General features: G+C 68.9%; 209 protein-coding genes, 5 tRNA genes, 3 rRNA genes and 4 pseudogenes (2 of these 221 only partly in view). 89 read left to right on the top strand and 132 right to left on the bottom strand.

Features of this window, described 5'->3' with window-relative positions:
* On the bottom strand, nt 1-158 hold the 5' end (the start) of the coding sequence (locus tag PGB26_RS08650; RefSeq protein ID WP_271637237.1) for a methylenetetrahydrofolate reductase. The gene continues 787 nt to the left of window position 1, outside the view; only the first 158 of its 945 coding nucleotides appear in the window; it begins with the start codon at nt 156-158; its stop codon lies off the left edge, out of view.
* Nucleotides 159-277: 119 nt separating this feature from the next.
* Here PGB26_RS08650 and PGB26_RS08645 point away from each other — a divergent pair, with 119 nt between their 5' ends.
* Nucleotides 278-2,170 (top strand): S9 family peptidase, encoded by a 1,893-nt coding sequence (locus tag PGB26_RS08645; RefSeq protein WP_271637236.1) that lies wholly within the window; start codon nt 278-280, stop codon nt 2,168-2,170.
* 55 nt (nt 2,171-2,225) lie between these two features.
* Here the strand turns inward: PGB26_RS08645 and smpB are convergent, their stop codons facing one another.
* Genes smpB through ftsE form a run of 3 tightly spaced genes read right to left on the bottom strand, consistent with a single transcriptional unit; the run spans nt 2,226 to nt 4,710 of the window.
* The gene (gene smpB / locus PGB26_RS08640) at nt 2,226-2,702 is read right to left on the bottom strand and encodes an SsrA-binding protein SmpB (RefSeq protein ID WP_099196789.1); all 477 of its coding nucleotides are present in this window, start codon (nt 2,700-2,702) and stop codon (nt 2,226-2,228) included.
* Between the two features lie 59 nt (nt 2,703-2,761).
* Nucleotides 2,762-3,676 (bottom strand): permease-like cell division protein FtsX, encoded by a 915-nt coding sequence (ftsX, locus tag PGB26_RS08635; protein ID WP_271637235.1) that lies wholly within the window; start codon nt 3,674-3,676, stop codon nt 2,762-2,764.
* On the bottom strand, nt 3,673-4,710 hold the full coding sequence (gene ftsE / locus PGB26_RS08630; protein ID WP_271637234.1) for a cell division ATP-binding protein FtsE: 1,038 nt from the start codon (nt 4,708-4,710) through the stop codon (nt 3,673-3,675). The genes ftsX and ftsE overlap by 4 nt, the downstream gene beginning before the upstream one ends.
* A 162-nt stretch (nt 4,711-4,872) precedes the next feature.
* On the opposite strand from ftsE, the gene PGB26_RS08625 reads away from it, so the two are divergent.
* Complete coding sequence (locus tag PGB26_RS08625; RefSeq protein WP_271637233.1) at nt 4,873-5,895, top strand: DUF2510 domain-containing protein; 1,023 nt, start codon at nt 4,873-4,875, stop codon at nt 5,893-5,895.
* A 79-nt stretch (nt 5,896-5,974) separates the two neighbouring features.
* Here PGB26_RS08625 and prfB read toward each other — a convergent pair whose 3' ends face one another.
* The gene (gene prfB / locus PGB26_RS08620; RefSeq protein ID WP_099196825.1) at nt 5,975-7,084 is read right to left on the bottom strand and encodes a peptide chain release factor 2; all 1,110 of its coding nucleotides are present in this window, start codon (nt 7,082-7,084) and stop codon (nt 5,975-5,977) included.
* Between the two features lie 133 nt (nt 7,085-7,217).
* On the opposite strand from prfB, the gene PGB26_RS08615 reads away from it, so the two are divergent.
* On the top strand, nt 7,218-8,441 hold the full coding sequence (locus PGB26_RS08615; RefSeq protein ID WP_271639623.1) for an MFS transporter: 1,224 nt from the start codon (nt 7,218-7,220) through the stop codon (nt 8,439-8,441).
* Between the two features lie 8 nt (nt 8,442-8,449).
* On the opposite strand, the gene PGB26_RS08610 is transcribed toward PGB26_RS08615, so the two are convergent.
* Genes PGB26_RS08610 through PGB26_RS08580 form a run of 7 tightly spaced genes read right to left on the bottom strand, consistent with a single transcriptional unit; the run spans nt 8,450 to nt 12,881 of the window.
* Nucleotides 8,450-8,884 (bottom strand): pilus assembly protein TadG-related protein, encoded by a 435-nt coding sequence (locus tag PGB26_RS08610; RefSeq protein WP_271637232.1) that lies wholly within the window; start codon nt 8,882-8,884, stop codon nt 8,450-8,452.
* The gene (locus PGB26_RS08605; protein WP_271637231.1) at nt 8,881-9,360 is read right to left on the bottom strand and encodes a TadE family protein; all 480 of its coding nucleotides are present in this window, start codon (nt 9,358-9,360) and stop codon (nt 8,881-8,883) included. Before PGB26_RS08605 ends, PGB26_RS08610 begins: the two co-directional genes overlap by 4 nt.
* On the bottom strand, nt 9,323-9,724 hold the full coding sequence (locus tag PGB26_RS08600) for a TadE/TadG family type IV pilus assembly protein (RefSeq protein ID WP_271637230.1): 402 nt from the start codon (nt 9,722-9,724) through the stop codon (nt 9,323-9,325). The genes PGB26_RS08605 and PGB26_RS08600 overlap by 38 nt, the downstream gene beginning before the upstream one ends.
* Before the next feature lie 12 nt (nt 9,725-9,736).
* Nucleotides 9,737-9,922: a hypothetical protein gene (locus tag PGB26_RS08595; protein ID WP_271637229.1), complete on the bottom strand. Its 186-nt coding sequence runs from the start codon at nt 9,920-9,922 to the stop codon at nt 9,737-9,739.
* 27 nt (nt 9,923-9,949) lie between these two features.
* On the bottom strand, nt 9,950-10,888 hold the full coding sequence (locus PGB26_RS08590; RefSeq protein ID WP_271637228.1) for a type II secretion system F family protein: 939 nt from the start codon (nt 10,886-10,888) through the stop codon (nt 9,950-9,952).
* Nucleotides 10,885-11,742, bottom strand: a complete 858-nt coding sequence (locus PGB26_RS08585) for a type II secretion system F family protein (RefSeq protein WP_271637227.1) — start codon at nt 11,740-11,742, stop codon at nt 10,885-10,887. The genes PGB26_RS08590 and PGB26_RS08585 overlap by 4 nt, the downstream gene beginning before the upstream one ends.
* A complete protein-coding gene (locus PGB26_RS08580) occupies nt 11,739-12,881 on the bottom strand; it encodes a CpaF family protein (RefSeq protein ID WP_271637226.1) in 1,143 nt (380 codons plus the stop codon). Before PGB26_RS08580 ends, PGB26_RS08585 begins: the two co-directional genes overlap by 4 nt.
* A 120-nt stretch (nt 12,882-13,001) precedes the next feature.
* Between PGB26_RS08580 and PGB26_RS08575 the strand changes: the two genes are divergently transcribed.
* Nucleotides 13,002-13,083 (top strand) — tRNA-Leu (locus tag PGB26_RS08575).
* 56 nt (nt 13,084-13,139) lie between these two features.
* Nucleotides 13,140-13,919, top strand: a complete 780-nt coding sequence (locus PGB26_RS08570) for a DedA family protein (RefSeq protein WP_271637225.1) — start codon at nt 13,140-13,142, stop codon at nt 13,917-13,919.
* Between the two features lie 28 nt (nt 13,920-13,947).
* Here PGB26_RS08570 and ku read toward each other — a convergent pair whose 3' ends face one another.
* Nucleotides 13,948-14,901 carry a non-homologous end joining protein Ku gene (ku, locus tag PGB26_RS08565; RefSeq protein ID WP_271637224.1) on the bottom strand — a complete coding sequence of 318 codons (954 nt, stop codon included), beginning with the start codon at nt 14,899-14,901 and terminating at the stop codon, nt 13,948-13,950.
* 67 nt (nt 14,902-14,968) lie between these two features.
* Between ku and PGB26_RS08560 the strand changes: the two genes are divergently transcribed.
* On the top strand, nt 14,969-17,485 hold the full coding sequence (locus PGB26_RS08560; RefSeq protein ID WP_271637223.1) for an ATP-dependent DNA ligase: 2,517 nt from the start codon (nt 14,969-14,971) through the stop codon (nt 17,483-17,485).
* A 57-nt stretch (nt 17,486-17,542) separates the two neighbouring features.
* Here the strand turns inward: PGB26_RS08560 and PGB26_RS08555 are convergent, their stop codons facing one another.
* From PGB26_RS08555 to PGB26_RS08535, 5 genes are all read right to left on the bottom strand, one after another.
* The gene (locus tag PGB26_RS08555; RefSeq protein WP_271637222.1) at nt 17,543-18,463 is read right to left on the bottom strand and encodes a cation diffusion facilitator family transporter; all 921 of its coding nucleotides are present in this window, start codon (nt 18,461-18,463) and stop codon (nt 17,543-17,545) included.
* 90 nt (nt 18,464-18,553) lie between these two features.
* Nucleotides 18,554-19,147 carry an RdgB/HAM1 family non-canonical purine NTP pyrophosphatase gene (rdgB, locus tag PGB26_RS08550; RefSeq protein ID WP_271637221.1) on the bottom strand — a complete coding sequence of 198 codons (594 nt, stop codon included), beginning with the start codon at nt 19,145-19,147 and terminating at the stop codon, nt 18,554-18,556.
* Nucleotides 19,144-19,890, bottom strand: a complete 747-nt coding sequence (rph, locus tag PGB26_RS08545; RefSeq protein ID WP_271637220.1) for a ribonuclease PH — start codon at nt 19,888-19,890, stop codon at nt 19,144-19,146. The genes rdgB and rph overlap by 4 nt, the downstream gene beginning before the upstream one ends.
* Nucleotides 19,891-19,914: 24 nt before the next feature.
* On the bottom strand, nt 19,915-20,757 hold the full coding sequence (murI, locus tag PGB26_RS08540) for a glutamate racemase (RefSeq protein ID WP_271637219.1): 843 nt from the start codon (nt 20,755-20,757) through the stop codon (nt 19,915-19,917).
* A gap of 25 nt (nt 20,758-20,782) precedes the next feature.
* A complete protein-coding gene (locus PGB26_RS08535; RefSeq protein ID WP_271637218.1) occupies nt 20,783-22,243 on the bottom strand; it encodes a glycoside hydrolase family 3 protein in 1,461 nt (486 codons plus the stop codon).
* 81 nt (nt 22,244-22,324) lie between these two features.
* Here PGB26_RS08535 and PGB26_RS08530 point away from each other — a divergent pair, with 81 nt between their 5' ends.
* Nucleotides 22,325-23,644: a nicotinate phosphoribosyltransferase gene (locus PGB26_RS08530; protein WP_271637217.1), complete on the top strand. Its 1,320-nt coding sequence runs from the start codon at nt 22,325-22,327 to the stop codon at nt 23,642-23,644.
* An 85-nt stretch (nt 23,645-23,729) separates the two neighbouring features.
* Here the strand turns inward: PGB26_RS08530 and PGB26_RS08525 are convergent, their stop codons facing one another.
* The 3 genes from PGB26_RS08525 to PGB26_RS08515 are packed head-to-tail and all read right to left on the bottom strand — an operon-like array spanning nt 23,730 to nt 26,725.
* Nucleotides 23,730-23,996 (bottom strand): DUF3039 domain-containing protein, encoded by a 267-nt coding sequence (locus PGB26_RS08525; protein ID WP_071640714.1) that lies wholly within the window; start codon nt 23,994-23,996, stop codon nt 23,730-23,732.
* A 33-nt stretch (nt 23,997-24,029) separates the two neighbouring features.
* The gene (locus tag PGB26_RS08520) at nt 24,030-25,595 is read right to left on the bottom strand and encodes a hypothetical protein (RefSeq protein ID WP_271637216.1); all 1,566 of its coding nucleotides are present in this window, start codon (nt 25,593-25,595) and stop codon (nt 24,030-24,032) included.
* Complete coding sequence (locus PGB26_RS08515; protein WP_271637215.1) at nt 25,571-26,725, bottom strand: ABC transporter ATP-binding protein; 1,155 nt, start codon at nt 26,723-26,725, stop codon at nt 25,571-25,573. Before PGB26_RS08515 ends, PGB26_RS08520 begins: the two co-directional genes overlap by 25 nt.
* A 195-nt stretch (nt 26,726-26,920) precedes the next feature.
* On the opposite strand from PGB26_RS08515, the pseudogene PGB26_RS13905 reads away from it, so the two are divergent.
* From PGB26_RS13905 to PGB26_RS08490, 5 genes and pseudogenes are all read left to right on the top strand, one after another.
* Nucleotides 26,921-26,980, top strand: a pseudogene (locus tag PGB26_RS13905) (hypothetical protein); the annotation flags it as partial.
* Nucleotides 26,981-27,503: 523 nt separating this feature from the next.
* Nucleotides 27,504-28,166, top strand: a complete 663-nt coding sequence (locus PGB26_RS08505; RefSeq protein ID WP_271637213.1) for a hypothetical protein — start codon at nt 27,504-27,506, stop codon at nt 28,164-28,166.
* Nucleotides 28,167-28,191: 25 nt separating this feature from the next.
* A complete protein-coding gene (locus tag PGB26_RS08500; protein ID WP_271637212.1) occupies nt 28,192-28,884 on the top strand; it encodes a phosphocholine cytidylyltransferase family protein in 693 nt (230 codons plus the stop codon).
* 87 nt (nt 28,885-28,971) lie between these two features.
* On the top strand, nt 28,972-29,853 hold the full coding sequence (locus PGB26_RS08495) for a hypothetical protein (RefSeq protein WP_271637211.1): 882 nt from the start codon (nt 28,972-28,974) through the stop codon (nt 29,851-29,853).
* A gap of 77 nt (nt 29,854-29,930) precedes the next feature.
* Complete coding sequence (locus PGB26_RS08490; RefSeq protein WP_271637210.1) at nt 29,931-30,236, top strand: hypothetical protein; 306 nt, start codon at nt 29,931-29,933, stop codon at nt 30,234-30,236.
* A 36-nt stretch (nt 30,237-30,272) separates the two neighbouring features.
* Here the strand turns inward: PGB26_RS08490 and PGB26_RS08485 are convergent, their stop codons facing one another.
* Nucleotides 30,273-31,235, bottom strand: a complete 963-nt coding sequence (locus PGB26_RS08485; protein WP_271637209.1) for a nucleoside hydrolase — start codon at nt 31,233-31,235, stop codon at nt 30,273-30,275.
* A 96-nt stretch (nt 31,236-31,331) separates the two neighbouring features.
* Here PGB26_RS08485 and PGB26_RS08480 point away from each other — a divergent pair, with 96 nt between their 5' ends.
* Both PGB26_RS08480 and PGB26_RS08475 read left to right on the top strand, forming a co-directional pair.
* Nucleotides 31,332-32,921 carry an acyl-CoA carboxylase subunit beta gene (locus PGB26_RS08480; RefSeq protein WP_271637208.1) on the top strand — a complete coding sequence of 530 codons (1,590 nt, stop codon included), beginning with the start codon at nt 31,332-31,334 and terminating at the stop codon, nt 32,919-32,921.
* A complete protein-coding gene (locus tag PGB26_RS08475; RefSeq protein WP_271637207.1) occupies nt 32,918-33,136 on the top strand; it encodes an acyl-CoA carboxylase subunit epsilon in 219 nt (72 codons plus the stop codon). Before PGB26_RS08480 ends, PGB26_RS08475 begins: the two co-directional genes overlap by 4 nt.
* 225 nt (nt 33,137-33,361) lie before the next feature.
* On the opposite strand, the gene PGB26_RS08470 is transcribed toward PGB26_RS08475, so the two are convergent.
* Genes PGB26_RS08470 through PGB26_RS08455 form a run of 4 tightly spaced genes read right to left on the bottom strand, consistent with a single transcriptional unit; the run spans nt 33,362 to nt 37,507 of the window.
* A complete protein-coding gene (locus PGB26_RS08470) occupies nt 33,362-34,339 on the bottom strand; it encodes a hypothetical protein (RefSeq protein ID WP_271637206.1) in 978 nt (325 codons plus the stop codon).
* A gap of 17 nt (nt 34,340-34,356) precedes the next feature.
* Complete coding sequence (locus PGB26_RS08465; RefSeq protein ID WP_271637205.1) at nt 34,357-35,604, bottom strand: sensor histidine kinase; 1,248 nt, start codon at nt 35,602-35,604, stop codon at nt 34,357-34,359.
* Nucleotides 35,601-36,257 carry a response regulator transcription factor gene (locus tag PGB26_RS08460; protein WP_271637204.1) on the bottom strand — a complete coding sequence of 219 codons (657 nt, stop codon included), beginning with the start codon at nt 36,255-36,257 and terminating at the stop codon, nt 35,601-35,603. The genes PGB26_RS08465 and PGB26_RS08460 overlap by 4 nt, the downstream gene beginning before the upstream one ends.
* A 50-nt stretch (nt 36,258-36,307) precedes the next feature.
* Nucleotides 36,308-37,507, bottom strand: coding sequence for a class I SAM-dependent RNA methyltransferase (locus PGB26_RS08455; RefSeq protein WP_271637203.1), 1,200 nt, complete (start codon nt 37,505-37,507; stop codon nt 36,308-36,310).
* A 50-nt stretch (nt 37,508-37,557) separates the two neighbouring features.
* On the opposite strand from PGB26_RS08455, the gene PGB26_RS08450 reads away from it, so the two are divergent.
* Together PGB26_RS08450 and PGB26_RS08445 are read left to right on the top strand one after the other, a co-directional pair.
* The gene (locus PGB26_RS08450; protein WP_271637202.1) at nt 37,558-38,205 is read left to right on the top strand and encodes a Maf family protein; all 648 of its coding nucleotides are present in this window, start codon (nt 37,558-37,560) and stop codon (nt 38,203-38,205) included.
* A 67-nt stretch (nt 38,206-38,272) separates the two neighbouring features.
* Nucleotides 38,273-40,042 (top strand): acetyl/propionyl/methylcrotonyl-CoA carboxylase subunit alpha, encoded by a 1,770-nt coding sequence (locus PGB26_RS08445; RefSeq protein WP_271637201.1) that lies wholly within the window; start codon nt 38,273-38,275, stop codon nt 40,040-40,042.
* Between the two features lie 75 nt (nt 40,043-40,117).
* Here PGB26_RS08445 and PGB26_RS08440 read toward each other — a convergent pair whose 3' ends face one another.
* Nucleotides 40,118-41,566 carry an NAD(P)H-quinone dehydrogenase gene (locus tag PGB26_RS08440; RefSeq protein WP_271637200.1) on the bottom strand — a complete coding sequence of 483 codons (1,449 nt, stop codon included), beginning with the start codon at nt 41,564-41,566 and terminating at the stop codon, nt 40,118-40,120.
* 48 nt (nt 41,567-41,614) lie between these two features.
* Here PGB26_RS08440 and PGB26_RS08435 point away from each other — a divergent pair, with 48 nt between their 5' ends.
* From PGB26_RS08435 to PGB26_RS08420, 4 genes are read left to right on the top strand one after another with little or no spacing between them, the layout of a single operon-like run.
* Complete coding sequence (locus tag PGB26_RS08435) at nt 41,615-42,448, top strand: purine-nucleoside phosphorylase (protein WP_271637199.1); 834 nt, start codon at nt 41,615-41,617, stop codon at nt 42,446-42,448.
* Entirely contained in the window at nt 42,445-44,109 is a 1,665-nt protein-coding gene (locus PGB26_RS08430) for a phospho-sugar mutase (RefSeq protein ID WP_271637198.1), read from the top strand. Before PGB26_RS08435 ends, PGB26_RS08430 begins: the two co-directional genes overlap by 4 nt.
* Nucleotides 44,110-44,829, top strand: a complete 720-nt coding sequence (locus PGB26_RS08425; protein ID WP_271637197.1) for a TSUP family transporter — start codon at nt 44,110-44,112, stop codon at nt 44,827-44,829. It abuts the gene before it with no gap.
* Nucleotides 44,830-44,859: 30 nt separating this feature from the next.
* Nucleotides 44,860-45,606, top strand: coding sequence for an alpha/beta hydrolase (locus tag PGB26_RS08420; protein WP_271637196.1), 747 nt, complete (start codon nt 44,860-44,862; stop codon nt 45,604-45,606).
* 2 nt (nt 45,607-45,608) lie between these two features.
* On the opposite strand, the gene PGB26_RS08415 is transcribed toward PGB26_RS08420, so the two are convergent.
* From PGB26_RS08415 to PGB26_RS08375, 9 genes are all read right to left on the bottom strand, one after another.
* Nucleotides 45,609-46,454 carry a carbohydrate kinase family protein gene (locus PGB26_RS08415; protein ID WP_271637195.1) on the bottom strand — a complete coding sequence of 282 codons (846 nt, stop codon included), beginning with the start codon at nt 46,452-46,454 and terminating at the stop codon, nt 45,609-45,611.
* A gap of 7 nt (nt 46,455-46,461) precedes the next feature.
* Nucleotides 46,462-47,547, bottom strand: coding sequence for an adenosine deaminase (locus PGB26_RS08410; protein ID WP_271637194.1), 1,086 nt, complete (start codon nt 47,545-47,547; stop codon nt 46,462-46,464).
* A gap of 17 nt (nt 47,548-47,564) precedes the next feature.
* Nucleotides 47,565-48,884, bottom strand: a complete 1,320-nt coding sequence (locus tag PGB26_RS08405) for a thymidine phosphorylase (RefSeq protein ID WP_271637193.1) — start codon at nt 48,882-48,884, stop codon at nt 47,565-47,567.
* Nucleotides 48,881-49,279, bottom strand: a complete 399-nt coding sequence (locus PGB26_RS08400; RefSeq protein ID WP_271637192.1) for a cytidine deaminase — start codon at nt 49,277-49,279, stop codon at nt 48,881-48,883. Before PGB26_RS08400 ends, PGB26_RS08405 begins: the two co-directional genes overlap by 4 nt.
* An 8-nt stretch (nt 49,280-49,287) precedes the next feature.
* Nucleotides 49,288-50,589, bottom strand: coding sequence for an ABC transporter permease (locus PGB26_RS08395; RefSeq protein ID WP_271637191.1), 1,302 nt, complete (start codon nt 50,587-50,589; stop codon nt 49,288-49,290).
* A complete protein-coding gene (locus PGB26_RS08390; RefSeq protein WP_271637190.1) occupies nt 50,586-51,881 on the bottom strand; it encodes an ABC transporter permease in 1,296 nt (431 codons plus the stop codon). The genes PGB26_RS08395 and PGB26_RS08390 overlap by 4 nt, the downstream gene beginning before the upstream one ends.
* On the bottom strand, nt 51,878-53,434 hold the full coding sequence (locus PGB26_RS08385; protein ID WP_271637189.1) for an ABC transporter ATP-binding protein: 1,557 nt from the start codon (nt 53,432-53,434) through the stop codon (nt 51,878-51,880). The genes PGB26_RS08390 and PGB26_RS08385 overlap by 4 nt, the downstream gene beginning before the upstream one ends.
* Nucleotides 53,435-53,532: 98 nt before the next feature.
* On the bottom strand, nt 53,533-54,618 hold the full coding sequence (locus tag PGB26_RS08380) for a BMP family lipoprotein (RefSeq protein ID WP_271637187.1): 1,086 nt from the start codon (nt 54,616-54,618) through the stop codon (nt 53,533-53,535).
* Between the two features lie 156 nt (nt 54,619-54,774).
* Nucleotides 54,775-55,887: a mannose-1-phosphate guanylyltransferase gene (locus PGB26_RS08375; protein ID WP_271637186.1), complete on the bottom strand. Its 1,113-nt coding sequence runs from the start codon at nt 55,885-55,887 to the stop codon at nt 54,775-54,777.
* A 230-nt stretch (nt 55,888-56,117) separates the two neighbouring features.
* Here PGB26_RS08375 and sdhC point away from each other — a divergent pair, with 230 nt between their 5' ends.
* The 8 genes from sdhC (at nt 56,118) to PGB26_RS08335 (ending at nt 63,108) form a co-directional block, all read left to right on the top strand.
* Nucleotides 56,118-56,465 carry a succinate dehydrogenase, cytochrome b556 subunit gene (gene sdhC / locus PGB26_RS08370; protein WP_271637185.1) on the top strand — a complete coding sequence of 116 codons (348 nt, stop codon included), beginning with the start codon at nt 56,118-56,120 and terminating at the stop codon, nt 56,463-56,465.
* Entirely contained in the window at nt 56,465-56,905 is a 441-nt protein-coding gene (locus PGB26_RS08365) for a succinate dehydrogenase hydrophobic membrane anchor subunit (protein WP_271637184.1), read from the top strand. The genes sdhC and PGB26_RS08365 overlap by 1 nt, the downstream gene beginning before the upstream one ends.
* Nucleotides 56,906-56,922: 17 nt before the next feature.
* Nucleotides 56,923-58,728 (top strand): succinate dehydrogenase flavoprotein subunit, encoded by a 1,806-nt coding sequence (gene sdhA, locus PGB26_RS08360; RefSeq protein WP_271637183.1) that lies wholly within the window; start codon nt 56,923-56,925, stop codon nt 58,726-58,728.
* 2 nt (nt 58,729-58,730) lie between these two features.
* Nucleotides 58,731-59,498, top strand: a complete 768-nt coding sequence (locus PGB26_RS08355) for a succinate dehydrogenase iron-sulfur subunit (protein WP_271637182.1) — start codon at nt 58,731-58,733, stop codon at nt 59,496-59,498.
* A 77-nt stretch (nt 59,499-59,575) separates the two neighbouring features.
* Complete coding sequence (locus PGB26_RS08350; RefSeq protein WP_271637181.1) at nt 59,576-60,499, top strand: YihY/virulence factor BrkB family protein; 924 nt, start codon at nt 59,576-59,578, stop codon at nt 60,497-60,499.
* 10 nt (nt 60,500-60,509) lie between these two features.
* Nucleotides 60,510-61,403, top strand: a complete 894-nt coding sequence (locus PGB26_RS08345; RefSeq protein ID WP_271637180.1) for an exodeoxyribonuclease III — start codon at nt 60,510-60,512, stop codon at nt 61,401-61,403.
* A gap of 122 nt (nt 61,404-61,525) precedes the next feature.
* Entirely contained in the window at nt 61,526-62,503 is a 978-nt protein-coding gene (trpS, locus tag PGB26_RS08340) for a tryptophan--tRNA ligase (protein ID WP_271639622.1), read from the top strand.
* 8 nt (nt 62,504-62,511) lie between these two features.
* On the top strand, nt 62,512-63,108 hold the full coding sequence (locus tag PGB26_RS08335) for a hypothetical protein (RefSeq protein WP_271637179.1): 597 nt from the start codon (nt 62,512-62,514) through the stop codon (nt 63,106-63,108).
* 8 nt (nt 63,109-63,116) lie between these two features.
* Here PGB26_RS08335 and pth read toward each other — a convergent pair whose 3' ends face one another.
* Nucleotides 63,117-63,695, bottom strand: a complete 579-nt coding sequence (gene pth, locus PGB26_RS08330) for an aminoacyl-tRNA hydrolase (protein ID WP_271637178.1) — start codon at nt 63,693-63,695, stop codon at nt 63,117-63,119.
* Nucleotides 63,696-63,770: 75 nt separating this feature from the next.
* Complete coding sequence (locus tag PGB26_RS08325) at nt 63,771-64,388, bottom strand: 50S ribosomal protein L25/general stress protein Ctc (protein WP_271637176.1); 618 nt, start codon at nt 64,386-64,388, stop codon at nt 63,771-63,773.
* Nucleotides 64,389-64,600: 212 nt separating this feature from the next.
* Between PGB26_RS08325 and PGB26_RS08320 the strand changes: the two genes are divergently transcribed.
* On the top strand, nt 64,601-64,726 hold the full coding sequence (locus tag PGB26_RS08320; protein WP_271637175.1) for a hypothetical protein: 126 nt from the start codon (nt 64,601-64,603) through the stop codon (nt 64,724-64,726).
* Nucleotides 64,727-64,738: 12 nt separating this feature from the next.
* Here PGB26_RS08320 and PGB26_RS08315 read toward each other — a convergent pair whose 3' ends face one another.
* The gene (locus PGB26_RS08315; protein ID WP_271637174.1) at nt 64,739-66,127 is read right to left on the bottom strand and encodes a GntP family permease; all 1,389 of its coding nucleotides are present in this window, start codon (nt 66,125-66,127) and stop codon (nt 64,739-64,741) included.
* Nucleotides 66,128-66,363: 236 nt separating this feature from the next.
* On the opposite strand from PGB26_RS08315, the gene gndA reads away from it, so the two are divergent.
* From gndA to PGB26_RS08300, 3 genes are all read left to right on the top strand, one after another.
* Nucleotides 66,364-67,767, top strand: coding sequence for an NADP-dependent phosphogluconate dehydrogenase (gene gndA / locus PGB26_RS08310; protein ID WP_271639621.1), 1,404 nt, complete (start codon nt 66,364-66,366; stop codon nt 67,765-67,767).
* A 140-nt stretch (nt 67,768-67,907) separates the two neighbouring features.
* Nucleotides 67,908-68,636: a response regulator transcription factor gene (locus tag PGB26_RS08305; protein WP_271637173.1), complete on the top strand. Its 729-nt coding sequence runs from the start codon at nt 67,908-67,910 to the stop codon at nt 68,634-68,636.
* Between the two features lie 3 nt (nt 68,637-68,639).
* On the top strand, nt 68,640-70,205 hold the full coding sequence (locus PGB26_RS08300; protein ID WP_271637172.1) for a sensor histidine kinase: 1,566 nt from the start codon (nt 68,640-68,642) through the stop codon (nt 70,203-70,205).
* Here the strand turns inward: PGB26_RS08300 and PGB26_RS08295 are convergent.
* The 6 genes from PGB26_RS08295 to PGB26_RS08270 form a co-directional block, all read right to left on the bottom strand.
* On the bottom strand, nt 70,199-71,773 hold the full coding sequence (locus tag PGB26_RS08295) for an FAD-dependent oxidoreductase (RefSeq protein ID WP_271637171.1): 1,575 nt from the start codon (nt 71,771-71,773) through the stop codon (nt 70,199-70,201). The two genes, PGB26_RS08300 and PGB26_RS08295, sit on opposite strands and share 7 nt — an antisense overlap.
* 2 nt (nt 71,774-71,775) lie before the next feature.
* Nucleotides 71,776-72,651, bottom strand: a complete 876-nt coding sequence (locus PGB26_RS08290; protein WP_271637170.1) for an FAD:protein FMN transferase — start codon at nt 72,649-72,651, stop codon at nt 71,776-71,778.
* 6 nt (nt 72,652-72,657) lie between these two features.
* A complete protein-coding gene (locus PGB26_RS08285) occupies nt 72,658-73,122 on the bottom strand; it encodes an FMN-binding protein (RefSeq protein ID WP_271637168.1) in 465 nt (154 codons plus the stop codon).
* Between the two features lie 47 nt (nt 73,123-73,169).
* Nucleotides 73,170-74,204 carry a ribose-phosphate diphosphokinase gene (locus PGB26_RS08280; protein ID WP_271637167.1) on the bottom strand — a complete coding sequence of 345 codons (1,035 nt, stop codon included), beginning with the start codon at nt 74,202-74,204 and terminating at the stop codon, nt 73,170-73,172.
* Between the two features lie 5 nt (nt 74,205-74,209).
* Nucleotides 74,210-75,640, bottom strand: coding sequence for a bifunctional UDP-N-acetylglucosamine diphosphorylase/glucosamine-1-phosphate N-acetyltransferase GlmU (gene glmU / locus PGB26_RS08275; protein WP_271637166.1), 1,431 nt, complete (start codon nt 75,638-75,640; stop codon nt 74,210-74,212).
* Between the two features lies 1 nt (nt 75,641).
* Nucleotides 75,642-75,713, bottom strand: a tRNA-Gln gene (locus tag PGB26_RS08270).
* Between the two features lie 149 nt (nt 75,714-75,862).
* Between PGB26_RS08270 and PGB26_RS08265 the strand changes: the two genes are divergently transcribed.
* Together PGB26_RS08265 and PGB26_RS08260 are read left to right on the top strand one after the other, a co-directional pair.
* Nucleotides 75,863-76,357 carry a MarR family winged helix-turn-helix transcriptional regulator gene (locus PGB26_RS08265; RefSeq protein ID WP_271637165.1) on the top strand — a complete coding sequence of 165 codons (495 nt, stop codon included), beginning with the start codon at nt 75,863-75,865 and terminating at the stop codon, nt 76,355-76,357.
* Between the two features lie 34 nt (nt 76,358-76,391).
* Nucleotides 76,392-77,330 (top strand): pseudouridine synthase, encoded by a 939-nt coding sequence (locus tag PGB26_RS08260; protein WP_271637164.1) that lies wholly within the window; start codon nt 76,392-76,394, stop codon nt 77,328-77,330.
* A gap of 49 nt (nt 77,331-77,379) precedes the next feature.
* Here PGB26_RS08260 and PGB26_RS08255 read toward each other — a convergent pair whose 3' ends face one another.
* The 4 genes from PGB26_RS08255 to PGB26_RS08240 all read right to left on the bottom strand — a co-directional run bounded on the left by PGB26_RS08255 (nt 77,380) and on the right by PGB26_RS08240 (nt 80,717).
* A complete protein-coding gene (locus tag PGB26_RS08255) occupies nt 77,380-78,039 on the bottom strand; it encodes a methionine ABC transporter permease (protein ID WP_271637163.1) in 660 nt (219 codons plus the stop codon).
* Nucleotides 78,039-79,082, bottom strand: coding sequence for a methionine ABC transporter ATP-binding protein (locus PGB26_RS08250; RefSeq protein WP_271637162.1), 1,044 nt, complete (start codon nt 79,080-79,082; stop codon nt 78,039-78,041). Before PGB26_RS08250 ends, PGB26_RS08255 begins: the two co-directional genes overlap by 1 nt.
* 109 nt (nt 79,083-79,191) lie before the next feature.
* Entirely contained in the window at nt 79,192-80,094 is a 903-nt protein-coding gene (locus tag PGB26_RS08245; RefSeq protein ID WP_271637161.1) for a MetQ/NlpA family ABC transporter substrate-binding protein, read from the bottom strand.
* A 71-nt stretch (nt 80,095-80,165) separates the two neighbouring features.
* Nucleotides 80,166-80,717: a MarR family winged helix-turn-helix transcriptional regulator gene (locus PGB26_RS08240; protein ID WP_271637160.1), complete on the bottom strand. Its 552-nt coding sequence runs from the start codon at nt 80,715-80,717 to the stop codon at nt 80,166-80,168.
* A 77-nt stretch (nt 80,718-80,794) separates the two neighbouring features.
* On the opposite strand from PGB26_RS08240, the gene idi reads away from it, so the two are divergent.
* Genes idi through PGB26_RS08205 form a run of 7 tightly spaced genes read left to right on the top strand, consistent with a single transcriptional unit; the run spans nt 80,795 to nt 86,341 of the window.
* Nucleotides 80,795-81,358, top strand: a complete 564-nt coding sequence (idi, locus tag PGB26_RS08235) for an isopentenyl-diphosphate Delta-isomerase (RefSeq protein WP_271637159.1) — start codon at nt 80,795-80,797, stop codon at nt 81,356-81,358.
* Nucleotides 81,355-82,401: a polyprenyl synthetase family protein gene (locus tag PGB26_RS08230; RefSeq protein WP_271637158.1), complete on the top strand. Its 1,047-nt coding sequence runs from the start codon at nt 81,355-81,357 to the stop codon at nt 82,399-82,401. Before idi ends, PGB26_RS08230 begins: the two co-directional genes overlap by 4 nt.
* Complete coding sequence (locus tag PGB26_RS08225) at nt 82,398-83,270, top strand: phytoene/squalene synthase family protein (protein ID WP_271637157.1); 873 nt, start codon at nt 82,398-82,400, stop codon at nt 83,268-83,270. Before PGB26_RS08230 ends, PGB26_RS08225 begins: the two co-directional genes overlap by 4 nt.
* On the top strand, nt 83,267-84,847 hold the full coding sequence (gene crtI, locus PGB26_RS08220; RefSeq protein WP_271637156.1) for a phytoene desaturase family protein: 1,581 nt from the start codon (nt 83,267-83,269) through the stop codon (nt 84,845-84,847). Before PGB26_RS08225 ends, crtI begins: the two co-directional genes overlap by 4 nt.
* Complete coding sequence (locus PGB26_RS08215) at nt 84,844-85,173, top strand: lycopene cyclase domain-containing protein (RefSeq protein ID WP_271637155.1); 330 nt, start codon at nt 84,844-84,846, stop codon at nt 85,171-85,173. Before crtI ends, PGB26_RS08215 begins: the two co-directional genes overlap by 4 nt.
* Complete coding sequence (locus tag PGB26_RS08210) at nt 85,170-85,487, top strand: lycopene cyclase domain-containing protein (RefSeq protein WP_271637154.1); 318 nt, start codon at nt 85,170-85,172, stop codon at nt 85,485-85,487. Before PGB26_RS08215 ends, PGB26_RS08210 begins: the two co-directional genes overlap by 4 nt.
* Nucleotides 85,484-86,341 (top strand): prenyltransferase, encoded by an 858-nt coding sequence (locus PGB26_RS08205; protein WP_271637153.1) that lies wholly within the window; start codon nt 85,484-85,486, stop codon nt 86,339-86,341. Before PGB26_RS08210 ends, PGB26_RS08205 begins: the two co-directional genes overlap by 4 nt.
* 22 nt (nt 86,342-86,363) lie before the next feature.
* Here the strand turns inward: PGB26_RS08205 and PGB26_RS08200 are convergent, their stop codons facing one another.
* The 5 genes from PGB26_RS08200 to PGB26_RS08180 are packed head-to-tail and all read right to left on the bottom strand — an operon-like array spanning nt 86,364 to nt 93,512.
* Nucleotides 86,364-88,169, bottom strand: coding sequence for an ABC-F family ATP-binding cassette domain-containing protein (locus PGB26_RS08200; protein WP_271637152.1), 1,806 nt, complete (start codon nt 88,167-88,169; stop codon nt 86,364-86,366).
* Nucleotides 88,170-88,227: 58 nt separating this feature from the next.
* Nucleotides 88,228-89,271 (bottom strand): ECF transporter S component, encoded by a 1,044-nt coding sequence (locus tag PGB26_RS08195; protein WP_271637151.1) that lies wholly within the window; start codon nt 89,269-89,271, stop codon nt 88,228-88,230.
* A gap of 60 nt (nt 89,272-89,331) precedes the next feature.
* Nucleotides 89,332-90,723 (bottom strand): threonine/serine ThrE exporter family protein, encoded by a 1,392-nt coding sequence (locus PGB26_RS08190; RefSeq protein WP_271637150.1) that lies wholly within the window; start codon nt 90,721-90,723, stop codon nt 89,332-89,334.
* A 42-nt stretch (nt 90,724-90,765) separates the two neighbouring features.
* Entirely contained in the window at nt 90,766-91,986 is a 1,221-nt protein-coding gene (locus PGB26_RS08185; protein ID WP_271637149.1) for an ROK family transcriptional regulator, read from the bottom strand.
* Nucleotides 91,983-93,512, bottom strand: coding sequence for a sugar ABC transporter ATP-binding protein (locus tag PGB26_RS08180; RefSeq protein WP_271637148.1), 1,530 nt, complete (start codon nt 93,510-93,512; stop codon nt 91,983-91,985). Before PGB26_RS08180 ends, PGB26_RS08185 begins: the two co-directional genes overlap by 4 nt.
* 191 nt (nt 93,513-93,703) lie before the next feature.
* Between PGB26_RS08180 and chvE the strand changes: the two genes are divergently transcribed.
* From chvE to mmsB, 3 genes are all read left to right on the top strand, one after another.
* Nucleotides 93,704-94,855 carry a multiple monosaccharide ABC transporter substrate-binding protein gene (chvE, locus tag PGB26_RS08175; RefSeq protein WP_271637147.1) on the top strand — a complete coding sequence of 384 codons (1,152 nt, stop codon included), beginning with the start codon at nt 93,704-93,706 and terminating at the stop codon, nt 94,853-94,855.
* A gap of 91 nt (nt 94,856-94,946) precedes the next feature.
* Nucleotides 94,947-96,503: a multiple monosaccharide ABC transporter ATP-binding protein gene (gene mmsA, locus PGB26_RS08170; RefSeq protein WP_271637146.1), complete on the top strand. Its 1,557-nt coding sequence runs from the start codon at nt 94,947-94,949 to the stop codon at nt 96,501-96,503.
* The gene (gene mmsB, locus PGB26_RS08165; protein ID WP_271637145.1) at nt 96,500-97,723 is read left to right on the top strand and encodes a multiple monosaccharide ABC transporter permease; all 1,224 of its coding nucleotides are present in this window, start codon (nt 96,500-96,502) and stop codon (nt 97,721-97,723) included. The genes mmsA and mmsB overlap by 4 nt, the downstream gene beginning before the upstream one ends.
* A 57-nt stretch (nt 97,724-97,780) precedes the next feature.
* Here the strand turns inward: mmsB and PGB26_RS08160 are convergent, their stop codons facing one another.
* From PGB26_RS08160 to rsmA, 3 genes are read right to left on the bottom strand one after another with little or no spacing between them, the layout of a single operon-like run.
* Nucleotides 97,781-98,707: a 4-(cytidine 5'-diphospho)-2-C-methyl-D-erythritol kinase gene (locus PGB26_RS08160; RefSeq protein ID WP_271637144.1), complete on the bottom strand. Its 927-nt coding sequence runs from the start codon at nt 98,705-98,707 to the stop codon at nt 97,781-97,783.
* Nucleotides 98,707-99,771, bottom strand: a complete 1,065-nt coding sequence (locus PGB26_RS08155; protein ID WP_271637143.1) for an aldo/keto reductase — start codon at nt 99,769-99,771, stop codon at nt 98,707-98,709. Before PGB26_RS08155 ends, PGB26_RS08160 begins: the two co-directional genes overlap by 1 nt.
* Nucleotides 99,772-99,775: 4 nt before the next feature.
* Entirely contained in the window at nt 99,776-100,642 is an 867-nt protein-coding gene (rsmA, locus tag PGB26_RS08150) for a 16S rRNA (adenine(1518)-N(6)/adenine(1519)-N(6))-dimethyltransferase RsmA (protein WP_271637142.1), read from the bottom strand.
* Between the two features lie 44 nt (nt 100,643-100,686).
* On the opposite strand from rsmA, the gene PGB26_RS08145 reads away from it, so the two are divergent.
* Nucleotides 100,687-101,940, top strand: a complete 1,254-nt coding sequence (locus PGB26_RS08145; RefSeq protein WP_271637141.1) for an MFS transporter — start codon at nt 100,687-100,689, stop codon at nt 101,938-101,940.
* Nucleotides 101,941-101,949: 9 nt separating this feature from the next.
* Here PGB26_RS08145 and PGB26_RS08140 read toward each other — a convergent pair whose 3' ends face one another.
* The 5 genes from PGB26_RS08140 to rsmI all read right to left on the bottom strand — a co-directional run bounded on the left by PGB26_RS08140 (nt 101,950) and on the right by rsmI (nt 106,597).
* Complete coding sequence (locus tag PGB26_RS08140) at nt 101,950-102,534, bottom strand: GNAT family N-acetyltransferase (protein WP_271637140.1); 585 nt, start codon at nt 102,532-102,534, stop codon at nt 101,950-101,952.
* Nucleotides 102,535-102,551: 17 nt separating this feature from the next.
* Nucleotides 102,552-103,445, bottom strand: a complete 894-nt coding sequence (locus PGB26_RS08135; protein WP_271637139.1) for a TatD family hydrolase — start codon at nt 103,443-103,445, stop codon at nt 102,552-102,554.
* A gap of 5 nt (nt 103,446-103,450) precedes the next feature.
* On the bottom strand, nt 103,451-105,061 hold the full coding sequence (metG, locus tag PGB26_RS08130) for a methionine--tRNA ligase (RefSeq protein WP_271637138.1): 1,611 nt from the start codon (nt 105,059-105,061) through the stop codon (nt 103,451-103,453).
* A 121-nt stretch (nt 105,062-105,182) separates the two neighbouring features.
* The gene (locus PGB26_RS08125) at nt 105,183-105,785 is read right to left on the bottom strand and encodes a class I SAM-dependent methyltransferase (RefSeq protein ID WP_271637137.1); all 603 of its coding nucleotides are present in this window, start codon (nt 105,783-105,785) and stop codon (nt 105,183-105,185) included.
* Nucleotides 105,782-106,597, bottom strand: a complete 816-nt coding sequence (gene rsmI, locus PGB26_RS08120) for a 16S rRNA (cytidine(1402)-2'-O)-methyltransferase (protein ID WP_271637136.1) — start codon at nt 106,595-106,597, stop codon at nt 105,782-105,784. Before rsmI ends, PGB26_RS08125 begins: the two co-directional genes overlap by 4 nt.
* Nucleotides 106,598-106,656: 59 nt before the next feature.
* Here rsmI and PGB26_RS08115 point away from each other — a divergent pair, with 59 nt between their 5' ends.
* On the top strand, nt 106,657-108,231 hold the full coding sequence (locus PGB26_RS08115; RefSeq protein WP_271637135.1) for a dolichyl-phosphate-mannose--protein mannosyltransferase: 1,575 nt from the start codon (nt 106,657-106,659) through the stop codon (nt 108,229-108,231).
* 142 nt (nt 108,232-108,373) lie between these two features.
* Here the strand turns inward: PGB26_RS08115 and PGB26_RS08110 are convergent, their stop codons facing one another.
* The 5 genes from PGB26_RS08110 to PGB26_RS08090 all read right to left on the bottom strand — a co-directional run bounded on the left by PGB26_RS08110 (nt 108,374) and on the right by PGB26_RS08090 (nt 114,917).
* Entirely contained in the window at nt 108,374-109,309 is a 936-nt protein-coding gene (locus PGB26_RS08110; RefSeq protein WP_271637134.1) for a DUF808 family protein, read from the bottom strand.
* 87 nt (nt 109,310-109,396) lie between these two features.
* Nucleotides 109,397-110,806, bottom strand: a complete 1,410-nt coding sequence (locus tag PGB26_RS08105) for an amino acid permease (RefSeq protein WP_271637133.1) — start codon at nt 110,804-110,806, stop codon at nt 109,397-109,399.
* A gap of 40 nt (nt 110,807-110,846) precedes the next feature.
* On the bottom strand, nt 110,847-112,616 hold the full coding sequence (locus PGB26_RS08100) for a thioredoxin domain-containing protein (protein ID WP_271637132.1): 1,770 nt from the start codon (nt 112,614-112,616) through the stop codon (nt 110,847-110,849).
* 68 nt (nt 112,617-112,684) lie between these two features.
* Nucleotides 112,685-113,521: an aldo/keto reductase gene (locus tag PGB26_RS08095; protein WP_271637131.1), complete on the bottom strand. Its 837-nt coding sequence runs from the start codon at nt 113,519-113,521 to the stop codon at nt 112,685-112,687.
* A 19-nt stretch (nt 113,522-113,540) separates the two neighbouring features.
* Nucleotides 113,541-114,917: a heparan-alpha-glucosaminide N-acetyltransferase domain-containing protein gene (locus PGB26_RS08090; protein WP_271637130.1), complete on the bottom strand. Its 1,377-nt coding sequence runs from the start codon at nt 114,915-114,917 to the stop codon at nt 113,541-113,543.
* A gap of 61 nt (nt 114,918-114,978) precedes the next feature.
* Between PGB26_RS08090 and hrpA the strand changes: the two genes are divergently transcribed.
* From hrpA to PGB26_RS08065, 5 genes are all read left to right on the top strand, one after another.
* Nucleotides 114,979-118,995, top strand: coding sequence for an ATP-dependent RNA helicase HrpA (gene hrpA / locus PGB26_RS08085; protein WP_271637129.1), 4,017 nt, complete (start codon nt 114,979-114,981; stop codon nt 118,993-118,995).
* Nucleotides 118,996-119,018: 23 nt separating this feature from the next.
* Nucleotides 119,019-119,963, top strand: a complete 945-nt coding sequence (locus PGB26_RS08080; protein ID WP_271637128.1) for a quinone oxidoreductase family protein — start codon at nt 119,019-119,021, stop codon at nt 119,961-119,963.
* Nucleotides 119,964-120,056: 93 nt separating this feature from the next.
* Nucleotides 120,057-121,397 carry an O-acetylhomoserine aminocarboxypropyltransferase/cysteine synthase family protein gene (locus PGB26_RS08075; protein WP_271637127.1) on the top strand — a complete coding sequence of 447 codons (1,341 nt, stop codon included), beginning with the start codon at nt 120,057-120,059 and terminating at the stop codon, nt 121,395-121,397.
* Between the two features lie 50 nt (nt 121,398-121,447).
* Entirely contained in the window at nt 121,448-122,437 is a 990-nt protein-coding gene (locus tag PGB26_RS08070; RefSeq protein ID WP_271637126.1) for a Gfo/Idh/MocA family protein, read from the top strand.
* Between the two features lies 1 nt (nt 122,438).
* Entirely contained in the window at nt 122,439-123,344 is a 906-nt protein-coding gene (locus PGB26_RS08065; protein WP_271637125.1) for an NYN domain-containing protein, read from the top strand.
* 112 nt (nt 123,345-123,456) lie between these two features.
* Here PGB26_RS08065 and PGB26_RS08060 read toward each other — a convergent pair whose 3' ends face one another.
* The 5 genes from PGB26_RS08060 to PGB26_RS08040 form a co-directional block, all read right to left on the bottom strand.
* Entirely contained in the window at nt 123,457-124,695 is a 1,239-nt protein-coding gene (locus PGB26_RS08060) for an MFS transporter (protein ID WP_271637124.1), read from the bottom strand.
* Nucleotides 124,692-125,297 (bottom strand): winged helix-turn-helix domain-containing protein, encoded by a 606-nt coding sequence (locus PGB26_RS08055; RefSeq protein WP_271637123.1) that lies wholly within the window; start codon nt 125,295-125,297, stop codon nt 124,692-124,694. The genes PGB26_RS08060 and PGB26_RS08055 overlap by 4 nt, the downstream gene beginning before the upstream one ends.
* 107 nt (nt 125,298-125,404) lie before the next feature.
* Nucleotides 125,405-125,779: a PLDc N-terminal domain-containing protein gene (locus PGB26_RS08050; protein ID WP_271637122.1), complete on the bottom strand. Its 375-nt coding sequence runs from the start codon at nt 125,777-125,779 to the stop codon at nt 125,405-125,407.
* Nucleotides 125,780-125,816: 37 nt separating this feature from the next.
* A complete protein-coding gene (locus tag PGB26_RS08045; protein ID WP_271637121.1) occupies nt 125,817-126,641 on the bottom strand; it encodes a sulfurtransferase in 825 nt (274 codons plus the stop codon).
* 14 nt (nt 126,642-126,655) lie between these two features.
* Nucleotides 126,656-127,585 (bottom strand): aldo/keto reductase, encoded by a 930-nt coding sequence (locus PGB26_RS08040; protein ID WP_271637120.1) that lies wholly within the window; start codon nt 127,583-127,585, stop codon nt 126,656-126,658.
* 93 nt (nt 127,586-127,678) lie between these two features.
* Between PGB26_RS08040 and pgi the strand changes: the two genes are divergently transcribed.
* Complete coding sequence (gene pgi / locus PGB26_RS08035) at nt 127,679-129,361, top strand: glucose-6-phosphate isomerase (RefSeq protein ID WP_271637119.1); 1,683 nt, start codon at nt 127,679-127,681, stop codon at nt 129,359-129,361.
* A gap of 2 nt (nt 129,362-129,363) precedes the next feature.
* Here the strand turns inward: pgi and PGB26_RS08030 are convergent, their stop codons facing one another.
* Nucleotides 129,364-129,915: a MarR family winged helix-turn-helix transcriptional regulator gene (locus PGB26_RS08030; protein WP_271637118.1), complete on the bottom strand. Its 552-nt coding sequence runs from the start codon at nt 129,913-129,915 to the stop codon at nt 129,364-129,366.
* On the opposite strand from PGB26_RS08030, the pseudogene PGB26_RS08025 reads away from it, so the two are divergent.
* Both PGB26_RS08025 and PGB26_RS08020 read left to right on the top strand, forming a co-directional pair.
* Nucleotides 129,906-130,476: pseudogene (locus tag PGB26_RS08025) on the top strand (hypothetical protein); the annotation flags it as partial. The gene PGB26_RS08030 and the pseudogene PGB26_RS08025 overlap by 10 nt on opposite strands.
* Nucleotides 130,477-130,652: 176 nt before the next feature.
* Nucleotides 130,653-131,264 (top strand): flavodoxin family protein, encoded by a 612-nt coding sequence (locus PGB26_RS08020; protein WP_271637117.1) that lies wholly within the window; start codon nt 130,653-130,655, stop codon nt 131,262-131,264.
* Nucleotides 131,265-131,357: 93 nt separating this feature from the next.
* Here the strand turns inward: PGB26_RS08020 and PGB26_RS08015 are convergent, their stop codons facing one another.
* From PGB26_RS08015 to PGB26_RS07990, 6 genes are all read right to left on the bottom strand, one after another.
* Nucleotides 131,358-132,389, bottom strand: a complete 1,032-nt coding sequence (locus PGB26_RS08015; protein WP_442922977.1) for a fatty acid desaturase family protein — start codon at nt 132,387-132,389, stop codon at nt 131,358-131,360.
* A gap of 257 nt (nt 132,390-132,646) precedes the next feature.
* Entirely contained in the window at nt 132,647-133,822 is a 1,176-nt protein-coding gene (locus tag PGB26_RS08010) for an NAD(P)/FAD-dependent oxidoreductase (RefSeq protein WP_271637116.1), read from the bottom strand.
* Nucleotides 133,823-133,824: 2 nt separating this feature from the next.
* On the bottom strand, nt 133,825-134,904 hold the full coding sequence (locus PGB26_RS08005; protein ID WP_271637115.1) for a Gfo/Idh/MocA family protein: 1,080 nt from the start codon (nt 134,902-134,904) through the stop codon (nt 133,825-133,827).
* Nucleotides 134,904-135,674 (bottom strand): amino acid ABC transporter ATP-binding protein, encoded by a 771-nt coding sequence (locus PGB26_RS08000; RefSeq protein ID WP_271637114.1) that lies wholly within the window; start codon nt 135,672-135,674, stop codon nt 134,904-134,906. The genes PGB26_RS08005 and PGB26_RS08000 overlap by 1 nt, the downstream gene beginning before the upstream one ends.
* On the bottom strand, nt 135,671-136,459 hold the full coding sequence (locus PGB26_RS07995) for an amino acid ABC transporter permease (protein ID WP_271637113.1): 789 nt from the start codon (nt 136,457-136,459) through the stop codon (nt 135,671-135,673). The genes PGB26_RS08000 and PGB26_RS07995 overlap by 4 nt, the downstream gene beginning before the upstream one ends.
* A gap of 60 nt (nt 136,460-136,519) precedes the next feature.
* Nucleotides 136,520-137,386, bottom strand: a complete 867-nt coding sequence (locus PGB26_RS07990) for an ABC transporter substrate-binding protein (RefSeq protein WP_271637112.1) — start codon at nt 137,384-137,386, stop codon at nt 136,520-136,522.
* A 185-nt stretch (nt 137,387-137,571) separates the two neighbouring features.
* On the opposite strand from PGB26_RS07990, the gene PGB26_RS07985 reads away from it, so the two are divergent.
* Nucleotides 137,572-138,639: a LacI family DNA-binding transcriptional regulator gene (locus PGB26_RS07985; RefSeq protein WP_271637111.1), complete on the top strand. Its 1,068-nt coding sequence runs from the start codon at nt 137,572-137,574 to the stop codon at nt 138,637-138,639.
* 68 nt (nt 138,640-138,707) lie between these two features.
* Here PGB26_RS07985 and PGB26_RS07980 read toward each other — a convergent pair whose 3' ends face one another.
* The 6 genes from PGB26_RS07980 to PGB26_RS07955 all read right to left on the bottom strand — a co-directional run bounded on the left by PGB26_RS07980 (nt 138,708) and on the right by PGB26_RS07955 (nt 146,472).
* Entirely contained in the window at nt 138,708-140,414 is a 1,707-nt protein-coding gene (locus PGB26_RS07980; protein ID WP_271637110.1) for a hydantoinase B/oxoprolinase family protein, read from the bottom strand.
* Nucleotide 140,415: 1 nt separating this feature from the next.
* Nucleotides 140,416-142,464 (bottom strand): hydantoinase/oxoprolinase family protein, encoded by a 2,049-nt coding sequence (locus PGB26_RS07975; RefSeq protein ID WP_271637109.1) that lies wholly within the window; start codon nt 142,462-142,464, stop codon nt 140,416-140,418.
* Nucleotides 142,465-142,576: 112 nt separating this feature from the next.
* On the bottom strand, nt 142,577-143,560 hold the full coding sequence (locus PGB26_RS07970; protein ID WP_271637108.1) for an ABC transporter permease: 984 nt from the start codon (nt 143,558-143,560) through the stop codon (nt 142,577-142,579).
* Nucleotides 143,557-145,083 carry a sugar ABC transporter ATP-binding protein gene (locus PGB26_RS07965; protein WP_271637107.1) on the bottom strand — a complete coding sequence of 509 codons (1,527 nt, stop codon included), beginning with the start codon at nt 145,081-145,083 and terminating at the stop codon, nt 143,557-143,559. The genes PGB26_RS07970 and PGB26_RS07965 overlap by 4 nt, the downstream gene beginning before the upstream one ends.
* Before the next feature lie 3 nt (nt 145,084-145,086).
* A complete protein-coding gene (locus tag PGB26_RS07960; RefSeq protein ID WP_271637106.1) occupies nt 145,087-146,118 on the bottom strand; it encodes a sugar ABC transporter substrate-binding protein in 1,032 nt (343 codons plus the stop codon).
* A gap of 33 nt (nt 146,119-146,151) precedes the next feature.
* Nucleotides 146,152-146,472, bottom strand: a complete 321-nt coding sequence (locus tag PGB26_RS07955; RefSeq protein WP_271637105.1) for an antibiotic biosynthesis monooxygenase — start codon at nt 146,470-146,472, stop codon at nt 146,152-146,154.
* Between the two features lie 215 nt (nt 146,473-146,687).
* On the opposite strand from PGB26_RS07955, the gene PGB26_RS07950 reads away from it, so the two are divergent.
* From PGB26_RS07950 to PGB26_RS07940, 3 genes are read left to right on the top strand one after another with little or no spacing between them, the layout of a single operon-like run.
* Nucleotides 146,688-147,974 carry a hypothetical protein gene (locus PGB26_RS07950; protein ID WP_271637104.1) on the top strand — a complete coding sequence of 429 codons (1,287 nt, stop codon included), beginning with the start codon at nt 146,688-146,690 and terminating at the stop codon, nt 147,972-147,974.
* The gene (locus PGB26_RS07945) at nt 147,958-149,040 is read left to right on the top strand and encodes a DUF917 domain-containing protein (protein ID WP_271637103.1); all 1,083 of its coding nucleotides are present in this window, start codon (nt 147,958-147,960) and stop codon (nt 149,038-149,040) included. Before PGB26_RS07950 ends, PGB26_RS07945 begins: the two co-directional genes overlap by 17 nt.
* Nucleotides 149,037-150,560, top strand: coding sequence for a PucR family transcriptional regulator (locus PGB26_RS07940; protein ID WP_271637102.1), 1,524 nt, complete (start codon nt 149,037-149,039; stop codon nt 150,558-150,560). The genes PGB26_RS07945 and PGB26_RS07940 overlap by 4 nt, the downstream gene beginning before the upstream one ends.
* 54 nt (nt 150,561-150,614) lie before the next feature.
* Here the strand turns inward: PGB26_RS07940 and PGB26_RS07935 are convergent, their stop codons facing one another.
* Nucleotides 150,615-151,625 (bottom strand): LacI family DNA-binding transcriptional regulator, encoded by a 1,011-nt coding sequence (locus tag PGB26_RS07935; RefSeq protein WP_271637101.1) that lies wholly within the window; start codon nt 151,623-151,625, stop codon nt 150,615-150,617.
* A 197-nt stretch (nt 151,626-151,822) separates the two neighbouring features.
* Here PGB26_RS07935 and PGB26_RS07930 point away from each other — a divergent pair, with 197 nt between their 5' ends.
* The 4 genes from PGB26_RS07930 to PGB26_RS07915 all read left to right on the top strand — a co-directional run bounded on the left by PGB26_RS07930 (nt 151,823) and on the right by PGB26_RS07915 (nt 156,926).
* Complete coding sequence (locus tag PGB26_RS07930) at nt 151,823-153,739, top strand: glycoside hydrolase family 127 protein (protein WP_271637100.1); 1,917 nt, start codon at nt 151,823-151,825, stop codon at nt 153,737-153,739.
* 29 nt (nt 153,740-153,768) lie between these two features.
* The gene (locus PGB26_RS07925) at nt 153,769-155,049 is read left to right on the top strand and encodes an ABC transporter substrate-binding protein (RefSeq protein WP_271637099.1); all 1,281 of its coding nucleotides are present in this window, start codon (nt 153,769-153,771) and stop codon (nt 155,047-155,049) included.
* A gap of 64 nt (nt 155,050-155,113) precedes the next feature.
* Entirely contained in the window at nt 155,114-156,031 is a 918-nt protein-coding gene (locus tag PGB26_RS07920; RefSeq protein WP_271637098.1) for a carbohydrate ABC transporter permease, read from the top strand.
* Complete coding sequence (locus tag PGB26_RS07915) at nt 156,024-156,926, top strand: carbohydrate ABC transporter permease (RefSeq protein WP_271637097.1); 903 nt, start codon at nt 156,024-156,026, stop codon at nt 156,924-156,926. The genes PGB26_RS07920 and PGB26_RS07915 overlap by 8 nt, the downstream gene beginning before the upstream one ends.
* 174 nt (nt 156,927-157,100) lie before the next feature.
* Here PGB26_RS07915 and PGB26_RS07910 read toward each other — a convergent pair whose 3' ends face one another.
* On the bottom strand, nt 157,101-158,072 hold the full coding sequence (locus tag PGB26_RS07910; RefSeq protein WP_271637096.1) for an NAD-dependent epimerase/dehydratase family protein: 972 nt from the start codon (nt 158,070-158,072) through the stop codon (nt 157,101-157,103).
* Nucleotides 158,073-158,466: 394 nt separating this feature from the next.
* Between PGB26_RS07910 and PGB26_RS07905 the strand changes: the two are divergent.
* Nucleotides 158,467-159,658: pseudogene (locus tag PGB26_RS07905) on the top strand (IS3 family transposase).
* Nucleotides 159,659-159,672: 14 nt separating this feature from the next.
* On the opposite strand, the gene PGB26_RS07900 reads toward PGB26_RS07905, so the two are convergent.
* The 5 genes from PGB26_RS07900 to nrdH form a co-directional block, all read right to left on the bottom strand.
* Nucleotides 159,673-159,813: a hypothetical protein gene (locus PGB26_RS07900; RefSeq protein WP_442922976.1), complete on the bottom strand. Its 141-nt coding sequence runs from the start codon at nt 159,811-159,813 to the stop codon at nt 159,673-159,675.
* Nucleotides 159,814-160,258: 445 nt separating this feature from the next.
* Nucleotides 160,259-161,239 carry a class 1b ribonucleoside-diphosphate reductase subunit beta gene (gene nrdF, locus PGB26_RS07895; RefSeq protein WP_271637095.1) on the bottom strand — a complete coding sequence of 327 codons (981 nt, stop codon included), beginning with the start codon at nt 161,237-161,239 and terminating at the stop codon, nt 160,259-160,261.
* A gap of 439 nt (nt 161,240-161,678) precedes the next feature.
* Nucleotides 161,679-163,838, bottom strand: a complete 2,160-nt coding sequence (gene nrdE, locus PGB26_RS07890; RefSeq protein ID WP_271637094.1) for a class 1b ribonucleoside-diphosphate reductase subunit alpha — start codon at nt 163,836-163,838, stop codon at nt 161,679-161,681.
* Nucleotides 163,820-164,248, bottom strand: a complete 429-nt coding sequence (gene nrdI, locus PGB26_RS07885) for a class Ib ribonucleoside-diphosphate reductase assembly flavoprotein NrdI (RefSeq protein WP_271637093.1) — start codon at nt 164,246-164,248, stop codon at nt 163,820-163,822. Before nrdI ends, nrdE begins: the two co-directional genes overlap by 19 nt.
* A 63-nt stretch (nt 164,249-164,311) precedes the next feature.
* Nucleotides 164,312-164,545, bottom strand: a complete 234-nt coding sequence (gene nrdH / locus PGB26_RS07880) for a glutaredoxin-like protein NrdH (RefSeq protein WP_071644641.1) — start codon at nt 164,543-164,545, stop codon at nt 164,312-164,314.
* Nucleotides 164,546-164,921: 376 nt separating this feature from the next.
* Between nrdH and PGB26_RS07875 the strand changes: the two genes are divergently transcribed.
* The 3 genes from PGB26_RS07875 to PGB26_RS07865 are packed head-to-tail and all read left to right on the top strand — an operon-like array spanning nt 164,922 to nt 168,046.
* Nucleotides 164,922-166,130: an MFS transporter gene (locus PGB26_RS07875; protein ID WP_271637091.1), complete on the top strand. Its 1,209-nt coding sequence runs from the start codon at nt 164,922-164,924 to the stop codon at nt 166,128-166,130.
* 9 nt (nt 166,131-166,139) lie between these two features.
* On the top strand, nt 166,140-166,889 hold the full coding sequence (locus tag PGB26_RS07870) for an alpha/beta fold hydrolase (RefSeq protein ID WP_271637090.1): 750 nt from the start codon (nt 166,140-166,142) through the stop codon (nt 166,887-166,889).
* Nucleotides 166,886-168,046 carry an acyl-CoA dehydrogenase family protein gene (locus tag PGB26_RS07865; protein WP_271637089.1) on the top strand — a complete coding sequence of 387 codons (1,161 nt, stop codon included), beginning with the start codon at nt 166,886-166,888 and terminating at the stop codon, nt 168,044-168,046. The genes PGB26_RS07870 and PGB26_RS07865 overlap by 4 nt, the downstream gene beginning before the upstream one ends.
* Before the next feature lie 93 nt (nt 168,047-168,139).
* Here the strand turns inward: PGB26_RS07865 and PGB26_RS07860 are convergent, their stop codons facing one another.
* On the bottom strand, nt 168,140-168,412 hold the full coding sequence (locus tag PGB26_RS07860; protein ID WP_271637088.1) for a metal-sensitive transcriptional regulator: 273 nt from the start codon (nt 168,410-168,412) through the stop codon (nt 168,140-168,142).
* Between the two features lie 34 nt (nt 168,413-168,446).
* Here PGB26_RS07860 and PGB26_RS07855 point away from each other — a divergent pair, with 34 nt between their 5' ends.
* Nucleotides 168,447-169,730: a DUF445 domain-containing protein gene (locus PGB26_RS07855; RefSeq protein WP_271637087.1), complete on the top strand. Its 1,284-nt coding sequence runs from the start codon at nt 168,447-168,449 to the stop codon at nt 169,728-169,730.
* A 39-nt stretch (nt 169,731-169,769) separates the two neighbouring features.
* Here PGB26_RS07855 and PGB26_RS07850 read toward each other — a convergent pair whose 3' ends face one another.
* The 5 genes from PGB26_RS07850 to hutH form a co-directional block, all read right to left on the bottom strand.
* Nucleotides 169,770-170,414, bottom strand: a complete 645-nt coding sequence (locus PGB26_RS07850; RefSeq protein WP_271637085.1) for an NAD(P)H-binding protein — start codon at nt 170,412-170,414, stop codon at nt 169,770-169,772.
* 122 nt (nt 170,415-170,536) lie between these two features.
* Complete coding sequence (locus PGB26_RS07845) at nt 170,537-171,442, bottom strand: arginase family protein (RefSeq protein ID WP_271637084.1); 906 nt, start codon at nt 171,440-171,442, stop codon at nt 170,537-170,539.
* A complete protein-coding gene (gene hutI, locus PGB26_RS07840) occupies nt 171,439-172,665 on the bottom strand; it encodes an imidazolonepropionase (RefSeq protein WP_271637083.1) in 1,227 nt (408 codons plus the stop codon). Before hutI ends, PGB26_RS07845 begins: the two co-directional genes overlap by 4 nt.
* Complete coding sequence (hutU, locus tag PGB26_RS07835) at nt 172,662-174,353, bottom strand: urocanate hydratase (RefSeq protein WP_442922975.1); 1,692 nt, start codon at nt 174,351-174,353, stop codon at nt 172,662-172,664. Before hutU ends, hutI begins: the two co-directional genes overlap by 4 nt.
* The gene (gene hutH, locus PGB26_RS07830) at nt 174,346-175,887 is read right to left on the bottom strand and encodes a histidine ammonia-lyase (protein ID WP_271637082.1); all 1,542 of its coding nucleotides are present in this window, start codon (nt 175,885-175,887) and stop codon (nt 174,346-174,348) included. Before hutH ends, hutU begins: the two co-directional genes overlap by 8 nt.
* A gap of 51 nt (nt 175,888-175,938) precedes the next feature.
* Between hutH and PGB26_RS07825 the strand changes: the two genes are divergently transcribed.
* The gene (locus tag PGB26_RS07825; RefSeq protein WP_271637081.1) at nt 175,939-176,727 is read left to right on the top strand and encodes an IclR family transcriptional regulator; all 789 of its coding nucleotides are present in this window, start codon (nt 175,939-175,941) and stop codon (nt 176,725-176,727) included.
* A 61-nt stretch (nt 176,728-176,788) separates the two neighbouring features.
* Here the strand turns inward: PGB26_RS07825 and PGB26_RS07820 are convergent, their stop codons facing one another.
* From PGB26_RS07820 to galU, 8 genes are all read right to left on the bottom strand, one after another.
* On the bottom strand, nt 176,789-176,923 hold the full coding sequence (locus tag PGB26_RS07820; RefSeq protein ID WP_271637080.1) for a hypothetical protein: 135 nt from the start codon (nt 176,921-176,923) through the stop codon (nt 176,789-176,791).
* A gap of 131 nt (nt 176,924-177,054) precedes the next feature.
* Nucleotides 177,055-177,171 (bottom strand): 5S ribosomal RNA (gene rrf / locus PGB26_RS07815).
* A gap of 108 nt (nt 177,172-177,279) precedes the next feature.
* Nucleotides 177,280-180,386, bottom strand: a 23S ribosomal RNA gene (locus PGB26_RS07810).
* A gap of 353 nt (nt 180,387-180,739) precedes the next feature.
* A 16S ribosomal RNA gene (locus PGB26_RS07805) occupies nt 180,740-182,264 on the bottom strand.
* The 16S, 23S and 5S rRNA genes sit together here, the layout of an rRNA operon.
* A 727-nt stretch (nt 182,265-182,991) precedes the next feature.
* Nucleotides 182,992-183,064: transfer RNA gene (locus tag PGB26_RS07800), tRNA-Ala, on the bottom strand.
* A gap of 27 nt (nt 183,065-183,091) precedes the next feature.
* Nucleotides 183,092-183,955 (bottom strand): hypothetical protein, encoded by an 864-nt coding sequence (locus PGB26_RS07795; protein WP_271637079.1) that lies wholly within the window; start codon nt 183,953-183,955, stop codon nt 183,092-183,094.
* A gap of 63 nt (nt 183,956-184,018) precedes the next feature.
* Complete coding sequence (locus PGB26_RS07790; RefSeq protein ID WP_442923019.1) at nt 184,019-184,627, bottom strand: GNAT family N-acetyltransferase; 609 nt, start codon at nt 184,625-184,627, stop codon at nt 184,019-184,021.
* 37 nt (nt 184,628-184,664) lie between these two features.
* Nucleotides 184,665-185,537, bottom strand: a complete 873-nt coding sequence (gene galU / locus PGB26_RS07785) for a UTP--glucose-1-phosphate uridylyltransferase GalU (RefSeq protein ID WP_271639618.1) — start codon at nt 185,535-185,537, stop codon at nt 184,665-184,667.
* Nucleotides 185,538-185,616: 79 nt separating this feature from the next.
* Here galU and PGB26_RS07780 point away from each other — a divergent pair, with 79 nt between their 5' ends.
* Genes PGB26_RS07780 through mscL form a run of 3 tightly spaced genes read left to right on the top strand, consistent with a single transcriptional unit; the run spans nt 185,617 to nt 186,934 of the window.
* Complete coding sequence (locus PGB26_RS07780) at nt 185,617-186,213, top strand: 5-formyltetrahydrofolate cyclo-ligase (protein ID WP_271637077.1); 597 nt, start codon at nt 185,617-185,619, stop codon at nt 186,211-186,213.
* Nucleotides 186,214-186,225: 12 nt separating this feature from the next.
* The gene (locus tag PGB26_RS07775; protein WP_271637076.1) at nt 186,226-186,498 is read left to right on the top strand and encodes an FmdB family zinc ribbon protein; all 273 of its coding nucleotides are present in this window, start codon (nt 186,226-186,228) and stop codon (nt 186,496-186,498) included.
* Between the two features lie 25 nt (nt 186,499-186,523).
* The gene (mscL, locus tag PGB26_RS07770) at nt 186,524-186,934 is read left to right on the top strand and encodes a large conductance mechanosensitive channel protein MscL (RefSeq protein ID WP_271637075.1); all 411 of its coding nucleotides are present in this window, start codon (nt 186,524-186,526) and stop codon (nt 186,932-186,934) included.
* A gap of 104 nt (nt 186,935-187,038) precedes the next feature.
* Here the strand turns inward: mscL and PGB26_RS07765 are convergent, their stop codons facing one another.
* Entirely contained in the window at nt 187,039-187,215 is a 177-nt protein-coding gene (locus tag PGB26_RS07765) for a hypothetical protein (protein WP_271637074.1), read from the bottom strand.
* Entirely contained in the window at nt 187,208-190,915 is a 3,708-nt protein-coding gene (locus PGB26_RS07760) for an AAA family ATPase (RefSeq protein WP_442922974.1), read from the bottom strand. The genes PGB26_RS07765 and PGB26_RS07760 overlap by 8 nt, the downstream gene beginning before the upstream one ends.
* Before the next feature lie 169 nt (nt 190,916-191,084).
* On the opposite strand from PGB26_RS07760, the gene PGB26_RS07755 reads away from it, so the two are divergent.
* Nucleotides 191,085-191,615: a methylated-DNA--[protein]-cysteine S-methyltransferase gene (locus PGB26_RS07755; RefSeq protein WP_271637073.1), complete on the top strand. Its 531-nt coding sequence runs from the start codon at nt 191,085-191,087 to the stop codon at nt 191,613-191,615.
* Between the two features lie 245 nt (nt 191,616-191,860).
* On the opposite strand, the gene PGB26_RS07750 is transcribed toward PGB26_RS07755, so the two are convergent.
* Complete coding sequence (locus tag PGB26_RS07750) at nt 191,861-193,480, bottom strand: solute symporter family protein (RefSeq protein ID WP_271637072.1); 1,620 nt, start codon at nt 193,478-193,480, stop codon at nt 191,861-191,863.
* Nucleotides 193,477-193,824: a DUF485 domain-containing protein gene (locus PGB26_RS07745; RefSeq protein ID WP_271637071.1), complete on the bottom strand. Its 348-nt coding sequence runs from the start codon at nt 193,822-193,824 to the stop codon at nt 193,477-193,479. The genes PGB26_RS07750 and PGB26_RS07745 overlap by 4 nt, the downstream gene beginning before the upstream one ends.
* A gap of 109 nt (nt 193,825-193,933) precedes the next feature.
* Here PGB26_RS07745 and PGB26_RS07740 point away from each other — a divergent pair, with 109 nt between their 5' ends.
* Together PGB26_RS07740 and PGB26_RS07735 are read left to right on the top strand one after the other, a co-directional pair.
* Entirely contained in the window at nt 193,934-194,788 is an 855-nt protein-coding gene (locus PGB26_RS07740) for a LuxR C-terminal-related transcriptional regulator (protein ID WP_271637070.1), read from the top strand.
* 86 nt (nt 194,789-194,874) lie between these two features.
* On the top strand, nt 194,875-195,219 hold the full coding sequence (locus tag PGB26_RS07735) for a histone-like nucleoid-structuring protein Lsr2 (protein ID WP_271637069.1): 345 nt from the start codon (nt 194,875-194,877) through the stop codon (nt 195,217-195,219).
* 51 nt (nt 195,220-195,270) lie between these two features.
* On the opposite strand, the gene PGB26_RS07730 is transcribed toward PGB26_RS07735, so the two are convergent.
* From PGB26_RS07730 to PGB26_RS07715, 4 genes are all read right to left on the bottom strand, one after another.
* Nucleotides 195,271-195,344, bottom strand: a tRNA-Arg gene (locus PGB26_RS07730).
* Nucleotides 195,345-195,373: 29 nt separating this feature from the next.
* Complete coding sequence (locus PGB26_RS07725; RefSeq protein WP_271639616.1) at nt 195,374-195,871, bottom strand: HNH endonuclease; 498 nt, start codon at nt 195,869-195,871, stop codon at nt 195,374-195,376.
* Nucleotides 195,872-196,193: 322 nt separating this feature from the next.
* Nucleotides 196,194-196,922 (bottom strand): M23 family metallopeptidase, encoded by a 729-nt coding sequence (locus PGB26_RS07720; protein ID WP_271637068.1) that lies wholly within the window; start codon nt 196,920-196,922, stop codon nt 196,194-196,196.
* Nucleotides 196,923-197,265: 343 nt separating this feature from the next.
* Nucleotides 197,266-197,967: a metal-dependent transcriptional regulator gene (locus tag PGB26_RS07715; RefSeq protein WP_271637067.1), complete on the bottom strand. Its 702-nt coding sequence runs from the start codon at nt 197,965-197,967 to the stop codon at nt 197,266-197,268.
* A 99-nt stretch (nt 197,968-198,066) separates the two neighbouring features.
* Between PGB26_RS07715 and serC the strand changes: the two genes are divergently transcribed.
* A complete protein-coding gene (gene serC, locus PGB26_RS07710; RefSeq protein ID WP_271637066.1) occupies nt 198,067-199,176 on the top strand; it encodes a phosphoserine transaminase in 1,110 nt (369 codons plus the stop codon).
* Between the two features lie 118 nt (nt 199,177-199,294).
* Here serC and PGB26_RS07705 read toward each other — a convergent pair whose 3' ends face one another.
* Nucleotides 199,295-199,960, bottom strand: coding sequence for a DUF3027 domain-containing protein (locus tag PGB26_RS07705; RefSeq protein WP_271637065.1), 666 nt, complete (start codon nt 199,958-199,960; stop codon nt 199,295-199,297).
* Complete coding sequence (locus PGB26_RS07700; protein WP_071640579.1) at nt 199,944-200,324, bottom strand: cold-shock protein; 381 nt, start codon at nt 200,322-200,324, stop codon at nt 199,944-199,946. The genes PGB26_RS07705 and PGB26_RS07700 overlap by 17 nt, the downstream gene beginning before the upstream one ends.
* 100 nt (nt 200,325-200,424) lie before the next feature.
* Here PGB26_RS07700 and PGB26_RS07695 point away from each other — a divergent pair, with 100 nt between their 5' ends.
* The 3 genes from PGB26_RS07695 to PGB26_RS07685 are packed head-to-tail and all read left to right on the top strand — an operon-like array spanning nt 200,425 to nt 204,065.
* Complete coding sequence (locus tag PGB26_RS07695; RefSeq protein WP_271637064.1) at nt 200,425-200,700, top strand: multidrug ABC transporter ATPase; 276 nt, start codon at nt 200,425-200,427, stop codon at nt 200,698-200,700.
* 2 nt (nt 200,701-200,702) lie between these two features.
* Nucleotides 200,703-202,376: a helicase-associated domain-containing protein gene (locus tag PGB26_RS07690; RefSeq protein ID WP_271637063.1), complete on the top strand. Its 1,674-nt coding sequence runs from the start codon at nt 200,703-200,705 to the stop codon at nt 202,374-202,376.
* A 45-nt stretch (nt 202,377-202,421) separates the two neighbouring features.
* Entirely contained in the window at nt 202,422-204,065 is a 1,644-nt protein-coding gene (locus PGB26_RS07685; protein WP_271637062.1) for a DNA repair helicase XPB, read from the top strand.
* A 15-nt stretch (nt 204,066-204,080) separates the two neighbouring features.
* On the opposite strand, the gene PGB26_RS07680 is transcribed toward PGB26_RS07685, so the two are convergent.
* Both PGB26_RS07680 and PGB26_RS07675 read right to left on the bottom strand, forming a co-directional pair.
* Nucleotides 204,081-204,215: a hypothetical protein gene (locus PGB26_RS07680; protein ID WP_271637061.1), complete on the bottom strand. Its 135-nt coding sequence runs from the start codon at nt 204,213-204,215 to the stop codon at nt 204,081-204,083.
* A 10-nt stretch (nt 204,216-204,225) separates the two neighbouring features.
* Entirely contained in the window at nt 204,226-205,149 is a 924-nt protein-coding gene (locus tag PGB26_RS07675; RefSeq protein WP_271637060.1) for an alpha/beta fold hydrolase, read from the bottom strand.
* Between the two features lie 106 nt (nt 205,150-205,255).
* Between PGB26_RS07675 and PGB26_RS07670 the strand changes: the two genes are divergently transcribed.
* The 4 genes from PGB26_RS07670 to PGB26_RS07655 all read left to right on the top strand — a co-directional run bounded on the left by PGB26_RS07670 (nt 205,256) and on the right by PGB26_RS07655 (nt 208,687).
* Nucleotides 205,256-205,792, top strand: coding sequence for a TetR/AcrR family transcriptional regulator (locus PGB26_RS07670; protein ID WP_271637059.1), 537 nt, complete (start codon nt 205,256-205,258; stop codon nt 205,790-205,792).
* A 57-nt stretch (nt 205,793-205,849) separates the two neighbouring features.
* Nucleotides 205,850-206,542: a response regulator transcription factor gene (locus tag PGB26_RS07665; RefSeq protein ID WP_071640566.1), complete on the top strand. Its 693-nt coding sequence runs from the start codon at nt 205,850-205,852 to the stop codon at nt 206,540-206,542.
* Nucleotides 206,543-206,564: 22 nt separating this feature from the next.
* The gene (locus PGB26_RS07660; protein ID WP_271637058.1) at nt 206,565-208,283 is read left to right on the top strand and encodes a sensor histidine kinase; all 1,719 of its coding nucleotides are present in this window, start codon (nt 206,565-206,567) and stop codon (nt 208,281-208,283) included.
* Between the two features lie 116 nt (nt 208,284-208,399).
* Nucleotides 208,400-208,687, top strand: coding sequence for a WXG100 family type VII secretion target (locus PGB26_RS07655; protein ID WP_271637057.1), 288 nt, complete (start codon nt 208,400-208,402; stop codon nt 208,685-208,687).
* A 79-nt stretch (nt 208,688-208,766) separates the two neighbouring features.
* On the opposite strand, the gene groL is transcribed toward PGB26_RS07655, so the two are convergent.
* From groL to PGB26_RS07635, 4 genes are all read right to left on the bottom strand, one after another.
* The gene (gene groL, locus PGB26_RS07650) at nt 208,767-210,383 is read right to left on the bottom strand and encodes a chaperonin GroEL (protein ID WP_271637056.1); all 1,617 of its coding nucleotides are present in this window, start codon (nt 210,381-210,383) and stop codon (nt 208,767-208,769) included.
* Nucleotides 210,384-210,508: 125 nt separating this feature from the next.
* Nucleotides 210,509-211,087 (bottom strand): LytR C-terminal domain-containing protein, encoded by a 579-nt coding sequence (locus PGB26_RS07645; protein WP_271637055.1) that lies wholly within the window; start codon nt 211,085-211,087, stop codon nt 210,509-210,511.
* Between the two features lie 74 nt (nt 211,088-211,161).
* A complete protein-coding gene (locus tag PGB26_RS07640) occupies nt 211,162-211,419 on the bottom strand; it encodes a DUF3263 domain-containing protein (protein ID WP_271637054.1) in 258 nt (85 codons plus the stop codon).
* Nucleotides 211,420-211,428: 9 nt separating this feature from the next.
* Nucleotides 211,429-212,421 (bottom strand): DUF2332 domain-containing protein, encoded by a 993-nt coding sequence (locus PGB26_RS07635; protein WP_271637053.1) that lies wholly within the window; start codon nt 212,419-212,421, stop codon nt 211,429-211,431.
* 88 nt (nt 212,422-212,509) lie between these two features.
* On the opposite strand from PGB26_RS07635, the gene msrB reads away from it, so the two are divergent.
* The gene (gene msrB, locus PGB26_RS07630; RefSeq protein ID WP_271637052.1) at nt 212,510-212,914 is read left to right on the top strand and encodes a peptide-methionine (R)-S-oxide reductase MsrB; all 405 of its coding nucleotides are present in this window, start codon (nt 212,510-212,512) and stop codon (nt 212,912-212,914) included.
* Nucleotides 212,911-213,453: pseudogene (locus tag PGB26_RS07625) on the top strand (nitroreductase family protein); the annotation flags it as partial. The gene msrB and the pseudogene PGB26_RS07625, both read left to right, overlap by 4 nt.
* Before the next feature lie 196 nt (nt 213,454-213,649).
* Here the strand turns inward: PGB26_RS07625 and PGB26_RS07620 are convergent.
* Entirely contained in the window at nt 213,650-214,555 is a 906-nt protein-coding gene (locus tag PGB26_RS07620) for a DMT family transporter (RefSeq protein ID WP_442923018.1), read from the bottom strand.
* Nucleotides 214,556-214,702: 147 nt separating this feature from the next.
* Here PGB26_RS07620 and PGB26_RS07615 point away from each other — a divergent pair, with 147 nt between their 5' ends.
* Entirely contained in the window at nt 214,703-215,356 is a 654-nt protein-coding gene (locus PGB26_RS07615; protein ID WP_271637050.1) for an SOS response-associated peptidase family protein, read from the top strand.
* A gap of 47 nt (nt 215,357-215,403) precedes the next feature.
* Here PGB26_RS07615 and PGB26_RS07610 read toward each other — a convergent pair.
* Both PGB26_RS07610 and PGB26_RS07605 read right to left on the bottom strand, forming a co-directional pair.
* A tRNA-Thr gene (locus PGB26_RS07610) sits at nt 215,404-215,479 on the bottom strand.
* Between the two features lie 54 nt (nt 215,480-215,533).
* Nucleotides 215,534-216,493, bottom strand: coding sequence for a DsbA family protein (locus PGB26_RS07605; protein WP_271637049.1), 960 nt, complete (start codon nt 216,491-216,493; stop codon nt 215,534-215,536).
* Between the two features lie 232 nt (nt 216,494-216,725).
* On the opposite strand from PGB26_RS07605, the gene PGB26_RS07600 reads away from it, so the two are divergent.
* Both PGB26_RS07600 and PGB26_RS07595 read left to right on the top strand, forming a co-directional pair.
* Complete coding sequence (locus PGB26_RS07600; protein WP_271637048.1) at nt 216,726-217,829, top strand: ABC transporter ATP-binding protein; 1,104 nt, start codon at nt 216,726-216,728, stop codon at nt 217,827-217,829.
* A gap of 65 nt (nt 217,830-217,894) precedes the next feature.
* On the top strand, nt 217,895-219,199 hold the full coding sequence (locus PGB26_RS07595) for a DUF4032 domain-containing protein (protein WP_271637047.1): 1,305 nt from the start codon (nt 217,895-217,897) through the stop codon (nt 219,197-219,199).
* Here PGB26_RS07595 and PGB26_RS07590 read toward each other — a convergent pair.
* From PGB26_RS07590 to PGB26_RS07570, 5 genes are all read right to left on the bottom strand, one after another.
* Entirely contained in the window at nt 219,196-219,840 is a 645-nt protein-coding gene (locus tag PGB26_RS07590) for an NAD(P)-dependent oxidoreductase (protein ID WP_271637046.1), read from the bottom strand. The two genes, PGB26_RS07595 and PGB26_RS07590, sit on opposite strands and share 4 nt — an antisense overlap.
* 58 nt (nt 219,841-219,898) lie before the next feature.
* Nucleotides 219,899-220,900 (bottom strand): 23S rRNA (guanosine(2251)-2'-O)-methyltransferase RlmB, encoded by a 1,002-nt coding sequence (rlmB, locus tag PGB26_RS07585; RefSeq protein WP_271637045.1) that lies wholly within the window; start codon nt 220,898-220,900, stop codon nt 219,899-219,901.
* Complete coding sequence (gene cysS / locus PGB26_RS07580) at nt 220,893-222,299, bottom strand: cysteine--tRNA ligase (protein ID WP_271637044.1); 1,407 nt, start codon at nt 222,297-222,299, stop codon at nt 220,893-220,895. The genes rlmB and cysS overlap by 8 nt, the downstream gene beginning before the upstream one ends.
* Before the next feature lie 51 nt (nt 222,300-222,350).
* Nucleotides 222,351-223,532, bottom strand: coding sequence for a 2-C-methyl-D-erythritol 4-phosphate cytidylyltransferase (gene ispD, locus PGB26_RS07575; RefSeq protein ID WP_271637043.1), 1,182 nt, complete (start codon nt 223,530-223,532; stop codon nt 222,351-222,353).
* Nucleotides 223,533-223,621: 89 nt separating this feature from the next.
* Nucleotides 223,622-224,104, bottom strand: a complete 483-nt coding sequence (locus PGB26_RS07570; protein WP_071640539.1) for a CarD family transcriptional regulator — start codon at nt 224,102-224,104, stop codon at nt 223,622-223,624.
* A gap of 150 nt (nt 224,105-224,254) precedes the next feature.
* Between PGB26_RS07570 and PGB26_RS07565 the strand changes: the two genes are divergently transcribed.
* Nucleotides 224,255-224,767, top strand: a complete 513-nt coding sequence (locus tag PGB26_RS07565) for a DNA modification methylase (RefSeq protein WP_271637042.1) — start codon at nt 224,255-224,257, stop codon at nt 224,765-224,767.
* Between the two features lie 77 nt (nt 224,768-224,844).
* Here the strand turns inward: PGB26_RS07565 and PGB26_RS07560 are convergent, their stop codons facing one another.
* Together PGB26_RS07560 and PGB26_RS07555 are read right to left on the bottom strand one after the other, a co-directional pair.
* On the bottom strand, nt 224,845-225,528 hold the full coding sequence (locus tag PGB26_RS07560) for a response regulator transcription factor (RefSeq protein ID WP_271637041.1): 684 nt from the start codon (nt 225,526-225,528) through the stop codon (nt 224,845-224,847).
* Nucleotides 225,525-226,742 (bottom strand): sensor histidine kinase, encoded by a 1,218-nt coding sequence (locus PGB26_RS07555; protein WP_271637040.1) that lies wholly within the window; start codon nt 226,740-226,742, stop codon nt 225,525-225,527. The genes PGB26_RS07560 and PGB26_RS07555 overlap by 4 nt, the downstream gene beginning before the upstream one ends.
* Nucleotides 226,743-226,925: 183 nt before the next feature.
* Here PGB26_RS07555 and phoU point away from each other — a divergent pair, with 183 nt between their 5' ends.
* Nucleotides 226,926-227,418: the 5' portion of a phosphate signaling complex protein PhoU gene (phoU, locus tag PGB26_RS07550; RefSeq protein WP_271637039.1), read on the top strand. The gene runs 227 nt beyond the window's last position; only the first 493 of its 720 coding nucleotides appear in the window; its start codon is at nt 226,926-226,928; its stop codon lies off the right edge, out of view.

The raw sequence follows: 227,418 nt of genomic DNA, 5'->3' as shown, positions 1-227,418 counted from the left end.
TCGAGCGAGCGGCCGCCGGTCGACCCTCCTGCGCCGTAGGTGACCGAGATGAACTCCGGCCCCGCCTCGGCGAGGCGGTCGATCGTGTCGTGCAGGGCGCGCGTGCTCTCGGCGGTGCGCGGCGGATACAGCTCGAAGGAGAACGGGATGCTGCTCATGGCGATTCTCCTTCGGGACCGGTGCGACGGCGTGCCCTCAGACGGTAGGACAGCGGCTCGGCGCAGCGCACACTGTGTGACGCCGTGTGTCACCTGCGAGTCTGGCTAGGCTCGGATCCATGACCGCACCGTACGGCTCGTGGCCCTCACCGTTCACCGCGCAGATGATCGCGCAGGCATCCCCCCGCATCGACGGAGCCCGCTTCGTCGGCGACGAGGTGTGGTGGGGCGAATCCGTTCCCGCCGAGGGCGGCAGGGTGACGGTGCGCACTTCGAGCGGCGACGAGATCCTGTCCGCGCCGTGGAACGCGCGTTCGCGCGTGCACGAGTACGGCGGCGGAGCGTGGACGGCCGACGCCGAGGGCACGCTGTACTTCGTGCACGGCGGCGACCAGCGCATCCACCGGATGCCGCGCGGCGGCGCCCCCGAGCCGCTGACCGCGGCCGGCCCCGCGTACGGCGGCCTGCGGCTGCAGCACGGCCGGCTGCTCGCGGTGCGCGAGGACCTGCGACCCGATCCGCATGTGCGCGCGATCGTCGAGATCCCGCTCGACGGCACGGCGGCCGACGACGAGTCCGCCGTGCGGACGCTCGTCTCGGTGAACGGCTTCGTCGCACATCCGGCGCTCTCGCCCGACGGGAAGCAGCTGGCGTACGTGCAGTGGAACGCCGAGCACATGCCGTGGGAGCGGGCGATCGTCTCGGTCATGCATCTCGAGTCGGGCTGGGATGCCGGAGTCCCGAGCCGGGCGCCCGTGCAGCCGGAGTGGCTCTCGGACGACCGGCTGCTGTACGCCGACGACGCCACCGGACGCTGGAACCTGCACCTCGCACACGTCGTGGACGTCGCGCCGCCGCCCGCGCCCACCCCGCCGGCGACGACCGAGCCGTTCTGCCTGGCCGACGCCGACACCGGCGGCGGGCTGTGGGTGCTCGGCAACCGCTGGTACCAGCCTCTCGACGACGGCCGCGTCGTCGCCGTGCGCACGAACGGATCCGACGAGATCGTGCTCATCTCGCCCGACGGCGAGGTCGTCGAGCTGCTCACCCTGCCGATCACGGCCGGCGCGAGCATCGACGACGCGCAGGGATCGCGGGTGCTCATCTCGGGCGCGGGCCGGACGGTCGGGGCGGGGCTGTGGTGCGTCGACCTCGACGACGGCACGATCACGACGGTGACCGGCGGTGCCGAGGCGGATCCCGTCTGGGTTCCCCGTGCCCGCCCGGTGACCTTCGACGGCCCGCACGGACCGGTGCACGCGTTCGACTACCGGCCCACCAGCCCCGACGCCTCCGCGCCCGACGGCGAGCTGCCGCCGTACATCGTCATGGTGCACGGCGGCCCCACCGCGCACGTCTCGGGCGCGGCATCCACCGCGTACGCGTACTGGACCAGCCGCGGCATCGGCGTGCTCGACGTGAACTACGGCGGATCGACCGGCTACGGCCGCGCCTACCGCCAGCGTCTGGACGGGCAGTGGGGCGTGGTCGACGTCGACGACGTGATCGCCGCCGCGCGCGGCATGGCCGACGCCGGACTCGCAGACCCCTCCCGCATCGCCATTCGCGGCGGATCGGCCGGCGGCTGGACGGTGCTGTGCGCGCTGGTGCGCGGCGGGACGTTCACCGCCGGCATCTCGCGATACGGTGTGGCGGATCTGCGGATGCTGGCCGCCGAGACCCACGACTTCGAGGCGCATTACCTCGACGGCCTGGTGGGTCCCCTGCCCGAGGCCGAGAGCGTGTACATCGAGCGGTCGCCGCTCTCGCACGCCGACCGGATCGACGTGCCGGTGCTGCTGCAGCAGGGGTCGGACGACCGAGTCGTGCCCCCGTCGCAGTCGGAAGCGATCCGCGACGCGCTGGCCGCGCGCGGCGTGCCGCACGAGTACCTGCTCTTCGAGGGCGAGGGGCACGGCTTCCGCGCCGCGGAGACGATCGTCGCCTCGCTCGAGGCGGAGCTGCGTTTCCTTGGCCGCACCTTCGGATTCGAGCCCCGGCTGGGTGCCTGAGCCCCGGCTGGGTCCCTGAGCCCGTCGAAGGGGCCGGCGCGAGCGTGTCTGTGGGCTATTCGCCCACGCGATTGCGCAGGCGCATCGCCCGCTCGGCTTCGCGGGTGTCCTGACGCTCGCGCAGCGTCTGACGCTTGTCGTACTCCTTCTTGCCCTTCGCCAGGGCGATCTCGACCTTGGCTCGACCGTCGGAGAAGTACAGCTTCAACGGGATGAGCGTGTAGCCGCCGGCCGAGACGGCGTGCTCGAGCTTGCGGATCTCATCCTTGTGCAGCAGCAGCTTGCGGATGCGCTTGGCGGAGTGATTGGTCCAGTGCCCCTGGGAGTACTCCGGGATATGCACGGCGTCGAGGTACGCCTCGCCGCCCTTGACGTACGCATAGCCGTCGCTGAGGTTGGCGCGCCCTTGACGCAGCGACTTGACCTCGGTGCCGGTGAGCACGAGACCCGCCTCGTACGACTTCTCGAGGTTGTAGTCGTGACGCGCGCGACGGTTGGTCGCGACGACCTTCTCCCCGCGTTCCCTGGGCATGTTCTTCTCCTGACGACAGACAGCCCTCCACCCTATCGGTTCCTGAGCCTGTCGAAGGATCAGGTGCGCAGCCAGCGCCGGATCGCGAATCCGGCAGACAGAGCCGCGAGCAGCACGCCGATGCCGATCAGCACGGGCACCACGAACGCCGCATCCCGCATGTCGACGAGCGGCCGCATGAACGGCACGCGCTCGGCCAGATACCCCTCGACGCCGAACTTCACGCCGGTCAGCACGGCCGCGCTGGCGAACACCGATCCGAGGAAGGCGGCGAAGACGCCTTCCAGCACGAACGGAGTCTGGATCGACCGGTTCGACGCCCCCACCAGGCGCATGATGCCGATCTCCTTGCGACGCGCGTAGGCCGACAGTCGGATGGTCGTGGCGATCAGCAGCACGGCGGCGATGAGCATGAGCGCTGCGACGCCGACCGCGACGTAGGTCGCGACGGTGAGCGCGGAGAACAGCGGATCGAGCAGGCGGCGCTGGTCCTGCACCTCGTCGACGCCCGCCACTCCCGAGAACGCCTCGGTGAGCACGCGCGACTGCTGCGGATCCTTCATGGTGACGCGGAATGCGACGCCCATGTTCTCGACGCCGAAGGCGTTCGCCTGCTCCTCGCCGAAGCGCTCGATCCAGTTCTGGTAGGTCGTCTCCTTGTCATCGAAGGCGACGTCGCTGATCAGGGGCTTGAGCGCGGGACCGGCCAGCTCGTCCTCGACCGTCGTGATCTGCTCTTCGGTCGCCTCGTCTGACGTGCAGTTCTGCGACGTCGACAGCGGCGAGCACATGTAGATGGTGACCTCGGCCTTCTCGCCCCAGTAGCCGCGCATAGTCTGGATCTGCGTCTGCATGAGGATCGCGGCGCCGACGAAAGTCAGCGAGACGAAGGTGACCAGCACCACCGAGATGACCATCGAGATGTTGCGGCGAAGGCCGATCAGCGCCTCGCCGACGATGAGTCCGAAGTTCATGAGGTCGGGCCCACTTCCTCGTCGTCGTCACGCGAGAGGCCGAGTCTGTCGGCCATGCCCAGCTCGGCGACCTCCACCTCCGGGATCACGATCGGGTTGGTTCGCGGACCGACGGCCGCCGGACGCTCCTCGGGCGGGGTGGCCACGGCGGGCGGGCGCGGGTCGGTCGGCGGATGGGCGTGCGGATCCGACGTCGGCCGGGATGCCGCCTGCGGCACGGCGGGCTGCTCGACGGGCGGCGTCGGCACGACGCCGGTGATCGTCTCGCGCTGGATCTCCTGCACGGCGGTGAGGGCCGCGGCGGCGGCCGCCCCCGGCACGGTCTCGGGCAGGAGGCGCGGGATGCTGGAGGTGTCTCCGTAGCCGCCGCCGACCTCGTCGCGCACCATCTCGCCGCCCTTGAGCTCGATGACACGGCGCTGCATCTGGTCGACGAAGGCCGCTTCGTGCGTGGCCATGACGACCGTCGTGCCGCCCGCGTTGATGCGCGTCAGCAGCTGCATGATGCCCACCGACGTCGCCGGGTCGAGGTTTCCGGTGGGCTCGTCGGCGAGCAGCACCTTCGGCCGGTTGACGATGGCGCGTGCGATCGCGACGCGCTGCTGCTCACCGCCCGAGAGCTCGTGCGGCATCCGCTTCGCCTTGCCGTCGAGGCCGACCAGCGCGAGCGCCTCGGGCACCGCCTGTTGAATGAATCCGCGCGACGACCCGATGACCTGCAGCGAGAAGGCCACGTTCTGCGCGACGGTCTTCGACGGCAGCAGGCGGAAGTCCTGGAACACCGAGCCGATGTGGCGCCGGAAGTAGGGCACCTTGCGGTTCGCCAGCGAGCGCAGATCGCGGCCGAGCACGGCGACGCGGCCGGTGGTGGGGACATCCTCGCGGAGGATAAGACGCAGGCACGTCGATTTGCCGGAACCCGAGGCTCCGACGAGGAAGACGAACTCCCCCGCCTCGACGTTGAAGTCGACTTCTGACAGTGCGGGGCGTTTCGTGCCGCGATAGCGCTTGGTGACGTTCTCGAACCGGATCATGGCCATACGAGCCTAAGCGTGAGCCGGCTCAGGGCCGCCAGCGACACTCACCCGGGGCGTACCCGTCGACCATGACTGATATACACGTAGAGGCGCGCATGCGCCGCGACGGCAGGTCGTGCGGCACGAGCCGACGGCGCAGACGGAGACGAGGAGAAGGCCATGAGCGTTCCCGCAGGATGGTACGACGACGGATCGGGACGCCAGCGCTGGTGGGACGGTGAGCAGTGGACCGAGCACTACGCGCCCGAGAGCCCCTCCGCCGAGCACGCGCAGCCGGGCACGGAGTCGGCTGCGGGATCCGCGTCGACGCCGGATGCCGGAGCATCCGCGGACGCGCACGGCGAGTACACCCCTCCCGTCGCACCGGGCGCAGCCGAGTCCGCCCAGCCGACCGAGGTGTACCCGTCGGTCACCCCGGAGGGCTACCCGCAGAGCGCATACGGCGAGGCGCCCTACGGGCAGGCCCCCTACGGTCAGGCGGCGTACGGTCAGCAGGGGTACCCCGGAGCCGCCGGCGGCGATCCGCAGAACCCCTACGCCGCGCCGGCGCCCTATGGCAGCGCTCATCCGGCACCGGACGCCGGCCCCCGCAAGACCCCGGTGCTCGGATACATCGGACTCGGACTCGCCGTGGTCGGCGGCATCATCGCGTGCATCCCGAACCTGGTCACCTTCTTGATCGGCTCGTTCCTGCTCTTCGGCGCGTTCGTCGTGTCGATCATCGCGCTGTTCATCAAGAACACCGCGAAGTGGCCGGGCATCGTCGGCCTGATCCTGTCGATCGTGATGGGCGTCGTCGCCACGGTCGTGCTCAGCGTCACCCTCTTCGCGTCGATCGCCAGCGAATCCTGGGATTCGTCGTACGACCCGTACCCCTCGGATGAGCCGTATTCGTCGGAGGAGCCGTACACCGAGGAGTCGACCGCGCCAGACGCGACAGGCGAGCGGCCCACCGCCGACGAGGTCGCGCTGGGCCTGGAGCAGATCATGCTCCAGGAGCAGGAGATGGAGTATCCGGAGGGCATGCTGCTGTGCCTCGGCGAGGAGCTCGTCGCCTCCGACATGAGCGATGCCTCGCTGCAGCAGATCGCCGACGGCGACATCGCGCTGACCGACCCCGACGACGCGATGGAGTTCGGCTCGACGCTCACCGACGCGGCCTCCACCTGCGCGACGCAGTGACCCGACGCCGCTGAGACCGGCACGGACGAAGAACGGCCCCGAGCTCGAGCTCGGGGCCGTTCTTCGTGTGCGGTGAGGATCAGTCCTCTTCCTTGCGCTTTCGCCAGCGGATGCCCGCCGAGATGAAGTCGTCCAGGTCGCCGTCGAAGACGCTGGCCGGGTTGCCCGACTCGTGGCCGGTGCGCAGGTCCTTGACGAGCTGCTGGCCGTAGAGGAAGTAGGAGCGCATCTGGTCGCCCCAGCTGGCGGTGATGTTGCCCGCGAGCTCCTTCTTCTTCGCCGCCTCCTGCTCCTTCTGCAGCAGCAGCAGGCGCGTCTGCAACAGGCGCATGGCGGCGGCGCGGTTCTGGATCTGCGACTTCTCGTTCTGCATCGAGATGACGATGCCGGTGGGAAGGTGGGTCAGGCGCACGGCCGAGTCGGTGGTGTTCACCGACTGCCCACCGGGGCCCGACGAGCGGAACACATCGACGCGCAGGTCGTTCTCGGGGATCTCGACCTCGGTGGCCTCCTCCATCAGCGGGATGACCTCGACCGCGGCGAACGAGGTCTGACGCTTGTCGGCCGATCCGAACGGGCTGATGCGGGCCAGGCGGTGAGTGCCTGCCTCGACCGACAGCGTACCGAACGCGTAGGGGGCGGTGATCTCGAACGTGGCCGACTTGATGCCCGCACCCTCGGCGTACGAGGTGTCCATCACCTTCACCGGGTAGCCGTGCTGCTCGGCCCAGCGCAGGTACATGCGCATGAGCATCTCGGCGAAGTCGGTGGCATCGTCACCGCCGGCGCCCGACCGGATGGTGATGATCGCATTGCGGTCGTCGTACTCGCCGTCGAGCAGCGTCTGCACCTCGAGCTGGTTGATGGTCTGCGTGAGCGATTCGAGCTCGGCGCGCGCCTCGGCGGCCGAGTCCTCATCCTGCATCTCGTTGGCCAGCTCGATGAGCACGTCGAGGTCGTCGAGCCGGCGCTCGACCTCGGTGACGCGCTTGAGGTCGGCCTGCTTGTGGCTGAGCGCGCTGGTCACCTTCTGCGCCTTCTCCGGATCGTCCCAGAGATCGGGTGCGCCCGCCTCCTCGCTGAGTCGCGCGATGTCCTCGCGCAGGGCGGTGACGTCGACGACCTCGCGGATGTCGCCGAAGGTGTGTCGCAGGGCCTGTATGTCGGCGGAGAGATCGAGTTCGAACATGGCAGTCCACCTTATCGCGCCGGGGGCCCGCTTCCCTGACCGCGGTATGTCCCTGCTCCGACTGCGAGGCAGGCGGGACTAGCGTGGCGGTGTGGTCGACAGCGCGGCGGGTGTCCTCAGGCGGTTCGGGCCGATGGTCTACGCGCCGACCGTGCTCTTCTCGCTGGGCGAGGGTGCCGTCATCCCCCTGATACCCGTCATCGCCACCCGGCTCGGCGCCGACGTGTCGCTGGCCGCGCTCGTGGCCGCGGCTCTGGTGATCGGACAGCTGTGCGGCAATCTGCCGGCGGGAGCGCTGGTCGCGAAGGTCGGCGAGCGGTTCACGATGGTCGTCGCCGGCGCGCTCTCGATCGCCGCCGGGGTGGGGATGCTGCTCGCCGACGACCTCACGCTGTTCGCCGTCTCGGTGTTCGTGCTCGGCTTCTGCGCGGCGGCGTTCGGGCTCGCAAGACACGCGTTCATGACGACCCGCGTGCCGCCGAGGTTCCGCGCCAGGGCGCTGTCGCTGCTGGGCGGCAGCTTCCGCTTCGGCGTCTTCATCGGCCCCTTCGTCGCGGCCTCCCTGATCCAGCTGACCGGGTCGGAGCAGTCGACGATCTGGGCGCTGATCGTGTGCTGTGCGGCGATCGTGCCGCTCGTGCTGGTCGGACCCGACCCCGAGAAGACCAGCCCGGTGCTGCTCAAGCCCACCGGCGCCGCGGTCGCCGAGGACTCGGGCGAGGTCGTGACCGGATCGATCCCGACCCGCGACCGGTACGGGGTGCTCGAGACGATCTCGTATCACCGGGCCGTGCTGATGCGCCTGGGCCTGTCGGCCGCTGCGCTGTCGGCGGTGCGCTCCGCCCGGCAGGTGATCCTGCCGCTGTGGGGTGTCTCGCTCGGCCTCGATGCCAGCACGATCGCGATCGTCGTCGGCGTCTCGGGCGCCATCGACTTCACCCTGTTCTACGCGAGCGGCCAGGTGATGGACCGGTTCGGGCGGATCTGGGCGGCGCTGCCGGCCATGCTGCTCATGGGCACGGGGCTCATCATCCTCTCCGTCACGCACGACTTCGATCAGGCGACGATGTGGTTCGTGCTGATGGCCGCCGTGCTCGGCCTCGGAAACGGTCTCTCCAGCGGCATCCTGCTCACCTACGGGGCCGATCTCGCCCCCGAGACGGATCCGGCGACCTTCCTGGGTGCGTGGCGGACGCTGACGGATGCCGGCGGCGCGGCCGCCCCGGTGGTGATCGCGTCAATCGTGGCGCTCGCCTCACTCCCGCTCGCGACAGGCGTGATGGGCGGCGTGGCGCTGCTGGGAGCGGCGGGCTTCGCCGTGTGGACGCCGAAGTTCCTGCCGCGACGCGAGCGCTGAAGGCCGGCTCAGCGCAAGGCAGTGCGGCTGGTCGCCGTGGCCTCGAGGGGCACGCCATCGGGCACGAAGTGCGAGAAGAGCGGCGGATGCCAGGCCGCGGCCACCGTGACCCGCGCCGACACCCCGTCCGGCGTTCCCGCCGAGACGAGCTCCGCGTCGGAGTCCATGGCGTCGACGACAGCGGATGCCTGCTCACGGACGCCCTCATCGGTGAGCTCGGCCCGCACCGCGTCGCCCTCGGCCTGCAGGGTGAACCCGTCCGACCCGGCGAGCGCCGCGGCATCGGCGAGCGAGTCGAGGCGCTTCTGCGCGATGTAGAGATCGGTCGCGCACACGCAGACGAAGATCACCGCGATCGCGAGCAGCACGTACCCGAGCACGAGCGGCAGCACGCTGCCGTCGTCATCGGCGAGCGCGGCGCGGAAGCGGGCTCGCACCCTCATCCGCTCCCCCACAGTCTCGACACCTTCTGCGCGGCTTGCGCCTCGATCGGGATCGCCGCCAGAGCATCCAGACCGAAGATCGACGGCATCAGCGGCAGCGTGACCCGTGACCGCACGGTGACGATCACCGTCGCCCCCGCGCCGGGGCACTCGGCGCCCGCCGGGCGGCATGCGATCCCCACATCGACCGCGCCTTCGTCCATGCCGTACTCGCGGATCACACCGGCGAGCACGGCCTCGCCCCGTTCGGCGGCGGTGCGGGCATCCGGCGCCTGACCGATCACCCGCGCGGTGTGGCGCGCGGCGGCCTCAGCGCCGAGCGTCTGCTCCTGCACCGCGCCCAGCACGAGCACCAGGTACACGAGCGGGACGAGCAGCAGCACTCCGGCGACGATGAACTCCAGGGCTGCGGAGCCGGACTCGTCGCCGATGAGCGACTCACTCGTCGCCGAACGATTCGACGGGCGCACGAGCATCCACCTCCAATCCGAACGGAACGCCGAGCAGGCCCAGCACGGGCAAGGCGGTGCGGACGCGCACGACCACGCTCGGATGCCCCAGGGCCATGTCCTCGCCGATCGCCACGTCCCCTGCGTACTCGGCTCCGACGGCCCGGGTGATCACAGCCTCGGTGCGCGCGGCACCCTCGTCGAGTGTCGTGTCGGCCAGGGCGGCGTGGTACGCGCCCTCGACAGCGGCGTCGTGCACGACGTTGCGGACATACACGGCGAAGGCGATCTGCAGCACGGCGAGAGTGAGCGCGGTCAGCAGCGCGCCGACGAGCACGAACTCGACGGGACTCGACCCGCGTTCATCGGCGAGCAGTGACCGCGCACGCATCGACCGCCCCGGTCATATACCCGAGACGCGCGAGATCGCCTGCTCGAACAGATCGACCAGCGCGGGACCGGCGACCGCCCATATCACCACGACCAGCGCCGCAGTCATCAGCGTCACCAGCACCCATCCGGGCACATCGCCCCGGTCGTCCTCGGCCAGCTCACGGCCGGCCGCGAACCATCTCTGCAGCTTCTTCATTCTTCCCTCCGGATCGTCGATCTCGTCTCAGCCGAGCCCCAGTCGCAGGATGAACAGGCCCGGGTACACCGCGAAGAGCACGCTCAGCGGCAGGATCAGGAATACGAGCGGCAGCAGCATGAGGATCTCCTTCTGCCCCGCCTGCTCGATGAGCACCCGCTTCGCCTCGTCGCGCGCGTCGGCGGCCTGGGAGTGCAGCACCGCCGCGAGCGGCGCGCCGTGCTCGAGTGCGGCGATGATCTGATCGGTCGCGCGCGACAGACCGGACAGCTGCAGCCTCGTGGCGGTCTCGCCGAGCGCGTCGGCGAGCGGCGAGCCGGTGTGCACGGCGAGCACGGTCTGCCGCAGCTCACCGGTCAGCTCCCCCGTGCCGATCGACGACACCCTCCGCAGCGCGTCGAGCAGCAACTCGCCCGCCGAGAGGCACAGGGCGAGGAACTCGAGCGTGGTGGGCAGTTCGTCTGCGAGGCGGGCCCGACGGGCTCGGGCACGACCCGTGAGCTGCATGTCGTAAGCGATCGCGGCGCCGGCTGCGGCGATGATCGGCAGCAGAGCCGCCGGCGCAGTCATCCGACCCGACACGGCGATGCCGACCACCACGACCGCACCCGCCACGAGCCCGGCTACGCCCCACGCCAGCTGACGCCCCCGGAACATCGCGGGAGTCCGCGCCAGCCCGGCCTGCGCGAGGCGCAGTCGCAGCGCGTCGCCACCCCCGATCACTCGCTCGAACATGCCGCGACAGCTGTCCCAGAGCCGCCGGCCGTGCACGGGCATGACGCCGACCGTGGGCAGGATGCCCGCCGGCAGCGCCTGGTCGTCGACCACATCGCGCACATAGGGTGCGATCCGCTGCTCGAGACGCGGCGCACCCCAGCGAGGCAGTGCGGAGAGCACGCCGAGCAGCCCGAGCGCGAACGCCCCGCCCAGCAGCACCGCGACCGCGGCATCCGTCACCGCGCTCATCCGAACCACCGCTCCGGCTCGGGCAGCCGCCCGATGCGCAGCATGATCCGGAATGCCACCACTGACACGACCGCCCCGACGAGGATCACCACGACGCCCTCGGTGCTGCCGTACGCATCACGGCCTTCAGGGCGCATCGCCAGCAGTGCCAGGACCACCCAGGGCGCGACGGCGCCGAGCACGGCCGCGCCCCGGATCCACGACTGTCGCGCCTCGACCTCGCCGCGCAGCGCCGCATCGGCGCGCACCGACGACGACAGCGCCCGCAGCACGCCGGTGAGCTCAGTGCCGCCGACCTGGCGGGCCATCCGCAGGGTCTCGACGATGCGGTCGGCGATCGGATCGGCCAGCGTCGCCTTCAGCCGGTCGAGACTCGACTCGAAGCGCCCGGTGGACTGCAGGTCGCGGGCGAAGACGCCGAACGCCGGGCGCACGGCCGGGGGCGCTGACTCGGCGAGACTCGCGACCGCATCGGGCAGCGAGAGCCCTACCCGGATCGCCGCGACCAGCAGGTCGCAGACGTCCGGCCACATCTGTCGCCGCGCTTTGCGCAGCCGGAGGCGCCGTCCGCGCAGGAACATGACCGGTGCCGCGACTCCGGCGAGCGCCGCGAGAGCAGCCAGCACGGGTATGCCCGTGAGCAGCCAGGCGAAGGCGGCGGCCACCGCGGCGAGCACGATCATGACGGCCGCGATCGTGCGCACCGGCGTGCGCGAATGCCCAGCCTCGTCGAGAAGCCGCCGCAGGCGCGAACTGCGCGGTTCGCGCGGGGGGCGATCCCGCGCCGGCCACAGCCAGGGCGACGCGCACAGCAGCAGACCGGCGCCGAGCAGTGCGCCGACGAGCAGAGTCATCCCCCTCCCTCCGCCCGGTAGACCGGTGTGCTCATGATGCGTCCGTCGACGACCTCGCCCGTCGGCGCGATCAGTTCGGCCACGCGACGGGATCCGTCGGCCTCGCGCCGGCAGTGCACGACGAATGAGATCGAGGACGCCAGCGCCGGCGCGATGAACGCGCGGTCGATGTTGCGCCCGGCGAGCAGGGGCAGCAGCGCGAGCTTCTCGAGGGCTTCGGCCGCGGAGTTGGCGTGCACCGTGCCCGCGCCGGGAACGCCGGTGTTGAGCGCGAGCACGAGATCGAGCGCCTCGGCGTCGCGGACCTCGCCGACGACGAGCCGGTCGGGACGCATGCGCAGAGCCTCTTTCACCAGCCGCCTCAGCGTGATCTCGCCCGTGCCCTCCAGGCTCGCCTGTCGCCCCTGCAGCGCCACGACATCGGGTCCGTCGACGGCGAGCTCGAAGGTCTCCTCGACGGTGATGATGCGCTGCTCCGCCGCGCAGGCCGCGAGCAGGGCGCCGAGCAGCGTGGTCTTGCCCGCGTGCGTGGCGCCCGAGACGATGATGCTGCGCCCCTCGCGCAGGCCGGCGAGCAGCACGGACGCGACGTGCTCGGGCACCGAGCCCTGCGCGATCAGCGCGTCGAGGGTGCGGTGCCGCTTCAGGAACTTGCGGATGTTCACCGCCCATGAGCCGCGCACCACATCGGCGATGGCGACGTGCAGCCGCGACCCGTCGGGCAGGGAGGCATCGACGAACGGCTGGCTGACGTCGACCCGGCGCCCCGTGGTCTGCAGCATCCGCTCGACGAGATCGCGGATCACGGCATCCGTCAGCGGCAGATCGACGCGGTGCGTCGCGCCGTCCTTGGCGACGAAGACCCGATCGGGGCCGTTGAGCCAGATCTCCTCGATCTCGGGGTCGTCGAGAAGCGGCTGCAGCGCGCCGAAGCCCGAGACGGATGCCAGCACGTCGCGCACGAGAGCCGCCTCGTCGTCGATCATCGCCTCGCCGCGCTGCAGGGCGAGGTCGTTGTGCCGCCGCACCTCGAGCTGCGCGATCCGCCGCGCCTCGTCAGGATGCGCCGCCGGGTCGGTGCTCTCCAGGCGCAGACGCCGGCGCACTCTCTCGGCGACGGCGACGGACGGATGACTCACGCCCGGCATCCTGACAGAGATCGTCCTGGCGGCGCGGAAGTTATCCACAGCGCCCGTTGCTGCGGCTGTCGGCAGATCTACGGGAAACCCGACCGACTCGATCGCTAGACTCGAGACCGCGCGGAAGTGGTGGAATCGGTAGACACGCAGGATTTAGGTTCCTGTGCCCCCGGGCGTGTGGGTTCAAGTCCCATCTTCCGCACCGCACCCCATGTACTCCGCCGATGTCGAACGACGGGAACTCCTTTGCTCCACACCATGCTCCAGGCACCGACGGCTCTGATCCCGTGGCTCGATCCGGAGACCATCATCAGCGCGGCCGGCCCGTGGGCGCTCGCCGTCGTCTGCTTCATCGTCTTCGCCGAGACCGGCCTGCTCGTCGGGTTCCTCCTGCCCGGCGACACGCTGCTCGTGATCGCGGGACTGCTGTCGCACCCGATCGGCGCCTCCGAGCACGGTGTGTTCGGGCTCAATGTGTGGGTGGTCGCTCTGCTGATCGGGCTCGCCGCCTTCGTCGGAGGCGAGGTCGGGTACCTGATCGGTCACAAGGGCGGGCCCGCCGTCTTCGAGCGCAAGGAGTCCGGCCTGTTCAGCGTGAAGAACGTCGAGCGCACCAACGCGTTCTTCGAGCGCTTCGGCGGGATCACGGTGATCCTCGCCCGGTTCGTGCCGATCGTGCGCACGTTCGCCCCGGTGGCCGCGGGCGTCGGGCATATGCCGTGGAAGCGCTATTCGCTCTACAACCTCATCGGCGCCGTGCTATGGGGCTTCGGCTTGACCATGTTCGGATACCTGATCGGGTTCATCCCGCCCGTCGCGGACTTCGTGCAGAGCTACATCGACCTGATTCTGCTGGCCGCCGTCGGCGGTACGGCCGTCATCACCCTCTGGCACTACCTCAGCGAACGCCACAAGGCGAAGAAGGCCGCGTCGGCGGGCGCCGACGTCGTCACAGACGCCGACGAAGCCGCAGCACTGCGACTCGAGCCCGAGGTCTTCGATCGCGCGCCCGACCTCGACGGAGACGGCAAGCACTGAACCGCGGCGACCGGCGAGGTTCCGCTCGTCAGCCGGCCTTCTTCTTGGGCGCCGACTTCTTGGGCGCTGACTTCTTGGGCGCTGACTGCTTCGACGTTGCCTTCTTGCCCTTCGGCGACGGCTTCTCGTCGTCACCGACCTCGTCGGCGTCCTCATCATCGGCGTCCTTCGCCGCCGCGCCGCCACCCTTCCTGGCCGCTTTGGTGCGCTCGACGCTGGCGCGCAGCGCCTCCATGAGGTCGATGACCTCGCCGCCCTTCTCGGCCTTGCCCTCGTCGCCGAAGGTCTCCGCGACGTCGAAGCCCTCGCCGGCCTCGATCTTCGCGTCGATGAGCGTGCGCAGCTCCTTCTGGTACTCGTCGACGAACTCCTCCGGGTCGAAGTCGCTCGAGTAGCTCTCGACGAGAGCAGCCGACATCTCGAGCTCTTTCTTGCTGATCCGAACGTCCTCGTCCAGCGCCGGGAAAGCGGCCTCGCGCACCTCGTCCGACCACAGCAGCGTCTGCAGCACCAGCACGTCGCCGCGCACGCGCAGAGCCGCCAGGCGGGTCTTCTGCCGCAGGGTGAAGCGCACGATCGCGGTGCGGTCGGTCTGCTCGAGGGTCTTCCGCAGCAGCACGTAGGCCTTCGGCGACTTCGAATCCGGTTCGAGATAGTAGGCCTTGTCGAGCGTCAGCAGATCGACCTGCTCGCTGGGCACGAACTCGACCACGTCGATCTCACGGCTCTTCTCGGCGGGGAGGGAGGCCAGGTCGTCCTTGGTGAGCACGATGGTCTGCCCGTCGTCGACGTAGGCGCGGTCGATGTCGGCGTACTCGACCGGCTGCCCGTCGATCTCGCACACGCGCTGGTAGCGGATGCGCCCGCCGTCCTCGTGGTGCACCTGATGCAGCGGCACGTCGTGGTCCTCGGTCGCGGAGTACACCTTCACCGGGACGTTCACGAGACCGAACGTCAGGGCGCCCTTCCAGATGCTTCTCATGCTGACAGTGAACACCAGACCGCCAGCCCGCGGCGAGGGGGTTGCGGATGCCCACTAACCTGGCCCCATGGCATCCGGCGAGCAGGTCGTTCAGATCGACGGCCGCCGCCTGCGCGTCACCAACCTCGACAAGGTCGTCTATCCCGAGACCGGGACGACCAAGGGCGAGGTGATCGCCTACTACTCGCAGATCGCCCCGCTCATGCTGCCGCACATGCGCGGGCGTCCGGTCACCCGCAAGAGATGGGTCGACGGCGTCGGCACAGCGGATGCCCCGGGCGAGAGCTTCTTCACCAAGCAGCTCGAGCGCGGCGCGCCGGACTGGATCAGGCGGATGCCGATCGAGCACTCCGACGGCCCCAAGGAGTACCCCCTCGCCGACGACGTCGCCTCACTGGTGTGGTTCGCGCAGATCGCAGCCCTCGAGCTGCACGTGCCGCAGTGGCGCTTCACGCATTCGGGCGGTCGGGGCATGCCCGACCGGATGGTGCTCGACCTCGACCCGGGCCCCGGGGTGGGGCTCGCACAGTGCGCGGAGATCGCGCGGATCGCCCGGGGCATCCTGAGCGGGATGGGGCTCGAGCCCATGCCGGTCACCAGCGGCAGCAAGGGCATCCACCTCTACGCCCGCCTGCCCACCACCGACGACGGCACCGGACTGCAGTCCAGCGACGATGTCTCGGCCGTGGCGAAGGAGATCGCCCGACTGATCGAAGCCGACCACCCCGAGCTCGCCACGCACGTCATGGCGAAATCGCAGCGCGGCGGACGGGTGTTCATCGATTGGAGCCAGAACAGCGCCTCGAAGACCACCATCGCACCCTACTCGCTGCGCGGACGCGCGCGTCCCTGGGTCGCCGCACCGCGCACCTGGGACGAACTCGACGACCCCGAGCTGCGACACCTCGAACTGTATGAGGTGCTGCAGCGGATGGAGGCCGGCATCGACCCGCTCGCCGCTCTGGCCCCGGCCAGCACGGCGCTCACCTCGTACCTCGCCAAGCGCGACGCCGCGAAGACGCCCGAGCCCATGCCGAAGACAGCATATGCGAGCTCCGGTGGCGCGCCGCGGTTCGTCATCCAGGAGCACCACGCCAGCCGGCTGCACTACGACCTGCGCATCGAACGGGATGGCGTGCTGATCAGCTGGGCAGTGCCGAAGGGCGTGCCTGAGACCGCGGACCGCAACCACCTGGCGGTGATGACCGAGCCGCATCCGCTCGAGTACCTCACCTTCGAGGGCGAGATACCGACCGGCGAGTACGGCGCGGGGTCGATGACGGTATGGGACACGGGCACGGTCTCGCTGGAGAAATGGCGCGACGATGAGGTGATCGGAACCTTCACCGGCCAGACCGGCGGCCGGCTCGGCTCAGCTCGCCTCGCCCTGATCCGTACGAGCGGCGAGGGCGAGAAGTCGCAGTGGCTGCTGCACCGCATGAAGGACGCGACCTCTCATCCGGATCCCGAGCACCGCTCCGCGCATCGCACGCAGAGGCCCGCCCGTCCCGAGAAGCCATCCCGCACCGCGAAGCCGTCCCGCCCCGAGGAGCCCGCTCGCCCCGCGCCGGAGAGCAGCGCCGACGCCCGTCCGCTCCCCTCCTTCATCCCGCCGATGCTGTCCGAGTCCGGCACGCCCGGGCTCGCCCGTTCGCTCAGCGACCCGTCGTGGGCCGAGATCAAGTGGGACGGCATCCGCGCGGTCGGCACCTGGCAGCGCGGCGACGACGGGCCGGACCGGTTCAGTCTGCGCGCCCGCAGCGGCACCGACATCACGGCACGCTACCCCGAGCTCACTGCCGACGGAGCCCCGCATCTGCCGGCCGACGACGCTGTGGTCGACGGCGAGATCGTCGCCTTCGACCGCGACGGACGCCCCAGCTTCGCCCGCCTCCAGAACCGGATGCACCTCACCAAGGGCCGAGAGATCGAGCGCGAGGTCGTGCGCACGCCGGTCGTCTACATGCTCTTCGATCTGCTGCGCCTCGACGGGCACGACCTCACGGGCATGTCGCTGCGCCGGCGGCGTGAGCTGCTCGAGCAGCTCGCCGCCGACCTCGACGCCCCCGTGCAGGTGCCGCCGGTGTTCGACGATCTCGAGGCGGCGCTCGACGCGAGCCGCGAGTTCGGTCTCGAGGGTGTCGTCGCGAAAGACCCCGACTCCCGGTACCGGCCCGGCCGGCGGTCGGGATCGTGGCTGAAACTCAAGCAGACGCACACGCAGGAGGTCGTCATCGTCGGCATCCGGCCAGGACAGGGCAGCCGCCGCAGCGGCATCGGCTCGCTGCTGCTCGCCGTCCCCTCCTCCGAATCGCAGGGCGGGCTGCGCTACGTCGGTCGGGTGGGCACCGGATTCACCGACCGGATGCTGCACGAGCTCTCCGCGCAGCTCGAACCGCTGCGCATGAAGGCGGCGCCGCTGCGGGTCCCCGCCCCGGATGCGTCCGACGCCCTGTGGGTGCGGCCCGAGCTGGTCGGCGAGGTCGAGTTCGCGAACTGGTCGCCGGGCGGCATCCTCCGTCACTCCCGCTGGCGGGGGCTCCGGCCCGACAAGTCGCCCGACGAGGTGCGCGTCGAGGGCTGAACGCTGCACCGATCCAGTCGGCGCGCTCGCGGGCTCTGCAGCGGGGCTCGCAGGCGCTCAGGCGTGCGCGGCCTCGCAGTCGTCGTGGTCGGCGGGCTCGAGCTGGAAGGTCGAGTGCTCGACGTCGAAGTGGTGAGCCAGGCAGCTCTGCAGATCCTGCAGCAGCCGCGACGCCTCACCCGATGCGAGCACGGCAGGCTCGACCTTCACGTGCGCGGTGAACACGGGCGCGCCGCGCGTGAGCTGCCACACGTGCACATCGTGCACGTCGACCACACCCGGGTACACCTTCAGGTGCTCGCGGATCTCGCTGATCGCCATGCCCTGCGGCGCCGACTCGGCGAGCACCGAGAACACCTCCCGCAGCAGCGAGAGGGCGCGCGGCAGGATGAGCACCGCGATCAGCAGCGACGCGATCGCGTCGGCGGGCATCCACCTGGTGGTCACGATCACGACCGCAGCGACGATGACCATCGCCGAGCCGATCAGGTCGCCCATCACCTCGAGGTAGGCACCGCGCACGTTGATGCTCGTCTTCTGCGCGCGACCGAGCACCCACATCGCGATGGCGTTGGCGACCATGCCGATGACCGCGACGGCGAGCATGAGCGGGCCCGCCACCTCCGTCTCGCCCGGGTCGAGCAGGCGCTGGATGCCCTGCACGGCGACCACGACCATGAGCGCGATGAGGATGATCGCGTTGATCAGCGCACCGAACACCTCGGCGCGCTGATAGCCGAACGTGCGTCGGTCGTCGGCAGGCCGCGCGGCGACCGCGGTCGCGACCAGGGCGATCACCAGCGCCGATGAGTCGGTGAACATGTGCGCGGCATCGGCGAGCAGCGCCAGCGAACCCGACAGGATGGCGCCGACCACCTGCACCACCATCACGGTGGCGGTCAGCGTCAGCGAAATCGCCAGCAGGCGCCGGTGACCGGCGTCGCGGATCCCCCCGGCGGCGGGTGCGTGGTCGTGCATGACTCCAGGCTAGGCCGGGTCGTCACCGCAGAAGGCCCGTTCCGCCTACTCGGGAACGGTAACGCTTCTCAACAACGGCGCGAGGCGACGCTACAGCGCGGCGAGCAGCGGGATGAGGGCCTGGAACGCGCGGGCCCGATGCGACTGCGCCTGCTTCTCGGCGTCGGTGAACTCGCCGACCGAGCGCTCGGATGCCGGGTCCTGACCGTCGGGGATGAAGATCGGGTCGTAGCCGAATCCGCCGGTACCGGATGCCCGGTGCGCCAGCCGGCCCGGCCAGATTCCCTCCACGACGCGCTCCTGCCCGTCTGCCGTCACCAGCGCTATGGTCGAGTGGAACTGCGCGCTGCGGTGCGGGTCGGCGACGTCGCGGAGCTGATCGAGCAGCAGCTCCAGGTTCGCGGCGGCATCCTTCTTCTGCCCTGCCCAGTACGCCGAGAACACTCCCGGGGATCCGCCGAGCACGTCGACGCAGATACCGGAGTCATCGGCGAGCGACGGCAGACCGGTGTGCGCGAACGCCGCACGCGCCTTGATCAGGGCGTTCTGCGCGAAGGTCACCCCGTCTTCGACCGGCTCAGGGCCGTCATAGCCGATCACCTCGAGGTCGGGGCGGGTCGAGGCGGTGATCTGCTGGAACTCGGTGACCTTGTGCGGGTTGTGGGTGGCGAGAACGACCTTCACTCGGCGCCCCCCTCGCCCAGCGCCGCGAGCTGATGCTCCTTCAGAGAAGCGCAGCCGTTCACACCGAGGTCGAGCAGCGCGTCGAGCTCGCGCTTGTCGAACGGCGCTCCCTCTGCGGTGCCCTGCACCTCGACGAAGAGACCGCGGCCGGTGACGACGACGTTCATATCGGTCTCGGCACGCACGTCCTCGACGTAGGCGAGATCGAGCATCGGCTCGCCGTCGACGATGCCCACCGACACGGCGGCGACTGTGTCGAGCAGCGGCTTGGCGTTCCTGCCGATGAACTTCTTATCGCGGCCCCATTCGACGGCGTCGGCGAGCGCGACGTAGGCGCCGGTGATAGCGGCGGTGCGGGTGCCGCCGTCGGCCTGCAGCACGTCGCAGTCGATGACGATGGTGTTCTCGCCGAGCGCCTTCGTGTCGACCACGGCGCGCAGCGCACGGCCGATGAGCCGAGAGATCTCGTGCGTGCGACCGCCGATGCGACCCTTCACGCTCTCACGGTCATTACGGCTGTTGGTGGCGCGGGGCAGCATCGCGTATTCGGCGGTCACCCACCCCTTGCCCTTGCCCGTCAGCCATCGGGGCACGCCGTTGGTGAACGATGCGGTGCACAGCACCTTCGTGCCGCCGAAGCTGATCAGTGCCGAGCCCTCGGCGTGCGCAGACCAGCCGCGCTCGATCGTGATCTCGCGGAGCTGGTCGGTGCTGCGCCCGTCGGCGCGGACGATGTCGGTCATGGTGTCCTCTCGGAGCATTCGGGTTCAGGGCCGGGTATCGGCGTCGAGCAGGTAGGGCAGGTCGATCACGCCGGTCTGCACGAGCTGCACGTCGCGCACCTCGTGACCCATCAGGCGGTTGGCGAGCGCGGTGAAGTCCTCCGCCGAGTCCCCGGTCGCCTCGTACACGTAGCTGGCGACGGCGCCCTGCGAGGCGAGCTGGTCGCGCTTCACGAGCTGACGATAGACATCGGCGGCGGTCTCGTCGTCGCTGGACACGAGCGAGACCCCCTGGCCCATCACATAGCTGATCGCGCCGCGCAGGAAAGGGTAGTGCGTGCATCCCAGCACGAGGGTGTCGACCTGGGCATCCCGCAGCGGCGCGAGATACTCCTCGGCCACGGCCAGCACCTCCGGCGAGCCGGTGATGCCGGCTTCGACGAATTCGACGAAGCGAGGGCAGGCGGCAGTGAACACTTCCAGGCGCTCGTTCACCTCGAGCATGTCCTGGTAGGCGCGCGAGCCGATCGTGCCGACCGTGCCGATCACGCCGACACGGCCGTTGCGCGTCGTCGAGACCGCGCGGCGCACCGCCGGGCCGATCACCTCGACCACGGGAACGTCGTACCGTTCGCGGGCGTCGCGCAGCACCGCGGCGGATGCCGTGTTGCACGCGATCACGAGCATCTTCACGCCCTGCTCGACGAGCGCGTCGAGCACCTCGATGCTGTAGCGCCTGACGTCCGCGATCGGCTTCGGCCCGTAGGGCGAGTGGGCCGTGTCGCCGATGTACACGAGCGACTCCTGCGGCAGCTGCGCGCGGATCGCCCTGGCCACCGTGAGCCCGCCGACGCCGGAGTCGAAGATGCCGATCGGTGCGTCGTTCATGGTGCTCAAGCCTAGTCTCGTGCGGTCAGCGGCTCAGCATGGCGCGGCGGGCGGCTCGGGCGGCGAGCATGCTTGCGGCCGGTGACGAGATCACGGCGCCTTCCGCCTCGGCGGGCAGACCGACGTTCACCGCGGCGATGGCCGGCGACAGGGAGCGGATGCTGTCGAGCACGGCCCTCTGCGGGGAGTCGGCTTCGACGCTGTCGACGAGCACGAGGCTCTGCCCGGCGCTCGCGCGGCTGGCGGCGTCGGTGATCTGCTCTCGGCTGGCGGATATCGCGTCGAGCCGGACGATCTCCCCTCCGGCCGCGAGCGCGAGTGCGACGTGCGAAGCCGCGCTGTCGACCGCCAGACTCGATGCCCGTCGCAGGTCGATCACGGTGGTCGGCGCGTCGGCGAACGAGGGAAGCTCGCCCTGCACGCGCACCGCGCGATCAGCGATGCCGTCCCCATCGAAGGACACCGCAGGTACTGCGGACCGCTGCCGCACGGCATCCGCCATCGCCGCCACGCGATGCGCCGCGTCCTCGATTCGCGCGCGGGAGAGCTCGCCGCTGCTGACCGCCGCGATGATCGCGTCGCGAGCGGCCAGGTAGTCCCGTTCGTCCTGGTCGGGCAGCATGGCCGCGCCGGGGTTGGTCGGATTGCCGATGCACAGCAGGTCGGCGCCAGCGGCGAGCGCGCGCACGGCTCCCCCGCCGATGCCGACCTGCTCGCGGATCGCGGCCATGTCGAGCGCGTCGGTGATGATCACTCCGTCGAACCCATCGCGACGCAGCCGGCCGAGCACGTTCGGATCGAGCGTGGCAGGAGCGTCGCCCCAGTGCGGGGCGCTGATGTGCGCCGTCATGATCGAGAACACGCCTGCGCGAACGGCCGCGATGAACGGAGGGATGTGCTGCGCGTCGATCTCGTGCTGAGAGAGGGTCAGCGTCGGAAGGTCGTGGTGCGAGTCGGTGTGCGTGTCGCCGTGCCCGGGGTAGTGCTTGGCACATGCGGCGAGTCCGGTGCGCTGGATGCCGCGCACCGCCGCGGCCGTGTGCCTGGAGACGAGATCGGTGCTCGCGCCGAAAGAGCGCACGCCGACCACGGGGTTGCGCGGGTCGGTGTTCACATCCGCCACCGGCCCGATGACGACGTCGCCTCCGACCGCGTCGACACGGCGGCCGACCTCGTAGCCGGTCGCCTCAGTGGCGACCACGTCATCCACGACGCCCAGCTGCGCTGCCCCCGGAACGGTTGAGCCGGTATGGGTCTCGAGCCGGGTGACGCTGCCGCCCTCCTCGTCGATCCCGATCAGCGCGCGCGGGGCGCGACGATGGATGTCGGCGCTCAGCGCAGCGGTTTCGCCGACGAGGTTCTGCGCGAAGTAGACCACTCCGGCCAGACCCTCATCGAGCGCCGTGCCGAGCCATGCCGGCATCTCGGATCCGAGGAATCCCGGCCACAGCACTCCGTTCACCAGTCGGGTCAGCTCGTCTGCCATGCGCGGGTGCTCCGTCATCGGTCGTGGGGGCGGGATCCGCTGCTCAGTATTCCCGACCCGGCGCCTGGATACACTGGCCGGATGAGCTCCGCGTTCCTCACCGACCGCTATGAACTGACCATGCTCGCCGCGTCTCTGCGCGATGGCACCGCGACCAGGCCCAGCGTGTTCGAGCTGTTCTCGCGGCGCCTCTCCGGCGGCCGCCGCTTCGGCGTCGTCGCCGGCACCGGACGCCTGCTGACGCTGCTGCGCGACTTCCGGTTCGGCGACGACGAGCTGCGGTACCTGCGAGACAACGACGTGGTGGATGCCGATGCGCTGACCTACCTCGAGAACTACCGCTTCACGGGGACGATCCGCGGCTACCGCGAGGGCGAGCTCTACTTCCCCGGCTCCCCGATCCTCAGCGTCGAGGGCACCTTCGCCGACGCCGTCGTGCTCGAGACGCTCGCGCTGAGCGTGCTCAACCATGACTCCGCGGTCGCCACGGCCGCATCCCGCATGAGCATCGCCGCCGGCGAGCGTCCACTCGCGGAGATGGGCTCGCGTCGCGCCGCCGAGCAGTCGGCCGTCGCGGCGGCGCGCGCCGCGTACATCGCCGGATTCGCGTCGACGAGCAACCTCGAGGCCGGCCGGCAGTGGGGCATTCCCACCATGGGCACGGCGGCGCACTCGTGGACGCTGCTGCACGACTCGGAGGAGGACGCGTTCCGCTCGCAGATCGCGAGCCTGGGCACGGGCACCACTCTCCTCGTCGACACCTACGACATCCGGAAGGGCGTCGAGACCGCGATCCGCGTCGCCGGCACCGGTCTCGGCGGTGTGCGTCTCGACTCGGGCGACCTGCCGCTGGTCGCGGCGGCCGTCCGCCAGCAGCTCGACGAGCTCGGGGCGACCGAGACGAAGATCACCGTGACGAGCGACCTCGACGAGTACGCGATCGCCGCTCTCGCGGCGTCCCCCGTCGACTTCTACGGGGTCGGCACCTCTGTGGTCACCGGTTCGGGCTATCCGACCGCGAGCATGGTCTACAAGCTCGTCGCTCGTCAGGACTCTGCGGGCAGCTGGGTCGCCGTGGCGAAGGCATCCACCGACAAAGGCTCCAAGGGCGGGCGCAAAGCCGCCTTCCGCACTCTCGACAACGGCGTCGCGGTCGCCGAGACCGTGTCGGTCGCCGACGGCTTCGAGCAGGTCGACACCGCCGCCGAGCACCCCGAGGCCCGCGCGCTGCAGGTCGTGCTGGTCGACGCCGGTGAGATCGATGCTGCGCACGAGGGCGCCGCGGGAACGGCATCCGCTCGGGAGCACCACCTGCGAGTCCGCGAGGAGCTGCCGGTGCGGGCACTGGCGCTCAGCAAGTCGGATCCTGCGATCCCGACCCTTTTCGTCGACGCGCTCTAGCGGCCATCCGGTCCCTGAGCAAGGAGCGCAGCGACGCGCCGAAGGGTCGTCGACGCTGACTGACACGCTTTGACGCGACGTCGCGTCAGGAGACCATGCTCTCGTAGATCTCCTTGCAGGTGGGGCAGATCGGGAACTTCTCCGGGTCGCGGCCCGGGGTCCACTTCTTGCCGCACAGCGCGCGCACCGGCTTGCCGGTGATCGCCGACTCGAGGATCTTGTCCTTCTTGACGTAGTGCGAGAAGCGCTCGTGGTCACCCGGCTCGAGATGCTCTTCCTGCAGCAGCTCTTCGAGTTCGCGATCGAGCGTTGCCACGCCACCCTGATCGGGGCTGTCCAGCGGAGTACTCATGTCGAGATTCTATCCGCGTCGGCGGCGCCGGGGTCAGGTGGTCTCGACGAACTCCATCAGCCGCTCCCCGCTGCGCTCGAAGATCACCGCGCCCACCGCCGCCCCGCCGAACAGCACGACGACGCCGCTGATCACGCCGACCCAGAACGTCGTCGGGGCATGCTGATCGCCCTCGATGAGAGTCAGCGCGAACAGCCAGATCGTGGGCGTGCTCGCCAGCAGCGCGCCCACGAACGTCAGCGCGGCGCCGTACGAGCCGTGCGCCGCCGAACGCTGCGGCTGCTGGAACGGACTGTCACCCGGCCGCGAGACGGCGTACGGCGCGACGACCGATGCGATGCTCGACATGCCCAGCCCGGTGAGCAGCAGCGCCGCCGTCACGCCGATCAGCGGCAGCATGAGGTGCCAGTCCGAGATGACGGCGAGGGTGACCGAGATGCCGATCGCCAGCACCGGCAGCGAGACGAGCACGACCGGCATGAGGCGACCGAGCCGATCGGGCAGCCCGCGCACGCCGCTGGCGATGTGCATCCACAGTGCCGTCGAATCGTAGGCGGCATCGTTGTGCGGCAGCCATCCGAAGAACAGAGCCATGAGTAGGACGGGAACCAGCGCGGCCAGCCACAGCGGCACTCCCGCCACGAGCAGCGGGAAGACCGTCAGCACGCCGGCGATCGGCACGACGAGCAGGTTCACGATGTAGCGCCGGTCGCGCAGCCAGTACACCAGGCTGCGTGCGGCGATGGCGCCGAACGCGTTAGCCGGCAGCGAGCCGAACCAGCCCAGTCCCGACCGCTCGCGGGTCGCGTAAGGGCGCTCGGATGCGGTGAGAAGCCGCCTGACCAGCAGGTGCCACAGCAGCAGCATCCCGCCGATCGTCCCCGCCGCCACCAGCCCGCTCGCCCACGCCGCGCCCGTCTCGCCGGACGCGATGTGGAAGAGGAACGCCTGCGGCGCCGCCAGCGGCGAGAACCCGACGATCGTGGTGGCGGTGTGCACCGCCGGAGGAACCTGCCCGTCCCAGCGCAGCGAGGCGAAGTAGGCCGCTACCGGGAACGCGATGACGATGACCGGCAGCGCGAACAGGATCGTCAGCTCGCGCGATCGCCGCTCTGGCAGCAGGATCGCGCTGATCGCCATCCCGATCCGGGCGGCGAGGGAGATCGACAGCACGCCGATGACGCCGAAGAGCACCGCGGCCGCCCACGGCACCCCGGCCTGGATGACGACGGTCACGACGCAGGCCGTGACCGCGATCAGCGCGAGACTGGGCGCGCTGACCAGCGACGCGAGCACGAGCGTCCACGCGAGCCGGCCCTCGTCGACGCCGAAGGGCCAGAAGCGCCGCGGGTCGAGCTGATCGGGCGTGCCCGTGAGCATGGGACCGACGAAGAACGCGAGCATCAGCGCGGCAGCGCCCAGCACGATGACCGTCTGCGCGGTGGCCAACGGCGCCTCGCCGAGACCGAGAATGGCGACGCAGACGGCGACGGTCGCGACGACGGATGCAGCCAACGCGATCGCCGCGCGAACCGCACGTTCCCCGCGCAGCGCACCGACGAGCAGCGCGACCCTCAGTCGGAGAACGTGTGCAGCCACTCGAGTCCCTCCACTTCGCCGCCAGTGCCGGAGAGCTCGATGAACCGCTGGGTCAGCGTCTGCCCTGCGCGGACCTCGTCGATCGTCCCCTCGGCGAGCACCTCGCCGCCCACGATCACGGCCACGCGCGAGCACACCCGCTCCACCAGATCCATGCCGTGGCTGGAAAGGATCACCGTTCCCCCGTGGGCGACATATGAGCGCAGGATGTCGAGGATCACACCCGATGAGACCGGATCGACCGCCTCGAACGGCTCGTCGAGCACGAGGACGCGCGGCGAGTGGATCAGCGCCCCCGCGAGCATCACCTTCTTGGTCATTCCCGCCGAGTAGTCCGACACGACTCGGCTCAGCGCCTCGTTGAGGTCGAACGCGCGGGCGAGGTCGGCGGTGCGCTTCTCGATGACGGAGCGATCGAGTCCGCGCAGCTGCCCGTAATAGTGCAGCAGCTGGCGTCCGGTGAGGCGGTCGAAAGTGCGCAGCCTGTCGGGCAGCACGCCCATGACCCGCTTCGCCTCGAGCGGCTTCTCGCGCTGATCTATCCCGCTGATGTGCACGGTGCCCGCGTCCGGCCGCAGAAGGCCCGCGATGATCGACAGGGTCGTGGTCTTGCCGGCACCGTTCGGTCCCACCAGGCCGTAGAACGAACCGGCGGGAACGGTGAGGTCGACGTCGTCGACGGCGTTGGTGTCGCCGAAGCGCTTGACCAGACCCCGGATGCGGATGGCGTCCCGGGCCGGCGCCGGCTCGTCCGGGTCGATGCTGTCGGTCTCGCTCTCGTCGATCTGCTCAGCCGGCTCGAGCAGGTCGAGTGCCGGCGCTGCGGCGTCCGCCTCGCGCGCCGGCGACGCGTCGGGCACTGCAGCAGCCGACGCGGCGGCGTCGGATGCCGGCGCGCTCGTCGTCGCAGCATCGGGTGACGCGGCATCGGGCACCGGAGTGCCGGATGCCGCCACGCCGGGCTCGACCACGCCGGGCTCGACCACGACGGCTGAGCCCGCGGCGTCCCGGCGCGGCGGACGCGCCTCCGCCAGATCCGCGCTGTTCGACGCGGCGACCATGCGACGCACCGGCTCCGAGTCGATCGCGATGACCGCGTCGGTGGTGACCTCGGGCATGAGCGAGGTCACGTCTGCGACCGTGCGATCGGAAGCGGACGCTGCCGACTTCGCCGCCGGCTTCGATGAACGGGCCTCGGCCTCGGTTGCGGGTGCGGACGCCAGGTTCTCGGCGGTCGAGGCGTCAGACGGCGCGGTGGAGGCGGCGTTCGCGGCCTCCACAGCCGGGGACTTCGCAGATGCCGCCTTCGTCGTGCTCGTGTTCGTATTCGCCGTGCTCGACTTCGCCGTGCTCGACTTCGCCGTGCTGGTCTTGGCCGTGCTCGACTTCGCCGTGCTCGACTTCGCCGTGCTCGACTTCGCCGTGCTGGTCTTGGCCGTGCTCGACTTCGCCGTGCTCGACTTCGCCGTGCTCGACTTCGCCGTGCTGGTCTTGGCCGTGCTGGTCTTCGCAGCGGCTGTCTTCGCCTCAGCGGTGCTCGCCCCGGCCGACTTCGCAGCAGCCGTCTTCGCAGCGGCGCTCGCGCCAGTGGTCTTCGTGGCAGCGGTCTTCCTGGCAGGTGTCTTCGCCGACGCGGTGCTCGTTGCGGTCGTCTTCCGCGCGGTCGACCCGGCGGAGCTCTTCTTCGCAGCGGCGGATGCCGCCGACTGCTTCGAGGCAGAAGGGATCGAGTCCGCAACGGGCTCCTGCGCCGAGGTCGCGCTGCCGCCTTCGAGCGCCACAGTCGGTTCCCCCGCCGGATCAGCGGGCGACGTCCCCTGCTGATCCTCCGATGCCGCCTTCTTCGCCGCGGCGGCCTGAGCCCTCTTCGCCGTCTCGGCCCGTTTTGCCGCCGTCGTCTTCGCCGCCGTGGTGTTCGCAGCGGTGGTGCGGCTCGCGGTCTTCGCGGCGGCGCCTGCGGTGGACGCCTTCTTCACAGCCGCCGCGCGCCCGGCATCCGCCTCTGCCGCTCTCTTCGCCGCCGCCGCCTTCGACGCGGCCGACGTGGTCGCTGCCTTCTTCACGGCAGCCGTCTTGGCTGCCGCTGTCTTCGCAGAGGCCGCCTTGGTCGCAGCAGTCTTCGACGCAGCGGTCTTGGTCACAGCAGTCTTCGACGCAGCGGGCTTGGTCGCGGCAGTCTTCGTCGCTGCAGCCTTGGTCGCGGTCGTCTTCGCGGCAGTGCTCTTGGCTGTGGATGTCTTCGCTGCGCCGGGCCCCGCCTTCCGCGGCGTCGGCGCACCCTGCTCGGCCGATGGCACGGAGGCGGGCTCGCTCGAACTCGTCTCGTCGATGCGGGCGTCCTCAGGATCAAGCGGAGCAGTCACTCGTCTACGGTACCAACGACCGCCGACGACGCCCTGGGTGCCGACACCGCGCGACATCCGCAACGCAACCCCCTTGTGCGACTCTGGGAGAAGAGTGTGCAATCGGTCACGAAAGGACAACGGGACGGCCTCCCCCCGGCGTCTCCCAGCAGCTATCGGTAGCATTGCGGAGGCACGAAGAGGTGTCCCGTCGGTGAACCGACAGTGAACACCGTTCTTTCTTAGGAGATTCCGTGACTCTTCAGACCGTCATCCTCGCAGCCGGCATGGGCTCGCGCCTCGGCCGCGCCCTGCCGAAGCCGCTCACCGAGCTGAGCGACGGCCGCACGATCATGGGCCAGCAGCACGACAACATCCGTGCGGCCTTCGGCAAGAGCGCCCGCATCACCACCGTCGTGGGTTACCGCGCCGAGACGATCGTCGAGGCCTTCCCCACCGCGAACTACGTTCACAACGAGCGCTACGACGTGACCAACACCTCCAAGAGCCTGCTGCGCGCGCTGAACGCCACCGGCAAGGGCGGCGTGCTCTGGATGAACGGCGACGTGGTGTTCGACCCGCGCATCCTCGGCCGCGCCATCGAGTTCATCGAGCGCGACCAGTCGTTCGTCACCGTCAACACCTCCAAGGTGAGCGACGAAGAGGTGAAGTACACCGTCACCGCCGAGGGCTACATCAACGAACTGTCGAAGACGGTCAAGGGCGGCCTCGGTGAGGCGGTCGGCATCAACTACATCTCCTCGCGCGACAAGAAGGCGTTCATGCGTCAGCTGCAGCGTGTCGAGGATCAGGACTATTTCGAGCGCGGTCTCGAGCTCGCCATCGTCGAGGACGGGCTGCTGCTCGAGCCGATGGACGTCTCCGACCTGTACGCGGTCGAGGTCGACTTCGCGGAGGACCTGGAGCGCGCGAACCTCTTCGTGTGAGCCGAGTCGCGCATGCCCAAAGCCCCGCCCTGTCAAGGGGGTCGGGGCTTTCGGCTTTCTCGCGGAAGCGGTGCATAGGATCGCGACATGCGTGAGAAGGTCCACAAGATCCACTCGCTCCCGGAGGACTCCCCCTGGGACAGGCCCGTCCCCCCGGTGGGCTCGACCGAGCATCCGCTCAGCGTGCGCAGTCTCGACCGGGTGATGGCCGTGCAGCGACCGCTCGTCGTAGCGCACATCCGCAGCATCCGCCGACGGCATCCCGATGCGAACCCTGACCAGATCGTCCGGGCCCTCGAGGCGCGCTATCTCGCCGCCGTCACGGCCGGCGGCGCCGCGGTCGGCGCCACCGCCGTCGTGCCCGGCATCGGCACCGGCGTCACGCTCGCGCTGTCGGGCGTCGAGACCATCGGATTCATGGAGTCGACGGCGCTGTTCGCGCAGTCGGTCGCGGAGGTGCACGGCATCACCGTCTACAACCCCGAACGCGCCCGCGCGCTGGTCATGACGCTGATGCTCGGCAAGGAGGGCGTCGACCTCGTCTCCCAGCTCGCGCGGCAGGCGACGGGCACCGGCGGCACGCGCTCGTCGTACTGGGGCGAGATGGTCACCAAGTCGCTGCCCCGGGCGGCGATGGGGCCCGTCGTCGACCGGCTCAAGTCAGCGTTCATCCGGCAGTTCGCCAAGCGCGGCGGGGCATCCATCCTCGGCAAGGCACTGCCGTTCGGCGTCGGCGCGGTCGTCGGCGGCGCGGGCAACCACCTTCTCGGACGTCGCGTGCTCACCACGTCACGACGGGCGTTCGGCGCCGCTCCCGCGAACCTTCCGGCCGAGCTGGAGCCTTCGCCGGGCAGCGAGCGACTCGAGATGCGGATGCTCAACGGCGCACGGCTCATCGGCTCGAGGTTCCGCCGCACGCCGCGGGAGGTCGGATCCTCACCCGGGTCATCCTCCACAGACAGCGAATGAGCTCGAGTCATCCACTGACCGGGATTCGCCGTCGGCGGCCGTCTGACGAGGTCTGAACTGGTTCCTACGGTGACGGGATGCTGCATCCCATAGATCCCGCCGATCCGTTACCGCCCGTCGCGTACTGCGTGCCGTGGGTGATCACCCGGCGCGACCGCACGCACCCCGTGGTGCTCGACGCCGGTCGCGAGGCGGCCGACTTCGTTCGCGTCTTCCGCGACGATGTCGACCATCACCAGGTGGTCGACCTGTGGGGCCAGGTGCTGCCGGGCGAGACGGTCGAGCTGTGCCTGTGCGCGTCCGACCCAGACGAGGCGGTCGTGTCGATCGCGTGGTTCCGGCAGCTGGACGGACGGGAGTACGAGTGGCGATTCGTCATCTGACGCCGCCGCCGGCGACCGGATCGACGCCGCTCCGGCTCACTCCCCCGGCAGGGTCAGCACGGTCCGCACGAAGAAGTCGGCGACGGCATCCGAGTCGATGTCCAGAGCCACCTGCGAGTGCGACCACTCGTCGTCGAGGCCGTGCAGTCTGTCCTCGCCGGCGAACGCCCGCCGGTCGACCACGGTCTGCCCACGGCTGTAACCGCTGAGTTCGACGCGCACCGGCAGCGATTCGAAGCGCACCAGCTCGGGCGCGACGATCGCGCACACCGCGCCCGCGTCGCCGATCAGCCCGGTGTACATCAGCGACTCGTCCTCGCTCAGCGCCACCCGATGACCGAGCAGCTGCCCGACGACCTGCCCGATGTGGTGCGAACCGCTCGCGAGCTGATCGGCGCGCACCTGCGGCACTGCAACGCGGTTGAACACGTCCAGTCCGTACATGACGGTCGGCACCCCGGCATCCAGCACGATCGCCGCTGCCTCAGGATCGTGCCAGACGTTGAACTCGGCGACCGCGGTCGCGTTGCCGACGCTCGCCGAGCCACCCATGAACACGATCCGCTCGATCCGCTCCGCGACCTCCGGGTGCGTCCGCAGCAGCAGCGCCAGGTTCGTCTGGGGCGCCAGTGCGACGAGCGTCACGGGCGTCGGGTGCTGCATGACCAGCCGGCGCATCAGCGCGACGGCCGACTCCTCGACTGCGTCGCGATCGCTCGCGGGAAGCGCGACGCCGCCCAGGCCGTCCGCACCGTGCACATGCGAGGCCGCTCGCGCCGGTGCGAGCAGCGGGCGCGACGCACCGCCCGCGACGGGCACGTCGCGAGCGCCGGCGAGGTCGAGCACGCGCAGTGTGTTGTCGATCACCTGCTCGAGCCCTGCGTTGCCGGCCACGCAGGTCACGCCGAGCACGTCGATCTCGGGATGAGCCACAGCGAAGAGCAAGGCCAGGGCGTCGTCGATGCCGGTGTCGACATCCATGATCACGGGAACGGGCATGCCCACGAGCATACGCATGGAGAGGCCAAAGGAATCCCGGTTCCGTTGTGCCGAGCATCCAACAGCGGCATCGACGCCAGCGCTAGTGTTGAGTCCGTGACGGACACGCCAGACCTCTCGACCACGGCCGCCAAGATCGCGGACCTCCGCTCGCGCTTCACCGACGCGGTTCTCGAGCCCGAGAAGATCGCCCAGCAGAAGCAGCACGCCAAGGGCAAGATGACAGCCCGTGAGCGCATCGAGCTGCTGGTCGACACCGGCAGCTTCGTCGAGTTCGACGAGTACGTGCGTCACCGCACGACGTCATTCGGGATGGACCGCAACCGCCCGTACGGCGACTCCGTCGTCACCGGCGTCGCCACCATCCACGGCCGCACCGTCGCGGTGTACTCGCAGGACTTCACCACCTTCGGCGGCTCGCTGGGCGAGGTCGCCGGCGACAAGATCATCAAGATCATGGAGTTCGCCCTGAAGGGCGGGATGCCGATCATCGGCATCCTCGACTCGGGCGGAGCCCGCATCCAGGAGGGCGTGCTCGCGCTCAGCAAGTACGGCGAGATCTTCCGGCACAACACCCGCTCGTCCGGAGTCATCCCGCAGATCTCGATCATCATGGGCCCGGCCGCCGGCGGAGCGGTGTACGGTCCTGCCCTCACCGACTTCGTCATCATGGTCGACAAGACCAGCCAGATGTTCGTCACCGGCCCCGACGTCATCAAGACCGTCACCGGTGAGGACGTCGGCATGGAGGAGCTCGGCGGTGCGCTCACGCACAACACCCGCTCCGGCGTGGCGCACTACCTCGCCGAGGACGAGGACGACGCGCTCGACTACGCGCGCACCCTGCTCAGCTACCTGCCCGATAACAACATGGCCGAGATCCCTGCGTACGACTCGCTCTTCGATTGGGAGACGACGGATGCCGATCAGGCGCTGAACAGGATCATCCCCGACTCCCCGAATCAGCCCTACGACATCCACACCGTCATCCAGCACGTGGTCGACGCGGGCGAGTTCCTCGAGGTGCAGCCGCTGTTCGCGCCGAACATCGTGATCGGCTTCGGCCGCGTCGAGGGTCGCTCGGTGGGCATCATCGCCAATCAGCCCTCGCAGATGGCAGGCACCCTGAACATCGAGGCCGGCGAGAAGGCCAGCCGTTTCGTGCGCTTCTGCGACTCGTTCTCCATCCCGATCGTCACCCTCGTAGACGTGCCCGGCTACCTGCCCGGCACCGACCAGGAGTGGACCGGCGTCATCCGCCGCGGCGCGAAGCTCATCTACGCGTACGCCGAGGCGACGGTGCCGATGGTGACCGTCATCCTGCGCAAGGCATACGGCGGCGCCTACATCGTGATGGGCTCGAAGCAGCTCGGCGCCGATGTGAACCTCGCGTGGCCGACCGCGGAGATCGCGGTGATGGGCGGCCAGGGCGCCGTCAACATCCTCTACCGCGGTGAGATCCGCAAGGCGGAGGAGGCAGGCGAAGACGTCGCCGCCGTGCGCACCCGCCTCGCCAACGAGTACACCTACAGCGTGACCAGTCCCTTCCTGGCTGCGGAGCGCGGCGAGATCGACGGGATCATCGAGCCGTCCGCGACACGCGTCGCCATCGCGAAGTCGCTGCGCGCGCTGCGCGGCAAGCGCGCCGACCTGCCGCCCAAGAAGCACGGGAACATCCCGCTGTGACCGAGCCGGACGACACCCCCCGCATGGAGATCGTGCGCGGCGACCCGACCGAGGAGGAGCTGGCGGCGCTCATCGCGGTCGTCGCCGAGGCGTACACCCACGAGTCCGCTGAGGCTGTCGCCGATGTGCCGAGCGTCTCGGTGTGGCAGCGCACGCAGCGCGGGATCCGCCGTCCGCTGCGGCGCGACATCCCGTGGGGGCGCTTCTCCGGCTGAGACGCGATCGGTCTGACCGGCACCTCGGAATTCCGTATAGTTTGTCCCCCGAAATACCTACAGACAGGCCGCTTGCGTCTCGAGACACTGATAGGGACGCTTCGCGTTAGGCGGCTGCTCTGTCCCCAGGGTAGACAGGCGCAGCACCGCCCACCAGCGGACAGTTTTCGGGTAGCTGTTCCGCACCTGGCGAGGGGCCGGCACACATGCCGCCCCTCGCCTCTCTCATTCCGCCACGCGGCGGATCTCATGCCAGAGGTCGACGGCTTCTTCGCTCTCGCCGTTCGCGCTGCGCCCCACCACGGTCACCGCGATCGTGTCGTCCCTGCCTGCCCGGATGATGACCCGGTCGGAGTGAGCGTTGGCGAGCACGGAGGCCAGTTCGTCTCGGATCTCGCCGACCCGTTCGTCGTCGATCCCGTCCAGGCCGCCCTCATCGAAGACGGTGACGATGGAGCCGCGCCGTCGCGCATCCTTGATCATCGTCCTGACGGCGTCGTTTATCAGGATCGCACCGCGAAGCTCGTCCCGAAGGGTGCCCTCGGCGAGACGGGCTTCCAGCCTCTCCTGTTCGGTGATCTCGCCCCGAGCGGCCACGGTACGCGACAGCACCGGGCCGGCGATGACGAGGGCCCGCTGAGTGCGCACTCTCCGTTCGCGCTGACGGACCAGCTGCGATGCGTGCCATGCGGACACTCCCCGCTGAACATCTGTGAGCCGCTCGGTGTCGCGAACCGCCCTACCCCAGAACAGCACGAGCATCTGCGCGATGACCACCCAGGTGATCGACCCCACCAGCCCCAGCGACAGCGCCTTCTCGAACCCCATGTACAGACCGGCGGAGAGCACCAGTATCGCGAGGGCCGTCCATCCGTAGACGGAGCGCCGCCGCACCACGCACACCACACCGAGCAGGCCGGTCGCGCCGATGTACCAGGTGGCGAACGGAGCACCGCGCATCGACGGCTCCAGCGACAGGCTGACCAGCGTCGGCACGGCGGCAGCAGCGCCCACGGTGAACAGCGCCGCCCACAGGGGCATGCGCACTGTCTGGGAAGCGCCCGAGAGCACTGCGACGAGCATCGCCGAGACGAAGAGCAGGATCCCACCGATCATCAGCCACGGATTCTCGGGCTGAACGAGCCACCAGATGCCGCGGGCTGCGAAATAGATCGCGAACCCGAGCGCGAGAGCCGTCGTCATACTCCGGACTGTGCGAGTCATGACTCCTGCCAACCCAGCTCGACGGTCGTGCCCGTGCTGTCCGTGATGATGTCGGAGGTGCCCGCGACAGCCGCCATGCGCGCGACGATCGACGCGCGGATGCCGAGACGATCCTCACCGATCGCGGCAGGATCGAATCCCGGACCGGTGTCGGAGACGGTGATGGTCAGCCGCCCTTCGTGCGGTGACTCCACGATCACGTGCAGGCCCCGCCCTTTCGCGTGCAGTACGGCATTGTTGATCGCCTGTCGGGCGGCGAGAACCATGGCGCGGGCGACTCGGCCGGGGGCCGTCACCGGGATACCGCGTTCCTCGACCACCGCGTCCGCGCCCTGCTCCGACAGAGCCCGGCGCAGTTCGGCGACGATCCGCGACCGGGCGACCGGTGCGTCGCTGCCCTCCTGCGCGATGGCGGCCTCGGTGTTGGCGAGTCGAGTGAGCGCTTCCCGGGCCATGGCGACGGCGAGCGCTCGTTCCCGCGGGCTCTCTGCGCGCTCCGCACTGATCAGCGCGGCGAGCACGCTGTCGTGCATGAGAGCCGACATGGCCATCCGCTCCTCCTCGGCGGCTGACGAGGCCGCGGCCTCCGCATAGGTCTCGACCGCTCGAGCCCGCGCATCGTCCACCCCGGCGGCGACCTGCCGGAACATCCACCCCAGCGAGACGATCACCGACCCCAGGATGAGCGTGAACGACACGTCGAACGCTGTCGTGATCCAGTAGCTCTGCTCGAAGCCGCCCTGCACGAGACGGACGTATCCGTACACGAACGGCAGACCGATCGCCCACACGAACTGCAGGCGGGGCGAGAAGGCCAGCAGCGCCGCCACTACGCCGATGTTGACGAGGAAGAAGATCCAGGGCTGGCTGTCGGCTTCGATCAGCTCGGGATCCACGACGACCGGCCAGATCGCCAGAGCGACCGGGTACAGAACTGCGAACGAGCCGGATGCCTGGCTGATCCACCGACCCGAGAAACAGGCGACGATCATCCACAGCAGCGGACCGAACACCATGACCATGACAGCCAGATGGGGTCCGTCCAGCAGATCGATGCGGCTCAGGGCGCCCAGGAGCGCCTGCGCGCCGAGAGCGGTCGACCCGATTCCACCGACGATCGCGAGGATGCGCTCCATCCTGCGCCCGGTGAAGCGCTCCAGGCCCACGCCGACTTCCCCGGGAGAGGGCAGGCTCGTCCACGCTTCGCTGATCGCGTCACTGTCGCCGATCTTCTCAGTCGTCACTCGGGTGCACCGTCCGATTCGACGATCCCGTCCTCCATGGCGCGGCGCAGCAGATCGACCTTCGTCGGAGCGGGGCGGCCGACCTCGACGTACTTCACCCGGATGCGAGTGATGTTCTCCTTCGCCGTCGAGTACGCCACCCCGAGGCGCTCGGCGACGGCCTTCAGCGGCAGCCCGGCGGCGTACAGCCGCAGCACCTCGCGCTCGCGGGTCGACAGCTGCGCGTCGGCGAACTCACGGTCGCCATCGACGGCGCTGGCCCATTCGACGTTGTTCAGCGCCTCGCCGCGCGCGACCGTGCGGATGGCGTCGAGCACGTCGCCGAGCGCCGACGACTTGCTGACCACTCCTGCGGCTCCTGCCGCGAGCGCCTCGCGGACCGAGGCGGGCCGATCGGCGACGCTGTGGATGACCACGCTGGCCCCGTCGGCGACCAGGGTCGCGACGTTCTCGGTCACGGTCGTGCCGTCGCCGAGGGTGAGGTCCAGCACGACCACGTCGACGGGCGGCTCGGCGGACGTCGACCGCCATGTCAGGTAGTCCTTGACCGTCCCGCCGGAGAACACGACGCGCTGGTCGCCCTCGCGCAGGCACGCCGCCTCCAGGCCGAGGCGAACGGACTCGTGGTCGTCGATGAGGGCGACGGTGCTCATGCCGCCAGCCTAGCGAGTGCCCGGGGGCGCGCCGTGCCCGAGCCGGCCGGTCACCGGGTGAGCAGCGCGACCGCCTCGAAGTGGTGCGAATGCGGGAACAGGTCGAAGGCGCGCAGCGACGACGTGTCCCACCCCAGCTCTCGGAACGTGCCGAGATCGCGGGCGAGCGCGACAGGGTCGCAGGCGACGTACACCACGGCCTCGGGGTGGAGTGCGCTGATCACCTCGACGACACCACGCCCCGCTCCCGCGCGCGGCGGGTCGAGCACGACGGCCCCCGCCCGGGTGCCGTCCGGGATGCCGGTCAGGAAGCGGTCGACGCGGGCGGTGACCGCGTGCACGTCGACGTCGGCGAGGTTCGCGGCCGCATGCTCGGTCGCGCGGCTGTCGGACTCGACCGTGACGATGTCGCTCGCGCCCTGCCCGGCGAGGGTCGCGGCGAACAGCCCGACGCCTCCGTAGAGGTCGAAGTGCGTGGCATCCGGGTCGACCAGCCCGGCCAGCGCCTGACCGACCGCGTCGTGCAGCGTCTCGGCGGCGCGCGGGTGCACCTGCCAGAACCCGCCGGCATCCAGCTGGAAGCGACGGCCGCCCACCTGCTCGAACACCACCTCGGACCGTCCGCGACGTGCGCCCTCCGGTCGCGGCAGCACGCGCACGCGTCCGTCGCCGGCCTCCACCAGATCGACCCGGCCCGGCTTCTGGGAGCGCAGGCCGAAGGCCGCCGCTTCGACGGCGGGTCGCGCCAGGGGCAGGGTGGCGACATCGATCACCCGGTGACTGCGCGCCGCGTACGGACCGACCCGGCCGTCTGCGTCGACGTGCAGCGAGACCCGGGTGCGCCATCCCGTGCCGTCGCCCTGATCGACGGGCTCCACGGCGGGCGCGTCGATCCCGCCGCCCGCGAACTTGTCGAGGGCCTCCTGCAGCACCCGCCGCTTCAGCACGCGCTGATGGCCCAGGTCGATGTGCCCGAGGTCGGCGCCGCCCACCCGGTCCGCCGGCGCGCGGGAGATGTCGGCCTCGGTCCAGACATGCTCGCGTCGATGCGGCGACGCGTCGAGCACCTCTCGGGTCTCGGCGCGCCAGAACCGCTTGCCGTCGCCTGCCTCCGTCACCTCGGCGCGCACGCGCTCCCCGGGGATCGCGTCGGGCACGAACACGACACGCCCCTCGTGGCGGGCGATGAAGGTGCCGCCGTGCGCGATGCCGGTGATGTCGAGGTCGAGCGTGCGGGCAGAAGAGGTCATCCCTTCAGGATCCCACACCGCGCTGAGAGTCCACGGGTTAGCGTGGAGGCATGCGCGTGTGCCTGGCATCCACCTCCCCCGCCCGTCTGATGCTGCTGCGGCAGGCGGGCATCGAGCCGCTCATCGTCGCGCCCGCGGTCGACGAGGACGCCGTAGCCGCCGCCGCGACCGCGCAGCGCGGCGCCCCGCTCGCGCCGGACGAGCTGGTGCTCCTGCTCGCCCGCGCGAAGGCCGCTGATGTCGCGCATCGCATCCACAGCGAGCATCCGCGCTTCGACGGGATCGTGATCGGCGGCGACTCGATGTTCGCCATCGGCGGGCAGGTGCACGGCAAGCCGTACACGCCGGAGGCGGCGCGCGAGCGCTGGCAGCAGATGCGCGGCGCCACCGGCATCCTGCACTCCGGGCACTCCGTCTTCCGCGTCGGACCCGACCTCGAGCCGGTCGAGGCGACGGCGGTCGCCGAGGCCGCTGTCACGTTCGCCGCGGATGTGACGGATGCCGAGCTCGAGGCGTACATCGACAGCGGCGAGCCGCTGCACGTCGCCGGCGCGTTCACGGTCGACAGTCTCGGCGGGCCGTTCATCACCCGGGTCGAGGGCGATCCCTCGACAGTGGTGGGGATGTCGCTGTCGACGTTGCGCAGGCTCGCGGCGGAACTCGGCGTCGTCTGGACCGATTTGTGGTCGCAGTCCTAACGGATCGCCGTATTTCTTGTGGAGAGTCGTCAAAACGATCGGCGCCGACCTCGCTAGGCTGAAGCCCATGCCTGATATCGCCAAGGTGCTCATCGCGAACCGCGGCGAGATCGCCGTACGCATCATCCGCGCCGCCCGTGACTCCGGAATCTCCTCCGTCGCCGTGTACGCCGACCAGGACCGCGACGCCATGCACGCGCGTCTCGCCGACGAGGCCTACAGCCTCGACGGGGAGACCAGCGCCGCGACCTACCTGCAGATCGACAAGATCCTGTCCGTGGCGCGCCGCGCCGGCGCCGACGCCGTGCACCCGGGTTACGGATTCCTCGCAGAGAATGCCGAGTTCGCACGCGCCGTCATCGGCGCGGGCATGACCTGGATCGGCCCCTCCCCCGAGGCCATCGAGGCGCTCGGCGACAAGGTGACCGCCCGTCACGTCGCCGAGAAGGTCGGCGCCCCGCTCGCGCCCGGCACGCCGGGCCCGGTCGACGGCGCCGACGAGGTCATCGCCTTCGCGAAGGAGCACGGACTGCCGATCGCCATCAAGGCGGCGTACGGCGGCGGTGGACGCGGACTCAAGGTCGCACGCGAGCTCGACGAGGTCGCCGAGCTGTTCGAGTCCGCCACCCGCGAGGCCGTCGCGGCCTTCGGGCGCGGCGAGTGCTTCGTCGAGAAGTACCTCGACAAACCCCGTCACGTCGAGACGCAGTGTCTGGCGGATGCCGAGGGCAACGTCGTCGTCATCTCCACGCGCGACTGCTCGCTGCAGCGCCGGCACCAGAAGCTGGTCGAGGAGGCGCCCGCACCGTTCCTCACCGACGAGCAGAACGAGCTGCTGTACTCGGCGTCGAAGGCCATCCTCAAGGAGGTCGGCTACGTCGGCGCCGGCACCTGCGAGTTCCTCATCGGCGCCGACGGCACCGTGTCGTTCCTCGAGGTCAACACGCGCCTTCAGGTCGAGCATCCGGTGTCCGAGGAGGTCACCGGCATCGACCTCGTGCGCGAGCAGTTCCGCATCGCCGCGGGCGGCACCATCGACTACGACGACCCCGCGCCGCAGGGCCACTCGATCGAGTTCCGCATCAACGGCGAGGATCCCGGCCGCGGATTCCTCCCCCAGCCCGGGCCGATCAACGTCTTCAAGACCTTCGGCGGCCCCGGCATCCGCCTCGACTCCGGCGTCACCGCCGGTGACACCGTTTCGGGGGCCTTCGACTCGCTGCTGGCGAAGATCATCGTCACCGGTCGCGACCGCGCCGAGGCGCTCGAGCGCTCGCGCAGGGCGCTCGACGAGTTCGAGGTGGCCGGCATGCCGACCGTGCTCCCGTTCCACCGCAAGGTCGTGCGAGACCCGGCATTCGTCGCCGCCGACGGCGAGTTCGGCGTGTACACGCGCTGGATCGAGACCGAGTTCGACAACGACATCCCCGCGTGGGACGGCGAGCTCGATGAGCCGACCCCGGCGCCCGGCCGGCACACGGTCGTCGTCGAGGTCGCCGGCAAGCGCCTCGAGGTGAGCCTGCCCGACCGCGTGGTCGCACCCGTCGCCGGCACGGCGGGGCGCCCTGCGGCGGTCCCGCCGTCGCGCCGCAGCCACACCGCCACCGCGAACGCCGGCGCGTCGGGCGACGCCGTCAAGTCGCCCATGCAGGCCACCGTCGTCAAGCTGGCAGTCGAAGAGGGCCAGCAGGTCGTCAAGGGCGACCTGGTGGTCGTGCTCGAGGCGATGAAGATGGAGCAGCCGCTGCAGGCGCACAAGGACGGCGTGGTCGGCAGCATCGACGCCACTCCCGGAACCACGGTGTCGGCCGGTCATCAGCTGCTCACCATCAGCTGACCGGCATCGGCCACGCAGACGCGGAAGGCGCGCCCCGAGCCCGGGGCGCGCCTTCCGCGTCTGCGGCGTGTGGAGTCAGACGACGCCGACCGCGTGCATCGCACGGGTCGCATCGGTGATGCTGGTCGTCAGCGACGGGTAGGCGGCGAACACGCGCGCGACCTGATCGACGGTGAGACGCCGCTCGATCGCCATCGCGATCGGGTAGATCAGCTCGGATGCCCGCGGCGCGACGATCACGCCCCCCACCACCGTTCCCGAGCCGCGCAGCGCGATGATCTTCACGAATCCGTCCTTGATGCCCAGCATCTTCGCGCGCGGGTTGGCCGCCAGCGGCAGCTTGTGCGCGATGCCGTCGGCCTGGCCGTTCGCGATGTCCTGCTCGGAGTAGCCGACCGTCGCGATCTCGGGCGCCGTGAAGATGTTCGCGGTGATCTTGCGCACCTCGAGCGGGATGACGATGTCGCCGAGCGCATGGAACACGGCCGTGCGCCCCTGCATGGACGCGACCGATGCCAGCGGGAAGAAGTTCGTGCAGTCGCCGACCGCATAGACGTTGGGCACTGACGTGCGCGCCACGCGGTTGACGCGCACGTGACCGGACTCGGTGAGCTCGACGCCCGCCTCCTCGAGGCCGATGCCGGCCGTGTTCGGGATCGAGCCGACTGCCATCAGACAGTGGCTGCCCTCCACGGTGCGACCGTCGGAGAGGGTCACCAGCACGCCGTCGTCGGTGCGCGTCACGCTGTCGGCGCGGGACTTGGACAGCACCTGCATCCCGCCGCGCGTGAACACCTTCTCGAGCACCTTCGCCGCGTCCTCGTCTTCACCGGGCAGCACCTGGTCGCGGCTGGAGATGAGCGTGACCTTCGCCCCGAGGTTCATGTACGCCGACGCGAACTCCGCGCCGGTCACACCCGACCCCACGACGATCAGGTGCTCGGGGAGCGACTTCATGTCGTACAGCTGGGTCCAGGTGAGGATGCGCTCGCCGTCGGGCTTCGCCGAGGGGAGCTCGCGCGGCGAGGCGCCGACCGACACGACGACCGTATCGGCCTCGATGCGGTCGAAGTCCGTGCCGCCGGGGCCGGTGGCGACGACGATCGCGTTGGGGCCCTCGAGACGGCCGTGGCCGGAGAGGATGCGCACGCCGGCCTCGAGCAGCGTCGCTCGCATGTCCTCGGACTGCTGACCGGCGAGCGCGAGCAGCCGCTTGTTGACCGCGGCCAGGTTGATGGCGATCTCCGGCTTGAGCGGCCGGTCATCCGCTCCGCGCGCGTAGAACTGCACGCCGAGGTCGGTCGCCCCGGCGATGGCGACCGCCGCGTCGGCGGTGGCGATCAGGCTCTTCGACGGCACCACATCGGTGAGCACGGCCGACCCGCCCACGCCCACCCGCTCGACGAGCGTCACGTCCGCCCCCAGCTGCGCGGCGGCGAGTGCCGCCTCGTACCCACCGGGGCCGCCGCCGAGGACGGCGACGCTCTGCCTGTTCGCGAAGGAAGTCTGAGACATGAACTCCATTCTTCCGCAATCCTGGCAGCGGCCCCGCCACCTTCCTAGAGTGGAGGCATGCGTGACAACTCCCTGAACCCCCTGGACGACCCGACGGCCGATCCGTTCGCCGTCGCCGCCGACGCGGCCGCCGACATCGCTCGTCTCACAGGGGTCGACCACCACGACATCGCTCTGACGCTCGGCTCCGGCTGGGGCAAGGCCGCCGAGCTGATCGGCGAGACCGTCGCCACCGTCCCCGCCACCGAGGTGACCGGCTTCTCCAAGCCCGCACTCGAGGGCCATGTCGGCACGCTGCGCAGCATCCGCACCCCCGGCGGCCGGAACGTGCTGGTGATCGGCGCGCGCACCCACTACTACGAGGCCCACGGCGTGCGCCGGGTGGTGCACTCGGTGCGCACCGCAGCAGCCACGGGGGCGAAGATCATGGTGCTCACCAACGGCGCCGGCGGGATCCGCGAGACCTGGAGGCCGGGTCAGCCGGTGCTGATCAGCGACCACATCAACCTCACGGCCGACTCGCCGCTCGAGGGCGCGACCTTCGTCGACCTCACCGATCTGTACTCGACCAGGCTGCGCGACATCGCCCGCACGGTCGATCCCACCCTCGACGAGGGCGTGTACACCCAGTTCCGCGGCCCGCACTACGAGACCCCCGCAGAGGTGCAGATGGCCAAGGCGATCGGCGGCCACATCGTGGGCATGTCGACCGCCCTCGAGGCCATCGCGGCCCGCCAGGCGGGCATGGAGATCCTCGGCTTCTCGCTCATCACGAACCTCGCCGCAGGCATCCAGAAGACCCCGCTCAGCCACGAGGAGGTCATCGAGGCCGGCCGCGAGGCCGAGCCGGTGATCTCGGCGCTGCTGGCCCGAGTGATCGAGGCGCTGTGAGCGAGCGGCTGTCCCAGGCGCGCGCCTGGCTGCGACAGGATCCGGATGCCGAGACCCGCGACGAGCTCGCGGGCATCATCACCCGCGCCGCCGGCGGCGACCCCGCCGCTCTCGCCGACCTCGAGGACCGCTTCGGGCAGCGGCTCGCCTTCGGCACGGCGGGGCTGCGCGGCGAGCTCGGAGCGGGCAGCAACAGGATGAACCGCGTGCTCGTCACCCAGGCGGCGGCCGGCTTCGCGGGCTACCTGCTGCAGCGCGGCACGACCCGCCCGACGGTGGTCATCGGCTTCGACGGCCGACGCAACTCCCGCCGCTTCGCGCTCGACTCGGCCGAGATCCTCGCCGGGGCCGGCCTGCACGCGATCCTGCTGCCGCGCCTGCTGCCGACGCCTGTGCTCGCCTTCGCCGTGCGTCACCTGCATGCGGATGCCGGGATCATGGTCACCGCCAGCCACAACCCGCCGAACGACAACGGCTACAAGGTGTACCTCGGCGGCGAGGACGGCGGTTCGCAGATCGTCGCGCCGGCGGATGGGCAGATCGCCAGGCACATCCAGCGCGTCGCCGATGCGGGCGATGTGAGCCTGCTGCCGCGTTCGAATGCCTACGAGATCGCCGGCGAAGACGTCGTCGACGCCTACATCGCCGCGACCGCGGCTGTCGCACCTGCGCCGTTCGGTGTGCAGGAGATGCGCTGGGTGTACACGGCCATGCACGGCGTGGGCTGGGAGACGTTCTCGCGCGTCGTGAAGGCCGCCGGCTACCCGGCACCGCGCATCGTCGACGACCAGCGCGACCCGGATCCGACGTTCCGCACCGTCTCGTTCCCCAACCCCGAAGAGCCGGGTGCCATGGATCTCGCATTCGCACGGGCGCGCGAGGCGGATGCCGAGTTCATCATCGCGAACGACCCCGACGCGGATCGCCTCGCGGTCGCCATCCCGGATGCCACGGCCGAGGGCGGATGGCGCCGCCTGACCGGCAACGAGGTCGGTCTGCTTCTGGGCTGGCGCGCCGCGCGCGCCGCGCAGGGCACGCCGGGGGCATCCCTCGCCTGTTCGCTGGTCTCCTCCCCCGGCCTCGGCGCCGTCGCCGAGCGCTACGGTCTGGACTTCCACGAGACCCTCACCGGATTCAAGTGGATCTCCCGTGCGCCCGGCATGGTGTTCGGCTTCGAGGAGGCGCTCGGCTACCTGGTGAACCCCGAGACGGTGCGCGATAAGGACGGCATCTCCGCCGCCGTCGCGCTGCTGGGTCTGGCCGCCGAGGCGCGGGTGAACGGCAGCGGCATCGCGGGGCTGCTCGCCGAGCTCGGCGCGGAGATCGGCCACTTCGCCAGCGGACAGGTCTCGGTGCGCGTCGACGACCTGTCGGTGATCTCCGGAACGATGGCCTCGCTGCGGGCCGAGCCTCCGACCTCGTTCGGCTCTCGCGCCGTCGCGTCGGCGGAGGACCTGGCGGCCGGCGATGCGGGCGTGCCCGCCGGGGATGTGCTGCGCTACCGTCTCGACGACGGCTCGCGAGTGATCGTGCGTCCGAGCGGCACCGAGCCGAAGCTCAAGGTGTACATCGACGCGCGCGGCGACAGCCCGGCGGCGGCGGCCTCAGCCGTGGCCGACCTCGAGTCGGCGGTGCGGGAACTGCTCTCCGAGCGCCGCTGAGTGCTGGCCGTCATCGCGGTCGCGACGGTCATCGCGGCGGTGATCCAGCGTGTCACGGGCCTGGCGTTCGTGCTCGTGCTGATCGGTCCGGTCGTGCTCGCGTACGGTCCGGTGGAGGGCGTGACGATCGCCCTGTTCCTCGCGGTGATCGCCTCGCTCTTCGCCGTACCCGGCGCATGGCGCGACGTCGACTGGTCACGCACGCTGTGGCTGCTCGGAGCTGGACTCGCCGCCGCTCCCCTCGGCGCACTCACGGCCGCCGCGCTGCCTGAGACGGCTCTGCTGTTCCTCATCGGTGCGATGGGAGTGCTCGCGCTCAGCGTTCAACGGCTGGGTGCGATCGCACGGCATGTGCGCGGTCGACCCGGCGCGATCGGCGCCGGCGCGCTGGCCGGGTTCATGCACGCCTCGAGCGGCCTGTCGGGTCCCGCGCTGGCATCCTTCGCCCTGGGCGACGACTGGCCGCAGCGCAGGTTCGCGGCGAGCGCTCAGGTGGTCTTCCTCGGCTACGGCCTGGTCTCGGTCGCGCTGCGCGGGCTTCCGGATTCCTCGCCGCTCGATCTCACGGTGCTGGGTGCATGCACCGCCGGCGGCATCGTCCTCGGCTCTGTCGTCGCGCGTCGGGTGCCGTTCGCGCTCGCCCGCAGGGTCATGCTGCTATGCGCCTGGGCGGGCACCCTCGTCATGCTCGGGCGAGCGACGGCGTCCCTTCTCACCTGATCTCCCATCGCGCGGCGATAGTCTCCGTCCATGCCCCGCTCGCGCCCGAAGCGCATCCTCGTCCGCGTCCTGTGGTCGCTGGCCGCTGTCATCATGCTGCTCGTCGTCGGCGTCGTGATCTGGAGCCAGGTCGGCGTCATGGGCGCCGAGCCCGATCCTCTCGCGCAGGCCGAGAAGAACCCGTCGCTGACCGTCGATCAGGCTCCGGAGGGAATCGTGCTCTCCCCCGCCGACGGCGAGTCGACGGTCGGTCTGGTGTTCATCCCCGGTGCGAAGGTGCAGCCGGAGGGCTACATCTCCACCCTGCAGGGTCTCGCCGCAGAGGACGGCATCACCGTGGTCATCACCCGACCGTGGCTGAACCTGGCGTTCTTCGATCCGCGAGGGCTCGATGCTTTCACGTCTGCCGCCCCCGGGGTGAGCACCTGGATCGTGGGCGGGCATTCGCTGGGCGGGGTGCGCGCCTGCCAGCTCGCGCCGGATGCCGATGCGCTGGCCCTCTTCGCCTCGTACTGCGCGAACGACCTGTCGGACTCTGGCAGGCCCGTGCTCAGCCCGTCGGGCAGCAAGGACGGCCTGTCGACGCCGCAGAAGATCGCGGATGCCAGAGACCTGCTGCCTGAGGGGGCCGAGCTCATCGAGATCGACGGCGCCTCGCACGCGTCCTTCGGCGCCTACGGACCGCAGGCCGGTGACGGCATCCCGTCCATCTCGGACGATGACATGCGCGCGCAGATCACCGAGGCGGTCGGCGCTCTGGCCGCCGCTCTCGGCTGAGGTCAGTCGTCGAGCAGCGGGTGCAGGTGGCGGGAGCCCAGCACGGTCGATGCCGAGCGGGCGCCCGCTGACAGCGCCTGGGGAACCGTCGCGCCCGCGAGGCGTGCGTCGAGCACTCCCGCCAGGAACGCATCGCCCGCCCCGTTGGTGTCGACGACATCGACCGGCACCGCGCTGACGCGGTGCTCGTCGCCGTCGGAGTCGATCGCGACGGCACCATCCGCGCCGAGTGTGCACACCGCAAGCGACGCGCCTGCGTCGACGCGCGAGCGCAGGAAGGCGATCGGGTCGTCGAGCCGATCGGCATTGCAGAACACGGCATCGGCCGCGGCGAGGAACGGCTGGTGGAACTCCGCCTCGCCGTCGTAGTCGTGCACGTCGACCCAGATGGGGCGCCTCGTGCGCTGCGCGAGCGGGAGCAGCCGCAGCGGCTCGGCGGCGAGATCCAGCACGAGCACGTCAGCGGTCCGCATAGCCTCCTCGATCGCCGCATCGCCTGCGCCGCCTGTGGGCGGCGGGGACGCGAGGTACAGCGACACCCGCTCGCCCGCTCGGGTCATCAGGTTGAGGTGGCGCTCGGTGACCTCTCCATCTGCCCAGAGGGTGCGCACCCCGGCATCCGCCAGCGCCGCGCGCACCCGCGTGCCGGGGGCGTCCTGCGCACTCACCGCGTACAGAAGTGCGTCGCGGCCGAGCGCAGTCAGGCTCAGGGCCTTACCCGCGCTCGTGCCGCCCAGGGTCTCCCAGGAGTCCTCCGCGAACTGCATGTGCGGCACGGGCTCGGGCAGCCGATCGAGCACGACGAGCGTGTTCCACGATGCGGGTCCCGCGATGAAGACCGAGCTCATGCGGCGCTCAGCGCTCGAAGCCCTCGGCGATCATCTCGACCAGCTCTTCGCGCTCCTCCACCGGCAGGAACGCCGCGGACGCCGCGTTGAACTGGAATGCCTCGAGATCGTCGAGGTCGTAGTCGAACGCGCTGACCAGCAGCGAGAGCTCGCGCGTCAGCGACGTGCCGCTCATGGTGCGGTTGTCGACGTTCACGGTCACCGAGAAGCCGAGCTGGTAGAGAAGGTCGAACGGGTGGTCGGAGAGCTCGTCGCCCCACTGCGCGATCGCGCCGGTCTGCAGGTTCGACGACGGCGAGAGCTCGAGCGGGATCTCGCGGTCGCGCACCCAGCGTGACAGGTCGCCGAACTGAACCTGCACCTCGTCTCCCTCGCGCTCGATGATCTGCAGGTCCTCGGCGATGCGCACGCCGTGACCGAGTCGCAGCGCGCGTCCGTCGATCAGCGCGGAGCGGATGGATGCGGGTCCGGCGGCCTCTCCGGCGTGCACCGTCACGGGCATGAACTCGGTGGCGAGGTAGTCGAAGGCGGCGCGGTGCTGCGACGCGGGGAACCCGTCCTCAGGGCCGGCGATGTCGAAGCCGACGACGCCGCTCTCGCGATGCCGCACGGCGAGCTCGGCGATCTCCCGCACTCGCGATCCCTGCCGCATGGCCGAGACGATCTGTCCGACGCGGATGCTGCGACCGGCGGCATCCGCCTGGTCCTCGCCCTCTTCGATGCCGCGCTGCACGGCGCGCACGGCGTCGTCGAGGCTCAGACCGCCTGCGAGGTGCTGCTCCGGGGCCCAGCGCACCTCGCCGTAGATCACGCCGTCGGCGGCCAGATCGGCGACGAACTCGCGGGCGATGCGGGTGAGCGCGTGTTCGGACTGCATCACCGAGGTGACCAGGTCGAACGTCTTCAGGTACTCCACCAGCGAACCCGCGTCGCTCTGCCGAGAGATCCAGCGGCTCAGGCCCTTGGCGTCCTGCGCCGGCGTCGCGATGCCGCTCGCATCGGCGAGCTCGAGGATCGTCGCGGCGCGCACTCCGCCGTCGAGGTGGTCGTGCAGCGAGATCTTGGGCAGAGCGCGCAGCTCGTCGATCTTCATGGGTGATCCTCCGGTACTCAGGCGGTGATGCGCTCGCGCACTATGGGCCGCGCGGCGGGGGCGTCCGCACTGTCGCCGATCTCGTAGGCGCCGTCCAGCGCTTCGAGGGCGCGGGAGAAGCGGGCGTCGTCGTCGGCCGAAAGCGTGAACAGCGGCTGTCCGGCGGTGATCGCATCGCCGGGCTTGACGGCGAGGTCGATGCCCGCGGCGAAGATCACCGGATCCTCGGCGCGCGCGCGTCCGGCGCCGAGACGCCAAGCGGCGATGCCAAACGGGAGCGCGTCCATGCGGGTCACGACGCCGTCGCGTTCGGCGGTGACGACGTGCGTCTCCCGGGCGGTCGGCAGCGGGGCATCCGGGTCGCCGTCCTGGGCGCGGATCATCGCCTTCCAGCCGTCCATGGCGCGGCCGTCATCGAGGGCGGCCTCGACATCGGCGTCGGGCTGGCCTGCCAACGCGAGCATCTCCCTAGCAAGGGCGAGGGTCAGCTCGCGCACGTCGGCGGGGCCGCCGCCGGCGAGGATCTCGACCGACTCGCGCACTTCGTTGGCGTTGCCGATCGCGCGTCCGAGCGGAACGTTCATGTCGGTCAGCAGGGCCGTGGTCGCCACACCCGAGTCGGTGCCGAGCTCGACCATCGTGCGCGCCAGCTCACGGGCGCGATCGATGTCCTGCATGAAGGCACCGTTGCCGAACTTCACGTCCAGCACGAGGGCGTCGGTGCCCTCGGCGATCTTCTTCGACATGATGCTCGACGCGATCAGCGGGATCGCCTCGACCGTACCCGTCACGTCGCGGAGGGCGTAGAGCTTCTTGTCGGCGGGAGCGAGGCCGGAGCCCGCGGCGCAGATCACCGCACCGACGTCCGACTGCATCTGGGCGAACATCTCGTCGTTGCTGAGCGCCGCTCTCCACCCGGGGATCGACTCGAGCTTGTCGAGCGTGCCCCCGGTGTGACCGAGCCCGCGTCCGCTGAGCTGCGGCACCGCGACGCCGAACACGGCCACCAGCGGAGCCAGAGGCAGGGTGATCTTGTCTCCCACGCCGCCCGTGGAGTGCTTGTCGACCGTGCGCTTGCCGAGGCTGGCGAAGCTCATCCGCTCACCCGAGGCGATCATCGCGTCGGTGAGCACGCGGATCTCGTCGCGCTGCATGCCCCGCTGGAAGATGGCCATGGCGAACGAGGCCATCTGCGCATCCGACACGTAGCCGCGCGTGTACGCGTCCACCATCCAGCGCAGCTGCGCCTCCGGCACGGCTCCGCCGTCGCGCTTGGCGCGGATGACGTCGATCGCATCGAACGCCTCCCTGGCTCCCTGAGCTTGTCGAGAGGTCATCGGGCGTCCTCCAGATCTCGCGGACCGAACGCGTCGGGCAGCACCTCGTCGATGGTGCGGATGCCCGAGACGGTCTCGAGCAGCATCTCCGGGCTGGAGTGCTCGAACAGCAGCTGACGGCAGCGGCCGCACGGCATGATCGTCTGCCCGTCGTTGTTCACGCAGACGAACGCGACGAGCCTCCCGCCTCCCGACATGTGCAGGTCGCCGACCAGAGCGCACTCGGCGCACAGGCCGACGCCGTACGACGCGTTCTCGACGTTGCATCCCGCGACGATGCGTCCGTCGTCGACGAGGGCCGCGGCCCCCACGCGGTAGCGCGAGTAAGGCGCGTACGCCTTCTGCATCGCCTCGGTGGCGACCTGTCTCAGCTCGTCCCAATCGATGTCGGTCACGTGGCCTCCTAAGACTTGATGTACGGCTCGCCGTCGGCTGCCGGCGGGCGCGAGCGCCCGACGAGACCGGCCACGGCGAAGATCGTCACGATGTACGGCAGCATGAGCATGAACTGGCTCGGCACCGGCGAGCCGATGACGCTGAGCACGCTCTGCAGGTTGCTGGCGAAGCCGAACAGCAGCGCCGCCAGCGTCGCGCGGATGGGGTCCCACTTGCCGAAGATCACCGCGGCCAGGGCGATGAATCCGGCACCGGCGGTCATCTCGGGGTTGAAGCGCGGCACCGAGACCAGCGTGAAGAACGCGCCGCCCATGCCGGCGACCGCGCCCGCGATGAGCACGTTCATGTACCGCGTGCGCGCGACGTTGATGCCGACCGTGTCGGCGGCCTGCGGGTGCTCGCCTACCGCCCGCAGCCGCAGACCCCAGCGGGTGCGGTACATCCCGTACCAGACGACGAACACGATGATGTACATCAGGTACACCACGATCGTCTGGCGGAACAGGATCGGCCCGAGCACGGGGATGTCGCTGAGCAGCGGGATCGGCAGATCACGGAACGGCTCGACGGTGTTCAGCGCAGCCTGATTGGGCGCGAGCACCTGACGGAACAGGAAGGTCGTCACGCCGATCACCAGGACGTTGAGCACCACACCGACGATCACCTGATCGACGTAGTACGTGATGGCGAACACGCCGAGGATCACCGCGACCAGCACACCCGCCAGCATGGCGGCGATGAGGCCGGCCCAGGGAGTGCCCACGGCCGAGGCGACGATGGCTGCCGTGAACGCACCTGCCAGCAGCTGCGCCTCGATCGCGATGTTGACCACGCCGGCCCGCTCGCCGATCACACCGCCGAGGGCGCCGAAGATCAGTGGGGTGGCCAGCGCGAGACCGCCGCTGAGCAGTCCGATCATGGGCAGGGTGCCCGAGCTGCCCGCGGCCGCCCAGGCGAGGAAGCCGAAGATCAGCACGACGACGTACAGGGCGATCAGCCACATCGGCACCCGGCGATGCGCGCGGGTGAGCAGCACCGCCGCGACGCTGATCGCCGCGCCGATGACGACGCACACCCACGCGGTGGCCGTGCCGGGCACGACCAGCGACGGGAGCTCGATGATCTCGCTGCCGGCGGTGAAGCGGAACGTCGCGTCACCCGGCCGCGGGATCAGCAGCGGCAGCAGCGCCACGAGAACCGTCAGCACGCTCAGGATGATCGGGGTCTTCCACGACACCACGGTCACGTGACGCAGTTCGGCCTGCACGCTCTGCGGGCTCCGCCCTGCCTGTGCGGTCTGAGTGCTCATCCCGCCACCTCCTTGCCCTCGGAGCGCTTCGCTCGTCGCTCTGCGGCGCGCCGCTCACGCCGACTCGGGCGGCCCGGCTGCGGCAGGCCGAACATGGCGCGAACCAGCGGCGGCGCCGCGATGAACAGCACGATCAGCGACTGCACGACGAGCACGATCTCGATCGGCACGCCCTGCGACGCCTGCATGGTGAAGCCGCCTGTCTTGAAGGCGCCGAACAGCAGGCCGGCGAACAGGATGCCGAGCGGACGCGAGCGCCCCAGCAGGGCGACCGTGATCGCGTCGAAGCCGATGCCCGCGTCGATGCCGCCGCTGAAGCCCTTCGGCTCGGTTCCGAGCACCTGGCTGACCCCGGCGAGGCCGACCAGCGCGCCTGCGATGAGCATGACGCTGAGGTAAGTGCGACCGACGGAGATGCCGGCCGTGCGCGCGGCATCCGGGTTCTCCCCCACCGCACGGAACCGGAACCCGAGGCCGGAGCGCTCCAGCAGCCACCAGGTGACCGCGACCGCCGCGAGCGCCAGCAGGAATCCGATGTGCAGCTTGTACGTGGGCCCGAGCAGCAGCGGCATGACCGCGGTCTCCGCCATCGGCGCGGTCTTCGGGTTGCTCGAGCCCGGAGCCTGCAGCACCCCCTGGGTGGCGAGCATCCACGCGAGCAGGTAGACGGCGATGTTGTTCAGCATGATCGTCGTGATCACCTCGTGCGCGCCTGTGCGCGCCTTGAGGATCCCGGCGATTCCGGCCCACAGCGCGCCGGCGACGATGCCGGCCACGAGAGCCACGATCAGGTGCAGTGGGAAGGGCAGGTCCCACGCGGTCGCCACGTACCCGGCGGCCGCGGCCGCCATCAGCATCTGGCCCTGACCGCCGATGTTGAACAGACCTGCGCGGAACGCCAGTCCCACGCCGAGGCCCGCGGCGATCAGCGGCGTGGCGAACTTCAGCGTCTCGGTGAGCGGGCGGATGCCGATCGCGAAGGAATCGGCGTTGAAGTTGTAGATGGAGCCGCGGAACAGCGCCGAGTACGCGCCACCGACCGCCTGGCCGATCGCCGTCAGCGTGTCGCCGGGCGCAGCGAAGAAATAGCCTGCCGCGGCCTGCACGTCAGGGTCGGTCAGGGCGATCATCAGCGAGCCGACGATGACGGCCGCGACCACCGCGAACACCGTCGTCAGGGCGCTGCCGGTCGCGATCTGCATGAGCGCGGCGCGCCAGCGCTGCGGGCGTTGCGGCTTCTGCGGCTGGATCGCCTTGTCGGAGTCGGGGATCTGCGTCTGCGCGGCGGTCATGCCTGCGCTCCTTCGCTCGGGGTGGCGCCGACGGTGACCTCGCGAGCCGCGTCCTCCGCGCTGGCGCCGGCCATCATCAGTCCCAGCTGGTCGCGGGGGGTGTCACCGGGGACGATGCCGACCACGCGCCCCCGGTACATGACGAGGATGCGATCGGCGAGGGCCGCGACCTCGTCGAGCTCCGTGGAGATGACGATCACCGGAACGCCGGAGTCGCGCGTCTCGATGATGCGCTTGTGGATGAACTCGATCGAGCCCACGTCGACGCCTCGGGTGGGCTGGGCTGCGACGAACAGCGACAGGTCGCGGCTGAGCTCGCGCGCGAGCACCACCTTCTGCTGGTTGCCGCCGGAGAGCCGGCCGGCTGCCTGCGCGGGGCCCTGCGTGCGGATGTCGAACTCCGCGATCTTCTCCTTGGCGAATTCCGTCAGACGGCGCAGCTGGAGTGCGCCGTTCCTGACGAAGGGCGCGCCGTTGGATCGGTCGAGCATGAGGTTCTCCGCGATCGAGAACTCCTTCACGAGCCCGTCGACGCCCCGGTCCTCGGGAACGAACCCGACGCCGGCATCCAGGATGTGGCGCACACTGCGCCCGCGCAGCTGCTCGCCGTTCAGACGGATGCTGCCCTGCACGCGCTCCTGCAGACCGAGCAGAGCCTCGGTGAGCTCGGTCTGGCCGTTGCCCTGCACGCCGGCGATGGCCAGCACCTCGCCGCCGCGGACCGTGAAGGAGACGTCGTCGACGAGCACGGCGCCCAGGGCATCGTTGACGGTGAGGTTCTCGACGACCAGTGCGTGATCGGTGTGCTTCGGGGCGTCCTTGTGCACGGTGAGCTCGACCGCACGGCCGACCATCAGCGAGGCGAGCTCCGCGTTGGACGCGGTCGGCGACGCCTCGCCGACCACCTTGCCGAGGCGGATGACGGTGATGCGGTCGGCGACCTCGCGCACCTCGCGGAGCTTGTGGGTGATGAAGACGATAGACGTGCCGCGCTCCTTGAGCTGGCGCATGGTGGCCATCAGCTCGTCGGTCTCCTGCGGAGTGAGCACGGCGGTCGGCTCGTCGAAGACGAGCACGCGGGCCTCGCGCGAGAGCGCCTTGATGATCTCCACGCGCTGCTGGACGCCGACCGGCAGGTCGTCGACGAGCGCGTCGGGGTCGACGTCGAAGCCGAAGCGGTCGGAGATCTCACGCACCTTCGCGCGGGCGGCCGCGAGATCGAGACGGCCGCCGAACGTCGTCTGCTCATGACCGAGCATGACATTCTCGGCGACGGTGAAGACGGGGATGAGCATGAAGTGCTGGTGCACCATGCCGATCCCGGCGGCCATCGCGTCTCCGGGCCCGGAGAACCGCTGCACGCGCCCGTCGAGGAGGATCTGCCCCTCGTCGGCCTGGTACAGGCCGTACAGCACGTTCATCAGCGTGGACTTGCCGGCGCCGTTCTCGCCGAGGAGGCAGTGGATCTCGCCCGCCTGCACCTCGAGATCGATGTGGTCGTTGGCCGTCAGTGCGCCGAACCTCTTCGTTATGCCGCGCAGCTCGAGCTTCATGTGTCGATCCTATTCGTGACGTGTCATCGCGCCGGGGATCGCCCGGGCAGACGACATCGGGGAGGCCGGCACGACCGGCCTCCCCGATTCGATTCCTCTTAGTTGTCGAGGTAGGAGGTGACGGTGATGGAGCCGTCGATGATCTCCTGCTTGATCTCGTCGACCTTCTTCACCAGCTCGGCGTCGACCTTGCTCTCGAACTCGTGCAGCGGCGCGATGCCGACGCCCTCGTTCTCGAGGGTGCCGATGTACGCCTCGCCGTCGAAGTCGCCCTCTGCGCTGGACATCACGGCCTCGTAGGTCGACAGGTCCATCGCCTTGAGCACCGAGGTGAGCACGAAGTCGGCGGTGGTCGGGTCGGTCTCGAACAGGTCGGCGTCCGCGCCGATCAGCGCGATGTCCTTGCCCGAGTCCTTGATCGCCTGCAGGCCCGACTGGTAGATCGGACCGCCGACCGGGAAGAGCACGTCGACGCCCTGGTCGATGATGTTCTTCGCGACCGTCTTGGCGCTCTGGTTGGCCTCGAAGCCACCGGTGAACGATCCGGTCTTGCCGTCCCAGCCGACCACGGCGACCGATGCGCCGTTCTGCTCGTTGTAGTGGTCGACGCCCTGCTTGAAGCCGTCCATGAAGATCGTCACGGTCGGGAACTCCATGCCGCCGAACGTGCCCACCTTGCCGGTCTTGGAGTAGCCGGCCGACATGTAGCCGGCGAGGAAGGCCGCCTCAGCCGTGTTGTACAGCAGCGGCTTGACGTTGTCGGGCTTGTTGTCGCCGCCGGCGTCGTCGACGAGGATGAAGTCCGTCTCGGCGTTCGCCTCGGCGGCGTCGACCGTGGCCTGCGACAGCGCGAAGCCCACGGCGACGATGGCGTTGCAGCCCTCGGAGACCATGTTGTCGATGTTCGGCGCGTACTCGGTCTCGGCGTTCGACTCGGCCTCGCGGAACGTGGCGCCGAGCTCGTCGGCGGCCTTCTTGGTGCCCTCGTAGGACAGCTGGTTGAAGGACTTGTCGTCGAACCCGCCGGCATCCGAGACGATGCACGCGGAGAAGTCGGACTTGTCGCCGTTGCCGCCGCTCGCTCCCGGCTTGTCTGCGGGAGCCTGGCCGCACGCGGCGAGGCTCAGGACGACGCCGGCGGCGACGGTGGCGCCGAGCAGCTTCTTGGTGATGGAGATGGACACTCATGCCTCCCGGGTGATCTCCGCGGACATCGCGGATCGATCGAGGTTACCCAGTGTTACGTGCTTCCTGCACGCGCGCCCCGGACGTGCCGGCGAAAGGTTACAAATCCGCAATGATGGCCGCCATGCGGGGTTGGACATGCCCGACAGCTGGCCTCAGAGCACGTCGCCGCGGCCGGTGAGCTTCAGCGACTCGACGACGCCCTTGACCCGCTGGGCGTGCTCGACCGTGGTCACCAGCAGCGCATCGTCGGTGTCGACGACCACGATGTCCTGCACTCCGACCAGGCTGATCACCCTCGAGGTCTGCGACACGAGGATGCCACTGGCGGCATCCGAGAGCACGCGGGCCCTCGGGCCGAGCACGGCGAGATCGTTCTTGCGGCCGTTGGTGATGAGCTTCGTCAAGGATGCGAAGTCGCCCACGTCGTCCCAGTCGAAGTGACCGGGCACGACCGCGAGGCGTCCGCGCTCGGCGGCGGGCTCCGCCACGGCGTAGTCGATGGCGATCTTCTTCAGCTTCGGCCAGATGCGGTCGACCGCGGGACCGCGTCGATCGCGGTCGTCCCATGCCTCGGCAAGCTCCATCAGCCCGGCGTGCAGCTCGGGTTCGTTGAGGCGCAGCTCGTCGAGCAGCACGCTCGCCTTGGCGATGAACATCCCGGCGTTCCAGAGGTGCTCGCGGTCGGCGACGTAGGCCTTCGCCGTCTCGAGGTCGGGCTTCTCGACGAAGCGCTCGACGAGGGCCGCCTCGCGGGCGCCCTCGACGACGAGCTCCTCCCCCTTCCTGATGTATCCGAAGCCGATGGCGGGCTCGGTGGGGCTGATCCCGATCGTGCAGATGTAGCCCTCGCGCGCCACCTCGACGGCATCGCGCACGGCGAACTCGAACACGCGCGTGCCGCGGATCACATGGTCGGCGCTGAACGAGCCGATGATCACGTCGGGGTCGCGACGGTGCAGGATCGCGGCGGCGAGTCCGATCGCCGCCGCCGACTCGCGGGGTTCGGATTCGAGGAAGACGTTGGCGTCGGGGATGCCGGGCAGCTGCGCCTCGACGGCGGCGCGGTGCGCGCGTCCGGTGACCACGGCGATGCGGTCGGCTCCGGCGAGCGGCTCGAGACGATCCCAGGTGTCGCGCAGCAGCGAGTGCCCGGAGCCGGTGAGATCGTGCAGGAACTTCGGGGCGTCCGCCCGCGACAGCGGCCACAGCCTGCTGCCGATGCCGCCGGCCGGGATCACAGCGTAGAAGTCGTCGATTCGCGCCATGGCACAAACCTATCCGCAAGCGCGGACGCGCCGAGCGGATAAGGGTCGCCTTCGTCGCCCCGCCCGTCCGGACGGGAATAGGATGGATACGGTCGGGCGTGCCCGGATGCATGCACGACGTCTCATCGATCAGGGAGGACGACGTGTCCACGAGCACACGCTTGACACCGTCGGTTTCGGAGACCACATCGAGGTCTCCGCGCGGCACACTGTATCGGGGCCGCGAAGGCATGTGGTCGTGGGTGCTGCACCGCATCACCGGCGTCGCGATCTTCTTCTTCCTTCTGGTGCACGTCCTCGACACGTCGCTCATCCGCGTCTCCCCCGAGGCGTACGACGCGGTGATCGGCCAGTACAAGAACCCGATCATGGCCTTCGGCGAGGTGGTGCTGGTCGCCGGCATCGCTTTCCACGCGTTCAACGGCCTGCGCATCATCGTGGTCGACTTCTGGTCGAAGGGCGCGAAGTACCAGCGCCAGCTGTTCTGGATCGTCATCGGACTGTGGGCCGTGGTCATGGCGGGCTTCGTGCCCCGTCACCTCGCCCTCGCGTTCGCCGGATTCGGAGGGGGCAACTGATGTCCGCGCAGACCATCGCACCTGCCCGCCGCCAGCGGGGCGTCAACCTCGAGAAGTGGGGCTGGCTGTTCATGCGCGGCTCGGGCGTGGTGCTCATCGTGCTGATCTTCGGCCACCTGTTCGTGAACCTGATGGTCGGCGACGGCATCCACGCGGTGGACTTCGGCTTCGTCGCCGGCAAGTACGCCACCCCGTTCTGGCAGTGGTGGGACGTGCTGATGCTGTGGCTCGCACTGATCCACGGCTCCAACGGCATGCGCACGATCGTCAACGACTACGTCACCCACGAGAAGGTCCGCAAGGCTCTCGTCTGGGCGCTAGGCCTGGCGGCGGCGCTCCTCATCATCCTCGGCACCCTCGTGGTGTTCACGTTCGACCCCTGCGCGGGCGTCTTCGAAGACGGCGCGATGTGGGAGACCTGCCAGGCACTGGGCAAGTAAGCGAAGAAGGCAGATCATTGACTACGCAGACCTCTGACTCCGTCGTGCGCGACGGCGTGCACTACCACCAGTTCGACATCGTCATCGTGGGCGCCGGCGGCGCCGGGATGCGCGCGGCCATCGAGGCCGGGCCCGGTGCGAAGACCGCGGTGATAACGAAGCTGTACCCCACGCGATCGCACACCGGTGCGGCGCAGGGCGGCATGGCAGCGGCCCTCGCGAACGTCGAGGACGACAACTGGGAGTGGCACACCTACGACACGGTCAAGGGCGGTGACTACCTCGTCGATCAGGATGCGGCGGAGATCCTCGCCAAGGAGGCCATCGACGCGGTCATCGACCTCGAGAACATGGGTCTGCCGTTCAACCGCACGCCGGACGGCAAGATCGATCAGCGGCGCTTCGGCGGTCACACCGCCGAGCATGGGAAGACCCCCGTCCGCCGCGCCTGCTACGCGGCCGACCGCACCGGTCACATGATCCTGCAGACGCTGTTCCAGAACTGCGTCAAGCTCGGCATCAACTTCTTCAACGAGTTCTACGTGCTCGACCTGATCACCGTGAAGGACGCGGCCGGCGCCACGCAGGTCGCGGGCGTCGTCGCGTACGACCTCGCCACCGGCGACCTGCACGTCTTCCAGTCCAAGGCCGTCATCTTCGCTACCGGCGGCTTCGGAAAGATCTTCAAGACCACCTCGAACGCGCACACCCTGACCGGCGACGGCGTCGGCATCGTCTGGCGCAAGGGGCTGCCTCTGGAAGACCTCGAGTTCTTCCAGTTCCACCCGACGGGTCTGGCCGGTCTCGGCATCCTCCTCACCGAGGGCGCCCGCGGCGAGGGCGCCATCCTGCGCAACGCCTCGGGTGAGCGCTTCATGGAGCGCTACGCCCCCACCATCAAGGACCTCGCTCCCCGCGACATCGTCGCGCGCAGCATGGTGCAGGAGGTTCTCGACGGCCGCGGTGCCGGTCCGCACAAGGACTACGTGCTGCTGGACTGCACGCACCTGGGTGCCGAGGTGCTCGAGACCAAGCTGCCCGACATCACCGAGTTCGCGCGCACCTACCTGGGTGTCGACCCCGTCGTCGAGCCGGTGCCCGTGATGCCGACCGCGCACTACGCGATGGGCGGCATCCCGACCAACAACGACGCCGAGGTGCTCGCCGACAACTCAACCGTCGTGCCGGGGCTCTACGCCGCCGGCGAGTGCGCGTGCGTCTCGGTGCACGGCTCGAACCGCCTTGGCACCAACTCGCTGCTCGACATCAACGTGTTCGGCAAGCGCGCCGGACGCAACGCCGTCGAGTACGTCAAGACGGCCGACTTCGTGCCGCTGCCCGAGAACCCGGCCGGGTTCGTGAAGGACATGGTCGAGGGTCTGCGCAACAACCAGGGCACCGAGCGCATCGCCGTGCTGCGCAAGAAGCTGCAGGACGAGATGGACAAGGGCGCCCAGGTGTTCCGCACCGAGGAGTCGCTGACCCACGTGCTCGGCGTGATCGAGGAGCTGCGCGAGCGCTACAAGAACATCCACGTCGACGACAAGGGCAAGAGGTTCAACACCGATCTGCTCGAGGCCGTCGAGCTGGGCTTCCTGCTCGACATCGCCGAGGTCGTCGTCTACGCCGCACGCAACCGCAAGGAGAGCCGTGGCGGTCACATGCGCGACGACTTCCCGAAGCGCGATGACGAGAACTTCATGAAGCACACGATGGCCTATCTTGTCGGCGATGCGCACTCGTCCGACGCCTCCGACCACATCAAGCTGGACTGGAAGCCCGTGGTCGTCACGAACTACCAGCCCATGGAGAGGAAGTACTGATCATGACCGATGTCGTAGAGGCACCCGCTGACGCCGCGAACGACTCGGGAGTGCAGTCCTTCCTGGTCACCTTCAACATCCGCCGCTTCGACCCCGAGGTCGATGAGGAGCCGCGCTGGGTCGACTACGACGTCGAGCTGTACGCGACCGACCGCGTGCTCGACGCGCTGCACAAGATCAAGTGGGAGGTCGACGGCTCGCTGTCGTTCCGCCGTTCGTGCGCCCACGGGATCTGCGGCTCGGATGCCATGCGCATCAACGGACGCAACCGCCTTGCCTGCAAGACGCTGATCAAGGACCTCGACATCTCGAAGCCGATCTACGTCGAGGCCATCAAGGGCCTGCCGCTCGAGAAGGACCTCATCGTCGACATGGAGCCGTTCTTCGCGTCCTACCGCGAGGTGCAGCCCTTCCTCATCGCGAACTCCACTCCCGAGAAGGGCAAGGAGCGCGTGCAGTCGATCACCGACCGGGCGATCTTCGACGACACCACCAAGTGCATCCTGTGCGCGGCGTGCACCTCGTCGTGCCCGATCTTCTGGACCGACGGGCAGTACTTCGGCCCGGCCGCGATCGTGAACGCGCACCGTTTCATCTTCGACTCGCGTGACGACGCAGGCGACGTGCGCCTCGACATCCTCAACGACAAGGAGGGCGTGTGGCGCTGCCGCACGACCTTCAACTGCACCGAGGCGTGCCCCCGTGGCATCGAGGTCACCAAGGCGATCGCCGAGGTCAAGCAGGCCGTCCTGCGCGGCGGCGCCCGCTGAACGCAGCCAGAGCCATGCGCGCCCGACTGACTCGTTCAGCCGGGCGCGCTGCTGTGTGGGGGCGGCGGATCGCCGCGATGTTCCCCGTGCGCGTGTGGCGGCACTTCCTGCGCCGCAACGGGTTCCTGCTGTCGGCGGGCATGGCGTATCAGGCCCTGTTCGCGCTGTTCGCGCTGCTGTACGTCGCCTTCGCCGGCGCCGGCGTGTGGGTGGGCGGCAGCGACGTGGCGGTGGACGCGATGATCCGCATCGTGAACAGCTACATCCCCGGCTTCATCGGCGCCGACGGCATCGTCGCCCCCGAGGCGGTGCGCGAGGTCGCCAACTCCGCCACCGGAGCGTTCACCCTGACCGGGGTGATCGCCGCGATCGTGGTGGTGTGGACCGGGATCGGTGCGGTCACCTTCACCCGTCGCGCGGTGCGCGGCATATTCGGGCTGCCCTTCGACACCCGCAGCTACGTGCAGCTGAAGCTTCGCGACGCGGCAGCGGCTCTCGTGTTCGGGATGAGCCTGCTGCTCGGCGCCGCGATCAGCGTCGGCGGGGTCTGGGCGCTGCGAACGCTTCTCGAGATGCTCGGGCAGGAGATCCCCAGCGCCATGGGCCGCACCCTCGTGTCGATCTCGTCGGTGCTCGTCGTGATCGTGATCGACGTCGCGGCGATCGCCGCGCTGGTGCGCTTCCTCACCGGCACGGTCATCCGGTGGCGGCGGATCCTGCCGGGCTCCGTGCTCGGTGGCGTCGCTGTGGCGGTGCTGCAGCTCGGTGCCGGCCTGCTGGCCGCTCACACGCCCGGCAACCCGCTGCTGGCGACGTTCGCGGTGATGGTCGGGCTTCTGCTGTGGTGCCGCGTGATCGCCGCGGTGATCCTGCTCGCGGCGTCCTGGATCGCGCTGAGCGCCGACGACCGCAACGAGCCACTGCGCGACAGTGGGCCGCTGCGCCCGCTGCGGGCGACGGCCGCACCGGAGCGGCGGCGGGGCGTCCGACCCCGTCGTTAGGCTGGATGCCATGCCCCACCTGCGTATCGCCTCTGTCAATGTCAACGGTGTCCGCGCCGCCGTCCGCAACGGCATGCGCGCGTGGCTCGACCAGGCCGAGGTCGACATCCTGACCCTGCAGGAGGTGCGTGCCGACGACGAGCACCTGGCGGCGGCCTTCCCCGATTGGCAGATCGTGCACGACAAGGCGACGGCGAAGGGTCGGGCAGGCGTGGCCGTCCTCAGCCGCACTCCCGCGCTCGCGTCCCGCACGGCGCTCGGCGCCGACGACTTCGATTCGGCCGGTCGCTGGATCGAGGCCGACTTCCAGATCGGCGGCGCACCGCTCACGGTCGTCAGCGCGTACGTGCATTCCGGCGAGGCCGACACCCCCAAACAGGACGAGAAGTGGAAGTTCCTCGACGCGATGAGCGTGCGCATGGCGCAGCTGGGCGCCGACGAGGCCCACGCGCTCGTCACGGGCGATCTCAACGTCGGCCACCGGCCACTCGACATCCTGAACTGGAAGGGCAACGTGAAGAAGTCGGGCTTCCTCGCGCGCGAGCGCGCCTACTTCGATCGCTTCCTCGGCGCCGCCGGCAAGACTGTCGTGGGCCAGGAGGGCGTCGGTCGCGGCATGGTGGGTCAGCTCAGCGACACCCGCTCGTTCGCGTCGGAGGCCGGCGGGATCGGGCTCGGCTGGGTCGATGTGGGCCGCGCACATCACGGCGAGGTGCCGGGGCCGTACACCTGGTGGTCGATGCGCGGCAAGGCTTTCGACAACGACAGCGGATGGCGCATCGACTACCACCTCGCCACGCCGCCCCTGGCGGCGCGTGCGACCGGGTACGCCGTCGCCAGGGCCGCGACCTACACGGAGCGCTGGAGCGATCACGCGCCCGTGGTCGTCGACTACACCTGCTGACCCTTCGACAGGCTCAGGGCCCCAGACGGCAGGCTCAGGGCCCACGCGGCAGGCTCAGGGTGAGGCGTCCCGCGTGAGCCGCATAGGATTGAACGGTGACTCGACAGCGCCTCTACTCCGGAATGCAGCCCTCCGCCGACTCCCTCCAGGCCGGCAACTACATCGGGGCGCTTCTGCAGTGGCGTGACATGCAGAGCTCGTACGACGCCTTCTTCTCGGTGGTCGATCTGCACGCGATCACCGTGCCGCAGAACCCCGACGAGCTGCGCGAGAAGACGCGTCGCACCGCAGCGCAGTACATCGCCGCCGGCATCGAGCCGTCGAAGTCGACTCTGTACGTGCAGTCGCACGTGCGAGCCCACGCAGAGCTCGCCTGGATCCTCAGCACCATCACCGGCTTCGGTGAGGCGGGCCGGATGACCCAGTTCAAGGACAAGTCGCAGCGGTACGGACAGGATTCCGCCTCTGTCGGACTGTTCACCTACCCCGTGCTGATGGCCGCTGACATCCTGCTCTACCAGAGCGAGCTGGTGCCGGTCGGCGACGACCAGAAGCAGCACGTCGAGCTGACGCGCGACCTGGCCGAGCGGTTCAACAGCCGCTTCGGCACGACGTTCACCGTGCCCACCCCGGTGATCCAGAAGGACACCGCGCGCATCTACGACCTGCAGAACCCGACGTCGAAGATGTCGAAGTCGGCCGAGAGCGACGCGGGTGTGCTGTGGCTGCTCGACGACCCCTCGAAATCGGCGAAGAAGATCATGCGCGCCGTGACCGACAACGAGGGCTCGGTGCGCTTCGACCGCGAGAACAAGCCGGGCGTCTCGAACCTGCTCACCATCTACGCTGCGCTCACCGGACGCCAGGTGGGCTCGATCGAGGACGAGTACGCCGGTCGTGGCTACGGCGACTTCAAGAAGGGACTGGCCGAGGTCGTCGTCGACGAGTTCGGTCCCGTGCGCGAGCGCGCGAACGCCCTGCTCGACGACCCGGCCGAGCTCGACCGTCTGCTGGCTGTGAACGCCGCGAAGGCCGATGAGGTCGCGGATGCCACTCTCGCCGACGTGTACGACCGCGTCGGCCTGCTGCGGCGAGTCTGAGGAGCGAGATGACAGACCCGTTCGTTCCCCCGGGGCTGCCTCCCCAGGGCTCCGCTGTTCCGCAGGGCTCACCCTTGCCGCAGGGCTCACCTGTTCCGCCAGGCTCCGCTCTTCCGCAGGGCTCCGAGCCCTGGCAGGTGCCCCCGCCCGGCGCGTATCGCGTGCCGGTGGGCGGGTATCAGGCGGCTGTCGGCGGGTATGTCGCGCCCACCGCTCCGGCACCCTCTCGGGCGACGGGTGCGGTCTCGCTCGCCGCCGCTCTGATCGCCGCCTTGGTCACGCCCGTCGTGGCCGGCGTGCTCGCGCTCCAGATCGGGCTCGCCGTGTCGGTGGACGACCTGGTGAGCGGCAGCGGTGAGTTCGTCATCGCCGCGCTCTCCCCCGCGCGGATCCAGACGCTCTGGGCGGAGATCATGTTCTGGCTGGGCACAGCGCTCGGGTTGTTCGGGTTGATCGGCGGAATCATCGCCGTCGCCCGCAGACGCGGACGAGGTATGGGCATCGCCGCGATCGTGATCGCGGCGCTCGGCCCCGGCGCCTTCTTCCTCGCCGTGACGCTCGCGTACGGCATCGGCAACGGGATCGCGTTCGATCCGATCGTCTGAGCGCCGGCTCAGCGCGAGTGATGGCGCTGCTGCGCGGCCAGCAGACCCTCGTCGACGAGCTGCTCCACGGCATCCGCCGCGTCGGAGATGAAGATCGGCAGCGTCTTCTGCTCGACCGAGCCGAAGACCGCGAGCACCCAGTCCGCGGGGTCCTGGCGTCCCGGCGGACGACCGATGCCGACTCGAACGCGCAGGAAGTCGGGCGTCGTGAGGGTGCGAGCGATGTCGCGGACGCCGTTGTGCCCCCCGTGGCCGCCGCCGATCTTCATGCGGATGCTGTCGAAGGGGATGTCGAGTTCGTCGTGCACGACGATGACGTTCTCCGGCGCCACCGAGTAGAACCGAGCCAGAGCGGCGACCGGCGTCCCGGAGGTGTTCATGAACGAATTGGGCTTCGCCAGGACCATGCGATCGCCACCGGGGCGCACGCGGGTCTCGACCACTCGCGCGCCGGCCTTGTGCTCGCGGAATCGTTCGCCGCGACGGTCGGCGAGCTCGTCGACGACCATCTGCCCGATGTTGTGGCGCGTCGCGGCGTAGCGGGGTCCGGGGTTGCCGAGGCCGACGATCAGCCAGGTGGTGGTCATTCGTGTCCCTCTCGCGCGGATATGACCGAGGGGACGCGATCAGCTCGCGCCCCCTCCATCCGGATCGTCAGCGGATCACTCCGCGGCGGCCTCCTCGGCCGGAGCTTCGGCGTCGCCCTCGGCAGGAGCCTCGGACGCCTCGTCCTCGACCGGAGCGGCCGGGACGGAGATGGCGACCACGAGGGTCTCGGGGTCGGCGACCAGCGTGACGCCCTTGGGCAGCTTCACGTCGGCGGCGGTGATGTGCGCGCCCTCCTCGAGGCCCTCGATCGAGACCTCGACGTTCTCGGGGATGTGCGTCGCCTCGGCCTCGACCGCCAGGGTCGCGGCGTCGAGGGTGGCGATGGTGCCCGAGAACGACTCGCCGGTCACGACGACGGGGAGGTCGATGGCGACCTTCTCACCCTTCTTCACGACGAGCAGGTCGATGTGCTCGATGATCTGGTGCACCGGGTCCTTCTGCACGTCCTTGACGAGGGCGAGCTGCGAGGTGCCGTCGATGTCGAGATCGAGCAGGGCGTTGGCACGGCGGATGATGAGTGACACCTGGTGGCCGGGCAGCGCGACGTGCACGGGGTCGGTGCCGTGACCGTAGATCACGGCGGGGATCTTGCCGGCGGCGCGCAGGCGGCGGGCGAAGCCCTTGCCGAAGTTGGTGCGCGTCTCGGCGACGACCTTGTTCTCGTCAGACATGTTGTTCTCCTTCAGGCACGCGGGACGGGGCCGCGCGATGGTCATGGTCTCGGAAGCCTCGGTGCGGACACGAAGAGGCGAGACGCTGTGCGGCTGAGAATTCAGACGACCACCGGGCTCACGTCACCGCGTCGATCACGGATGCGCGCATGCACGCGCTCCCTCGCCGAGGAACTCCTCCATGCTACCCGAAAGCTCGATAGGCTGTGGGCATGCTCGATGCCGCCTTCCTCTCGCACGTCGTCCTCTGGGTCATCGGCGCGATCGCCGTCTGCGGCGTCGTGTCGTCGTTCGCCGCGATGTTCTCGATGGGACGCTCGGGCTACCGCGAGGACTGACCCGAGAATCGCTCAGAAGAGCGACGCGAGCAGGTAGACCACCAGCACGACCGCGAACGCGAGAACCGACTGGATGGTCTGCTGCACCGTCCACGTCTTCAGCGTGGTCTTGACGTCCATCCCCATCAGGCGTCCCACCAGCCAGAACCCGGAGTCGTTCACGTGGCTGGCGAACACCGAGCCGGCAGCCGTGGCCAGGGTGATGGCGACCACCTCGAGGGGGTTGAAGTCACCGCCGAGCACGGCGGGAGCGATGAGGCCCGCCGCGGTGACCAGGGCGACGGTTGCGGAGCCCTGCGCGACGCGCAGCACGACGGCGATGAGGTACGCCGCGACGATGACGGGCAGGCCCACGCCGCTCAGCGTGTCGGAGAGCGCCTCGCCGATGCCTGACGAGCGCAGCACCCCGCCGAACATCCCGCCGGCTCCGGTGATCAGCACTACGGAGCAGATCGGCCCGAGCGACGAGTCGACGATCTTCTCCAGGGCGGTGCCGTGTTCGCCGCGTCGCCAGCCGAGCGCCACGAGCGCGACGAGCACGGTGATGGTCAGTGCGACGGGCGACTGACCGATGAAGATGAGCGACTGCGCCCAGAGCTCGGTGGAGTCGATCACGCCCGCGCTGCCGAGCGTGGTGAGCCCCGTGTTGAGGAAGATGAGAAGCATCGGCAGCAGCAGCAGCATGATGATCGTCGACACCTTCGGCGGGTTCGAGGGCTGATCCCTGTCCTCGCTGCCGAACAGCGACGGCACCGGCAGGATCCAGCGACTGCCGACGAACTTGCCCCACAGGTAGCCCGAGAGGTACCAGACCGGAAGCGCCACGACGAGGCCGACCAGCAGCACCAGGCCGATGTTCGCCTCGTAGGCCGCCGACGCGGTGACCGGGCCCGGGTGCGGAGGCAGGAAGACGTGCATCACCGAGAAGGCGGCGGCGGCGGGGAAGCCGTAGAGCAGCACGTTGTTTCCCGACACGCGTCGCGCCACGGCGAAGATGATCGGCAGCATCATGATCAGACCGGCATCGAAGAACATCGGGAACCCGAGGATCAGCGACGCCACACCGAGGGCGAACGGCGCACGCTTCTCGCCGAAGACCCGTACGAACCTGTCGGCGAGCGCGTGCGCGCCACCGGAGTGCTCGATCAGCCTGCCGAGCATGGCCCCGAGTCCGACGAGCAGCGCCACACTCGCAAGGGTGCTGCCGAACCCGCCGAGCGCGACCGGCACCACCTGATCGATCGGGATGCCCGCCACGATGGCGGTGAGCAGCGAGACGATCACGAGGGTGAGAAACGCATGCAGCTTGAAGCCGATGATCAGCACCAGGATCAGGGCGATCGCGCCGCCGGCGATGAGCAGCAGGGGCCCTGCGGTCAGAGTCTGGGTCCAGTCTTCCATGGGGCATCTCCATCGACGCGTCGCCGGTCACGGCATGCGACCGGTCGGTGGGCCACACGCTAACAGACGGCCTCCCGCTCGGGACACCCCGGGGGCTCCGCTCGGGCATCCGGCGGGGTGAAACGAAAGGACGGACGACCGTCGCGCACCGATACCCTGAGATCACGCCCTTCACCACCGAGGAGATCCCTGTGCCCACAGCCGCAGCCAACATCGGAGTCGTCGGACTCGCCGTCATGGGTTCGAACCTGGCCCGCAACCTCGCCAGCCGCGAGGGCAACACGGTCGCGGTGCTGAACCGCTCGCGGGCGAAGACCGACGAGCTGGTCGCGCTGCATGCCGATGCCGGGTTCGTGCCCACCTTCTCGTACGAGGAGTTCGCCGCGTCGCTGCAGAAGCCGCGTACGGCGATCATCATGGTCAAGGCGGGCCTGGGCACCGACGCGGTGATCGACGAGCTGGTGCGGGTGTTCGAGCCGGGCGACATCATCGTCGACGGCGGCAACGCATACTTCCCCGACACCATCCGCCGCGAGAAGGCGGTGCGCGAGACGGGCATCAACTTCGTCGGCGCGGGCATCTCGGGTGGCGAGGAGGGCGCTCTGAACGGTCCGTCGATCATGCCGGGAGGCTCGGACGAGTCGTGGGTGACCCTCGGCCCGATCCTGGAGTCGATCGCTGCGGTCGCCGAGGGCGAGCCGTGCGTGACGCACGTCGGCCACGGCGGCGCCGGGCACTTCGTGAAGATGGTGCACAACGGCATCGAGTACGCCGACATGCAGCTCATCGCCGAGGCGTACGACCTGATCCGTCGCGGCACCGGCAAGACCCCCGCCGAGATCGCCGACATCTTCGCCGAGTGGAACACCGGCGAGCTGGAGTCGTACCTCATCGAGATCACCGCCGAGGTGCTGCGCCAGATCGACGCCGAGACCGGCAAGCCCCTCGTCGACGTGATCGTCGACCAGGCGGGCGCCAAGGGCACCGGCGCATGGACGGTGCAGACCGCGCTCGCGCTCGGCGTGCCCGTCTCCGGCATCGCCGAGGCGACCTTCGCCCGCTCGCTCTCCTCGCACCCCGAGCAGCGCGCCGTGGCCGCGCACCTGCCCGGCCCCGACGGCGAGTTCACCGTCGACGACGCCGAGGCCTTCATCGAGGACGTGCGCCTGGCGCTGTACGCGTCGAAGATCGTCGCGTACTCGCAGGGCTTCGACGAGATCCGCGCCGGTGCCGCCGAGTACGGCTGGAGCATCGACCTGGGCGCCGTGGCGAAGATCTGGCGGGCCGGCTGCATCATCCGCGCGCAGTTCCTGAACCGCATCGCCGAGGCGTATGCCGGTGAACCCGACCTGCCGGCCCTGCTCACCGCGCCTTACTTCGCCGAGGCGCTCTCCCGCGGCCAGGCCGCGTGGCGCCGCGTCGTCATCGCCGCCGCCCAGTCGGGCATCCCGGCTCCGGCGTTCTCGTCGTCACTGTCGTACTACGACGGCATCCGCGCCGAACGCCTGCCCGCCGCCCTCATCCAGGGTCAGCGCGACTTCTTCGGCGCGCACACCTACCGCCGCATCGACAAGGACGGCACCTTCCACACCCTGTGGTCGGGTGACCGCACCGAGGTCCCCGCGGTCGACACCCACTGATCGGATTCCTCCGCTGAGGGCGGCGCTGATGCGCCGCCTTCAGCGTTCGGGGCGGGTGCCCCTTGCCCAGCCGCGCCCCTACAGGTTGCGCATAGGGAATTCAAAAGAATCTCGGTGACGCCGGGCGCACAATAGAAGCCATGAGCACCGAGCACCCAGACCTCCGCCGTCCTGACGGAACACCGTTGCGCATCCTCGCGGTCGACGACGAGCCGATGCTCACCGATCTGCTCTCGATGGCGCTGCGCATGGAGGGCTGGGAGGTGCGCACCGCCGCCTCGGGCCTGGAGGCTCTGCAGGTCGCCCGCGATTTCGAACCGGATGCCCTGGTGCTCGATGTGATGATGCCCGATCTCGACGGCATGAGCGTGCTGCGCCGGCTGAGGGAATCGGGCAACCTCGTGCCCGTGGTCTTCCTCACCGCGAAGGACGCCGTCGCCGACCGCATCGCCGGGCTCACGGCGGGCGGCGACGACTACGTCACCAAGCCGTTCAGCCTCGAAGAGGTGATCGCCCGCCTGCGGGCGGTGATCCGCCGCTCGGGCCAAGGTCAGACCGACGACGAGCAGTCGATCCTGCGTGTCGCCGACCTGTCGCTCAACGAGGACAGCCACGAGGTCCTCCGCGCAGGCGACGAGATCGAGCTCACCGCCACCGAGTTCGAGCTGCTGCGCTTTCTGATGCGTAACGAGCGCCGCGTGCTGTCGAAGGCGCAGATCCTCGATCGGGTGTGGAGCTACGACTTCGGCGGCAAGTCGTCGGTGGTCGAGCTGTACATCTCGTACCTGCGCAAGAAGATCGACGCCGGCCGCACCCCGCTGCTACACACCGTGCGCGGCGTCGGCTACATGATCAAGTCACCGCAGTAGCCCATGCTCCCCCACCCGCTCAGCCTGCAGGCGCGGCTGATGGCCGCGGTGATCGGGTTCGTCTCGCTCATCCTCGTCATCGTCGCGATCATCACCAGCGCGACTCTGGGCAAGACCCTCGAGGACGACCTGCAGAGAAAGCTCGACGCGACCTCGAACGTGACGACGGCGCTGGTCACCAGCCGGGCCGACGCGGCGGAGCGGCGCGGCGAGCCGCTCACCGCCGAAGATGCCGTCAGCGGCGGCATCGTGCAGACCGGAAGCCTGATGCTGGCCGTGCTGCCCCCGAGCGCTCCCGCGTCGGGAGTGATCGTCACCCCCGAGTCCCGCCGCACGCTGCCGGCCCGCGACCTGCTCACGATCACCGCCGCACTGCAGAGCGCCAAGTCCGCGACGGTGACGCTGCACGACGTCGGCTCGTTCCGGGTGACGGCCGACCGCACCGACAACGATGTGGTGGTGATCACCGGCCTTCCCCGCGCCGAGGTGCAGCACACCATGACATCGCTGTTCACGGTCATCGCCCTGGCGACCCTGGGCGGGCTGATCCTGCTCGCCATCACGACCGCGCTCACCATCAGCATGGGGCTGCGCCCGCTGCGCGCAGTCGCAGCGACCGCATCGCGCGTCGCCGGACAGCCGCTCGATCGCGGAGAGGTGCGCATCACCGAGCGCGTGCCCGACTACGAAGCCGATCCGCGCACGGAGGTGGGCCGGGTGGGAGAGGCGCTGAACACCCTGCTCGACCACGTCGACTCGTCGCTCTCGGCGCGCCAGCGCAACGAGGAGCGCATGCGGCGGTTCGTGGCGGATGCCAGTCACGAGCTGCGCACGCCGCTCGCGTCGATCCGCGGGTACTCGGAGCTGTCGCTGCGGGCGCTGCGGCAGTCGCAGGATGCACCGACCGTCGAGGACACCACGTCTGCGCTCGAGCGCATCCAGGCGCAGTCTCTGCGGATGACGCGGCTCGTCGAGGATCTGCTTCTGCTCGCCAGACTCGATGAGGGCGCCGAGCTCGTGCACGGCGAGGTCGACCTGTCGCAGCTCGCCGTGGAGGCCCTCGCCGACGCGCAGCCCACGGGGCCTGGCCACCACTGGCAGCTGGAGACCCCCGGCGAGCCCGTGATCGTGGCCGGCGATGTCGGCCGCCTGCATCAGGTGGTCGGCAATCTGCTCGCCAACGCCCGAACGCACACGCCCGAGGGCACGACCATCACGCTCTCGGTGGCGGCCACACCCGCCGGCGCCGAGCTGCGGGTGCACGACGACGGGCCAGGCATCGATCCGGCGGTGCGCGAGGAGCTGTTCGCCCGCTTCGCCCGGGGCGATGTCTCCAGAGCGCGGCAGACCGGCGGCACGGGCCTCGGACTCGCGATAGCGAAGGCGATCGTGGAAGGCCATGGCGGCACCATCACTGTCGAGAGCACGCCGGGCGACACGTCGTTCACCGTCCGGCTGCCGCGCGGTGAGCAGACGTCGCAATCCGCGCCGTCGGCAACCGGGCAGTCCGCACCGGAGCCGTCGACCCCGGCGCAGACGGCGCCGCCGCACAGGCATCCGGATCAGTAGCCGGCGAACGCGTCGGTCGTGACGGCGCGCGCCTTCTGCAGCGCCGGTGCAAGATCGGCGATGAGGCGCGGCGGTCCGGAGATGTACGCGTGCCGGGCGGCGAGGTCGGGAACCACGCGCTGCAGGCCAGGGGCGTCGAGTCGGATGCCCTGCGCCCACGTCCAGTGCGGCGGCAGATCGGTCGGCTCGTCGCGGGTGAAGACGATCGTGCGGACCCCGGTCGCGGCGAGCTCGTCGCGGAAGGCGAGCTCGGCGGACTCCGAGGCCACGTAGACGAGCACGACGTCACGCTCGGCCCCCGTGGCCCGCAGCTGGCGCAGCTGCGAGACGAATGGGGTCACCCCGATGCCCGCGGCGACCATGAGCACCGGCGTGCGTCCGCGGGGCAGCACGAAGTCGCCCCAGGTGCCGGTCACGGCCAGGACCGCACCGGGCTCGGCGGCCTTCAGCGCACGCTTGTAGCTCGAAGGATGCTTCTGATCGCCGTCCTTGTACGCGATGCGAAGGGTGGGCAGGTCGGCGGGCGCCGACACGATGCTGAACTCGCGACGGGTGCCCCTGGCATCCGGATTTCGATGCGGCACCTCGAGCTCGAGGTACTGCCCGGCGATGAAGCGCAGTCGCCCCTTGGTGCGGAACGTGAGCTCCTGGGCGGTCGGGGTGACGAAGGTCCGCCCGGTCAGCACGAGCCGCACCGAGCTGCGCAGCGCGAAGGCGAACGCGAGAAGGTTGCCGATCAGCAGAGCGCGCTCCTGACCGAGTGTGAACAGCGAGCCGACCGGGATCGGCCAGCCGGCGAGCACGCCCACCACAGCCGCGACGCTGTACTGCTGCCAGCGCCGCGGCGGCAGAGTGAGGGGCTCGGAGAGCATGAACGCGCCGAGGAAGAGGTAGGGCGCCTGTGTGAGGGTGAAGACGAGGGCACCCCCCAGATCGAGATCGAGCCCGAAGCCGAACAGCTGCGCCTGCACCGCCTGGCGCAGCACCGAGACGACGATCGCTGCGACGAGGAAGAGCAGCACCAGCCGCACCTTCTCGGTGCGCCACAGCACGAGCAGACCGCTCAGCGCGACGAACGGCGCGAGCCACGGCGTGCCCACCCACCAGGCCGAGAACGTGCCGAGGCCGAGGATGGTCACGACAGCGGCGCCGAACGCCGCGGGATTGAGGATGTGGCGCCCGCGCCAGGCGATCAGATACTTCGACAGGCTCGCAAGCACGCCGGCGAGTGCCGTTCCCGCCAGGCCCGCCGGGGTGAGGGAAGGCTGCAGCACGAACAGCAGGATGAGCGCGGTGACCAGTGACGACTCGATGCGCCACGGCAGCCGCAGGACGCGCTGCGCCACCGCGTCGACCACCGAGATCGACACGGCGAGTGCGGCGAAGGATGCCAGGATCTCGCCCGCCGTCGGTCCCACCAGCCCCGCCAGCGAGAGCCCGAGCGCGATCACCGCCAGTCCCGCGAGGGCGAAGAGCACGAGCCGATACATCGAGATGCCGCCGAGGACTGCCAGCACACGCTGCCGCAGGGCGAGGAACGCAGAGATCACCGTTCTACTCTTCCGCATCCTCAGCGGCCGGGCGCGGTGAACAGCTCACCCGGAAAGCCGGGTGAGCGCTCGACGCGCCCGTCGCTCGACATCCGCACCCACTGCACGCCCCAGCGGTCGGCGAGGCCGGGGCCGCCGTCGAAGAACAGCCCCGTCGCCGCCGCGTCGGCGTGCAGGGCGTCGTGGGCGAGCGCCCAGGTCGCCACCCAGGTGCGCACCGGCAGGCCCGTGCGCGCGTCCAGCACGTGGTGCAGCCCGTCACCCCACGCGCGGCGTGTGACAGCAGAGGCGCACAGCGCGGCATCCGTCACCTCGGCCACTCCGATCGCTGAAGTCGGATCGTACGGGTGCTCGAGCGCGACCCTGGCTGTTCCCCCGCGCACGCGCATGTCGCCGCTGCCGTCGACCGTCACGCGTCCCGAGAGGTGCGCCAGGGCCTCGCTGACGAGGTCGACCAGTCTCCCCTTCCCCGCCGCACCGACGTCGATGACGGCCGGCTCATCGAGTTCCAGAGACGTGTCATCCCAGCGCAGCACCGGCTCCCACTCGTCCCGAGCCGGCTGCGGCGCCCCGGGGCGCAGCGAAAGCGCGGCGTCGTAGCCGAGCGCATCGAGCGCCGATCCGATCAGCGGGTTCACGCCGCCGTCGGTCGCGCGACCGAGGTCGCGATACACCGGGAACAGCGCCGCAGCGTCATCCGCGGCGGACGGGGTCAGCATCGCCCTGCCACCGCCGGCGCGCAGCGAGGAGACGACGGAGTCGCCGCGGAAGCGCGACCAGGTCGCGTCGAAAGCCGCGACGATCCCGCCGACGGACTCTCGAGTCGAGCCGTCCAGCGGCAGGGCGGTCTCGATCTCCCAGTGCGTGCCGATGGCGTCGAAGCGCCACGAGTGCATCCCGGATCACTCGGCCGCTGCGGCGGCCTCGTCCTTGATCTTGACCACGGCCTGGTCGAATCCGCCGCTGGTGAGGGAGGATCCGGCCACCCGGTCGACCTGCAGGTCGTCGAGCTTCTTCCCCACTACGACGTCCGATATGCCGGCGATGAACTGCCCCTGATAGTTCTTCGACTCCGGTGCCAGCGGATCGCCGGTCACCTCGACGCCGGTGACCGTGTCATCGGCGATCGTCAGGGTCACCTCGATCGTCTCGACCGTCTCGGGCGTGCGGTACGAGCCCTCTGCCGTATAGGTGCCGTCGGCATAAGGGGCGGTCGCGTCGGTGCTCAGCGGGGAGGGGTCGGGCTTCGTCGTGTCCGCGTCTGCGGCGCCCGAGCATCCGGCGAGCACGAGCGCGCCGACGACGCCGAGCAGAGCGGTTCCGGTGCGGGCGGCGGGATGCACGTTCATGCCTCCAGCTTCGGGCATCCGGCTATGAGATCTCCGGATGCCCTCATTATCTCGGCGGGCGGCGGTCAGGCGTCTCCACCGAACATGCTTGTGACCGAGCCGTCTTCGAAGACCTGCTTGATCGCGGTGGCGAGCAGAGGCGCGATCGGAAGGATGGTGAGCCCGTCCCACCGTCGCGACTCGGTGAACGGGATCGTGTCGGTGATGACCACCTGATCGATCGACGCGTCCTGCAGGCGCTCGGATGCCGGGTCGCTGAAGACGGCGTGCGTGGCCGCGACGATCACCTTGCGGGCGCCGTTCGCCTTCAGCGCCTGCGCCGCCTTGACGATCGTGCCGCCGGTGTCGATCATGTCGTCGACGAGCAGGCAGGTGCGGCCCTCGACCGCGCCGACGATCTCGTGCACCGAGACCTGGTTGGCGACCTTGGGGTCGCGGCGCTTATGGATGATCGCGAGCGGTGCGCCGAGGCTGTCCGACCAGGTGTCGGCCACGCGCACGCGGCCCATGTCGGGAGAGACGATCGTGAGAGTCTCGCGGTCCTCGGCGGTCAGCGTGCCCTCGAAGTGCTCGAGCAGCACGGGCTTGGCGAACAGGTGGTCGACCGGGCCGTCGAAGAAGCCCTGGATCTGCGCGGCGTGCAGGTCGACGCTCATCACGCGGTCGGCGCCGGCGGCCTTGAGCATGTCGGCCACGAGCCGCGCCGAGATCGGCTCGCGCCCGCGACCCTTCTTGTCCTGCCGGGAGTACGGGTAGTACGGGGCGACGACCGTGATGCGCTTGGCCGAGGCGCGCTTGGCGGCGTCGAGCATGATCAGGGTCTCCATGAGCCACTCGTTCACCGGCTCGCCGAAGGACTGCACGATGAACAGGTCGCAGCCGCGGATCGAGACCTCGAAGCGGGCGTAGATCTCACCGGAGGCGAACGTGCGGTGCTCGACGGGGGCCGCCTCCTGGCCGAGGGCCGCAGCGACCGCCGCCGTCAGCTCGGGGTGCGAGCGCCCGCCGGCGACGACGAGGCGCTTCTTCGTCTTCGCGATCAGACCGGGTGCGACCCCGTTCTCGCGCTCGAGTGCGACCTTCTTCTTCTTGTTGCCCATGCGACCTATTCCGCCGATCGTTCGCGGGCCGCCGCGTCGGCTGCACCCGTGCCTGCTCTGTTCTTCTCGACCCACCCGTCGATGTTGCGCTGGGGGGCGACGCTCATGGCCAGGGCGCCCGCGGGCACGTCCTTGCGGACGACAGCACCGGCACCGGTCTTCGCACCGGCTCCCAGCCTAACGGGCGCGACGAGCACGGTGTGCGACCCGGTGTGCACCTCATCGCCGACCACCGTGCGGTGCTTGTTGACGTCGTCGTAGTTCGCGGTGATCGTGCTGGCGCCGAGGTTGACGCCGCGGCCGATCGTCGCGTCTCCCACGTACGACAGGTGCGGCACCTTGCTGTTCTCGCCGATCTCGGCGTTCTTCGTCTCGACGTAGGCGCCGATCTTGCCGCCCGCGCCCAGCACAGTGCCCGGCCGCAGGAACGAGAACGGGCCGACGGTGGCACATGCGCCGATGACCGCGAGGTTCGCGTCGGTGCGCTTGATCACGGCATCCTCGCCGACCTCGCAGTCCACCAGCGTGGTGTCGGGCCCGACGGTGGCGCCCTCGGCTATGACCGTGGCGCCGAGGATCTGCGTATTGGGCAGGATGGTGACGTCTGGGGCGAGCTTCGCATCGTCGTCGATCCACGTGGTCTCGGGGTCGACGATCGTGACGCCCTCGCGCTGCCAGCGGCGCACGATGCGCTGGTTGAGCAGGCGGCCCACGAGCGCGAGCTGCGCACGGTCGTTGACGCCGAAGGTCACCGTGACGTCGGAGACGACGGATGCCGCCACGCGGTCGCCGTCGCGGCGCAGCAGGCCGGGCACGTCGGTGAGGTACATCTCGCCCTGCGCATTGTCGACGCCGATCTCGGGCAGGTAGCGGCGCAGCGTCTCGGAGCGGAACGCGTACATCCCGGCATTGATCTCACGGACCGATGCCTCGTCGTCGCTGGCATCCTTCTGCTCGACGATGCGATCGACCCCGCCGTCGGCGTCGCGGATGACGCGCCCGTAGCCGGTCGGGTCGTCGACGACGGCAGTCATCAGCGTCGCGGGCGCACCGGATGCGCGGTGCTCGTCGAGGAAGGACGACAGGGTGTCGGCGTCGGCGAGCGGGCAGTCGCCGGAGAGCACGAGCACGTCGCCGTCGAAGTCATCGGGCAGTGCGTCGATGGCGACCTGCACGGCGCGGCCGGTGCCCGGAACGTCGTCCTGGTCGACGAAGACGGCATCGGGGTAGTCGCCGGCGAGCGCGCTGACCACCTGCTCGCGCTCGTGCCGCACGACCACCTCGATGTGCGAGGCGCCCAGCGAACGCGCCGTCGTGAGCACGTGACCCACCAGAGGGCGACCGGCGATCTCGTGCAGCACCTTGGGGCGGCGGGACTTCATGCGGGTGCCCTGGCCTGCGGCGAGCACGATGATGGCGAGATTGTTCTGCGTCATGCTCCGCCGCCAGGATTCGAACCTGAACCTCACAGCTCCAAAGGCTGTCGTGCTGCCGTTACACCACGGCGGACCACGGCCGCCCTCCTCTCGAGGCGGCGACCGCGGGTCAATTCTGCCACGGCGCCGCCGGCCCGCCCGTCCGCAGGACCCGACCGGCTCCGCCACGGCGCCGCCGGCCCGCCCGTCCGCAGGACCCGACCGGCACGGGATAATGAACGGATGAGCGAGGCGGATGAGGTCGACCGGATCGTCGGCGCCTGGAACACCCAGCGCCCCGATCTGGACTTCTCGCCCCTCGAGGTGCTCTCGCGCATGGACCGTCTCTCGCGCCACCTCGACCGAGCACGACGCGAGGTGTTCCGACGCAGCGACATCGAGCCGTGGGAGTGGGACGTGCTCTCCGCGCTTCGCCGCGCCGGTGCGCCGTTCCAGCTCTCACCCAAGCAGCTGCTGCAGCAGACGCTCGTCTCGAGCGGCACGATGACGAACCGCATCGACCGTCTCGTGGGGCGCCGGTTCGTGCGCCGCGAGTCCGATCCGCAGGACGGACGCAGCGTGCTGGTCACCCTCACCGACGAGGGACGGGTGCGGGTGGATGCCGCGATCACCCGCCTCGTCGACGCCGAGGCCGTGCTGCTGCAGGCGCTCCCCCGCACCGACCGCGATCGGCTGGCGGGACTGCTGCGCAAACTCAGTCTGAGCTTCGACTCGTGAGGATCCGCGGTTCGGGGCGAGGGCGCTGATGGGCATGCTCTCTCCGCTCCCCGTGCGCGACGGCGTCGGGGCGACGCGGCTGCACCTGCCGCTGATCGGCCCGTGGCCGACGATCGGCGAGTACATGGCCGAGCGCTTCTTCCACCTCGATCCCGAGCGCCTGCTGTCGCGCTTCGACCGCGGCGAGATCGTCGCTCGGGACGGCACGCCCCTCACCCGCGAGACCCCCCTGGGCGCGCACGAGTTCGTCTGGTATTACCGTGAGCCGCCCGTCGAGCGCGACATCCCGTTCGAGATCGAGGTGCTGCACCAGGACCGCGACCTCGTCGTGGCCGACAAGCCGCACTTCCTGCCCACCACCCCCGGCGGCAAGTACCTGCAGAACTCCGCGCTGGTGCGGCTGCGCAACCTGCTCGGCATCCCCGAGCTCACCCCCATCCATCGCCTCGACAGGGCGACGGCGGGTCTGCTGATGTTCTCGACCCGACCCGAGACGCGCGGCGCGTATCAGCTGCTCTTCGAGCGGCGGCAGGTCGAGAAGGTGTACGAGGCCGTGTCGGCGCTGCCCGCCGATTGGGATCCCGTGTCCCCCGCTCTGGCCGGTCTGCCGTTCCCGATCGTGTACCGCAACCACATCGAGAAGCTGCGCGCCCACGTGTGCGTGAAGGTCGATCACGAGCGCGAGCCGAACTCCGAGACGCTCATCGAGCTGCTGGACTTCGACGAGCGCGTCGTCCACACGCTGCTTCGCCCGCATTCGGGACGCATGCACCAGCTGCGCGTGCACCTCGCGTCGCTCGGCGCGGGCATCCTGCACGACGGCTTCTACCCCGACCTGCTGCCCGAGGCGCCCGACGACTTCACCCGGCCGCTGCAGCTGCTCGCCCGCGAGCTGCGCTTCGACGATCCGCTCAGCGGTGCGCCTCGCGAGTTCACCACCCGGCGCACCCTGCAGGACGCCCCGCGCGGCTGAACGCCCCAGCCGCATTCAGTCATGCGGCCGGTCGAGCCGATCCGCCGGATCAGCGACGCATGATCCGGCGCGCGAGCCACGTGCCCAGTGTCTGCGCGAAGTGCACGAACACGACGATCAGCAGCACCGCCGCCCACATCACGACCGGCTCGAACTGACGACGCCCGTATGTGAGGGCGAAGTTGCCGAGACCCCCGGCGCCGATGTACCCGGCCATCGCGGTCATGTCGATGAGCGCCACGATCACGAAGGTGTAACCCAGCACGAGCGGGCCCAGCGCCTCGGGGATCACGACGGTGAACAGCGTGCGCCAGGGCCCGGCTCCCATCGCGCGCGCGGCCTCGATGACCCCAGGCGAGACGCCGACCAGGTGCTGCTCGACGATGCGGCCGATCGCGAACATCGACGCGACCACCAGGGCGACGATCGCGGCGTTGGTGCCGATGCCGCTGCCCACCACGAAGCGCGAGAACGGAATGAGCACCGTGATGAGGATCACGAACGGGATCGGCCGGAAGAAGTTGATGAACAGGTTCAGCACGAACGACACCGCACGGTTCTGCAGCATCCCGCCGGGGCGGGTCAGGTACAGGCCCACGCCGATCAGGCCGCCGAGGATCCCGCCGAACAGCAGGGTCAGCGATACCATGTACAGCGTCTCGACGGCTGCCTGCCAGAACTCCGGAGCGAGTTCGATGAGACGATCCATCAGCGCTCCTCCTCCCGATCGACGTCGGTGACCTCGACCTGGCGGCCGATGCGGGCGAGCGCCTCGTCGATGCGCTTCTCGTCGCCGCGGATCGCGAGGGTCAGGTGGCCGAAGGCCCGCCCGCGGATGTCGTTGATGCCGCCGAACACCAGCTCGAACTCGAGGCCGGCCTCGGCCAGGTCGACGAAGAGCTGCGCCTGCGAGGGCCCGCCATCGCGGAACGAGAACGTGACGAGTCGGCCGCTGTGCCTCTCGCGCAGCACCGCCCGCTCGGAGGGCGAGGGGATGCCCTTCACCACCGTCCCGACGAAGCGCTGCGACGCCGGATGCCGGGGCGCGGAGAAGACCTCGAACACGTCACCCTGCTCGATCACCCGTCCCCGGTCCATGACGGCGACTTTCGTCGCGATCGTCTGGATCACGTCCATCTCGTGGGTGATGACCACGATGGTCACCCCCTGCTCCTCGTTGACCCGCTTGAGCAGTGCGAGGACCTCGTGTGTGGTCTCGGGGTCGAGTGCGCTGGTGGCCTCGTCGGCGAGCAGGATGGCGGGGCGGGTCGCGAGTGCGCGGGCGATTCCGACCCGCTGCTTCTGCCCACCCGAGAGCTGTTCGGGATACGAGCGCGCCTTGTCGCTGAGCCCGACGAATGACAGCAGCTCGGTGACGCGCGCATCGATGTCGGCCTTCGACCAGCCAGCGAGCTTCAGCGGGTAGGCGATGTTGGCACGCACGGTCTTGGCCGAGAACAGGTTGAACTGCTGGAAGATCATGCCGATGCCGGTGCGCACGGCGCGCAGCTCGCGCTCGGAGAGCGCGGTGACCTCGGTCTCGTCGACGGTGATCCGCCCCTCGGTGGCGGGCTCCAGGGCGTTGATGAGGCGCACGAGCGTGGACTTGCCGGCTCCCGAGTAGCCGATGATGCCGTACACATCACCCTTCTCGATGTGCAGGGTGACGTCATCGACCGCGGTGACCTGCTCGCCTGCACGCTGCGGGGACGGGTATCGCTTCGACACGCTCTCGAGCGAGACGATGGGCATGGGTTCACTCCGGCTTCGGGTGGGTGGGGTGATGTCGGGCGTGGGCCGCCTGGCACGGAGAATCGGGCGACGCACATCGCGCCGCCCGATTCTCTCAGATCCGCGAGGGTCAGCTGTTGTCAGCGACGTCCTTCTGGACGGTCTTGAGCGTGTTCGCCAGGTCTTCCTGGGAGAGCTGCACGGTCACGCCTGTTCCGCCGGACGACTCCGCGAGGCCCTTCTGCACGGCCTCGTCGGTCTGGAAGATCTCGATGAGCTTCAGGTAGGTCTCGTTGTCGGCATCATCCGCGCGGGAGGCGAAGATGTTCACATAGGGCGCGGCGGCCGGGTCGGACGCGTCATCGGTGAACAGCGCGTCGTCGAACTTCAGACCCGCCTCTTCGACGAAGTCGTTGTTGATGATGGCCGCCGCGACGTCGGGCAGCGCCTCGGGAGTCAGCGCCGCCTCGAGAGCGGTCACCTTGACCTTGGACTTCGCCTCGTCGATGTCGGAGAGGTCGGAGAACGGCGAGCCGCCGTCCTTGAGCTCGATGAGCCCGGCCGACTGCAGCACGAGCAGTCCGCGGGCCTGGTTGGATGCGTCGTCGGGGACGGCGACGGTCTCGCCCTCGGCTATGTCCTTCACGTCGTCGTACTTCGACGAGTACAGGCCGAGCGGGTAGGTCTGCGTGGATCCGATGGCCACCAGGTCTTCGCCGGCCGCCTCGTTGTACTGGGCGAGGTAGATCACGTGCTGGAACTGGTTGAGGTCGATCTCGCCCTCGGTCAGCGCGGGGTTCGGCAGCTCGTACGACCCGAAGTCGACGAGTTCGATCTCGATGCCCTCGTCCTTCGCCGCCTTCTCGAATGCGGCCCACTGCGGGTCGCTCTTGCCCACGACTCCGATCTTGACGACGTCATCGGCGCCCTCGGATCCGGTCGCTCCGGCGTCGGCGGAGGCGCAGCCGGCGAGACCGGTGGCGAGGGCGAGCGCTGCGGCTGCAGCGGCGAGGGTGATGAAGCGGCGGGACATTTTCGGGTTCTTCCTCTCGTGGGGACTCCGAAAACGTACGCGGCGTCGAGCACTCGCTCAGAATCGGCCCGTCACACAGCGTCACGCTCGGCGGTGGCCGCCATCGCGTCGAAGAAGTCGGCGACTGTGCGGCGCTGCTCGTTGCTGAGCTCGGCGACGACGTCGAAGCGGCGAGCGTGCTCGCGACCGACCGTGGCCCGCGCCGCGTGACGGGTCTCCTCGGTCACCTCGATGACCAGACTGCGACGGTCCTCGGGATGCGCGCGGCGCACGATGTGACCGCCGCGCTCCAGGCGGTCGAGCAGCTTCGTGGTGGATGCGGTCGAGATGCCGAGATGGCCGGCCATCGCGCTCGGCGTGATCGGCAGCGCCTGGTTGCCTGCGGCGATGAGCATCCGCAGCGCCCTCATGTCACTCGCCCCCAGCCGCATGTAGCGCTGGGACGCCTCGCTGTTCTCCCGCTCGGCCTCGCGCCAGCGGCGCATCGCCTCCAGCACCTCGAGGACGCTCTCCAGCTCGGCCGGCGCGAGATCGCCGGTGCGCACGAGCTCCTGCTGGGGGTCGTTCAGGCGCGGATCGTGCATGACCACGGTCGGCGAGGAGGACGGATCAATTTTCCGCATGCGGTTGATTTTACGTCAGATGTGGATATCTCAACAGTTGAAAGCTAGCCTGTCTAGCGAATACACAGGAGGCCGAAGTGACCCAGTCCCCCGAGCGCGTGATCCTTCTCGACGACGAAGGCAACCCCTGCGGTGTCGCCCGCAAAGACGAGGTGCACCATGGGGAGACCCCGCTGCACCTCGCGTTCTCCTGTCACGTGCGTGATGACGAGGGCCGGCTGCTGCTGACCAGACGGGCGCTGACCAAGCGCGCCTGGCCGGGCACGTGGACCAACGCGTTCTGCGGTCACCCCGGCCCGTTCGAGGCGATTCCGGATGCGGTGCGACGCCGCGCCCAGGAGGAGCTCGGTCTCGAGATCGCGGATCTCGAGCTCGAGCTGCCGGACTTCCGCTACCGCGCGGTGGACGCCTCCGGGATCGTGGAGAACGAGATCTGCCCCGTCTACACCGCCCGCGCGGTGGGCGAGCCGCAGCTGAACCCGGCCGAGGCGATGGATGCCCGCTGGGTCAGCCCCGAAGACCTCGCCGCCGCACTCACCGCCGCGCCGTGGGCGTTCAGCCCCTGGCTCGTGCTGCAGGCCCAGCAGCTCTCGGCGACCGCAGGCACCATCCACGCCACCGCGTGGCGGAGCGTCGCATGAGGCTCGAGACCGCGGTCGACCCACGGCTGGATGAGATCATCGACCGGTTCTTCGCCGACCGCATCGAGCGGGCCGACGCGATGGGCGGGCGCTACGGCGACCTGTGGCGCCGCGCGGCGGACGCCACTCAGGGCGGCAAGCGCCTGCGGCCGCGTCTGCTGCTGCTCGCTCACGAGAGCCTGGGCGGCGTCGAGGACGACTCGGCGCTGTGCGCCGCGGCGGCCTTCGAGGTGCTGCACACCGCTCTTCTCATGCACGACGACGTGCTCGACCGCGATCTGGTGCGCCGCGGGAAGCCCAATCTCGCGGGCCGCTTCGCGGCCGCCGCCCTCGACGACGGCCACGCCCCGCACACCGCGACCGCGTGGGGAGAGGCGTCGGCACTCCTCGCCGGCGACCTGCTGATCAGCGGGGCCCACGTGCTCGTCGCCGACGTGGCCCACCCGGCCGCAGCCACTCTGCACCGGGTGATCGACGACGCCCTGATCCTGACTGCGGCGGGAGAGCACGCCGACGTGGGCTACGCGAAAGGCGTCATGCACGCCGAGCAGGAGGACATCCTGCGGATGATCGAGCAGAAGACCGCCGCGTACTCGTTCGCCGCGCCGCTGCGGGTGGGTGCGCTGCTGGCCGGCGCCACCGACCAGGTCGTCGAGGCGCTGGAGTGGATCGGATCGCGTCTGGGCCTGCTGTACCAGCTGCGCGACGACGCCCTTGGCGTCTTCGGGGCGGAGAGCAGCACGGGCAAGAGCGTCATCGGCGACCTGCGCGAGGGGAAGCGCACGCTGCTCGTCGCCTTCGCGGAGGGCACCCCGGAGTGGGACGCGGTGCGGCCCCTCTTCGGGCAGGCGCCACTCGAGACGTCCGATGCCGATCGGCTGCGCGCCGCGCTGGTGTCCTCCGGAGCGGTCGAGCGGATGCAGCGCGTCATCGACGGCGTGCTTCACGACGTGCTGCATGCGATCGCCATCGCTCCCCTGCCCACCGGGCTGCGCGCCGAGCTCGCGCAGATCGCCGAGCGCTGCGCGGAGCGGCAGTCGTGAGGGCTGAGCGCGCACTCGACCTCTACACGCGGACGGCCCACACCGCCTCCGCGCATGTGATCAGCGGGTACTCGACGTCGTTCGGATACGCGAGTCGGCTGCTGCCGCGCGATGTGCGCGGCGGGATCGCCGACGTGTACGCGCTGGTGCGCGTCGCCGACGAGATCGTCGACGGGCCGGCGGCGGAGGCGGGGTTGGACCGACCCGAGGTGCTCGCCATCCTCGATGCGCTCGAGCAGGACACCCTGCGCGCGCTCGGCTGCGGTTTCAGCGCGAACCTCGTGGTGCACGCCTTCGCCGCCACGGCGCGACGCACGGGCATCGGCGCCGAGCTCGTGCAGCCGTTCTTCGAATCGATGCGGATGGACGCCACCGCGCACCCGCGCTTCGATCGCGATCAGTACCGCCGATACATCCACGGCTCCGCCGAGGTCGTCGGCTCGATGTGCCTGCGGGTGTTCGCGCTCGAGCATCCGGGGTTCGCGCTCGACGACCAGCTCGAAGAGGGCGCCCGTCGCCTCGGCGCGGCCTTCCAGAAGGTGAACTTCCTGCGCGACCTGGCCGACGACGCAGGGCGGCTGGGCCGCTCGTACATCCCGGGCCTGGACCCGCAGACCTTCACCGACCGCGAGAAGGAGGCTGTCGTCGATGAGATCGCCGAGGATCTCGCCGTCGCGCGCGAGGCCATCGCACGCCTGCCGCGCGGATCGCGTCGGGCGACGACCGCGGCCGCGGAGCTCTTCGGCCGACTCAACGAGCAGTTGCGCGCGACTCCGGCGGCCCAGCTGCGCACCACCCGCGTGTCGGTGCCGCTGAGTCGCAAGCTCGGCATCCTGGCCAACGCCGCAGCAGGAAGGACAACAGTATGAGGCGCGCCGTCGTCATCGGAGGAGGCATCTCGGGCCTCGCCACCGCTGCTCTGCTCGCCAGGGAAGGCGCGTCCGTGACGCTCGTCGAGGCGCGAGACGAGCTCGGCGGCCGTGCCGGCAACTGGGAGTCGGGCGGATTCCGCTTCGACACCGGCCCGTCGTGGTACCTGATGCCGGAGGTGTTCGATCACTTCTTCCGGCTGCTGGGCACCTCGTCGGCCGAGCAGCTCGACCTCGTGCGACTCGATCCCGCCTATCGGGTGTACTTCGAAGACGACGAGGAGCCGTTCGACCTGCCGGCCGAGGGGGCGAGGGATGCCCTGGTGGCCCTCGATCCGGATGCCGGGGAGGCTCTGGACCGCTACCTCGCATCCGCCGCCGAGACCTACGATCTGGCCACCTCCACCTTCCTGTACAGCACATACGAGTCGCTGCGGCCGCTGCTGACCCCGCGCACGCTGCGCGGACTGCCGACTCTCACCCGCCTGCTCGCCGAGCCGCTCGACCGGCGCATCCGCCGGCACAGCCGCGAACCGCGGGTGCAGCAGATCCTCGGGTATCCGGCGGTGTTCCTCGGCACCTCGCCTGCGAAGGCACCCGGCATGTACCACCTGATGAGCCACCTCGACATCGGCCAGGGCGTGCTGTATCCGCGCGGCGGGTTCACCGCCGTCATCGCGGCCATCGCCCGCGTCGCGCGCGCGGAGGGCGTCGACATCCGCACCGGATGCCGCGCCACACGCATCACGGTCGACGGCGGCGCCGCCACCGGCGTCGAGGTCGAGCTCGCCGACGGCACACGCGAGCATCTGCCCGCCGACGTCGTCGTGTCGACCGCCGATCTGCACGTCACCGAGCAGCAGCTGCTCGATGACGAGCACCGCACGAGATCGGACGGATGGTGGGACAAGCGCGACCCCGGACCCGGTGCCGTGCTCGCCCTGCTCGGTGTGCGCGGCGAGCTGCCGCAGCTCGCCCACCACACGCTGCTGTTCACGAAGCAGTGGGAGGAGGGGTTCGACGCCATCTACGGCAGAGGGCGCCGCGGCGCCGGCAAGCGCATCCCCGATCCGGCATCCATCTACGTCTGCCGTCCCAGCGCGACCGACGACGTCGCCCCCGAGGGTCACGAGAACCTGTTCGTGCTCATCCCGGTGCCCGCCGACACAGCCATCGGCGCCGGCGGCGTCGACGGCGCAGGCGATGAGCGGGTGGAGCGTGCAGCAGACGCGGCGATCGATCAGATCGCGGCCTGGTGCGGTGTCCCCGACCTGCGTGAGCGCATCGTCGTGCGCCGGACCATCGGCCCCGCCGACTTCGAACGCGATTTCGGCGCCTGGCGCGGCGGCGCACTCGGCCCCGCGCACACCCTGCGACAGAGTGCGTTCCTGCGCGGCGCGAACACGTCGTCGAAGGTCGACGGACTGCTGTACGCCGGCGCCACGACCATCCCGGGCATCGGGCTGCCGATGTGCCTGATCAGCGCGGAGCTGGTCGTCAAGCGCCTCCGCGGCGATGTATCGCCCGGTCCCCTTGCAGAGCCGCCGACGGCGCCGTCCTCCGTGGCGGCGCTGTGACCGGGGCCTACCTGATCGCGCTGCTCGTCTCGCTCGGCGGAATGGTGCTGCTGGATGTGCGACACCGCCTGTTCCTCGGACACGATCCGGTGCGCGCCGTCATCGTGCTGGTCGTCGGTGTGACGTTCTTCCTGCTCTGGGATCTCGCCGGAATCGCGCTGGGGGTCTTCTTCGAAGGCGACAACGCGCTGGCCGTCGGCATCCTGCTGGCACCGGAGCTGCCGATCGAGGAGCCGGTGTTCCTGCTGTTCCTGTGCGAGCTCACCATGGTGCTCGTCTGCGGATCGCAGCGACTCCTCGAACGTCGGAAGGGCAGAGCTGAATGACCTACCTGCTGCTGTGCGTCGGCTTCGTGGCCGCTGCCGTCGTGATCGCGCTGTTCGCGCGGCGGCGCGACCGGATGCCGTCCTTCGCGTCCCTGGCGATCGCCGCGGCGTGCCTGCTCGTGCTCACCGCGGTGTTCGACACCCTGATGATCTCGGTCGGACTCATCGACTACGCCGACGCGCATATCTCCGGCATCCGGATCGGGGCGGCGCCGATCGAGGACTTCACCTACCCGCTCGTCGCGGTGATCCTGCTGCCCGCCCTGTGGTCGCGACTGCGTCGCGACGCACGCCGTGAAAGGGGCCGGCGATGATCCGCGACCTCGTGACGGCATCGCGGCCACTCAGCTGGATCAACACGGCCTACCCGTTCGCAGCCGCCTATCTGCTCGTCGCGGGCGGCATCGACGCGCGCTGGGTGATCGGCACGCTGTTCTTCCTCGTGCCGTACAACCTGGCGATGTACGGCATCAACGACGTGTTCGACTACGCGTCCGATCTCGCGAATCCTCGCAAGGGCGGCGTCGAAGGGGCGCTGCTGTCGCCGCAGCGGCATCGCACGGTGCTCGTGACGTCGATCGCGCTGAGCGCGCCCTTCGTCGTCGCGCTGGTCGTGCTCGGCTCGCCGCTGTCGTGGCTGATCCTGACGATCAGCCTGTTCGCGGTCGTCGCCTACTCGGCCCCGCCGTTCCGCTTCAAAGAGGTGCCGGTGCTCGATTCGGTCACCTCGAGCGTCCACTTCGTGAGCCCCGCCGTGTACGGCTTCGCGCTCGCGGGCGGCGCGGTGACACCCGGACTCGTCGCGCTGCTGAGCGCGTTCTTCCTCTGGGGCGTCGCCAGCCACGCGTTCGGCGCGGTGCAGGATGTGGTGCCCGACCGCGAGGGCGGCATCTCGTCGATCGCGACCGCCCTGGGCGCCGCCCGAACGGTGCGGCTGGCTCTGGCCTGCTGGGCGGCGGCGGGGCTGCTCATGCTCTTCACCGGCTTCCCCGGTGCGCTCGCCGGCGTGCTCGCGTTGCCCTACCTGTGGGCGGCGGTGCCGTTCCGCTCGGTCTCGGATGCGGAGTCGGGTACGGCGAATCGCGGCTGGCGGCACTTCCTGTGGATCAACTACGCGTGCGGCTTCGTCGTCACGATGCTGCTGATCGTCTACGCGCTCGGGCGATGACCGCGCGCAAGGGGGCGCCCGCTCAGCCGAGCTCTTCGGTGAGCTCGAACCAGCGCAGCTCGAGTTCGTCGACCTCATCCTGCTGCGCCTGGATCTGCTGCATCCGCTCCCCCAGGCCGGTGTAATCGGACTGGTCGTGATCGGCGAGAGCGTGCTTGGCGCGGTCGATCTGATCGCCCAGCTTCTGCATGCGCCGCTCGAGCGCGGCGACCTCCTTCTCGGCCGCTCGCCGCGCGGCTCCATCCAGTGCCGACGCCTTGGACGCAGCCGGAGCAGCGGCTGCCCCGGAGGCGACTCCCGCCTGCTCGCGAGACTCGAGATCGCGCAGCCGCAGGTACTCGTCGATGCCGCCGGGCAGGTGCCGCAGCCGCCCGCGCAGCACGGCGTACTGCTGGTCGGTAACCCGCTCGAGGAAGTACCGGTCGTGGCTGACCACGAGCAGGGTGCCCGGCCACGAGTCGAGGAGGTCCTCGATGGCGGCGAGCATGTCGGTGTCCATGTCGTTGGTCGGCTCATCGAGGATGAGCACGTTCGGCTGGTCGAGAAGCACGAGCAGCAGCTGCAGCCGGCGCTGCTGACCCCCGGAGAGATCCTTCACCGGGGTCGACAGCTGCGCCGAGGTGAAGCCGAGCCGCTCGAGCAGCTGCCCGGGGGTGAGCTCCGCGGCCTTCGAGCCGGCGCCGAACGTGTACGAGGTGCGCAGACCGTCGATGACCGTGCGCACCGGATCGTTCCAGTGCTGCTCGAGCTCGGAGGTGCGCTGCGTGAGGGTGCGCACCTGCACGGTCTTGCCGCGCTTGACCCGCCCGCTGGTGGGTTCGACGTCGCCCGAGACCAGCCCGAGCAGGGTCGACTTGCCCGCGCCGTTCACCCCGAGGATGCCCGTGCGTTCGCCGGGCGCGATGCGCCATTCGACATCGTGCAGCACGGTCTTCTCGCCGTAGGTCACCCCCGCGTCGAGCAGGTCGACCACGTCCTTGCCCAGGCGCGACACGGCCAGGGACTGCAGCGAGACGGTGTCGCGGATCGGAGGCACGTCGGCGATCAGCGCGTTCGCGGCGTCGATGCGGAACTTCGGCTTGCTGGTGCGCGCGGGGGCTCCGCGGCGCAGCCAGGCGAGTTCCTTGCGGGCGAGGTTCTGCCGCTTCGCCTCGGACGCGGCGGCCATCCGGTCGCGCTCGACGCGCTGCAGGATGTACGCGGCGTAGCCGCCCTCGAAGGGCTCGACGATGCGGTCGTGCACCTCCCAGGTCGCCGTGCAGATCTCATCGAGGAACCAGCGGTCGTGCGTGACGACCAGGAGCGCGCCTGCATTCTTCTGCCAGCGGCCCTTGAGGTGGGCGGCGAGCCAGGTGATCGCCTCGACGTCGAGGTGGTTGGTCGGCTCGTCGAGCGCGATGATGTCCCAGTCGCCGACCAGCAGCCTCGCCAGCGACACGCGCCGACGCTGCCCGCCGCTGAGCGAGGCGACCGATGCGTCCCAGTCGAGGTCGGCGACGAGACCGGCGATGACGTCGCGCACCCTCGCATCCCCCGCCCACTCGTGCTCGGGGGTGTCGCCCACCACGGCGCGGCCGACCGTGAGGTCGTCGTCGAGGGTGTCGGCCTGATCGAGCACGCCGATGGTCGTTCCGCCTCGCACTGTCACGCGCCCGGCATCCGGTTCACGGCGGCCGGCGAGCATTCCGAGCAGACTCGACTTGCCGTCGCCGTTGCGACCGACGATGCCGATGCGGTCGCCCTCGTCGACCCCGATCGTGACCGAATCGAAGACGATCTTGGTCGGGTACTCCAGGTGCAGGGCCTCGGCCCCCAGTAGATGTGCCATCACCTCAAGGCTATGCGCTGCCTGCTGCGCCTGCGCCCACCATCGGGCGCATCGCCGACTAGACCGGCGCAGACGCCGGCGCCTGCCCCGCGGGCGCACTCAGTCGCTCGACGAGGGGCATGTGAGATGCCGGGAAGCGCGCGGCGCGGTGCAGCCAGACGAAGAGCGTGAGGGCGATGAAGCCGGTCAGCACCTTGTCGATGACGGAGGTGAGGATGTTGGCCGAGAGCGCTGCGGCGATCAGCGGCAGCCCCAGCGTCACGATGGATGTCGTCACGGAATCCGAGCCGTGCCCGCTGAGGCCGCCGAAGAGGATCACGTTGAGGAACGAGCCGACGATGGAGCACGCGAGAGCGGCGAGGAGGTTCAGCACGAAGAAGCGACCGATGTCGTCGCCCATCCCCCAGCGCCGCACGCCGAATCCCCAGACGAGGGCGCCGGCGATGTTCACCAGCGCGTACGGTGCCGCACCGGGGGCGCCGACGGTGAAGCCGAGGAGGTTGCCGGCCGTGGCGACGAAAGCACCGTGCCAAGGACCGAGGATGATCGAGGCTGCGGCCGTGCCGGTCATGTCGAGATAGATCGGCAGGTGCAGCGCCTGCACGACCACCAGCCCGGCGAGGTTCAGGGCGATGCAGCCGAGCACGAGGAGGTAGGGGCTCCACCAGCGCGGAGCCTGCGCGAGGGGGAAGCGGCCCGCCCCGGCTGGCGCCGGCATGACGACGGGCGAGGGCGCCGGCACGTCGACCGACGACGGGGGCGCTGCGACTCGCTGCCGAGCGGACGGTTCTGCGGTGCGCCGCAGCCGCTGCGCGCGTTCTACCCAGCTCTGCGCCGCGTCGCCCTCGACTCCGAGCGCGTTCACGATGTCTCGCAGCAGTACGGGGTCGATCCGAGTGCGGCCGGCCCGGAAAGCGTCGTAGACCGTGCTGCGCGGCGGGTAGGCGGCCGCGGCGGGGACGCCGCGGCCGATGCGCTGCTCGCCGATGCGCCGTCCGAGCTCGGCGTACGAGATCGTGTGCGTCTCTTTGAGGGCGAGGAGATCGGCGGCGATGCGATCGAAGGAATCCACGGCGTCGACGGGTTCGGTGGCCTCGCTCACTGGTTCCTCCTCGCGCGCGCACTGCTCGCGGCCCAGCATATCGGCGCCGTGACGTGCCGATCAGCGGATGCGCCCACGGCGGCGCACGACGCTCTGCAGCGTGTCGCGAACCGGCGCGCCGAGCACCAGGCCGAGGGAGGCCCCGGATGCCAGCGCGAGTCCGACCGCGCCAGCCTGCAGCAGGTCGGCGAATCCGAGGATGAGCGATATCGGATCGTCCTGGGCCTCGACGATTCCCAGCAGACCGCGGTACACCACCGATCCGGGCACCATCGGCACGATCGCCGCAGTGGTCACGGCGATCGATGGGACGTGGAGTCGGTGCGCGATGAGCGTGCCGACGAAGCTCGCGATCAGCGCGCCCGCTGCACTGGCGATCGGCACGCCGAAGCCGCCTGCGGCGCCCGCGCTGAATCCGCCCCACGCGATCGCACCCAGCACGGCCGATACGAGGATCGTGCGCGAGGTCGCCCCGTTCCACACCGCCACGGTGACCGCGATGAGCACGACGCCGGCGACCTGCATCGGGCCGGGGCCGAGGGTCGGCGGCTCGGTCGAGAGGGTGAAGCCGATCCCGAGACGCTGCGCGAGGGCGACTCCGCCCACGATGCCGACGACGACGCCGAGGGTGAGCAGGGCGAGGTCGAGGATGCGCCCGCCCGCGGTGAGTGCGAAGCCGTCGATCGCGTCCTGCGCGGCTCCCACCACAGACATCCCGGCGAGCATCAGGACGATCCCCGCGGCGACGATCACGGCGATGCCGGCCTGGTCGAAGGGCGCCACGCCCTGACTGCGCAGCGCGTTCGCGGCGGCGGCGAACGCGGTGACCACGAGCGCACCCGCGGCCTGGGAGAAGAAGAACGGCACGTGCATCCGCGCCATCAAGCGCTGTGTCAGCGCTGCGCCGCACGCGGCGAGGAACGCGATGAACGTCGTGATCCACGAGGCGCCGTAGAGCAGGCAGACGCCGACGGCCAGCAGCGCCTGAGCGAGCACGATCACCGTCGGCCGGTACCGGAAGGGCATGCGCCGGATGGCATGGAAGCGCACCCTGGCCTCGGGCAGCGCGAGCCCCGCCTCGATGTCGACCACGAGCGCCTGCAGCTGCTGCAGCTTCGCGTGATCGGGAACGGGTGCCCGCACGACGCGGATCGCGGTGAACGGAGCATCGGACTCGCCGCCCTGATACGACACGGCGATGGAGTTGAACGTGATGTCGACGTGCACCGGGCGGATGCCCAGCGCAGCAGCCACGCGCGTCGCCGAGAGCACGACCTCGTTCGCCGCTGCACCGACGGCGATGAGGGCTTCGGCGATGCGCATCGCGAGCTCGATCACGCGTCGGGCATACATCTCGTCGACCGAGAGGATCGCCTGTGTCTCCGGCCGCGATGCAGCGTCGACGCGGATCGCCTCGACCAGACGCACACGCCAGTTCTTCTGTGCAGCCATCACCCCATCCTCACACGCGTCGATGCGCGCAGCGTTCCGCGGTCAGCGCTGCGACATCGCGGCCGACGGATCGTTCAGCACAGCCTCGAACGCGAGCTCGGCCGGCGCGATCTGCATGAGGTGCGAGCGCATGCGGGCACGCTCCAGTCGCACGGTGCGCCCCTCCGACCCCACGGGGTGCAGCCGGACCGCTGCGGAGAGCCGCTCGCGGCTGGTCGCCAGCAGCACGCCCAGGTACCCCGAGAGCACGACCATCTCGGGGGCGAACGCGTTGACGAAGTTCGTCAGCGCGACCGACAGCACGTCGACCTGCCTGGCCACCTCGGCGAGCACGACCGGGTCGCGCGCGACACCCAGCTCGATGTCGAGCTCGTCCTCGTCGAGTCCACGACGACCGAGAAGGGCGAGCACGGTCGCGGGGTTCACCTCCATCTGCAGGCACCCGCGGCGCCCGCAGCTGCACAGGGCGCCGGAGGGGTTGACCACGGTGTGGCCGAACTCGCCGGCGAATCCGGAGGTGCCGCGCAGCAGCGACCCGTCGAAGACGAGACCACCGCCGATGCCGGTCATCGAACCGCTGAGATACAGCACGTTGCACACACCGCGGGCCACGCCGAAGCGCGTCTCGGCCATGGCGCCGACGCTGGCGTCGTTGCCCACCGCCACCGGCATGCGCAGCACGTCGGCGAGGCGGTGCGCGAGCTGCTCGCGCCGCCAGCCCAGGGGCGGCGACAGCAGCACGGTGCCGCGCGAGTCGACCAGCCCCGGCACCGCGACGCCCGCGCCGACGAGCCGGTAATGACGATCGATGTCGGCTCGCATCCCGTCGACCAGAGATGACACGACCTGCGCGAACCGGCGCGGACTCGGCGGTGACGCCAGATCGTGTCGCACACGGGAGTGCACAGCTGATCCCAGCCCGACCAGCGCCACGGAGACTGCGCGCGGATCGGCCACGATGCTCAGCGCCACGACGTCATCGTCTGCCGCTACGCCCAGAGAGGGCCGCCCCACGCGGCCGGTGGGCTTGACCGATTCCTCACGCACCAGGCGCAGGTCGAGCAGCTCCTGCACGAGAGCGGTCACCGTCGAGCGGTTCAGACCCGTGACTGCGCCGATCTCGGATCGCGACTGGGCGCCCGACGCGTGCACGAGCCGCAGCACGGCCGAGAGGTTCTGGGCACGCACATCCTCGTTCGTCGTGCGCGTGATCGCGACGGGCGGTGGCGCTCCGCGGCCGGCCGCGGGGTGATCGGAGCTCATGCGCGCTCGACCGTCATGTGAGACATGAGCAGCTCCTGAGTGGCGTCACGCCGCGGGATCTCGGCGGTGATCCGCCCGTGCGCGAGGGTGTAGATGCGGTCGGAGAGCCCGATCACCTCGGGCAGCTCGGACGAGATGACGATGATGGCCTTCCCCTGCGCCGCCAGCTCGTTGATGAACCCGTAGATCTCGTACTTGGCTCCGACATCGATCCCCCTGGTCGGCTCGTCGAGGATGAGGACGTCCGGGTTGGTGAAGATCCACTTCGACAGCACGATCTTCTGCTGGTTCCCGCCGGAGAGCACCCCTGTCCGCGAGGCGACGCTCGGTGTCTTGATGTTGAGCTTGTACCGGTACGCCTCGGCGACCTTGCGCTCGCGCACGTCGTCGACGAGACCGTGCTCGGAGAGTCTGCCCAGCGCTGCCGCCGACACGTTCGACTGCACGCTGGCGAGTAGATTCAGTCCGTCGCGGCGACGATCCTCGGGCGCGTAGACGATTCCGTTGCGGATCGCCTCGCCCACCGAGCGCAGCTCGATCCGCTCGCCGCGCTTGTATGCCGCTCCGGTTATGACCGAGCCGTACGACCCGCCGAACACGCTCATGGCCAGCTCCGTGCGACCCGCTCCCATGAGCCCGGCGATGCCGACGATCTCTCCGGACCGCACGGTCAGCCCCACGTCGTCGATGACGAGACGGGTGGGATCGGTCGGATGTCGAACCGTCCAGTTCTCGAGCCGCAGAAGCTCTTCGCCGATGTCGGGTTCCCGAGGCGGGAACAGGTCGTCCAGCGGCCGACCCACCATCGCGCGGATGATCCGCCGCTCGTCCGTCTCGGGATCGTCGGTGCGCATCGTCTCGATGGTCGCGCCGTCGCGGATCACGGTGATCCGATCGGCGACGCGCATCACCTCGCCGAGCCGATGCGAGATCACCACGCACGTGATCCCCTGGGTGCGAAGCTGCTGCACGAGCGCCAGCAGCCGGTCGGAGTCGTCACGGCCGAGAGCCGCGGTGGGCTCGTCGAGGATCAGCAGGCGCACGTCCTTGGCGAGCGCCTTCGCTATCTCGACGAGCTGCTGCTTGCCGATGCCCAGATCCCCGGCGCGCGCCATGGGGCTCTCATCCAGGCCCACGCGCGCCATCAGCGCAGCGGCGCGCCGATTCGCGGCGTCCTGGTCGAGCAGCCCGCGGCGGGTGATCTCGTTGCCGAGGAAGATGTTCTCGGCGACCGTCAGCTGCGGCACGACCGCCAGCTCCTGGTGCACGATCACGATCCCCTCGGCCTCGCTGTCCGAGAGCGAGCGGAACGCGACCTGACGACCCTCGAGCGCGATCGTCCCCTCGAAGCTGCCGTGCGGATGGATGCCGCTGAGGATCTCCATCAGCGTGGACTTGCCCGCACCGTTCTCGCCGCATATGGCATGCACCTCACCGCGGTGGATGTCGATGGACACGCCGGAGAGCGCGACGACATCGCGGAACCGCTTCGTCACGTCAGTCATCCGCAGAAGCGGTTCAGCCATCGAGATCACCTTGCGTTGCTGGGCTTCCGGAATGATATCGAATCGGTTAATTTGTCCGCAGGCGCAACAGTTTTATTTGTCCGCAGGCACCTCAATATGCAATGCTCCCAGAGCGGACGCGCATCAGCGCCTCACCGAGACGACACTGGAGTCCGCCGCAGCAAGCCACCTTTCGAGGAAGAGAGATCGCAATGAGAAAGACCGTCCTGCGCGCCTTCGCAGCCACCGGCGCCTTCGCCCTGGCCCTGGGCCTGGCCGCATGCTCGAGCAGCACCGAATCGGGCTCCGGCTCCGAGGGCGGTGCCGGAGACGACATCCTCGTCGGCGTCGCCATGCCGACCGAGACCTCCGAGCGCTGGATCGCTGACGGCGACGCCGTCAAGTCCCAGCTCGAGGAACTCGGCTACGAGGTCGACCTCCAGTTCGCCAACGACGACATCCCTCGCCAGCAGCAGCAGCTCGACCAGATGATCACGAACGGCGCCGACATCCTCATCGTCGCGTCGATCGACGGCACGGCGCTGGCCACCCAGCTCGACAACGCCGCCAGCAAGGGCATCCCGGTGATCGCGTACGACCGACTGATCAACGGCACGAAGAACGTCGACTTCTACGTCACGTTCGACAACTACAACGTCGGCGTGCAGCAGGCGCAGAGCCTCCTGCAGGGACTCGGCTACCTCGACGCCGACGGCAAGGAGACCGACCTCGCCGACAAGAAGATCATCGAGGTGTTCGCCGGGTCCCCCGACGACAACAACGCCGGGTTCTTCTTCAACGGGGCGATGGACACCCTGAAGCCGTACCTCGAGGACGGCCGCCTGACCATCGGCTCCGGCCAGAAGGACTTCGACACCGTCTCGACGCTGCGCTGGGACCCGGCCGTGGCCCAGAAGCGCATGGAGGACCTGCTGACCAGCAACTACGACGGCGGTTCCAAGCAGCTGGATGGCGTGCTCTCCCCCTACGACGGACTGTCGCGCGGCATCATCACCGCCCTCGAGAACGCGGGCTACGGCTCCACCATCGCGGAGGGCCTGCCCGTCGTCTCCGGCCAGGACGCCGAGATCGCCTCGGTGAAGATGATCGCCGACGGCGTGCAGTACGCCACGATCTTCAAGGACACCCGCAAGCTGGCCGCTCAGGCCGTGAAGGCCGCGGAGTCCTTCGCCGACGGCGACAAGCCCGAAGCGAACGACACCGAGACCTACGACAACGGCGAGAAGGTCGTCCCTTCGTTCCTGCTCGAGTCCGACATCGTCGTCTCCGACAACATCAAGTCGCTGCTCATCGATTCGGGCTACTGGACCGAGTCCGAGGTCGCAGCCGGCGTCGCCGACTGATCGATCGCTCGCACGAGCACCACGGGATCCGCCGCGCCACGAGCGGCTCGGCGGATCCCGTGGGTCCGCGATTCGACAGACAGGAGCACCGATGTCAGACGTCATCCTCGAGATGCGCAACATCACCAAGAACTTCCCGGGCGTCAAGGTTCTCAAGAACGTGAACCTCAGCGTCGAGCGGGGCCGCATCCACGCCATCTGCGGCGAGAACGGCGCCGGCAAGTCCACCCTCATGAAGGTGCTGTCGGGTGTGTACCCGCACGGCACGTACGAGGGCGACATCATCTTCGACGGGACCACGCAGGAATTCGGCGCCATCAAGGACTCCGAGCGCGCCGGCATCGTCATCATCCACCAGGAGCTGGCCCTCGTGCCCTATCTCTCGGTGGCCGAGAACATCTTCCTCGGCAACGAGATCCTCGGTCGCGGCGGCCTGATCGACTGGCACGAGGTCAACGCCCGCGCCGCCGCCCTGCTGTCCCGCGTCGGGCTGAACGAGAATCCGACGACGACTGTCGGACAGCTCGGAGTGGGCAAGCAGCAGCTCATCGAGATCGCCAAGGCGCTGACCAAGGACGTCAGACTGCTCATCCTCGACGAGCCGACGGCCGCGCTGAACGACACCGACTCCGAGCACCTGCTGAGCCTGCTGCGCGACCTGCGCGAACAGGGAATCACCAGCATCATCATCAGCCACAAGCTGGGCGAGATCGTCGACATCGCGGACTCGACGACCATCATCCGCGACGGCGAGACGATCGAGACGATCGACATGCACGGACCGGATGCCACCCAGGACCGCATCATCCGCGGCATGGTCGGGCGGTCGCTCGACAGCCGCTTCCCGGAGCGCACCCCCGACATCCACGAGGAGATCTTCCGCGTCGAGAACTGGTCGGTCATGCATCCCACGCAGGCCGGTCGCGTCATCGTCGACGATGCATCCCTCTCGGTGCGCGCCGGCGAGATCGTCGGCATAGCCGGACTCATGGGCGCCGGCCGCACCGAGTTCATGATGAGCGTCTTCGGTCGCAGCTACGGCCGGGACGCAAAGGGCACGGTGTTCCTGCGAGGCAAGGAGATCTCCACCCGCACGGTGCGCGAGGCGATCGACAACGGACTCGCCTACGTGTCGGAGGACCGCAAGCAGTACGGCCTCAACCTGATCACCGACATCAAGACGAACATCTCGTCCTCTGCCCTGGGCAAGCTCGTCACCGGCGGCGTCTTCGTCGACGGCAACGAGGAGACGAAGGTCGCCGAGCAGTACCGCCGCGACCTGAACATCAAGTCTCCGACGGTGGCCCAGATCGTCGGCAACCTGTCCGGAGGCAATCAGCAGAAGGTCGTGCTCGCCAAGTGGCTGTACACCGACCCGGACGTGCTGATCCTCGACGAACCCACCCGCGGGATCGACGTGGGCGCGAAGTACGAGATCTACGAGATCATCAATGCGCTCGCCGCCGCCGGCAAGGCGGTGATCGTCGTCTCGAGCGAGCTTCCCGAGCTGCTCGGGCTCTCGGACCGCGTGTACACCCTCGCCTACGGGCGCATCACCGGTGAGCTGCCTGTCGCTGAGGCGACCCAGGAGAAGCTCATGTCTCTCATGACCATCGAACCGAACTCCACGAAGGAGGCAGCAGCGTGAACAACGTCTTCACCGAGGTGAAGGACCTGCTGACCCAGAATCTGCGCACGTCCGGCATCTACATCGCCTTCATCGCGATCATCGCGATCTTCACGATCACCACCGGCGGCAAGCTGCTCTCGCCCGAGAACGTGACGAACATCGTCCTGCAGAACGCGCACATCCTGATCATGGCCCTCGGCATGATCCTCGTGATCGTCGGCGGCCACATCGATCTGTCGGTCGGCTCCGTGCTCGCCTTCGCATCCGCGGTCTCCGCCGTCCTGGTCATCAAGAACGGCATGCCCTGGTGGGTCGGCATCATCGCCGCCATCGTCGTCGGCCTCATCGTGGGCGTCTGGCAGGGGTTCTGGGTGGCGATCGTCGGCATCCCCGCGTTCATCGTCACCCTGGCGGGCATGCTGCTGTTCCGAGGTCTCACCTGGCTGGTGCTGAACAACGTCTCGCTGTCGCCGTTCCCGCAGGACTACCGCAACGTCGCCAGCGGCTTCCTCGACAGTCTCTTCGGATCGATCACCGTCGGCCAGGGCCAGGGCCTGAAGGCGCTGCCGCAGACCGTCGACATCTTCACCCTCGTCATCGGCGTGATCGCCGTGGTCGGGCTCGTCGTCAGCTCGCTGCGCACCCGTCGTGCACGGCAGGGGTACAACCAGCCGGTCGAGTCCACGTTCCTGTTCGTGCTGAAGCTCGTCGTCGTCTCGGCGGTGCTGCTCGCCTTCGCCTGGGCGCTCGCGTACAACCGCGGATTCCCGATCGTGCTCATCATCGTCGCGGTGCTGATCCTCGTGTACCAGGTCGTCACCAACCGCACGGTGTTCGGTCGTCACGTCTACGCCGTCGGCGGCAACCTCTCTGCCGCCCGACTGTCGGGAGTGAACGTCAAGAGCGTGAACTTCTGGATCTTCGTGAACATGGGCTTCCTCACCGGTATCGCCGCCGCGGTGTTCTCGTCGCGCTCCAACGGCGCACAGCCGGGCATGGGGAACATGTTCGAGCTCGACGTCATCGCGGCCTGCTTCATCGGCGGCGCGTCGACCATGGGCGGCGTCGGCCGTGTGGGCGGCGCGCTCGTGGGTGGCCTGGTCATGGCCGTCATGTCGAACGGAATGCAGCTGATGGGTGTGCCGCAGGCCGCTCAGCAGATCGTCAAGGGTCTCGTGCTGCTGCTGGCCGTCGCCTTCGACATCTACAACAAGCGTCGCGCGGGCACCGCTCGCTGATCCAGCGTCACGCAGCACAGAGGGATCCGACCGCCCGGTCGGATCCCTCTGTGCGTCTCACCCCACGATCCGGGCGCCGGGCACCGGCCCGTGCACGTGCAGGGCGTGCCTGCCGGTGCCGACCAGCTGCTCCTGCACCGACCGGGCATGCTCCGGGTCTTCGCACAGCAGCGCGGTCGTCGGCCCCGAGCCGGAGACGAGTCCGCCGAGCGCCCCGAAGCGGATCCCGTCGATGAGCGTGGCGCCGAGATCGGGGCGATCGATCACCGCGGCGGCCTCGAGGTCGTTCAGCAGCGCAGGCGCGAGATCGCGGGCATCACCGGAGCGCAGTGCGTGCAGCACGGGAAGCGGCACGTCCAGCGACATCGGCGGGTCATCGGCGACCGCCCCCTGCTGCGCGCGCAGCTCATCGAGGCGGCCGTACACCTCCGGGGTGGAGAGCCCCTCGTCGCTCAGCACGAGCACCCAGTCGAACCGTCCGCGCGCGAGCGCAGGAGTGAGCTCGTCGCCCCGCCCCGCACCTATGGCCGTGCCGCCGTGCAGCGCGAACGGCACGTCGGCGCCGAGACGAGCCGCGAGGGCGTGCAGGCGGTGCGGGCCCAGCTCGGTGCCCCACAGGGCGTCGCATGCGACGAGCGCGGCGGCCGCATCCGCGGAGCCGCCCCCCATGCCGCCTGCGACGGGCACGCCCTTGCGAATGCGCAGGTGCACCCCGGTGTCCACCCCCGCGGCCTGCGCGAGCAGCTTGGCGGCCCGCATCGCCAGATTACGGTCGTCGAGCGGGACGCCCGAGACGTCGACCTCTCCCTCGACGTCCAGCGTGAACCCGTCGGAGGGGGACGCGTAGACGTCCTCGTACAGCGAGACGGCCTGGAAGACGGTGGCCAGGGAGTGATACCCGTCGTCGTGCCGTGGACCGACGCCCAGGTAGACGTTGATCTTCCCGGGGGCCCTGACGTGCACGGCATCCGGTCGGGGCGCCATCACAGCTCCGATGACACGGACCAGAGATCGACGTCGATGCCGTGCGCGATTGCATCGATCGCCGTGAGCTCTTCGTCGGTGAACGCCGGCCCGTCGACCGCCGCGATGTTCTCGTCGATCTGCTCGGGCCGCGAGGCGCCGATCAGCGCCGAGACGACGACAGGATCGCGCAGAGTCCATTGCAGCGCCATCTGCGCGAGCGTCTGCCCGCGGTCGGCGGCGATGTCGTTCAGCCCGCGCAGCACGGCCAGGCCCTCGTCGGAGACGGGGCGGTCGGGCAGCGACCGGCGCTTCTGCGCGCGATCCGCGGTGCCGTCGCCGAGGTACTTGCCGGTGAGCAGCCCCTGCGCCAGCGGCGTGAAGGCGATCGCGCCCATGCCCGCTGCCCGCAGGGTGTCGGTCAGGCCGTCCTCGACCCACCGGTTGAGGATCGAGTACGACGGCTGGTGGATCACCAGCGGGGTGCCCAGATCGTGCGCCACGGCGAGAGCCGCCTCGGTGCGCTCGGCGCTGTACGACGAGATGCCGACGTAGAGCGCCTTGCCCTGTCGCACCAGCGTGTCGAGCGCCCCGATGGTCTCCTCGACCGGCGTCACGGGATCGACACGGTGCGAGTAGAAGATGTCGACGTAGTCGACGCGCATGCTCGCGAGCGACCGCTCGGCGCTGGCGAGGATGTACTTGCGGCTGCCGAGGTCGCCGTACGGTCCCGGCCACATGTCCCACCCCGCCTTCGACGAGATGATCAGCTCGTCGCGGTACGGCGCGAGGTCCTCAGTCAGGATGCGGCCGAAGTTCTTCTCGGCCGAGCCGTAGGGAGGGCCGTAGTTGTTCGCCAGGTCGAAGTGCGTGATGCCGCTGTCGAACGCGTGGCGCAGCAGCGCACGCTGATCGTCGAGGGGGATGTTGTCGCCGAAGTTCCACCACAGGCCGAGTGAGATCGGCGGAAGGTAGAGGCCGCTCGCCCCGACCTGACGGTAGGTGAAGCGCTGATAGCGCTCGGCGGCCGCGACATACGGCCGGTGGATCTCGGGGACGTCGGGGTTGAAGCGCTTCTCGGTCACGCTGTCAGGCTATCGGCACCGATGTCGCTTCGGGATGCACCAGCGCGATGCGATGGTAGTCGTCGACGGTGAGGTCCTCGCCGCGCGCGGTGGGCGCGACGCCCGCGGCCTCCAGGACGGCCGATGCCGCAGCAGACCCGCCGTAGAGGCCGGACAGCGCTTGGCGCAGCATCTTGCGGCGCTGGTTGAACGCGGCGTCGACGATCGCGAACGTGCGCCGGCGCTCGTCGTCGTCGCCCCGCGGGGTCTGATCGCGCTCGAAGCCGACCAGCAGGCTGTCGACGTTCGGCACGGGCCAGAACACCTGCCGCGACACCGTGCCGCACAGCCGCCATGGGCCGTACCAGGCGGCCTTCACACTCGGCGCGCCGTAGATCTTCGATCCCGGCTTCGCCGCGAGCCGCTCGGCGACCTCAGCCTGCACCATGACGACGCCGCGCTGCAGGTACGTGAACGTCTCGAGGAAGTGCAGCAGCACGGGCACCGAGACGTTGTACGGCAGATTCGCGACGAGCACGGTGGGCTCGCCCGGCAGCTCGGTGACGCGCATCGCATCGGCATCCACCACCGTCAGAGCGCCGTCCGTCACGCCCTGCTCATGCGCCGTCTGCGGCAGTCGCTCGGCGAGACGGTGGTCGATCTCCACCGCGGTGACCGAGGCACCCGCCTCGAGGATCGCGAGGGTCAGCGACCCCAGGCCCGGGCCGATCTCGACGACCCGCTCCCCTGCCTGCACTCCTGCCGCGTGCACGATCTTGCGCACGGTGTTGGCGTCGACGACGAAGTTCTGCCCCAGCTTCTTCGTGGGGGTGACGTCGAGCTCGGCGGCAAGACGGCGGATCTCGGTGGCGCCGAGCAGGGAGACGGTCATGGATCCATTCTCACGCATCCCGCCCCACCCCTAAGATCAAGCGGGTGACCGCACTCGGAGAGCTCATCGCACCGCGCCGGCTCGGCCGTGACTTCCGCTGGTTGATGTCGGCAGCCTGGACGAGCAACATCGGCGACGGCATCGCCCTGGCCGCGGCTCCGCTGCTGATCGCCTCGATGACGTCATCGCCCGTGCTGGTCGCGTCGGGCGCCATGCTGCAGTTCCTGCCGTGGCTGCTGTTCGGGCTGCATGCCGGTGCGATCGCGGATCGCGTCGAGCGGCGGATGCTCGTGATGCTCGCCCATGGCATCCGGGCCGTCATCGTCGCCGCTCTCGTGGTGCTGCTCGTGACCGGCACCGCGAACATCGCGATCGTGCTGGTCGTGTCGTTCCTGTACGGCACGGCCGAGGTGTTCGCCGACACGAGCACGAGCACGCTGCTGCCGATGATGGTGAAGCCGGCCGATCTCGGCGTCGGCAACGCGCGACTGCAGGCCGGCTTCCTCGTGGCCAATCAGCTGGCCGGCCCTCCTCTGGGCGCCTTCCTGTTCGCGGTGGGGGCGTTCTGGCCGTTTCTGGCTCAGGTGCTCGCCGTGACTCTCGGGTTGATCCTCGTCTCGCGGATCGCCCGTCAGCCGGTGCCGGCGCGTGCGGAGCCGACCCGGGTTCGGCACGACATCGGGCAGGGACTGCGCTGGGCGTGGCACAACAAGCCGGTGCGCACCCTGATCGTGATCATCCTCGCCTTCAACGTCACGTGGGCAGCACCCTGGGGCATCCTCGTGCTGTACGCGACCGAGCACCTCGGGATGGGCCCGGTCGGCTTCGGCGCGCTGACCACCGCATCGGCGGTCGGCGGCCTGCTGGGCACCCTGAGCTTCGGATGGCTGGAGCGGCACGTCTCGTTCGCCACGATCATGAAGGTGTGTCTGACGCTCGAGGTGCTCATGCACCTCGCTTTCGCTCTGACCACGAACGGTGTCGTCGCGCTCGTGATCATGTTCGGCTTCGGCGCGTACGCGTTCGTCTGGGGCACGATCTCGACGACGGTGCGCCAGCGCCTCGTGCCGCACGACCTGCAGGGCCGCGTCGGCTCGGTCAACATGGTCGGCGTCTTCGGCGGCATGGTTCTCGGCCAGGCGCTCGGCGGCCTGATCGCCCAGACGTGGGGGCTGACGGCGCCGTGGTGGTTCGCGTTCGCCGGCTCGGCGCTCACGCTGCTGCTGATGTGGCGGCAGATCTCGCACATCGCCGCCGCGAAGCCGGCCCTCGAGGACGCACCCGAGACCGCCGCCTAGTCGCGCGGCCTACGCCCGCGCGAGCCGCGCGTCGAGCCCGTTGCGCACGGCCGGCCACTCGTGCGGCAGGATCGAGTAGACGACCGTGTCGCGCAGCGACCCGTCCGGCATGATGCGGTGGTTGCGCAGGATGCCGTCGAGCTTCGCTCCGAGCCTCTCGATCGCCGCGCGTGACTGCCGGTTGTGGAAGTGCGTGAGCAGCGACACCGCTATCGCGTCGCAGGTGTCGAACGCGTGCGCGAGCATCAGTCGCTTCATCGCGGCGTTCACCTCGGTGCGCTGCGCCGCCGTGCCGATCCAGGTGTGGCCGATCTCGACCCGGCGCATCGGCTGATCGATGTTGCAGAACGTCGTCATGCCGACGACCTCACCCGTCTGCAGCCGGCGAACGGCGAACGGGTTCATCCCGCCCGCGTCGCGCAGAGCGAGGCGCCGCTCGATCTCGGCCGGCACCTCGTCGCCGCTGGGCACGGAGGTGTACCACGCATGGCTCAGTGTCGCCGCGGCGCGACGCAGATCGTCGGCGTGCTGCCGGCCGAGCGGCTCCAGCCGCACGAACTCGTCCTGCAGGGTGATCTCGTCGAGAAAGCGCACGAGTGCAGGCTAGCCGGTCAGTGGAACGCGCCGTACACCGCGAGCGTGTTCGCCGCGAGCTGCGCGCACAGCTCGTCGACCTCGAGGCCCAGCTCGGCGGCCATGAACCGCACGGTGATCGGCACGAGGTAGGGCGCGTTGGGGCGTCCGCGCAGCGGCACCGGGGTGAGGAACGGCGCATCGGTCTCGACGAGGATGCGGTCCAGCGGCGTGACGGCGAGCGCCTCGCGCAGGTTCTGCGCGTTCTTGAACGTGAGGTTGCCGGCGAACGACAGCCAGTACCCGGCATCCGCAGCGATGCGCGCCATCGCCTCGTCGCCAGAGAAGCAGTGGAACACCGTCTTCTCGGGGGCGCCGACGCGGGTCAGGGTCTCGAGGACGTCGTCGTGCGCGTCGCGATCATGAATCTGCATGGCGATGCCGTGCTTCTTGGCCAGCGCGATGTGCGCCTCGAACGACTCGTGCTGGGCGGCACGGTCGGGCGAGCCGGCGACGGCGGCGTCAGGGGTGCGGAAGTAGTCGAGACCGGTCTCGCCGATCGCCCTCGTGCGCGGGTGGGCGGCGAGCTCGTCGATCACCGCGATCGCCTCGTCGAGGCGCCTGCCGGCGGCGTAGACGGGCGCGTCGTTCGGATGGATGGCGACGGCCGCGAGCACGCGGGGGTCGGATGCCGCGGCATCCACCGCCCAGCGCGACGACTCGATGTCGCCCGACGCCTGCACGACGCCGGCGATGCCGACCCCGGCCGCACGATCGAGCTGCTCCTTCAGGCTCAGCGGCTCGACGCCGTCGGTGATCTCGAGGTGCGCGTGGTTGTCGTACACCGGCACCGTCAGCGGCTCGGGAGCCGCCGGGTACCTCAGATCCTTGCGGCCCTCTGTCGAGCGCTCGCGCACGTAGGTGTCAGCCATGGCGACTAGGCGGTCTGCTCCACGCGCGGGAACAGCGGCGCGAGCGGCGACACGGTCGTGCCGGGCTGCAGCACGCCCCACGCACCCGCCTCGCGGATCGGCTGCGCGGTGAGCTCACCGAGCGAGCCCTGGGCGCCGAGGGCATCCCACAGCTTCGCGGTCGACTGCGGCATCACCGGCGACAGCAGCACGGCCAGGGCGCGCAGGCCCTCCGCGCAGGTGTACAGCACGGTGCCGAGACGCTCGCGCTGCTTCTCGTCTCCTGCGTCCGCCTGCTTGGCGAGAGCCCAGGGCTCGTTCTCGGTGATGTACAGGTTCAGGTCGTCGACGATCGTCCAGATCGCGTCGATGGCCTCGTCGATGCGGAAGCTCTCGATGGCCGCGTCGGCGGCGGCCGTGGCATCCGCGACCTTCTTCTGCACCACGAGATCGCGCTCGCTGTGATCGGCCGGCGCGGGCACGACGCCGTCGAAGTACTTCTGGATCATCGCGACCGTTCGCGAGGCGAGGTTGCCGAAGCCGTTCGCGAGCTCGGCCTGATAGCGGGCGGACAGGTCCTCCCACGAGAACGAGCCGTCCTGACCGAACGCGATCGCGGAGAGGAAGTAGAAGCGGTACGCGTCCGAGCCGAACACGTCGGTGATCTCGGTCGGCGCGATGCCGGTGAGCTTCGACTTCGACATCTTCTCGCCGCCGACGAGCAGCCAGCCGTGCGCGAAGACGCCCTTGGGCACCTCGAGCCCGGCGGCCATCAGCAGGGCCGGCCAGATCACGGCGTGGAAGCGCAGGATGTCTTTGCCCACCACGTGATAGCCGGGCCACCGACGCTCGAACTGGGTCTCTGCGCCTGCCGAAGAGTCGTCCTCGCCGTAGCCGACGGCCGTGACGTAGTTCAGCAGCGCGTCGACCCACACGTAGATGACGTGCGACTCGTCCCACGGCAGCGGGATGCCCCAGTCGAACGTCGACCGTGAGATCGACAGGTCCTTCAGACCCTGGCTCACGAACGAGACGACCTCGTTTCGCGCGGAGTCGGGGCGCACGAAGTCGGGCTCGGTCTTGTACAGCTCGAGCAGCCGGTCCTGGAACTCGCTGAGCTTGAAGAAGTAGTTCTTCTCCTGCAGCAGCTCGAGCGGCTTGGAGTGGATCGCGCAGACCTTGAGCCCCTCGAAGGGGCCGGTGCCGTCGACGATCTCGGACTCGGGCTTGAACTCCTCGCAGCCCACGCAGTACAGCGCCTCGTACTCGCCCGCGTAGATGTAGCCCGCGTCGTACAGCTTCTGGAAGAAGACCTGCACGTTCTTCTCATGCCGCTGCTGCGTGGTGCGGATGAAGTCGTCGTTCGCGACGTCGAGGGTCTCCAGAAGCGGGAACCAGCTCTCGCCGACGAGCTTGTCGACCCACTCCTGCGGGGTGACGTTGTTCGCGGCCGCGGCGCGCAGCATCTTCTGGCCGTGCTCGTCGGTGCCCGTGAGCATCCAGGTGTCGTCACCCGCCTGGCGGTGCCAGCGCGACAGCGTGTCGACGGCCACCGTCGTGTACCCGTGACCGATGTGCGGCACGTCGGAGGGGTAGTAGATGGGCGTGGTGATGTAGAAGGACTCGCCTGCGGGCATGCTCACGATTCTAGGCGGGAACCGTGCGGCTTTCTGATTCGTGACCTGGTTCTCGTTCTTGTGATGGGCGGCGGGCGGGAGGACGTTCCCTTCGCTCGCACAGTGGGTGCGCTTGGTGGTCTCAGGCGCGGGTGGCGGTGAGGGAGGCGTGGGGGCGGATGCTGGGCTCGCCGTCGACGCGCGGACGGGACTCGGATGCAGTCACCGCGAAGCCGGCCTGCTCGAGCATCTCTCCGAGAGCATCCGGAGTCCAGAAGTAGGCGGTCGTCACGGCATGGTCGAAGGGCTCGCGCGGGGTGCCTTCGAAGAAGCCGATGAGGGCGCCGCCCCCGGGAGCAAGCACGCGGGAGAACTCGGCGAGGGTCGCTGGCAGCTCCGCAGGTGGGGTGTGGATCAGCGAGTACCAGGCGAGGATACCGCCGAGCGAGGCATCCGGCAGCGGAAGCTCGGCGAACGATCCCTGCTCGAACGGCATACCCTGATACGTCGCGCGAGCATGCGAGACGAACTCCCCCGACAGATCGAGGCCGAGCACGTCCCGTCCGCCGTCGTGCAGCAAGCGCGTCCACACGCCCGGCCCGCACCCGGCATCCAGCAGGCGCCCCGGCGTCGCGTCGCGCCAGGCCGCGATGAGCGCCCGGTCCCGGGCATCCGTCTGCGCGATGTCGCCGAGCAGCGCGATGTACTCCGAGGCTCGAGCATCGTACGCGGCGCCGACACTCATCGAGCGGCGAGCGCGGACTGGTAGAGGTCGCGGGAACTCAGCCCTGTCGCGGCCGAGACCTCGGCGCAGGCGTCCTTCAGACGGGTTCCGGATGCCACCAGCGCCTGCACCTGAGCGAGCGCATCGTCGGCCGAGACGGAGACCGGGGATGCGCCCTCGACGACCACGACGATCTCGCCCTTGACGCCGTGCTCGGCCCACGCGATGAGCTCGATGGCGGTGCCGCGACGCACCTCTTCGTACAGCTTGGTGAGCTCGCGACACACGGCGATCCGGCGCTGGGCGCCGAAGGCGGAGCCCATGTCGGCGAGCGACGACGCGAGTCTGGACGGCGACTCGAAGAACACCATGGTGCGCGGCTCGGATGCCAGGGCGGCGAGTGCCTGGCGCCGCTCCCCCGGCTTGCGCGGCAGGAAGCCCTCGAAGGTGAACCGGTCGGTGGGCAGGCCCGATATGGCGAGTGCCATGAGCACGGCGCTCGGGCCGGGGATCGCCGTGACGGTGACCCCGCGCTCGACGGCGGCCGCGACCACCCCGTAGCCGGGGTCGCTCACGGCCGGCATTCCCGCATCGCTGACGACCACGAGGTCGTGCTGTTCGGCGAGCTCGGCGAGCTCGGCGGCCTTGTGCTTCTCGTTGTGGTCGTGCAGCGCGATCAGGCGCGGACGGTTCCCGATGTTCAGTGCCTGCAGCAGCCGCTGCGTCGTGCGCGTGTCCTCCGCGGCGACGACTTCGGCGTTCTCGAGCACCTCGATCAGACGGCGGGACGCGTCGCCGAGATTGCCGATCGGGGTCGCGGCGAGGATGATCATCCGACCAGCTTAGGTGCCCCGCGTGGGCCGATCCGAGGTCGATTGCCTAGGCTGAGCTGGTGACCCTGTCCGCGCCCCCGATGCCGCCGCCGCGGTCCGCGACGCGCTGGGAGCGCCTCGCGGAATGGGGCGTCTCGAGCATTGCTCGCACCCGAGCGCTGGGCTGGCTCGCCCCGCTCTTCGTCACCCTGCTCGCTGCCGCCCTCAGGCTGACGAACCTCGGGCATCCGCACGAGATCATGTTCGACGAGACCTATTACGTCAAAGACGCATGGTCGCTGTGGAACCTCGGCTACGAGGGCAAGTGGGGCGACGGCGCAGATGAGCAGCTGCCCCGCGGCGATGACTCCGCCATGCAGACCGCCGGGTCGTATGTCGTGCACCCGCCGCTCGGGAAGTGGATCATCGCCCTCGGCATGGCCCTGATGGGTCCCGGCTCCAGCGCCGGCTGGCGACTGACGACGGCCATCCTCGGATCTCTGACGGTGCTCGTGCTGTACCTGGTGGCGCTGCACCTGACCCGCTCGCGGGTGTTCGCGACGATCGCGGCAGGCCTGCTCGCCATCGACGGTCTGGGCATCGTGATGAGCCGGATCGCCCTGCTCGACGGCGCCCTCACCTTCTTCATCGTGCTCGGCTTCTTTTTCGTGCTGCTCGACCGGGACAGGTCACTGCCCCTGCTCGACGCGCGGATCGTCGCGGCGCGCCGATCCGCTCCGGACGACCGCCCGCTGCGACTGATCGGACCCGTGCTGTGGTCCCGCCCCTGGTTGATCGCAGCGGGAGCGACCCTCGGAGCGGCGTCTGCCGTGAAGTGGTCGGGACTGTACGCCCTGGCCGTCTTCGGTCTGTACGCGGTCGTCACCGACGCACTCGCCCGCCGCCGGGCGGGCATCCCCCTGTGGCCGAGCGATGCCGTCCTGCGGCAGGGGCCCGTCTCGTTCGCGCTGATGGTGGGGCCGGCCATGTTCACGTATCTCGTCTCGTGGACGGGGTGGCTGATCACGACAGGCGGCTACGACCGCGCAGCGGACGCCAACCCACTGGTCGCGCTGTGGAAGTACCACGAGTCGATGTACGGGTTCCACATCGGGCTGTCCAGCGCGCACGCCTACGCCAGCCCGGCGTGGCAGTGGCCGCTGCTGCTGCGGCCGACGGCGATCTGGGTGGGCTCGGATCCGACGGGCTGCGGCACCGACCACTGCATCGCCGTGATCTCGTCGGTGCCGAACCCCTTGATCTGGTACGGCGGGGTGGCGGCCGCGCTCTACCTGCTCTATCGCTTCGTGCGCGGTCTCATCGAGCGCCGCCCCGTCGGCCCGATGCACACGATCGCGCTGGTCGGGCTCGTCGCCACCTACGTGCCGTGGCTGCTCGTGCCGAGCCGCACGATCTTCCAGTTCTACACGATCGTCATGATGCCGTTCCTCATCCTCGCGCTCGTCGTGGCGCTGCGAGAACTCGCTGGCAGGCCCTGCGCTCCGACGCACCGCCGGACTGCCGGTCAGCGCACGGTGGCCGTGTACCTCGTGATGGTCGTTCTCGTCTCGGCGTTCTTCTACCCGGTGTGGACCGGCATGAGCGTGCCCTACCCGTTCTGGCTCATCCACAACTGGCTCCCGGGCTGGATCTGACCCGAGCGCATCGTCGCGCTGCCCGCCGCCATTCCCGCCCGCGATCCCACCATGACGGGCCGCGGATCTCGGGGACGACCCGTCGTCGCCGGTGTTCCGTCGCCGGGATGCCTTCGCCGGTATCCGCTCGACGCGGGCTGAATCAGCCGACCGACTCCGGTGCCGCGTGCGCGTCGCCGTGAACACGGTGCGCCTCGTCGAACGTCGGGCGCTTGCCCAGCATCCGTCCGACCAGCAGAACCACGCACACCACGACCAGACCGATCAGCACGCCGGCGACGGCGGACATGACCGTGTTGCCCAGCCAGACGACGAAACCGCCGAATGAGGCGAGCAGCTCGTCGACGCCGTGCAGCAGGGCGGCGGGCGCGTGCAGGCCTACCTCGCCGAGGTTGACGACGACCAGGTGACCGCCCACCCACAGCATCGCCACGGTGCCGACCACGCTGATCACGCGGAACACGTGCGGCATCGACCGCACGATGCGTGTGCCGGTGTGACGCACCCTGCGCACCGGGTTCTTGGCCATCTTCAGACCGATGTCGTCGATCTTGACCAGCAGCGCCACCGCGCCGTAGACGACGCTGGTCATGACGAGCGCGATGACGGCGAGCACGCCGAGCGTCTGCCAGATGCCGAGGTTCGGGTCGAGACTCGCCAGCGAGATGAGCATGATCTCGGTCGACAGGATCAGGTCGGTGCGCACCGCGCCCAAGACCAGCCGCTTCTCGTCTCGCGCCCCCTCGTCGGCGTGCCCGTGCGCGAAGCCGAACCACTCGAGCATCTTCTCGGCCCCCTCGAAGCACAGGTAGGTGCCGCCGATGATGAGCAGGTACGGCAGAACCCAGGGCGCGAACGCGGTGAGCAGCATCGCGATGGGGATGATGATGAGGAATTTGTTCGCGATCGAGCCGAGCGCGATCTTGCCGACCACGGGCAGCTCGCGGGCGGGGGTGAGCCCCTGGACGTACTGCGGGGTGACGGCAGCGTCATCGATCACGACGCCTGCAGCTTTCGCGGATGCCTTCATCGCGGCGCTCAGGATGTCGTCGACGACCGCCAGCAGACCAACCGACATGGAAGTCCTCCCCTTGCGCGCCGTATGCGCGCTCCGGCCTGCAAGACTACTGTGCGTGCGGCGCATCCGTGGTGCGCCGAGAGTCGCTCACGGCACCGTCGCGTCGTCGGGCTCCGTGATCACGCCGCGCCTGGAACGCCCGCGCGTCAGCCGAGCGAGACCGAGCAGCGCCGCGGTGAGCGCCAGCGTCAGCAGCAGCTGGACGCGCGCCGTCGGATCGATCATCGCCAGGGCGATGATCACCGCGAGCAGCACGAGCGCCGCCCACGACAGCCAGGGGAATCCCCACATGCGCATCGGCATCTGTTCGCCGTCGTGGTCGGCCCGGCGACGCAGGATGATCTGCGAGATCACGGTCGCCGTCCAGATGACGAGCACGGTCGAACCCACGATGTTCAGCAGTGCTCCGAGCACCGTCACGGGGAACGCCCAGTTGAGCGCGACGGTGACGAACCCGAACGCGACCGACGCGAGCACGGCGACGTACGGCACGCCGCGCCCGCTCGTGCGCGTGACCGCCATCGGTGCGAGCCCGCGCTCGCCGAGGGAGTACGCCATGCGGGAGGCGCCGTAGATGTTCGCGTTCATCGCCGACAGCAGCGCCATCACCACGATGAGCGACATGACCAGGTCGACTCCGGGCACGCGCAGCGTGGCGAGCACAGCCGAGAACGGTCCGTCGAGCACCTCGGGCGAATTCCACGGCAGCACGGCGACGATCACGAAGATGGAGCCGAGGTAGAACACGAGGATGCGCACCATGACCTCACGGACGATGCGCCTGATGTTGTGCGCGGGGTCGTCGGACTCGGCGGCGGCGATCGCGACGACCTCCGTGCCGCCGAATGCGAACACGACGACCAGCAGAGCCGCGGCGATGCCGGCGACACCGTGCGGTGCGAACCCGTCGTGTGCGACGAGGTTGCCGAGGCCTGTTGCCGGAACCCCGGGGATGAGTCCGAGGATGGCCCCCGCGCCCACCAAGAGGAACGCGATGATCGCGAACACCTTGATCGCGGCGAACCAGAACTCGAAGCGTCCGTAGTTGCGCACGCCGAAGAGGTTCACCGCGGTGAGCGCGGCGACGAAGATCAGCACCCACAGCCACGCCGGGAGGCCAGGCACCCACCCCTCGATGATCCCGGCAGCGCCGGTGGCCTCGGCGGCGATCACGACGACGAGCTGGATCCAGTACAGCCAGCCGACCGCGCTTCCGGCGCTACGACCCATCGCGCGCTGCGCGAACGAACTGAAGGCTCCCGAGCTGGGGCGCGCGGCGACCATCTCGGCGAGCATCGCCATGACGAGGATGACGACCGTGCCGGCGATGAGGTACGAGATCAGCACGGCGGGACCGGCGATGCCGATGGCCTGCCCCGATCCGACGAAGAGCCCTGCGCCGATGGCGCCGCCCAGGCCCATCATCGAGATCTGCCGGCGCGTGAGGCCCGGATGCAGACCCTTCGTGGTCGTCGTCGTCAGCGGCACCTCGGTCATCGTGAGACCTCCTCGTCCAGGCCGGGTACGGCCTGTGCCATCATACGGAGAGCGCGGACGGGTCCCTCGTCGGCAGCCGGCACACGAAGTCTCGGCAGTCGTACGCCACGCCCTCGGCTGCGTCCTTGCCTGCGAAGAGCGAGAAGCCGGCATCCGCCAGTGCGCGAGCCTGGGATGGCGTTACGACGGCGACGACGTCGGCGTCGGCTCTGCGGGCGGCGTCCGTGAGCGCCCCGCCGCTGTCGGCGACCGCGACGACCTGTCGCGACGGTCCGGCGAGCACGGCGGCCAGACGCAGCAGGGCGCCGTACGCGAGCGGATGCTGCGGCGCCCGCTCGACGAGCGGTGCGCACAGCGCGACGGCCCGCTCGCGGTGCTCCTCGCCCGCGCCCAGCAGCCAGGCGGTGAGGTGCGCCGATGCCCTGGCAGCCGGCCCCGATGGCAGGTCGCCGTCACTGTCGTCGCCCACGGCCGTGAGACCGCGTGCGGCCATCACCGGGTCGTCGGCGAGCGGCTGAGCGAGCACGGCCAGCGCTCGCGTCGCCCATTCCGCCTCTCCGGTGGCGAGTGCCAGCGCGAGCAGTCCGTCGGCGAGCAGACCGATGTCTGCTGCGGTCGCGACGGCGCTCGCGGGTGCCCCGTCGAGAGACGACCGCACCAGCTCGCCGGTCGCACCCCGGTTGACGTGCAGCACATGCTCGGCCGCCGCGGCCGCCGCATCGATCCACGCCCGCTCGTCCAGCCGCGCCCCGGCCCTGGCGAGCGCCCCGATCGCGAGACCGTTCCAGCCGGTGAGCACCTTGCCGTCGACCGCAGGTGGCTCGAGGGATGCCCGCGCCTCGGCGTCCGCGCGGTAGTAGCCGCCCTCGTTGCGCCGACCGTCGATCCACGACTCGGAGTCCTGGGCCGCGCCGAACGCCCCGCCCTCGCGGCGCAGCACGCCGAGCAGGAACCCCGCGATGCCGCGGACGACGTCGTCGCGCCCCGCGGCGAGCGCGACGTCCATCAGCTGCGCGTTGTCGATGAGCATCCGCTCGTAATGCGGCACCGTCCAGTCGGCCTGGGTCGCGTAGCGGAAGAAGCCGCCGTCGACGGCATCGCGCAGCTGCGACGCCGCCATGGCGTCGAGTGCGCGGCGGGCAGCATCCGCGCCGGCTGCGATCGGATGCTGCAGGAAGCGCAGCGTCGTCGCCATCGGGAACTTCGGCGCCCCGCCGAAGCCGCCGTGCCGGTGGTCCTCCCGCTGCAGGATCGCGGCGGACGCCGCGGCGATCGCGTCGGCATCGGGCATCCCTCCGGCGTCGGCAGCCGCCGCCTCACGCAGAGCGTCCGCGACGGCATCCGCCGACTGGAGCACCTCGGCTCGTCGGTCCGTCCACGCCTCGTTGACCGCGGTGAGCACGCCACGGAACGACGGCATCCCGCCGCGTGCCTCGGGTGGGAAGTACGTGCCCGCGTAGAAGGTGCGCCCCGCGGGCGTGGTGAACACGGTCAGCGGCCAGCCGAGACTCCTGGTGAAGGCCGAGGCCGCGGCCATGAAAGCCGTGTCGACTTCGGGATGCTCTTCCCGGTCGATCTTCACCGGCACGAAATGCGCGTTGATCTGCGCCGCAGTCACGTCGTCGGCGAACGATTCCCGCGCCATGACGTGGCACCAGTGGCAGGTCGAGTAGCCGATGGAGATGAGCAGCGGCACGTCGCGACGGCGCGCCTCGGCGAACGCGTCCTCGCCCCATGGGTGCCAGTCGACGGGATTGTCGGCGTGTGCCCGCAGGTAGGGGCTGAGCGTGTCGGCGAGCCGGTTGGTCATGCCTCCACGGTACGCCGAGACCCCCTGCCGCGGGCCGGTGCGCAGGCGGCAGGGGGTCTCAGGGTGCGTCAGTTCAGGTCGTTCGGGTGCGTGCCGACCCGGCCTGAGCCGTCGAGCGGGTCGAGTCCGTCGATCGCGGTCATCTGCGCGTCGTCGAGCTCGAAGTCGAACACGTCGAGGTTCTCGCGCATCCGCTCGGGCCGCACCGACTTCGGGAACACGATGAAGCCCTTCTGCAGGTGCCAGCGCAGCACGACCTGAGCCGGGGTGCGGCCGGTCGCCGACGCGGCGTCCGCGACGGCAGGGGTGGAGAACAGGTCGTACTTGCCCTGCCCCAGCGGACCCCACGACTCGATGCGCACGCCGTGCTCGGCGGCCCAGCCGGTGATCTCGCGCTGCTGGTACGCCGGGTGCAGCTCGATCTGATCGACCGCCGGGGTGACACCCGTCTCAGCGACGAGGCGCTCGAGGTGCGGCACGAGATGATTCGAGACGCCGATCGAACGGGCGAGGCCGCGCTCGCGGATGCCGATCATCTTCTCCCACGCGTGGACGTAGTTGTCGTTGGCGGGCGTCGGCCAGTGCACGAGGTACAGGTCCACCGCGTCGAGTCCGAGCTTCTCGAGGCTCTCGTCGATCGCCCGGTCCGGCTCGTCGCCGTCATGGCGGTCGTTCCACAGCTTCGTCGTGATGAAGAGCTCGTCGCGCGGGATGCCGCTCTTGGCGATGGCTGCGCCGACGCCCTCCTCGTTCTTGTAGATCGCCGCCGTGTCGATGTGCCGGTAGCCGGCCTCGAGCGCCTCGGTGACCGCACGCTCGGCGTCGTCGGCAGGCACGAGGAAGACACCGTAGCCGAGCTGGGGAATGCTGTTTCCGTCGTTCAGTTCGAGAGTGGGGATCGTCATCGTCCCAGCGTAGGGCCGCTCAGCGGGGCGAGGGCGGGACCGACGGACGCGAGACCGTCGCCGAGAGTCGCGACAGGAGGGTCTCGAGGGGTCCGCGGCCGCGCAGGATCGACCACAGGGTCGAGGCGACGAGCAGCACCACCGCCGACCACAGCCAGACATCGAACGAATCGAGGAAGACGCCGGGTCCGGCGATCAGCGCGTACGACAGCACGTGCGCGCTGTAGGCCGAGAGCGGCATCGATCCGAGCGCGGCGAGCGGCAGCAGCACCCAGCGCAGCGGCGTGCTGAGCAGAAGGCACAGGGCGATCACCGCGACGGCGAATCCGCCCGATCCGATGATCTCAGCCGTGCCCCCGGAGTGCGGTTCGACGGCGATCAGCGCGAGCAGCGCGCTGCCCAGCGGATCCTGATCGGCGAGTTCGGCGAAGTACGACTCCCACCCGGAGGTGTCGACCTGGGCGTCGGGCTCAGCATTCTGCAGGCCGGCATCCAGCGGATAGCAGCTGATGTAGGCGTCGCCGTAGTCGTCGCAGACCGTGCCCGCGAAGTCGATCTCGTCAGGGGCGACGCCCAGCAGCGGCTCGGAGCCGGTTTCACTCGCGCTCGCGCTGAGCGATACCGAGTCGTCGCTCAGCGACGACGCCGAATCCGGATATGTCGATCCGGCGGCCGTACCGGCGACAGCACCCAGGGCGCCGACGCCGTATCCCACGACCGCGAGCAGCACCCCGATCGCGAGCAGCCGCAGGCGATCAGCGGTGCGGTCGAGTCGTGTGCGCCCGATCGCCATCCCCACCAGCAGCAGCGCCAGCCAGACGGTCAGCGGATAGGTGCCGAACAGCACGAGCGCCGCGCCGGGACCGGCGGAATGGAAGGTCAGGGCCTGCAGCAGAGCGAGCAGGGGCGGCCCCGCGATCGCGAGCACGACGGCTGCCATGAGCAGGCGCGAGACGCGCCAGCGCACGAACGCCGCCGCGACGACGTACAGCGCTCCGTAGAAGGTGAGGATGACCGCGATGGGCGTGCCGAGCAGTTCGAGCACGAGTCCGATGGCGAAGATCACCGCGCCGCGGACGACCAGGGCGAGTCTGATCGCGGGCAGCTCCGACACGTCGGGCAGACGGGTGCGTCCGGTCATCAGCGCGACCGATATGCCCGCCAGCACGGCGAAGAGGATCGCCGGGCGTCCGTGTACGAGAGCACCCCACGTCGACGGATCCAGCAGCGACAGCTCGGGCGTGGTGAGCAGATGAGCCGCCATCATGCCCAGCACAGCCACCGCACGCGCGACGTCGAGCCCCATCAGACGCGGAGGTCGCCCGAAGCCGGTGAACCAGGCGCGCAGCGTCGAGACCGGGCGCGGCGGGGCGATGTCGCCCTGGATCGTCGTCACCCGCTGAGTCTATGCACGCGCGCGCGACGCGCGTGCACCCGCGGCGATACGATGGAGGGCTATGTCTTCGCCCCTGATCTCGTACCCGCCCGAGCTGCCGGTCAGCGCCGCGCGCGATGAGATCGCCGCGGCGATCCGCGTCCACCAGGTGGTGATCGTCGCGGGCGCCACCGGGTCGGGCAAGACCACGCAGCTGCCGAAGATCTGCCTCGAGCTCGGTCGCGAGCGCATCGCGCACACGCAGCCGCGTCGGCTGGCCGCGCGCACCATCGCCGAGCGGGTTGCCGAGGAGCTTCGGGTCGAGCTCGGCGGCCTGGTCGGCTACAAGGTGCGCTTCACCGACCAGGTGTCGGATGCCACCCGCATCGCACTGATGACCGACGGCATCCTGCTGAATGAGATCCACCGCGACCGGCTGCTCACCCGCTACGACACGATCATCATCGACGAGGCGCACGAGCGCTCGCTCAACGTGGACTTCCTGCTCGGCTATCTGCGGCGGATCCTGCCCGAGCGCCCCGACCTGAAGGTGATCATCACCTCGGCCACCATCGATCCCGAGAGCTTCGCCGCGCACTTCGCCTCCCCCGCCGCGGACCCCGACGGCGAGGCGGTGCCGGCGCCCATCATCGAGGTGTCCGGGCGCACCTACCCCGTCGAGATCCGCTACCGACCGCTCGTGGACGACGCGGCGGCTGCCGAGGAATCCGGCGGATCGAGCGCGAAACGGCCCGACCGGGGCGGTTCGCCGAAGGGTCTGCGGAGCTCTGTCCGCGCCGGCGCGGAGCCCGAGGACGAGGTGACCGCGATCGTCGCCGCCCTGCGCGAGCTCGAGCGCGAGGCGCCGGGCGACGTGCTCGTCTTCCTCCCCGGCGAGGCCGAGATCCGCGATGCGGCCGACGCCGTGCGCGGCGCGTACCGATCGGCGACCTCCCCGGTCGAGGTGCTGCCGCTGTACGGTCGACTGTCGGCCGCCGAGCAGCACCGAGTGTTCGAGCCGTCGAAGGTCGCCGGTGTCCGCCGCCGCGTCGTGCTCGCCACGAACGTGGCCGAGACGAGCCTCACCGTTCCCGGCATCAAGTACGTGATCGACACCGGCACCGCCCGCATCTCGCGCTACAGCGCGCGGTCGAAGGTGCAGCGCCTGCCCATCGAGGCGGTGTCTCAGGCATCCGCGAATCAGCGCTCCGGACGCGCCGGCCGAACCAGCGAGGGCATCGCCATCCGCCTATACGGCGAGGACGACTTCGACCGGCGCCCCGAGTTCACCGAGCCCGAGATCCTGCGCACCTCGCTCGCGTCCGTGGTGCTGCAGATGCTGTCCCTGGGCTTCGGAGACATCACCGAGTTCCCCTTTCTCACACCTCCCGACTCCCGCGGGGTGAAAGCTGCCGTCGATCTGCTCACCGAGATCGGCGCGGTCGATGCCGTCAGAGGTCAGCAGCCGAGGCTGACGCGGATCGGGCGTGAGATCTCGCGAATGCCCATGGATCCGCGATTCGCGCGGATGCTCGTCGCCGCATCGTCGTCCAACGGGGGCGTGCTGGCCGACGTGATGGCGATCGTCGCCGGGCTCTCGATCCAGGATGTGCGCGAGCGTCCCAGCGCCGACGCGCCGCAGTCCGTGCGCGACGAGGCCGAGCGCATGCACGCGCGTTTCGTCGATCCGACCAGCGACTTCCTCACGCTGCTGAACCTGTGGAACCACCTGCGCGAGCAGCAGAAGGAGCTCGGCTCCAGCGCGTTCCGGCGGATGTGCCGCAACGAGCACTTGAACTACGTGCGCGTGCGGGAGTGGTTCGACGTGCACCGGCAGCTGCGCTCGCTCGTGAAGACGCCGAAGGGTGCGGGTGGCGGCGCCTCGGACCCGGATGCCGTGCACCGCGCGATCCTCGCCGGTCTGCTCTCGCAGATCGGCATCCTCGACGAGCGCACCGCCGCCGGCAGCGCGAACAAGGCGAAGGGCGAGAAGGGCCGCCGCATCGCGGAGTACCGCGGCGCCCGCGGCATCAGATTCTCGATCTTCCCCGGATCCGGTCTGCGCAAGAAGGCTCCGCAGGCGGTGATGGCCGCCGAGGTCGTCGAGACCTCGCGCACCTTCGCCCGCACGGTCGCGGCGATCGACCCGGCGTGGGCCGAGGCTCTCGCGGGAGACCTCGCCAAACGACAGGTCACCGAGCCGCACTGGTCGAAGGATGCCGGCGCCGCTGTCGCCTACGAGAAGGTGACCCTCTTCGGCGTCGAGATCATCCCGAAGCGGCGGGTGCAGTTCGCGCGCATCGACCGCGCCGGCGCGCGCGAGCTGTTCCTGCGCCACGCGCTCGTCGAGGGCGAGTGGGATCCGTCGCGCCTCGACAAGCGGGTGAGCGCCTTCTGGCGCGCGAACGCCGAGCTGCGTCGGCGCCTCCAGAAGCTCGAGGAGCGCGAGCGCCGCCGCGACATCCTCGCGGGCGACGAAGCCGTGTTCGCGTTCTACGACGAGCGCATCCCCCGCGAGGTGTTCGACGTGCGCTCGTTCGAGAAGTGGTGGCGCGACGCGCTGCAGACCTCACCCAAGCTGCTCGTCATGCGCGAGAGCGACCTCGTCGACGACGACAGCAGATCCGATCAGAGCGAGTTCCCCAGCCGCTGGCAGCAGGACGACCAGGTGCTCGGGCTCGCGTACCGCTTCGAGCCCGGCGCCGACGACGACGGCGTGAGCGTCGTCGTGCCGCTCGCCTTGCTGCAGCAGATCCGTGACACGGGTTTCGACTGGCAGGTGCCCGGACTGCGAGCCGAGCTGATCACGGCGCTGCTGCGCGCCCTGCCGAAGGCGATCCGCCGGCACGTCGTGCCCGCTGCCGACTGGGCTGAGAAGTTCGGCGAGCAGGTGAGCGGCGACGGGCCTGAGCATCATTCCGGAGCGCCGGAGCGATCGCTCAAGGAGGCGTTGGCGAGGCTCATCCAGCCGCTCGCCAATCAGCCGGTCTCCGCCGCCGACTTCGACGATGCCCGCGTGCCCGGGCACCTGCTGATGAACTTCAGGGCCGTCGATGAGAGGGGCCGCGTCGTCGGATCCGACCGCCACCTCACCGCCCTGCAGCAGCGGCTGTCCGACCGGTCACGGCAGAGCGTGACCCGCTCGCTCAGCCGCACCGAGCAGCCTCGCCCGTCGCGTCGGAGCACGGAGCGCGTCGCCGAGGCATCCGCTCGCGGCCCGATCGAGCGCGACGACCTGACCGACTGGACCTTCGGCGATCTGCCCGAGCTGCTCGACACGAAGGTCGCCGGCGGCACCGTGCGCGGCTACCCGGCGATCGTCGACCGCGGCAAGTCAGTCTCGGTCCGGGTCGAGGCGACGGCGGATGCCGCGGCCGCGGCGACCCGCGACGGCGTGCTGCGCCTCGTACTGCTGAATGTGCCCTCCCCCGCCTCTTACGTGCAGAATCACCTGACGGCGCCCGAGAAGCTCGCGCTCGCGGCCTCTCCGTACCCGAATGTCGCGAGCCTCATCGAGGACGCCCGCACGGCGGTCGTGCGCGCCCTCATCGATGAGCGCGTGCCGGGCGGGGTGATCCGCACCGAGGCCGATTTCCGGCGCGTGCGCGACGAGGTGAACGGGCAGCTCGTCGACCGCCTGTTCGCGTGCGTCTCGATGGTGGCCAAGATCCTGACGAAGAGCCGCGACGTCGAACGCGGCATCAAGTCGCAGAACTCGCTCGCACTGCTCGGGCCGCTGAACGACATCCGCTCGCAGCTCAGCGCGCTGATCCGCCCCGGCTTCGTCTCCGCCACCGGCGTCGAGCGGCTCGCGCACCTCCCCCGCTACCTCGACGGGATGCTCGAGCGGCTGAAGACCCTCGCGAACGAGCCGGGCAGGGATCGCACACGCATGACCGAGTACGAGCGCGTCGCGAAGGCGTTCGACGACGCGGGCGGCGCCATCCCGCTCGCCCCCGACGCCCCGACACACCTCGTCGAGGTGCGCTGGCTGCTCGAGGAATACCGGATCAGCGTCTTCGCCCAGCGCCTGGGCACAGCGCAGCCGGTCTCGCCGCAGCGCATCATGAAGGCTCTCGCCGGCTCGAGCGCCTCCTGACGAGTCCAGGTAGCGTGGGCCGCATGGCTCACGCAATCGTCTACACCGAGATCGGCACTCCTGACGTCCTGCGACTTACCGAGATCCCGGATCCGGTCGCCGGCCCCGGCGAGGTCGTGGTGCGCATCGAGGCCGCCGGGGTGAACCCGCTGGATGCCAAGCTGCGCCGCGGCGCGCGCCCCTCCGCGCCCATTGTCGAGCCGCGTCGCGTGGGCTTCGACGGCGCAGGCGTGGTGGCGAGTCTCGGCGAGGGCGTCACCGGATTCGCGATCGGAGACCGGGTCGTCATCGACAACGTGCTGGGCACCTACGCGAGCGCACTCGCCGTGCCGGCGTCGAAGCTGTTCCGCCTCTCCGACGGCGTCACGACGGCGGAGGGCGCGAGCCTGGGCATCCCGGTCGGCACCGCTTACCAGTGCCTGCGCTCGCTGGGCGTGGCGAAGGGCGACACGCTGCTCGTGCACGCGGGATCGGGCGCGGTCGGCCAGGCCGCCGTGCAGTTCGCGGTGCTCTGGGGTGCGCGGGTGATCGCCACGGCCAGCCCCGAGCGCTTCGATCAGCTGCGCTCTCTCGGCGCGGAGCCGGTCGCGTACGGCGACGGGCTCACCGAGCGGGTGCGCGATCTCGCTACTGAGGGTGTCACGGTCGCGCTCGACTGCGCCGGCACCGACGAGGCGATCCAGACCTCCCTCGCGCTGGTCGAGGACCGCGACCGCATCGCGACGATCGTCCGCGGTCCGGATGCGGCCGACTTCGGCATCCGCGCCTTCTCGGGCGGCAGTCCCGTCCCGCTCACCGAGGAGGAGCAGGGGTGGCGTCAGGAGGCCATCCCGCTGACGATCAACCTCATCGAGGCGGGCGATTTCCAGGTCGAGCTCGGGCCCGAGCTCCCCCTCGCCGATGCGGCGACGGCGCATGAGCTGATCGAGCGGCACGCGGCGAACGGCAAGATCATCCTCGTTCCCTGACCGCGACTGTTGCGGCGCGGGCGTGCCTGCGCGCGCCGCAACAGTACGACATACGAGGGGCGTCGATGCGCTGCACCAGAGCATCATGAGCACATGACTTCCCCGTGTAGCGCGACTCGGCAGGGCTTCGCGACCGCCCAGGTGCAGGCCGGGTACCAGCCCACCGGCGTGATCAGCGCCGTGCCGCCGATCCACCAGACCGCGGCGTACGAGTTCGCATCGCTCGCAGAGGCGGCAGACCTGTTCGCGCTGCGGCGGCCGGGCACCATCTACGGCCGGAACGCGAACCCCACCCAGCAGATCCTCGAAGAGCGCGTCGCACTGCTCGAGGGCGGGGTGAGCGCGGTGGCCGTCGCCTCCGGGCAGGCCGCCGTCGCTGTCACGATCCTCGCACTCGTCCACCGCGGAGGCCACGTCGTCGCCGCCGACCAGCTCTACGGCGGCACCATCGACCTGCTGCAGGAGACGCTCGACGACTTCGGCATCTCGGTCACCTTCGTCGACCAGGACGACATCGCCGCGTGGCGCGACGCCATCACGCCGCGCACACGGCTGCTGTTCGCGGAATCGGTCGCGAACCCCATCGCCCAGGTGCTCGACATCCGTGCGGTCGCCGACGTCGCGCACGCCGCCGGCGTGCCGCTCGTCATCGACAACACCGTCGGCACCCCGCACCTGGTGCGCCCTGGCGAGCACGGCGCGGACTTCATCGTGCACTCGGCCACGAAGTTCCTCTCCGGACACGGCAGCTCGCTGGGCGGCGTGGTGGTCGATCAGGGCAGCTTCGATTTCGGTGCCGAGCCCGCGCGGTGGCCGCAGTTCACCGCGCCCTACACGCGGTTCGGGGATCTCGTGCTGTGGGAGCGGTTCGGGAGGGGGCAGGCCTTCGCCGCACTGGTGAAGTCGAAGTACGTGCACGATCTCGGCCCGTCGCTGTCTCCGTTCAACGCGTGGCAGATCCTGCAGGGAATCGAGACGCTCGATCTGCGGGTGTCGCGCCAGTCGACCACGGCGCGTCTCGTGGCCGAGCATCTGGCCGGGCATCCGGCAGTCGCGCGCGTGCACCATCCTTCGCTCGACGACAACCCCTGGCGCGACGCCGCCGTGCGCTATCTTCCGAACGGCGCCCCCTCGGTGTTCTCGTTCGACATCGTCGGAGCCGAGGACGACGGGGCGTTCGAACGTGTCGCCGCCGTCGTCGACGAGCTTCGGGTGTTCCGGCTCGTCGCCAACATCGGCGATGCCCGCAGCATGGTCGCGCACCCGGCATCGATGACCCACTCGCACCTCACCGCCGAGCAGCGCGCCGCAGCGGGGATCTCGCTGAACACCGTGCGGGTCTCGGCCGGGCTGGAGGACCCCGCCGACCTCATCGCAGACCTCGACCGCGTGCTCGCGCCCCTGGGGGAGGACGCCCTGGTCGGCGCGCGCTGAGCTGGGCATCTCCTGGTCGTCGATGTCGGACGCCCCGATACGCTGAAGCCATGACCGGACTTCGATGGGGCATCCTCGCGACCGGCGGCATCGCGACCGCCTTCGCATCCGACCTGAGAACCGCAGGACTCGACGTGGTGGCGGTGGGCTCGCGCACGCAGGAGTCAGCCGACGAGTTCGCCGCGCGGTTCGAGATCCCGCGCGCACACGGATCGTACGTCGACCTCGCCGAAGACCCCGAGGTCGACATCATCTACGTCGCCACCCCTCACCCCATGCACCATGAAGACGCCCGGCTCGCGCTGCAGAACGGCAAGCACGTGCTCGTCGAGAAGGCGTTCACTCTCAACCGGGCCGAGGCGGAAGACCTGCAGAAGCTCGCTGCAGAGAAGGGCCTGCTCGCGATGGAGGCGATGTGGACCAGGTACCTGCCGCACATGGTGCGGCTGCGCGAGATCATCGCCGAGGGGACCCTCGGCGAGATCCGCTCGGTGTCGGTCGACCACACGCAGAGCCTGCCCACAGCCCCCGAGCACCGCATCAACGCCCTCTCGCTCGGCGGCGGGGCGCTGCTCGACCTCGGGATCTATCCGATCTCGTTCATCTGGGACGTGCTGGGTGCTCCCACCGACATCACTGCGAGGGCCCGCCTGGGCGAGACGGGCGCGGATGCCGAGGTCGCGACGATCATGACCCACGCGGGCGGCGCGATATCGACCTCGCTCTCCTCCTCGCGGACGGTGGGGCCCAACACGGCCGTCGTGCTGGGAACCGACGCGCGGATCGAGATCGACCGGGTCTGGTACACGCCCACCTCGTTCCGCGTGATTGCGGCCGGCGGAACGGTGATCGAGACGTACGAGTCGCGGGTCGACGGCCGAGGCATGCAGTACCAGGCGCTCGCCGCCGAGGGCGCCGTCGCCCACGGTGATCCGGCCGGCTCCGTGCTCGCCCTCCCCGTCGCCGAGTCGGTGGCCATCATGGGCACTCTCGACGAGATCCGCCGCCAGATCGGCGTCGTCTACCCGAGCGAGAGCTGACATGGCAGAGACCACCGGCCGCGTGGCGGTCTACCTCGACTTCGACAACATCGTCATCTCCTGGTACGACCGGGTTCACGGCCGCAACGCCTACGGCAAGGACCGCCAGCGCATCACCGACGACCCGAACGACGCCGAGGTCGCCGAGCGCCTCAAGCAGGCGACGATCGAGGTCGGCGCGATCATCGACTACGCCTCGTCTTTCGGCACCCTCGTGCTCACCAGGGCGTACGCCGACTGGTCGTCTCCGGTGAATGCCGAGTACCGTTCGCAGCTGGTCGCCCGCGCGGTCGACCTCGTGCAGCTGTTTCCCGCTGCGGCCTATGCGAAGAACGGCGCCGACATCCGACTGGCGGTCGACGCCGTCGAAGACATGTTCCGCCTGCCCGACCTCACGCACGTGGTGATCGTCGCCGGAGACAGCGACTACGTGCCGCTGGCGCAGCGCTGCAAGCGCCTGGGCCGGTACGTGATCGGCGTGGGAGTGGCGGGATCGACGGCGAAGTCGCTCGCCGCCGCATGCGACGAGTTCGAGTCGTACGATTCGCTTCCCGGCGTCGTGCGCCCGGCTGCCGAAGCCGCGGCCGCGACGACCGCGAAGGGCAAGGCCGAACCGAAGAGCACCGCCAAGACGCGCCGCACGCGCACCGCGGCGCCCAAGCAGGACGACCAGGCCGAAGCGACCGCGCTGCTCGTACGAGCACTGCGGCTCGGGCATGATAAGGCCGACGCCGACGAATGGCTGCACGCGTCCGCGGTGAAGACGCAGATGCGCAGAATGGACCCCTCGTTCAGCGAGAAGGCGCTCGGCTACCGGTCGTTCAACGACTTCCTGCGCTCGCGGGATGACGTGGCCGCACTCGAGGAGAGCGGACACGAACGTCTGGTCCGTCTGCAGGAGAGCTGATGAATCGGCGAGCCGACGACCCTCGCGGTGGCCTTCGACGTCGGTATCGACGAGCATGCGCTCACGCTGCGCAGCACGGCGATCGGCGGATCCGGTCTGTCCGCCGGGCCCTTCAGCCGGAGGCGCGGCGCTGCTCGCGCAGAGCCGGCAGGTACCCGATCGCGCCGAGCATGCTGAACCCGCCGGCGACGACGACCGCGATGAGCGTGCTCGTCGTCTGAGCGAGCGGCATGAGAACGAGCAGTCCCAAGCTGTAGGCACCTCCCGCGATCATGGAGTTGACCGAGAGCACCATCGCGCGCGTGTCGGCACCGCTCTGTCTGTGCAGCAGCGCATTGTGCAGGGGCCCCGCCGCACCGTGGGTGAGGTAGGCGAGGCCGTATCCGATGAGCAGGCCCGCGGGCCCCGCGGCGATGCCCATCAGCACGACGACGGCCCCGTTGAGGATGCGCATCACCATGGCCGCGCCCGCCGGTCCCAGCCTGCGGCGCACGAGGGCGACCGATGACGAACCGATCGCGAACAGGCCCCAGGCCACCGCCGATGCCGGCCCGAATACCGCGGCCGCGGCGCTCTCGGAGCCCAGCTGCTCGGTGAGCCGCACCGGCGCCAGCGACTCGAACCCGATCATCGCCATGCTCCAGAACACCTCGACGAGCACCAGGCCACGCAGCACGCCCGATCCGCGCAGCAGCCGCAGCCCGCCGCGCATCGCCAGCGGCGTCTCTCGTACGGCGAAGACGAGCGAGACGCGTTCGCGATGCGGTTCGCGCACGAGGATCCCGACGAGCACGCCGAAGATGGCGTAGACGGCCGCCGAGACTATGTAGGGCAGCACGAGGGCTGACTGTCCCGGCACGGGATGCCAGGCGACGAGCGCCCCGCCGAGGGCCGCGCCCAGGGCGATCGTCGTGCCGAGCGCCGCCGCCGCACGCCCCAGGGGCGCGTCGAGCTCGGCGTGCGGATCGTCGGCGAGAGCCGCGTCGACGAACCAGGCCTCGAGCGGGCCCGAATCCAGAGCACGGAACACGCCCTGCAGCACGAGAGCGAACGCGAAGACGGCGAACGTCTCGGCCATCAGGAATACCCACGTCGATGCGACCGCGAGAGCCGCGCCGGCGAGCAGCAGCGGGCGGCGCCCTATCGCGTCGGCGAGGCCACCGGTCGGCAGTTCGAGTCCGAGCACGACGAAGCCCTGCAGCGACATCAGCACGCCGATCTCGGCGAGGCCGAGTCCTCGCTCGAGCGGCAGCAGCACGATCATCCCGAAGGTGATGCCAGCGGGCAGCCAGCGCAGGGCGGTCAGCAGCACGTACCGCCGCTCGGCCTGCCTGCGGGTCAACCCGCTCACGTCCGCGCCGTCCCGTCGCTCGGAGCGTGCGGCGCCGCGCGGCCGAGGGGCGCGGCGTGCGTGGTGACGTGCAGACGCACGGCGTCGGGATCGCCGGCGCCGACGGCGCGGTAGCGCTCGAACACCTCGGCCAGCTCGGTCAGCATCGCATCGGCCTGCGGCGGAGTCACCTCGACGACGGTGTCGCTGAGGCCGAGGTGATCGCGCCACTCGGGCGACCATCCCGCGGCATCCTCCTCCCATCGCTCGGCGCGCTCGACGAAGTCGCGCAGATACGCGCGCTGCAGCCAGTTCGCCGCCGCTGCGGCATCCGGTCGGTCGTCGAAGTCGGACGGGGCCCAGGAGTGGAAACCGCTCGTGGCTTGCCACTCTCTGCGGCGCCCCACGCCCTCCCCCGTGTCGCGCACGAGCCCCACCGCGGCCAGCTGCCGCAGGTGGTAGCTCGTCGCCCCGGAATTCGTGTCGAGCAGCCGGGCGAGGTCGGTGGCCGTCGCCGGGCCGTGCGTGCGCAGCAGACCGGGGATGCGGGCTCGCAGCGGGTGGGCGAGCACGCGGATCTGCTGCTCGTCGAGGCGGACGCCGCGCAGGTGATCGTCGCTCATGCAAACAGCTTCACACCGAGTCGTTTTATGCACAAGTTCTTTGCATGCTTTCTTTGCATAAAGAGCGACTAAATCGAATCAGCCGCCTACGAGCGGCAGCGCCTGGGTCAGTCCTCGCTGACGCTGTCGCCGCGATCCTTCTTGCGCTTCTCGATCTCCTGCCGCAGCCGCCATTCCTCGATCTCCCGATCGAGGTCCGCGATCTGCTGCTCGGTCGAGCGCATGTCGGCAGGTGGCGCCGTCGCAACCGGGGCCGCAGGCGCTGCGTCACGGCGCGCAGGCCGCCCGAGCCGGATGCCGCCCTCGGGGTACTCCCGCCCCAGCGCGAACCAGAGCACACTCCCCAACAGCGGCAGCAGCACGACGAGCAGCAGCCAGACGAACTTCGGCATGAACCGCACCTGGCTGTCGTCGCGACGGATGATGTCGACGAGCGCGAACACCATCAGCGCGATGGTGATCAGGGTGAACAGGAACGGCATGGTCTCAGAGTAGACGACCGGCGAGCTCGAGGCGCCGTCACTCCGCGCCGGTGGCGACCGGGCGGCCCGGGGTGTTCGACCAGGCACTCCACGAGCCGGGATACACGCTCACCTCGCGGCCGATGAGGCTGCCCGCGAGAGCGAGCTGCGCGGCCGTGATACCCGATCCGCAGTAGGCGGCGATCGCCCTGCCCTGCTCGGCGCCGACGGCGTCGAACGCGGCCGCGATTTCGGACGCGGGCCGGAACCTGCCGTCCTCGGTGAGCACGGTCGCGATGGGCAGGCTCTTCGCCCCGGGGATGTGGCCTGCGACGGGGTCGATGGGCTCGGTCTCGCCGCGATAGCGCTCGGCGGCGCGTGCGTCGAGCAGCACCCCCGCATCGGGCCAGGTCGCCGCGGAGCGGGTGTCGATGATGCCCGCGTCGCCGGGCGAGCTCAGCTCGACATCGCCCTCCGGAGGGGCCACATCGCCGGTCTCCGCCTCGCCGCCGGCAGTGAGCCATGCCCGCCAGCCGCCGTCGAGCACCCGCACGTCGAGCCCCGCGCGCCGCAGCGCCCACCAGGCGCGTGAGGCCGGAAGCATCCGGTCGTCGTCGTAGACCACGACGGGCACGCCATGCCGCACTCCCCAGCGGCGGGCGGCCGCGGCGAGCGCGGCGTCGTCGGGCAGCGGGTGGCGCCCCTCGTGCGGTTCGCCGTGTCGCGTCAGGTCGCGCTCGACATCCACGAACACGGCTCCGGGGATGTGCCCGGCACGGTACTGCTCGTGACCGTCGGTGCGCCCGAGCGACCAGCGGACGTCGAGCACGTGAGTGGCGTCGAGCTGGTCGCGCAGCTCGACGGCGGAGATGAGCGGATGCATGGCGGCCTTTTCCGTCAGGGGACGATGTGTCCGCCGATGCGGAACAGCTCGTACCATTCGGCGCGGGTCAGCTCGATGTCGGCCCCGGCGGCGGCATCCGCGACCCGCTGCGGCGTGGTCGTGCCGAGCACGACCTGCATGTGCGCAGGGTGACGGCTGATCCAGGCGGTGGCGATCGCGGTCGGCGTGACACCGTACTTCGCCGCGAGCCGGTCGATCACTGCGTTGAGCTCGGCGTAGTCGGGATTGCCGAGGAAGACGCCGTCGAAGAACCCCGCCTGATACGGCGACCAGGCCTGCACGGTGATGCCGTTGATGCGGCAGTACTCGACGACGCCGCCTCCGTCGCGCACGACGCTCTGCTCCTCCCCCGCCATATTCGCCGCGAGGCCCTGGGCGATGATCGGCGAGTGCGTGATCGACAGCTGCAGCTGGTTCGCAACGAGCGGCTGGGTGACCGAGGTGCGCAGCAGGTCGATCTGGCGCGGCGTGTGGTTCGAGACACCGAACGCGCGCACCTTCCCTGCGGCCTGCAGCTCGTCGAACGCACGGGCGACCTCGTCGGGTTCCACCAGGGCGTCCGGGCGGTGCAGCAGCAGCACATCGATGTAGGAGGTTCGCAGCGCCTTCAGCGACCCTTCGACCTGGTTCATGATGTGCTCGTACGAGAAGTCGAACATCTGCTGCGACGGCACGGTGCCGCACTTGGTCTGCAGCACGATCTCCTCGCGCTCGGCGGCGCTGAGCCGCAGCGCCGCAGCGAAGCGGTCTTCGCAGACGTGCATGGCGCCGCCATAGATGTCGGCGTGGTCGAAGAAGTCGATTCCCGATGAGCGGGCGGTGTCGTAGAGCTCGCGCACCTCGGCATCCGTCTTGTCGGGAATGCGCATCATGCCGGCGATCACCGCGGGGGCGGTGCCGGTTCCGAACGGGATCGTCTTCATCGTTCCTCCTGGGTTCCGTGTCAACGCTATCGGCCCGGCGGCGCAGCGTCATCGGCGGCACCCGGATGCGGTCGCGGCGCTAACGTTGCTTGCATGAGCGCACCGATCGACCCCACCTCCACGTCCGCCTGGGCTGAGCTGTCGGCCATCCGGGATTCGTTCTCGCCCGACCTGCGCGGCTGGTTCGCCGACGATGCGACGCGTGTCGAGCGCCTGTCGCTGCCGCTCGCTGACCTGCACGTCGATCTGTCGAAGAACCTCGTGACCGATGAGATCGTCGGCGCCCTGGTTCGCCTGGCCGAGCAGACCGGCGTCGCCGAGCGCTACGCCGCGATGCTCGAGGGTCAGCACATCAACACCACCGAGGACCGCGCGGTGCTGCACACGGCTCTGCGTCGCCCGGAGGGTGCGTCGCCCGAGCTGGCCGTCGACGGGCAGGACGTCGATGCCGATGTGCAGCAGGTGCTTTCGTCGCTCTCGGCGTTCGCCGACCGGGTGCGCTCGGGCGACTGGCTCGGGATCACCGGCAAGCAGGTGACGCACGTCGTGAACATCGGCATCGGCGGGTCCGACCTGGGCCCGGTGATGGTCTACGAGGCGCTGAAGCCGTATGCGGATGCCGGGATCGAGGCGCGCTTCGTGTCGAACATCGACCCGACCGACATCGCGCAGAAGACCGCGGATCTCGACCCCGAGACGACGCTGTTCATCGTCGCCTCGAAGACGTTCACCACACTCGAGACGCTCACGAACGCGCGCCTCGCGCGCGACTGGCTGTGGTCAGGCCTTCAGGCATCCGGCGTGATGGAAGACGACGACGCGAGCCGCAAGAACGCCGTCGCGCACCACTTCGTGGCCGTCTCGACCGCCCTCGACAAGGTCGAGGCGTTCGGCATCGACCCGAAGAACGCCTTCGGATTCTGGGACTGGGTGGGCGGTCGCTACTCGGTCGACTCTGCCATCGGACTCTCGCTCGCCGTCGTGTTCGGCCCGCACGTGTTCCGTGAGCTGCTCGCGGGCTTCCATGCGGTCGACGAACACGTGCGCACGATGCCGCTCGCGCAGAACGTGCCCGTGCTGATGGGCCTGCTCAACGTCTGGTACACGAACTTCCTCGACGCGCAGACGCATGCGGTGCTGCCGTACGCGCAGCAGCTGAACCGCTTCCCTGCGTATCTGCAGCAGCTGACCATGGAGTCCAACGGCAAGTCCGTGCGATGGGATGGCACGCCGGTCACGACCGACACCGGCGAGGTGTTCTGGGGCGAGCCCGGCACCAATGGCCAGCACGCGTTCTACCAGCTGATCCACCAGGGCACCCGGCTGATTCCCGCCGACTTCATCGCCTTCGTGAACCCGGCCTATCCGCTCGCCGACGACGGACGTGATGTGCACGGGCTGTTCCTCGCGAACTTCCTCGCGCAGACCAAGGCGCTCGCCTTCGGCAAGACGGCGGCGGAGGTCGAGGAGGAGGGCACGTCCGGCGCGCTCGTCGCCGCCCGCACCTTCCCCGGCAACCGCCCGACGACGTCGATCTTCGCGCCGTCGCTGACGCCGTCGGTGCTCGGTCAGCTCATCGCGCTGTACGAGCACATCACCTTCACCCAGGGCGTGATCTGGGGCATCAACTCCTTCGATCAGTGGGGCGTCGAGCTGGGCAAGCAGCTCGCGCTGCAGATCGCCCCTGCGCTGGAGGGCGATGCGGATGCCCTGGCGAGCCAGGACCCGTCGACGAAGGCACTGCTGGCGTACTACCAGGCCAACCGCAAGCACTGAGCTCAGCGGCTGCTCTCTTCTCCTCGAGCGAGCCGCTCGAGGAAGCGGGCGACGACGTCGCGCTCGGCGGGCGCCAGCTCGGCGACGGCGGTGAAGCGATCCGCGTGCACTCGCCCGATGCTGTCGCGCACCTGCTCGTGCGTGTGCGGGGTGATGCTCACCATCACCGCGCGACGATCGGTGGGATGCGGGGTGCGGGAGATATGACCGGCCCGGGCGAGTCGATCGAGCATCTTCGTCGTCGAGCTCGTCGAGATGCGCAGGTGGTCGGCGAGCATGCCGGCGGTGACGACGACGCCGTTGTTCAGCGAAGCGACGAGGAAGCGCAGCGCCTCCATGTCGGTCTCGTTGAGCTTCATCTCGGTGCGCGACTGCCAGCTGATGCGCTGCTCGGTCTCGCGCCAGGCGCGAAGGGCGGCCAGCACGCGGACGACCTGGTCGATGTCGGCGTCACCCATGCCCTTGAAGCTGACCAGCTGCTCGCCGGGGTCGATCACGCGAGGATCCATCATCGCGCGCCCGCGAGAGGTTGCACCCTCCCTGCGTGTGGTCATGCGCACAGCATATCGCCGCGCCCATCAGCGTGGCCGTGTCGCTCATCATCGTCGACTCCACGATCGTCGACGTCGCCATCCCGTCGATCGTCGACGACCTGGGCATCAGCTCGACGCAGGTGCAGTGGGTGCAGGAGAGCTACACACTCCCTGCTGGGCGGATGGTTGACGACGTATTTCTCGTGGCGGTGGGCTTTCGGCATCGACATCCCGCTCGGACCAGAGTTCGGCATCGTTCTGTCGCTGCCGCTGTGGCTGCAGAACGTCGTGGGCTACGACACTCTGCAGACCGGCTTCGTGCTGCTCGCGCTGACCCTCGGCTCGTTCGCGGCGAATGGGTTCTCAGGGGCGATGGGCTCTCGCGTCACGCCGATCACCCTGGTGCGGGCGGGTATCGCCGCCGAGATCGTCGGCGTCGCCGGGCTCGGGTGGGCGATCACCGCGTCGGCGTCGTGGGCGAACGTGGTGCCCTTCCTCTTCCTCTACGGCATCGGGCTGGGCCTGGCCACCGCTCAGCTGACCGGAGTGGTGCTCAAGGACGTGCCGCTGGGACAGCGGGGCTCCTCGCTCTGGGGCTGATCGCGACGCTTCGGCTGGGATCCGGATCGCGACGCGAGGAGGACGAGCAGGACGCCGAGCCCGAGACCGGCGTCGCCGAGACGCGAGGTGTCTAGCTCATAGCGCTCCGGCACGAAAGCCCCTCCCGCGCCGTGCTGATGGGTGGTTCGGTGACACTCATGGACACCAAGCTCAGCGCCCTTCTGATCAACTGCACCCTCAAGCCCTCCCCCGCCGAATCGAGCACCGACGTGCTGGGCGAGCAGGTGCTCGACGCCCTGGCCGAGCACGGAGTGAGCGCCGACCGCATCCGCGCTGTCGATCACGACATCCGTCCGGGAGTGCAGACCGACATGGGCGACGGCGACCAGTGGCCCGCGCTGCGCGAGCGAGTGCTCGCCGCCGACATCCTCGTGTTCGCCACGCCGACCTGGATGGGTCAGCACTCCAGCGTCGCGCAGCGCGTGCTCGAGCGGCTGGACGCTGAGCTCAGCGAGACGGATGAGCAGGGCCGGCCGATCTTGTTCGACAAGGTCGCGCTCGCGGTCGTCGTCGGCAATGAGGACGGCGCACACCACATCGCCGCCATCGTGTTCCAGTCGCTCGACGACGTGGGGTACACGATCCCCGCGCAGGGCTCGATCTACTGGAACGGCGAGGCCATGGGGTCGACCGACTACAAGGATCTGCCCGAGACACCCGAGAAGGTCGCCCAGACGATCAAGACGGCCGCGGCGAACGCCGCGCACCTCGCACGCGCGCTCAAGGCATCGGCGTACCCGGCGGTCTGAGCCGGGACTCCGTCGGCACGCTCGGGCGGTACATTCCGCGGTCTCCCGAGGCGCTGCCGCCCCGAGGCGCTGCCGCCGCGAGGCGCGGTCCGGTCAGGCGCGACGGAAGCTTGTGGCTGCGGGGCAGTCGAACGGATCGGCGCCGGCGGCGAGGCCGACCCGGTTCAGATACTCGATCACGATCGCGTACGAGCGACCGAGGCTCGTCTCGGTGTACGGCACGTTGTTCGACGCGCAGTAGTCGCGCACGATCTCGCGTGCCTTGGCCAGGTGCGGACGCGGCATGTTCGGGAACAGGTGGTGCTCGACCTGGTAGTTGAGGCCGCCCATGAGCGCGGTCGCCCACCAGCCGCCGCGGATGTTGCGCGAGGTGCGCACCTGCTTCGAGAAGAAGTCGAGACGCGCGTTCGGGTCGATGATCGGCATCCCTTTGTGGTTGGGTGCGAACGATGCGCCCATGTAGACGCCGAACACGGCCAGCTGCACGCCCAGGAACGCGAACGCCATGCCCAGCGGCAGCATCAGGAACACGGGGATGAGGAGGATCGCGAAGCGGAGCGCGATGATGCCGAGCTCGGTCCAGCGACCCTTGACCTTCTTCTTCGTGAACAGGTGCTTCAGCCCGATGTAGTGCAGGTTCAGACCTTCGAGGGTGAGCAGCGGGAAGAACAGCCAGCCCTGCTTGCGGGTGATCAGCCGGATCAGTCCTCGCGACTTCGCGGCGTCCTCGTCGAGGAACGAGATGGTGTCGACCTCGATGTCGGGGTCCTTGCCGACCTGATTCGGGTTGCCGTGGTGCCTGGTGTGCTTGGAGTCCCACCACGAGTAGCTCATGCCGATGCTGCCCGCGAGGATGCGGGCGAGCTTGAAGTTCGCCGGGCCTGAGCTCAGGATCTGCCGGTGCGCCGCCTCATGCGAGAGGAAGGCGATCTGCGTGAAGATGATGCCCAGCGCTGCCGCGATCAGAAGCTGGAACCAGCTGTCGCCGAGCAGGATGAATCCGGTGACCGCTCCCCCGAGGGCGAGCACGATGCCGGCCGCGACGGCGATGTAGAACCACGTGGCCCGCCGCAGCAGCCCGGTCTCGCGCACGACCTGCGACACCTGCTTGTACGCGTGCGCCATGGGCGGGAACTCGGCCGTGCCGAAGTAGGTCTGGCGGATCGGTCCGAGGGTGGCTGCGCTGGTCTCGACGCCGGTGTCGATGTGAGTAGAACTGATGATGCTCTCCTGCCGATCAGATGCCCTTGAGCTTTGGTAGCCAAGGGCGGATGCCGATCGCTGGTGCCCACGCTACGCGGGTCGATATGCAGGGGAAGGCATGTGTCGAGGCGCGGGAGGGGCGGATGCCGAACGGCATCCGCCCCTCCCGTCTCACCCGATCAGGTGCTCGTGACCGGCGACCAGGCGCCGATCCCCACCTCGTCCAGCTCGACGCCGTCAGCGAATCGGTCCAGCCGGAAGGCATCGAGCACCGGCGATGGCTTGCCCGTGATGATCTCCTCGGCGACCAGTTCGCCCAGGATCAGCCCGAGAGTGGCGCCCGAGTGCGTGAAGAGCGTGTAGAGGCCGTCGATCGCCGGCACCGACCCGACCACGGGCTCGCCGTCGCCAGGGATCGGCTTGAGGCCGGATGCCACCCGCTCGGCTACCAGCGTCGGATGGCCCGCGAGCACACGGGACCCCTCCTCCAGCAGCCCGCGCACCGACTCATCCGGCACGGTGAGCGACCCGTCGGACTCCACGACGATGGACTTCTCAGCCCAGTCCGCGTCCAGCACGAGGCGTCCGTCCGGCATGGGGCGCACGGCGACCCGCGGGGTGTTCAGCACGGTTCTCACCCGCGGCTCGACCGGTTCGGTGACGACGACGAACGCCGCGGGGGTGGCGTCCGGCACCGTGACGCCGAGGGCAGCCAGATGAGCAGGCACGTCGCCGCCCGTGGCGAGAACCACCCGATCGGCCGCAAGAGGAGTGCCGTCGCCGAGGACGACGCCTACAGCCGCACCGCCGCGCACGTCCACTCGCACGTCCCCGGCATCCTCGAGGAGTTCCGCTCCGTCCGCCCTCGCCTCGTCGAGAAGTGCGGCGATGAGATCGGGAAGGTTGACCCAGCCCTCGCCCCGGTTGAAGATCGCTCCTTCGGACGAGACCGCGTCGGCATCCACATCCGGCGTCAGCGTCGCCACCTGCTCCCGGTCGAGCCACTGCGAGTCGTATCCGCCTGCGCGCTCGTAGTCGAAGGTGTCGCGGAAGCTCTCGTCCTCCCCGCCCCACTTCAGCGCACCGTCGAAGCGCAGGTACGACGCGCTGTCGGGGTGCCGCTCGCGCCAGGTGCGGTAGCGGTCGAGTCCGATCAGACGCAGATAGCGGTACTCCGTCGACCGTGCGCCCGATGAGTTCAGCCATGCGATCGAACGCCCGGATGCACCATCGGCCGGCTTGCCCGCAGTGACGAGCGTCACCCGGGCTCCGGAGCGCGCGAGGTGGGCCGCGGTCGAGGCGCCAAGGATCCCGGCGCCGATCACGACGACGTGCAGAGGCTGCGATTCGGTCATCTTCATCCTTCGTTCTGTTCGGAGAGGTCGGGGCGACGCAGCGGCGTCTCGGCGTGCAGTCGCTCGATGATCTCGATCACCGAGACCGCGTCTCTCGGATCGACCGGAAGCGCTGCGTCTTCGCGAAGTGCGTCAGCGAGGGCGCGGTAGAACGCGCCGTAGTCGCCGCGGCGCATCGGCAACGGCTCCAGGTCGCCTTCCACGCCGAAGAGCCCCCAGCGCGACGCCGGGGTGACGCCGTAGTCCTCGTCGGCGGGCGAGGCACCGGCATCCAGTGCCGACTCCTGCCCGTCCAGGCCGTGGCTCGTGTACCCGCTCAGAGAGCCGAGCACGTGGAATCGAGGCCCGAACTGCGGAGCGAGAGAGTTCATCCACAGGTGCGAGATGGTGCCCGACTCGTGTCGCAGCGCGACGAAGGCGTCGTCGTCGGCGAGGCCGCCAGGCCGGTTGACGGCCAGCTCGGCCCTCGCCTCCGCGACCGGTCCGAACAGCTGCACGGCCTGGTCGATCAGGTGCGTGCCGAGATCGAACAGGATTCCGCCGCCCTGGGCCGCCGATGCCTCGGCCTTCCAGCTCGCTCGCACCTGGGGCTTGTACCACTCGAACCGCGACTCGAATCGGCGCACGGCACCCAGACGGCCCGTCTCGACGAGATCGCGCACCGTCTGGAAGTCGCCGTCCCAGCGCCGGTTCTGGAACACCGTGATCCGCCGACCGAGCCTCTGCGCGTGCTCGATGAGCGCCCGGCCCTCATCCGAGGTCGCCGTGAACGGCTTGTCGACGACGACGTCCAGGCCTGCATCGAGCGCGGCCGTCGCTATACGGGCGTGCGTGGCCGGCGGCGTTCCGATCACGACGAGGTCGAGGTCATCCGCGGCCTCGAGCATCTCCTCGACCGACGCAAGCACTCGGGCATCCGGATGCTGCGTCGCGGCGGCCGCTGCGCGACCCGCGTCGCCGGTCACGATCACTTCGAGCGAGAACTCCGGATCCGCCTCGAGGAACGGCGCGTGGAACACACGGCCCGAGACCCCGTATCCGATGACGGCGGTGCGGATCGGCTCGGCTGATGTCGTCGCCATCACAGCACCTCCGAGAGGAAGAGGCGCAGGCGGTCGCTCTGCGGATCGTCGAAGATCTGCTCCGGCGTGCCCGCCTCGACGACTCGGCCCTCATCCATGAAGACGACCTGGTCGGCGACCTTGCGGGCGAAGCCCATCTCATGGGTCACGACGAGCATCGTCATGCCGCGCTGCGCGAGCTCGGCCATGAGGTTGAGCACGCCCTTGACCAGCTCGGGGTCGAGCGCACTGGTCGCCTCGTCGAAGAGCATGACCTCGGGCTCCATGGCCAGGGCACGCGCGATCGCGACTCGCTGCTGCTGCCCGCCCGAGAGATCGCGAGGGCGATGATCGGCGCGCTCGGCCAGTCCGACCTCGGTGAGCCTGGCCAGCGCGATGCGCTCAGCCTCACCCTTCGCGATGCGCTTCACATTGCGCAGCGCCAGAGCGACGTTCTGCTGCGCGGTGTGATCGGGGAAGAGGTTGAAGTGCTGGAAGACGAGGCCGACCCGGCGGCGAAGCACGTCTGGCTTGAGGGAGAGCGCGTCGTCATCTGCGAGCTGAACTCGGCCGGCCTTGGGCTCGTGGAGTCGGTTCACACCACGGAGAAGGGTCGACTTGCCGGACCCCGAAGGGCCGATGATGCAGGTCGTGGTGCCTGGCTCGACGGTGAGTGAGACGTCGTTGATGACGTCGATGTCACCGTAGGCCATGCGGAGGTTCTCGATCTGCAGCCGGGAGCCCTCGAAGAAGCGGCCCTCGGTGATGGGCAGGGGTGACGTGTAGGTCATGTGTTCTCTCCTCGGGTGTACACCGGGCTGAGCGACTGCTCGGCCACCTCTTCCAGACCGCTCTTGGGCGGCGTGGGCTTGCGGCGACCGGTGCGGAATCTGTTGTCGAAGTAGTTGACCAGGTGGGTCAGCGGCACGGTGATCACGAGGTAGAAGATGCCGGCCATCACCAGTGGCGACAGGTTGCCGGTCAGCACCGCGGCATCCTGGCCGACGCGGAACAGCTCTCGCTCCGACACCAGTAGCCCGAGGAAGTACACCAGGGAGGAGTCCTTCACGATGGCGATGAACTGGTTCACCAGTGCGGGCAGGACCCGGCGGATGCCTTGCGGGACCACGACCAGGCGCATGGCCGACCCGTAGCTCATGCCCAGTGCGCGGCAGGCCTCGAGCTGACCCCGCTCGACGGACTGGATGCCGGCGCGGAAGATCTCGCCGATGTACGCGCCCGCGATCAGGCTCAGCGCCAGGATGCCGAGCGGGTAGGGCGAGGGACCGAACATCTGCCGGCTGATCGAGGCGAAGCCCTGCCCGATCAGCAGAATCGTCAGAATCGCGGGCAGCCCGCGGAAGATGTCTGTGTAGATGCGCGCGGGAACGCGCAGCCACGCGGTACGGGCGACGCCCATGACCGCGAGGATCATGCCGATGACGATGCCGAGCACAGTGGCGGCCACCGAGATGATCAGGGTGTTCACCAGTCCCGTGCCGAGCAGCTGCGGAAGAACCTTCCACATCGCCTCGAAATCGAGGAACGTCTTGATGAGCTTGTCGAGCCAGTCCATGTGGATCTCCTGTTCGAGGTGCGGGGCCGCGTCGGCCGAGGCCCCGCACCGACGAGGCGATTACTCGCCGTCGCCCTCGCCCTGCTCGTCGCTGGGCAGGTACTGGTCGGGCATCGGGGAGCCCGGGAACCACTTCTCGTAGAGCTCCTTCCAGGTGCCGTCCTCCATCGCATCGTGCAGAGCGTCGTTCAGCGCCTCCTTGAACTCGTCCTTGCCCTTCGCGATCGCGAAGCCGGCCGGCGCATCGAACGACGGGATGTCGATCGCGTTCTCGAGGCCGTACTGCTCGGCGTACTCCTTGGCGGCCTCGTAGTCGAGGAAGTGCGCATCGATGGAGCCGCTGTTGACCGCGGAGATCGCCGAGTTGTTGTCCGGGAAGCGGACGAGCTCGGTGTCGGTGAAGTTCTTCACCGCATAGGCCTCCTGCAGGGTGCCCTGCACCACGCCGAGACGCTTGCCGGCGAGACTCTCCTCGTCTGTGATGTCGCTGTCGGGGCTCGCCATCACCGTGAGGTAGCCGGCGAGGTATCCGTCGGAGAAGTCGACCGTCTGCTTGCGCTCATCGGTGATGCCGATCGCGGCCACTCCGACATCGAACTGGCCGTTCGCGACGGCGGCGAGCAGACCGGAGAAGTCCTGACCGGTGAAGACGACCTTCTCGATGCCGATGCGGTTCGCCACGTCGGTGAACAGCTCGACGTCGAAGCCGGTGAACTCGCCGGACTCGTCGGTGAACGTGTAGGGCTTGGAGTCACCGAGGCTTGCCACTCGGATCTCGCCGGGCGTGATCAGACCGTAGGGGTTGTCTTCGGCGGCGTCTCCCCCGCCGCCGGTCGAGGCGGAGGGCGAGCATGCGGCGAGCGCGAGCGCGGCGGTCGCGGCGACGGCGGCCAGGGCCGTTCGGCGGAGTGTGGAGCGGATGCTCATGGGTGTTCCTCTCTGAACTGCTGATGCTTCGGGTGATGTCGGCCTGTTGTGAGACCGGTCTCAAAACACTCGATTGAGACCGGTCTCAATTCGTTTCGATGGACGCTACACTGCTTCGAGTGGGACGTCAACCGACAGGTTCGACGTCTGGAACCCACCGGTCACGGAAATGAAGAAAGGGCGACATGAGTGAAACGGGAGCCGGGCGCCGAGAGGCCACGGTCAGCGATGTCGCTCGCGCCGCTCGCGTGTCGAAGGCGACGGCAGCCCGCGCGCTCGGGGACTACGGCGCCGTCAGCGACGCCGTGCGCGACCGGGTGCAGAAAGCAGCGGACGAGCTCGGGTACCGCCCGAACGCCCTCGCGCGCACCATGAGCACAGGGCGATCTCACACGCTCGGCATCATCATCGGCGACATCGAGAACCCGTTCTTCGCGAAGGCGACTCGCGGCGCAGCCGATGTCGCAGCTGAAGCCGGCTACGACCTCATCCTGTCGAACTCTGACGAGGAACCATCTGTCGAGGCGAAAGCTGTCGCCGTGCAGCTCGCGAAGCAGGTCGACGGCCTGCTCATCGCGCCGGCATCGTCGCTCGAGCCCGGCAATCTGCAACCTGTGCTGGACGCAGGCAGGCCGCTGGTTCTCTTCGACCGTACGGTGCCCGGGGTCGACGTCGACGCCGTGATCACTGACAACCGCGGGGGTGCGCGAAAGCTCACGGAGCTGATGCTCGGCGCCGGTCACCGGCGCATCGCCTTCATCTCCACGCTCGCACATGAGGGCGACTTCCTGACCGGAGAGGAACTGTCGTCATCTGCGGTCGCCGATCGAGTCGTCGGCTTCGTCGAGACACTGTCCGCTGCGGGAGTGGCGCGCCCTGAATCCTTCGTCCACCTCAACGCTCGACGCAGGGGCGTCGACGCCCTCGCGTCCCGATTGCTCGACGGCGACGACGCAGTCACCGCGATCATCGCCTCCGACAGCCTGATCGCGCTGGCGGTGTTCAAGGCCGCACAGGAGCGTGGTGTCCTGATCCCCGAGCAGCTGTCGCTCGCAGGATTCGACGACGCTCCGTGGATGAGCCTGACCACCCCCGGGATCACCGTGGTGGAGCAGCCCATCCATGAGATCGGCGAGCAGGCCACGCGGACCCTGCTTCATCGCATTCGCGGCGACGGTCGCCCCCCTGAGACGACCGTCCTACCTCAGACGCTCATCGAACGCGGGTCGGTGGCGCCGCCACCGAACAGATGAGGGGCCCCGTGCGGGACAGGAGACGAAGGTGGTGCGCCCGTATTCCGGGGCGCACCGCCTTCGTTGACTCAGCGGCCGCGGATCGCGGCGGTCGCTGCCTCGTCGATGCTGAAGTCGGACCCGACGACCACCCCGTAGTCCCGTTCTGCAGCGCCTCGTGACACGAACCCGTTACGCACGTCATTGGCGACGGCGGCAGGGTCCCGGCGGAACGGATCGCCGTAGCCGCCCCCTCCACCGGTCTGGTTGACGAGGACGTCGCCTGCTTCCAGTCGGTTGTAGCTGCCGCCTTGGATGACCTCGCGATCGGTTCCGGGGTTCATCACGATCCGGTTCGGCTTGCCCTCCGACCCGCCGGCGATGGACCACGGCTCCGTCTTCGTCTTGTAGACCAGGCAGATGCCGGTGGCGGGGGCGGTGAAGCGGTACGAGCGGCTGACGCCCACGCCACCCCGCTGCTCACCAGCCCCGCCTGTGTCGGGGCGGTAGCCGTAGTGATCGATGATCATCGACGACTTCGCCTCGAGCACCTCGACAGGGTTGTTCCGGCAGCCGGGCTCCGAGAGATGCATGATCCCGTCCTCGCCATCGTGGTGCGCGGTGCCGCCGAAGCCGACCGCCTCGTTGGTCGCCTCCTGCCACGGCTCACCGGTGCGTGGGTTCACTCCGAGGCCCATCATCGAGCACACGTCGCCGCCCGAGCAGGCGGGAACCAGCTCCGGCATGCCCTGTGCCAGAGCCTTCAGGATGACCTCGCCCGCGAGCAGACCTGTCCAGAGGGTGAATGTCGGCATAGGCGGCACGGCGTGCATGACCGACCCCGGCACCGTGACCACCCTCAACGGGGCGAAGTTGCCCGCGACGACCGGGGAGTCCGGAGTCGTGAGCGACTTGAAGATGAGGCTCGACAGCGCCTCGGTCTGGCCCGGCGGCAGGTTGATGGGGCCCTCGACGTTCTCGGCGCTGCCGGTCCAGTCGACCACCATCTCCTCGTCCGTGACCGTCACGGTGCACTGCAGCTTGACGAGGTCGTCCTTGTTGATGCCGTCGTCATCGACGTAGTCGACCGCGCTCCAGGTGCCCTTGGGCAGCTTGGCGAGCGCGAGCCTGGCCAGCTTCGCACCGTGCTCGTTGATGGTCACCATCGCCTGGGTGAGCGTTCGGACGCTGTACTTGTCCGCGAGCTCCTGCGTGCGGCGCACGCCCGTCACGCACGCCGACACCTGCGCTTGGATGTCGCCGATCGTGTGCTTGGGCATGCGGCTGTTGAATCGGATGATGTTGAACACATCGTCGTTGCGCTCGCCCCGGCGGTACAGCTTCGAGGCTGGGAGCATGAGCCCCTCCTGCGAGCGGTCGGTCGAGTCGAGCACGTAGCCCGGATCCTTCTGATTCAGGTCCGTCACGTGCACACGGCAGGAGGCGAACCCGATCAGCTCGTCGTCCACGTGGATCGGGGCGAAGACGAGAGGATCGAGTGTGTGGGCGCTCGACCAGTAGGGGAAGTTGATGATGAAGACGTCACCGGGCTCCATCGCATCACGGCCGAGGAACTCGATCGAGTGCTTGATGCCGGCATCGTTGCCCCTGGTGAACACCGCGATACCCGGCGCGTCCGCGACCACGTCTCCGTTGGCGTCGTGGATCCCGATGCCGTAGTCGTGGATCTCGTAGACCACGGTGTTGTAGGCGGTGCGGCACAGGTTGCGCGCGACCTCCTCGGCGGCGGCCAGCAGGCCGTGCCTGATGATTTCGGTGGTGATGGCGTCGGCCACGTCAGGCCCCCTTCTTCGCGTACTGGATCGAGATGATGAGCTCGCCGTAAGCACCGACCTCGAGTCGGTCGCCGGCGTGCAGCACAGTGGTCGCCGTGTGCTCGGTCACGACCACGGGCCCTTCGATGACGTCGCCGGCCATGAGCTCCTCACGCGAAACCAGGGCGTACTCCGCGGTCTCGTCGCCGTCGAGCACGACCGTGCGCGTTCGCAGCTCGGGTCCTTCGCCTTCCGGACGGCGCATCGCCTTCGGCAGATCCGGCTTGTCGACGATGCCGACCGCGCCGAGGCGCAGCGTCGTCGTCTCGATCGGATCGTCCATGGTGTGGCCGTACTGGCGCAGGTGCAGACGGTCGAACTCCGAGCGGATGGCCTCTCGGGGGTCCGTGCTGTTCTCGGGGTAATCGACCGTGACCGCGTGCTCCTGGCCGGAGTACCGCACGGCGACGACCCGGTGGAAGAGCATACTGTCGTCGTCGAATCCCTCGGCACGCAGCGTCTCGCGCGCCTCCGCTTCCATACCTGCGTAGAGCGCATCGGCCGCATCGGCGTCGAGCTCGTCGAGAGCCTGCAGGCTCGTGCGCGAGTAGTCGTGTTGCACGTCGGCCATCAGCATCCCGAGCGCCGAGAAGGCCCCCTGCCCCGGAGGCACGATCACCTCGGGGATTCCCAGCTCACGCGCCACGTCGACCGCGACGAGTCCCCCGCCGCCGCCGAATGACAGCAGCGCGAAGTCCTTGGGGTCGTGACCGAGCTCGATGGTGATCGCGCGCACGGCGCCCATGATCTTGGTGTTCGAGATCTTCACCATCCCGCGCGCCAGCTGGGTGACGCTGAGCCCGAGTTCCTCGGCAATCGGGCGAAGCGCCGCCAGCGACTTCTCGCGGTCGAGCGTGAGCTCACCGCCGAGCGGAGTGTCCGTCCCGAGGTAGCCGATGGCGAGGGCGGCATCGGTGAACGTGGGCTCCGTTCCGCCACGGCCGTACGCGGCCGGTCCAGGCATGGCGCCGGCGCTCTTCGGTCCGACCTGCAGGGCGCCGGCTTCGTCGAGGTAGCCGAGTGACCCGCCGCCGGCGCCGATCGTGTGGATGTAGAGGGAGGGCGTGTTGATGGGAAGTCCCTCGAACTCTGCGCCGTGGTAGAGGACGGGGTTGCCGTCCTGCACCAGCGACGCGTCGAGGCTGGTGCCGCCCATGTCGATCGTGATGAGGTTGGGCCTGTCGATCAGCTTCGCGAAGGCGGCGGCGCCGACGACACCGCCGGCAGGCCCGGAGAGGATCAGGTTCACGGGCTGCTCGCGCGCGGACGACGCGGTCATCGCCCCTCCGCCCGAGCGCGACATGAGGAAGCGTCCGTCGAAACCGCGCCGTTCCAACTCGCCTTCGAGCGCCTTCAGGTAGCTGCGCATGATCGGCTTGATGTAGGCGTCCAGCACGGCAGTGCTGGTGCGCTCGTACTCGCGGTATTCACGCGAGAGCTCATGCGACAGGGTGATCTCGACGCCCGGCGCCTCCTCCGCGAGGATCTCGCGCATGCGCAGCTCGTGCGCGGGGTTCGCATAGGCGTGCAGGAAGGCGACCGCCACCGCGTCATACCCGCGACGAAGGATCTCACGAGCGACCTCGCGGGCGTCGTCGTCGTCGAACGGCGTCGCGACCGAGCCGTCGAACATGCTGCGCTCGGTCACCTCGAAGGTGTCGTACCGCTCGAGCAGGGCCTCCGGTTTGCGGTAGGCGATGTCGTACATCACCCTTCGGTCGGTGCGACCGAGCAGGTAGACGTCTCGGAAGCCGCGCGTCGCGATCGTCGCGATACGCGCGCCCGTGCGGGTCAGCAGTGAGTTCAGGCCCAGGGTGCTGCCGTGGTTGAACGTCGAGACCTGGGCGGGGTCGGCGTCGGCTTTCTCGAAGGCGGCGAGCACGCCCGCCGTCGGTTCGCTCGGTGTGGTCGGAACCTTCTCGAAGCGGAGCTCGCCGGTGTCGGGCACGAGTTTCACCACATCGGTGAATGTGCCTCCGACGTCGATGGCGATTCGGACGTTCTCGGACATTGCAGGGGTCCTTCCGTAAGGGATCGTTGATGTTTTCGAGCAGCCCGTGGAGACCCGGGGTGGCCCGGGCCGTTGCCGCCGGAATGCTGCGGGGAGGTGCCGCGCGTGGCGGCTAGCGCTTGTCTCGCCCCGCCGCGGCGAGGCCGACCGCCGCGAGGATGATGAAGCCGGTCACCATGTCCTTGAGCTGGGGGTTAAGATTCAGCAGGTCGAAGCCGTTGCCGATCAGGGCGATGAGGAAGACGCCCGCGACCGATCGCCATACCGCCCCGATGCCGCCGTAGATGCTCGTGCCGCCGAGGATCACCGCCGCGATCGCACTCAGCTCGAGCCCGGCGCCCGCAAGGGGCTGCCCCGATGCGATCCGCGAGACGCCGATCGCCGCGGCCGTGCCGGCGGCGAGACCGCTGATCACGAACACGAGGATGCGGGTGCGGTCCACGTGGATGCCGGAGAGCTCAGCCGCCTCCGCGTTGCCGCCGACGGCATACACCCGGCGACCGAACAGGGTCCGCGACAGCACGAACCAGAGGATCGCCACCACGACTATCATCACCAGCACCGCGATGAAGACGCCTCCGACGCGGTTTCGCCCCAGCGTCGTGAACCCGGGCGTCGTCACGGTGATCAGGCTGCCCCCGGTGGTGAGCACGGCGATCGTCGTGAAGATCATCGACGATGCGAGCGTCGCGAGGAACGAGTGCACCCGGAGGCGGGTGATGACCGTGCCGTTGAACGCCCCGAGGACGATGCCGATCAGTGGTGCCGCACCCAGCGCCAGGGCGACATTGCCCGTGGTCACCGCGAGCCACGCCGCCACGACGCCGGCGACGCTGTAGATCGCGCCGGTCGAGAGGTCGAAGTTCCCCGAGATGATCACGAAGGTCCCGGCCGCGGCGATGATCACGAGCGGAGCGTTCTGATTCAGGATGTTGACGATGTTGCCGAAGGTGAAGAACGACGGCGACAGGATCGCGAGCGCCACGAGCACGGCGGCGAGCAGCAGCAGCACCGCGTACTCGATGACGAGCTCCTTCGCCGAGAATTTGCTGCGGGCGCGGGTTCGCGTCACGGTGGTGTTTGCGGCCTCCGTCATGCTGCCGACTCCTCTCCTGTGGTCACGTGAAAGAGCTGGAACAGAACATCTTCCACGGTGGTCTGCTCGGGGATGACCTCCCCGAAGGTCTGGCCCTCTGAGACCAGATAGGCACGGTGAGCGAGTTCCATGATCTCCTCGTGCTCAGACGAGATCAGCAGCACCCCGATGTCCTGAGCGGCGAGGCGGACGATGAGCTCGTAGATGGTCCGCTTCGCGCCGACGTCGACACCGCGGGTCGGCTCATCGAGGATGATCAGCTTCGGCTGCGCGGCGAGCGCCTTTCCGAGCAGGGCCTTCTGCTGGTTGCCGCCCGAGAACCATCCGACGGGAAGCTCGATGTCCGGCGGCCGGATCTCGAGCGATTCCGCGAGATCCCGCGCGATGCGCTTCTCGCTTCTTCGATCGACGATCCCGCCGCGCGCGCGGGCGGGCAGACTCGACAGACCGATGTTCTCGCGCACCGATCGCTGCAGCACGAGGCCGTCCTTGTGACGGTCCTCCGAGACGAGCACCAGCCCCGCGTCGATGGAGTCCTTCGGCGTCCGGCCGACCCAGTCGCGGCCATCGAACCGGATCTCACCTGACACCACCTGGTCCAGGCCGAACACCGCACGCAGGCACTCCGTACGGCCGCTGCCGACGAGACCGAGCATGCCGACGATCTCGCCTGGGCGCACCTCGAAGCTCATCCGCTCGACGCCCGTGCCGGTGCGCAGCTCCCGCACCGAGAGGAGCGGGTCCACCGGTTCAGGCCGTGGCGGGCGATCCGGGTACGCCTGCTCCATCTCTCGGCCCAGCATCGAGGTCACGAGCTCGTGCTTCGACACCGTTCCCGCGTCGACGGTCTCGATACGGCGACCGTCTCGCATCACCGTGATGCGGTCGGCGACGCCCAGAACCGAGTCCAGGAAGTGCGAGACGTAGATCACGCAGCAGCCTCGATCGCGGAGCGTCCGCATCAGGTCCTCGAGCTGCTCCATCTCGTGCGCCGTCAGCGACGAGGTCGGTTCGTCCATGACGATGATCCGCGCATCACGTGCGAGGGCTCGCAGGATCTCCACCTTCTGCTGATCTGCGATGCGCAGGTCACGCACCTTCTCACCCGGGTCGAGGCCGAATCCGATCTGCGCGTCGAGCGCCGCGAAGCGCTCTGCGATGTTGCGCCGCTCGATGCCGAAACGGTGTTCCTCGGCGCCGAGGAACACGTTCTGTCCTACGGTCAGGTCGGGCACGAGCGCGAGCTCCTGCGCGATCATCACGATCCCCCGTCGCTGAGCGATCCCCGGGTTCCACCGGTCGACCGCGGTGCCGTCGACGACAACCTCGCCCCGGTCAGCGGCATAGATGCCGGCGATCACCTTGCCGAGAGTCGACTTGCCTGCGCCGTTCTCGCCGACGAACGCGTGGATCTCGCCACCGCGCACATCGAGCGACACACCGTCGAGCGCCTGGGTCGCGCCGAAGCGCTTGTCGACTCCGCGGAGTTCGACCAGGACGGGTCCGCTGGCAGCATCCTGCATGGATCAGCCGTTCCACTCGCCGGTGAAGTCGGGCGCTGCCTCGAGGTCCTCCTTGGTGACCATCGGCGGCAGGTCGACGAGCGTGTCCGCGTCGACGACGGCCTCGACCTTCTCTCCGCGCAGCTTGTTGATCAGCTGCTCGAGCGCAGCCTCTCCCATGCTCACCGGGTAGTTGAGGTAGTCGTTCGTCCACTTCCCCTCGCGCACCGCCTTCACTGCCTCGGTGGTGCCGCCTCCGCCGGTGAGGAAGATCGACGACGGGTCGATTCCGGCGTTCTCGAGAGCGATCTGCGCGCCCATCGTCTGCTGGTCGGCGTTGCTCAGGATGCCGTTGATGTCCTTGTTCGCCTGCAGAAGGTTCGACACCGCCGTGAGCGACTTGTCGCGGTCGTAGGCGCCCTCGACCGTGCCGACGATCTCGATGTTGTCGTGCGCGCCGAGGACGTCCTTCCACGCCGCGATGCGAGCGACGTCGAGCGGCGAGTTGAGGAGCCCTGCCAGCAGGCCGATCTTGCACGGATCGATCTCCTTGCAGTACTCGACGACGGTCTCCGCCTGGCGCTCGGCCCCCGCCGAAGGCGGCGAGGCCACGGTCGACACGACGCCTTCGGTCTGCGGCTCCATCTTGTCGATGTCAGGACCGATGGGGTTCAGCACCGACACGACGGGGATGTCGTTGCCCAGAGGGAATGCCGCGGCGAGACCCGGTCCGTCCTGCGGCACGACGATGACACCGCTCGCCTGCCCGGTCGTGCCCGCGTTCTGCAGCTGAGACAGCTGCGTGTTGGCGTCGAACTGGCCGTCCTGGATCTTGGTCGTGATGCTGATGCCGAGCTCTTTCTCGAGCTCCTTCGCCTTGTTCTGCACGCCCTCGTACACAGCTTGGTTGTAGCCGTTCTGGGACGAGGACGCGAGAAACACTATCGAGAAGCCGTCGCCGTCACCGCTTCCGCCACTGTCGGCAGTGCATGCGGCGAGGGAGACGCCGAGCGCGAGGATGCCGGCGCCGGCGATGATCCGTGGGAGGTGCGTCATTGCATTCTTCTTTCGTGAGGGGTTCGGGTGGGCTCAGATCTCGGTTCTGGACACGCGGTGGTCGACCTCGTACAGCCGACCGACCCCGATGCGGGCATCGGCGAGGAGCGCCGAGAGCTCAGGGGCGGTGCGCCCGCGATTCGGGTGGTCGAGCCACTCCTGATACGCGGCTTCGTCGGGCCACACGGCAGTCACGATGATCTCCCCCGACCCGTCGATCGCTGTGGCGATCTCCGAGCTGACGGCGCGGGTCAGGTCGAGCGACTCCTGCAGAATCGCCTCGTTGCGGTAGAGCTCCAGCACGGACTCCGCCTGCGCTGGTGACGTGTGCAGGGTCAGGACTGAGCGGATCATCAGGTCTCGTACTCCATTGTCTCGATCGACGGGTTGCGGCGGTGCGGTTCGGTCGATCCGCGGCGCTGCCCCATGAAGCTATCCACCTTGCATCGAGTGCCTCTGTGCAAGTTGCACATTGCGGAAGCATCCTGAAATGCAAAAGAATGAACTGACTGATACCGGCAGGGACACACGCCAGGTATCCGAACCACGATTCGCAAGGGAGCGGACGCATGCGCGTCGGTATCGCAGTGCTGGAGCGGCGCGTCGCCGCCGCGCTGCTGCGCCCGGACCGGACGCATTCGATAGTGGAAGACGCGGTCATCGGGGCCCGGGTCGAGCAGTCCGTCGACCGGCTACTCGGTCGCATCGCGCAATCCGCGGATACGGTGTCGTCGATCGTGTTCGACCTGAGCGGCGTGCTGCACCGCACGGACGCCGCGCCGCTCGCCCTCGTCCGCATCGCTCCCCGGCCGCCCGTCGCGCTCGCGGATGAGCCGCGCGCCGGCGACGCGCCCATCCTTCACGTTCGAGGAGGACACACGACACTCGGCGAGGAGCTCGCGCCGTTCGACGCCGAGGGGTTCCGAGCGGCCGCCGCCGCGATCCCGGCCGGATCCCGCGTCGTCATCACGAGCGTCGGCGCGCTCGTCAACCCCGCGCACGAACTCGCCGCAGGCGAGATCCTGCTCGAGCACGGCGGGCCGCTCAACGTGGTGTTCTCCCACGCCTTCGACAGCAACTCCTTCGCGACCCGAGAGCACACGGCGATCCTGAACGACGCGCTCGTTCCCGACGCGGAGACGCTCGCCACCTCACTCGCACTCGTCGCCGGGCGCCGGTTCCCCGAGGCCCGCCTCTCGGTCACGCGGAACGACGGCGGCCGTGTGCCGCTCAGCCGGCTCCCTGCCGAGCCCATCCACTCGGCTTTCTCGGCCGCTCCGATCGAGTTCCTGGGTGCGGCGGCGCTCTGCGGACTCGACGACGGCGATCTCCTGCTCGCGACCGAGAAGGGGCTCACACTGGGGACGCTGCGCGCGGGCACGCCTGCCGTTATACCGCGGCTGCGCTGGAATGACACCCGCCTGTCGACGCAGGCCGCCCACCTGGTTCCCGCGACCGAGATCCTGCTCCACGGACGGACGCCGGCGCCCCGGCTCGTGCGGGTCGCCGGAGCTTCGCTGCCCGTCTGGCTCGACGATGAAGGCGCGGTGGAGACCGATGATGACCTGCGGGCGCTCGGAGCCGCCTGCGCTCCGCTCTCCGACTGGGCCCTCGGAACCGTCGGCGCCGTGAACGCGACGGAGATGGCGCAGGAGCTGCAGGCGGCCGAGGCGCGGGTCCGTGGCAGGCTCGCCGCCTTCGGGGCGCTGCCGTCGTCCGTCCGCATCCTGGAATCGCAGCTCGTGGCCACCACTTACGAGCACGCGCGAGTCGTCTCGGTGCGTGTCAGGGGAGTCGCCGGCGACCCCGTCGGCGACCTGCTCGACAGGGGGGTGCGCCGTGCAGCTCAGCGCTGAAGACGTCCGGCACCTGCGAACGGGCGCACTCTTCCTCGCCTGTGCCGCCGATCCGGAGTGGTGCGATGAGCAGCAGGACCGGATCCTCGCGCGCATGGCGAACGGGAATGAGGCGCCCGAGCTGCTCGGTGTAGAGGACCTCGAGGAGGATGCGCTCGTCGCCGCCGTCGGCTTCGTCAACAACGGACTGCCGCTGTCTGAGCTGCGGCCGGCCGGCGACGAGTTCGTCAGCAGCGTCGAGCTGCTCGAACGCGAGCTGGAGACGCGCATCGAGGGGCTGTTCCCGCTCGCGGCGGCAAACGTGAACTCGATGGTCCCCCTGCTCACCGGAATGCAGCTCGGGCGCCCCGTCATCGATGCCGATCCGATGGGGCGAGTGTTCCCCCTGCTGTTCCAGTCGCTGTTCACCCTTGCCGGCCTTCCTGCAGGGCCGCTGGCTGCGACCGGCCCCGTCGGAGAATCCGCGTTCCTGCGCGTGCGCGAGCCCCGGCGGGCGGAGCGCCTGGTCAGAGCCCTGGCCGAGGAGTTCGGGGGCTGGTCGGCGACGGCGCTCTACCCGATGACGGCCAGGGACCTCGCCCGGACAGGGGTGCTCGGAAGCGTGTCGAGGATGGTGCGCATCGGGAGGATCCTCGACTCCGACGCGACCACGAGCGAGAAGCACCAGCGGCTCCGCCGGAGCGAGGGCGTGCGGCGGATCATCCGGGCTCGGGTCGCGGACGTCGCCGGACTCTCCCGCCCCGCGCCCGCCGGCGAGCCGGATCACCCGTCGAGCGTCGTGCTCATCGAGGAGTCGCAGGGTCGCTTCGTGCAGCTGGAGATCCAGAACGAGCTGCTCCTGCTGATGGTCGACGGCGCACCGGAGGCGGTGATCCCCGACATCATCACCATGCTGCATCCGGATGACGGTCGCGTCGCCAGCCTCGACGACCTGTGGGTGGGCAACACGCTCGACCTGGTCGTGCTTCCGGCGGCTCCGCAGTGGTACACACCGGAGGGCCGTCGCCTGGCCGCTCCCGAGACACTGCACTCGCTGCTGCCCGACCGAGGAAGAGGCCCGACATGAACCGATCGTCTGCGGGAGCCGTCGAGCTGCGCGACCTCATCGATGCCCGCGAGCTCACCGGGCTCTCCGTGCTGCACCTCGTATCCGACCGCAGTCCCGTTCGCGACCTCGCCCTGGTCTCCGATTTCGAGGACATCGGATCGGTCGGCCCTGACACCGTGGTGCTGCTCGCGCGAGGCGCCGCACGCGGAGGCTGGATGATCTCCGCAGCCCTGCGCTACGCGTGGGAGCGCCGGGCGTGCGCGCTCATCGTCCCTGAGCAGCCGTTCACCGCCTCCGTCATCGAACTGGCGAAGCGCCTGGAGGTCTCGCTGCTCACCACCCGTCGCGACATGACCCGCCTGGCCATCGATGCCGCGATCCGGATCGGAGCTGCACGCGCCGAGGCGATGGTGCGCGTGCGCGCCGTCGTCGACCGGCTGGCCGACGTGCCGGGGCCGGCGCAGGCCGTCGAGATGCTCTCCGACGAGCTCGGTGGCGCCGAGGTGTGGATCGAATCGTCGGGGGCTCGCACCCTCGCGTCGCCGGTGCCTGCCGGCAGCGAAGCACAATCGCAGCGCTCGTCGCTGGTGAGGGCGCGCCTCGGGACGAGCGCAGAGGGTCGAGACGCCGAACCCGACCTGCTTCTCGCCAGGGTGCCCGCCCAGGCCGTGGTGTTCGGCGAGCAGCTGCTCGCCGGCGCGGCGTCCTCGGTGAGGGCACTGCTGCTCGAGCAGCGCCTGAAGGCGACTCGCTCGTCACTTCCGGCGATCTCGATCACCACTCTCACCGGCTCCGCTTCCGTCGCGTCATTCACGGATCCGGAAGCAGGAGAGATCGGGACCCGGCCGCAGGCGCCCCTCGACGGTTCCTTCTTCGCCGTGTGCCTGCTCACGTCCGAGCCCGACCGGGTGGGCGCGCTCGTGCATCAGCTCTGGCTGATGGCGTTCCCCGAAGCCCCGCTCGCCCGATTCGACGGCGGCTGGATCGGGTTCCTGCCCGCCGAGGATCCCGGCCAGCGCACGAGGGCACTGGAGCAGGTGAGAAGCAGTTTCGTACGCGCGGCGGGAGCCCCGATCGCCGGAGGCTCCTCGCGCATCCACCGCTCCCCCACCGAGGCGAGGCATGCCGTCCGGGAGGCCTGGCTGGCGGCGCGTCTGGCGGATCCCCCCACCACGTCGGGCGACGCACCCGGCTCCGATGCGCTCGTGGAATTCGAGAGCGCACCCCTCCGCCTGATGCACCGCCTCGTGCCGGTCGATCTCGCCGAGCAGCTCGTCGCAGCGCTGTTCCCACGCCTGCTCGCCGACCCGTCAGCGCCTCGCCTCATCAAGGCGGTGGTCGGCTACCTGTCGGCGAACGGGTCGATATCGACCGCCGCCGCACGCCTCGGCCTGCACCGCAACACCGTGCAGTCGAGGCTCCACCGCGCGGCAGAGCTCGACGTCGATCTCACCGACCCCGCCCATGTGCTGCCCATCCACCTGCTCTTCCAAGCCGTCCGGCACAGCGAGGGCCTGTTCCTCGAGAGCGAGAGCTGAGCGCGAGCGTCGGGGTGCCGGCCACGAGGCAGCGCAACCGGGGGTGCAATGCGCTCACGGGACCGTCGAGCCACGGACGACCAGGCTGGCGTTCATGCGCTGCACACCGAGCGGCAGCGGCGTTCCCGAGATCGCGTCGGTGAGGAGACCCGCCGCCTGCTGACCGAGCTGAGTCAGTTTCATATCGACGCTCGTGATGGGAGGGGCCGTGTCCGCGACGAGCAGTTCCCAGTTGTCGAAACTGGCGATGGCGACCTCTCCGGGCACCGCGATGCCGAGCATCGCGAGTGCACCCAGAGCGCCTCGCGCGATCTGGTCCGAGTCGCAGACGATCGCGTCGAACTCGACACCCCTGTCGATCGCCATCAGAGCGGCGGAACGACCCCAGCGTTCGCTCCACTCTCCGTAGCTCGTGCGGTCGCTGAGCCGCAAGGAAGAAGCGGAGGCACTGATGAACGCATCGATTCCCTGCGCTCGGTCGCGCGCGGCTGCGTCGCCGAGCGGGCCTGTGATGTGGAGCAATCGCTGTCGTCCGATCACCGCAAGATGCTCCGCGACTTTGAAGCCGGCATCCACGTTGTCGATGGTGAGCGAGCAATCCTCGGCTGACTCCGAAGGAGTGTAGACATAGACGATCGGAAAGTCGTGCGAGGTGCCGAGCGAACGCCGCGGATCCGTGCGGCTTCCGACGACCATCAGCGCATCGACCCGCTGCTGTACGAAAGTGTCGACGTGTCGGAGTTCTCTCACTGTGTCGCCCCGAGCGTCGCTCAGGAGAATCGATGTCTGTTCCGCCCCGAAGGCGTCTTCAGCCCCCATGAGGATCGGAAGACTGAAACGACCCTCGAGATCGGATGTCAGAAGGCCGACTATGCCGGTTCTGCCGGTCGACAGACTGCGCGCTTGCCGATTGTGTACGAACGCAAGCTGTTCGGCAGCGCGTTGCACACGCAGGCGCGTGGCAGGTGCGACCTCTTTCCGACCATTGAGGGCCTTTGACGCAGTCGCCACGGAGACACCGGCGAGCTTCGCGACATCCGTCAGCTTGGAGCTCGGTCGTCGCATGTCGCTCCTCGCAGCGGTCGCAGTCGAAATTCTGGTTGTCGACTCTGATCCTACAGGCCACCCGGAATTCCGGGGTGAGGTGTCGCCTATTCGTGAAACTTTGAAAACGGTTTCGGCTTCCCGTATGCTGGCCGACGATGATCCGGGCGCGCGCGCACCCGATGGGCATACAGTGACGAGGGAGTTGCGTGGAAGTCATGAAGGAAACGCGTTCAGGCGCCGTCGGCCCCAACGTGTTCGGGGTGCGTCAGCCGATGCCGCTCGGCGCGGCGAAAGTCGCGGGCGGGCTCTGGGAAGCGTGGCACGAGCGGAATCGCAAGGTCACGATCCCGCATGGTCTCGACAAGCTCGAGAGCTACGGAAACCTCGATAATCTCCGACGTCTGGTCGGAGAGTCGGACGCCCCGTGGCGTGGCCCCCTATTCGCGGACTCCGACGTCTACAAGACGCTCGAAGCCATCGCGTGGGAGCTCGGACGCGAAGACGACCGAGAACTTCGCGAGTTCTTCGACGACACGGTCGAGCTGATTGCTCGAGCACAGGACGAGAGCGGATACCTCGACTCGGCCTTCATGGCGAACCCCGGCTGCGAGCCGTGGTCGAACTTCGAGCATGGTCACGAGCTCTACGTTCTGGGACACATGCTGCAAGCGGCTCTCGCCGCGAAGCGGGCAATGGCCGACGACCGATTGCTTGCGGTCGCCGTCCGTTTCGCCGACCTGGTCGATGACCTCTTCGGAGCCGAGGACGACGTCGAATACTGCGGGCACCCGCTGATCGAGATGGCGCTGATCGAGCTCGCGCGAGAGATCGGCGAGGAGCGCTACACAGATCTTGCGGAGCGCTTCATCCGCCGCCGGGGATCGGGTTTCATCGAGAGCGCTCGATTCGGAGCCCCGTACTACCAGGATGACGCCAGCGTGCTCGAGACCAAGATCATGCGAGGCCACGCCGTCCGCGCGATCTACCTGAATGAAGGCGTCACCGACCTCTTCTTGGAGCGAGGCGATCCAGCCCTCCTCGAAGCCATGCGGACGCAGTGGGACGACATGGTCTCGTGCCGCCTGTATCTGACCGGTGGCACGGGCTCACGGCACCAGGACGAGGCCTTCGGTACGGCCTATGAACTGCCCCCGGACCGTTCGTACTCCGAGACTTGTGCAGGTATCGCGTTGTTCGGCTGGTCGTGGCGCATGTATCTCGCCACAGGCGAAGCTCACTATCTCGACATCGGGGAGACGACGCTGTACAACGTCGTCCTGTCCGGCATCTCGGCTGAAGGAGACTCGTTCACCTACAGCAATCCGCTGCAGCGCCGGCCTCACCATATCGCCAGCCGCGAGGAAGAGATCGCGAAGCGCCTCCCGTGGTTCGCGTGTGCGTGCTGCCCGCCGAACTTCATGCGAACTTTCGGCTCGTTGGAGCAATACGCAGCGAGCATGAATGGTGACACCCTCGAGATCGCTCATTTCGCGGAACTGGACATCGAACTCGATGACGCCGTGATCGAAGTTCGCACGGCGTATCCCGCAGACGGGCGCGTCGAAGCACGCGTCAACGGCGATGCTTCCAGGCGCCGGATCGCGTTCCGTGTCCCGGCTTGGGCCGCCGAGGGCGACGTCGCCATCGAAATGGATGGACGGGTGATCTCGGTTCCGATCGCTGGTGGATGGTGTCGGCCCGACGTCGATCTCATCGACGGCACGGTGATCGTCATCGAGTTCCCGACCGCACCCCGGGTGCGCTATCCCCACCGTCGGGCAGACGCGATGCGCGGGACTCTTGCGGTGACCCGCGGACCGGTCGTGTACTGCGCCGAGGCTTCGCACAACGACTTCGACATCGACCTCGCAGAGGTCCAGGCCGTCGACGTGCGCACGAAGTCGGGCGGCCCGATCCTCGGTCTGGGGCCGGCGCTGACCATAGACGTGCGAGTGGCGGACGCGGATAGCGACGCCGCCCTGTACAGCTCGGAGCCGGTCGCGCCTAGCGCAGGAGAAGTCCGACAGCTCGAGCTTCGGCCGTACGCCGCATGGGGAGAGCAGCCAAGCGGCGCCATGCGCGTCTGGCTTCCGCTCCCGGCGTTTCCGACACACCCCACCCTTCGATCCTGACCCGAGAACATAAGAAAGGTACTGACGTTATGCGTAAGCAGATTCTCCGCAGCACCGGCGTGGCCGTGACCGCGCTGTTAGCAGTCGCCGGATTGAGCGCCTGCTCCGACGGCGGCTCATCGAGCACCCTGACCATCTGGACCCGGACGGACGGCGAGTCGTACATGCGCGACCTCGCGAAGAAGTACGAATCGGAGAACGAGGGTTTCAAGGTCGAGGTCACCGCAATCCCGAATTCGGACGTCGCGACGAAGTTCGCTCAGGCTCTCAGCGCAGGCGACGTGCCGGACGTCATGGCGATGGATGTAGCCATGGCGGCATACTTCGTCTCGAAGAACGGCTTCGAGGACATCACGGACCGTATCGACGAGCTCAGCTACGCAGATACGCTACTCAAGGGACAGCTGGATGCGGGGACATCGGACGGCTCGAATTTCGTCGTACCGTTCACCGCGGATGCGTCGGCGCTGTTCTACAACAAGGACCTCTTCGAAGAAGCCGGGCTGGACCCCGAGCACGGACCGCAGACCTGGGACGAGTTCGTCGACGCGGCGAACGCGATCGGTGCGCTGGGCAGTGACTATGAGGGCTACCACTTCTCCGCCGGCTGCGGTGGTTGTGCGGCGTTCGTCCTCGCACCGATGCTGTGGGCCGCAGGGGGCGACTTCCTCGACTCTTCGAGCGGTTCGCTGAACCCGGCTCCGACTTTCGACGACCCGCTTGCGATCGAATTCATCGAGAAACTGCAGAGCGCGGTTGAAGGCGGTGGGATCACGACGGCCTCGCAGGTCGACGGTGGCGAGAACTATGGTGGCGCGTTCGAGAACGGCAAACTCGGCATGGTGTCGACGGGGTCGTTCCAGCTGGCCAACTTCATGGCGAACCCGCTGCCGTTCAAGCTCGGGGTCGTGCCACTCCCTGGTAAGAAGGCCGGCGAGAATGCGGCTTTCACAGGCGGCGACGTGCTCGCTATCCCGAACGGCACTCCGAACAGCGATGCAGCGTGGAAGTTCCTCGAGTGGGCCACCGGCGACGATGCACAGACCTTCCTCTCCGACGGAGGCTTCACGCCAGTCCGTACCGACCTGCTCGAGACCGTGTACAGCGAGAAGGGGCCGGAGTTCGCGGCCATGGCCGAAGCGACGACCAACGGTCGCGTGCCTGTGACCGTGTCGTTCACATCGGTCTACAGCGACGCCAACGGACCGTTCGTCAGCCTGATGCAGGCGGGGGTGTTCGGGAAGGACGTGCCCGCGGCGGCCGCGGCGGCACAGGACGCCGCAGAGCAGATCTTCGAGAGCAACGAGTAACCGACCCCGGGGCGCTGGCGAGCGACGTAGCCGCCAGTGCCCCGGCTGGACAGCGAGCAGAACAATGACGATTTCGAGCAGAATGCCCCACGGGAGACGGCGGCAGGCGCGAGGCCATGCCTGGGCCGGTTTTCTGTGCACGGTACCCGCGCTGGGACTGACGACAGCGCTGTTCGTCGTGCCACTTGTACTGATGATCTGGATGAGCCTGCATAAGTGGCCACTACTGGGTGATCAGACCTTCGTCGGCCTGGGCAACTACATAAGGGCGTTCACTGCTGACGGTACGTTCCTCATGTCCGTCCAGTTCACCCTGATCTACACGTTGGTGATCACACCCGTCCTCTTCATCGCCGGCCTCGCGCTTGCGCTCTTCGTGCGCCGCCGCAGCAGAGGTTCGGCCCTCTTCCGGACCATCTTCTTCAGCCCGTATGTGATCGGTTTCGCAGCCGCAAGCTTCCTCTGGTTGTGGTTCGTCGACCCCCAGGCCGGGCCCATCGCTGCGATCACCGGTTCGTTGGGGTGGCAGTTGGATCAGACATCGTGGCTCACGGAGACCGTTCCCGGCACGATCAACGTCATCGTGATGGTCACGTGGAAAGTCGTGGGCTTCCAGATGATCCTGCTCCTCGGTGGGCTCAACGGCGTCCCCGGTGAGATCATCGAAGCGTCACTCGTCGACGGCGCGAGCTGGCTCCGTCGTATGTTCAGCATCATCCTGCCGCTGATGAAACCGACGATCGTGCTGCTCCTCGTCTTCTCGATCTCGGGTTCGCTTCTCGCTTTCGAACAGTTCTTCCTCATCACCAAGGGACGACCTGACAACGAGACGGTGACGGCTGTCTACTGGATCTACAACGCGTCGTTCAAGAAGTTCGAACTCGGCTATGGCGCTGCACTCTCCGTCATCATGCTGATCATCCTGCTGATCGTCGCCGCCGTGCAGGTTCGCGTGATGAAGGGGGTGGGACGCCATGACTGAGGTCGCGCCCAGCACTGAGTCACTCGTCACCGGCACTCCACGCCAGGTATACGGACAACGTACACGGGGCCGCACGAAGAACACCCTGTGGTGGGCCGCCGGGATCGTGCTCGCCGCGATGTTCGTCTTTCCGCTGCTCTCGGCGGTCACCGGAAGCTTGAAGTCACCGGCAGAGCTCCGTGAGCGTCCCGCGACGATCTGGCCGAAGGAACTTTCCTTCGACGCCTGGCGACGTCTCTTCGACCCCACTGAAGGCGTGATGACAGGTGTCGGGAACAGCCTCGTCGTCACAGGCCTGACGGTGGTGCTGGCTGTCGCGCTCTCGACGCTCGCGGGATATGGCCTTGCCAGGTATCGATTCCGAGGTTCGGGCACCGTGTTCACGGTCATCCTCGCAGGCATGATGATTCCCTTCACGGTGCTGCTCACACCGATCAGCGTCGTGCTTCGCGAACTGGGGCTCTTCAACAGCCTGATCGGCGTCGCGCTGGTCTACACCACGTACCAGCTCCCGTTCTGCGTGTTCATCATGCGCAATTCCTTCGCGGCGATCCCGATGGAGATCGAAGAAGCGGCGATGCTCGACGGCTGCACACGAGGAAAGGTGCTGGTGCGCGTCTTCCTTCCCCTGGTGCTGCCTGGCATTGCGACGTCGGCGATCTTCGCGTTCCTGAACGCCTGGAACGAGTTCCTGGCTGCGCTCGTGCTGCTGACCGATCAGAACAAGTTCACGTTGCCGATCGTTCTGCAGAGCAACCAGATCGGCAGGATGGGAACTGTCGACTGGGGGCTCCTCGATGCCGGAGTCGTCGTGTCGATGGTGCCCTGTCTCATCGTGTTCTTCCTGCTGCAGCGGTACTACGTGGCCGGAATCTTCGCCGGAGCCGCGAAGTAGGAAGACTCACTGGTCCATCGGAACGGCGCTCAAACTATCTGACCCCGCGTTCATTGCCACGCGGCGCCACATCAGTCGGGCGTTGAGGGCCACCTAGGATCACGGTCGCCAGTGCCCCGTGCATCCGTTGGAGAGTCAAGGTGGCGTCGTTGATCGACGCCACCCCTCGAGCGGTCAGTCGACCAGAGGTGAGTAGACCTCCAGCTTGTCGTTGTCGATGAGCCATTTGACGGACTCGAAGACCGTGTCCGCGGCGGAGTGCTGAGGGACGTAGCCGAGGAGGCGATGTGCCTTCTCGGTGGTGACGAAATGGCTGCGGACGAGATGGTCCCAGCTGAGGTCCGCGTTTCTCGCCCCGACATCGGCTCGGAACTCGTCCCAGGTGACGGATTCCAGCGTCGCGGACTTGCCGAACCAGGAGGTCGCCGCCGCCGCGTAGCCGCGGACGGTGAGGGCGTCGTTCGCGGTGATGAAGAAGTCCTCTCCCGAAGCCGCCTCGCGGTTGTTCACGGCGAGCTCGAAAGCGAGGGCAACGTCATCGGCGTGCACGTGTGCCATCGACTCCGCACCGAGCCCAGGGATGGGCAGCGCTTCGCCGGCGGCGAGCTTCTGCCAGACGCGAGCGTCAAGATTTCCGGTCGGTCCGATTGGCGCCCAGCCGGGCCCGCTGATGTGGCCCGGGTGCATGGTCGTTGTGCCCAGTCCGCTCTCCGCGGTCTCTGCCTTGAGCATGCGAGCGATGTCGTGCTTGGCAACGCCGTACTCGCCGAACGGCGCGGGGGCGTTGTCCTCAGACATCGGCAGCACTTGGCTGGGACCGGCCCGCCAGATGGATCCGCAGAACAGGTAGTGGTCGACGTTCCCGCGCAAGCGCTCCACGAGCGTCGCGGCGGATTCGAGCGTGAAGCAGACGAGGTCGATGACGACGTCGGCGTTCAGCTCGACGACACGGCCGGCGAACACGCCCTGCGCGTCTTCCTTCTCCCGGTCTGCGGCCACCTGGGCAACGTGGCGCCACTCGGCGGAGTCCGTGTACGGCACGGAGGTGCCTCGGCTGACGTTGATCACCTCGTGTCCGGCTCGTACAAGGCGAGGGACGAGGAAAGATCCGATGCGGCCCGAGCCACCGATGACCAGCACACGCATGAGTTGTCTCCTACTGGTTCGTCGCGGGGATAGCGTCGTCGTCCGCGGTCTTTGCAGGACGGACGGTGGTGTCGGAAGCTTATCCAGTACCAGTGGGATCTGTACCCGACCAGCATCGCGACGCACGCGATCATCAGCACCATCCGACGACGCAGGGGTCGCTTACGATCCAAACCATGCGTCACGGCCTACTCTCGGCGTCCTCGCTGAAGTTGCAAGAAGGGCCGCGGAATTGAACAATTCCGCGGCCCTTGGGGGATCACACATGGCTCGTGAAAGATCACAGCCGATCTACGGACATGTGCGGCGTCACGCTACTGGGCGGGGACTGCTGCACGAATAGGTGACATCTGATCTGGCTTGCCCGTGGGGGTGGGCCTGGAAGGATGTTGCTGTGCCCAAGCCCTACCCGCGAGTTCCGTGACGACGTGGTTCGCGTTGCCCGGGGTCGCGAGCCCGGCATGACCATCGAGCAGATCGCGAAGGACTTCCGGTGTCCACCCGATGACGCTGCAGAAATGGCTGCGCCGCGCCGACGTCGACGAGGGCGCCAAGCCCGGCCAGACCCGCACCGAGGCTGCCGAGATCCGTGAGCTGCGGAAGCGGAACCGTCTGCTCGAGCAGGAGAACGAGGTGCTCCGCCGCGCGGCGGCGTATCTGTCGCACGCGAACCTGCCGGGAAAATGATGTACCCGCTCGTAACGGAGCTCGCCGATGCAGGGATCCCTGTGACGGTGACGTGTCGGGTGCTCAAGCTCTCCCGCCAGCCCTACTACCGGTGGCTGGCGACCCCCATCACGCCGGGCGAGGTGGTGGAGGCGTATCGTGCGAACGCGCTGTTCGACGCCCACCGGGACGACCCCGAGTTCGGACACCGGCTGCTCGCCGACGAAGCCCGCGATGCCGGTGAGGCGATGTCGGATCGCACCGCGTGGCGGATCGCGTCCAGCAACGGCTGGTTCAGCGCGTTCGGGAAACCTAAGCGCGGCAAGCACCGTAAGCCGGGACCGCCGGTGCACGACGATCTCTGCGCCGTCGTCGATGAGCACGGCCGGACCCGGCACGTGTTCGCCGCCGAGACTGCGAACAAGCTGTGGTTGACGGACATCACGGAGCACCAAACCGCCGGGGGCAAGCTCTACCTCTGCGCGATCAAGGACGCGTTCAGCGGGCGGATCGTGGGGTACTCCATCGACTCGAGGATGAAGTCCCGACTGGCCGTCCAAGCGCTCGAGAACGCGATCGCCATGCGCGGTGACGTCGCCGGCTGCATCGTGCATTCGGACCGAGGATCTCAGTTCCGAAGCCGAAAATTCCGGCGCGCGCTCACCCGTCATCACATGGTCGGAAGTATGGGCAGAGTCGGGTCGAGCGGAGACAACGCCGCCATGGAAAGCTTCTTCGCGCTGCTGCAGAAGAACGTCCTCGACCGCCGCTCCTGGACCACGCGCGAGCAACTGCGCATCGCCATCGTCACCTGGATCGAACGCACCTACCACCGCCGCCGACGCCAGGCCCGCCTGGGCCGTTTGACGCCCATCGAGGTCGAGACCATCATGAACACGACCGTCGCACTGGCGGCGTGACTACAACCTGTCACCTATTCGTGCAGCAGTCCCGAACACTTGCGGCTGATGATGTCACCGGCGAGGCTCAAGGGCCCGCCGAGGTTGTTGCTACCCGCCGAGATAACTCCGCGGATACGATCCTTGGCGCGCTCATCGTTGAGGACCGGAATCAAGTGCTTGGGCAGGGGCCTTGGTACGGCGCCCTTCTTATTCTTCCGCCGACACGCTTTGTCTGGTGTACAGAGGAGCGCCGAGGGATTCTTCCAACATGACTATCGCTCGGAAATGGGGCCAGGCAGTTCCCGCAAGCACGCGGCGGACGGTTCCCTCCTGCAGTCCGGCATCTGCAGCCACACTTCTGATGCTCTTCTCCCCCATCGCTGCTCGCAGGTTCACCGCGAACCTGCGAGCAGCCTCACCGGCCGGATCGTCCGACTCACGGTCCGGCCACGAGGTGGTCAGCTCAGCGGGAGTTGGATGTGGCGTGTTCGGCATCCCACTCCTTGCCCCGATGTCAGTGTTTCCTTGCGCCAACTACGGAATCAGCGCCAGACGCTGTGACGTGTGCCAACTTCAATGTGGTGCGGCGCCACATTCTGTGACGCCGCACAGATGAGATCAGAAGTCCCAGTCGTCGTCTTCGGTGGCCTCGGCCTTGCCGATGACGTACGACGAGCCCGACCCGCTGAAGAAGTCGTGGTTCTCGTCGGCGTTCGGCGACAGTGCCGAGAGGATCGCCGGATTCACGTTGGTGACCGTGGAGGGGAACATCGGCTCGTAGCCGAGGTTCATCAGCGCCTTGTTGGCGTTGTAGTGCAGGAACTTCTTGACGTCCTCGGTCAGACCGACGCCGTCATAGAGGTCCTGGGTGTACTGCACCTCGTTCTCGTAGAGCTCGAACAGCAGGTTGAAGGTGTAGTCCTTCAGCTCCTGACGGCGCTCCTCGGTCTCGTTCTCGAGGCCCTTCTGAAACTTGTAGCCGATGTAGTACCCGTGCACGGCCTCGTCACGGATGATGAGGCGGATGAGGTCGGCCGTGTTCGTCAGCTTCGCCTTCGACGACCAGTAGATCGGCAGGTAGAAGCCCGAGTAGAACAGGAACGACTCGAGCAGCGTCGAGGCCACCTTGCGCTTGAGCGGGTCGTCACCACGGTAGTAGTCGACGATGATCTGCGCCTTCTTCTGCAGGTTCTGGTTCTCGACGGACCAGCGGAAGGCCTCGTCGATCTCCTTCGTCGAGCACAGGGTCGAGAAGATCGACGAGTAGCTCTTCGCGTGCACCGACTCCATGAACGCGATGTTGGTGTACACCGCCTCCTCGTGCGGGGTGATCGCGTCGGGGATCAGCGAGACCGCGCCCACGGTGCCCTGGATCGTGTCGAGCAGCGTCAGCCCCGTGAAGACGCGCATCGTGAGCAGCTGCTCCTCAGGAGTCAGCGTCTGCCACGACTGCACGTCGTTCGACAGTGGCACCTTCTCGGGAAGCCAGAAGTTGTTCACGAGGCGGTTCCACACCTCGAGGTCCTTCTCATCCTCGATGCGGTTCCAGTTGATCGCCTGCACGTGGTCGATCAGCGTGAGCTTCGGAGAGGGTGTCATCGACGTTCCTTGATCAGATCTGAATGGATGTTGGGGCGGTCGCGCGGCGACCGCCCCGGGGGTTAGACCCGCTGAGTAATCGTTCGTCCAGCGTTCCGTGCCGCCTCAACAGCGGTAACGAAGCGCCCGGAACCCGCATCCCGGGCGACAGAGCGTGAGTTGCTGCTGCCAGCCCCCACGTTCTCCGTCACGGTGTACTGCGGCCAACGAGCAGCCGTAGCGTTGGAAACGAACTTGCCCGTACGGGCACTGCGATTGACAGTTGCCATCTGGCACCTGCCTTTCTCCGCCGAAGCGGATCTCCCGCAGCGAGCCTCGGATCGGGCGACCCAAGTACAACTCGTATAGGCTGTTCGAGCGGTGCTAATCGCCGGCAACCTGTCCTGCGGGTTGTTGCTCTGAGGCCGGGATGCTCCAACATCCCGGCCTCAGACATTTGTCACAGCGTGCAGGAGACGCAGGTATCGAGCTCAGTGCCCTCGAGCGCCATCTGACGCAGTCGGATGTAGTAGATCGTCTTGATGCCCTTGCGCCATGCATAGATCTGCGCCTTGTTGATGTCGCGGGTGGTGGCGGTGTCCTTGAAGAACAGCGTCAGCGACAGGCCCTGGTCGACGTGCTGGGTGGCGGCGGCGTACGTGTCGATGACCTTCTCGTAGCCGATCTCGTACGCGTCCTGGTAGTACTCCAGGTTGTCGTTCGTCATGAACGGCGCCGGGTAGTACACGCGACCGAGCTTGCCCTCCTTGCGGATCTCGACCTTCGACGCGATCGGGTGGATCGACGACGTCGAGTTGTTGATGTACGAGATCGAGCCGGTCGGCGGCACCGCCTGCAGGTTCTGGTTGAACAGACCGTGCTGCTGGATGCTCTCGCGCAGCTCGATCCAGTCCTGCTGCGCGGGGATGAACTTGCCGGCGAAGAGCTCCTTGACCTTCTCCGTCGCGGGCACCCAGGCCTGTTCGATGTACTTGTCGAAGAACTCGCCCGACGCGTAGGTGGAGTCGGCGAAGCCGTCGAAGGTCTCGCCGCGCTCGATGGCGAGCTTGTTCGACGCCTTCAGCGCGTGGAACAGCACGGTGTAGAAGTAGATGTTCGTGAAGTCGATGCCCTCTTCCGAACCGTAGAAGACGCGCTCGCGGGCGAGATAGCCGTGCAGGTTCATCTGGCCGAGGCCGATGGCGTGCGAGCGATCGTTGCCGTCCTCGATCGAGCGCACCGAGTTGATGTGGCTCTGGGTGCTGACGGCGGTCAGCGCGCGGATGGCGGTCTCGACGGTCTTGCCCAGGTCATCGGCATCCATCGCCAGGGCGATGTTCATCGAGCCGAGGTTGCACGAGATGTCCTTGCCGATCTGGTCGTACGACAGGTCGTCGTTGTACGTGGTCGGCGTGTTCACCTGCAGGATCTCGCTGCACAGGTTCGACATGTTGATGCGGCCCTTGATCGGGTTCGCCTTGTTCACCGTGTCTTCGAACATGATGTACGGGTAACCCGACTCGAACTGGATCTCGGCGAGAGTCTGGAAGAACTCGCGTGCGTTGATCTTCGTCTTCTTGATGCGCGAGTCGTCGACCATCTCGTGGTACTTCTCGGTCACCGAGATGTCGCCGAAGGGCACGCCGTAGACGCGCTCGACGTCGTACGGCGAGAACAGGTACATGTCCTCGCCCTTCTTCGCGAGCTCGAACGTGATGTCGGGCACGACGACGCCCAGCGAGAGCGTCTTGATGCGGATCTTCTCGTCGGCGTTCTCACGCTTCGTGTCGAGGAAGCGCATGATGTCGGGGTGGTGCGCGTTGAGGTACACCGCGCCCGCACCCTGCCGGGCGCCGAGCTGGTTGGCGTAGCTGAAGCTGTCTTCGAGCAGCTTCATCACCGGGATGATGCCGGATGACTGGTTCTCGATCTGCTTGATCGGCGCACCCGACTCGCGGATGTTCGACAGCAGCAGCGCGACGCCGCCGCCGCGCTTGGACAGCTGCAGCGACGAGTTGATGCCGCGGGCGATCGACTCCATGTTGTCTTCGATGCGCAGCAGGAAGCAGCTGACGAGCTCGCCGCGCTGCGCCTTGCCGGCGTTGAGGAAGGTCGGCGTGGCGGGCTGGAAGCGGCCCGAGATGATCTCCTCGACGAGGTCGATCGCGACCTGCTCGTCGCCCTCGGCGAGCGCGAGCGCGGTCATCACGACGCGGTCTTCGAAGCGCTCGAGGTAGCGCTTGCCGTCGAAGGTCTTCAGCGTGTAGCTCGTGTAGTACTTGAACGCGCCGAGGAAGGTCTCGAAGCGGAACTTCTTCGAGTACGCCAGGTCGTTGAGCTTCTGCACGAAGTCGAACGAGTACTGCTCGATCACGGCGCCCTCGTAGTACTGCTTCTCGACGAGGTAGTCGAGGCGCTCCTTGAGGGAGTGGAAGAACACGGTGTTCTGGTTGACGTGCTGCAGGAAGTACTCCCGCGCGGCGCGCTTGTCGGCGTCGAACTGGATCTTGCCGTCCGCGTCGTACAGGTTGAGCATCGCGTTGAGGGCGTGATAGTCGAGCCCTTCGTACGCGGGGTTCACCTTGAACTCGACTGCGTCTGTCACTGTCGCTTCCACCATCGTTCCAATCCGTCGCTCACGCGATCGACGTCGTCCTGTGTGCCGAATACCTCGAAGCGATACAAGTGGGGCACGTCGCACTTGCGGCTGATGATCTCTCCGGCGAGGCAGAACGCCTCGCCGAAATTCGTGTTGCCCGCGGAGATGACCCCGCGGATGTGGCGCCGGTTGCGCTCGTCGTTGAGGAACCGGATGACCTGCTTGGGCACGGCGCCCTTCTCTTCGCCGCGCCCCTGCCCGCCCCCGTAGGTCGGGGTGACGAGGACGAACGGCTCGTCGACGACGAGCGGCTCCTCGGTGCGGAGCAGGGGGATGCGGCGGGCGGGAAGGCCGAGCTTCTCGATGAATCGTGCGGTGTTACCCGACGCGCTCGAGAAGTAGACCAGGAGCGGCACCGCGGTCGCGACCATGCTCACAGTTCACCTCGGTTCCTGAGCGTCGTCGAAGGACGATTCCTGAGCGCCGTCGAAGGATCACGCGAGACGGGCTGCGAGCTCGTCGATCTTGTCGGGACGGAAGCCCGACCAGTGGCCGTCATCGGTGACGACGACGGGTGCCTGCATGTACCCGAGCGCTTTGACCTGCTCGAGCGCCGAGGCGTCTTCCGAGAGGTCGGTGATCTGGTACTCGATGCCCTTGGCGTCGAGGGCGCGGTAGGTCGCGTTGCACTGCACGCAGGAAGGCTTGGTGTAGACCGTGATCGACATGGTGATGTCTGATTCCCCTCTGATCCAGGTGGTTTCTCCGGCGGACCTCCGCCGGGACTTCAATACTACATATGGGGACGGACATTGGAAGCGACCACAAGGGGTAGTAGTTACATCCGTGTAGTTTTCCACTGCTCTCCCCAGATACAACACAGTTTGTCCACGCTTTCTTCCACAGCCCTCGCGCACCCGAGAGGTCGCTCCGACCGCGGATTCACGCGGCTTGCAAGACCGGCTGGTGAATCCATCCACAGGCAGGACGGTACGCCCGGCCACCGACATCCGATTTCCTGTGGAGAAGCGTCCTCGGCGTGTCGCGGCGCGTCGCCACCGAGCCGTCTCGCGCCGCCGAGCGCGCGCCGGATAATCTGCTCTGATGGCGGGATATCGGGACCTTCTTCGCACGCCCGGTGTGGCGCGGATGATCGCCGCACAGCTGGTGGCGCGCTTCCCCAACGGAATGACGAGCCTGGCGATCCTGCTGCACGTCGAGCAGCAGACCGGATCGTACGGCGCGGCCGGCATCGTGCTCGCCGCGGCCTCGGTCGGGCAGGCCGTCGCCGGTCCCGTCACGAGCCGCTGGATGGGCGCCTGGGGCATGCGCCGCGTGCTCACCCTCACCCTCATCGTCTGCGTGCTCGCCGTGCTCGGTCTCGCGCTGCTTCCGCTCGGCCTGCCCGGCTACATGGTCTTCGCCCTGCTCGCGGGGCTGTCGACCCCGCCCGTGCAGGCGGCCGTGCGCACCATCTATCCCAAGCTCGTCAACGCCGGTCAGCTCACTCCTCTGTTCTCGCTCGACGCGTCGCTGCAGGAGATCATCTGGATCGTCGCACCGGTGGTCATCACCGTCGTGTCCACCCAGGTCGGCACGGTGCAGGGCCTGCTGCTGGTCGCGGCGATCCTCGTGCTGGGCGGGGCGTGGTTCATCCTCTCCCCCGAGGTCGGTCGCGTGCGCATCCCGCGCAGCCGTCGCGCGTTCGGCCGTGTGGTGCTCAAGCCCCCGGTGATGCTCGCGACGGTCATCGGCTTCCTGCTCATCGGCGCCTGCTCGGCGGTCGAGGTGGGCGTCGTCGCAACCTTCGGGCACGGCGGGCTCGAGGCCGGACTCGTGCTCGCGGTCTTCTCGGTCGGCAGCCTGGTGGGCGGCCTGGCGTTCGGGCACATCCCGATCGGCCCGTGGGCGATGGCCCGCCGCCTGCTCATCGTGACGACCGGTCTCGGCCTGACGATGGTGTCGCTGAACATCTTCTGGCTCGGCGGCACCCTGGTGCTCGCCGGTGTCGGCATCGCACCCGCTCTGGCGGTGCTCTTCGCGATCACCACCGCCAGCGTGAAGTTCAGCGAGACCGCCGAGGCGTTCGGCTGGGCGGGCACCGGGCAGCTGATCGGCGCCGCCGCGGGGTCGGCGGTGGCGGGCATCCTCATCGACCAGTCCGGGCCGACGGGCGCGTATCTGGCGGCCGCCCTGTTCGCCTTCGTGGGTCTGGTCGTCTCGATCGTGTTCGTCCGCGCGTTCCCCGACCTGCGCCACCGCGACCCCTCTCCCTATCCCGACACCGAGCCGATCCAGACCGCCCGCATCTAGGCTGGTCGCGTGCCCGCACTGATCACCCTCCCTCGTCTGGTGTGGGGCGACGGTCCCCGCCGCGCCCTGCTCGTCCACGGCCTGGGTTCCTCGGCAGCGCTGATGTGGCGCATCGGCGCCGCACTGGCGGATGCCGGGTGGCAGGCCACCGCGGTCGACCTGCGCGGTCATGGCGATGCGCCTCGCGCGCTCGACTACTCTGTCGCCGCCTACGGCGCCGACGTCGCAGCCGTTCGCCCGGAGGGCGACGGCGAATGGGATGCCGTGATCGGGCACTCGCTGGGCGGCGCCTCGACCGTCGTCGCCGCGACCATGGCATCCGGATGGGCGAGGCGCCTCGTGCTGATCGATCCGGCGATCCACGTCGCCGGGCGCGACGAGGGGATCATCCGCCGCAGCCAGAAGCGCGCGTTCGCGGCGCCCGATGTCGAGTCGGTGCGCGCAGAGCATCCCGACTGGCATCCGCAGGACGTGGAGCTGAAGGTGGATGCCGTGCTTCGGGCCAGCCGGTGGGCCGTCGAGCAGACCAGCGTGCAGAACCAGCCGTGGGACGTGCGCGCGCAGGCAGCGCAGCTCGACATCCCGACCCACATCGTCGGAGCCGACCCCGAGGTGTACAGCCTGTTCACCGGCGAGCTGGCCGATTCGGTGCTCGAGAACCCGCACATCACCATGTCGGTCGTCGCCGGCGCCGGACACTCACCCCACCGCGATCGTCCCGAAGAGACGATCCGGCAGATCCTGGAGGCCCTCTCGTGAGCGCATTCGACCCCGCAGATCATCTGCCCGACGACCTGCTCGAGCGCATCCGCGAGCGGGCAGCCGTGCACGACCGCGAGAACACCTTCCCGCAGCACGATCTCGACGAGCTGCGCGAGGCCGGCTACCTGTCGATCCTCGTGCCGCGCGAGCGCGGCGGCGCGGGCCTCGGCCTCCCCGAGGCGGCGGTGCTGCAGCAGCGCCTCGCCTCCGCGGCACCCGCCACGGCGCTGGCGATCAACATGCACCTGGTGTGGACGGGTGTGGCGAAGGTGTTCAGCGACCGCGGTGTGCCGGGGATGGAGTTCGTGCAGGACGGCGCCGTGGCCGGCGACGTCCTCGCGTTCGGCATCAGCGAGGGCGGCAACGATCTGGTGCTGTTCGGCAGCGACACGGATGCCGTGCCGCAGAGCGACGGCGGCTACGCCTTCACCGGCACGAAGATCTTCACCTCCCTCGCCCCGGTGTGGACGAAGCTCGGCCTGCACGGTCTCGACACCACGAGTCCGGATGCCCCGAAGCTCGTGTTCGCGTTCATCGATCGCACGGATGCCGTGACCACGAGCGACGACTGGGACACCCTCGGCATGCGCGGAACGCAGAGCCGCACCACGCGACTGAACGGTGCGGTCGCGGCGCCCGAGCAGGTGGTACGTCGCATCGATCCCGGCCCGAACCCCGACCCGATCGTGTTCGGCATCTTCAGCGTCTTCGAGATCCTGCTGGCATCGGTGTACACCGGCATCGCCCGGCGCGGACTCGACCTCGCTGTCGGCGCCGCGAAGGCGCGCCGTTCGAAGAAGACCGGGACGACGTACAGCCAGGATCCCGACATCCGGTGGCGGATCGCCGAGATGGCGCTGGCGTACGACGCCCTGCCGCCGCAGATCGCCGCGCTCGCGCGCGACGTCGACGACAGCGCCGACCACGGTGCGCGCTGGTTCACGCTGCTGTCGGGGCTGAAGCACCGCGCCGTCGTGATGGCGAAGCAGGTCGTCGACGAGGCGATGCTCGTCGCCGGCGGCGGCTCGTACTTCTCCGCGAACGAGCTGTCCCGCCTGTACCGTGACGTGCTCGCCGGCATGTTCCACCCGTCCGACCCGGAGTCGGCGCATTCGACGGCCGCGTCCGCGTGGCTCGGCCCTCTCGAAAGCTGACTGCCCCGGACGCGTCAGGCATGTGGCGCGTGACGCGTCGACGAGGTAGCGACGATATCCGTTGTCAGTGCTGCGCCATCCTGCCGATATGGTCTACTTGCGGTCGAAGTCGAAGGCCTTGAGCAGCTCGCCGACCGCCGTCTCGCGCTGCTCGCCGCCCTCCTCGAACATGTGCGTGACATGCGTGCGCAGGTGATTCTCGAGCAGCAGGCGGTTGAGCGACTCCAGCGAGCGCTGCACGGCACGCGACTGCGTGATGATGTCCATGCAGTACTCCTCGTTCTCGATCATCCGCGCGATCCCGCGCAGCTGACCCTCGAGGATGCTGGTGCGGTGCAGCGCGCGCTTCTTGATGTCGTCGATCACCCTTCAAGCGTAGTCACCGTGAAAGGATGTCGACATGTCGCGAACACCGATGGCGCTGCTCTCGCCCGCCGATCAGGAGCGACTGCGCGGCCTGCGCCGTATGAAGGCTGTGGCCCTCGGTGCGCTCATCTTCATGGCCGTCGTGTTCGTGCTCTCGTTCTGGCTCGAAGCACGGCATCCCTGGCTCGGATACGTCCGCGCGGCCGCGGAAGGCGGCATGGTCGGCGCTCTGGCCGACTGGTTCGCGGTGACCGCCCTGTTCCGGCGCCCGCTCGGGCTGCCGATCCCGCACACCGCGATCATCCCGAACCGCAAGGACGAGATCGGCCGCACGCTCGGCGAATTCGTCGAGACCAACTTCCTGGCGAGCGACGTCGTGCGCGACAAGCTGTCGACGACCGCACTTTCGCAGCGACTGGGCGAATGGCTCACGCACGAGGCGCACGCCGAGCGTGTGGGCTCGGAGGCGGCGACGGCCGCGTCGGCGGTGCTGCGGGCACTGAGCGACGACGACGTTCAGAGCCTGATCGCCGACCTCGCGCGCGAGCACCTCATCGAGCCGGACTGGGCGCCGTCGGCCGGCACCTGGCTGCAGCGCATCGTCGAGGCGGACGCGCATCGCGGGGCCGTCGACCTCGCGGTCGACAGCCTCGGCGCGTGGTTGGAGAACAACGCAGCGGCCTTCCAGGGGCTCATCTCACGACGACTGCCGTCCTGGGTGCCCCGTCTCGCCCACCGCTTCGTCGACGAGACCGCCTACAGCGAGGCGCTGAAGTTCGTCCGCGCCGTGCACGCCGATCCCCGGCATCCGGCCCGCCTCGCCCTCGACGGCTACCTCGCCCGCCTCGCCGACGGCCTGCAGCACGACGAAGCCATGCGCGACCGGCTCGAGAGCGCGAAGACGACGCTGTTCGACAGCCCGCGGGTGGGCGAGCTCGCCGCGCAGGCATGGAACACCGCCAAGGCGGGCCTGCTCGACGCGCTCGCCGACCCCGAGAGCGGGCTGCGCCGCAGGGCGGCCGCCGCGATCGCCGAGATCGGGCAGCGGCTGGCCACCGACCCGACGCTGCAGGCGCGGGTCGACGGCTGGGTGACGGACGCGGCCGTGTTCCTCGTCGACCGGTACCGCCATGACATCGCGTCGATCATCACCGACACCGTCGAGAAGTGGGATCCGGCCGAGACCACGGAGAAGATCGAGCTCATGGTCGGGCGCGACCTGCAGTACATCCGCCTGAACGGCACCGTCGTGGGGGCGCTCGCGGGTCTGGCGATCTACGCCGTGGCGCACGCCCTCATCCCCGTGGGGATCGGCTGAGCCGCTCCCGCGGCGATGGCCCCGCGTCGCCGGGCAGCGTCAGGCCGCGACCGCCTCGGCGATCGGCGTCTCGCCGTCGTTGAAGAGAATGGTGCGGCCGACCGTCGAGTCGTCGACGAGCACCTGTGCGATGACCTCCGCCACGTTCGCGCGCGAGACCTGATCGGATTCGCTCGAGGTGACATCGATGCGCCCGGTGCCCTCTTCGAGGGTGAGCGCGCTCGGTCCCAGCACCGTCCAGTCGAGCTCGGACGAGCGCAGGTGCTCGTCTGCGGCGGCCTTCGCCTCGGCATAGGCGTGGAAGGGGTTGTCGGCCGGAACCCCGTGCTCCCGCGAGGCGCCGAAGTACGACACCATCACGTAGCGGCGCACACCGGCCTCCGCCGCTGCGTCCATCGACCGCACCGCGGCGTCGCGATCGACCGCGCGGGTGCGAGCGGCGTCTCCGCCGCCGGCGCCCGCCGACCACACCACGGCGTCGTGACCGGCGAGAAGCTCGGCGATCGCCGCCTGGTCCTGCTGCTCGATGTCGAACACGACCGGCTCCGCACCGGCCGCACGCACGTCGTCGACGTGGTCGGGGTTGCGGATCACGGCGGTCACCTCGTCACCGCGGGCAGAGAGAAGGGGGGCGAGCAGCAGGGCGACCTTTCCGTGGCCGCCGAAGATCACGATTCGAGCCATGCCTCCACCGTACGCCGCTTCGGCGAGGGCGGGGTCCGCTCAGCGACACTTCCGCTGCGGTATGAGACTGACACTCAGACGTCAAGCCTCGTGCTGGAAGAGAAGTCTCGCGACGGGCCCGGCTAGCGCGCGGCGAGGCCCGCGAGCAGTTCGAGCACGCACAGCGCGGCGAGCCGCACGGTGCGGGCGTCGTCGGCATCGGCTGTGGCGTCGACCTCGGCGATGTCGGCGCTGACCACCTTCGCGTCCGAGGCGATCGCGCGCACCAGAGCGCGCAGCTCCCATGCGGCGAGGCCGCCGGGCACGCTGGCCGGGCAACCCGGCGCGACGGCCCGGTCGGCGACGTCGACGTCGATGTCGAGATGGATGCGCGATCCCGCCCCCGCGATCGCGAGCGCGTCGGCCACCACCGAGGGGATGCCCTTCGCGCGCACCTCGTCGAGCGTGATCACCCGGATGCCGAGCTCGGCCGCGCGATGCGCGTATGCGGCCGAGTTCGCGAAGTCGGCGATGCCGATCTGCACGATGCGGGCCGGGGCGATGCGCTCGCCGACCGGGGCGTCCTCGATCAGGCGGCGCACCGGGGAGCCGTTCGAGACGCCCTCGCGCAGGTCGAAGTGCGCGTCCAGCGTGATCAGGGCGTCGGCTGCGGCGCCCCTGGCGACCGGGTACGTGAGCGAGTTGTCACCGCCGAGCGCGATGACCAGCCGCGCCTGCCCGGCGAGCTCGTGCACGCGTTCGACGGCGCGCTGCACGCCATCGTCGCCGTCGGGCTCGCGCACGTCGCCGGCGTCGACGATTCGCAGGGCCTGATTCAGATCCACCACCGGCGGCCCCATCACCGCCGCGCTGTAGCGCGGCAGCGCATCGCGGATCGCCGCGGGCGTCGCGTGGGCTCCGGTCGGCGACAGCGAGGTGCGCCAGGTCGGGATGCCGATCAGCGCGGCATCCGCCCTCTCCCCCGGCTTCGCCGCGGGCCACGACCCGGCGCGGGGCCAGAGCTCGTCGTGCGAGAGTGCCATGCTCATCCCTTCCGCCAGACGGACACGCCGTCCTTCCACACCTGCCGCACGAGCGGCACCCCCGGTCGGTACGCGAGGTGCACGCTGGTCGGTGCGTCCAGCAGCACGAGATCGGCCCGTGCGCCGGGAGTGATCACGCCGACGTCCGAGCGCCGCAGCGCGGCCGCTCCCCCGGCGGTCGCCGCCCAGACTGCTTCGGCCGGCGTCATCCCCATCTCGCGCACGGCGAGCGCGATGCAGAAGGGCATCGACGAGGTGAAGCTCGAGCCGGGATTCGTGTCGCAGGCGATGGCGACCGTGACACCCGCATCGATCAGGCGACGAGCGTCGGGGTACGGCTGCCGGGTCGAGAACTCCACTCCCGGCAGCAGGGTGAGCACGGTGTCGGATGCGGCGAGGGCGGCGACGTCGTCGTCGGTCAGGTACGTGCCGTGGTCCACGGACGCCGCTCCGAGCTCGACCGCCAGCCGCACACCGTCGCCGGGGCCGAGCTGGCCGGCGTGCATCCGCGGCCTCAGCCCGCGGGCGATGCCCGCCTCGAGCACCCGCCGCGACTGCGCGACGGTGAACGCGCCCGTCTCGCAGAACACGTCGATCCACTTCGCGTGCGGGGCGCAGGCATCCAGCATCTCGCCGATCACCAGGTCGACGTAGTCGTCGCCACGGTCGGCGTACTCGGCCGGCACGACGTGCGCGCCGAGGTACGTGACCTCGTCGGTGACCTCGGCGGCGAGACGCACCAGACGCTCCTCGGTCTCGACGTCCAGACCGTAACCGCTCTTTATCTCGACGGTCGTGGTGCCCTGGGCCAGCATCTCGTCGACGAACCCGCGAACTCGCGCCCGCAGCTCGCCGTCGCTCGCGTCGCGGGTATCGGCGACCGTGGAGCGGATGCCGCCTGCGGCGTACCTCTGCCCCGCCATGCGCGCCTCGAACTCGGCCGCCCGATCGCCGCCGAACACGAGATGGCTGTGGCTGTCGACGAAGCCGGGGATGACGGCGCGGCCGCCGGCGTCGACGATCGCGTCGGCTGACGGCGCCTCGGACGAGGGGCCGACCCACGAGATCGAGTCGTCCTCGACGAGGACGGCCGCGCCGCGCATGATCCCCTTCGACAGGTTCCTAGGCCCGATCGGCTGCGCCCCGGTGCCTGCCTGGGCCGCTGAGCCTGTCGAAGCGCCGACATTTGTCGTGAGCTCCCCGATGTCGGTGATGAGCGTGGTGGTCACAGCATCGGCACCTTGAGTCCGCGTTCCCGGGCGATGTCTCGCGCGTGCTCGTAGCCGGCGTCGACATGGCGCATGACACCGGTGCCGGGATCGTTGGTCAGCACCCGCTCGAGCTTCTGCGCGGCGAGCTCCGAGCCGTCGGCGACGCATACCTGGCCGGCGTGGATCGAGCGCCCGATGCCGACGCCGCCCCCGTGGTGCAGCGACACCCAGCTGGCGCCGGATGCCGTGTTCAGCAGCGCATTGAGCAGTGGCCAGTCGGCAATCGCGTCGGAGCCGTCCTTCATGGCCTCGGTCTCCCGGTAGGGCGATGCGACCGAGCCCGAGTCGAGGTGGTCGCGCCCGATCACGATCGGCGCCGAGAGCTCGCCCGACGCGACCATCTCGTTGAACTTCAGTCCGGCGAGGTGGCGCTCCTTGTAGCCGAGCCAGCAGATGCGCGCAGGGAGGCCTTCGAAGTGCACCGTATCGCCCGCCTTGTCGAGCCAGCGGTGCAGGGCCCTGTCTTCGGGGAACAGCTCGGCGATCGCGCGGTCGGTCTTGTAGATGTCTTCGGGATCGCCCGACAGAGCGGCCCAGCGGAAGGGCCCCCGGCCCTCTTCGAACTGCGGGCGGATGTACGCCGGCACGAAGCCGGGAAAGTCGAACGCGCGGTCGAACCCGCCCAGCTGCGCCTCAGCGCGGATCGAGTTGCCGTAGTCGAAGACGGCCGCCCCCGCGTCCTGGAATGCGACCATGGCGGCGACGTGCGCGGCCATCGACTCGCGTGAGCGCCGGGTGAACGCCTCGGGGTCGCGCGCCGCCTCGGCTTTCCAGTCCTCGATCGGGACACCGATCGGCAGGTAGGCGAGCGGGTCGTGGGCGCTGGTCTGGTCGGTGACGACGTCGATCGCCAGCTCACCGGCATCCTGACGGCGCTTCAGCTCGGGGAACACCTCGGCCGCGTTGCCGACGACGCCCACCGACAGCGCCTCGCCGGCCTGCTTCGCCGCGACGACCCGGGCGACCGCGGCATCGAGATCGGTGGTGTACTCGTCGAGGTAGCCGTGATCGACGCGGCGCGACAGGCGCGACTCGTCGACGTCGACGATCAGCACGACGCCTTCGTTGAGGGTGACCGCGAGCGGCTGGGCGCCGCCCATGCCGCCGGCGCCGCCGGTGAGGGTGAGAGTGCCCTTGAGCGAGTCCCTGCCCAGCGAGCGGGCCACCGCGGCGAAGGTCTCGTAGGTACCCTGCAGGATGCCCTGGGTGCCGATGTAGATCCACGACCCAGCGGTCATCTGGCCGTACATCATCAGGCCGAGCGACTCGAGCCGGCGGAACTCGGGCCAGGTCGCCCAGTCGCCGACGAGGTTGGAGTTGGCGATGAGCACGCGCGGTGCCCACTCATGCGTGCGGAACACGCCGACGGGCTTTCCGGACTGCACGAGCAGGGTCTCGTCGGGCTCGAGCTCGTCGAGGGTGCGCACGATCGCGTCGTACGCCTCCCAGCTGCGCGCTGCTCGCCCCGTGCCGCCGTAGACGACGAGGTCTTCGGGGTGCTCGGCGACCTCGGGATCGAGGTTGTTCATCAGCATCCGCTTGGCGGCCTCCGCGCCCCAGCTCTTGGCCGTGCGCTGATCACCCCGAGCGGCGCGGACGGTACGCGCGGGATCGTGCATCGTGGCATGCGGAGTGAGGTCAGACATTCGCGTGCTCCTTCGCGGTGCGCAGTACCGCGCCCGAGCGGACGAGCTCGGTCACGGCCTCCATGTCGGGTGAGAGGAAGTGGTCGGGTCCGGGGCCGGCGGCCACGGTGCGGATCAGGTCCCGGACGGCGCCCGTCGCGGGCCCGGCCTGAAGCGGCGCGCGCAGGTCGAGCGCGCGGGCTCCGGTGAGGATCTCGATCGCGAGCACTCTCGTGAGGCCGTCGATGGCGCGACGCAGCTTGCGCGCCCCCGACCAGCCCATCGACACATGGTCCTCCTGCATGGCGGACGAGGGGATCGAGTCGACCGATGACGGCACGGCCAGGCGCTTGAGCTCGGAGACGATCCCGGCGGCGGCGTACTGCGCGATCATCAGGCCGGAGTCGACGCCCACCTCGTGTGCGAGGAAGGGAGGGAGGCCGTGACTGCGCGCGGGATCGAGCGCGCGATCGGTGCGCCGCTCGGAGACGGATGCCACGTCCGCGACAGAGATCGCGAGGAAGTCGAGCACCGCGGCGATGGGCGCCCCGTGGAAGTTGCCGTTGGATTCGATGCGCCCGTCGGCGGTCACGACCGGGTTGTCGACCACGGATGCCAGCTCGCGTCCCGCGATGACGGCGGCGTGCGCCATCGTGTCGCGCGCAGCACCGTGTACCTGCGGCGAGCAGCGCAGCGAATACGCGTCCTGCACGCGCCCGTCCTCCGGACCCTTGTGGCTGTGCACCATGGGCGACTCGCCGAGGAACGCCCGCAGATTCGCCGCAGAGGCGCCCTGACCCGCCTGCGGGCGCAGCGCCATCAGGTCGGCGGCGAACACGGCGTCTGTGCCCAGCTGCGACTCGATCGACATCGCGGCCGCGAGGTCGGCGGTCGTGACGAGGGTCTCGAGGTCGTCGAGCGCGAGCAGCAGCATCCCGAGCATCCCGTCGGTGCCGTTGATCAGCGCGAGCCCCTCCTTCTCGACGAGCACGAGCGGATCGATTCCGGCGGCCGCGAGAGCGTCGGCGGCGGGCATGAGCGTACCTTCGGCGTCGCGGACGTCGCCTTCCCCCATCGATGCCAGTGCCACGTGGGCGAGCGGGGCGAGGTCGCCTGAGCAGCCGAGGGATCCGTACTCGCGCACGACGGGCGTGATGCGTGCGTTGAGCATGGCCGCGTACGTGTCGACGACGACGGGTCGCACACCCGTGTGACCGGATGCCAGGGTCTGCAGCCGCAGCAGCTGAAGCGCGCGCACGACCTCGGTCTCGACCTCCGCCCCGGTGCCGGCGGCATGCGAGCGGATCAGGCTGACCTGGAGCTGCCGGCGGCGCTCAGGAGCGATGAAGGTCGTGGCGAGAGCGCCGAAGCCGGTCGAGACGCCGTAGTGCGGCTCGGGGTCTGCAGCCATGCCGTCGACGACGGCGCGGGCTGCGGCGACGCGGGCCCGCGCAGACTCGGCGATCGCGACGGGGGCGAGGTGACGGGCGACGGCCACGACATCGGCGGGAGACAGGGGCGCCGCGCCGACGACCGCGGGAGAGGAATGCTGCATGTCTCGATTCCACACCGTCGCCGCCCCAGGCGGGTGCCGCAGTGCCAGACTATGTCTGTGATCCCAGACAGTCCGGATGCCCGCATCCGCCGCCCGCAGGTGCCGGCCGCAGACCAGACGCTGCGCATTCTGCAGCACCTCGCCCGGCGCCCCGCGCCGATCGCGGCGACAGCGCTGGCGCGTGAGCTGGCGATCCCGCGCTCCACGATCTATCACCTCCTTGCCACCCTCGAGCAGCACGGCTTCGTGGTGCACCTCCCGCAGGAGCGCCGCTGGGGGCTGGGCACCAGTGCGTTCGAGCTCGCCGGAGGCTATGCCAGGCAGGAGCCGCTGGCACGGCTCGGCAGGCCGATCCTCGCCGCTCTCGCAGACCGCGTGGGCGAGAGCGCGCATCTGGCGGTGATGAGCGGGCGCGACGTGCTCTACATCGTCGAGGAGCGCGCCGCTCGGCGTCCCGCCCTGGTGACCGACGTCGGGGTGCGGCTGCCTGCGCATCTGACGGCCACCGGCCGCGCGATGCTGGCGGCGCTGCCCGCCGCTCAGGTGCGGGCGCTGTATCCGGATGCCGCGGCATTCACCGATCGGACGGGCCGCGGACCTGTCCGGCCCTCCGAGCTGCGCGAGGTGCTGCGCCAGGTACGGCAAGCAGGAGTGGCCACGGAAGACGGAGAGGTGACCCCGGGTTTCCGATCTGTGGCCGCGGCCGTGCACGACCACGCCGACTGGCCGATCGCGGCGGTAGCCGTGACGTGGGAGGACCGGCAGGAGGCACCTGAGGCCGCCGAGGTGCTGCACGCCGCCGGCACGCTGCAGACCAGGCTCGGCTACGACCGTCGATGAACGACGAAGGGCGCCGTGGGCTGCCAGATGCAGCATCCACGACGCCCTCGACGATCGGGACTCAGCCCGACGCGCCCTTGCGCGGTTTGATGAAGGACTCCGGTTCGCGCTTGGCGCGCTTCTCGGCTCTCTTCTCCTTGAGCGAGAGCTGGGGTGCCTTCTTCCCGGCTCGTGATTGCGGTGTCTTTCCAGACATGGACTCGCTTCCCCTCTTTCGGCTGGCGGGTTCGGTAACCACCGACCATAGCCCGCCCCCAGGGGAAGTCAAATCATGCACCGTTAACGCAAAAGAGCCACCCGACTATGGGTGGCTCTTTCACAGAAGAAGTCCGGCGGTGTCCTACTCTCCCACAGGGTCCCCCCTGCAGTACCATCGGCGCTGTGAGGCTTAGCTTCCGGGTTCGGAATGTGACCGGGCGTTTCCCTCACGCTATGGCCGCCGTAACACTATTGACATGTTCATCGGCAACATCACTCGCGTGGAGTGTGTTGTTTGGTTCCGACCGTACGTCGAGAACCACAAAGTGGACGCGTTCATCTCGCAGAAGAGGTGTTATCAAGTCATCGGCTTATTAGTACCAGTCAGCTGCACACGTTGCCGTGCTTCCACATCTGGCCTATCAACCCAGTCGTCTGGCTGGGAGCCTCTCACCCCGAGGGGTATGGAAGTCTCATCTTGAGGCCGGCTTCCCGCTTAGATGCTTTCAGCGGTTATCCATCCCGAACGTAGCTAACCAGCGGTGCTCCTGGCGGAACAACTGGCACACCAGAGGTTCGTCCAACCCGGTCCTCTCGTACTAGGGTCAGATCCTCTCAAACTTCCTACGCGCGCAGCGGATAGGGACCGAACTGTCTCACGACGTTCTAAACCCAGCTCGCGTACCGCTTTAATGGGCGAACAGCCCAACCCTTGGGACCTACTCCAGCCCCAGGATGCGACGAGCCGACATCGAGGTGCCAAACCATGCCGTCGATATGGACTCTTGGGCAAGATCAGCCTGTTATCCCCGAGGTACCTTTTATCCGTTGAGCGACAGCGCTTCCACAAGCCACTGCCGGATCACTAGTCCCGACTTTCGTCCCTGCTCGACCTGTCAGTCTCACAGTCAAGCTCCCTTGTGCACTTACACTCGCCACCTGATTGCCAACCAGGTTGAGGGAACCTTTGGGCGCCTCCGTTACTTTTTGGGAGGCAACCGCCCCAGTTAAACTACCCACCAGGCACTGTCCCTGAACCGGATCACGGTTCGAAGTTAGATATCCAATATGACCAGAGTGGTATTTCAACAATGACTCCACCGTAACTGGCGTCACGGCTTCACAGTCTCCCACCTATCCTACACAAGCCACACCGAACACCAATACCAAGCTGTAGTAAAGGTCACGGGGTCTTTCCGTCCTGCTGCGCGTAACGAGCATCTTTACTCGTAGTGCAATTTCGCCGAGTTCGCGGTTGAGACAGTTGGGAAGTCGTTACGCCATTCGTGCAGGTCGGAACTTACCCGACAAGGAATTTCGCTACCTTAGGATGGTTATAGTTACCACCGCCGTTTACTGGGGCTTAAATTCTCAGCTTCGCCTTGCGGCTAACCGGTCCTCTTAACCTTCCAGCACCGGGCAGGCGTCAGTCCGTATACATCGACTTGCGTCTTCGCACGGACCTGTGTTTTTAGTAAACAGTCGCTACCCACTAGTCTCTGCGGCCACCACGCCCTTTTCGGAGTGAATCCGTATAAGCGGGTGGCCCCCCTTCTCCCGAAGTTACGGGGGCATTTTGCCGAGTTCCTTAACCACGATTCTCTCGATCTCCTTGGTATTCTCTACCTGACCACCTGAGTCGGTTTGGGGTACGGGCGGCTTGAACCTCGCGTCGATGCTTTTCTCGGCAGCATAGGATCACCCACTTTTTATCCGCATCGTGTCTCAGCCTGTATGAGTCACGGATTTGCCTATGACTCGGCCTACGCACTTGCACCAGGACAACCATCGCCTGGCTTGGGCTACCTTCCTGCGTCACACCTGTTAATACGCTAGCCGCACCAGCATAGGGTCGTGTGCTCCACCGGACGGTGAACCCCGAAGGGTTCGATGTCCGGCTTTGGACACTTAGCATTACTGGATTGACTGGGGCGGTTCTTCGCCGGTACGGGAATATCAACCCGTTGTCCATCGACTACGCCTGTCGGCCTCGCCTTAGGTCCCGACTTACCCAGGGAAGATTAGCTTGACCCTGGAACCCTTGGTCTTCCGGAGGACGTGTTTCTCACACGTCTTTCGCTACTCATGCCTGCATTCTCACTCGTGTGGCGTCCACGGCTGGTTTCCACCGCCGCTTCACTCGCCACACGACGCTCTCCTACCCATCAACACGGCTGGACCACGAAGGCCTACCAAAAATGTCAATGCCACAACTTCGGTGGCGTGCTTGAGCCCCGTTACATTGTCGGCGCGGAATCACTTGACCAGTGAGCTATTACGCACTCTTTCAAGGGTGGCTGCTTCTAAGCCAACCTCCTGGTTGTCTAAGCAACTCCACATCCTTTTCCACTTAGCACGCGCTTTGGGACCTTAGATGGTGGTCTGGGTTGTTTCCCTCTCGACTATGAAGCTTATCCCCCACAGTCTCACTGCTGCGCTCTCACTTACCGGCATTCGGAGTTTGGCTGACGTCAGTAACCTGGTGAGGCCCATCGGCCATCCAGTAGCTCTACCTCCGGCAAGAAACACGCAACGCTGCACCTAAATGCATTTCGGAGAGAACCAGCTATCACGAAGTTTGATTGGCCTTTCACCCCTATCCACAGCTCATCCCCTCAGTTTTCAACCTAAGTGGGTTCGGTCCTCCACACGCTCTTACACGTGCTTCAACCTGGCCATGGATAGATCACTTCGCTTCGGGTCTAGAACATGCGACTAAAAACGCCCTATTCAGACTCGCTTTCGCTACGGCTACCCCACACGGGTTAACCTCGCCACATATCACTAACTCGCAGGCTCATTCTTCAAAAGGCACGCTGTCACCCCTGCTAAGGAGGCTCCAACGGTTTGTAAGCAAACGGTTTCAGGTACTATTTCACTCCCCTCCCGGGGTACTTTTCACCTTTCCCTCACGGTACTTGTCCGCTATCGGTCATCTGGGAGTATTTAGGCTTATCAGGTGGTCCTGACAGATTCACACGGGATTTCTCGGGCCCCGTGCTACTTGGGATACTCTTCACGCTGCGCACAACATTTCGACTACGGGGCTGGCACCCACTATGGCCCGCCTTTCAAGACGGTTCGTCTATATCGTCACATCACGTCGAACACTCGGCAGAATGTTCAAAAGAGTCCCGCAACCCCGGGCATGCAACGCCTGCCGGCTATCACACACACCCGGTTTAGCCTCATCCGCTTTCGCTCGCCACTACTCACGGAATCACTGTTGTTTTCTCTTCCTGTGGGTACTGAGATGTTTCACTTCCCCACGTTCCCTCTACCCGCCCTATATATTCAGGCGGGAGTCACCAGGTCGCACAAACGCCTGGCGGGGTTTCCCCATTCGGACACCCTCGGATCAAAACTCGCTTATCAGTTCCCCGAGGCTTATCGCAGATTGCTACGTCCTTCTTCGGCTCCAGATGCCAAGGCATCCACCGTTTGCTCTTAAAGACTTGAAATCACATGAGATAGGTCAGACCCAGGAAAAGGCCTGACCCGGTTTTCTTTAAGATGCTCGCGTCCACTGTGTAGTTCTCAAAGTACGGGCGGTCCCTTTCTCCCCCTGCCAACCGGCAACAGAAGTAAGGGCCACGAGGAGTCGGTTCGACCAAACGGCCGGCCCGGTCCCTCAGGACCCAACAGCGTGCAGCCGCCCCGCTCCCCGACCCCACCGTTCCAGATCCCGAAAGACCGTACTAAGCAAAGCCAGCTGCGCTGACGGCATGTCAAATGTTCCACCCATGAGCTCCGGTCACACACATTCGGTGTGAATCCGGCTCTGTCAGAACCGAAGTCCTGCAGTGCTCCTTAGAAAGGAGGTGATCCAGCCGCACCTTCCGGTACGGCTACCTTGTTACGACTTAGTCCTAATTACCGATCCCACCTTCGACAGCTCCCTCCCACAAGGGGTTAGGCCACCGGCTTCAGGTGTTACCGACTTTCATGACTTGACGGGCGGTGTGTACAAGACCCGGGAACGTATTCACCGCAGCGTTGCTGATCTGCGATTACTAGCGACTCCGACTTCATGAGGTCGAGTTGCAGACCTCAATCCGAACTGGGACCGGCTTTTTGGGATTCGCTCCACCTTACGGTATCGCAGCCCATTGTACCGGCCATTGTAGCATGCGTGAAGCCCAAGACATAAGGGGCATGATGATTTGACGTCATCCCCACCTTCCTCCGAGTTGACCCCGGCAGTATCCCATGAGTTCCCACCATTACGTGCTGGCAACATAGAACGAGGGTTGCGCTCGTTGCGGGACTTAACCCAACATCTCACGACACGAGCTGACGACAACCATGCACCACCTGTTCACGAGTGTCCAAAGAGTTGACCATTTCTGGCCCGTTCTCGTGTATGTCAAGCCTTGGTAAGGTTCTTCGCGTTGCATCGAATTAATCCGCATGCTCCGCCGCTTGTGCGGGTCCCCGTCAATTCCTTTGAGTTTTAGCCTTGCGGCCGTACTCCCCAGGCGGGGAACTTAATGCGTTAGCTGCGTCACGGAATCCGTGGAAAGGACCCCACAACTAGTTCCCAACGTTTACGGGGTGGACTACCAGGGTATCTAAGCCTGTTTGCTCCCCACCCTTTCGCTCCTCAGCGTCAGTTACGGCCCAGAGATCTGCCTTCGCCATCGGTGTTCCTCCTGATATCTGCGCATTCCACCGCTACACCAGGAATTCCAATCTCCCCTACCGCACTCTAGTCTGCCCGTACCCACTGCAAGCCCGAGGTTGAGCCTCGGGATTTCACAGCAGACGCGACAGACCGCCTACGAGCTCTTTACGCCCAATAATTCCGGATAACGCTTGCACCCTACGTATTACCGCGGCTGCTGGCACGTAGTTAGCCGGTGCTTTTTCTGCAGGTACCGTCACTCTCGCTTCTTCCCTGCTAAAAGAGGTTTACAACCCGAAGGCCGTCATCCCTCACGCGGCGTTGCTGCATCAGGCTTCCGCCCATTGTGCAATATTCCCCACTGCTGCCTCCCGTAGGAGTCTGGGCCGTGTCTCAGTCCCAGTGTGGCCGGTCACCCTCTCAGGCCGGCTACCCGTCGACGCCTTGGTGAGCCATTACCTCACCAACAAGCTGATAGGCCGCGAGCCCATCCCCAACCGAAAAATCTTTCCACCCGCACACCATGCGGTGACGGGACATATCCAGTATTAGACGCCGTTTCCAGCGCTTATCCCAGAGTCAGGGGCAGGTTGCTCACGTGTTACTCACCCGTTCGCCACTAATCCACCCAGCAAGCTGGGCTTCATCGTTCGACTTGCATGTGTTAAGCACGCCGCCAGCGTTCATCCTGAGCCAGGATCAAACTCTCCGTAAAAAAGAAATGCATACACAATCGGGAAAACGACCATGCAGCGAGTTTGAAACTGACCAAAAGAGACGAACATCATTGCTGACATTCATATAAATTGATCCAAAGGAATTCTCAACCAACCCCCACAAGGGTTGGACGAGGATAATTTGGCATTTGACAAGTGCACGCTGTTGAGTTCTCAAGGATCGGACGCACCCGCACACCCACCCCAACAGGGCGAGAAGCGCAGGGCAACTTCACAATCTTATCCATCCCGGCCCGACTGTCAAACCGACACGCCGAGAGGACCAGGACCAGATCCGCGCCTCGCTTCCGAGGCAACTTCTCCAGCCTAACCCATCCGACCAGACTGTCAAATCGACAACCCCGACAGGGATGACCACACTCCCCGGGCCAAAGACCCGCACCAGAAACCGAAGCTCCCAGCAGTGGAGGTGGGTGGTTCGCTACTTGGAGGGGAGCCAGGCCCTTCAGGCCTTCCGCTCAACCGCTTGGGGCGAACAAGTAATAAGTTACGCCCATCCCCCACACCCCGCAAATCACCACCACACCCCGGGCGTGTCGCACCCCCACACCCACCACCCGAAAACCCCCACCACCAGGACAACACCCCGAGCCGCAGGCATCCGTCCAGCCGATGGCGGCGGCTGCGACAGCGGCATGTCGCCACCTGAGCGGCTGGAGAAACGACAGAACCCCCGCACCTCAGTGCGGGGGTTCTGTCACGGTGTGGACCTAAGGGGATTCGAACCCCTGACCTCCTCGATGCGAACGAGGCGCGCTACCAACTGCGCCATAGGCCCGTGAACACAGTTCAGGTTATCACGCGCTCAGCCGGCTGCTCGACGTGCGAGCAGCTGACGCACGTGAGCCTCGATCTCCGCGTCGTCCACGACACCCATCCGCGCATACGGCGATGCCTCGACTGCGGCCGGCGCGACGGGCAGTGCGGTGGGTGCGGGCGGGGCGAGTTCCTCAGCGCGGCGGCGGAGCTCGGCACGGCGGGCGGCCCGCTCGCGCTCGGCGCGAGCGTCGATCTCGGCCTGTGCGGTCTGCGCGCGGGACCCGGCGACCGTCACCATCTGCTGCGGCAGCGGACGCGGCGTCCACACGGCGGGCCCCTGATCGTGCAGCGGCGGCGACACCCGCTCCGCGACGGGTGCGACGGTGGGCCGCTCGAGGCGCCGCGCACCGCGCGCGGCGACATTAGCCATGCGAACCAGTGCTGCGGTTCCGAGGGCGGCGAGGGCCGCTCCCCCGGCGGCGAGCATCCACCCTCCGGTCGCGAAGATCTGCCAGACGCCGAGTCCGAGCATCACCAGCGCGGTGACGACGGATGCCGTTGCGGCCAGCCGCGTGCGGCGGCGAGCCCGCGCCCGACGCACCGCGGGATCACGGCGCGTCGCGGCGAGTTCGGCGCGAAGTCGCTCGAGCTCGGCGTTCTCCTTCTCGGCCTGCAGGCGCTTGGCCAGCCGCTGCTGGGCGAGAGCCGTGCGCGCCGTCAGCTCGAGGCGCACCTCATCGGGAGTCTCGCTGGTCTCGGCCAGAACACGCAGCGCCTGGTTGAGGCGCACCGCGTTGCGCTCGGCGGCGTAGTACTGGTGTCGACCGCGCCAGCTGGGCACGAAATAGAGCACCCAGAGCAGCACGGCGACGACGACGATCACGCCTCCACTCAGCACCGGCCCATCCATGCTCACCACGGTAGCGCCCGGCCGAGCCAAGACCCGATCAATCCCGCGCGTGTGTCGCGCCCGTCAGCTCTGCACCTCGTCGTGCGGGGGCAGCGCCGCAGCCACGGGCACGTCGCCGTTCACCCAGCGGGACAGCACTCCGCGGGGCACCTCCTCCTGCGTGAGGGCGAAGGCGTGGTGGTCGCGCCAGTCCCCGTCGATGTGGATGTAGCGCCGACGCAGCCCCTCGTAGCGGAAGCCGAGCTTCTGCACGACTCTCAGACTCGCCCGGTTCTCGGGACGGATGCAGATCTCCACCCGGTGCAGGCCGAGCTGGTCGAACGCGGCATCCGTGGCCATCGCGACCGCTGTCGGGGTGATGCCCTTGCCGGCGAAGCGCTCGCTGACCCAGTACCCGATGGTCGCCGAGGCGAGCGAACCGCGGGCGACACCCCAGATGTTGAGCTGCCCGGCCACCTGGCCTTCGTACTCCATCACGAACGGGTAGCCGGCGCCGTCGCGGTGCTGCTGCAGCAGCCTGCGGATGGTCGCCCGCATGTCGAAGCCGGCGGTGCCACCCGGGATCGTCGCCTCCCAGGGCTGCAGCCAGGAGCGGTTCTCAAGCAGTTCGCGCTGCAGCACCCTCGCATCGCGGGGCTTCACCAGACGCAGGGTCACGGGCCCGTAGCGCATCACGGGCAGGATGTCGTTCGACATCGTCGTCCTCCGGTCAGAGACCGGCCGCGAACTGCTTGAGCCACGGCCGCAGCTCCTCGCCGAGGTCGTCACGATCCGCGGCGAGCTGCACGATCGCCTTGATGTAGTCGGCGCGATCGCCCGTGTCGTAGCGGCGTCCGCCGAAGACGACACCGACGACACCGGGGCCGTCCGCATCGGCGGCCAGCTCCTGCAGCGCATCGGTCAGCTGGATCTCGCCGCCCTTGCCCGGCTCGGTGCGCTCGAGGATGTCGAAGATGGCCGGCGGCAGCACGTATCGACCGATCACCGCAAGGTTCGAGGGTGCGTCCTCGGCAGAGGGCTTCTCGACGAGGGCATCCACCCGCACGACCCCGTCGCTCTCCGTCGGGGCGGCGTCGGCCGCGCCGTACAGATGAATCTGGGCGGGGTCGACCTCCATCAGCGCGATGACCGCTGCACCGGTGCGCTCATGAGTCGCGATCATCTGCGTCAGCAGCGAGTCGCGCTCGTCGATCAGATCGTCGCCCAGCAGCACGGCGAACGAGCTGTCGCCGATGTGGGTCCGCGCACGCAGCACCGCGTGCCCGAGCCCCTTCGGCTCGCCCTGGCGCACGAAATGGATGTCTGCCAGATCGCTCGACTTCATCACCCGCTCGAGGCGGCCGTGGTCGCCCTTCTCCTGCAGGCGGACCTCCAGTTCGGGCACCGAGTCGAAGTGGTCGGAGATCGCGTTCTTGTTGCGGCCGATGATCACGAGGATGTCGTGGATGCCGGCGGCGACCGCCTCCTCCACCACGTACTGAATGGCCGGCTTGTCGACGACCGGGAGCATCTCCTTGGGCATCGCCTTGGTAGCCGGCAGGAACCGGGTTCCCAGGCCCGCGGCGGGAATCACCGCCTTCATGGTGCGCATGCGGTTCAGCATAGTGGCGGGTATCCTCCGTCGATCGTGGATGGCCGATCGACCCCCGTATGATCGGGGCATGCGGAGCGAAGCAGAACAGCAGAAACGTGCGCTGCGCGCCGAACTGCGTGAACGCCGTCAGATCCTGTCGCAGGCGCAGCGCGACGAGGCGGCCGTCGGTCTCGCGGCCCAGCTGGATGCGCTGCTCACCGCGCAGGGCGCGCGATCGGTGTCGTGCTTTCTCTCCACCACCACGGAGCCGGGGACCCTGCCTTTCGTCCAGGCGGCGGTGCGACGAGGCATCCGGGTGCTGCTTCCGATCAGCCGTGCCGACGGGCTGCTCGACTGGGCCGTCGCCGACGACTCCGACGCGGTCGCCGAGGGGCTGTTCGGCCTACCCGAGCCGACCGGCGAGGTGCTGGGGCCGATCGCCGTGAACGATGTGGACCTGATGCTGATCCCCGCCGCCGCCGTCGATCGCGACGGCACGCGACTGGGGTGGGGACGCGGGTACTTCGACAAGACCCTCGGCTCGATGGAGCGCCGCCCGCCCGTGTACGCGGTGATCTATGATTCCGAGGTACTCGATTCGCTGCCGCGCGAAGTGCACGACCAGCCGGTCGATGGCATCGTCACCCCGACGCAGACCATCACCCTGTCGCCCGCGCGGAACTGACAGGAGCATCCCATGCCCACCTACGCCTACGCGTGCACGGCCTGCGACCACCGCTTCGACGCCGTGCAGTCCTTCTCCGAGGACTCGCTCACCCTCTGCCCGGAGTGCGGCGGAGCGCTTCGCAAGCAGTACGGGTCGGTCGGAGTGACTTTCAACGGCTCCGGCTTCTATCGCACCGACTCGCGCGGAAATGCGGGTGCTCCGGCATCCGGATCGGCATCATCGAAGGCGGAGAAGTCGACGGCCGCCGCCCCGGCGCCCGCGGCGACGCCGGCCTCGAGCTGAGGTCCCCATTATGAGAGGGAAGCCGATGATCCAGGGATTCAAGGAATTCATCACCAAGGGCAACGTCATCGACCTCGCCGTGGCGGTCGTGATCGGCACGGCGTTCACCGCCATCGTGAACGCGGTCGTGTCGAGCATCATCAATCCGCTCGTCGCGATGGTCTTCAAGGCGGACGAGGCCGGCAAGTTCGGCTTCACCGTCCGCAACATCTACAACGACCCGGTGACCTTCCCGGTCGGAGAGCTGATCTCCGCCGTGATCACCTTCTTCGCCGTGGCCGTGGTGGTGTACTTCGTGTTCGTCGTCCCGATGAACACGTACAAGGAGCGCAAGGCCGCGAAGAACCCGGCCGTCGACGAGGAGACCCTGCCGACCGAGCAGGAGCTGCTCATCGAGATCCGCGACCTGCTGCGTCGCGACGCCGGCACCCGCTGATCGTCCGGAACGCGAGAACGGCCCGCCTCCTCGGAGGCGGGCCGTTCTCGCATGCCGCAGCAGATGCTCGGTGCGGCAGCGGGAGCGCTGCGGCGCGGCAGCGCTCAGTAATGCGGCGGGACCTCGCGCAGCATCCGCTCATCGTTCGGTCCGCGCTCGCCCTCAGCGGGTGCGGAGCGCTCGGCCCTCTCATGCGGTTCTGAGGTCGTGCCCTCCACGCGGGTCAGCTTCGCGCGGCGCGATCCGGCGACGCGCACGATCCGTTGACGCTCGTCATCCATCGATGTCGAAGGGCTGTGTGTCGTTCTCGGCCCGCACGGCGTGCTCGTCGATCCCGAGCACGGTGGCGATGCGCCGGGCGACGGTGGCGGGATCGCTGTAGAGATCGAACGCGTGCACTCGCACGTAGTGCCAGCCCAGGCGGCGCAGCACCTGCGGGCGCAGCCGTACGCTCTCGCGCAGCGACTCCCCGCGCATCTCCGCGTCGGATTCGATGACGACAGCGCGCCCATCGTGCTGCGCGACCAGCGGAAGCAGGCCCCGGTAGTCGACATCGACCGAGGCGCCGAGCCGCCTCAGCTCACGGGCCAGGGCGAGGGTCAGCGGATCGGCGAGATCTTCGAGACGCGCATCGCGGCCGCGAGCGGCGAGGCCGCCGAGGATCGACATCAGTGTCGAGGCGCCGTGCTCCAGTCGTCCTTCATCGAAGGCCGACGGCCGGATGCACGACACGATGACCATCGAGCGGCGCGCCCTGGTCATCCCGACGGTGAGCAGTCGCTCGCCGTCCTGCTGCGAGAGATCCCCGAAGTCGCTGAGCACACGGCCGTGCTTGGTCAGGCCGAAGCCGAGCGAGAAGATGACGCGGTCGCGACTCTCCGCCACCGACTCCTCGAGTGTGAGCACCGCGAACGGCTCGGCGGTGTCGCGGCTGACGAAGTCGGCCACATCGGAGCGGCCGGCGAAGGCGGATGCGACGGCTGCGCGCACCCGTTCCGCGTGCCTGCGGCTGGCCGTGATCACCATGAGCGATTCGGTCGGGCGGTGGATGGCGTGCTCGACGGCGAGGGTCACGACGCGGGCCACCTCGGCATCCGGACTCTCGACCGCGCCCGAATCGGGATCGGGCGTGCCCACTCCGCCCTCGACGTAGTCGACGGTGAGGCTGCCGCGGCCGAGGTACGACCCGGCCCAGGGAAGCGACACGATCTCTCCGCCGTAGAAGGCGTCATTGATGAGTTCGGCGAGATCCTCTCCCCCGGCTCGATAACTGCGGGTGAGCGTCATCACGGGGAAGAGCTCGGCGAGACGCTCGAAGACCGACACGTCGTCGAAGTCGACCTCGGGCTCCCACTCCGCGTCGGGCAGGGTGGCGACGGTGAACGGCGTGGGTCGCTGGGTCACCGGGTCGCCGAAGGCGACGATCTGACGTGCACGGCGGATCGCCGGCGCGGTCTCGGCGAGGTTCACGGCTGCGGCATCCACGAGCAGCACGGCGTCGAACTCGACCGACTCGGGGATCAGCGGCACCTCGTACGGTGAAGCGATCCACACCGGCGCCAGCACGCGTGTGAGATCGGGGGCAGCCGAGACGATCTCGGCGGTCGTCGCCTCGCCCGTCTTCAGCGCCCGGCGCAGATGGGCGGCCTGGTCGGGCTCATCGACGATCGCGATGCGCCACTGGCTGGCCAGGTTCCATGCCAGCAGGGGGCCGGCCATCGCCGTGTGCGCCTCGTCGACGAGCCGGAAGTCGCGCTCGAGACGATCGACCACCGCGGTGTTGGCGCCGAGAAGCGACCGGTCGTCCTGCAGAGCGCGCTCGAGAAGCGACTGCCACCAGGCGAATTCGAGCTCGGCGGAGACCCGCTCCTCCGGCACGTGCCGCACGGACAGGTCGGAGAGCAGCGGACGCAGGCCGAGGCCCGCGAGCGCGTCGCGGATCTGCGTGCGCTCGACGAGATTGTCGAACACGGCCGAGCGCGCGGCGAGGCCCGAGAGCGTGCGCACGAGACGGGCGACCGGGAGCGAGCTGAGCGGCTCGCGACGGCCCAGGGCGCGATCGAGGTCGGCCAGCTCGGCGGAGACCCGCTGCCACGCGACGTGCACGTCCGAGAGCCCCAGCGGCACCTGCGGCGCCACGCCCGCCTCGACATAGCGCTGCCACTGCGTGCGCTGCTGCTGGATGCGCAGCAGCGCCTCGTGCATCTCCGAGACGTGCGCACCGGGGCGGACGTACTCGCGAGCGAGCTTCTTGAGCCGGCGCCGGTTGGCGGACGACATGCCAGGCGCGTCACGGCGCGAGCCGTGCGCCTGGATCAGCTCGCCGAGGGGTCGTTCGAAGACGGTCGGGCTGAAGCGATCGAGTGAGTCCCGGATGCCCTGCAGCAGCCGCACGTACTCGCCGAGCTCGTCGATCGTGCCGAACGGGCGCATGCTCGTCTGCGCGATCAGCTCGTATCCGCGCTCGAGGAGCGACGGCACGGCCGAGCCGTGCAGCCGTCCCGCGAGCTCGTGAGCCTGCTGAGCGGCTTCCGCGCTGTCGAAGCTGACGCCGTACCAGGGTGAGTCGTCCGGTCCGAAGCGGAACTCGCCGAGCTTGGCCGCGCGAGTGAGCGCCTGCGCGGCGTCGCTGCGGTCTCCGGCGAGCTTCTCGAGCGTGTCGATCGAGAGGCGGGCTCCGGTCGACGGTGGGACGGGGAGGGCTGCGAGCCGAGCGAGCTCTCTGGTCGCGTCGAGGACGGATGCACCGGTGCGCCCCACCGGCTCGCCGAGCGCTCCCCGGTAGTCGCGGAGCACGGTGCGCAGGCGCACCAGCGCCTCGTCGAGCTCGGCCGCCTTGGGCTGGGTGGCCTTCTCGCTGCGGGCGATCGCGGTGATGAGGTCGCGACGCGCGCGGGCGGGTGAGACGGCGAGCGCGTCGAGGCCCACGCCGGCGAGGCGATGGCGGACGCCGTCGAGCGTCGATCGGCGGGCGGACACGACGAGGACGCGCCGGCCCGAGCGCACGAATCCGCCCAGCGCATTGATGACGGTCTGCGTGCCTCCCGTGCCAGGCAGCGTCGAGACGACGAGGGAATGCCCCGCGGCGATGCGCGCGAGCACCTCCTCCTGCTCGGAGTCGGCGTCGAGCAGCAGGCTCTCCGAAGCCGGGGCGCGATCGTCCGGTCCCGCCGCGGCGGGCAGTTCGCGCGGCGCGGTGACCTGCTCACGGTCGCCCACGTGCCCGGCGAGCGCATTGAGCACGGGATGGTCGAGATCGACCATGTCGCGCACCATCGCATCGGCGACATCGGCGAATGTCGACACGACCAGACGCGGGTTCACGGCGAACGTGTCGATCGAGCGGGTCAGAGCACGCAGCTGATCGATCACCGGCTGCGGCTTGAATATCCCCCCGTCGTAGGCGAGGGATGCGAGGCCGGCCGGGTCCAGGTCGAGCCCGAAGTGCTCGCGTGCGACGCGCACGAGTTCCGGGTTCACCTCGAATCGTCCGTGCAGCTTCAGCTCGAAATCGGCGTGGTGGCGCCGGATCGCGAGGGGGCGCAGCAGCACGGGGGCGGCGAACTGCGCACCGCCGATGCGCCACCGGGCGATTCCGACCGCGAGGCGCACGGCGTCGATGCCGCGCACCGTGCGCAGCTCGGTGTTGCGCGCGGTGATGCGCTCGGCTGCCATCCGCGCGGTGCGCAGCCCCACCTCGTCGCGGAACAGGTTCGACAGGAGGGTGGAGCGGCCGGTGATGAACTGCGGCAGGCTGCCGGGGTGGGCACGGGAGATGTCGATGACGGATTCCGGAGCATCGACGAAGCTGATCAGCGGCGAGGCGCCGCCCAGATCGGCAGCCTGGGCACGCAGACTGGTGCGACGCTCCTCCGCCGCGTGTGCGATGCCGACGCCGCTCGAGGCGTCGCTGAGATCACCGAGCGTCACCGCGACCGGCTGGGTCGCGCGCTCAGCATCCTTCGCCTCTCGTCGCCACACACGGCAAGCCTAGGCGCGACCGGCGCGACGGGCGGTATTCCCGGCCGTTTCGCGACGATTCCGCGTGCCTGCGCGCGTCTTCCTGCACAGGTGGGCTCTCGACGTGGATCGTCCACAGTATCCGCGATCGCGGCCCGATCGCAGCGACAGCCGGGAGCAGGATGGTGGCATGAGCTATCGCTACGACTTCGCGCCTACGCCGTTCGGCAACGCCCTGGCGGTCTTCTCGGATGCCGGGATCGTCAGCTTCGACCTCTCGGAGTCCGCGGATCCTCGGGTGCCGTGGCTTCTGGAGAGCGTCAGCCGGCGGATCGGAGAGACGCCGGAACCGGCCCCCGGCGTGGCCGACGAGCTGTCGGCGGCGCTCGGCGAGTACTTCGAGGGCGAGCCGGTGCGCTTCGACGAGCGCTTCACCTTCGACTGGCGTCTCGTCGACGGCTTCACCCGGTCGGCGCTGCAGGCCGTGTGCGGCATCCCGTGGGGTGAGACCATGAGCTACGGCGAGGTGGCGGTCATCGCCGGAAGCCCCGGCGCGGCTCGCGCCGTCGGAACGGCGTGCCGACTCACGCCCCTGTCGGTGATCGTCCCCGTGCACCGGGTGATCCGCTCCGACGGCACACCCGGCCACTACGGAGCACATCCCGACCGCAAGCGGTTTCTGCTCGATCTCGAGCGTGACGCCTCTGCGGCGCGGGCGTGAGGGTCGACCGGGGCGCGGTTGGGGACGGGGCGGCGGTGGCCTTCTGGGGACAGGGCCGCGGTGGCCTTCTGGGGACAGGGCGGCGGTGGCCTTCTGGGGACAGGTGGCCGTGACCTTCTGGGGCCGGCGCGGCGATGACCTGCTGGGAACGGGACGCCGAACGAACCGGAGCCCGGCGTGTAGGCCGCCGGGCTCCGCTCCCGCCGCGCTGGGGACGCGGCATTCGGGTATCTCTGGGGAGAGACCTAGTGATCCACCGCCTTCTCGGCCCCGAATCCGGTGAGCGAGCGCACCTCCATCTCGGCGGCGAGCGCGCGCGATTCGGCCGTTCTGGCCGTGATCGTGCCGATCCAGCCGAGCAGGAATCCCAGCGGGATCGAGACGATGCCCGGGTTGTTCAGCGGGAAGATCGCGATGTCGATGCCGGGGATCATCGCCTTCTCGTTGCCCGAGAACACCGGCGAGATCACGATCAGGCCGATGGCGGCGATCAGACCGCCGTACATGCTCCACACCGCTCCACGGGTGTTGAAGCGCTTCCAGAACAGCGAATAGAGGATGGTCGGCAGGTTCGCAGAGGCGGCGATGGCGAAGGCGAGGGCCACGAGGAACGCGATGTTCTGCCCCTGCGCTCCGATGCCGCCCACGATCGCGAGCACTCCGATCACGATCACCGTGCGGCGAGCCACCTTGACTTCGCCGTTGGGGTCGACCGTGCCCGTGCCGTCCTTGCCGCGCTTGATCACGTTCGAATAGATGTCGTGCGCGAACGACGCCGCGGCGGTGATCGTCAGACCCGCGACCACAGCGAGGATCGTCGCGAACGCGACGGCCGAGATGAACCCCATCAGCAGCGGACCGCCAAGCGCCTGAGCGAGCAGCGGCGCCGCCGAGTTCACTCCGCCCGGTGCGGCCGCGATGCGCTCGGGCCCGACGAGCGCGCCGGCCCCGTAGCCGAGCACGAGGGTGAGCAGGTAGAACCCGCCGATGAGCCAGATCGCCCAGACGACCGAGCGGCGCGCCTCCTTCGCCGTGGGCACGGTGTAGAAGCGCATCAGCACGTGCGGCAGGCCCGCGGTGCCGAGCACGAGCGCCATGCCCAGCGAGAGGAAGTCGAGCGGGTTCGCGCCGTACTGCAGGCCGGGGCCGAGGACCTTCTCACCGTTGGGCGAGTTGTCGACAGCGCTCTCGAGCAGCGTGTTCAGACTGAAGCCGTGCAGCGCGAGAACCCAGATCGTCATCGCGAGAGCGCCGGCGATGAGCAGCACCGCCTTGACGATCTGCACCCACGTGGTGCCCTTCATGCCGCCGATCAGCACGTACACAATCATGAGGACGCCGACGATCGCGATCACCAGCGACTGGCCGATCCTGTCATCGACGCCGAGCAGCAGCGAGACGAGCCCGCCCGCTCCCGACATCTGCGCCAGCAGGTAGAAGAAGCAGACGGCCAGCGTCGTCAGGGCAGCTGCCATGCGCACGGGCCGCTGCTTGAGACGGAACGAGAGCACATCTGCCATGGTGAACTTGCCGGTGTTGCGCATCATCTCCGCGACGAGCAGGAGGGCGACGAGCCAGGCCACCAGGAATCCGATCGAGTAGAGGAATCCGTCGTAGCCGTTGATCGCGATCGCCCCGCAGATGCCGAGGAACGAGGCCGCCGACAGGTAGTCCCCCGCGATGGCGAAGCCGTTCTGCGTGCCGCTGAACGACCGCCCCGCGGCGTAGTAGTCGGCGGCCGTCTTGTTGTTCCGGCTCGCGCGGATCACGATGAAGAGCGTGACCGCGACGAATGCCCCGAAGATCGCGATGTTCAGCACGGGGTCGTTCTGAACCGCCTCGGCGGCCAGGTGTGTCGTCATCATGCCTTCGTCTCCGCCTTCTCGAGCTCTTCACGGATCTCGGTCGCGATGGGATCGAGGCGACGGTTCGCGAACGACACATAGGCCATCGTGATGACGAAAGTCGTGACGAACTGCCCGAGTCCCATGAGCAGTCCGATGGTGATGTCACCCCAGACGCGCTGACTCATGAAGTCGGTCGCGAACGCGGCCAGCAGGACGTATGCGAAATACCAGATCAGGAAGAACCCGGCCATCGGGAAGATGAATGAGCGCTGCAGTCGTCTCAATCCCTGGAATCTGTCTGATTCCTCGACAGCGAGATAGTCGATTCCCGCAGCGGAATCGGGCGTCGTCGGTTGAGTCATGGGGCCTCCTTGCCACATGTCCGTAAGCCGCGTGATGACAATCACGCGGTGGTATCGTCGACGCTACGAAACGGGCGGGTCCTGTCGTCACCCCCGAAAGTTGGTAGCAGTGGTATCGGAGAAGCAACACGGGGCCGCAGACGACCCCGTCGCCGTCGGCGTGCGAGAACTCGCTCGCCGCACTCGCTTTCCGGTCGCGTTCGGCGGACTCATTGAAGACGGCGAGGTGCGGGTGACCAGCATCGTCGGAAACCGGACGCACAGCCTCGACGGACTCACCGTGCGCCCCGAGCGGGGGCTCGGCGGCCGCGCCATGATCGAGCTGCGCCCCCGGATGACGAGCGACTACCGCACCTCGCAGCACATCACACACGACTACGACGTGTTCGTGCTGGGCGAAGGACTTCGCACACTGCTCGCGCTGCCGATCGTCGTCGAAGGCCGGCCCCGGGGCGTCCTCTACGCCGGCGCATGGGAGGAGTCGCACGTGGGCGGCTTCACGACGGCACCGGCCATGAGCGTGGCGCAGAGTGTCGCCGACGAGCTGCGCATCCGGGATGAGGTGGAGCGCCGCATGCGCGCGATGCGAAGGGATGCCGCGGTGCACGGCTCGCACCTCGAAGAACTCAGGGAGAGCTTCGCCGAGCTGCGCAGCATCGCAGCCTCGGTCGGCGACGAGGAGATCAGGGGGCGCATCGCCGCCGTCGAACGGCGCCTGGTCGGTGCGTCGGGATCCGAACCGCCCGCGACGACGGAATCCCTCGCGACCGTCCGACTCTCGCCCCGCGAGACGGACGTGCTCGCATGCGCCGCGCTGGGGGCCACCAACGCGGAGATCGCCGCGCAGCTCGGACTGCGTGAAGGCACCGTGAAGGCGTATCTGAGCGCCGCCATGTCGAAACTCGACGCGTCGACGCGCCACGCCGCAGTCGCCCGTGCGCGCCGCGCGGGCCTTCTTCCCTGATAGGGAAAACAATTCACGCGCCGCATTCGCGATACGAATGCTCGCGCCGATTGCGCGGGCGCAATGAATTCAAATATCTTATTGTCATGGCTCGAAGAATTGTGCACCAGCTGGTCGACGATATCGACGGAACGCTTCTCGAGGTCGGCGAAGGAGAGACTGTTCATTTCGCACTGAATGGTGTCGCCTACGAGATCGATCTGACGAATTCCCATGCGGAGGCGCTGCGCGACGCACTCGCCCCGTACATCGAGGCGGGCCGGCGCGCAGCAGGTTCCACCGCGACGCGCTCGTCCGCCCCACGCCGCCGCTCGACGGGAAACTCCGACACGGTCGAGATCCGCGAGTGGGCGAAGAAGCAGGGCATGAAGGTCTCGGAGCGCGGACGCATCGCCGCCGACGTGCTCGAGGCGTATCACGCCGCGCACTGAACGACGATACGAAGAGCGGGCCACTCTTGAGTGACCCGCTCTTCGCATACGTGCCCTCGACAGGATTCGAACCTGCGACCTGCCCTTTAGGAGAGGGCCGCTCTATCCGACTGAGCTACGAAGGCGCCAGACAAGTCTAGTCGGCGGCCCGAGGCTACGCCGCCAGCGCCAGGTACGGTTCCCACACCGGATCCGCGCGCTCTGCGCCGCGCACGACCCACGTGCCGCCATGTGGGGCACGCGGCGGGCGATGCAGTTCCCATCCCATCTCCTGGGGCGTGCGATCGCTCTTGGCGTTGTTGCAGCGCAGGCAGCACGCGACGAGGTTCTCCCAGCTGTCGGCACCCCCTCGAGAGCGCGGCATCACGTGGTCGATCGTCGATGCCGCCTTCCCGCAGTAGCCGCAGCGGTGGTCGTCTCGCCGCAGCACCCCGCGACGGGTGACCGGCTGCCGCCGCGCGGCCGGGACGCGCACGTACCGCGTGAGCAGGATGACCACGGGGCGATCGAAACGCCGCCGCCCGGCGATGACGGGATCGTTCTCGACGCGTTCTATCACGCTGGCCTTGTCGTTCATCACGAGCACCATGGCTCGCTTGAACGAGACCACCGTCAGCGGTTCGTACCCCGCGTTCAGGACCAGTGTGCGCATCATCGTCATCCTCTCGATCCGCCGGGATGGCTTCCCGGCGCTCTCGACTCACACGACGCCGGCGAGCGGAAGGGACGCGGATACAGCAAGAGGCGCTGTCTACAGACAGCGCCTCTCTCGCTCGGTCGGACCGAGATGGATCTGCGGGCATTGCCGAGGTGCCTGACGACCGAGCGCATCCATGGTGCGGATGCCCGGTATCGAGCTCATCGGCTTCCTCCCGTGCGTCGACGACGGGTTCAGGGTAACCCATCCGCATGAACAGCGGATGCAGCGCATCTGAACGGCGTGCCGATCGACAGCCGGGAGCGTCCCCGCGGTATCAGCCGGCGTTGACGCGCAGCCAGCCAATGGGTTCGACCAGCGACCCGTTGACCTGCACCTCGAAGTGCAGATGAGCACCGTACGAGCGGCCGGTGTTGCCGACCTTGCCGATGAACTGACCGGGCTCGACCGTCTGGCCGGCCTGCACTGCGCGGGTGCCGTTGGTCATGTGAGCGTAGAGGGTCGACACGCGCTGGCCGCCGACGACCGAGTCGATGACGACGGCGACGCCGTAACCGAAGTGGCTCTCGGACGACACACGCACCACACCGCCGGTGGCGGCGAAGATCGGGGTGCCGGCGGGCGCGACCATGTCGGCGCCGTTGTGGGCGCCGCCCAGGGTGCGGCTCACCGAGTACGAGCCCTGCGGCAGCGGGTATCGCACCGCGCCGGAGCCGGCCGAGATCAGCTGAAGGTCGGCATCGCTGATGCTGCCGCCGCGAGTGCCGGAGCTGGCGGCGACGCGGGCCGCTGCGGCGGCACGTGCCTTCGCGGCCTCCTCCGCCTTCTTCTTCTCGATCTCATCGGGAGTCGTGGCGGAGTACGTTCCGCGCTGAAGAGGTGCGCTCGTGGCCTCAGATGCGACCACGAGGGACTGCGCATCGTCGAAGGCCATCTGCTGCAGAGTCGTGGCTGCGCTCGGGGCGGGCTTGGTGGATGCCAGGGCAGGAAGCGCGACACCGGCGACCAGTGCGCCCACAGCGCCCAGGATGGCGACGGTGCGCATGGGCCTCACGCTCGATCGGGCGGAGCGAGGTGCTCGCCGGCGTGAGAGCTTCGGGGTGCCCGCAGGCTCGGTCGGGACGATTTCTTGGGCCAAAAGGGATTCCTCCTGCGCCTCCGCGCTTCGGGCAGCGCAGGCTCGTCAGCAATGTCGTTTATCGGGCACGTATGTCACACGGCACGTTGTGCGAACTCTTCGCGAAGACGACGAGCCAGGGAGGCGATCTTCGCGATTCGTCATCGGCGGGCTTCTTCTCCGACGACTTCACCGAGGTTACCGGAAGATAACGATTCTGTCACCCTGCGAACCTGGCAATCGACCCGACCAGGTGCGAAATGAGCTCAGATCAGGCATTCTCTGCGACGAGGAAGATGTGCGACGCCAGTTCGACGGGCAGCTCCAGGCCCGCATCACTGCCCTCCATCTGGATGAGCACGTATCCCTCGCTGTACCGGTAGTCGCCGCTGGCACCGGGGACGACACCCGCGTCGCGCAGCTGCTCGAGCAGCTCGGGGCTGACCTGCGCGGGCTCCGCGAGCCGGCGTACGGTGCCCGTGATGGGGCCGCCTGCGGCATCCAGCTTCTTCACCAGCCCGACCACGCCGGATTCGAAAGCCGGCGTCTCGATGTCGCCGAGCTGATCGAGTCCGGGGATGGGGTTTCCGTAGGGCGACTCGGTCGGATGCCCCAGCAGTTCGACGAGCCGACGCTCGACCTGCTCGCTCATGACGTGCTCCCAGCGGCAGGCCTCTTCGTGCACGTACGCCCAGTCCAAGCCGATCACGTCCGAGAGCAGCCGCTCCGCCAGCCGGTGCTTGCGCATCACGTCGACGGCCTTCCGGCGGCCGTCATCCGTGAGCTCGAGACGGCGGTCCTCCGACACCACGACCAGTCCGTCGCGCTCCATGCGCCCGACGGTCTGCGACACCGTGGGACCGGAGTGGCCCAGGCGCTCGGAGATCCGCGCACGAAGGGGCACGATGTTCTCCTCCTCGAGTTCGAGGATGGTGCGCAGGTACATCTCGGTCGTGTCGATCAGGTCGGTCATTCATGCCCTCCGAAGCTCTTAGGCAAGCCTACCTTCCCGGCCGGCGACCGACCCGTCACAGGGCATGGATCCAGCCGTCCGCGCCTCTACAATCGAGCCATGTCGATCGAGATCCCCCGCGAACTCCTGCCCGCCGACGGACGCTTCGGCTGCGGCCCCTCGAAAGTGCGCACCGCCCAGGTGGACGCCCTCGCCGCTGCGGGTGTCAGCCTGCTCGGCACATCGCACCGCCAGGCGCCGGTGAAGAACCTCGTCGGCAGCGTGCGCGAGCGACTCTCCGCACTGTTCCGCCTTCCGGAGGGCTACGAAATCATCCTCGGCAACGGCGGGTCGACGGCGTTCTGGGACGCCGCCGCGTTCGGTCTCATCGAGCGCCGCAGCCAGAATCTCGTCTTCGGCGAATTCGGCGGGAAGTTCGCCAAGGCCGCAGCCGCGCCCTGGCTCGAGGCGCCGGACGTGCGCACGGCCGACGCAGGCTCTCTCACCGTCCCCGAGATGGCCGACGGCATCGACGTGTACGCCTGGCCGCACAACGAGACCTCGACGGGTGTCGCGGCTCCGGTGCAGCGCGTCACCGCCGAAGGGGCGCTCACCGTCATCGATGCGACCAGCGCGGCCGGCGGCATCGATTTCGACGTCGCCCAGGCCGACGTCTACTACTTCGCTCCGCAGAAGAACCTCGGCTCGGACGGCGGGCTGTGGTTCGCAACGGTCTCGCCTGCCGCGATCGACCGGATCGAGCGCATCGCCGCCTCCGGACGGTACATCCCGGAATTCCTCAGCCTGAAGAACGCGGTCGACAACTCGCGTCTGAACCAGACCCTGAACACCCCGGCTCTCGCGACGCTGCACCTGCTCGACAGCCAGCTCGAGTGGATCCTCGCCGGCGGCGGGCTCAGCTGGGCGGCCGCCCGCACGACCGAATCATCCGGGCTGCTCTACGACTGGGCTGCCGCGTCCGCCATGGCCACCCCGTTCGTCGCGGATCCGGCCCACCGGTCTCCCGTCGTCGCCACGATCGACTTCGACGAGAGCGTCGACGCAGTGGCCGTGGCGAAGACGCTGCGCGCGAACGGCATCGTCGACACGGAGCCGTATCGCAAGCTCGGACGCAATCAGCTGCGGGTGGCGACGTTCGTGTCGATCGACCCGGATGATGTGCGCCAGCTCATCCGCGCGATCGAGTACGTGCTCGCGCACCAGGGCTGACACTCCCGGCAGGCTCGCCCCGCCGGCGCGACGACGCCCCCTCTGATCCGTCGGGATCCGAGGGGGCGTCATCTGTCAGAAGGGGCGCCGGCGTTCGCTGTGGACGGGCCCCCGTCGGTCACTCGTCGTCGTCGTCGGAGTCCTCATCGTCGTCAGAATCTTCGTCGTCCTCGGAGTCCTCTTCGTCATCGGAGTCGTCTCCGTCGTCGGAGTCGTCGTCGTCGTCGGAGTCGTCGTCAGAGTCGTCGTCGTCCACCGAGTCATCGCCCGATTCATCGAGCTCGTCGATGTCGACGCCGTCGACATCGCCGGCGTGCAGACGGGGCGATACATCCTCGTCGGAGTCGTCGTCGTCGGACTCATCGTCCTCGGAGTCGTGGACTTCGGGGTCGTCGTCGTCATCGGAATCATCGTCCTCGGAGCCGGCCGGGTCGTCCGTGGGGGCTCCCGCAGCCTGTGCGGCGAGCTCCGCCTGGTGCGCGCGATACTCCGCGAGGCGCTCGGCCCATGGCACCCAGTCGGGCGCGAGCAGCGCGCCGTCGCCTGGCATCAGCTCGACCTCGAGCACGGTCGGCTCGGAGTCGTCGACCTGCGCGACCGTGACGGTCCAGAACCACCCCGGGTAACCGGGCAGCCGGTTCTCGAAGCGCAGCGAGACAGCGCCGCTCTCCTCCACGGTGTGCCCGGCTGCGGGCCCCACGGTGGCAGGAGGCGTGATCTCGTGCAGCGCGGCGAGCGCGAGGTCGCGGGTGGTCTCGGCCAGTTCGTCAGGCGTCGAGGTCATCAGCGACCTTGCGGAGGACGGCGGCGACGGTGCGGCTCCTGGTCGCCGAGGGATAGCGGCCGCGGCGCAGGTCGCCGCCCATCTCGTCGAGCATGCGCACGAGATCCTCGACGATGACGGCCATGTCGTCGGCGGGCTTGCGAGCCGCCTTCGCCAGGCTGGGCGGGGCATCCAGCACCCGGACGGAGAGCGCCTGCGGGCCGCGGCGGCCGTCGGCGAGGCCGAACTCGACGCGCGCGTTCTTCTTCACGGAGACGCCTGCAGGAAGGGCAGAGGCGTGCAGGAAGACGTCCTGGCCGTCATCGGATGCGATGAAGCCGAACCCCTTCTCGTCGTCGTAGAACCTGACCTTGCCGGTGGGCATGGGCGAACCTCACTGAAACACGGAACGGAGACGTCGCGCGGCGGCGCGACTCCCCCAGCCTACCCGCCCCCTCATGTCCCCAGGAGATACGCTGAGAGCGATGAGCAAGCACGACGACCTCAGCGCGCCGCAGACCGGGCGACTCGAGCGATTCCTGGCCTTCACCGCGCTGGCCCTGGCCGCGGTGTCCGTGATCTGCTTCTTCTCGATCATCATCGGCACCGCCGTCGGGATGGATCAGTCGGCGTTCGGGCACGGGATCTGGCCCGTCGTCGCCGCGCTGCCGCTGTTCGGCCTGCCGATCGCCTTCCTGATGATCATCACGCTGCTCGTGCTCAGCTGGGCTCGCAGGGGACGCGCGGGCTCCGGATCCTGACCATGAGCACGCACGCCCGTCCGCTGGCTGACCAGCTCGCTTCCGCGAGCGATGCGCAGCTCGAGCGGATGCTGCGCGAGCGCGCGGTGCGGCCCGACGTCGGCTGGACCGATTTCTTCGACGCGGCCGAGGCGCTGCTCGAGCCGGCATCGATCGAGCGCGCGCTGGCGCGACTGACGAGGGCCGAGGCGGGCGCCCTGCGCGCCGCCGGGCCGGACGAGCGGATCGCTCTCGAAGACGCCGCGCTCGGACTCCTCGACGCGGAGGGCCGGATGCTGCCGCCGGTGCGGGCGCTCGTGCAGCGGATGCCCGAGGTCCCGGATGCGCCGGGCGCGAGCCCCGCGCCGGCATCCGACGTCGACGCCGCCGGAGCGGCCGAGCGCGCCTTCGCGACGGTCGGCGGACTGGCCGAGCTGCTACTCGCCGCTCGCACGGCACCGCTGGCGCTGGTGGCGACCGGAGCGCTGAGCGCGACCGAGAAGCGCCGGCTGATGGATGACGGCGATCTCGACGAGCTACGCGATCTGGCCGAGCGTGCCGGACTCGCCCGACAGATCGATCGCGAGCTCCGGCTGACACCGGCTGCCGAGCGATGGCTGGACTCGTCGTTCCCCGAGCGGTGGGTGCACGTGGCCTCGCGCTTCGCGGAGACGCTGCCCTCGGGCATCCGGACCTCGGCGGCGGCCGACTGGCCGCGACTGCACCCCTGGGATCCGCACTGGCCCGAGCGCGCCGCGCACCTGCGGGCTCTCGCGTGGCGCATCGGGCTGCTGGCCGGCGCGCCCGGCGGCGCGTGGACGGTACCGGAGTGGGCCACGGCGCTGCACGCCGACAGGCCGTTCGACAGCGCGGCCCTGCAGGCGCTGCTGCCCACCGAGGTCGACCGCATCTTCCTGCAGAACGACCTCAGCGCCATCGCGCCCGGTCCACTGCAGCCCTCGCTCGACAATCGCCTGCGCACGATGACAGAGCACGATCCCGCGCAGGCCTCGTCGTACCGCTTCACCACCGAGTCCGTGTCGCGCGCGTTCGTCGAGGGGGGCACCGCCGAGGGCATCCTGACATTCCTGCAGGAGATCTCGCTGACCGGGGTTCCGCAGCCGCTCGAGTATCTCGTCCGGCAGACCGCGGTCAGACACGGTCTCGTGCGGGTGCGCCCGGATGCCGACGGAGGCACCGTCGTGACGAGCGCCGACGCGCACCTTCTCGAGGCGATGGAGATCGATCGGAACCTGCGTCCGCTCGGCCTGATCCGGGAGGATGACGGGCTCGTCTCACGGGTAGGGCCCGAGGCGGTCGCCTGGGCGCTGACGGATGCCCGCTATCCAGCCACCCTCGTCGACAGCACGGGCCGCAGCGTCGCGGCCGGACGCGCCCGGATCGCCGGCGCGCACGACCACGAAGACACCGGATACGCGCCCCTGATCGAGAGGCTGCGCTCGCACCAGGGCCCCGACGCGGACGCCGCCTGGCTCGACCGCGAGCTCGAGGCCGCAGTGCGGGCGAAGGCTGTCGTGATCGTCGAGGTCGCGATGCCGGACGGCTCGCGACGCGAGCTCACCCTGGAGGCGTCCGGCCTCGGCGGCGGGCGCCTGCGCGGGCGCGACCGGGCGGCGGACGTCGAGCGCACTCTTCCCGTCCGGAGCATCGTGTCGGTGCGGTCACCGTCGACCTGACCCCGGTCAAGCCCGCAGGCGCCGTGCCCGGTAGACTGGTCTGCTATGTCTGATGGCCCCCTGATCGTCCAGAGCGACCGCACCGTGCTGCTCGAGGTCGCGCATGCCGACGCCGAATCCGCTCGGCACGAGCTGGCGATCTTCGCCGAGCTGGAGCGCGCCCCCGAGCACATCCACACCTATCGCATCACGCGGCTGGGGCTGTGGAACGCACGCGCGGCCGGGCACACCGCCGAGGACATGCTCGAGACCCTCGACCGCTGGTCACGCTTCCCCGTGCCCCCGTCGGTGTCTGTCGACCTGCGCGAGATGGTGGGCCGCTACGGGCGGCTCGTGATCGAGCGCGACGAGGAGGGCTCGCTCGTGCTGCGCTCGACCGACCCCGCGGTGCTCGCGCAGGTCGCGAACAACAAGCGCATCCAGCCGCTGCTCATCGGGCATCCGTCCCCCGACAGCTACGTGGTCGACGCGTGGGCACGCGGTCAGATCAAGCAGGAGCTGCTGAAGATCGGCTGGCCGGCGGAGGATCTCGCCGGGTACACACCGGGCACACCGCACGAGATCGACCTCGCCGAGGACGGCTGGAGCATGCGGCCGTATCAGCGTCAGGCGGTCGACGCCTTCGCGAAGGACGGCTCCGGAGTGGTCGTGCTGCCGTGCGGCGCGGGCAAGACCATCGTCGGCGCGGGCGCGATGGCCGCGACCGGGACGACCACCCTGATCCTGGTGACGAACACCGTCTCGGCGCGGCAGTGGCGAGACGAACTGCTCAAGCGCACCTCGCTCACCCCCGAAGAGATCGGCGAGTACTCCGGCCAGGCCAAGGAGGTCAAGCCGGTCACGATCGCGACGTACCAGATCCTCACGGCCAAGCGGAAGGGACAGTACGCGCATCTCTCGCTGCTCGACGAGATGGACTGGGGCCTGATCGTCTACGACGAGGTGCACCTGCTGCCGGCGCCGGTGTTCAAGCTGACCGCCGACCTGCAGGCACGTCGACGCATCGGCCTCACCGCTACGCTCGTGCGCGAAGACGGCCGCGAGGGCGATGTGTTCAGCCTGATCGGCCCCAAGCGCTTCGACGCCCCGTGGAAGCAGATCGAGGCGCAGGGCTTCATCTCCCCTGCCGCCTGCTACGAGGTGCGCGTCGACCTGCCGCCGAGCGACCGGCTCGAGTACGCCGCAGCGACCGACGACGAGCGCTACCGGCTGGCCGCATCCGCCCCCGCGAAGATCACGGCGGTGCGCGAGCTGATCGCGAAGCATCCCGGCGAGCGCATCCTCGTCATCGGCCAGTACCTCGACCAGCTCGAGAGTCTGTCTCAGGCGCTGAACGCGCCGCAGATCACCGGTGCGACGCCGGTCGACGAGCGCGAGGAGCTCTACCGTCAGTTCCGGGAGGGCGAGATCTCTCTCCTCGTGGTGTCGAAGGTCGCCAACTTCTCGATCGACCTGCCCGAGGCGTCGGTGGCCATCCAGGTGTCGGGCTCGTTCGGCTCGCGTCAGGAAGAGGCGCAGCGCCTGGGCCGCCTGCTGCGACCCAAGCAGTCGAACCACACGGCGAGCTTCTACACCCTCATCGCCCGCGACACGGTCGACCAGGACTACGCCCAGAACCGACAGCGCTTCCTCGCCGAGCAGGGGTACAGCTACACGATCATGGATGCCAACGAGCTCAGCGCCGCCTGAGATCGGGGGCCTTGTTCAGCTCGCCTCCTCGTCCGGCTTCAGGCCGCACCGCCAGCAGGGAGCGGCGAGGTCGTCGAGCAGCGCCCCGCACTCGGGGCAGACCTGCGACAGCCAGCATGCGCTGTCGCCACCATGCTCCGAGTCGCTCATGCGGTCGACGCTACTCCCCCGCCCCGGAATCCTCATCGTGGCGAGCGAACCAGTCGAGGCAGAGGTCGGCGACCGCATCCGGTGCATCATCGACGACGAAATGCGCGGCGCCGTCGACGAAGGCGAGATCGAAGCGATCGGCGTACCGCTCCTGTCCGCGGCAGATCCGGCGAACCGTCCGCTCGGCGAACGGCCCGTCTCGGCGACCGAACACCGCCAACGTGGGCGGATGCAGCCGCCGCCGCTTGTAGTGCCCGGTCGACAGTCGGATCACCTCGGGGATGATCATGCCGCGGTAGAGCGCACGGACGGCGGCGTCGAATCCGGGCCGCGCCTGCACACGCAGGTATCCGTCGACGATGTCGTGCGTCATCGGCTGAGCCGCGTAGTCGGCGCCGAACAGCCAGGCGAGCGACTGCCCCTGCCGATGTCGCAGCAACGGCGGCATGTGCTTGAAGGCCGGGAGGAGCTTCGGACTGAAGGTCATGAATCCGGGTGGCACGGCGAGCTGCACGGCCGTGCGCACCCGGGCCGGATGCTCATAGGCGAGCTGACCGGCGACCACGGCGCCGAGGTCGTGGCTCACGATGTGCGCGCTGTCGACGCCCAGGGCATCCATCATCGCCACGAGGTCCGCGAGCATCGACGTGCGGCGGATCTCGGGATCGTCGACTTCGGTCCATCCCGAACCGCGCAGATCAGGGCAGATCACGCGGAAGCCGCGCGCGACGAGCCGCGGCGCGACGAGCCGCCATTCCCACCAGTGCTGCGGGAAGCCGTGCAGCATCATCACCGGCTCGCCCGCTCCCATCACGGCGACGTGGCTGCGCGCACCCGGGGTCTCGACGACGATGTGCTCGAAGCCCGGCGCGGCCGGAAGCGGAGGAGACCAGTCGTGCTCGAGCGGTGTCTTCGTCGATGCCGGTTCGTCCATGATGAGCCTCCCAGTCGCGTCAGCGGGTCAGCATCGGCCCTGTGCACACGCTACTACGTTCATAGTAGTTTGTCACTATGGAAGTAGTAACGATTAGGCTCGGCACGTGAGCAGCACACGTCGACGCGCGCTGAATGCGGCCGTCGACCTCATCGGCGCCGAGGGCATCCGCGCTCTCACGCACGGAAGGGTCGATGCGGCGGCGTCCCTGCCCCCGGGCTCGACATCGAATCACTTCCGCACCAGGGCCGCCCTCCTCTCCGGCGTCATCGAATGGATGGCCGCCGCCGAGCGGGAGGATGCGGGGGCTTCGGCGATCCACTCCCGCGACGAGCTCGTGGCCGCCCTCAACCGGATGATCCAGCTGCAGTCGGGGAGCCTCGCCGGTCGCACCAGGGCGAGGTACGCGCTGTTCCTCGAAGCGGATGCCGATGCCGCGAGGCCCCTGCGGGAGCAGCGGCACGGCATGGAGACGTGGATCCGCGGCATCCTGCTCGAACTCGGCGGCGCCGAGGCGGCCGCTCGCGCACCCTTCCTGATGGCCGCCGCCGACGGTCTGCTGCTGCATCGGATCACGGTCGACCCCGAGGCGCCCATCACCGACGTCGTCGTTCGCGCGGTCGACGCGGCACTGGCGCCCTGAGACCCGCGCGCCGAAGGCAATCAGCACGCGCAAGGCCGCAGTCACCATAATGGGGTCATGACTGATGCGCGAATCCTGGTCGTCGACGACGAGCCGAACATCCGCGACCTGCTCTCCCGGGGTCTCAGCTTCGCGGGATTCACGGTGCGGACCGTGGCGAACGGAGCGGCCACGATCTCGGCCGTCCTCGAGGAGGAGCCCGACCTCATCATCCTCGATGTGATGCTCCCCGATATGAACGGGTTCAGCGTCACCAAGCGTCTGCGCGGCGCGGGCTTCACGGCCCCCATCCTCTTCCTCACCGCGAAGGATGACACTCAGGACAAGATCGAGGGCCTGAACTCGGGCGGCGACGACTACGTGACCAAGCCGTTCGCCCTCGACGAGATCGTCGCCCGCGCCCAGGCGATCCTGCGACGCACGATGCAGACCGATGAGGAGTCGCTGATCCGGGCGGGCGAGCTGTCGATGGATCAGGACACCCACGACGTCTTCGTCGGCAAGGTGCCGATCGAGCTCAGCCCCACCGAGTTCAAGCTGCTGAAGTACCTCATGCTCAACCCGAACCGGGTGCTGTCGAAGGCGCAGATCCTCGACCACGTGTGGGAGTACGACTTCAACGGAGACGCCGGGATCGTCGAGAGCTACATCTCGTACCTGCGCCGCAAGATCGATCCGCACACCGAGGAGTCGGTGATCCAGACCAAGCGCGGCTTCGGCTACATGCTCAAGGTCGGCAAGTCGGCATAGCGAGACGCGGTCCGAGGCGGTCATGGCAGACGAGCCCGATCCCGTCACCCGGTGGTGGCGGCGCATCAGCCTGCGCGCCAAGGTCACCGGCGTCACCGTCGCCGTGCTCGCCCTGGGCCTCATGATCGCCGGCATCGGCACGGTGCCGATCCTGCGCGGGGCGATGATCAACAACATCGACGCCCAGCTGCCGGCCCTCGCCACCACGGGGCAGGCCGAGCGCTTCTTCGATGTCTCGGCCGAGGGCGGCCGGCTCGACTTCGAACCGGCCGAGATCGCACCTCGCCCCACCGAGTTCATGGTCGCGTTCTACACCGCGAACGGCGAGTTCATCGCCGAAGCGGGCGGGCAGGCATCCGGTCCGCGCCCTGACTTCCCCGTGGAGTTCACCCTTCAGGACACCGTCAGCCAGGGCGATCAGGTGATGACCCTCGACGGCGACGACGGCGAGACGTACAGCGCCGTCGCATCGGCGCAGTCGGCGCAGGATCCTCAGGGTCTCACCTACGTGCAGATCGTCGCACTGCCGCTTGACGAGGCCGACCGCATCGTAGCCACCTATGTCGCGGTGTACACGACGGTGGCGCTGGTCACCATCCTGCTCGCGGCGCTGCTGACCCGAGGGCTCGTGACGCTCACGTTCCGCCGGCTGGGCCAGGTCGAGTCCACCGCCATGGCCATCGCGGCCGGCGATTTCAGCCAGCGCCTCACCGACCTCGAGCCGACCACAGAGGTGGGCAGGCTCAACTCGGCCATCAACACCATGCTCGACCGCGTCGACCGCTCGCTCGCGCAGCGCGATCGCACGGTGCAGAACATGCGGCGCTTCATCGGCGATGCCAGCCATGAGCTGCGCACACCGCTGGTGAGCGTGCGCGGCTACGCCGAGCTGTACCGGATGGGTGCGATCACGGGCGAGGAGGACACCGCCCGCGCCATGGAGCGCATCGAGAAGGAGGCGATCCGCATGGGCGTGCTCGTCGAGGATCTGCTCGCGCTCGCCCGCCTCGACGAGGAGCGATCTCGCGAGCTGCAGATCGAGCCGCTCGACCTGCGCCCCATCGCGCGGGACGCCGCGCTGGACCTGCGCGTCGCCGCCCCGGGACGCACGATCACCGTCGTCGACACCACCGCCGACGAAGCCACCACCCCTCTGCTGCACGGCAGAGCGCCGAGCAGCGCGCCGACACCCGAATCGCCGCGCTCTCCGGCCGCTCGCGGATCGAACCCGCTCGCGCGTCTGCGTCGCCGGCCGAGGCCGGCGACTCCCGTTCCGGCGATCGACTTCACCGAGGCGACGGATGCCCCGGTGCGCACGCCCCCGATCGTCCTCGGCGAGGACAACAAGGTACGCCAGGTCATCACGAACCTGCTCGGCAACGCGCGTCGGTTCTCGCCCGGCGACAGTCCGATCGAACTGGTCGTGGGAGCGGATCGACGGCGGGGCGTGGGCACCATCTCGATCGTCGACCACGGCGAAGGCATCCCCCCGCAGATCCGGGAGCAGATCTTCGAGCGGTTCTGGCGCGCCGACACGTCGCGGGCGAGGGAGACGGGCGGGTCGGGTCTGGGGCTCGCGATCGTCGCGTCGATCATCGAGTCGCTGCGCGGCGAGGTCTCGGTCGAGGAGACCCCCGGCGGAGGAGCGACTTTCACCGTCGCGCTGCCGCTGGCACCGGCGCAGTCCACTCCCGCGCACCTGCTGGAGGAGACGCAGCCGATCGAGCGCGTCGACCGCTGATCCCGATCTGCCTGCACAACGGCGGCGTCCGGCGATCCATCCACAGACGCCGCGGATCCGGGAGCCGGCGTCGTGTGTCTCCTCCTAGCCTCGGAAGTCCATCGAGAGGAGACCCCATGTCCGTCTTCACCGTCGACACCGACGCCGTCCAGGCCGCCAACGGCGCCGCCTACGCCACCATGGAGCGGCTGCAGAGCGAGTCGGCCGCGCTCATGGCCCAGCTGAATCAGCTGCAGTCGTCGTGGACCGGCGCCGCGGCCGTCGCCTTCCAGCAGTGCAGCGAGCAGTGGCGCGGAGCGCAGATGCACGTCGAACAGGTGCTGGGATCGATCAGCGGCGCGCTCGGTTCAGCCGCGTCGCAGTACGCCGAGGCCGACCAGTACTCGGCGAGCCTGTTCCGCTGACCCGAACGAGCCGGAACACGCAGAATGCCCCCTGCCATGCGGCAGGGGGCATTCGACGTGGTGCTTCAGATCATCAGGATCAGAAGTCCATGCCGCCGGACGGGTCAGCCGGCATGGCCGGAGCCTTCTCGGGCTTGTCGGCGACGACGACCTCGGTGGTCAGGAACAGGCCGGCGATCGACGCCGCGTTCTGCAGCGCCGAGCGGGTGACCTTGGCCGGGTCGATGATGCCCTGTGCGAACATGTCGCCGTACTCTCCGGTGGCCGCGTTCAGGCCGTGGCCGGCGGGGAGCTCGGAGACCTTGTGCGACACGACGCCCGGCTCGAGGCCGGCGTTGATCGCGATCTGCTTCAGCGGAGCGCCGGTCGCGACGCGGACGATGTTCGCACCGGTCGCCTCGTCGCCCTCGAGGTCGAGGGTGTCGAGCACCTTGGCCGACTGCAGCAGCGCGACGCCACCACCGGCGACGATGCCCTCCTCGACGGCTGCCTTCGCGTTGCGGACGGCGTCTTCGATGCGGTGCTTGCGCTCCTTGAGCTCGACCTCGGTCGCAGCCCCCGCCTTGATGACGGCGACGCCGCCGGCCAGCTTCGCGAGGCGCTCCTGCAGCTTCTCACGGTCGTAGTCGCTGTCGGTGTTCTCGATCTCACGACGGATCTGAGTGACGCGACCCTCGATGGCGGACTGCTCGCCCGCACCCTCGACGATCGTGGTCTCGTCCTTGGTGACGATGACCTTGCGTGCACGGCCGAGCAGGTCGAGCGTGGTGTTCTCGAGCTTGAGGCCGACCTCTTCGGTGATGACCTGGCCGCCGGTCAGGATCGCGATGTCCTGCAGCTGCGCCTTGCGACGGTCACCGAAGCCGGGAGCCTTGACGGCGACCGACTTGAAGATGCCGCGGATCTTGTTGAGCACGAGCGTCGCGAGAGCCTCGCCCTCGACGTCCTCGGCGATGATGACCAGCTCCTTGCCGTCCTGGATCACCTTGTCGACGACCGGCAGCAGGTCCTTGATGTTGCCGATCTTCTGGTTGGCGATGAGGATGTACGGGTCCTCGAAGACAGCCTCCTGGCGCTCCGGGTCCGTGACGAAGTAGGGGTTCAGGTAGCCCTTGTCGAAGCGCATGCCCTCGGTGAGCTCGAGCTCGGTGCCGAAGGTCTGCGACTCCTCGACGGTGACGACGCCCTCCTTGCCGACCTTGTCGATGGCCTCGGCGATGAGCTCGCCGATGGCGGGGTCGGCGGCCGAGATCGATGCGGTGGCGGCGATCTGCTCCTTGGACTCGATCTCCTTGGCGCTGTTCAGCAGGTCCTCGGTGATGGCCGCGACGGCCTTCTCGATGCCGCGCTTGAGCGAGATGGGGTCGGCGCCGGCTGCGACGTTGCGCAGGCCTTCGCGGACCAGCGCCTGAGCGAGGACGGTCGCAGTGGTGGTTCCGTCACCGGCGACGTCGTCGGTCTTCTTGGCGACCTCCTTGACGAGCTCCGCACCGATCTTCTCGTACGGGTCGTCGAGCTCGATCTCCTTGGCGATCGACACACCGTCGTTCGTGATCGTGGGGGCGCCCCACTTCTTCTCGAGCACGACGTTGCGACCGCGCGGGCCGAGGGTCACCTTGACGGCGTCGGCCAGGATGTTCAGGCCGCGCTCGAGGCCACGACGGGCCTCCTCATCGAAAGCGATGATCTTTGCCATGAGTCTTTCGTCCCTCCCGGACGTAGGCGATGGGGTATTAGCACTCCGAGTGTTCGAGTGCTAATAACAGTCTGGCACTCGACCCATGGGAGTGCAAGCCGCGCGTCCGGAAGGACCGCGGGCCGTCAGGGGGCCGGTGCCTCGCTGGCCGGGGCGGACGACGTCGCCTTGTCGACGCCGATCACGACCGTCAGCTGCGGCCTGTCGGAGTCGTTCATCGCGGCGTAGAAATCGCTCTGCTGCACGTCGACGCCCCCGAGGACGTCGGCGAGCCCGAGGGCGGCGCCCTCGTCGGCATCCGCGACGTAGAACACCGTCGTCTTCGAGAACTCCTGCGACGCGCCGTCGCTGCCGAACACGTCGTCGGTCGACCATCCATCGGCCAGCAGCTTCTCACGCACCTCGGCGACGCGCCCCTTCTCGGTCGTCGCATTGAGGATCAGCACGCGATACGACGTATCGATCTGCGCCACGACGCCGGGCTGCGTCGGCACCGGGCCGGGCTCCTCCCCACCGAACAGCGAGATGCGATCCATCATGACCAGCGACACGAAGATCCCGCCGACGATGAGCACGAGAGCCACCGCCGCCGACCACAGCAGCACGACGAGACCGTTCATCCCGGGCTGCTCGGCGCGGTGCGCACCGACGCGGCCCGTGGCGTGCGGAACGTCGTCGAATCGATCACGGGAGAGCTTCTGCACCCCTCGATGCTAGCGGGCGGCCGCCGTGAGTCCGCACGGAGCGGAGCCGGGCGGATGCTCGCGGTGAGGCGCGCTCAGCCCACGAATCCGCGCATGCGGGCGGTGCGCTGCACCGCCCTGCTGTCGCGCAGGCGGCGCAGACGGCGCACCAGCAGCGGATCGAACTCGAGCGCCGCCTCCGTCTCGATCAGGCGGCCGAGCAGCTGGTAGTAGCGGGCCGGACTCATCCCCAGCTGCGCACGGATGGTCTCCTCCTTCATGCCGCCGTGACGCGGCCAGGCCGCCTCGAGCGTCAGGATCGCGCGATCGCGATCGGAGAGTTCACCGAGCATGCGCCCAGGCTACGCGGCATCCGGCCCGATCCCCGCGCGCCACTCCCACCAGCGCCCGAGCGGGTCGGCATCCGCCACGACCCGGCCGTCGACAGCGACCGCGAAGCCGCGGAACGCGCTCGGATCGATGCGCGGGCGCCAGGCGTCGTGCAGCGCCGGCGGGTCGATCGTGATCCAGCGCGCGTCCAAAGCGCGGATGCGGTCGATGAGCTCGGCGCGTCTCGGTCGGGGCAGGTAGACGAGCATGCCGGGGGTGGTGACGACGAGGGTCGCCCCGTCCGGGGCGGCCGCGGCCATGCCCTCCAGCTGCTCGATGGCGTCTCCGGCGCGCAGCAGCGGCGGGTCGGCGGAGGCGACCGTGATCGCGGCGGCGATCCGCTCGGCGCGCTCGTGCTCGCCGGGCCAGATGAGCGACTCGAGCCAGGCCCGGTCGGCTGGCACCCGCACGTCGATCGGATCGAGATCGACACCGGCGCGCCAGATCACCTCCGGCACGCGCAGCTCGGGCAGCTCGCCCGTGACCGCACTGGTCAGCAGCACCGTCGAGGGCCCGTCGTCGGGATCGATGCGTCGCCGCAGGATGCCGTCGTCGCCGTCGATGCGGAACGAGTAGCGGTCGGGGTACAGGCACAGACCCGCGGCGGCTCCGAGCTCGAGCAGGGCGATCGGACCCTCGACCAGGCTCAGCGCGGGCAGCAGCGCCGCCAGGCGGAGGGGTTCGTTGATCTGCACCCCGCGCCGCGCGCATTCCGTGACGAGATCATCGGCATGGTCGATCACGAACTGCCGCCACGACCGGTATCCGGCCACCGGCGCGCCGAGCAGGCGGGACACCGCGAACACCAGCGGGGGCTGCCGGTGCTGCGGCATGAGCCGCTCGAGCACGGCCTGCACGCCGGCATCCGTCGCGACACCCGTCGCCCACTCGGTGTACACCTCGCTGCGCCCTGGCGCCTCGTCGAGCGCGAAGCGTTCGTAGCGCTCGGCGACACCATCCGTCATCCCGCCATTGTCCCAGCCGGCGGGTCGGGCACGATGCGGACGCCCCTCGAGCGACCCGAGCGGGGCGTGGAGGCGAGAGAATGGATGCATGGGTTACAGCGTGAACAAGACGGATGCAGAGTGGCGCGCCGAGCTGGGCGCCGACCAGTACGCGGTGCTGCGCACCGCGGCGACGGAGCGCCCCTGGACGGGCGAGCTGCTCGATGAGGAGCGCGCCGGGCTTTACACCTGCGGCGCGTGCGGTGCGGAGCTCTTCCGCAGCGGCACGAAGTTCGATTCGGGATGCGGCTGGCCGAGCTTCTACGAGTCGGTGCGCCCCGAGGCCGTCGAGCTCATCGAGGACACCTCGCTCGGCATGGTCCGCACGGAGGTGCGCTGCGCGGCGTGCGGCTCGCACCTCGGCCACGTCTTCCCCGACGGCTTCGGCACCCCGACCGGCGACCGCTACTGCATGAACTCGGTGGCGCTGTCGTTCACGCCCGACGAGTCGTGAGTGCGCTCGACGCCGTCCGGCGCCGAGCATCCTGGTCGCGCGTGACCGACGACGCGCCGACGCGCGAGCAGCTGCTGCCGCTGGTGGAGGCGGCCGGGCGCGTCGCGGATCACTCGGCGCTGCGACCGTGGCGACTGATCGAGCTGCGCGGCGACGACCGTCTGACGCTGGGAGCCGCGCTGGCTGCGGCAGCCGGGGACGACGCACCCTCGACCAAACCGCTGCGCGCCCCGCTGCTGATCGCCATCGTCGCCTGCTACCGCAGGAGCGACAAGGTGCCGCGCTGGGAGCAGGAGGCGGTCGTCTCCGGCGTCGCGCACACCCTGAGCCTGCTGCTCGATGAGGCGGGCTGGGGCGTCATCTGGCGCACCGGCGGGCTCACCCGCGCGACGGCCGTCGCCGAGGCGCACGGCCTGCGCGACGACGAGGAGCTGCTGGGCTGGCTCTACGTCGGCGGGAAGCCCGAGGGCAAGGACGCCGGCCGACGCAAGCCGGTGGCTGCCGATGCGCTGCTTACCGCGATGCCCGCAGCGTCGGCGACCGCCGAGGAACTGGGTCGGCGTGGCGAGGCGTCGAAGAAGGACAAGACCTCGAAGAAGGACAAGACCTCGAAGAAGGACAAGACCTCGAAGAAGGACAAGACCTCGAAGAAGGACAAGACGCTCAAGAAGGACGAGTCCTCGAAGAAGCGCGAGAAGAAGAAGCGCGAGAAGAAGAAGCGCGAGAAGCGCTGAGTCAGCGCTGCCGCGGCAGGGCGACGATCACCGAGGCCGCCGCGACGAAGATCATCGCGGCGAGCTGCCACAGGGCAGGACCGCTGTCGACTGGCCAGATGAGATCGATCGTCACCGACGTCACGAGCTGCCCGAGCACGCTTCCGAGGCCGAGCAGCAGCACACCCGTGTAGGGCACGAGCCAGGCTCCGAGCAGGATGTAGGCGAAGCCGAGGAGGCCGCCCAGGTACAGCCAGGGCTCGGCCGGAAGTGCGCCGGGCATCCCTCTGGTCGCGACGCTGACCGCGGTGCCCGCGAGCAGCACGACGGTGCCGGCGATGAAGCTCATCAGGGTCGCCGTGAGCGGCGATGCGACCCGGCGCGCGAGGCGACCGTTCGCCGCCGCCTGCCACGCGATGCCTGCGCCGGCCGCGAACGGAAGCAGCAGCAGCCACAGGGGCGCGGTCGCGAGCACGTCGCCGCCCAGCGAGATGCCGACGGCGGCGAGGGCGAGGGCACCGCCGATCACCCGCCCCGGAGTGACGGCGACGATGCCGGAAGGTCCGACGCCCATGCGGTCCAGCAGCAGGCCGTGCAGCGTCTGGCCCGCGACCACGCCGACGGTGAACAGCGACACCCCGAGGACGCCGGCGACGAGCCCCTGCGTGGTGACCGTGAGGGCGCCGCAGGTGCCGCCGAGAAGCATCCAGAACGGGATGGTGCGGGAGCGGATGCCCGTGAGCAGCCGCCCGAGACCTGCCCGACCGGAGGGCAGGGCGAGGACCACGACGACCAGGAGCACGAGCCCGACGGCGAACGAGATCAGACCGGCGACGATCCCGTCGTCGATGCGGACTCCGAGGACGCCGTTGATCCGGGCCTGCACGGCCGTCATCGCCCCGATCGACACAGCGCCACCCAGGGCGATCCAGGCGGGCAGAGGGCGAGGGGAGGTCACTCGCTCCAGGTTACCTGCGCAGCGCTCCGCCCCGCGCCGGCGCCGGGCATCCACCGTGCGTCGGGGGCTTCACCAAGTCGTCACCACCATGTCGGCACCCGCGGATAGCCTGTCGGCATGTGCGCGAGCTACGGACTGGATCCCCGCTTCACCGACGCCGAGCTGCTGGCCGAGGCCGACGACGCCGTGCTCGACGGGTTGCGCTCGTGGGCTGAGCGCAATGCGGGTGAGACCCTGCGTCCGACCGGGAAGAACCTGCGAAACCTGAACCCGCTGGTGACGGCAGACGGCGATGCCGCCGCGCTCAAACCCGCCTGGTGGGGTTTCCTCGTCGACGGTCAGCCGGCGAAGTTCCCGTCGATCAACACCCGATCAGAGCGCCTGCAGGACCGCCCTGGCGCGCTGCGCACGCGCGGCCTGGTGCCAGCGACAGGCTGGTACGAGATGCAGAAGCCCGATCGCGTGTGGCACGAGTTCGGCCTCGGGGGAGGGGTGCTGTTCGGCATGGCCGCGGTCACCCAGCGCGGCCGCACTCCCGACGGCGAGTGGGTCACCTGCTACTCGATCGTGATGCGCCCCGCTCCCCCGCACCTGGCGAACATCCACGACCGCATGCCCGTGCTGATCCCCACCCCGTTCGCGCACGACTGGCTGCACGGCGATCCCGGCCGTGAGCTCATCGACGAGGCGCTGCTCGCCGCCGCCGGCCTCGACGAGCGGGTCGCCGCGGTGCCGCGCGACGACGACAAGGGCGCTCAGACCCTCTTCTGACAGATGAACGAGGCACGCGCCCTTCTCGGGAGCACGTGCCTCGTCTGTGGAGCCGACTACGGGACTCGAACCCGTAACCCCCGTATTACAAGTACGGTGCGCTACCAATTGCGCCAAGTCGGCGGACCGTCATCCAGCATAGCGACGGACATCGGATCACTCGCACCGACCGCCCGGTCAGGATGCGGGCGTCGACGAGGGCGTGGGCGACGGTGTGGGCTTCGTCGCGCCGAAGTACTCGTCGCTCGCGATGGTGAGCACGAACTGCGAGAACTCCGCGGGGTCGTTCAGGGCGCCGACGTACGACTTGCCGCCGACGAGGATCAGCGCCTCGTTGTTCAGCTTGAGACCGTCAGTACCCGGCAGCGGACCCTCGAGCGCGCGGTCCGTGGCGTCCTTGGCCCACGCCACGAAGTCCTGCTTCTCGATGCACGAGCGCACCTTCTTGGCATCCGACACCCCGACGGCGACCGCGAGGTCGGCGAGCTCGGCGTCGCTGCGCCCGTCGCTGTCGGGTTGGGGCTGCCCGGCCAGCAGCTCGTGGTTGTAGTCGTAGAAGCTGTTCTGCGCGTACGTGGCGACGCACGCGGCGGCGGCAGCGGCGCGCAGCGAGTACTTCGTGCCGTTGGAGCTGGCGGTGAGCAGCGCGACAGGGTGATACGTCACGGTCACGGCCCCCTCGGAGATCCAGCCGGCGAGCTGGCGCGCGTTGGCGCGCTCGAACTCCGCCGCTCCTGCCGAGAGGTAGTCGACGTAGATGTGGATCTCAGTGGGCTTCGCACTCGTCGAGGCCGAAGGCTCCGGTGTCGGGGTCGCACCCTCGCCCGCCTCGGCGGCACCCTCCGAGGGCGCGGGGGTGGCCGCCGTCGCCGACGGGGCGGCGGTGACCTGGTTCACCGTGACGCCATCGCCCGACATGCCGCTCGGGCTGAGCTGCGGCTTCGAGATCGACGAGCCCACCGCGTAGGCCACGGCAGCGCCGATCGAGCCGACGGCGAGGATGGCGACGAGACCGATGACGAGCCGTCGCACCAGCCGCGCCCGGGACTGCTGGGCGTGCACCAACTGTGCCTTCTCCCGCACCGCTTCACGCGAATGGCGAGCGGCGGGGACGTTCGGCGTTTCGTCGCTCGACATCGTTCCTCTTGAAGATCGGATGGGCCCTGAGGCATCGGGTGGGACCGGGTGATCCCGCGGCCGCAGAGAGCGCGGCGCCGGGTTCGATGCTAACGAGGCAGTCTGGGAAATACCCAGACGCGCCCGGTCGTGCCATACTGATCCCGACCCGATGGCGGGTCACGGCGGGCGGGGCCCGCCGCTTCCATCACGAAGGATCGTCCGGCACGTACCTGCCGGTGAAGGAGAAACCATGGCCACCGTTACGTTCGACGACGCCACCCGCCTGTACCCCGGCGGCACGCGTCCGGCTGTCGACAAGCTGAACATCGAGATCGCCGATGGCGAGTTCCTTGTTCTCGTCGGCCCGTCCGGCTGCGGAAAGTCCACCTCGCTGCGCATGCTGGCCGGCCTCGAAGAGGTCAACAGCGGCCGCATCCTCATCGGCGACCGCGACGTCACCGACGTGCCGCCGAAGGACCGCGATATCGCGATGGTCTTCCAGAACTACGCGCTCTACCCGCACATGACGGTCGCCGAGAACATGGGCTTCGCGCTCAAGATCGCCGGCGTCGGCAAGGAGGAGCGCGCGAGCCGCGTGCTCGAGGCCGCCAAGCTGCTCGACCTCGAGGAGTACCTCAACCGCAAGCCGAAGGCCCTCTCGGGCGGTCAGCGCCAGCGCGTCGCCATGGGCCGCGCCATCGTGCGTCAGCCCCAGGTCTTCCTCATGGACGAGCCGCTGTCGAACCTCGACGCCAAGCTGCGCGTGCAGACCCGCACGCAGATCGCCTCGCTGCAGCGCCGCCTCGGCGTCACCACCGTCTACGTCACCCACGACCAGACCGAGGCGCTGACGATGGGCGACCGCATCGCGGTGCTCAAGGACGGCATCCTTCAGCAGGTCGGCACCCCGCGCGATCTGTACGAGCGGCCCAACAACGTCTTCGTGGCCGGCTTCATCGGCTCGCCGGCGATGAACCTGTTCTCGGCAGACCTCGCCGACGGCGGCGTGCGCTTCGGCAGCGAGATCGTCCCCCTCGACCGCGACACGGTCGGTCGCGCCAGCGGCAGCCAGGTCACCGTGGGCGTGCGCCCGGAGGACATCACGGTCGGCCCCGCCGACGGCAAGGGCCTCGCGGTCGTCGTCGACCTGGTGGAGGAGCTCGGCGCCGACGGCTACCTCTACGGTCACACCGACATCAACGGCAAGCGCACCGACATCGTCGCCCGCGTCGACGGCCGCAGCCACCCCAACGCCGGCGAGACGGTCACCCTGGCCGCCAACCCCGGACACGTGCACGCCTTCGACCTCGAGTCGGGCGAGCGCCTCAACGACAAGCCGGTCGTCTCGGCCTGACGAATCGAACACTCGGCGCGGGCGGACCTCATGGTCTCCCGCGCCGCGGTGTTTCCGGAGGAGAAATGCAGGAGTCTCTGCGCATCACCGCCAGCTCCATCGACCCGGGTCTGCTGAGCCTGCCCTGGTCGACCCCGCTCGGCAAGTGGCCGTCGGAGCACATCGTGTCGCTGCCGAAGGGCCTGTCGCGCCACCTCGTGCGCTTCGCCGACCTGTCGGGGCGGGTGGTCGCGGTCAAGGAGACCACGGCCGAGATGGCCCAGCGCGAGTACGAGATGCTCGGAAACCTGGGCCGCCTGGACGTGCCCTGCGTCAGCCGGGTCGCGGTGATCGCCGGACGCACGGACGCCGAAGGCAAAGCGCTGCCGGCAGCGCTGGTGACTTCGCATCTGCGCTTCTCGATGCCCTATCGCGCGCTGTTCACACGGGTGCTGCGCCCCGACACGGCGACTCGTCTGGTCGACGCCCTCGCCCTGCTGCTCGTGCGACTGCACAACGTCGGGTTCTACTGGGGCGATGTGTCGCTGTCGAACACCCTGTTCCGGCGCGACGCCGGCGCGTTCGCCGCATATCTGGTGGATGCCGAGACAGGTGAACTGCACGAGGAGGGACTGACCGACGGTCAGCGCGCATACGACCTCGACCTCGCGCGCACGAACATCGCCGGAGAGATCATGGACCTCGCCGCCGGCGGCCGTCTGGAGCGCGGTGTGGATGCTCTCGAGATCGCCGACGGCATCGTCTCGTCGTATCGGTCGCTGTGGGCGGCGCTCACCGACGAGGAGACGTTCTCGACCGGGGAGACCTGGCGCATCACCGAGCGCGTCGAGAAGCTCAATGCGCTCGGCTTCGACATCGACGAGATGTCGATGGAGACCACCCCGGACGGCACGACCGTGCGCATCCAGCCGAAGGTGGTCGACGCCGGGCACCATCAGCGACGGCTGATCCGCCTCACCGGTCTCGACGTGGAGGAGAATCAGGCGCGCCGGCTGCTCAACGACCTCGACGAGTTCCGCGTGCGCTCGACCAAGGCATGGACCGAAGAGGAGATGTACGCGCACGAATGGCTGACCCGCGTGTTCGAGCCGGTCGTGCGCGCCATCCCGTACGACCTGCGCGCCAAGCTCGAGCCCGCCGAGGTGTACCACCAGGTGCTCGAGCACCGCTGGTACCTCTCGCAGGCGCAGTCACGGTCGGTGCCGCTCGCCGAGGTGCTGACGAGTTACATCAACGACGTGCTTCGGCACCGTCGCGACGAGGCGACCATCATGGGGCCGCCCACCGAGACGATGAGCCTCCCCGTGGTCACCGGATCGGTCGAGGTGTCGGACGACACCGCCGCGATCGACTGGCGCGACCTCGTCTAGCCGCGGTAGCCGACGGTGAAGCGACCGTTGCGGTGCTTCGGCTGCTCGATCTCGTCGATGACGGCGATCGCGAAGTCCGCGCCGGAGATGGTGGAGTTCCCGTCGGCATCGCGAACCAGCACATCGCCGCCGTCGTGGTACCGGCCGGTGCGCTCGCCCTCGGCCCAGGGCCCGAACACCTCGGCCGGGTGGATGAAGAACCATTCGAGGCCGTCGGCATCCTGAAGCAGCTCGAGCGAGTCGATGCCGACCTGCGCCTCATGCCTGTACTCCTCGGGGAAGCCCTGGTCGAAGAGCCGCGGCCCACCCAGGGCGACAAGGCTGCCACCTGCGCCACCGACCACGCCCAGACGGGTCGAGGTTCCGGCGAGCTTCGCGGTCAGGCCGCGCAGCGCGCCGATGACCTCGTTCTCCATGTCGCCACGAGGGGAGAGCGCGGAGATGACCACGTCGGCGCCGTCGAAGACGCCGCCGAGGCCATCGAGGTCGAGCACCGAGCCCTGCACGTACCGCGCACCGCCGATGGGCGTCTCGGGCGTGCGACGGGCGATCACCGTCACCTCGTGCCCTCGGCTCACCGCCTCGCGGGTGATGTGCGATCCGGCGTAGCCGGTTCCTCCGATGACGACGATGCGTGACATCCGTGCTCCTTCCGATGCGCGTACGGGCTCACTGGATACAAGTCGCGCAACCGCGCCCTTATTCCGCGGCGGCGCGGACGGTCGAAACCTGGTAGAGCGCGACGGATGCCGCGATGCCGGCGTTCAGGGATTCGGTGGCCGACGAGATCGGGATAGACACGATCTGGTCGCACGTCTCGGTGACCAGGCGCGAGAGGCCCTTGCCCTCGGATCCGACGACGATGACGACGGGACGGTCGGCCAGCTCGAGTGCAGGCAGCGTCACGTCTCCCCCGCCGTCGAGGCCGAGCACGAACACGCCCTGCTTCTTGAACTCCTTCAGCAGCGTGGTCAGGTTGGCCGCGAGCGCGACGGGCAGGCGGGCCGCGGCGCCTGCGCTGGTCTTCCACGCGGCGGAGTTCACGCTCGCCGAGCGGCGCTGCGGCAGAATGATGCCGTGCCCGCCGAAGGCTGCCGTCGATCGGATGATGGCGCCGAGGTTGCGCGGGTCTGTGATGCCGTCGAGGGCGACGAACAGAGGTGTCTCGCCACGGTCGATCACCTGCTCGAGCAGGTCCTGCGGGTGCGCGTACTCGTACGGCGGCACCTTCAGCGCGACGCCCTGGTGCACGCCGTCGAAGCCGGCCATGCGGTCGAGCTCCTGACGGGTCACCTCGAGCACGGGGATCTCCCGGTGCCGCGCGATCGCGAGCATCTCCTTGACGCGGTCGTCCATTTCGACGCGCTGTGCGATGTAGAAGGTCGTCGCGGGGATCTTGGTGCGCAGCGCCTCGAGCACCGAGTTGCGCCCGGTGACGGTCTCGGTGTCGTCGGATGCCTTGCTGCGGGCCTGACGGTTCATGTCGCGACCCTGCGGCTTCTGACCGACGCGCCCCTTGCCGCCGGCCGCTGCGAACCGCTCCTGTGCCGCCTTGCGCTTGCCGGCGACGTGCCAGCTGCGGTCCTCGGCCTTCGGCGTGGGGCCGCGACCCTCGAGCGCCTTGCGGCCGAGGCCGCCGGTGCCCTTGGAAGCACCCTTCTTCTTGCTGTTGCCCGCTCCGGGGCGGCCAGGCTTAGCCATCGATACTCCAATGCGTTCCGTCCGGAGTGTCCTCCAGAGTGATTCCTGCCGCGCCGATCGCGTCTCGGATTCGATCGGCCGCGGCCCAGTCCTTGTCTGCGCGCGCCTGCGCGCGCTGCGTGATCATCGTCTGCACGAGCGCGTCGAGGGCGGATGCCTCGTCCGCGCCGGTCACGTCGCCGCGCCACTCCGGCGCGAGCGGGTCGATCCCGAGGATGCCCGCCATGTCGCGCACCTGCAGCGCCGCGAGCTGCGCGTCGCCGCTGCGCCCGGCGTCGAGCATGCTGTTCCCTGCCCGCACCGTCTCGTGCAGCACCGCGAGCGCCTGCGGGACGCCGAGGTCGTCGTCCATCGCAGCCGCGAACGCGGCCGGCAGATCCGCCGCCGACGAGAACTCGGCGGGAAGGCGCGCGGCGCGCTCGAGGAACGATCGGATTCGCCCGAGGGCGGCCTCGGCTTCGGCGAACGACGACTCGGTCAGATCCAGGCTCGAACGATAGTGCGCGGCGGCGAGTGCGTAGCGCACCACGAGCGGGTGATGAACTGCGAGCACGTCGGCGGCGAGGGTGAAGTTGCCCAGTGACTTCGACATCTTCTGCCCGCCCACGGTGACGAGGCCGTTGTGCACCCAGTACCGCGCGAACGCGTCGCCGGCGGCGGTCGACTGCGCGAGCTCGTTCTCGTGATGCGGGAAGCGCAGGTCCAGTCCCCCGCCATGGATGTCGAACTCCGCGCCGAGGTAGCGCCTCGACATCGCCGAGCACTCGATGTGCCAGCCGGGCCGGCCTGGGCCCCACGGCGAATCCCATACGGCATCCGGCTGCTCGTCGCTCTTCGCGCCCTTCCAGAGCGCGAAGTCCTGCGGGTTCCGCTTGCCTCGAGGGTCGGCGTCCGCGGCCGCCTCCATCGCGTCCACCGACTGATGCGTGAGCGAGCCGTATTCCGGCCACGAGCGCACGTCGAAGTACACGTCGCCCGAGCCGTCGGCGGCGGCATAGGCGTGGCCGCGATCGATGAGGGTCGCGATCAGGTCGTGCATCTGCGGGATGAACCCGGTCGCCCGCGGCTCGTAGGTCGGTGCCAGGATGCCGACAGCGGCGTACGCCTGCGAGAACTCCTGCTCCATGCGGTATGCGAGCGCCCACCACGGCTCGGTCCCGGTCGCGTTGGCGAGCACCTTGTCTTCGATGTCGGTCACGTTGCGCACGAAGGTCACCCGCCCGTAGCGGCGTGCAAGCCAGCGACGCAGCAGGTCGAAGCTCAGCGCGGCGCGCACGTGCCCGATGTGCGGACCGGACTGCACGGTGGGTCCGCAGACGTACATCGTCACGTTCGAGGCATCGAGCGGGGCGAAGTCGCGCAGCTGCTGCGCGCGAGTGTCGTACAGGCGGATCGTCACTGCACAAGACTACCGGGGCGGGGCACGGACTGCCTGGGCGTGGTCTTCCGGTCAGCTCCGGTGGATGAGCGCCACCGCGGTGACGGCGATCCCCTCGCCGCGACCGGGGAACCCCAGACCGTCGGTGGTGGTCGCCGAGACCGTGACGACGGCGCCGCCGAGCGCGGTCGAGAGCACCTCCTCGGCCTCGGCGCGGCGTGCGCTGAAGCGCGGCCGGTTGCCCTGGAACTGCACCGACACGTTGCCGATGGCGAAGCCCGCCTCGGCGAGCATGGCAGCGGTGCGCGCGAGGAAGACATCTGCGTGCGCTCCCGCGTACTCGGGGTGTGCGGTGCCGAAGTGCTGCCCGATGTCGCCGAGCCCCGCGGCGCCGAGCAGGGCGTCGACCATCGCATGCGCCACGGCGTCACCGTCCGAATGGCCCGACAGCGCAGGCTCACCCGGCCATTCGAGCCCGGCCAGCCACAGGCTGCCCTCTCCGCCGAACGCGTGCACGTCAGTGCCGACGCCGATACGCGGCATGCATGAGCCGCCAGGACGTGCACCGAGCAGCAGCTGCGCCCGCTCGAGATCGTCGGGGGTCGTGATCTTGAAGGCGCGTTCGGATCCGGGGATGCGACGCACGGCGCCCCCGGCGGCGGAGAACAGCGCCGCATCGTCGGTGTGATCATCGCCCGCGGCCTGTGCCGCGGCGTATGCGTCCTGCAGGGCTGCTCGCGGGAATCCCTGGGGCGTCTGCGCGGCCACGAAGACCGAGCGGTCGACCGGCCCGGCGATATCGTCCCCTTCGACCCTCTTGAGCGTGTCGACGACGGCGAGCGCGGGGATCACGCCCGCATCGGTCACCGAATCCGCCACCGCGTCGATCTGCGAGGCCGGGGTGAGAGCGCGCGCCGCGTCGTGCACGAGCACGATGCGCACGTCGTCGTGCAGGGCATCCAGACCCGCAGCGACCGACTGCTGACGGGTGGTCCCCCCGGTCACGACGCTCGCCAGGTGGCGGCGTTCCCCTGCTGACGCCGTGACCTCGGCGTCCACCTGCTCTTCCCGCCCGGGGGGCGCCACCACGACGACCTGCATGGGCGCGGCGGCGAACACGCCATCCAGCGCGTGACGCAGCACGGTGCGGCCGTCGACGTCGACGAGCGCCTTCGGCGCTCCGGCGCCGAGCCTCGTTCCGGAGCCGGCGGCGACGACGATGATCGCTGTGGTGGGAGTCGGGTGCGCAGTCACCTTCTCACGCTATCGCGCGTCGCGGAATGCGAAGAGGGCGGATGCCGCAGCATCCGCCCTCTTCGCAATTCCCGTCGCCGACGCGCTCGTCAGGAGGCGAGCACCTCATCGAGCAGAGCGCCGGCCTTGTCCTCGTCGATCTTCTCGGCCAGAGCGAGCTCCGACACGAGGATCTGGCGGGCCTTGGCGAGCATGCGCTTCTCGCCCGCGGAGAGACCGCGGTCCTGATCGCGGCGCCACAGGTCGCGCACGACCTCGCTCACCTTGATCACGTCACCAGAGGCGAGCTTCTCCAGGTTCGCCTTGTAGCGGCGCGACCAGTTGGTGGGCTCTTCCGTGAACGGGGCGCGCAGCACCTCGAAGACGTTCTCGAGACCCTCCTTGCCGATCACGTCGCGGACGCCGACCAGGTCGACATTCTCGGCGGGAACCTCGATGATGAGATCGCCCTGCGTGACGTTGAGCTTCAGGTACTTCTTGGTCTCCCCCTTGATCACGCGGTCCTTGACCTCGATGATCGTCGCGGCTCCGTGGTGCGGATAGACGACGGTTTCGCCAACCTCAAAAAGCATAAAAACGTGTCCTTTCGGCAATCTCCAGCATACCACAGCCGTTATGCAGTAAGGTTCGCGCCGGTCGGGCCCGCAGCGGCATCCGTCGTCGCCGCGGGCGCCCGACCCACTAGACTGATCCAGGACACCCGTCGCACCTCAGGAGGATCCGTGAACTCGCGCTCTGCTGCGTCCATCGCTCCGCGTCTCATCGCCGCCATCGCCCTGGGCTCGGCGCTCGCTCTCGGCACGACCGGGTGCACGTTCATCACGCACCAGGCGACCACGAACCCCTACCCCGCTTCCGATGGCGTGCCCTTCGACGAGACGGGCGGCGACGTCGTCGCGCGCAACGTCTTCGTCGTCACCACCGAGGACGGCGAAGTGGGTAACCTGGTGGGCGCGTTCATCAACGAGGGCGCGAAGACCGCCTCGGTCGACATCGACGTCGCGGGCGAGCAGCTCTCGCTGCGTGTGCCCGGCGAGGATCGTGTCAGCCTCGGCGCCGACAAGATGCCGCTGCGCATCGAGAACCTCGATGTCAAGCCCGGAGCGACCGTCGAGGTGCTCATCGTCTCGGGCGCCGGAGAGGCCACTCCCGCCCAGGTTCCCGTGCTCGACGGCTCGCTTCCGCAGTACGCCGACCTCGTCCCCGCAGCAGAGCCCATCGACGCGGCATCCTGACTTCCGCGGCGTCAGCCGCGACGCACAAGGAGGCCGGCTCCGTTCGGAGCCGGCCTCCTTGTGCGTCCGGCGGCGGATCAGCCTTCGAAGCGGTAGCCGAGGCCGCGCACGGTGACGAGCATCACCGGGTCGCCCGGATTCTTCTCGATGCGCGATCGGATGCGCTTGATATGCACATCCAGCGTCTTCGTGTCGCCGAAGTAGTCGCTGCCCCAGACCCGATCGATCAGCTGTCCGCGCGTGAGCACGCGGCCCGCGTTGCGCATGAGCACCTCGAGCAGCTCGAACTCCTTCAGCGGCACGTTGATCTCGGCACCGTCCACGGCGACCGTGTGCCTGTCGATGTCGAGCGTCACCCTGCCGCCCTCCAGCACGCGCTCGTCGAGCTCGGCATCGGCCTGCACGACACGACGCAGCACGGCGCGCATGCGCGCCAGCAGCTCACGTGAGGAGTACGGCTTCGTGATGTAGTCATCGGCGCCCAGCTCGAGTCCCACCACGATGTCGACTTCGGAGTCCTTCGCGGTCAGCATGATGATCGGCACGCCGGATGTCTGCCGCACCTGACGGCACACCTCGGTGCCCGCCATACCGGGAAGCATGAGATCCAGCAGGATGATGTCGGCGCCTCGCTCGCGGAACGCCGCGAGCGCGCCGGGTCCGTCTTCGGCGATCTCAACCTCGTACCCCTCGCGCCGAAGCAGATACGCGAGCGGGTCGGCCAGGTCGGGCTCATCCTCGACGAGAAGGATGCGGGTCATGCGAGCTCTCCGTTCCGGGCGTCGCGCGCACGGGCATCCCCGCTCACGCGCTTCTTCTTGGTCTTCCTCTTGGTTTTCTTGTCGGCGCTCTCGGGTGCGCTCGCGGCCGGCAGACGCACGGTGAACGTCGATCCCCGGCCGGGACGCGACCACACGCGCACGTCGCCGCCGTGCCGCTGGGTGGCGTGCTTGACGATCGACAGCCCCAGCCCCGTGCCGCCGGTGCGACGGGAACGGGCCTCGTCGGCACGGTAGAAGCGCTCGAAGATGCGCTCGCGATCGGCATCCGAGATCCCGATGCCCTGATCCGTCACCGCGATCTCGACGACATCACCGTCGACCTTCACACCGACGCCGACGCGCGAGCCGCGCGGCGAGTAGACGATCGCGTTGGCGATGAGGTTGCCGACCGCCTCGATCAGCACCTGCGCGTCGCCGCGCACCCACGCTCCTCGCTCACCGCCGCGGCTCAGCTCGACACCGGCCGAGTCGGCCTGCACGGAATGCGCCTCGATGGACGCTGCCACGACCTCGTCGATCGCGACCGGCTCGACCTGCGACAGGCTCTCGGCCGCCTGCAGGCGCGACAGGCTCAGGATGCGCCCGGTGAGCTGACCGAGGCGGGCCGCCTCAGCCGAGATGCGAGCGGCGAAGATGCGCACCTGCTCGGCGTCGTCGGCGGCCGATTCGATCGCCTCGGCGAGCAGGCTGACCGACGCGACCGGCGTCTTCAGCTCGTGACTGGTGTTCGACACGAAGTCGGTGCGCATCTGATCGAGGCGCTCGCGCTCGGTGACATCGCGGATGATCAACAGGGTGAGCTGCGGACCCACCGAGCTGGCCCGCGCCGATACCAGGCGCGGGTCGAGCGACGCACCGCCGGTGAGCCGCAGCGTCTCGGTCGCGCCGGTGCCGCTGTCGCGCACGCCGCGCACGAGCCGGCGCAGCTCGCCGTTCTCGAGCACCGCGCCCTCCCGGATCCCGAAGCGCGCGGCGGCGTTCGAAGTGGCGACCACCAGCCCTGAGGCGTCCAGCACGCACGCGGCGTCGTCCATGCTCGCCAGCACGTCGGCGACCCCTGCGGGCACGGCCGACGAGGTCTCCTGCAGCGCGAGGGCTCGCACGCGATACGCCCAGCTCACCAGCAGCACGGCGCCAGCCCCGATCAGCGCGCCGACGGCGAGGGCGAACAGCGCCAGCTGAGCGGAATCCATGCCTTCCACAGTAGAGGTCGGCATGTCGTTCACCCGACGTGCACCGCGTCGTCACACGGCGGAACGACTAGTATTCACGTTCCCGGCACCGTTCGTTAACCTTCGACCCGGACAATCGTTCCGGCCGCGCGAGCGCGTGCCCCGGCGAGCCCAGCCGAACCCCCGACGAAAGGTTGCGCCGACATGCGCGAAGTGTTCCATCAGTCCCTCGAAGAGCTGCAGTCCCAGCTCGCCGAGATCGCCGATCTGGTCACGGTCGCGATCCAGAAGGCGACCACTGCATTCGCCGAGAGCGACGTCGCGCTGGCCGAGGAGGTCATCGCCGACGACGCGAAGATCGATGATCTGGCCGTCGCGCTCGACGAGCAGGCGATCGAGATCCTCGCGCGCCAGCAGCCGGTCGCCCGCGACCTGCGCATCGTGATCACCGCGCTGCGGGTGAGCGCATCGCTGGAGCGGATGGGCGACATGGCCGAGCACATCGCGCAGCTGGCGCGGCTGCGCTTCCCCGAACGCGCAGTGCCGAAGGGGCTGAAGGGCACCTTCCGCCGCATGGGAGAGCTCGACGTGCAGATCGCCGGGACCCTCGCCGACCTGCTGCGCACGCAGGACCTTCGGTTCGCGGACGACATCCGCAACGCCGACGACGACGTCGACGAGCTGCACGCGAGCGTTT

Source organism: Microbacterium sp. nov. GSS16, assembly GCF_028198145.1.
In the GTDB taxonomy this organism is placed as follows: Bacteria; Actinomycetota; Actinomycetes; order Actinomycetales; family Microbacteriaceae; genus Microbacterium.
The sequence above is the reverse complement of the archived record's forward strand: the minus strand, read 5'-3'. Positions and strand labels throughout refer to the sequence as shown.

Coding starts and splice junctions, on each gene's coding strand:
- PGB26_RS08645 (WP_271637236.1), top strand. CDS start 278: ATGACCGCACCGTACGGCTCGTGGCCCTCACCGTTCACCGCGCAGATG.
- smpB (WP_099196789.1), bottom strand. CDS start 2,702: ATGCCCAGGGAACGCGGGGAGAAGGTCGTCGCGACCAACCGTCGCGCG.
- ftsX (WP_271637235.1), bottom strand. CDS start 3,676: ATGAACTTCGGACTCATCGTCGGCGAGGCGCTGATCGGCCTTCGCCGC.
- ftsE (WP_271637234.1), bottom strand. CDS start 4,710: ATGATCCGGTTCGAGAACGTCACCAAGCGCTATCGCGGCACGAAACGC.
- PGB26_RS08625 (WP_271637233.1), top strand. CDS start 4,873: ATGAGCGTTCCCGCAGGATGGTACGACGACGGATCGGGACGCCAGCGC.
- prfB (WP_099196825.1), bottom strand. CDS start 7,084: ATGTTCGAACTCGATCTCTCCGCCGACATACAGGCCCTGCGACACACC.
- PGB26_RS08615 (WP_271639623.1), top strand. CDS start 7,218: ATGGTCTACGCGCCGACCGTGCTCTTCTCGCTGGGCGAGGGTGCCGTC.
- PGB26_RS08610 (WP_271637232.1), bottom strand. CDS start 8,884: ATGAGGGTGCGAGCCCGCTTCCGCGCCGCGCTCGCCGATGACGACGGC.
- PGB26_RS08605 (WP_271637231.1), bottom strand. CDS start 9,360: ATGCTCGTGCGCCCGTCGAATCGTTCGGCGACGAGTGAGTCGCTCATC.
- PGB26_RS08600 (WP_271637230.1), bottom strand. CDS start 9,724: ATGCGTGCGCGGTCACTGCTCGCCGATGAACGCGGGTCGAGTCCCGTC.
- PGB26_RS08595 (WP_271637229.1), bottom strand. CDS start 9,922: ATGAAGAAGCTGCAGAGATGGTTCGCGGCCGGCCGTGAGCTGGCCGAG.
- PGB26_RS08590 (WP_271637228.1), bottom strand. CDS start 10,888: ATGAGCGCGGTGACGGATGCCGCGGTCGCGGTGCTGCTGGGCGGGGCG.
- PGB26_RS08585 (WP_271637227.1), bottom strand. CDS start 11,742: ATGACTCTGCTCGTCGGCGCACTGCTCGGCGCCGGTCTGCTGCTGTGC.
- PGB26_RS08570 (WP_271637225.1), top strand. CDS start 13,140: ATGCTCCAGGCACCGACGGCTCTGATCCCGTGGCTCGATCCGGAGACC.
- ku (WP_271637224.1), bottom strand. CDS start 14,901: ATGAGAAGCATCTGGAAGGGCGCCCTGACGTTCGGTCTCGTGAACGTC.
- PGB26_RS08560 (WP_271637223.1), top strand. CDS start 14,969: ATGGCATCCGGCGAGCAGGTCGTTCAGATCGACGGCCGCCGCCTGCGC.
- PGB26_RS08555 (WP_271637222.1), bottom strand. CDS start 18,463: ATGCACGACCACGCACCCGCCGCCGGGGGGATCCGCGACGCCGGTCAC.
- rph (WP_271637220.1), bottom strand. CDS start 19,890: ATGACCGACATCGTCCGCGCCGACGGGCGCAGCACCGACCAGCTCCGC.
- murI (WP_271637219.1), bottom strand. CDS start 20,757: ATGAACGACGCACCGATCGGCATCTTCGACTCCGGCGTCGGCGGGCTC.
- PGB26_RS08535 (WP_271637218.1), bottom strand. CDS start 22,243: ATGGCAGACGAGCTGACCCGACTGGTGAACGGAGTGCTGTGGCCGGGA.
- PGB26_RS08530 (WP_271637217.1), top strand. CDS start 22,325: ATGAGCTCCGCGTTCCTCACCGACCGCTATGAACTGACCATGCTCGCC.
- PGB26_RS08525 (WP_071640714.1), bottom strand. CDS start 23,996: ATGAGTACTCCGCTGGACAGCCCCGATCAGGGTGGCGTGGCAACGCTC.
- PGB26_RS08495 (WP_271637211.1), top strand. CDS start 28,972: ATGCGTGAGAAGGTCCACAAGATCCACTCGCTCCCGGAGGACTCCCCC.
- PGB26_RS08490 (WP_271637210.1), top strand. CDS start 29,931: ATGCTGCATCCCATAGATCCCGCCGATCCGTTACCGCCCGTCGCGTAC.
- PGB26_RS08485 (WP_271637209.1), bottom strand. CDS start 31,235: ATGCCCGTTCCCGTGATCATGGATGTCGACACCGGCATCGACGACGCC.
- PGB26_RS08470 (WP_271637206.1), bottom strand. CDS start 34,339: ATGACGACGGCTCTCGCGCTCGGGTTCGCGATCTATTTCGCAGCCCGC.
- PGB26_RS08460 (WP_271637204.1), bottom strand. CDS start 36,257: ATGAGCACCGTCGCCCTCATCGACGACCACGAGTCCGTTCGCCTCGGC.
- PGB26_RS08455 (WP_271637203.1), bottom strand. CDS start 37,507: ATGACCTCTTCTGCCCGCACGCTCGACCTCGACATCACCGGCATCGCG.
- PGB26_RS08450 (WP_271637202.1), top strand. CDS start 37,558: ATGCGCGTGTGCCTGGCATCCACCTCCCCCGCCCGTCTGATGCTGCTG.
- PGB26_RS08445 (WP_271637201.1), top strand. CDS start 38,273: ATGCCTGATATCGCCAAGGTGCTCATCGCGAACCGCGGCGAGATCGCC.
- PGB26_RS08440 (WP_271637200.1), bottom strand. CDS start 41,566: ATGGAGTTCATGTCTCAGACTTCCTTCGCGAACAGGCAGAGCGTCGCC.
- PGB26_RS08435 (WP_271637199.1), top strand. CDS start 41,615: ATGCGTGACAACTCCCTGAACCCCCTGGACGACCCGACGGCCGATCCG.
- PGB26_RS08420 (WP_271637196.1), top strand. CDS start 44,860: ATGCCCCGCTCGCGCCCGAAGCGCATCCTCGTCCGCGTCCTGTGGTCG.
- PGB26_RS08415 (WP_271637195.1), bottom strand. CDS start 46,454: ATGAGCTCGGTCTTCATCGCGGGACCCGCATCGTGGAACACGCTCGTC.
- PGB26_RS08410 (WP_271637194.1), bottom strand. CDS start 47,547: ATGAAGATCGACGAGCTGCGCGCTCTGCCCAAGATCTCGCTGCACGAC.
- PGB26_RS08405 (WP_271637193.1), bottom strand. CDS start 48,884: ATGACCTCTCGACAAGCTCAGGGAGCCAGGGAGGCGTTCGATGCGATC.
- PGB26_RS08395 (WP_271637191.1), bottom strand. CDS start 50,589: ATGAGCACTCAGACCGCACAGGCAGGGCGGAGCCCGCAGAGCGTGCAG.
- PGB26_RS08390 (WP_271637190.1), bottom strand. CDS start 51,881: ATGACCGCCGCGCAGACGCAGATCCCCGACTCCGACAAGGCGATCCAG.
- PGB26_RS08385 (WP_271637189.1), bottom strand. CDS start 53,434: ATGAAGCTCGAGCTGCGCGGCATAACGAAGAGGTTCGGCGCACTGACG.
- PGB26_RS08375 (WP_271637186.1), bottom strand. CDS start 55,887: ATGGCGCGAATCGACGACTTCTACGCTGTGATCCCGGCCGGCGGCATC.
- sdhC (WP_271637185.1), top strand. CDS start 56,118: ATGTGGTCGTGGGTGCTGCACCGCATCACCGGCGTCGCGATCTTCTTC.
- PGB26_RS08365 (WP_271637184.1), top strand. CDS start 56,465: ATGTCCGCGCAGACCATCGCACCTGCCCGCCGCCAGCGGGGCGTCAAC.
- PGB26_RS08355 (WP_271637182.1), top strand. CDS start 58,731: ATGACCGATGTCGTAGAGGCACCCGCTGACGCCGCGAACGACTCGGGA.
- PGB26_RS08350 (WP_271637181.1), top strand. CDS start 59,576: ATGTTCCCCGTGCGCGTGTGGCGGCACTTCCTGCGCCGCAACGGGTTC.
- PGB26_RS08345 (WP_271637180.1), top strand. CDS start 60,510: ATGCCCCACCTGCGTATCGCCTCTGTCAATGTCAACGGTGTCCGCGCC.
- trpS (WP_271639622.1), top strand. CDS start 61,526: ATGCAGCCCTCCGCCGACTCCCTCCAGGCCGGCAACTACATCGGGGCG.
- PGB26_RS08335 (WP_271637179.1), top strand. CDS start 62,512: ATGACAGACCCGTTCGTTCCCCCGGGGCTGCCTCCCCAGGGCTCCGCT.
- pth (WP_271637178.1), bottom strand. CDS start 63,695: ATGACCACCACCTGGCTGATCGTCGGCCTCGGCAACCCCGGACCCCGC.
- PGB26_RS08325 (WP_271637176.1), bottom strand. CDS start 64,388: ATGTCTGACGAGAACAAGGTCGTCGCCGAGACGCGCACCAACTTCGGC.
- PGB26_RS08320 (WP_271637175.1), top strand. CDS start 64,601: ATGCTCGATGCCGCCTTCCTCTCGCACGTCGTCCTCTGGGTCATCGGC.
- PGB26_RS08315 (WP_271637174.1), bottom strand. CDS start 66,127: ATGGAAGACTGGACCCAGACTCTGACCGCAGGGCCCCTGCTGCTCATC.
- gndA (WP_271639621.1), top strand. CDS start 66,364: ATGGGTTCGAACCTGGCCCGCAACCTCGCCAGCCGCGAGGGCAACACG.
- PGB26_RS08305 (WP_271637173.1), top strand. CDS start 67,908: ATGAGCACCGAGCACCCAGACCTCCGCCGTCCTGACGGAACACCGTTG.
- PGB26_RS08300 (WP_271637172.1), top strand. CDS start 68,640: ATGCTCCCCCACCCGCTCAGCCTGCAGGCGCGGCTGATGGCCGCGGTG.
- PGB26_RS08295 (WP_271637171.1), bottom strand. CDS start 71,773: ATGCGGAAGAGTAGAACGGTGATCTCTGCGTTCCTCGCCCTGCGGCAG.
- PGB26_RS08290 (WP_271637170.1), bottom strand. CDS start 72,651: ATGCACTCGTGGCGCTTCGACGCCATCGGCACGCACTGGGAGATCGAG.
- PGB26_RS08285 (WP_271637168.1), bottom strand. CDS start 73,122: ATGCCCGAAGCTGGAGGCATGAACGTGCATCCCGCCGCCCGCACCGGA.
- PGB26_RS08280 (WP_271637167.1), bottom strand. CDS start 74,204: ATGGGCAACAAGAAGAAGAAGGTCGCACTCGAGCGCGAGAACGGGGTC.
- glmU (WP_271637166.1), bottom strand. CDS start 75,640: ATGACGCAGAACAATCTCGCCATCATCGTGCTCGCCGCAGGCCAGGGC.
- PGB26_RS08265 (WP_271637165.1), top strand. CDS start 75,863: ATGAGCGAGGCGGATGAGGTCGACCGGATCGTCGGCGCCTGGAACACC.
- PGB26_RS08260 (WP_271637164.1), top strand. CDS start 76,392: ATGCTCTCTCCGCTCCCCGTGCGCGACGGCGTCGGGGCGACGCGGCTG.
- PGB26_RS08255 (WP_271637163.1), bottom strand. CDS start 78,039: ATGGATCGTCTCATCGAACTCGCTCCGGAGTTCTGGCAGGCAGCCGTC.
- PGB26_RS08250 (WP_271637162.1), bottom strand. CDS start 79,082: ATGCCCATCGTCTCGCTCGAGAGCGTGTCGAAGCGATACCCGTCCCCG.
- PGB26_RS08245 (WP_271637161.1), bottom strand. CDS start 80,094: ATGTCCCGCCGCTTCATCACCCTCGCCGCTGCAGCCGCAGCGCTCGCC.
- PGB26_RS08240 (WP_271637160.1), bottom strand. CDS start 80,717: ATGCGGAAAATTGATCCGTCCTCCTCGCCGACCGTGGTCATGCACGAT.
- PGB26_RS08230 (WP_271637158.1), top strand. CDS start 81,355: ATGAGGCTCGAGACCGCGGTCGACCCACGGCTGGATGAGATCATCGAC.
- crtI (WP_271637156.1), top strand. CDS start 83,267: ATGAGGCGCGCCGTCGTCATCGGAGGAGGCATCTCGGGCCTCGCCACC.
- PGB26_RS08210 (WP_271637154.1), top strand. CDS start 85,170: ATGACCTACCTGCTGCTGTGCGTCGGCTTCGTGGCCGCTGCCGTCGTG.
- PGB26_RS08205 (WP_271637153.1), top strand. CDS start 85,484: ATGATCCGCGACCTCGTGACGGCATCGCGGCCACTCAGCTGGATCAAC.
- PGB26_RS08200 (WP_271637152.1), bottom strand. CDS start 88,169: ATGGCACATCTACTGGGGGCCGAGGCCCTGCACCTGGAGTACCCGACC.
- PGB26_RS08190 (WP_271637150.1), bottom strand. CDS start 90,723: ATGGCTGCACAGAAGAACTGGCGTGTGCGTCTGGTCGAGGCGATCCGC.
- PGB26_RS08185 (WP_271637149.1), bottom strand. CDS start 91,986: ATGAGCTCCGATCACCCCGCGGCCGGCCGCGGAGCGCCACCGCCCGTC.
- PGB26_RS08180 (WP_271637148.1), bottom strand. CDS start 93,512: ATGGCTGAACCGCTTCTGCGGATGACTGACGTGACGAAGCGGTTCCGC.
- chvE (WP_271637147.1), top strand. CDS start 93,704: ATGAGAAAGACCGTCCTGCGCGCCTTCGCAGCCACCGGCGCCTTCGCC.
- mmsA (WP_271637146.1), top strand. CDS start 94,947: ATGTCAGACGTCATCCTCGAGATGCGCAACATCACCAAGAACTTCCCG.
- PGB26_RS08160 (WP_271637144.1), bottom strand. CDS start 98,707: ATGGCGCCCCGACCGGATGCCGTGCACGTCAGGGCCCCCGGGAAGATC.
- rsmA (WP_271637142.1), bottom strand. CDS start 100,642: ATGACCGTCTCCCTGCTCGGCGCCACCGAGATCCGCCGTCTTGCCGCC.
- PGB26_RS08135 (WP_271637139.1), bottom strand. CDS start 103,445: ATGGCTGACACCTACGTGCGCGAGCGCTCGACAGAGGGCCGCAAGGAT.
- metG (WP_271637138.1), bottom strand. CDS start 105,061: ATGCCCGCAGGCGAGTCCTTCTACATCACCACGCCCATCTACTACCCC.
- PGB26_RS08125 (WP_271637137.1), bottom strand. CDS start 105,785: ATGAGTGTCGGCGCCGCGTACGATGCTCGAGCCTCGGAGTACATCGCG.
- rsmI (WP_271637136.1), bottom strand. CDS start 106,597: ATGATCATCCTCGCCGCGACCCCGATCGGCAATCTCGGCGACGCGTCC.
- PGB26_RS08110 (WP_271637134.1), bottom strand. CDS start 109,309: ATGTCGGTTGGTCTGCTGGCGGTCGTCGACGACATCCTGAGCGCCGCG.
- PGB26_RS08105 (WP_271637133.1), bottom strand. CDS start 110,806: ATGACCGAGGTGCCGCTGACGACGACGACCACGAAGGGTCTGCATCCG.
- PGB26_RS08100 (WP_271637132.1), bottom strand. CDS start 112,616: ATGACCAACCGGCTCGCCGACACGCTCAGCCCCTACCTGCGGGCACAC.
- PGB26_RS08095 (WP_271637131.1), bottom strand. CDS start 113,521: ATGACGATCCCCACTCTCGAACTGAACGACGGAAACAGCATTCCCCAG.
- hrpA (WP_271637129.1), top strand. CDS start 114,979: ATGTCTTCGCCCCTGATCTCGTACCCGCCCGAGCTGCCGGTCAGCGCC.
- PGB26_RS08080 (WP_271637128.1), top strand. CDS start 119,019: ATGGCTCACGCAATCGTCTACACCGAGATCGGCACTCCTGACGTCCTG.
- PGB26_RS08075 (WP_271637127.1), top strand. CDS start 120,057: ATGACTTCCCCGTGTAGCGCGACTCGGCAGGGCTTCGCGACCGCCCAG.
- PGB26_RS08070 (WP_271637126.1), top strand. CDS start 121,448: ATGACCGGACTTCGATGGGGCATCCTCGCGACCGGCGGCATCGCGACC.
- PGB26_RS08065 (WP_271637125.1), top strand. CDS start 122,439: ATGGCAGAGACCACCGGCCGCGTGGCGGTCTACCTCGACTTCGACAAC.
- PGB26_RS08055 (WP_271637123.1), bottom strand. CDS start 125,297: ATGAGCGACGATCACCTGCGCGGCGTCCGCCTCGACGAGCAGCAGATC.
- PGB26_RS08050 (WP_271637122.1), bottom strand. CDS start 125,779: ATGCCGTTCCTGTTCACCCTGATCACCATCGCGCTGATGGTGTTCGCG.
- PGB26_RS08045 (WP_271637121.1), bottom strand. CDS start 126,641: ATGCATCCGCTCATCTCCGCCGTCGAGCTGCGCGACCAGCTCGACGCC.
- PGB26_RS08040 (WP_271637120.1), bottom strand. CDS start 127,585: ATGAAGACGATCCCGTTCGGAACCGGCACCGCCCCCGCGGTGATCGCC.
- pgi (WP_271637119.1), top strand. CDS start 127,679: ATGAGCGCACCGATCGACCCCACCTCCACGTCCGCCTGGGCTGAGCTG.
- PGB26_RS08030 (WP_271637118.1), bottom strand. CDS start 129,915: ATGACCACACGCAGGGAGGGTGCAACCTCTCGCGGGCGCGCGATGATG.
- PGB26_RS08020 (WP_271637117.1), top strand. CDS start 130,653: ATGGACACCAAGCTCAGCGCCCTTCTGATCAACTGCACCCTCAAGCCC.
- PGB26_RS08015 (WP_442922977.1), bottom strand. CDS start 132,389: ATGGCGCACGCGTACAAGCAGGTGTCGCAGGTCGTGCGCGAGACCGGG.
- PGB26_RS08010 (WP_271637116.1), bottom strand. CDS start 133,822: ATGACCGAATCGCAGCCTCTGCACGTCGTCGTGATCGGCGCCGGGATC.
- PGB26_RS08005 (WP_271637115.1), bottom strand. CDS start 134,904: ATGGCGACGACATCAGCCGAGCCGATCCGCACCGCCGTCATCGGATAC.
- PGB26_RS08000 (WP_271637114.1), bottom strand. CDS start 135,674: ATGACCTACACGTCACCCCTGCCCATCACCGAGGGCCGCTTCTTCGAG.
- PGB26_RS07995 (WP_271637113.1), bottom strand. CDS start 136,459: ATGGACTGGCTCGACAAGCTCATCAAGACGTTCCTCGATTTCGAGGCG.
- PGB26_RS07990 (WP_271637112.1), bottom strand. CDS start 137,386: ATGAGCATCCGCTCCACACTCCGCCGAACGGCCCTGGCCGCCGTCGCC.
- PGB26_RS07985 (WP_271637111.1), top strand. CDS start 137,572: ATGAGTGAAACGGGAGCCGGGCGCCGAGAGGCCACGGTCAGCGATGTC.
- PGB26_RS07975 (WP_271637109.1), bottom strand. CDS start 142,464: ATGTCCGAGAACGTCCGAATCGCCATCGACGTCGGAGGCACATTCACC.
- PGB26_RS07970 (WP_271637108.1), bottom strand. CDS start 143,560: ATGACGGAGGCCGCAAACACCACCGTGACGCGAACCCGCGCCCGCAGC.
- PGB26_RS07965 (WP_271637107.1), bottom strand. CDS start 145,083: ATGCAGGATGCTGCCAGCGGACCCGTCCTGGTCGAACTCCGCGGAGTC.
- PGB26_RS07960 (WP_271637106.1), bottom strand. CDS start 146,118: ATGACGCACCTCCCACGGATCATCGCCGGCGCCGGCATCCTCGCGCTC.
- PGB26_RS07955 (WP_271637105.1), bottom strand. CDS start 146,472: ATGATCCGCTCAGTCCTGACCCTGCACACGTCACCAGCGCAGGCGGAG.
- PGB26_RS07950 (WP_271637104.1), top strand. CDS start 146,688: ATGCGCGTCGGTATCGCAGTGCTGGAGCGGCGCGTCGCCGCCGCGCTG.
- PGB26_RS07940 (WP_271637102.1), top strand. CDS start 149,037: ATGAACCGATCGTCTGCGGGAGCCGTCGAGCTGCGCGACCTCATCGAT.
- PGB26_RS07935 (WP_271637101.1), bottom strand. CDS start 151,625: ATGCGACGACCGAGCTCCAAGCTGACGGATGTCGCGAAGCTCGCCGGT.
- PGB26_RS07930 (WP_271637100.1), top strand. CDS start 151,823: ATGAAGGAAACGCGTTCAGGCGCCGTCGGCCCCAACGTGTTCGGGGTG.
- PGB26_RS07925 (WP_271637099.1), top strand. CDS start 153,769: ATGCGTAAGCAGATTCTCCGCAGCACCGGCGTGGCCGTGACCGCGCTG.
- PGB26_RS07920 (WP_271637098.1), top strand. CDS start 155,114: ATGACGATTTCGAGCAGAATGCCCCACGGGAGACGGCGGCAGGCGCGA.
- PGB26_RS07915 (WP_271637097.1), top strand. CDS start 156,024: ATGACTGAGGTCGCGCCCAGCACTGAGTCACTCGTCACCGGCACTCCA.
- PGB26_RS07910 (WP_271637096.1), bottom strand. CDS start 158,072: ATGCGTGTGCTGGTCATCGGTGGCTCGGGCCGCATCGGATCTTTCCTC.
- nrdF (WP_271637095.1), bottom strand. CDS start 161,239: ATGACACCCTCTCCGAAGCTCACGCTGATCGACCACGTGCAGGCGATC.
- nrdE (WP_271637094.1), bottom strand. CDS start 163,838: ATGGTGGAAGCGACAGTGACAGACGCAGTCGAGTTCAAGGTGAACCCC.
- nrdI (WP_271637093.1), bottom strand. CDS start 164,248: ATGGTCGCGACCGCGGTGCCGCTCCTGGTCTACTTCTCGAGCGCGTCG.
- nrdH (WP_071644641.1), bottom strand. CDS start 164,545: ATGTCGATCACGGTCTACACCAAGCCTTCCTGCGTGCAGTGCAACGCG.
- PGB26_RS07875 (WP_271637091.1), top strand. CDS start 164,922: ATGGCGGGATATCGGGACCTTCTTCGCACGCCCGGTGTGGCGCGGATG.
- PGB26_RS07855 (WP_271637087.1), top strand. CDS start 168,447: ATGTCGCGAACACCGATGGCGCTGCTCTCGCCCGCCGATCAGGAGCGA.
- PGB26_RS07850 (WP_271637085.1), bottom strand. CDS start 170,414: ATGGCTCGAATCGTGATCTTCGGCGGCCACGGAAAGGTCGCCCTGCTG.
- PGB26_RS07845 (WP_271637084.1), bottom strand. CDS start 171,442: ATGAGCATGGCACTCTCGCACGACGAGCTCTGGCCCCGCGCCGGGTCG.
- hutU (WP_442922975.1), bottom strand. CDS start 174,353: ATGTCTGACCTCACTCCGCATGCCACGATGCACGATCCCGCGCGTACC.
- hutH (WP_271637082.1), bottom strand. CDS start 175,887: ATGCAGCATTCCTCTCCCGCGGTCGTCGGCGCGGCGCCCCTGTCTCCC.
- PGB26_RS07825 (WP_271637081.1), top strand. CDS start 175,939: ATGTCTGTGATCCCAGACAGTCCGGATGCCCGCATCCGCCGCCCGCAG.
- PGB26_RS07820 (WP_271637080.1), bottom strand. CDS start 176,923: ATGTCTGGAAAGACACCGCAATCACGAGCCGGGAAGAAGGCACCCCAG.
- PGB26_RS07795 (WP_271637079.1), bottom strand. CDS start 183,955: ATGGATGGGCCGGTGCTGAGTGGAGGCGTGATCGTCGTCGTCGCCGTG.
- PGB26_RS07790 (WP_442923019.1), bottom strand. CDS start 184,627: ATGCGCTACGGGCCCGTGACCCTGCGTCTGGTGAAGCCCCGCGATGCG.
- galU (WP_271639618.1), bottom strand. CDS start 185,537: ATGAAGGCGGTGATTCCCGCCGCGGGCCTGGGAACCCGGTTCCTGCCG.
- PGB26_RS07780 (WP_271637077.1), top strand. CDS start 185,617: ATGCGGAGCGAAGCAGAACAGCAGAAACGTGCGCTGCGCGCCGAACTG.
- PGB26_RS07775 (WP_271637076.1), top strand. CDS start 186,226: ATGCCCACCTACGCCTACGCGTGCACGGCCTGCGACCACCGCTTCGAC.
- mscL (WP_271637075.1), top strand. CDS start 186,524: ATGATCCAGGGATTCAAGGAATTCATCACCAAGGGCAACGTCATCGAC.
- PGB26_RS07765 (WP_271637074.1), bottom strand. CDS start 187,215: ATGGATGACGAGCGTCAACGGATCGTGCGCGTCGCCGGATCGCGCCGC.
- PGB26_RS07755 (WP_271637073.1), top strand. CDS start 191,085: ATGAGCTATCGCTACGACTTCGCGCCTACGCCGTTCGGCAACGCCCTG.
- PGB26_RS07750 (WP_271637072.1), bottom strand. CDS start 193,480: ATGATGACGACACACCTGGCCGCCGAGGCGGTTCAGAACGACCCCGTG.
- PGB26_RS07745 (WP_271637071.1), bottom strand. CDS start 193,824: ATGACTCAACCGACGACGCCCGATTCCGCTGCGGGAATCGACTATCTC.
- PGB26_RS07735 (WP_271637069.1), top strand. CDS start 194,875: ATGGCTCGAAGAATTGTGCACCAGCTGGTCGACGATATCGACGGAACG.
- PGB26_RS07725 (WP_271639616.1), bottom strand. CDS start 195,871: ATGCGCACACTGGTCCTGAACGCGGGGTACGAACCGCTGACGGTGGTC.
- PGB26_RS07720 (WP_271637068.1), bottom strand. CDS start 196,922: ATGCGCACCGTCGCCATCCTGGGCGCTGTGGGCGCACTGGTCGCCGGT.
- PGB26_RS07715 (WP_271637067.1), bottom strand. CDS start 197,967: ATGACCGACCTGATCGACACGACCGAGATGTACCTGCGCACCATCCTC.
- serC (WP_271637066.1), top strand. CDS start 198,067: ATGTCGATCGAGATCCCCCGCGAACTCCTGCCCGCCGACGGACGCTTC.
- PGB26_RS07705 (WP_271637065.1), bottom strand. CDS start 199,960: ATGACCTCGACGCCTGACGAACTGGCCGAGACCACCCGCGACCTCGCG.
- PGB26_RS07700 (WP_071640579.1), bottom strand. CDS start 200,324: ATGCCCACCGGCAAGGTCAGGTTCTACGACGACGAGAAGGGGTTCGGC.
- PGB26_RS07695 (WP_271637064.1), top strand. CDS start 200,425: ATGAGCAAGCACGACGACCTCAGCGCGCCGCAGACCGGGCGACTCGAG.
- PGB26_RS07690 (WP_271637063.1), top strand. CDS start 200,703: ATGAGCACGCACGCCCGTCCGCTGGCTGACCAGCTCGCTTCCGCGAGC.
- PGB26_RS07685 (WP_271637062.1), top strand. CDS start 202,422: ATGTCTGATGGCCCCCTGATCGTCCAGAGCGACCGCACCGTGCTGCTC.
- PGB26_RS07680 (WP_271637061.1), bottom strand. CDS start 204,215: ATGAGCGACTCGGAGCATGGTGGCGACAGCGCATGCTGGCTGTCGCAG.
- PGB26_RS07675 (WP_271637060.1), bottom strand. CDS start 205,149: ATGGACGAACCGGCATCGACGAAGACACCGCTCGAGCACGACTGGTCT.
- PGB26_RS07665 (WP_071640566.1), top strand. CDS start 205,850: ATGACTGATGCGCGAATCCTGGTCGTCGACGACGAGCCGAACATCCGC.
- PGB26_RS07660 (WP_271637058.1), top strand. CDS start 206,565: ATGGCAGACGAGCCCGATCCCGTCACCCGGTGGTGGCGGCGCATCAGC.
- PGB26_RS07655 (WP_271637057.1), top strand. CDS start 208,400: ATGTCCGTCTTCACCGTCGACACCGACGCCGTCCAGGCCGCCAACGGC.
- groL (WP_271637056.1), bottom strand. CDS start 210,383: ATGGCAAAGATCATCGCTTTCGATGAGGAGGCCCGTCGTGGCCTCGAG.
- PGB26_RS07640 (WP_271637054.1), bottom strand. CDS start 211,419: ATGCTCGGTGAACTCTCCGATCGCGATCGCGCGATCCTGACGCTCGAG.
- PGB26_RS07635 (WP_271637053.1), bottom strand. CDS start 212,421: ATGACGGATGGTGTCGCCGAGCGCTACGAACGCTTCGCGCTCGACGAG.
- msrB (WP_271637052.1), top strand. CDS start 212,510: ATGGGTTACAGCGTGAACAAGACGGATGCAGAGTGGCGCGCCGAGCTG.
- PGB26_RS07615 (WP_271637050.1), top strand. CDS start 214,703: ATGTGCGCGAGCTACGGACTGGATCCCCGCTTCACCGACGCCGAGCTG.
- PGB26_RS07605 (WP_271637049.1), bottom strand. CDS start 216,493: ATGTCGAGCGACGAAACGCCGAACGTCCCCGCCGCTCGCCATTCGCGT.
- PGB26_RS07600 (WP_271637048.1), top strand. CDS start 216,726: ATGGCCACCGTTACGTTCGACGACGCCACCCGCCTGTACCCCGGCGGC.
- PGB26_RS07595 (WP_271637047.1), top strand. CDS start 217,895: ATGCAGGAGTCTCTGCGCATCACCGCCAGCTCCATCGACCCGGGTCTG.
- PGB26_RS07590 (WP_271637046.1), bottom strand. CDS start 219,840: ATGTCACGCATCGTCGTCATCGGAGGAACCGGCTACGCCGGATCGCAC.
- rlmB (WP_271637045.1), bottom strand. CDS start 220,900: ATGGCTAAGCCTGGCCGCCCCGGAGCGGGCAACAGCAAGAAGAAGGGT.
- PGB26_RS07570 (WP_071640539.1), bottom strand. CDS start 224,104: ATGCTTTTTGAGGTTGGCGAAACCGTCGTCTATCCGCACCACGGAGCC.
- PGB26_RS07560 (WP_271637041.1), bottom strand. CDS start 225,528: ATGACCCGCATCCTTCTCGTCGAGGATGAGCCCGACCTGGCCGACCCG.
- PGB26_RS07555 (WP_271637040.1), bottom strand. CDS start 226,742: ATGGATTCCGCTCAGCTGGCGCTGTTCGCCCTCGCCGTCGGCGCGCTG.